At 48.7% G+C, this 172,668-nt stretch carries 136 protein-coding genes, 9 tRNA genes and 1 pseudogene (1 of these 146 cut by a window edge); 29 read left to right on the forward strand and 117 right to left on the reverse strand.

Translation table 11 applies throughout. The features are described from left to right. Nucleotides 1-1,598 carry the 5' portion of a beta-galactosidase gene (locus FJQ58_RS16485; RefSeq protein WP_139995329.1) on the reverse strand. 475 nt of this gene lie to the left of the window's left edge, so the window shows 1,598 of its 2,073 coding nt (coding positions 1-1,598); it begins with the start codon at nt 1,596-1,598; its stop codon lies beyond the left edge, outside the window. 121 nt (nt 1,599-1,719) lie between these two features. Between FJQ58_RS16485 and FJQ58_RS16490 the strand changes: the two genes are divergently transcribed. From FJQ58_RS16490 to FJQ58_RS16510, 5 genes are all read left to right on the forward strand, one after another. Then, nucleotides 1,720-2,568 (forward strand): AraC family transcriptional regulator, encoded by an 849-nt coding sequence (locus tag FJQ58_RS16490; RefSeq protein WP_139995331.1) that lies wholly within the window; start codon nt 1,720-1,722, stop codon nt 2,566-2,568. A gap of 855 nt (nt 2,569-3,423) precedes the next feature. Beyond that, the gene (locus FJQ58_RS16495) at nt 3,424-4,608 is read left to right on the forward strand and encodes a M20 family metallopeptidase (protein WP_139995333.1); all 1,185 of its coding nucleotides are present in this window, start codon (nt 3,424-3,426) and stop codon (nt 4,606-4,608) included. 36 nt (nt 4,609-4,644) lie between these two features. Beyond that, on the forward strand, nt 4,645-5,403 hold the full coding sequence (locus FJQ58_RS16500) for a threonine/serine exporter family protein (RefSeq protein WP_139995335.1): 759 nt from the start codon (nt 4,645-4,647) through the stop codon (nt 5,401-5,403). Nucleotides 5,404-5,427: 24 nt separating this feature from the next. Next, nucleotides 5,428-5,856 (forward strand): threonine/serine exporter family protein, encoded by a 429-nt coding sequence (locus tag FJQ58_RS16505; protein ID WP_139995603.1) that lies wholly within the window; start codon nt 5,428-5,430, stop codon nt 5,854-5,856. A 53-nt stretch (nt 5,857-5,909) separates the two neighbouring features. Then, on the forward strand, nt 5,910-6,866 hold the full coding sequence (locus FJQ58_RS16510) for a phosphotransferase (RefSeq protein WP_139995337.1): 957 nt from the start codon (nt 5,910-5,912) through the stop codon (nt 6,864-6,866). Here FJQ58_RS16510 and FJQ58_RS16515 read toward each other — a convergent pair. Continuing rightward, nucleotides 6,857-7,705, reverse strand: a complete 849-nt coding sequence (locus FJQ58_RS16515) for a lipoate--protein ligase family protein (RefSeq protein WP_139995339.1) — start codon at nt 7,703-7,705, stop codon at nt 6,857-6,859. The two genes, FJQ58_RS16510 and FJQ58_RS16515, sit on opposite strands and share 10 nt — an antisense overlap. Before the next feature lie 231 nt (nt 7,706-7,936). On the opposite strand from FJQ58_RS16515, the gene FJQ58_RS16520 reads away from it, so the two are divergent. Then, nucleotides 7,937-8,803, forward strand: a complete 867-nt coding sequence (locus FJQ58_RS16520) for a helix-turn-helix domain-containing protein (RefSeq protein ID WP_139995341.1) — start codon at nt 7,937-7,939, stop codon at nt 8,801-8,803. Between the two features lie 30 nt (nt 8,804-8,833). Here the strand turns inward: FJQ58_RS16520 and FJQ58_RS16525 are convergent, their stop codons facing one another. The 3 genes from FJQ58_RS16525 to FJQ58_RS16535 all read right to left on the reverse strand — a co-directional run bounded on the left by FJQ58_RS16525 (nt 8,834) and on the right by FJQ58_RS16535 (nt 12,492). Then, nucleotides 8,834-9,556 (reverse strand): response regulator transcription factor, encoded by a 723-nt coding sequence (locus FJQ58_RS16525; protein WP_139995343.1) that lies wholly within the window; start codon nt 9,554-9,556, stop codon nt 8,834-8,836. Nucleotides 9,557-9,666: 110 nt separating this feature from the next. Beyond that, a complete protein-coding gene (gene pnpS / locus FJQ58_RS16530; RefSeq protein WP_139995345.1) occupies nt 9,667-11,442 on the reverse strand; it encodes a two-component system histidine kinase PnpS in 1,776 nt (591 codons plus the stop codon). Nucleotides 11,443-11,517: 75 nt separating this feature from the next. Then, entirely contained in the window at nt 11,518-12,492 is a 975-nt protein-coding gene (locus FJQ58_RS16535) for a bile acid:sodium symporter family protein (RefSeq protein WP_139995347.1), read from the reverse strand. 117 nt (nt 12,493-12,609) lie between these two features. Between FJQ58_RS16535 and FJQ58_RS16540 the strand changes: the two genes are divergently transcribed. After that, nucleotides 12,610-13,752 (forward strand): YfbR-like 5'-deoxynucleotidase, encoded by a 1,143-nt coding sequence (locus tag FJQ58_RS16540; RefSeq protein WP_139995349.1) that lies wholly within the window; start codon nt 12,610-12,612, stop codon nt 13,750-13,752. A gap of 903 nt (nt 13,753-14,655) precedes the next feature. On the opposite strand, the gene FJQ58_RS16545 is transcribed toward FJQ58_RS16540, so the two are convergent. The 11 genes from FJQ58_RS16545 to FJQ58_RS16595 form a co-directional block, all read right to left on the reverse strand. After that, nucleotides 14,656-16,266 carry a glycoside hydrolase family 3 protein gene (locus FJQ58_RS16545; protein WP_139995605.1) on the reverse strand — a complete coding sequence of 537 codons (1,611 nt, stop codon included), beginning with the start codon at nt 16,264-16,266 and terminating at the stop codon, nt 14,656-14,658. A 49-nt stretch (nt 16,267-16,315) separates the two neighbouring features. Next, nucleotides 16,316-17,947, reverse strand: coding sequence for a response regulator (locus FJQ58_RS16550; RefSeq protein ID WP_139995351.1), 1,632 nt, complete (start codon nt 17,945-17,947; stop codon nt 16,316-16,318). Next, the gene (locus FJQ58_RS16555; RefSeq protein WP_139995353.1) at nt 17,944-19,755 is read right to left on the reverse strand and encodes a sensor histidine kinase; all 1,812 of its coding nucleotides are present in this window, start codon (nt 19,753-19,755) and stop codon (nt 17,944-17,946) included. Before FJQ58_RS16555 ends, FJQ58_RS16550 begins: the two co-directional genes overlap by 4 nt. Before the next feature lie 21 nt (nt 19,756-19,776). Then, the gene (locus tag FJQ58_RS16560; RefSeq protein ID WP_139995355.1) at nt 19,777-20,622 is read right to left on the reverse strand and encodes a carbohydrate ABC transporter permease; all 846 of its coding nucleotides are present in this window, start codon (nt 20,620-20,622) and stop codon (nt 19,777-19,779) included. After that, entirely contained in the window at nt 20,622-21,503 is an 882-nt protein-coding gene (locus FJQ58_RS16565) for a carbohydrate ABC transporter permease (protein ID WP_139995357.1), read from the reverse strand. Before FJQ58_RS16565 ends, FJQ58_RS16560 begins: the two co-directional genes overlap by 1 nt. A 94-nt stretch (nt 21,504-21,597) precedes the next feature. Further along, nucleotides 21,598-22,968, reverse strand: coding sequence for an extracellular solute-binding protein (locus FJQ58_RS16570; RefSeq protein ID WP_139995359.1), 1,371 nt, complete (start codon nt 22,966-22,968; stop codon nt 21,598-21,600). Nucleotides 22,969-23,163: 195 nt separating this feature from the next. Further along, entirely contained in the window at nt 23,164-23,355 is a 192-nt protein-coding gene (locus FJQ58_RS16575; RefSeq protein WP_139995361.1) for a hypothetical protein, read from the reverse strand. A 9-nt stretch (nt 23,356-23,364) separates the two neighbouring features. Beyond that, the gene (locus tag FJQ58_RS16580) at nt 23,365-26,268 is read right to left on the reverse strand and encodes a DEAD/DEAH box helicase (protein ID WP_139995362.1); all 2,904 of its coding nucleotides are present in this window, start codon (nt 26,266-26,268) and stop codon (nt 23,365-23,367) included. Then, complete coding sequence (locus FJQ58_RS16585; protein WP_139995364.1) at nt 26,265-27,875, reverse strand: SWIM zinc finger family protein; 1,611 nt, start codon at nt 27,873-27,875, stop codon at nt 26,265-26,267. The genes FJQ58_RS16580 and FJQ58_RS16585 overlap by 4 nt, the downstream gene beginning before the upstream one ends. A gap of 149 nt (nt 27,876-28,024) precedes the next feature. Next, on the reverse strand, nt 28,025-29,779 hold the full coding sequence (locus tag FJQ58_RS16590; RefSeq protein ID WP_238404093.1) for a sensor histidine kinase: 1,755 nt from the start codon (nt 29,777-29,779) through the stop codon (nt 28,025-28,027). Between the two features lie 137 nt (nt 29,780-29,916). Next, the gene (locus tag FJQ58_RS16595; RefSeq protein WP_139995366.1) at nt 29,917-30,591 is read right to left on the reverse strand and encodes a tetratricopeptide repeat protein; all 675 of its coding nucleotides are present in this window, start codon (nt 30,589-30,591) and stop codon (nt 29,917-29,919) included. Nucleotides 30,592-30,808: 217 nt separating this feature from the next. Here FJQ58_RS16595 and FJQ58_RS16600 point away from each other — a divergent pair. Next, a pseudogene (locus tag FJQ58_RS16600) lies at nt 30,809-32,380 on the forward strand (catalase); the annotation flags it as partial. Between the two features lie 97 nt (nt 32,381-32,477). Here the strand turns inward: FJQ58_RS16600 and FJQ58_RS16605 are convergent. From FJQ58_RS16605 to gmd, 11 genes are all read right to left on the reverse strand, one after another. After that, nucleotides 32,478-33,788, reverse strand: coding sequence for a GHKL domain-containing protein (locus FJQ58_RS16605; RefSeq protein WP_139995370.1), 1,311 nt, complete (start codon nt 33,786-33,788; stop codon nt 32,478-32,480). A gap of 61 nt (nt 33,789-33,849) precedes the next feature. Next, a complete protein-coding gene (locus FJQ58_RS16610) occupies nt 33,850-35,439 on the reverse strand; it encodes a sensor domain-containing diguanylate cyclase (protein ID WP_139995372.1) in 1,590 nt (529 codons plus the stop codon). 311 nt (nt 35,440-35,750) lie between these two features. After that, nucleotides 35,751-35,975 carry a helix-turn-helix domain-containing protein gene (locus tag FJQ58_RS16615; RefSeq protein WP_006040330.1) on the reverse strand — a complete coding sequence of 75 codons (225 nt, stop codon included), beginning with the start codon at nt 35,973-35,975 and terminating at the stop codon, nt 35,751-35,753. Between the two features lie 126 nt (nt 35,976-36,101). Beyond that, a complete protein-coding gene (locus tag FJQ58_RS16620) occupies nt 36,102-36,758 on the reverse strand; it encodes a class D sortase (protein WP_139995374.1) in 657 nt (218 codons plus the stop codon). A 15-nt stretch (nt 36,759-36,773) separates the two neighbouring features. Further along, nucleotides 36,774-37,214, reverse strand: a complete 441-nt coding sequence (locus FJQ58_RS16625; protein WP_139995376.1) for a GtrA family protein — start codon at nt 37,212-37,214, stop codon at nt 36,774-36,776. Further along, nucleotides 37,207-38,208, reverse strand: a complete 1,002-nt coding sequence (locus tag FJQ58_RS16630) for a glycosyltransferase family 2 protein (protein ID WP_139995378.1) — start codon at nt 38,206-38,208, stop codon at nt 37,207-37,209. The genes FJQ58_RS16625 and FJQ58_RS16630 overlap by 8 nt, the downstream gene beginning before the upstream one ends. A gap of 15 nt (nt 38,209-38,223) precedes the next feature. Continuing rightward, nucleotides 38,224-42,045 carry a phospholipid carrier-dependent glycosyltransferase gene (locus FJQ58_RS16635; RefSeq protein ID WP_139995380.1) on the reverse strand — a complete coding sequence of 1,274 codons (3,822 nt, stop codon included), beginning with the start codon at nt 42,043-42,045 and terminating at the stop codon, nt 38,224-38,226. 219 nt (nt 42,046-42,264) lie between these two features. Next, nucleotides 42,265-43,215, reverse strand: coding sequence for a hypothetical protein (locus FJQ58_RS16640; protein ID WP_139995382.1), 951 nt, complete (start codon nt 43,213-43,215; stop codon nt 42,265-42,267). Further along, a complete protein-coding gene (locus FJQ58_RS16645; RefSeq protein ID WP_162341520.1) occupies nt 43,212-45,053 on the reverse strand; it encodes a polysaccharide biosynthesis protein in 1,842 nt (613 codons plus the stop codon). The genes FJQ58_RS16640 and FJQ58_RS16645 overlap by 4 nt, the downstream gene beginning before the upstream one ends. Further along, entirely contained in the window at nt 45,043-46,371 is a 1,329-nt protein-coding gene (locus FJQ58_RS16650; RefSeq protein ID WP_139995386.1) for a sugar phosphate nucleotidyltransferase, read from the reverse strand. Before FJQ58_RS16650 ends, FJQ58_RS16645 begins: the two co-directional genes overlap by 11 nt. After that, nucleotides 46,371-47,444, reverse strand: coding sequence for a GDP-mannose 4,6-dehydratase (gene gmd, locus FJQ58_RS16655; RefSeq protein WP_139995388.1), 1,074 nt, complete (start codon nt 47,442-47,444; stop codon nt 46,371-46,373). The genes FJQ58_RS16650 and gmd overlap by 1 nt, the downstream gene beginning before the upstream one ends. Nucleotides 47,445-47,645: 201 nt before the next feature. Here gmd and FJQ58_RS16660 point away from each other — a divergent pair, with 201 nt between their 5' ends. Further along, complete coding sequence (locus tag FJQ58_RS16660) at nt 47,646-48,590, forward strand: GDP-L-fucose synthase family protein (protein ID WP_139995390.1); 945 nt, start codon at nt 47,646-47,648, stop codon at nt 48,588-48,590. 143 nt (nt 48,591-48,733) lie between these two features. Here the strand turns inward: FJQ58_RS16660 and FJQ58_RS16665 are convergent, their stop codons facing one another. From FJQ58_RS16665 to rfbF, 8 genes are all read right to left on the reverse strand, one after another. Next, nucleotides 48,734-49,858 carry a glycosyltransferase family 2 protein gene (locus tag FJQ58_RS16665; RefSeq protein ID WP_139995392.1) on the reverse strand — a complete coding sequence of 375 codons (1,125 nt, stop codon included), beginning with the start codon at nt 49,856-49,858 and terminating at the stop codon, nt 48,734-48,736. Between the two features lie 96 nt (nt 49,859-49,954). Continuing rightward, nucleotides 49,955-50,629 carry an FkbM family methyltransferase gene (locus FJQ58_RS16670; RefSeq protein ID WP_139995394.1) on the reverse strand — a complete coding sequence of 225 codons (675 nt, stop codon included), beginning with the start codon at nt 50,627-50,629 and terminating at the stop codon, nt 49,955-49,957. 17 nt (nt 50,630-50,646) lie between these two features. Next, nucleotides 50,647-52,095 (reverse strand): glycosyltransferase family 2 protein, encoded by a 1,449-nt coding sequence (locus FJQ58_RS16675; RefSeq protein WP_162341521.1) that lies wholly within the window; start codon nt 52,093-52,095, stop codon nt 50,647-50,649. A gap of 14 nt (nt 52,096-52,109) precedes the next feature. Then, on the reverse strand, nt 52,110-52,790 hold the full coding sequence (locus FJQ58_RS16680) for a hypothetical protein (RefSeq protein ID WP_139995398.1): 681 nt from the start codon (nt 52,788-52,790) through the stop codon (nt 52,110-52,112). Between the two features lie 20 nt (nt 52,791-52,810). After that, nucleotides 52,811-54,694 carry a glycosyltransferase gene (locus FJQ58_RS16685; protein WP_162341523.1) on the reverse strand — a complete coding sequence of 628 codons (1,884 nt, stop codon included), beginning with the start codon at nt 54,692-54,694 and terminating at the stop codon, nt 52,811-52,813. Nucleotides 54,695-54,805: 111 nt separating this feature from the next. Further along, nucleotides 54,806-55,720: an NAD-dependent epimerase/dehydratase family protein gene (locus FJQ58_RS16690; protein ID WP_139995402.1), complete on the reverse strand. Its 915-nt coding sequence runs from the start codon at nt 55,718-55,720 to the stop codon at nt 54,806-54,808. 12 nt (nt 55,721-55,732) lie between these two features. After that, nucleotides 55,733-56,818: a CDP-glucose 4,6-dehydratase gene (rfbG, locus tag FJQ58_RS16695; RefSeq protein WP_139995404.1), complete on the reverse strand. Its 1,086-nt coding sequence runs from the start codon at nt 56,816-56,818 to the stop codon at nt 55,733-55,735. 13 nt (nt 56,819-56,831) lie between these two features. After that, nucleotides 56,832-57,623, reverse strand: coding sequence for a glucose-1-phosphate cytidylyltransferase (gene rfbF, locus FJQ58_RS16700; protein ID WP_139995406.1), 792 nt, complete (start codon nt 57,621-57,623; stop codon nt 56,832-56,834). A gap of 203 nt (nt 57,624-57,826) precedes the next feature. On the opposite strand from rfbF, the gene FJQ58_RS16705 reads away from it, so the two are divergent. Next, the gene (locus FJQ58_RS16705) at nt 57,827-59,206 is read left to right on the forward strand and encodes a class I SAM-dependent methyltransferase (RefSeq protein WP_139995407.1); all 1,380 of its coding nucleotides are present in this window, start codon (nt 57,827-57,829) and stop codon (nt 59,204-59,206) included. A gap of 80 nt (nt 59,207-59,286) precedes the next feature. Further along, nucleotides 59,287-60,348 (forward strand): hypothetical protein, encoded by a 1,062-nt coding sequence (locus FJQ58_RS16710; RefSeq protein ID WP_139995409.1) that lies wholly within the window; start codon nt 59,287-59,289, stop codon nt 60,346-60,348. 1,485 nt (nt 60,349-61,833) lie between these two features. Here FJQ58_RS16710 and FJQ58_RS16715 read toward each other — a convergent pair. The 5 genes from FJQ58_RS16715 to FJQ58_RS16735 all read right to left on the reverse strand — a co-directional run bounded on the left by FJQ58_RS16715 (nt 61,834) and on the right by FJQ58_RS16735 (nt 67,589). Beyond that, nucleotides 61,834-62,907, reverse strand: coding sequence for a family 6 glucosyltransferase (locus FJQ58_RS16715; protein ID WP_139995411.1), 1,074 nt, complete (start codon nt 62,905-62,907; stop codon nt 61,834-61,836). 24 nt (nt 62,908-62,931) lie between these two features. After that, nucleotides 62,932-64,269 (reverse strand): glycosyltransferase family 2 protein, encoded by a 1,338-nt coding sequence (locus tag FJQ58_RS16720; RefSeq protein WP_139995413.1) that lies wholly within the window; start codon nt 64,267-64,269, stop codon nt 62,932-62,934. A gap of 34 nt (nt 64,270-64,303) precedes the next feature. Further along, the gene (locus FJQ58_RS16725; protein ID WP_139995415.1) at nt 64,304-65,437 is read right to left on the reverse strand and encodes a CgeB family protein; all 1,134 of its coding nucleotides are present in this window, start codon (nt 65,435-65,437) and stop codon (nt 64,304-64,306) included. Between the two features lie 61 nt (nt 65,438-65,498). Continuing rightward, on the reverse strand, nt 65,499-66,677 hold the full coding sequence (locus tag FJQ58_RS16730) for a glycosyltransferase family 4 protein (RefSeq protein WP_162341525.1): 1,179 nt from the start codon (nt 66,675-66,677) through the stop codon (nt 65,499-65,501). Between the two features lie 189 nt (nt 66,678-66,866). Then, nucleotides 66,867-67,589: a sugar phosphate nucleotidyltransferase gene (locus FJQ58_RS16735; RefSeq protein ID WP_139995419.1), complete on the reverse strand. Its 723-nt coding sequence runs from the start codon at nt 67,587-67,589 to the stop codon at nt 66,867-66,869. Nucleotides 67,590-67,821: 232 nt separating this feature from the next. On the opposite strand from FJQ58_RS16735, the gene FJQ58_RS16740 reads away from it, so the two are divergent. Then, nucleotides 67,822-68,640 (forward strand): UTP--glucose-1-phosphate uridylyltransferase, encoded by an 819-nt coding sequence (locus tag FJQ58_RS16740; protein ID WP_420799844.1) that lies wholly within the window; start codon nt 67,822-67,824, stop codon nt 68,638-68,640. 30 nt (nt 68,641-68,670) lie between these two features. On the opposite strand, the gene FJQ58_RS16745 is transcribed toward FJQ58_RS16740, so the two are convergent. Together FJQ58_RS16745 and FJQ58_RS16750 are read right to left on the reverse strand one after the other, a co-directional pair. Continuing rightward, on the reverse strand, nt 68,671-69,456 hold the full coding sequence (locus FJQ58_RS16745) for a glycosyltransferase family 2 protein (protein ID WP_162341527.1): 786 nt from the start codon (nt 69,454-69,456) through the stop codon (nt 68,671-68,673). Then, nucleotides 69,453-70,775 carry a nucleotide sugar dehydrogenase gene (locus tag FJQ58_RS16750; RefSeq protein WP_139995423.1) on the reverse strand — a complete coding sequence of 441 codons (1,323 nt, stop codon included), beginning with the start codon at nt 70,773-70,775 and terminating at the stop codon, nt 69,453-69,455. Before FJQ58_RS16750 ends, FJQ58_RS16745 begins: the two co-directional genes overlap by 4 nt. Before the next feature lie 215 nt (nt 70,776-70,990). Between FJQ58_RS16750 and FJQ58_RS16755 the strand changes: the two genes are divergently transcribed. Further along, nucleotides 70,991-72,067: a glycosyltransferase gene (locus FJQ58_RS16755; RefSeq protein WP_139995425.1), complete on the forward strand. Its 1,077-nt coding sequence runs from the start codon at nt 70,991-70,993 to the stop codon at nt 72,065-72,067. 62 nt (nt 72,068-72,129) lie between these two features. Here the strand turns inward: FJQ58_RS16755 and FJQ58_RS16760 are convergent, their stop codons facing one another. Further along, a complete protein-coding gene (locus FJQ58_RS16760; RefSeq protein ID WP_139995427.1) occupies nt 72,130-73,263 on the reverse strand; it encodes a hypothetical protein in 1,134 nt (377 codons plus the stop codon). Between the two features lie 220 nt (nt 73,264-73,483). Next, on the reverse strand, nt 73,484-74,209 hold the full coding sequence (locus tag FJQ58_RS16765; protein ID WP_139995429.1) for a YhcN/YlaJ family sporulation lipoprotein: 726 nt from the start codon (nt 74,207-74,209) through the stop codon (nt 73,484-73,486). Nucleotides 74,210-74,371: 162 nt separating this feature from the next. On the opposite strand from FJQ58_RS16765, the gene FJQ58_RS16770 reads away from it, so the two are divergent. Then, the gene (locus FJQ58_RS16770; protein ID WP_238404094.1) at nt 74,372-75,391 is read left to right on the forward strand and encodes a ketoacyl-ACP synthase III; all 1,020 of its coding nucleotides are present in this window, start codon (nt 74,372-74,374) and stop codon (nt 75,389-75,391) included. A gap of 68 nt (nt 75,392-75,459) precedes the next feature. Here the strand turns inward: FJQ58_RS16770 and FJQ58_RS16775 are convergent, their stop codons facing one another. The 15 genes from FJQ58_RS16775 to moaA form a co-directional block, all read right to left on the reverse strand. After that, nucleotides 75,460-75,717 carry a hypothetical protein gene (locus FJQ58_RS16775; RefSeq protein ID WP_139995431.1) on the reverse strand — a complete coding sequence of 86 codons (258 nt, stop codon included), beginning with the start codon at nt 75,715-75,717 and terminating at the stop codon, nt 75,460-75,462. After that, a complete protein-coding gene (locus FJQ58_RS16780) occupies nt 75,698-76,012 on the reverse strand; it encodes a hypothetical protein (RefSeq protein ID WP_139995433.1) in 315 nt (104 codons plus the stop codon). The genes FJQ58_RS16775 and FJQ58_RS16780 overlap by 20 nt, the downstream gene beginning before the upstream one ends. Beyond that, a complete protein-coding gene (locus FJQ58_RS16785; protein ID WP_139995435.1) occupies nt 76,012-76,356 on the reverse strand; it encodes an alpha-helical endospore appendage domain-containing protein in 345 nt (114 codons plus the stop codon). Before FJQ58_RS16785 ends, FJQ58_RS16780 begins: the two co-directional genes overlap by 1 nt. Nucleotides 76,357-76,383: 27 nt before the next feature. Further along, on the reverse strand, nt 76,384-76,665 hold the full coding sequence (locus tag FJQ58_RS16790) for a nucleoside-diphosphate sugar epimerase (RefSeq protein WP_338016148.1): 282 nt from the start codon (nt 76,663-76,665) through the stop codon (nt 76,384-76,386). Nucleotides 76,666-76,738: 73 nt separating this feature from the next. Then, on the reverse strand, nt 76,739-78,106 hold the full coding sequence (locus tag FJQ58_RS16795) for a glycosyltransferase family 2 protein (protein ID WP_139995438.1): 1,368 nt from the start codon (nt 78,104-78,106) through the stop codon (nt 76,739-76,741). A 203-nt stretch (nt 78,107-78,309) separates the two neighbouring features. Then, nucleotides 78,310-84,186, reverse strand: a complete 5,877-nt coding sequence (locus FJQ58_RS16800; RefSeq protein WP_139995440.1) for a WIAG-tail domain — start codon at nt 84,184-84,186, stop codon at nt 78,310-78,312. Between the two features lie 240 nt (nt 84,187-84,426). After that, nucleotides 84,427-85,458 carry a FecCD family ABC transporter permease gene (locus tag FJQ58_RS16805; RefSeq protein WP_139995442.1) on the reverse strand — a complete coding sequence of 344 codons (1,032 nt, stop codon included), beginning with the start codon at nt 85,456-85,458 and terminating at the stop codon, nt 84,427-84,429. 2 nt (nt 85,459-85,460) lie between these two features. Further along, nucleotides 85,461-86,501, reverse strand: a complete 1,041-nt coding sequence (locus FJQ58_RS16810; RefSeq protein ID WP_139995444.1) for a FecCD family ABC transporter permease — start codon at nt 86,499-86,501, stop codon at nt 85,461-85,463. Between the two features lie 405 nt (nt 86,502-86,906). Then, nucleotides 86,907-88,064, reverse strand: coding sequence for a glycosyltransferase family 4 protein (locus FJQ58_RS16815; protein WP_139995446.1), 1,158 nt, complete (start codon nt 88,062-88,064; stop codon nt 86,907-86,909). 81 nt (nt 88,065-88,145) lie between these two features. After that, nucleotides 88,146-89,180: a sporulation integral membrane protein YtvI gene (gene ytvI / locus FJQ58_RS16820; RefSeq protein WP_238404095.1), complete on the reverse strand. Its 1,035-nt coding sequence runs from the start codon at nt 89,178-89,180 to the stop codon at nt 88,146-88,148. 65 nt (nt 89,181-89,245) lie between these two features. Continuing rightward, nucleotides 89,246-90,385 (reverse strand): radical SAM/CxCxxxxC motif protein YfkAB, encoded by a 1,140-nt coding sequence (gene yfkAB / locus FJQ58_RS16825; RefSeq protein ID WP_139995448.1) that lies wholly within the window; start codon nt 90,383-90,385, stop codon nt 89,246-89,248. A 137-nt stretch (nt 90,386-90,522) separates the two neighbouring features. After that, complete coding sequence (locus tag FJQ58_RS16830; protein ID WP_139995450.1) at nt 90,523-91,641, reverse strand: HD-GYP domain-containing protein; 1,119 nt, start codon at nt 91,639-91,641, stop codon at nt 90,523-90,525. Between the two features lie 144 nt (nt 91,642-91,785). Continuing rightward, on the reverse strand, nt 91,786-93,237 hold the full coding sequence (locus FJQ58_RS16835; RefSeq protein WP_139995452.1) for a bifunctional metallophosphatase/5'-nucleotidase: 1,452 nt from the start codon (nt 93,235-93,237) through the stop codon (nt 91,786-91,788). A gap of 42 nt (nt 93,238-93,279) precedes the next feature. Beyond that, entirely contained in the window at nt 93,280-93,747 is a 468-nt protein-coding gene (locus FJQ58_RS16840) for a molybdopterin-binding protein (protein WP_139995454.1), read from the reverse strand. Nucleotides 93,748-93,755: 8 nt separating this feature from the next. Then, nucleotides 93,756-94,757, reverse strand: coding sequence for a GTP 3',8-cyclase MoaA (moaA, locus tag FJQ58_RS16845; RefSeq protein WP_139995456.1), 1,002 nt, complete (start codon nt 94,755-94,757; stop codon nt 93,756-93,758). Nucleotides 94,758-94,859: 102 nt separating this feature from the next. Here moaA and FJQ58_RS16850 point away from each other — a divergent pair, with 102 nt between their 5' ends. Both FJQ58_RS16850 and FJQ58_RS16855 read left to right on the forward strand, forming a co-directional pair. Then, nucleotides 94,860-95,594, forward strand: coding sequence for a molybdenum cofactor biosynthesis protein (locus tag FJQ58_RS16850; RefSeq protein ID WP_139995458.1), 735 nt, complete (start codon nt 94,860-94,862; stop codon nt 95,592-95,594). A 268-nt stretch (nt 95,595-95,862) separates the two neighbouring features. Next, nucleotides 95,863-96,918, forward strand: a complete 1,056-nt coding sequence (locus tag FJQ58_RS16855; RefSeq protein ID WP_139995460.1) for an HD-GYP domain-containing protein — start codon at nt 95,863-95,865, stop codon at nt 96,916-96,918. A gap of 206 nt (nt 96,919-97,124) precedes the next feature. Here the strand turns inward: FJQ58_RS16855 and FJQ58_RS16860 are convergent, their stop codons facing one another. Beyond that, nucleotides 97,125-97,901: a phytanoyl-CoA dioxygenase family protein gene (locus FJQ58_RS16860; RefSeq protein ID WP_139995462.1), complete on the reverse strand. Its 777-nt coding sequence runs from the start codon at nt 97,899-97,901 to the stop codon at nt 97,125-97,127. Between the two features lie 128 nt (nt 97,902-98,029). Between FJQ58_RS16860 and FJQ58_RS16865 the strand changes: the two genes are divergently transcribed. Continuing rightward, nucleotides 98,030-98,908, forward strand: coding sequence for an AraC family transcriptional regulator (locus tag FJQ58_RS16865; RefSeq protein ID WP_139995464.1), 879 nt, complete (start codon nt 98,030-98,032; stop codon nt 98,906-98,908). 862 nt (nt 98,909-99,770) lie between these two features. Here FJQ58_RS16865 and FJQ58_RS16870 read toward each other — a convergent pair. The 10 genes from FJQ58_RS16870 to FJQ58_RS16915 form a co-directional block, all read right to left on the reverse strand. Continuing rightward, nucleotides 99,771-102,488 carry a glycoside hydrolase family 38 N-terminal domain-containing protein gene (locus tag FJQ58_RS16870; RefSeq protein ID WP_139995466.1) on the reverse strand — a complete coding sequence of 906 codons (2,718 nt, stop codon included), beginning with the start codon at nt 102,486-102,488 and terminating at the stop codon, nt 99,771-99,773. 93 nt (nt 102,489-102,581) lie between these two features. After that, entirely contained in the window at nt 102,582-105,344 is a 2,763-nt protein-coding gene (locus FJQ58_RS16875) for an alpha-mannosidase (protein ID WP_139995468.1), read from the reverse strand. Nucleotides 105,345-105,413: 69 nt separating this feature from the next. Next, entirely contained in the window at nt 105,414-106,475 is a 1,062-nt protein-coding gene (locus FJQ58_RS16880) for a Gfo/Idh/MocA family protein (RefSeq protein WP_139995470.1), read from the reverse strand. A 38-nt stretch (nt 106,476-106,513) separates the two neighbouring features. Then, nucleotides 106,514-110,329: a malectin domain-containing carbohydrate-binding protein gene (locus FJQ58_RS16885; RefSeq protein ID WP_139995472.1), complete on the reverse strand. Its 3,816-nt coding sequence runs from the start codon at nt 110,327-110,329 to the stop codon at nt 106,514-106,516. A gap of 31 nt (nt 110,330-110,360) precedes the next feature. Beyond that, a complete protein-coding gene (locus FJQ58_RS16890) occupies nt 110,361-111,350 on the reverse strand; it encodes a Gfo/Idh/MocA family protein (protein WP_238404107.1) in 990 nt (329 codons plus the stop codon). A gap of 17 nt (nt 111,351-111,367) precedes the next feature. Then, nucleotides 111,368-112,993 carry a type 2 periplasmic-binding domain-containing protein gene (locus FJQ58_RS16895; RefSeq protein WP_139995476.1) on the reverse strand — a complete coding sequence of 542 codons (1,626 nt, stop codon included), beginning with the start codon at nt 112,991-112,993 and terminating at the stop codon, nt 111,368-111,370. A 44-nt stretch (nt 112,994-113,037) separates the two neighbouring features. Next, complete coding sequence (locus FJQ58_RS16900; protein ID WP_139995478.1) at nt 113,038-113,928, reverse strand: carbohydrate ABC transporter permease; 891 nt, start codon at nt 113,926-113,928, stop codon at nt 113,038-113,040. A gap of 10 nt (nt 113,929-113,938) precedes the next feature. After that, on the reverse strand, nt 113,939-114,838 hold the full coding sequence (locus tag FJQ58_RS16905) for an ABC transporter permease (RefSeq protein WP_238404097.1): 900 nt from the start codon (nt 114,836-114,838) through the stop codon (nt 113,939-113,941). A 172-nt stretch (nt 114,839-115,010) separates the two neighbouring features. Then, complete coding sequence (locus tag FJQ58_RS16910) at nt 115,011-116,816, reverse strand: sensor histidine kinase (protein ID WP_139995480.1); 1,806 nt, start codon at nt 116,814-116,816, stop codon at nt 115,011-115,013. Continuing rightward, nucleotides 116,794-118,095 (reverse strand): response regulator, encoded by a 1,302-nt coding sequence (locus FJQ58_RS16915; RefSeq protein WP_139995482.1) that lies wholly within the window; start codon nt 118,093-118,095, stop codon nt 116,794-116,796. The genes FJQ58_RS16910 and FJQ58_RS16915 overlap by 23 nt, the downstream gene beginning before the upstream one ends. 243 nt (nt 118,096-118,338) lie before the next feature. Between FJQ58_RS16915 and FJQ58_RS16920 the strand changes: the two genes are divergently transcribed. Beyond that, nucleotides 118,339-119,790 (forward strand): IS1182 family transposase, encoded by a 1,452-nt coding sequence (locus FJQ58_RS16920; RefSeq protein ID WP_139995484.1) that lies wholly within the window; start codon nt 118,339-118,341, stop codon nt 119,788-119,790. A 154-nt stretch (nt 119,791-119,944) separates the two neighbouring features. On the opposite strand, the gene FJQ58_RS16925 is transcribed toward FJQ58_RS16920, so the two are convergent. After that, nucleotides 119,945-120,850 carry a discoidin domain-containing protein gene (locus tag FJQ58_RS16925; protein WP_139995486.1) on the reverse strand — a complete coding sequence of 302 codons (906 nt, stop codon included), beginning with the start codon at nt 120,848-120,850 and terminating at the stop codon, nt 119,945-119,947. A gap of 430 nt (nt 120,851-121,280) precedes the next feature. Between FJQ58_RS16925 and FJQ58_RS16930 the strand changes: the two genes are divergently transcribed. Further along, nucleotides 121,281-121,481 (forward strand): hypothetical protein, encoded by a 201-nt coding sequence (locus tag FJQ58_RS16930; protein ID WP_139995488.1) that lies wholly within the window; start codon nt 121,281-121,283, stop codon nt 121,479-121,481. Between the two features lie 201 nt (nt 121,482-121,682). Here the strand turns inward: FJQ58_RS16930 and FJQ58_RS16935 are convergent, their stop codons facing one another. Then, nucleotides 121,683-122,159 (reverse strand): GNAT family N-acetyltransferase, encoded by a 477-nt coding sequence (locus FJQ58_RS16935; RefSeq protein ID WP_139995490.1) that lies wholly within the window; start codon nt 122,157-122,159, stop codon nt 121,683-121,685. 319 nt (nt 122,160-122,478) lie between these two features. On the opposite strand from FJQ58_RS16935, the gene FJQ58_RS16940 reads away from it, so the two are divergent. Together FJQ58_RS16940 and FJQ58_RS16945 are read left to right on the forward strand one after the other, a co-directional pair. Continuing rightward, nucleotides 122,479-123,246, forward strand: coding sequence for a nucleotidyltransferase domain-containing protein (locus FJQ58_RS16940; protein WP_139995492.1), 768 nt, complete (start codon nt 122,479-122,481; stop codon nt 123,244-123,246). Nucleotides 123,247-123,496: 250 nt separating this feature from the next. Next, nucleotides 123,497-123,808: a hypothetical protein gene (locus FJQ58_RS16945; RefSeq protein WP_139995494.1), complete on the forward strand. Its 312-nt coding sequence runs from the start codon at nt 123,497-123,499 to the stop codon at nt 123,806-123,808. Between the two features lie 203 nt (nt 123,809-124,011). On the opposite strand, the gene FJQ58_RS33200 is transcribed toward FJQ58_RS16945, so the two are convergent. Both FJQ58_RS33200 and FJQ58_RS32965 read right to left on the reverse strand, forming a co-directional pair. Continuing rightward, entirely contained in the window at nt 124,012-124,146 is a 135-nt protein-coding gene (locus tag FJQ58_RS33200) for a DNA methyltransferase (protein ID WP_274382330.1), read from the reverse strand. A 187-nt stretch (nt 124,147-124,333) separates the two neighbouring features. Further along, nucleotides 124,334-124,447: a site-specific DNA-methyltransferase gene (locus FJQ58_RS32965; RefSeq protein WP_238404098.1), complete on the reverse strand. Its 114-nt coding sequence runs from the start codon at nt 124,445-124,447 to the stop codon at nt 124,334-124,336. 547 nt (nt 124,448-124,994) lie between these two features. On the opposite strand from FJQ58_RS32965, the gene FJQ58_RS16955 reads away from it, so the two are divergent. From FJQ58_RS16955 to FJQ58_RS33300, 3 genes are all read left to right on the forward strand, one after another. After that, a complete protein-coding gene (locus FJQ58_RS16955) occupies nt 124,995-125,372 on the forward strand; it encodes a helix-turn-helix domain-containing protein (protein ID WP_139995496.1) in 378 nt (125 codons plus the stop codon). 48 nt (nt 125,373-125,420) lie between these two features. Then, entirely contained in the window at nt 125,421-126,902 is a 1,482-nt protein-coding gene (locus tag FJQ58_RS32355) for a TerD family protein (protein ID WP_162341529.1), read from the forward strand. A gap of 70 nt (nt 126,903-126,972) precedes the next feature. Then, nucleotides 126,973-127,233: a tyrosine-type recombinase/integrase gene (locus FJQ58_RS33300; RefSeq protein WP_139995498.1), complete on the forward strand. Its 261-nt coding sequence runs from the start codon at nt 126,973-126,975 to the stop codon at nt 127,231-127,233. A 382-nt stretch (nt 127,234-127,615) separates the two neighbouring features. Here FJQ58_RS33300 and sufB read toward each other — a convergent pair whose 3' ends face one another. The 6 genes from sufB to FJQ58_RS16995 all read right to left on the reverse strand — a co-directional run bounded on the left by sufB (nt 127,616) and on the right by FJQ58_RS16995 (nt 133,562). Continuing rightward, on the reverse strand, nt 127,616-129,013 hold the full coding sequence (gene sufB, locus FJQ58_RS16970) for a Fe-S cluster assembly protein SufB (RefSeq protein ID WP_139995500.1): 1,398 nt from the start codon (nt 129,011-129,013) through the stop codon (nt 127,616-127,618). A gap of 29 nt (nt 129,014-129,042) precedes the next feature. Next, nucleotides 129,043-129,474, reverse strand: a complete 432-nt coding sequence (gene sufU, locus FJQ58_RS16975) for a Fe-S cluster assembly sulfur transfer protein SufU (protein ID WP_139995502.1) — start codon at nt 129,472-129,474, stop codon at nt 129,043-129,045. Next, a complete protein-coding gene (locus FJQ58_RS16980) occupies nt 129,461-130,687 on the reverse strand; it encodes a cysteine desulfurase (RefSeq protein WP_139995504.1) in 1,227 nt (408 codons plus the stop codon). The genes sufU and FJQ58_RS16980 overlap by 14 nt, the downstream gene beginning before the upstream one ends. Further along, nucleotides 130,684-131,991: a Fe-S cluster assembly protein SufD gene (gene sufD, locus FJQ58_RS16985; RefSeq protein ID WP_139995506.1), complete on the reverse strand. Its 1,308-nt coding sequence runs from the start codon at nt 131,989-131,991 to the stop codon at nt 130,684-130,686. Before sufD ends, FJQ58_RS16980 begins: the two co-directional genes overlap by 4 nt. A 21-nt stretch (nt 131,992-132,012) precedes the next feature. Then, complete coding sequence (gene sufC / locus FJQ58_RS16990; RefSeq protein ID WP_139995508.1) at nt 132,013-132,792, reverse strand: Fe-S cluster assembly ATPase SufC; 780 nt, start codon at nt 132,790-132,792, stop codon at nt 132,013-132,015. 191 nt (nt 132,793-132,983) lie between these two features. Next, the gene (locus FJQ58_RS16995; protein WP_139995510.1) at nt 132,984-133,562 is read right to left on the reverse strand and encodes a DUF1802 family protein; all 579 of its coding nucleotides are present in this window, start codon (nt 133,560-133,562) and stop codon (nt 132,984-132,986) included. Nucleotides 133,563-133,709: 147 nt separating this feature from the next. Here FJQ58_RS16995 and mtnK point away from each other — a divergent pair, with 147 nt between their 5' ends. Together mtnK and mtnA are read left to right on the forward strand one after the other, a co-directional pair. Further along, nucleotides 133,710-134,921 carry an S-methyl-5-thioribose kinase gene (mtnK, locus tag FJQ58_RS17000; RefSeq protein WP_139995511.1) on the forward strand — a complete coding sequence of 404 codons (1,212 nt, stop codon included), beginning with the start codon at nt 133,710-133,712 and terminating at the stop codon, nt 134,919-134,921. A 29-nt stretch (nt 134,922-134,950) separates the two neighbouring features. Then, nucleotides 134,951-136,003, forward strand: coding sequence for an S-methyl-5-thioribose-1-phosphate isomerase (gene mtnA / locus FJQ58_RS17005; RefSeq protein ID WP_139995513.1), 1,053 nt, complete (start codon nt 134,951-134,953; stop codon nt 136,001-136,003). Nucleotides 136,004-136,096: 93 nt separating this feature from the next. Here mtnA and FJQ58_RS17010 read toward each other — a convergent pair whose 3' ends face one another. The 5 genes from FJQ58_RS17010 to FJQ58_RS17030 all read right to left on the reverse strand — a co-directional run bounded on the left by FJQ58_RS17010 (nt 136,097) and on the right by FJQ58_RS17030 (nt 138,689). Continuing rightward, a complete protein-coding gene (locus tag FJQ58_RS17010) occupies nt 136,097-136,402 on the reverse strand; it encodes a YunC family protein (RefSeq protein WP_139995515.1) in 306 nt (101 codons plus the stop codon). A gap of 246 nt (nt 136,403-136,648) precedes the next feature. Then, nucleotides 136,649-136,903, reverse strand: coding sequence for a hypothetical protein (locus FJQ58_RS17015; RefSeq protein WP_139995517.1), 255 nt, complete (start codon nt 136,901-136,903; stop codon nt 136,649-136,651). Between the two features lie 30 nt (nt 136,904-136,933). Further along, nucleotides 136,934-137,458, reverse strand: coding sequence for a hypothetical protein (locus tag FJQ58_RS17020; protein WP_139995519.1), 525 nt, complete (start codon nt 137,456-137,458; stop codon nt 136,934-136,936). A 280-nt stretch (nt 137,459-137,738) separates the two neighbouring features. Continuing rightward, the gene (locus FJQ58_RS17025; protein WP_139995521.1) at nt 137,739-138,086 is read right to left on the reverse strand and encodes a hypothetical protein; all 348 of its coding nucleotides are present in this window, start codon (nt 138,084-138,086) and stop codon (nt 137,739-137,741) included. Between the two features lie 96 nt (nt 138,087-138,182). Continuing rightward, nucleotides 138,183-138,689, reverse strand: a complete 507-nt coding sequence (locus FJQ58_RS17030; protein ID WP_139995523.1) for a TlpA family protein disulfide reductase — start codon at nt 138,687-138,689, stop codon at nt 138,183-138,185. A gap of 341 nt (nt 138,690-139,030) precedes the next feature. On the opposite strand from FJQ58_RS17030, the gene FJQ58_RS17035 reads away from it, so the two are divergent. Next, on the forward strand, nt 139,031-139,573 hold the full coding sequence (locus FJQ58_RS17035) for a hypothetical protein (protein WP_139995525.1): 543 nt from the start codon (nt 139,031-139,033) through the stop codon (nt 139,571-139,573). Nucleotides 139,574-139,641: 68 nt separating this feature from the next. On the opposite strand, the gene FJQ58_RS17040 is transcribed toward FJQ58_RS17035, so the two are convergent. Together FJQ58_RS17040 and FJQ58_RS17045 are read right to left on the reverse strand one after the other, a co-directional pair. Then, the gene (locus FJQ58_RS17040) at nt 139,642-141,534 is read right to left on the reverse strand and encodes a putative bifunctional diguanylate cyclase/phosphodiesterase (RefSeq protein ID WP_139995527.1); all 1,893 of its coding nucleotides are present in this window, start codon (nt 141,532-141,534) and stop codon (nt 139,642-139,644) included. A 157-nt stretch (nt 141,535-141,691) separates the two neighbouring features. Then, a complete protein-coding gene (locus FJQ58_RS17045; protein ID WP_139995529.1) occupies nt 141,692-142,072 on the reverse strand; it encodes a DUF423 domain-containing protein in 381 nt (126 codons plus the stop codon). A gap of 63 nt (nt 142,073-142,135) precedes the next feature. On the opposite strand from FJQ58_RS17045, the gene FJQ58_RS17050 reads away from it, so the two are divergent. Beyond that, nucleotides 142,136-142,633 carry a hypothetical protein gene (locus FJQ58_RS17050; protein ID WP_139995531.1) on the forward strand — a complete coding sequence of 166 codons (498 nt, stop codon included), beginning with the start codon at nt 142,136-142,138 and terminating at the stop codon, nt 142,631-142,633. A 127-nt stretch (nt 142,634-142,760) separates the two neighbouring features. Here FJQ58_RS17050 and FJQ58_RS17055 read toward each other — a convergent pair whose 3' ends face one another. The 10 genes from FJQ58_RS17055 to FJQ58_RS17100 form a co-directional block, all read right to left on the reverse strand. Then, complete coding sequence (locus tag FJQ58_RS17055; RefSeq protein WP_139995533.1) at nt 142,761-145,853, reverse strand: AAA family ATPase; 3,093 nt, start codon at nt 145,851-145,853, stop codon at nt 142,761-142,763. Next, nucleotides 145,850-147,025, reverse strand: a complete 1,176-nt coding sequence (locus FJQ58_RS17060; protein ID WP_139995535.1) for an exonuclease SbcCD subunit D — start codon at nt 147,023-147,025, stop codon at nt 145,850-145,852. The genes FJQ58_RS17055 and FJQ58_RS17060 overlap by 4 nt, the downstream gene beginning before the upstream one ends. 46 nt (nt 147,026-147,071) lie before the next feature. Continuing rightward, complete coding sequence (locus FJQ58_RS17065; protein WP_139995537.1) at nt 147,072-147,290, reverse strand: hypothetical protein; 219 nt, start codon at nt 147,288-147,290, stop codon at nt 147,072-147,074. A gap of 101 nt (nt 147,291-147,391) precedes the next feature. Then, nucleotides 147,392-147,604: a hypothetical protein gene (locus FJQ58_RS17070; RefSeq protein WP_139995539.1), complete on the reverse strand. Its 213-nt coding sequence runs from the start codon at nt 147,602-147,604 to the stop codon at nt 147,392-147,394. Between the two features lie 69 nt (nt 147,605-147,673). Further along, complete coding sequence (gene hydA, locus FJQ58_RS17075; RefSeq protein WP_139995541.1) at nt 147,674-149,119, reverse strand: dihydropyrimidinase; 1,446 nt, start codon at nt 149,117-149,119, stop codon at nt 147,674-147,676. A gap of 1 nt (nt 149,120) precedes the next feature. After that, nucleotides 149,121-150,425, reverse strand: a complete 1,305-nt coding sequence (preA, locus tag FJQ58_RS17080) for an NAD-dependent dihydropyrimidine dehydrogenase subunit PreA (protein WP_139995543.1) — start codon at nt 150,423-150,425, stop codon at nt 149,121-149,123. After that, nucleotides 150,418-151,788: an NAD(P)-dependent oxidoreductase gene (locus FJQ58_RS17085; protein WP_139995545.1), complete on the reverse strand. Its 1,371-nt coding sequence runs from the start codon at nt 151,786-151,788 to the stop codon at nt 150,418-150,420. The genes preA and FJQ58_RS17085 overlap by 8 nt, the downstream gene beginning before the upstream one ends. A 54-nt stretch (nt 151,789-151,842) precedes the next feature. Then, nucleotides 151,843-153,093, reverse strand: coding sequence for a M20 family metallo-hydrolase (locus FJQ58_RS17090; RefSeq protein WP_139995547.1), 1,251 nt, complete (start codon nt 153,091-153,093; stop codon nt 151,843-151,845). A gap of 17 nt (nt 153,094-153,110) precedes the next feature. Continuing rightward, nucleotides 153,111-154,472: an aspartate aminotransferase family protein gene (locus FJQ58_RS17095; protein ID WP_139995549.1), complete on the reverse strand. Its 1,362-nt coding sequence runs from the start codon at nt 154,470-154,472 to the stop codon at nt 153,111-153,113. 92 nt (nt 154,473-154,564) lie between these two features. Then, nucleotides 154,565-154,864, reverse strand: coding sequence for a hypothetical protein (locus FJQ58_RS17100; protein ID WP_139995551.1), 300 nt, complete (start codon nt 154,862-154,864; stop codon nt 154,565-154,567). A 111-nt stretch (nt 154,865-154,975) separates the two neighbouring features. On the opposite strand from FJQ58_RS17100, the gene yhbH reads away from it, so the two are divergent. Next, entirely contained in the window at nt 154,976-156,130 is a 1,155-nt protein-coding gene (gene yhbH / locus FJQ58_RS17105) for a sporulation protein YhbH (protein WP_139995553.1), read from the forward strand. A gap of 355 nt (nt 156,131-156,485) precedes the next feature. On the opposite strand, the gene FJQ58_RS17110 is transcribed toward yhbH, so the two are convergent. The 20 genes from FJQ58_RS17110 to FJQ58_RS17205 all read right to left on the reverse strand — a co-directional run bounded on the left by FJQ58_RS17110 (nt 156,486) and on the right by FJQ58_RS17205 (nt 172,513). After that, nucleotides 156,486-157,721, reverse strand: coding sequence for an MFS transporter (locus FJQ58_RS17110; RefSeq protein ID WP_139995555.1), 1,236 nt, complete (start codon nt 157,719-157,721; stop codon nt 156,486-156,488). A gap of 497 nt (nt 157,722-158,218) precedes the next feature. Continuing rightward, nucleotides 158,219-158,452, reverse strand: a complete 234-nt coding sequence (locus FJQ58_RS17115; RefSeq protein ID WP_139995557.1) for a hypothetical protein — start codon at nt 158,450-158,452, stop codon at nt 158,219-158,221. A 115-nt stretch (nt 158,453-158,567) separates the two neighbouring features. After that, complete coding sequence (locus FJQ58_RS17120) at nt 158,568-161,030, reverse strand: hypothetical protein (RefSeq protein ID WP_139995559.1); 2,463 nt, start codon at nt 161,028-161,030, stop codon at nt 158,568-158,570. 14 nt (nt 161,031-161,044) lie between these two features. Then, a complete protein-coding gene (locus FJQ58_RS17125; protein WP_139995561.1) occupies nt 161,045-161,359 on the reverse strand; it encodes a cupin domain-containing protein in 315 nt (104 codons plus the stop codon). Between the two features lie 13 nt (nt 161,360-161,372). Further along, the gene (locus FJQ58_RS17130; RefSeq protein WP_139995563.1) at nt 161,373-163,538 is read right to left on the reverse strand and encodes a heparinase II/III domain-containing protein; all 2,166 of its coding nucleotides are present in this window, start codon (nt 163,536-163,538) and stop codon (nt 161,373-161,375) included. A gap of 17 nt (nt 163,539-163,555) precedes the next feature. Continuing rightward, complete coding sequence (locus tag FJQ58_RS17135) at nt 163,556-164,443, reverse strand: carbohydrate ABC transporter permease (protein ID WP_139995565.1); 888 nt, start codon at nt 164,441-164,443, stop codon at nt 163,556-163,558. Nucleotides 164,444-164,454: 11 nt separating this feature from the next. After that, nucleotides 164,455-165,354, reverse strand: coding sequence for a carbohydrate ABC transporter permease (locus tag FJQ58_RS17140; protein ID WP_139995567.1), 900 nt, complete (start codon nt 165,352-165,354; stop codon nt 164,455-164,457). An 89-nt stretch (nt 165,355-165,443) separates the two neighbouring features. Then, the gene (locus FJQ58_RS17145) at nt 165,444-166,847 is read right to left on the reverse strand and encodes an ABC transporter substrate-binding protein (RefSeq protein WP_139995569.1); all 1,404 of its coding nucleotides are present in this window, start codon (nt 166,845-166,847) and stop codon (nt 165,444-165,446) included. 128 nt (nt 166,848-166,975) lie between these two features. Further along, a complete protein-coding gene (locus FJQ58_RS17150; RefSeq protein WP_238404100.1) occupies nt 166,976-168,589 on the reverse strand; it encodes a response regulator in 1,614 nt (537 codons plus the stop codon). Nucleotides 168,590-168,602: 13 nt separating this feature from the next. Then, nucleotides 168,603-170,402 carry a cache domain-containing sensor histidine kinase gene (locus tag FJQ58_RS17155; protein ID WP_238404102.1) on the reverse strand — a complete coding sequence of 600 codons (1,800 nt, stop codon included), beginning with the start codon at nt 170,400-170,402 and terminating at the stop codon, nt 168,603-168,605. Nucleotides 170,403-170,616: 214 nt separating this feature from the next. Beyond that, the gene (gene pdaA, locus FJQ58_RS17160; RefSeq protein ID WP_139995575.1) at nt 170,617-171,393 is read right to left on the reverse strand and encodes a delta-lactam-biosynthetic de-N-acetylase; all 777 of its coding nucleotides are present in this window, start codon (nt 171,391-171,393) and stop codon (nt 170,617-170,619) included. Between the two features lie 152 nt (nt 171,394-171,545). After that, nucleotides 171,546-171,622: transfer RNA gene (locus tag FJQ58_RS17165), tRNA-Pro, on the reverse strand. An 8-nt stretch (nt 171,623-171,630) separates the two neighbouring features. Next, nucleotides 171,631-171,706 (reverse strand) — tRNA-Thr (locus FJQ58_RS17170). 75 nt (nt 171,707-171,781) lie between these two features. Further along, nucleotides 171,782-171,857, reverse strand: a tRNA-Thr gene (locus FJQ58_RS17175). Between the two features lie 74 nt (nt 171,858-171,931). After that, nucleotides 171,932-172,007, reverse strand: a tRNA-Thr gene (locus FJQ58_RS17180). 78 nt (nt 172,008-172,085) lie between these two features. After that, nucleotides 172,086-172,162 (reverse strand) — tRNA-Met (locus FJQ58_RS17185). A gap of 15 nt (nt 172,163-172,177) precedes the next feature. Continuing rightward, nucleotides 172,178-172,252 (reverse strand) — tRNA-Glu (locus tag FJQ58_RS17190). Between the two features lie 10 nt (nt 172,253-172,262). Next, nucleotides 172,263-172,350 (reverse strand) — tRNA-Ser (locus FJQ58_RS17195). A gap of 5 nt (nt 172,351-172,355) precedes the next feature. Then, nucleotides 172,356-172,431, reverse strand: a tRNA-Asn gene (locus FJQ58_RS17200). Between the two features lie 5 nt (nt 172,432-172,436). Next, nucleotides 172,437-172,513, reverse strand: a tRNA-Ile gene (locus FJQ58_RS17205). Nucleotides 172,514-172,668: the final 155 nt, after the last annotated feature.

Raw genomic sequence — 172,668 nt, forward strand, 5'->3', positions numbered from 1 at the left:
TCGTGGTCATGCAGCGAATCCATTTCCTCCGACCAGATGCCAAGCGTCTTGCGAAGCGGCCCTGGGAAACCGTTCAGGAAGCACAGATCTTTGTCATCCACGATGCCTGTCCAATAGGTCGCCACAAATGTCCCGCCATTTGCGACAAAACGCTCGATGCGCTCGCCTACGCCCGGACGAACCATATAAAGCATCGGAGCCACGAGCAGCTTGTATTGATCAAACTCGCATTCCGAATCAATAATATCAACCGGAACGCCAAGATCCCAGAACGGACGGTAGTGGCGTTTGACCGTTTCTTCATAATGAAGGCCGCCGTTGCGAGGGCCTTGCGAGTCCTTCACTGCCCAGCGGTTCTCCCAGTCGTGAATGATAGCAACCTCCGGCTTCACGGTTGTGCCAACGACCTCGGTTAGCTTCTCAAGCGCTGAACCCAGCTCCGCTACGTCACGGAAGACGCGTGTATTCTCATGACCGACATGGTCTACGACCGCGCCGTGCAGCTTCTCGCTTGAGCCTCTGCTCTTGCGCCACTGGAAGTATTGCACCGTATCGGAGCCATGCGCTACCGCTTGCATCGAAGAGAGCATGTGCATGCCTGGGCGCTTCAGCTTGCTGATCTGCTGCCAATTCGTCATGCTAGGCGTGCTCTCCATAAGCATGAACGGCTTGCCGCCGCCAAGCGAACGGAACACATCATGGTTGAATCCGATCCAAACCGCAAGCTCGCTATCGTCTAAGCCGTTGTCATGCCAGGTTGGATAGGCATCCCATGAAATGACATCAAGCAGCTCAGTGAATTTCCAATAGTTGATTGGCTCGTAATCAAGCATAAAGTTGGTCGTAATCGGAAGCTCGCTGTTCGCTGCGCGAAGCGGCTCAATTTCTTTGGTGCAGAAATCAACCGTTTGATCCGTGACGAATCTTTTCCAGTCTACATTCTGGCAATGAACCGCATTCTCGCCGCGAGCCGTTGGCGATTCAATCTGGCTCCAATCCGTATACGTATGGCTCCAGAACGTCGTCCACCATGCATCGTTTAGCGCATCGATCGTTTTATATTTATTTTTCAGCCAGTCGCGGAAAGCTTCCTCACAGTAGGAACAGTGGCATTCGCCGTTAAGCTCATTTGAAATATGCCAGCCAATCACAGCAGGATGCTGGGAATAACGTTCCGCCAGCTTCGTATTCATGATCTTCACTTTCTCGCGGTAGACCGGAGAGCTGAAGCAATGATTGTGGCGGGAACCATGCAGATTGCGAATGCCGTTAGGCGCTACGCGAAGCACTTCTGGATATTTCTGCGACATCCATACCGGGCGCGCTCCGCTTGGCGTAGCGAGCAGCGCGTAGATGCCGTTAGCCGCAAATTTATCAAGCAGCGTGTCTAGCCAGTCAAAGGTAAATACGCCTTCTTCTGGCTCAAGCGCCATCCATGCGAAAATCCCAACGGCCATCACGTTGCAATGCGCCAGCTTCATTAGGCGAATATCTTCCTCCAGCACCTCCGGATACTTCTGCCATTGGTCTGGATTATAATCTGCACCGTGCAGCATTTGCGGTATTTTTCCACTAATCGGGGGGAATTTCAAGCTCATTTCAACAACCTCCAGTTTCATCTTGTATGCAGCCTTCATTGGTTATACTATAATGATATTCATATTATAACTCGTTCATGTGATCAACAATATAATAGTATTTTCGCATATCTTTAAAAATATGAAACAGGAGGTTATCGTTATCGACACCATGGTATTTCCCACGCTAAGTGAGACGGACACGGCTTTGCCGGTCTATTTGACCAGCATCGGACATTGGAGCAACCAAGAGTCGATTGACCGGCCAGGCGGTTATCCTCATTTTCAATGGCTTCAGGTGCTGGCTGGTGCTGGCGAGCTTCGTATAGGGGACCAGAAAATGACCGTCCGGGCTGGACAAGGCTTCTGCCTTTTTCCAAACGAGCAGCATGAATATTATTCCACCCAGGAGCCTTGGGAAATCATTTGGATGAGCTTTAGAGGCGATCTGACCGAAACGCTATTTCGGCAGGCTGGCATTACGCAATCGGGTGTTTATTCCACGGCTGATCATGATATGATTGTTACCCATATGAAAAATATCTATGCGATGACGCAATCCGGCCGATCCTTTCTCGGACTCGAATGCTCAAAGCTGGTTTACATGTTTTTGCTCGATTTGATGAAGGTTATTCTTGTCAGCTCACATTCCGTGGAGCAAAATTATTTGAAGCTGCAGCCTGTCCTTCATTATATAGAAGCAAATTATCATGGGCTTATTACAATAAAGGACCTCGCCGCTTGCATTGATGTCACGCCGCAATATTTATGCTTGCTGTTCAAGAAGGCTTTGAAAATGCGGCCAATGGCGTATGTGAACCGTGAGCGCGTCAATCGCAGCAAGGAACTCATGTTCCGCGAGAGCGACATCCGCATGCATGAAATCGCCCATCGCGTCGGCTTCGACTCGCCCAGCTATTTCAGCTCCGTTTTTCGGCAGCTTGAAGGGCTCAGCCCTGAGCAATTCAAGAAGATTCACGGCATGCGCTAACTGCATTGTAATTTGCGCTTGCAGACTATTAACTATATAGAAATGAAAAATTACGTTTGGTCGCTGCGCGAGTAGATCATTATTTAAGTTCAACTTAGATTAAGTTCAACTTAGAACAACTTCTTAATGCTTTACGTTTTAGTCACTGCGCAAGTAGATCATTCTTACGATCGCGGTTGCAGCCAGATTCTTTGATTGACTAAGACATGTAAAGGTAAGAATCTGACTGCAAAGGCGAGCACTTCGTTTCTCCAGAACGATCTTCTCGCTTCGCTTAAACTTCAGTTTCGAACACACATCATACCGGTCACTGTAAGAACGCTGGTGCGCTTACAGACCACTAACTAGTTACTTTCGACGGCTGTAAGAGCATATAGGTGCTTACAGACCAGCAATTAAGCTTGCGCCTCCATCATCAGAGTGCTGTAAGAGCACTGGTGTGCTAACGGACCACTAACTAGTTACTTTCGGCGGCTGTAAGAGCATATAGGTGCTTACAGACCAGCAATTTCGCTAGCTCGTCCGTCATCCGGATGCTGTAAGAGCACTGGTGTGCTAACGGACCACTAACTAGTTACTTTCGGCGGCTATAAGAGCATATAGGTGCTTACAGAGCAGCGATTATGCTTGCTCCCCCATCTTCAGGGTGCTGTAAGAACGCTGGTGCGCTTACAGACCACGAACTAGTTACTTTCGGCGGCTGTAAGAGCATATAGGTTCTTACAGCCCAACAGACAGACTTGCGAAACCGTCGGCTGAGTACATACGAACTCTGATCCAGCCATTGCGGCTCTCAACTCATGTACTCACAGTTGCACCTAAATTATAGCTAAATAACAGGAGGTTGTTCATAGGATGACACCTAAACAGCTCATCTTTAAAGAAATAGATCACTACGCCGAAGCTTTCCGCATGATCTCACGCGAGGTGGGCAGCCGCCCGGAGCTAGGGCATGAAGAGTTTTTCGCTTCTGAGCTGCTATGTACGGAGCTGGTCAAATATGGCTTCGAGGTAAAACGTGGCATTTTGGACATCGAAACTTCCTTCATCGCCGTTTATGACACAGGCAAGCCAGGGCCTACTGTTGGCCTGTTATGTGAATATGACGCGCTCCCTGACATCGGACATGCCTGCGGGCATCATTTGATCTGCTCGATGAGCGTAGCCGCGGCTGTCGGATTGAAGGCTGCGCTGCAAGGCAACGGTCTTGGCGGAAAAATCCGCATCTATGGCACGCCTGCGGAAGAAACACGCGGCGCCAAAGTGCCAATGGCTGCGGCAGGGTTATTTGACGATTGCGATTTTGCGCTCATGGCGCATCCTTATCATACTTATGAGCGTTCTGGAGAATCGCTTGCGCTCGATGCGCTGCAGTTCGAGTATAGGGGACTTGCCACGCATGCTGCCGCTAGCCCCTATGAAGGCATAAATGCGCTCGACGCGGTGCTTCAGCTGTTCAACAGCGTGAACGCACTTCGCCAGCAGACGCGCAGCGACGCCCGCATTCACGGCATCATCGATAATGGGGGCAAAGCGCCAAATATCATTCCCGACTATGCATCGGCAAAATTTTATGTCCGTTCCGCTTCCCGTACCTACACGAACGAGCTAACCGCTAAGGTGCTGCGCTGTGCTGAAGGAGCTGCCTTGCAGACCGGATGTACACTGACGACCAACCATTTTGAATTTTCATATGATGAGCTGTTAACGAATGAGGCCTTATCCGAGCAATTCAATGCGAATCTGATCGAAGCCGGCATCCCACCGGAACAAATCGAAGTAGGCAAAGACCATGGCTCGCTAGATCTTGGCAATGTATCCGTCCGCTGCCCGGCCATCCATCCCTTTGTCAAGGTGGTACCAGATCGATTGCTGCTCCATACCGAAGCGTTCCGTGATGCGGCCATGACCGATTACGCACTGGACGGCATGCTCTTCGGCGCCAAGATGCTCGCCGCAACGGCTTATGATGTCTTTGCCGACTCAAGCCTGCTCGCCCGTATTCGAACGGAGTTTGAGCAGCAGTTCAAGTCTAGCTAGCGACCGTTCGCACGCTCAAACAAGGGGGCAGCCACCATGGAGAAGAGTATCATCAACAGCCACGAAATTACGCAAATCTGTTTGCTCGCGGGGAAAATCATTTTGCAAAACGGCGGTGAAACCTACCGGGTCGAGGATACGATGGTACGCATAGCTGCAGCATACGGCATCGAGAATTCGCACAGCTTCGTTACGCCGACAGGAATTATATTTGCCATTGACGGCTCGTCACAAATGACTAGGCTTATCCGGATTTCCGAACGCTCGACCAATCTGCTCAAAGTCTCCTTAGTGAACGATATCTCCCGGAAAATAAGCACAGGCACACTTGCGGCAGGCGAGGCTCACCGGCTGCTGCAGGAGATTGATACAAACGCGTTCGTTTATCCCGTTTGGCTAAAAGTTATCGCAGCTGCTATCGCCAGTGGCTGCTTTCTCATCATGTTTCAGGGAAGCTGGCGCGACTTCCTGCCTGTTCTGTTTATAGGCGGGACAGGCTATCTATTTCTCATGCAGCTGCACCGAGTTGTACCCATTAAATTTTTCGCTGAATTCATAACCGCCTTGCTTATCGGTACGTTATCTGTTCTATTTGTACATAAAGGCTTAGGGGTCGACCTCGACAAAATCATAATCGGGTCGGTCATGCCGCTCGTCCCCGGTCTCCATATTACGGCTGCGGTGAGAGACTTAATGGCTGGGCATCTCGTATCGGGACTGTCCAAGGGAGCTGAAGCCTTCCTCACCGCCTTTGCCATCGGAGCCGGCATCGCTGCCGTGCTTTCCTTCTATTAATCTAATCGGAGGTGCATCGCCTTGATGATGCTGGAACAGCTATTCACCAGCTTTATAGCGTCGGCAGCCTTCGGCCTCATCTTCAATGTGCCGAAGCGGACGCTAGCCCACTGCGGGGCAGTCGGCATGATCGGTTGGCTCATTTATATTTGCTGTACCCAACTCGAGCTGGATGCCATACCCGCTACTCTGATCGCCGCTTTTGTCGTGACCGTCATTAGCCAGCTCTTCTCAAAGCTCTACAAAACACCCATTATCGTCTTTAGCGTATCAGGCATCATTCCGCTCGTTCCCGGTGGTCTGGCCTATGACGCGATGAGAAATGTTGTGCTTGATCATTATGATATTGCGGTGCAGCTAGCCGTCAAAGCGTTTATGATCTCGGGAGCAATCGCCATCGGCCTTGTTTTCTCTGAGGTCATTAATCAAATCATTCGGAAATCGGAACGTTAGCTGCTGGAATCAACGGCATTGGGTCCTAAGATATAAAGCAGGGAGGATTGTTTATGCAAGCCATTTTCAAGCCAAACGGAGAAATTGACGAAGCCAAAATATGGCGCAGAGAACCCTTGTATAGAGGAATGAACGGCAGCGAGGTTCAACGTATTTTTATGACCCCCTCGGCTACCGCTATATACAAACCATTGACGAATAATGAACAGCTTGGCAAAGAAGTATGGGTCTACGAGAATATCCTGCCTGCTCTCCCGCCCGTATTTCCACAACTGCTTGCACAATCACAGCCAAACCGTTCATCAACCCCATGGCTGCTATTAGAAGACTTGGGACCGCTCAACCATGTTTTTGATGAAACGACCGCATCCGCCTTACTGGTTCATGTCGCGCAATGGCATGCACTGCCTACCAGGCATTTGCAGCACGCCCCGCTACGCGGACCAAAGCCTTATGCCGATCTGCTTCAAGCCGAGCTATTTCCGGCTGGTACGCCAATGGACAAGCTTGCGGAGCAATGGCCCAGCCTACCTGACTGTATTCTCCACGACATGCTTAGGCAGTTGCGTGATGCAAGCTTTTCGCTGGATGAGCCCGTACTCTCGCATGGCGATCTTCATCTAGGCAATTACGCGCTCGTTGGCGGACAAGTGAAGGTGCTGGACTGGGAGCATGCCCATTTGAACAGCCGATACTGGGATTTGTATCATGTTATCGATCTTTCCCACCCGACATTTCCGAAAGAAATGACCATCGCCGTGCGTGAACAGCTGCTTGACCGCTATTTGCTGCTCACTCAGCCCAACCACACCCCTGCGGCTGCCGCTTCTTTCAAGCGCGGCTATTATTTATATTCATCCTTGTTTTCACTTTGGATGCTGAAGCTCATTGCTAATGACATTCAAATGGATAAAGGCATCTGGCCGTTGAACCATTTGCAGCAGCAGCTCCATGAAGCCGAAGCCAACCTCAATCAATGCGTAGTGAGCTTCATGCAAATTCATTCCTGAATGGCATATCTTTCCCGCAGTACTTTGGACATGGCTAAGATCTGTTCGTGGGTCGGCAGCACAAGCTTCTCTTGCGCTGCTGCCAGTCCATCCTCTGTTTGCTGCGATGTGATGACCTGTTTGATCGCCCGGACGAAAGCCTGTCCCGCGGTTTCTCCAAGATTGGTCAGCTCCTGCAAGCTGGCCGTGCTCTCATTGGTCACGGCCGGATAATCCAAGCTGTCTGCCCCATGACCCGCTTGCTCATAAAACTCCCGCACCTGTTTTGTCCGCTCTTGGCCTGTGCCCTCAGCCACAATAAAGGCTTGCACAATAAAAGCATGGGTCTGGCGCCGCTGCGCGATGCCGCAAAACTTATAGCCGTTTATGCTCAAATCATATTCTCCCGGGCAGTACGCTCCCCGAATTTCCCCTTTATCAACCTGGCGGCCCGTTTCCTTCAAAGCCTCGCTGATCAGCCCATACATCCGTTCAAAGTCGTTGTGAAAATGAAATGAGTCTACCGAAGCCTTCGGCATAATTAACGAAATATTGATTACGCCCAAATCCAGCGGCACCGCAGCACCCCCTGAATTTCGCACCGCTGTCGACCAGCCCTGTGATTGAAGGTAGCGTTCCGCCTCGGCCGCTCCCGGCAGGCGGCTATCCTTTAAACCCATAACAAAACCGCGGGGGTGCCGCCAAATATGGCAAATCGACGGCCCTCCTTTTCCCGTGCTTCGGCACAGCAGCTCATCCAGCGCAAATGCATACAGCATGTCCGGCTCCGCGAGCTCATTCGTCCGATCAAGAAGCAGGATATCAGCCAGCTCCAAAGCCTTCCATTCTTGCTTGTCCATCCCTATCCCTCCAGCCCTCTCCTGCTGACCTGCCGCATATTGTTCTTTGTTTTATTTTAGCGGTTCGCAAGCAATTCTGCACCCTCTTCCCTCACTTCTGGCAAAATACAAATTAACCATTACTGCGTAACGATAATTTTCAAACCGTTATCTCGCTCCCCTTATTGCTAATGGCGAACGCTTTCACTACAATAAGGATATTGTCATGCAGCGCCAAGGGGGAGCTTTATTTTGGAAGTCATAAATGAACAAGTCGCATATGAGAACCCGTTGCTGTCGCTGCGAATTTTTCAAACGATGCGTAATTTGGACGGATTCACGAATTGGCATTATCATAAGCAGCTAGAGCTGCTTCTTATACTCGAAGGAAATCTGGACGTCTACATCGATGAGGAGTGCTTTCATCTCACCTCGGGAGATGTCATGCTGATCGGTGCCTCGGAGCTTCATCGCGACCGCAGCCACGACTCCCTGGATTATATTGTGCTTCAATTCGATTTGGAGCCTTTTTTCGATCAAAGTACCATACCTTATATGCGCTATTTCTCTGAAACACAAATGCCGCTAAGCAAAGCGAATTATATTTTCAAGGAAAACGATGTAGGCAAGCAGCAAACCGCTTCTTATATCCAGCAAATTCTTAACGAAGCGACGAACAAAGAGACGGGCTATGAACTGGCTGTGAGCGTCCTGATCAAGCAAATTCTGCTGCTCCTGCTTCGTCATGACACCCGGAAAGTACTGATCGAGCAGGATAATTTCGACCGTATCCGGCTGAAGCCCGTGCTGGATTATATCGAAAACCATCTCACCGACCGGATTCAAGTAGAAGAAGTATGCAAAATCGCCAATATGAGCTACTACTATTTCGTAAAATATTTCAAAAAAACGATCGGCCTTTCGTTTACGGAATACGTGAACTACCGCAAGGTAAAGTGGGCGGAGCGGATTTTGCTGACGAAGGATTTAAGCATATCGGAGGTGGGCGAGCGGATCGGCATGCCGAATATGGCCCATTTTTATAAAATGTTCAAAAAATACAATGACTGCTCACCGAAGCAATTTCAACGAAAAATGCTGACGTGGAACCGGCAATAGCGCTCCTCAATCAGAAAAAGCTCGTCTACCCTATACTTTCGGGGTAACGAGCTTTTTTGGCATAACGAGTTTGTAGCCTACGCCGCGAATGGATTCAATCTGTACCGATTGCTGGCCAAGCTCCAGCTTTTTCCTGAGTGAGCTTACATGCACATCGACCGTACGCTGGCCTCCGATATAATCAAAGCCCCACACCACGTTCATAAGATCATCGCGTGTGATGACCATACCCGGGCGCTGTACCAGATATAGCAATACTTCAAATTCCTTCGGGCGAAGCGGTATCGTATCTCCGTTTAAAATAACCTCGTACTTCTCCGGATAGATCGACAAGTCGCCGGCAGTAATGACCTTCTCTGTCGATTCAATCGGCTTGCTGTCATCCAGCTGCGTACGGCGAAGCACAGCTGATACACGAGCGAGCAGCTCGGCAACGCCAAACGGCTTTGTAATGTAATCGTCGGCGCCATGCTTCAGCCCCTGTACGACCTCTTCCTCTGCATTGCGGGCGGTCAAAATAATGACCGGCGTTCTTACGCCATTTTGCCGCAGGCGATTCAAAATTTCGAACCCATTCATGCCCGGAAGCATGATATCGAGAATGACCAAATCGAAATTGCGCTGCAAAGCGGTTTGCAAGCCTTCCCCGCCATGATCGATAACGGTCGTTTCATAGCCCTCTTGGGTCAAATTGTACGACAGCAGCCTAGCTAGTGTCGGTTCATCTTCAATGACGAGCACTTTATGCGACATGTTACCTCCAACCTAGCGAACGGCGGCGCCTGAAGACACCGCATCCGCTTATTTAGAACTTTTAAAGCTAGTTTATCATGGTTTCGTGAAGAATAGGTAAATCTTTTTTTCTATTGGAGGACAGGCAGCTCAATGATGAACGTTGAACCGACGCCAACCGCACTATTTACTGAAATGGTTCCTTTATGAAGCTCAACGAGATGCTTGACGATGGAGAGGCCAAGCCCTGTGCCGCCTGAGCTCCGCGACCGCGCTTTATCAACTCTGTAGAACCTCTCGAAAATCCGCGGCAAATCCTTTTTCGGAATGCCAATCCCGGAATCGCTAATTTGAATTCGAATATAATCGTCTCCGATGCCCTCTACGTTCAATGAAACTTTGCCGCCCTCCGGCGTATAATTAATCCCGTTGGAGAGCAAATTCATGACGATTTGCCTTAAGCGGTCTTCATCGGCCTCCACATACAAGCCCGGCTCGATGCTCATGCTAAGCTCAATATGTTTGCGGTCTGCCTCGGATTGCACCAGCTTGATCGATTTGTCGATGAACGTATCCACTTCCACAGGAGAGAACACAAGCGGAACGCGGCGCGATTCAATTTTGGACAGCTCGAGTATATCCCCAATCAACCGGTTCAGCCGGTCACTCTCATCAAAAATAATTTGCAAAAACGAACGAGCGGTTTCTTCATCGTTTACCGCGCCGCCAAGCAATGTTTCCGCAAACCCTTTGACCGCCGTGATCGGCGTCTTCAGCTCATGCGAGACGTTGGCGACAAACTCGCTGCGCATCCGCTCCAGTCTGCGAATGGCCGATACGTCCTGCAGTACAAGCAATACGCCAGAGAATTCATTGCCCTCGGGCTGAATCGGTACCAAATTGAGCTCAAGCAGCCTCTCCTCCGGAAAATAAAATGTAATCTCCTCGCGCAAATGCTCCTTGCTTTTAAGCCCCTCTTGGATCATTTGGGACAGCTCATACTGCTGCTTCGCTTCTGCAAAATGCCGGCCGACCAGCTCGCGGGCAGAGAAACCAAGCACTTCCTCGGCACGCCTGTTCATCAGCACGATTTTGCCGCTGCGATCGATCATCACAATGCCGTTAATCATATTATCAAGCACACTCTCAAGCTGGTTCTCATTTTGCTGAATCCGTGTCATTTGAACCTGAAGGCTGTCTGCCATTGCATTTATAGCGTTGCCAAGCTCGCCGATTTCATCCTGCTTGCCTACTTTCACCCTTGCGCGGTAGTCCATGTTTTTGATCCGCTTGGCAACCTTTGTAATTTGCTCTAGCGGACGTGTTAAGCCAAGTGCAAGGCGGTAGCAGATTAACGCCGCAATAAGGAACAAAACGAGCAAGCCAAGCGCTAGCACAGCCGTCAAATTGCGTATGCTCTCGTCAACCTCCTGCAGGCTCATGGCGAGCCGAATGACGTCCGGTGCTTGTCCCGGTACAACGGTAACCGGTATCGCAACATACATCATATTTTGCTTAATCGTATCGCTCGCCCGGATTGCTCTGCCTGTACCCGAATCTAATGCTTCTTTTATTTCTATCCGGTCTAGATGGTTGTCCATGTCCTGCGGATTGCCATCTGAATCGCCGAGCACAGCACCGTCATTGCGAATAAACGTGACGCGCGCACCCGTATAACGCTTAAGCTCCTTAGCCTCATTGCTATAATACCCATAGAGCGAAGATAAATCGCCTGACTTCCATTCCATTTTTGCCGAAATGATCTGCATCTCGCGTACCATATTATCCTCAAGGGCGTTGATATGGTTTTCCTTGAACGTTTTGACCATAAATAACCCTGCTGCACTCACCGATAAGGCGATCATCGCGATCATTATGAGCGTCAGCCTGGTGCGGAAGCTATTCATCCGGCTCACTCTCCCCGTGTTATTACGTATCATCCAGCCCTAACTATCCTATGCTGCAATGCTGACATCCAACGTTTATCGTACATGCGGCACCGCACTTTCGCCAGCCTTGTGTTTGTTAAGTTTTTGTAAAACATAATGATGAACCGTCGCAAGCGGCTGCTGAATGAGAATTGAAAGCACCACGGGAACAGCCGCAAGCGGACTGAAGTAGCCAAGCGCAAGCACAATGCCAAGCGAAATATTTCTCATCCCCGTTGCATAGGATACCGTCACTTGTTCTTCATAGCGAAGTCTCGACGTTCCGATATAGCCGAGGGCATAACAAAGGCCAACCAAAACCACCACTAGCGGCACAAGCTTCATCATATCCTGCTTCAACTGCCCAAGATGCGGGGCAATGGCCGATGCGTTCAAGGCAACGACGGCAACGAAGCAAAACTTGGAGATTGGCGCTGAATAAGGAGCTACCATGCCTTGCACACGCCCTCGGCTCATTTGATTCAGTGCGACGCCGATCACGGTTGGAAGCACAATAATGACTAGCAAATCGATAATAATCGGACCAGCCTTCACTTCGACCGCCGAGTCAAAAAACAAATGAATGCCTGCTGGTACTACAAGCGGGCTAAGCGCGGAATCCAGCACTACCATCGCTAGCATAAGGGGCACGCTGCCGCCTGACATCCCTACCCACAGCACCGTCGATACGCCAATGGGAATAATCGTGAATAACACCAATCCAACCACATAGGGCGAATCAGCGCCAAAGATAAGCGTGCCAATGCCGTATGCGGCTAACGGAGATAGGACGTGGGCAATCACAAAGGTAAGCACCATAACGCCAGGTTTCTTCATCACCTCTCGCAGCTGTCCCAAGCCGCACCCAATCGCCATGGTCAGCGTCACGTAAGCAAATAAATAAGGCACCCACTCAATAAAGCGTTGAAGCGAATTGGCAAATATAAAGCCAAGTATCAGGGAGCCTGGAATAATGATAAACATCCATCGTTCAAAATGCCGGTTAAAAGCCAATCCAAATTCACGCATGCGTTTTCCCTCATTTGCTCCATCTAGTCGTTTTTGTACATAAGCTTTATAATAGCATAGTCACTCCTGCACATGAACGAAAACTCGCCAAGCGAGGATAGCAAAGGAGCCAAATGAATGAAGAATGGTAAATTTACGAACACAATTATCCGGATGCAGTATGTGCCCAGGTGGAGCGAGTATGCTCCTCGTTTCGAGGACAATGCGTCTACGCACAGCTTCAGATGCGCCGCATTGTCGATTTTAGTAGGCATTATTGAAGAAAAAGTGCTCGGTTGTCCGCTGGACAAGCTCAAGCTGCTCGGCAGAAGCTTGTGGGGAGATCTCAAAAACACCGGAACCGGCTCGATTAAGCACGTAACCAAAAAAGAATCCCTCGTCATGAATCATATCCGCGACTTCGAGATGGAGCTCAGCAAAGATATCGTGTCCTATCTCTCCAAGTCGCTGCAAGCCCACGCCTTTGATTACATTGTGAATGCTCAGGATGATACGCATATCGGCCGCTTGGTTGATGCGATCGACACGCTCGATGCTTTTCTTTATTGTCACCGGGAATCCAGACATGATACGAATCCATTCTTTCATGCGAAGCATAAGGAGCTTAAGCAGACGCTAGTCGATACTGGGCTTAAGTCCATCCTCTGGCTGCTGGAGGAATACGACAAAGAAGATGGGTTCTATGAATTCATCCAATACATCGTCAACCTGGATACCGTAAAAAGATGGAATGGCAGCTATAACCTCGTGCCCGACAATGACGCAACGCATTCCTTCCGCGTCGCATCGCTGGCGCTCTTCAACGGACTGCTCGAAATGGAGCGCTTCGGTAATAAGGGCATTGATCTATACAAGCTGCTTGCAAAAGCCACGCTGCATGACCTGCCCGAAGCGTTGTCCGGCGACGTCGTTTCCAATTTCAAGCATAACAATCCGGATATCAAATTCGCATTCGAGCAATACGAGAAAGAAACGGCACTTTATATGATTAACAAGCTGCCTGAGCTCTTTCATGAGGATATGATTGAGTTCATTGCCCATAGCAAATCCGACGACTACGTTGGGGAGATGGTCGACATTGCCGACAAGCTTGACGCCTTGATCAAAGCCAGCCTCGAAATGCGCAATAATCCGCATTATGCGGATACCTACTACAATCAGCTCGTCAAGGTTCAGCACAAATATGAGAATCCTTGCGTCATCTTTTTCTTGGCTTACATTTTGCACGATCTGGCCTACTCTAATCTGATCGGGCAATAGAGGGCGAACCGATTAAGGCACGGACCGATTAAGGATCGAGACCTTTTTTATAAAAAATAGATGGAATTTATCCCGCTAAAATAGCGACTCTCACCAGAAATCAGAAATAGCTGGAAATTGTCCCGTTAATTTCTTCGATTTCCGTGAGTTTCGGCTGATTCTTCGTAATTAGAAGGACAAATTCCATCTAATCCCACAAAAAGCTCAAAATAGCATGAATTAGAAGGAGAAATTCCCTTTAACTTAAAAAACAAGGTTAAGATACTCCGACTTTCATCCGTTATTCATATAAAGGAAATCAAAAAAAAACAGATTGAGGAGTTTGAAGAGAAAGACAAGCTGGGCTTCATTGCTGCTTGCACCATGAGGTCACGCTTGTGGCAACGATGTATCGGAGGAAGAGAGGCTTGGAAGTCAGTAATATCTTAGCATGTCTCGGTTTCTTAGTAGGTAATCGGTTACTTTGAATATAGCAGCTTGTTTGTAAACAACAGTTACGTTAAAGGTAGCAATTTCTTTGAGGATAAAAGTTACGTTAACGAAAGCAGTTTCTCTTAAGACAACAGTTACGTTGAAGATAAATTGCATGTGAAAAATACTATACATGTTGAACTAAAGAAATGAAGTCTAAGCGAAGCGAGAAGATCGTTCTGGAGAAACGCCGTGTTCGGCTTTGTAGCCGGATTCTTACCTTGACACGTCTATGGAAATCAAAGTATCTGGTTACAACCGCGATCCTAAAGAAAGATTTACTCGCGCAGCGACCAGAACGGGAAACTTTAGTTCAACTTATGTAGATAAAAGCAAAGCCATAAAGCCAACCCCAATGTCTGGGTTAGCTTTATGGCTTGAAGCGGCGTCTCCGTAGTGAATATCACAAGAAAGACAGCCTCTCTATTTAAATTAGCTGCCGACGTTGGCACTCCAGCCAAACGGATAAGCAGCGGATATTTCTAGAGGCAGCTTGCCCGTTGGGACCAGATCACCGAGCAGCACTTTCGCTGCCGAGGCGAGGGCCAGTGGTCTGCACTCGTAAACAGCGATATATGCTTTCACCTCTGGAAAAAGCAGTAAATCAAGCGGATTGCGCACCGAAACAACGACAGTGCGTTCAGGTGCAAGCCTTACTGCCTCGCGAGCGACTTCCCGTTCGATCGGATGCTTAGAGGCATCATAGGTGACAACGATGACTTGGGTGAAGCTGTCTAAACCCGCAAGCGGGCGATCTGCGTCCATTTGACGTTCAGTCACATTTGCTCCAAGCCCTTTGAGGAAGTCGCCTAATGTGCCGTCCCCAGCCAGCATCTCATCGGCTACCGACACCGGTACAATTTCCGGCCAGAGCACCAGCGTGTTTTCCTCCTTGCGTAAAGGGAGGAACTGGCCGCCATTTTTGACCAGTGTGACCGAAGCCTCGCTCCACGTCTTCGCTACCGCTTTGCCGGTTTCCGTACCAATACGCGTAACCACCTGCTCCCAAGGCAGCAAGAGCTCATCCAGCTCCAGCTTCACCTTAAGTCCCATAATTCGGTCTAAAGCTTCATCGATACGGGTTTCAGCAAGCTCCCCGCTCTTCACCGCAGCAACGACTGCTTCAAGTGCCGCAAGCTGCTTTTCGAACGTATGGCTAATGAGTACCATATCCGCTCCAGCTTGAAGCGCTTGAATTGCCCCCAGCTCTGGACCATAATGCTTATCGATCGCGTCCATTTCCAAACAATCCGTGACTACGATGCCATCGTACCTAAGCTCTTTGCGCAGCAAGCCCGTAATAACCGGCTCCGACAAGGTGGATGGCACGCCAGACGGATCAAGTGCGGGCAAGCACACATGCGCGGTCATAATGCAGTCTGTTCCTGCTTCGATTGCCGCACGGAATGGCTTTAGCTCGATCGCTTCCAGCCGCTCGCGGCCATGAAGCAGAATAGGCAGCGCATGATGGGAATCCACTGCCGTATCGCCATGACCTGGGAAATGCTTAACGGTAGCGGCAACCCGCGCAGCTTGATAGCCTTCCACAGCTGCGGCGCCAAGCTCAGCCACTACATCCGAGCGGTCGCTATAGGAGCGCACATTAATCACCGGATTTTCCGGATTGTTGTTTACGTCTATGCACGGCGCATAATTCATCGTTACTCCTAGCAGGCGAAGCTCCTCGCCGCATACGCGTGCGGTTTCTCTCGCTCCCTCCGCAAGTCCCGCAGCGCCAAGAGCCATGTTGCCAGGCATTAGCGTTACGCCGTCCACAAGCCTTGCTACCATCCCGCCTTCTTGGTCAATGGCAACGAACAAAGGAGGCTGTCCTGCTTTCCTTGCGATATCTTGCAGCTCGCCGCTAAGTTTATGCACCTGCTCCGCATCCTTCACATTTCGCGTGAAATAAATCGTGCCGCCAATGCCGCCATCTTCAATCAGCCGCTTGATCTGTTTTGTCGGCTCATAACCGTGGAAGCCAAATACGAAGAGCTGGCCCACCTTTTTCCTTAAATCCCATTCCTTCCACTCTTGCTCCATCTTCACTGGTTTCCCTGCCCCTTCCCATGTTTAAACATCCATGCATCTGCTAAGACAAATCGTCGCAAGCCTGTGCGCCTTCCTGCCGCTTGCTGCGGAACTCAGTTGGATTCTCGCCTGTATACTTCATAAATACTTTCGTAAAATAACGACGCTCCGCATAGCCGACTTCCTTTGCAATCTGCGCCACGCTCTTTGGCGTGTCGGCAAGCATAGCCTTCGCCCGTTCCATCCGTTGCCGCGTAACATATTCGATAAACGTCTCCCCAAACGTTTGCTTAAATAACAAACTAAAATAAGAGGTACTCAGGCCAACATGCGTCGCCGTCTCCTCCACGCTCAAATCACGGTAAAGATTGCGGTCCAGAAACGACTTCGCCTCCGTCATCGACCGTTCTGACTGTTTCTTCTTATCCATCGATTTCTCGGAAACGGCATGTGTGACCTGCCTGATGACCGATAGCAGGTCTTTAATGCCAAACCGGCGGTCTAATCTTCGCCATAGCATATCCTCTTGCTCACGTGTGAAAATGCCCATTTCCTTCATCTCGCGCATAAGATGCAAAACAAAAAAATGAAGCAGAGGCTTTACGCGATCGACCGTAGGCTCATTCATGCATTGGAGCTGGTCTGTAATTCCTTGCAGCTCGTTATCTACTCCAGTTGTGTCTCCGCGTTTAACCGCTCCTATAATTTTTTCGGCTGTATCCCAAAACGCTTGGTCTGCTTGGGAAGGCTTTTGCTGATCCGAAGGGTAAATGGAAATCATGTCATGCACCGCGCTCAGCTGCATGCCCTGCTGTACCAGCTTATAGGCATTGGACAAATTAGCTACTGCCGCAAACTCGCGGTATATGCCTGCAAACAAGGAAAGCTTTACATGGCTTTTGATGGCTTCCAGCAGCATTTCCGCCCAATCTTTAACGATGCCTAGATCAAAGACCGAAGCTTTATCCGTTTCAATCAGCACGCACCATTCACCGTCACGAATTTGAATGACAGCATGATGCAGCCCTTTCTGCTGAAGCTTCTCCCGAAGTACGTTACATACGGCAAAATTCCACAGCTTTCTTTCCTTATCGGACCAATCGCGCCAATCCTTCGTTTTCTCCGAGCTGACATCTAGATCCAGCACAATTAGCACAAATTGCTGTTCCTTAAGCTGCTGCTCATCACCTGTAAGCAGCCAGTTATCAGCCGTAACATCCGTATAATCCATAATAATATCGTATAAAATTTTCTCACTGGCGAGGTCAATCATTCGGCCCAGCTTTTGTTTCTCTTCCTCCATCAGCTTCTGCTTGCTGCGCTGGCTGGACATGATTCTTGCAATAACGCCCGTAAGCTCATCATAAGGAATTGGCTTGAGGACATAATCATTTACACCGAATTGGATAGCCGTTCGAGTATAGGCAAAATCCTGATAGCCTGACAGCATAATAATGTCGCAGGCCATCGACTTATCCCGAATATGACGAACAAGCTCCAAGCCATCCATTACTGGCATCCGAATATCGCAAAGCAGTAAATCAAACGGTTGATTCTCCATCAGTTCCAAAGCCTCGACGCCATTTTTGGCTGTGCCGCCGACTGTTAGCCCGAGCATTTCCCAGGGAATAACTTTCTCCAGATTTCTCGTTATATGTGCCTCATCATCAACAAGGAGCACTCTTCCAGTCATAGCTGATCACCTCTGCTCTTCGGAATTACACAGCGAATTACGGTACCGCTGCCTTCTTGACTGCATATCCACATGCCAAATGCCGGCCCATAATGAATACGCAAGCGATCTGCTACGTTTCGCAAGCCTAAGCCTCTGCTTTCGCCAATCTCCGCAGCATTGGATTGCTTGCTGGACGGATTGGCTCCTGCAGCCAGCCTTGTTAATACACCCGAACTCATCCCGCGTCCATTATCGCGCACCATAATAACGATTTGATGAGGCTCTGCGGCCACGTCAAGCGTGATCATGCCCTGACCGTCCTCATAGCCTTCAAAGCCATGCTGAATGCTATTCTCAACAAGCGGTTGAAGCGTCAGCTTCAGAATTGTGAAATCCAGTGTCTCGGGCGCAACGTTTAATTGATAAGTAAACAGCTCCTCGAAGCGGTACTTCTGAATTTCCAAATAACTTCTTACATGCTCAATTTCCTGTTTGATGCTGATTTCCTCGGAATGATGCATGCTTGTGCGGAGCATTACGCTTAAGCGGCGAACCATCAGCATAATTTTGGCTCCTTCATTTTGCGCGGCCAACGCATTGATCGACTCCAGCGTATTGAACAGGAAATGCGGCTTGATCTGAGCTTGCATCAGCATCATCTCCGCATGCTGCTTGCGGGCCTGCTCTCTGCGAACCTCGCTAAGCAGGTTCCCGATTCGCTCAACCATACTGTTGAAGCTCCGCGCCAGCAGCACGGTTTCATCCTTCCCCTGCGCGGTTACGCGAATATCGAGCAGTCCTTGTTCGACCAGCCTCATTTTCCTTACCACTTTAATGATGGACTTAGCAACGCGGTTCACAAAAAAAACGTTGAACAGCACGGCAGACAACAAACCAAGCACCGTGATCATGCCAATCCATTGCACAAAACGAACGTTTTCATTGGTAAGCGAGTTCCACGGCTTTACCGATACGAGCGTCCACTCGTTGCGATCCAGTTGGTAAGAGGACACGAGACTGTCAACGCCCTCGAATTCCACCCTTGAACTGTTATAGCTGTTTGTCAGCTGCGGCAGGGAATCGGTCTGCTCGTTAATGTTATGCCCGTCGAACTTGCTTTTGCTGTCCAGCATAATTAAACCGGATTTATTTACGATTAGATATCTTGTCTCCACGGCATCCGCCTGCGGATTTTGAAACGCTTTGAGCATACTGGAGATTTCTTCTGTTTTATACTGAGTTACCATCACACCGAGATCATTTAGTGTCTCCATATCCCTGACTACTCGCAATTGCGTAAACAAAGGCGGATCTACGTTGGTCAGCTCACGTTGCTCATAAGGGCCAATCCAAAGCGGACGTCCGCCTAGCCTTGTCACTTCTTTGTAGAGGGAATGCTGCTTGAGCATATCAAAGGAAATCGGCTTGAACGTAATCGGATCATTGCGGAAAGAACGGAACATCGTCCCGTCCTTCGCGTACAAGACCACAAAGCTTACTGCCGGATGCTGGAACAGGATTCGCTTCATTTCCTTCTCCGCTTGGTTGATCGCAATCAACGTGCTGGCATCATTGGTTGTGCGAGTGCTGTATTTCAAGGTGTCCTGTACTTCAGAGCTCGTCAGATTCCCATCGGAGAGCTGGTCCAGCTCACGGAAGAAATAACGGATGTTTCCTCCCACCGCCCTGAGCGAAATCTCGGTTTGCTCGCTATATTTTTTCTCCAGCAATCTCTCCGAATTCAGGAAAGAGAAGATGCCGAGACCGATCATCGGAATGATGATCAGACATATAAAAGCAAGCATCAATTTCGGTCTCAGGTTCATCTAGCAGGCTCCTCTATAGGTTTATCCCTTTACGCTTCCCGCTGTCATGCCCTCAATAATCTGCCTTTGCAGGAATACATACACCGCAAGCACCGGAATAATGCTTATGATGACAGCCGCCGATAAAGAAGCAAAGTTAGTACGATAGCCGTCATTAAAAGTAGCCATCCCTGTAGGCAATGTTTTGAGCGATTCTGACGTTATAAAAAGCTGGGATAAAATATATTCGTTCCAATTGGATATGAAGTTTAAAATAAATACGGTTACGAGCGCTGGCAGCGAAATCGGGATGATGACTTTGAAAAATAGGCCCGTTGCCCCAAGCCCGTCCACAATGCCCGCTTCCTCCAGCTCGTTTGGAATCGATAGCATAAAAGCATAAATAATAAATACGGTAATAGGCAATGCATAAGTGCAGTATACCAAAATAAGCGACCAATGCGTATCATATAACGGTTGGCCAAACAGTTTAATTCCTTGAACCAAACGGTATAGCGGAATAAACAACGCGCCTGGCGGCACGATCAAGCCGAGCAAAATAAATTGGTAAATCGCTTTGTTCGTTTTTTTGTATTTCATCCGTGCAATGGCAAAAGAAGTCATCGCAGCAAACAGCAGCGTAAGCACACAGGCAATGACCGTTACGAACGTGCTGTTCCAGGCATATTTTCCAATATTCGCGGTTTCCCAAGCTGCAATATAGTTATCAAAGTTAAAGCTTGTTGGCAAAGCCCAAGTATTGACCGTTATCTCGCGGTTCGTCTTGAACGAGGACATAAACAGCCATAGCAGCGGGAAGAGCAATACGACGACATAACCCATAAGAAACAGATGCATCCACCATTGCGGGCTCCGGGAACGTTCCATTAGTACTGCACCTCCTCGCTCTTAGTGATGCGCTGCAAAATGCCCGTCAGCACTAAAATAATAATGAACATCGCTACGCCGATCGCGCTGCCGTAGCCAAGCTCCAAGGAACGGAAGCCAACCTTCAGCATGTACGTCGACATGACCTCCGTGGATTGAAACGGGCCGCCGTTCGTCATAATTTGTACGATATCAAGCACCTTCATCGTTCCCGAAACCGTGAGCAGCAGCATAACGAACATAATCGGTCTAACCAGCGGCAAGGTGATGGACCAGGTTTCCTGCCAGCCGTTCACGCCGTCAAGCTTCGAAGCCTCAACGATTTCTTTCGGAATATTTAGAATCGCCGCCAAACACAATACAATGAAGAATCCGATATTTTGCCAAGCGTTGGCAATTAGAATGGAGAGCATCGCCAGCTTCGGATCAGACAGCCATTCCCTAGCCCAATCCTCCGGTGCCACGAGCCTGATAAACTGATTGATCATGCCGGAATCATAGTTGTAAAGCACCCCGAACAAGATCGCTACTGTTGCTGTAGAAATAACAACCGGCACGAACACGGCCGATTTGTAAAAGTCACGCATCCGTCTTACTTTGCTGATAATAATCGAAATCAGGAAGACGAGCGGAATGTTCACGATTAAGGAAAACGCCATAAAGTAAAAATTGTTCAAGAGTGCTTTTCTAAAAACCTCATCCTGCCACAATCTTACAAAGTTATCGAAGCCGATAAATACCTTCTCGGTAATTCCGTCCCATTGAAAGAAGCCGTAAAAAAAGGAGACAATGACGGGATAAACGAAAAACAAAGCGTATAAAGCAAGCGTCGGAATGATGAACGCCACGTAAGTAATCGGGTTTTTGAGTGCTCTGTTCATAATGTCCTCCTTTTCTCCTGGCGTAGAAAGAGGGTGTCCTCCTGGAAGGAAGGACACCCTCTCGCCCATCAGGATCGATTGTAATGTCTGGCGATTACTTAGCCGCGTTTGCTTTGTCTTGCGACGCTTGCACTTTTTCCGCTACTTTCTCAGGCTTGCTCACTTTACCGATTAGCTCTTGGATCCCAACGTTAATGTCAGCGCCAACAGCCGGTTGAACGATTGCATCGTAGGCTTTCCACGAGCTTGAAGCATTAGCCATAACCGTCAAAATTTCAGTTGTCAGCGGGTCTACGCCGGACAGATCGCTAAGCTTCATCGAAGGCAGCAATTTATCTTCAACCAGCGTACGTTTTTGCACTTCTTCCGTGTAGAAATTAGCGATAAATTTCTTAGCTGCGGCTACTTGATCTTCATTCAGGTTTGCAGAGAAACCAAATCCGTTCGAGTAAGAAGCATTGATCGATGTTTGGTCGCCTGCTCCGCCTTCGATGGACGGGAATGCGAAGTAACCGATTTGGCCTTTCAGGTCGCCAGCCTCGTCACCGGAGAAACGGTTGGCATCCCACGTGCCCGTAAATACCATTGCCGCTTTGCCCGAAAGCAATTGAGCGCCTTGATCCGCATAAGCAAGGCCAAGAGCGCCTTTAGTGAAATAATCCTTGTTCACGAGCTCTGCGTAGGAAGCAAAACCTTTAACAAAGTTTTCGTCCGTCCATTTGGCTTCGCCGGATACGACTTTGCTAAATGCGTCGATGCCAACGTTGCGCTCCATAACCGTATTCCAGAGCATGCCGTTAACCCAGCCGTCTTTGGCTGCTAGGCCAAATGGCGTGTATCCAGCCGTTTTGATTTTTCCCGAAACATCGAGCAATTGTGCCCAAGTCGTAGGAATTTCTAGGCCAAGCTCAGAGAAAATTTTCTTATTATAGAAGATCGCTTCGCTGTAGCCGCCGAATGGAAGGCCGTAAACCTTGCCATCTACCGTAAACTCATCCAAGCTGGCAAATTTGTCTTTCAAGCCAAGCTCATCAATAATCGGCGTGAGGTCTAGCATGCGGTTTGCTTTGACATACAGGTTAAGGTCAGCACCGCCGAACACTTCGAAAATATCAGGAGGATTGCCGGCTGCCATCTCTGCTTTCAGTTTTTGGTCGCGGTTGACGATCTCGTCAATGCCTTCAAGCTTGAAGGTAAGCCCTTTGTTCTCTTCCTGCGTTTTCGCAACCACATCTTCAAGAATTTTTAGGCGGGTTTTGCTTGTTTCTTTAATTTGGGTGTGGCGGAGAGACAGCGTAACATCCTTGGCTTCTACTGGCGGGTCCGTCGCCTCAGCGGGCTTATTCGTACTATTGTCCGTCGCTGGGGTATTCGTTGCCTCTGTGTTGCCGTTCGAGCCGCAAGCGGATGCGACCATCATAATCGATACCAATAGTGTGGCAATGATCGTGGATCTCTTTTTCATCTAGAAAGACCTCCTCGTTTATGGTTGTTGCTTGTTTGCCTCGCACCTTTATTATAGTCGGCCCTCCATGCAACGTAGGAGGTCCAAATAACGACGAGTTAGGGATACTATTCTCTTATTTTACGGAGGAGGGATAAAAATATATAGCCTGCCGGGTTATTTTCCCCGACAGGCTATGTGAGTTATTCTTTTGAATTAGTATCGCATATTGCTAGTTATCTCTTTAATGACGGAATAAAACTTCTGCCATTCCGCATTTGCCGACGATAACTCGGCATGTTCATCGGCTTCTGCGTGTTCTGCCTGCGGACTTCGGCTCGCAAGCTTCACCTTATCGTTCTCGAGCTGAAGCTTTTCCTGCTTCGCTCGCAACCTCGCATCATCCATTTATATCCCTCATCCCTTTAACCAGCTTTTTCGCAAAGCAAAGAGCTCTCTTAAATCGTCCGTGGACATTTCCGTAATCCATTGCTCCGATTGTCCGACGACTTGATCATTAAGCGACTGCTTGCGCTCGATCATCTCGTCGATTTTCTCCTCCAGCGTCCCGAGCGTAATAAATTTGTGCACATGCACCTCTTTCGTCTGCCCGATCCGGAAGGCACGGTCCGTCGCCTGATTTTCCACGGCGGGATTCCACCAGCGGTCAAAGTGGAAGACATGATTAGCAGCGGTCAAATTCAGTCCTGTACCGCCGGCCTTCAAGGAAAGCACAAACGCACAGCAAGGCTCTTCGGGATTTTGGAACCGTTCAATCATCTGATCCCGTTTCACCTTCGGTACGCTGCCATGCAAGTAAGGCACAGGCAAGCCAAGCTTTTCTTCAAGCAGCTGCTGCAGCTGCTGACCCATCTCAATATATTGGGTAAAAATCAGGCAGCGCTCGCCTTCGGCTGCAATTTCCTCGCACATTTCCAGCAGCCTTACCACTTTATTCGATCGCTCGATATCCCACAGCTGCAGCTTCTCTTCGCTCGCGAGCAGTGACGGGTGATCGCATAATTGCTTAAGCTTCGTTAAAGCGGCAAGAATCAAGCCCCGGCGCTGCATTGGACCCAGCTTATCTAGATTTTCAAGAAGGTCGGCTACTAAATTCTCATACATGGCACCTTGCTCTGCGGTCAGCGTCATGTAGGTTTTCGACTCATTCTTATCCGGAAGCGACAGCTGAATCGATGGGTCCTTCTTGATCCTGCGCAGCATAAACGGTTTTACCCAGCGCTGTAGCCCGGCAATAAGCTTCTCATCCCGCGTCTTCTCTATCGGTGTAACGATTTCCTTGCGGAACTCGTTGATGTTGCCCAAATAACCTGGGTTAATGAAATCATAGATGGACCAAAGCTCTGTCAGCCTGTTCTCCATCGGCGTTCCTGTAAGCGCGATCCGGTGCGAGGCAGGCAGGCGCCTAATGGCTGTCGATTGCTTCGTATATATATTTTTAATATTTTGGGCTTCATCGAGGCATAAAGCATCCCAATCGACCAAGCTCAAGTCTTCTTCATCCAGCTGCGCCAAGGAATAGGAGGTGATCACCAAATCCGCCTCCGCTACGGAATCACGTAGAACCTCTCCCTTATCCCGCTTGTTACCATAATGGAGCATAACGCGAAGCGAAGGAGCAAACCGCTCCAGCTCCTTCTCCCAGTTGCCGATAACCGACGTCGGACTGATCAGCAGCGACGGGCCGCCCGTTTGCAGCTTTCGTTCCTTAATGTAGACCAGGTAAGCCATAAACTGAATCGTCTTGCCAAGGCCCATATCATCCGCAAGCACGCCGCCAAGCCCAAATTTCCTTAGAAACAGCAGCCACGATACGCCTTCCAGCTGATAAGGCCGAAGCTCTCCCAAAAAAGCGGCCGGGATCTCGGCAAGCGGGATTTCGGAGGTGTGCTGCAGCTGTGCCAGCCAAGCCGTCAAATGCTCATTTAGCTCGACCTCTGCCTCCAAATCCGAATCCAGCTCCTCGCTGTCATCTAGCGGAATGCCGCCCTTCAGATGCATCTCGAGCACATCTCGGAAAGACAAGCCTTTGCGCTTGCCCATCCGTTTCAACCATTGCTTGATTTGCGTCACATCCTGCGGGTCCAAATGGACCCATTCGCCTCCGATATTAAACAGCCGCCGGTTCTGCTCCGCAAGATGAAGAAATTCCGCTTCTGTTAAATTAACATCGCCGAGAGCAAGCTTCCAATCAAATTGCACGATTTGGTCCAATCCGAACATGGGCTGTGCCGCCGAGCCTACCGAAGACTTCATTTTCGCCTTCAAACGAAGCTTACGTGAGCGCACCGCTTCCCACCAGCTTGGAAGAAGTACGGGACAACCCGCTTCCAGCAATTTCACGCTGCCCTCTTCGAGGAATTTCCACGCTTCATTATCGGTAAGAGTCATCTGCAGCTGATTGGGTTCTGCTTGATCTGCAAGCTCCGGCAATGCTAAGATCCATTTCAACTGCTCCTTGGCAAGCTTGGCTTCGAGATACGTCAGCCATTCCTCAGGTATGCTCCGTTCATCCTCGGTATCGGCCTCCCAGCCCTCTTCCCAGGCACCTGGCCTAATCGGAAGCCAAGGCCCGCCCTCTCGATCCTGCAATGCAGGACGAAGACGCCACTCCGGCGAAACATGCGGCTCTACCAGCTGCAGAGCAATCCGGAACGGCAGTGCATCCTTCCGCAGCCCGATGGCAATGAGCCAATCCTCTTCATCCGCTGCCTTTCTTCGCAGCACCGCTTCGCCTGACGCAGCCGCAATCGCTTTCCAAGCCTGAGCCGCCTGTTCGTTTTCCTCCAGCATTTGCTCGATCGCACCGCTTAGCCATCGTTCAATTCCTTTATCGCCATGTGCCGAGGCCGCAACGGCATTATCCTGCCACTGCTGCGCGAAGTCCGTCTCCTGCTCAGGAATTGCGATTCGCCAGCTCCGCCGCTCGTCAGCCCAATGCTCCCAGTCTGGCATAAACCAGCCCTTTAGCAGAGCCGTTCGAATCTGCTCTGCCATTCTCATTAAGACAGCCATGCGATCTGTCCACTCCAGCTGAAGCAGCCGGACATGCTGGGGCGAGGATAAATAATCGACTGCAAGCAAAGGCGGAATGCTGAGCAGCTTTCTTTCACCTAAACTGATCTCTTCGATATCCGCTCCGTACCATGAAGCTTTATGCCACGCAAAAAGAAGGTAACGCAGCTTGCCGTCGGCTGCATCCTTCCGATCGACTGCGCTAACCAGAACCGAGGCACCGTTCTCATCCTCGTTCCAAAATCCGTCTATCATTAACTTTCGCGCGCCAATGTATGTTCTCATGTAACCAATTTCCCTTTCCACAGCTCTTCCTGAAACGCTCTAAGCCGCTGATGCTTGCGTACGAGGCCTTCAAGATATTGCTCCCACCGAGAGGCATCCTTGTCTGTCTTGTATAGCTTCTCCAGCTTCTTCAACTGCTTGACGGCGATGCGGTACCCTTGACGGTTGCGTGTTTGGATAGATGCTTCTACCGACTGATGGTACAGCGGCATTAAGGCACGAGGGGCCAGCTTGGCAATCTCGCGCAGCGCATGCGCGCCCACGTCCTCGGGTCGGGCTCCGACAAGCATTTGCAAATCCGCCCACTCCTCATACCGTTTCTGATCGAGCCAATGGTCAGATAATTCAGAATAGGAATGAGGCAGCAATTGCGTCATATAATCGGTCCAGATCCGAAGCTCGGGACGGTCCAAATCTGCCCTGCGGCATAAGGTCACGAACGGGCCGACCGATCGGCCGTTTTTCACATGGTTGACCCGCTCGAACAAGAAGCTCATCCATTTCTCCACAAGCGGCCATTTCTCCTCCTGCATCCGCTGTGCCGCGCATGGATACATGACCTTCTGAGAGCGCTCGAAGCTTGTAAGCTCAAAATGCTCAATCGCCTGCTCATCACGCGTATCAAAAAAGTACATCATGCCGATTGCCGTGTGCAAGAACGCATGGTTAACCTCTTCGGCCGGCTCCTGCTTGACAAGCTCAAGCATCGCAGCAAGCTCTTTGTCATACCAGCTTCTGCTTTCCGAAAGCTTCTCGCAGAAAGCCAGGTACATGTATTCCCAATCAAAGAGCTGCCTTTCCGTACCGGATGCCCAAATCTTCACATGCGCAATCAATCCATCTGCCCATGCCTCTTCTTCCGGCACCATTTCCCCTGGAGTCAGCTCCGAAATCAATGTATATAAATGCTCCACCCATGGCTCAGCCATGCGGATAAATGACATCTCATGATAATATCTGCTAAATGAATCAACGGTATTTATCGCTCTTTCCGCCTGTTCCAACACAAACAAAATAGCCGTTGACCAATGCAATCGCTGCAATGGCTTCTTCCAATCCTTGGATAGCCCTTTCAAGGAAGACAGTAGCGGCTGCAGAGCATGCAGCGAGTGGCGGCATTTGCGCCAAACCTCGCCATGCGTGGCCTGCATCCAGTCGAGCCACTCTTTAGCTGTACCTGATTCGCCCGGATCTTGGGCAATCGTTGGCACTGGCGGCTGCCCTTCCGGCTCAGCCGGTTTGCTTTTGAGCAGCGTACTGGCTGAGGAGAGTCCTAGCAATTTGAAATAAGACCGTTCCGCTAACGAATGTCCACCCTCCTGCTGACTGCAGTATTGAAAATAAACGGCAGCCATATGCTTGCAAAAACCCATATAAGGACAGGTACAGGAGCTGTATCGCAAATTGCTGGCATCTAGAATGACTGCATAAAGGTCCGTGCCTTTGACGACGCCATATAGATGATCATGGCTGCCTTCATTAGCGCTGTCCACCTTTCCTTCCATGTAATATTGCCAGCCTCGCTTCATGATCGTCGTCTCGACATGTGAGTTCAATTGTTGTTCAATCAGCGCTTGCAGCTTTTCATTGAGGTGCATTACAGACATTCACCCGCTTCCTTTCCGTTCAATTGCATTCCTTCTATTATATCAAGCCGACACGGCTGGTGCCATCATTTGGCGTCAAATGCTACGATTGGACCAAAATAAAAAGCCACACCGACATAGTCCTTTAGTCGGCATGGCAAAATGGCTTATTATAAGGGCATTTTTACGATAAACGTTAATTTCCCGGCTGGCTCTGCCGTTACGTAGACATCCCCTTTATACTGCTTGGCGATGGATTTGACAATCGATAACCCCAAACCTTGGTGATCCTGCTGCTTGGTGGAATATCCCGCTTCAAAAATCGGCCGGGCCAGCGCGCCTTCGGCGTCATCACACGTATTGGTAACCGTAAACTCCAGCGCATCGATCGTTTGCTTGCCAACGAGCGTCACATGCCTGCGGTCTTCCGAGTATTTAAGCACTTCATCAAAAGCATTGTCAATCAGATTGCCAAGCATCCGGTTCACATCGAGCGTCTTCACGCCCATTTCCTGCATATTAAGTCCCGTAAAAGAACAGCTAAAGCCAATTTTATTGCTCTCCGCTTGTGAAATTTTGGAGCGGACCAGTGCAGCTATCGCAGGATTCCCGATATTAATAATATCGTTCATCATTCGGATATCGCCAGTCAGCTCTTTGGTGTAGCCGATGAGCTCCTGCGATTTGCCGAGCTCTGCCAAGGAATGAATCGTTTGCACATGATTCAGGAAGTCATGCCTTTGCGCCCGGATGGATTGGAACATCTGGTTAATTTCCTCCACATACGTTTCCTGGGTCACTTTAACGACCTTGTCGCGCGACTGCCTGTAATAGCGCATGGCTACAATGGCAATCAACAGGCTGAAGGCTGTAACGATAATAATGATAATGCCCAAGTTTAAAAATTGCGAATCCAGCTTTTCCTGGATGATATGATAATCAGAGGTCAACATCAGCACGTAGCTGTTCATCGGCTGACCATCCCGATCCGTAATATTGATCCCTTTTTCATTTACAAAAGTGGGGATGTACATTTTAAACATTTCTTTGCCATCAATATTTTCCCGCAGTGTAACCATTTCTTTGGAGAAATAGGCCTGGCGCACCAGCTCCGTATCCCGCTCCGATTTGATTGTGTAAGAACCATAAAATATGGGCTCCTGCACCTTATGCCCTTGTTCAAGCCCCTCGGGGTTGATTGTCGTTTCCCCGTCAGGGAACGTTTCGGGATTGATGAAAGCAATCTCCAGCAGCGATTCGCTGCTCTCAACGGAGTTTTCAATCATTCGATGAACGCCCGTCGCGCTCTCATACTCTTGCTGCTGTTCATAGTCCACATAAGGATCGATAATATAATTGGTTGCGCCATCGTAATAGTAGCCCCACTTATTCAGCTTGTCCACATCCGTCGTAGACACCTCGAACGGGCCGCTCCAGAAATTCGGCAGCGATTGCCCGAGCCAGTCCACCGAAGCATTTTTGTGCTCGAACAACTGGGAGAATACCTCATACCACGGTACCCATGACTTTGTGCTTGTATTCAACTGATTGACATTAGAGGAGCGGTACAGCACAATATCATCCGGCAATTTCTTCAATAGCGTAATGTGGCTCAGATCCAGCTTGTCACGAAGCTCCATGAGCTGCTCTGTCGTTACCTTCTCAATATCCGGGTCCAATGCATACTGAATGGCGATCGAAGCCGTACGAAGCTCGCGCCCGATCTGGTTCTGAAATTGCTCAGACCCTTCACGCGATTGCTCCAGTGAAATTTGCAGCCGTTCAGCATGCGCCAGAAGCTCTTCTTCGAAAGAGTCTTCCAATGTTTTTTTCGTAAGAAAATAATAGGCCGTGTTATTCACAAGCACCATAACGACGATTACGCTAATCGCCACAAGCCAAATATTGCGTTGCATCTCCTGCATCTTGCCCTTCTATCTATTATTGCTTTCATTATGTAACATAACGCCCCAAACGACAATACTGCTTCGATTAACAAATGATAACAATGGATACGCTGCGCAAGATCAACAATAGGTTTTAAAGCAAGGCTTATGGCTCCTTAACCTTTGACCTTCTTGAAATATAAACGAACGGCCCATTTGCGCTCTTGCCGCTTCTTATAACGCGGAAGCATACGGTATATGCGCAATCCTTCGTCAATCGCACTTCGTGCTTCCTGATTATTTCCAAGCTTTTTGTAAATCGCGGCAAGCTGGTCATATGCCTCGCAGGAGGATGAATTGATGGTTTGAAAATCTCGGATGTAAGCAAGCGCCTGCTCCGCTCGTCCATTTGAATAATAAGCTGCAAGGCGCAAATACGGCGCGCCGTATTTGACACGCGGATTAAGCTTCAGCCCATGGAGCGTGCTTGCGGCAAAACGTTCCTCGTCGCCATTATGCAAATAACCGATGCCGAGGTCATCCCAGTATTCCGCGGAATCCTCCAGCGTGTTCTGTAAAGGCTCCAGCCACTGCAAAGCCTCCTTGTATTTCTTGCGTTCAATCAGCAGCCTGGCAAGCTCGTGTTTTGCGGAAACCTCATTCGGCGATTGATTGATTTGCTGCCTCAGCTTCTTGATTCTCGAAATTCTCTTCAGGGGTTTAACGAAGCTAGGCGTGATCCCCACAAAGCGGCGATCCAGCACATACAGCAGGATAAGCAAAACTAGGATAGCGATAAACGGGTTGCCGAACAACCAAAACAGCATGACAAATAGACTAAATTTTAACATCTTATCCCCCTGTAAAATAAAAGATTACACTTTCTGTCGTCCATCAAACGTACGATTTATTGTTGAAATATGGTTCGATTATACCATAATTCTACCGTTTATTGATGAAAACTAGCATTTTTACGTCTTTTCATTATATGAATAACAAATAGATGTATGACTCAAACTATGCCTACGAGTTTACATTTATATGCCATTGGAGGATGAATTCGTCATGACCGCAAAGGACAACACCGAACAAGAGCTAACTACCCGCCAAGGGCATCCGGTTACCGACAACCAGAACATTCGCACCATTGGGAATCGCGGACCTTCAACGCTGGAGAATTACCATTTTATCGAGAAAATATCCCATTTCGACCGGGAACGCGTCCCTGAGCGCGTTGTACATGCACGCGGAGCCGGCGCTCACGGTTATTTCGAGGCTTATGGCAAGCTTGGCGATGAACCGATAGCTAACTATACCCGAGCGAAGCTTTTTCAGGAGGCTGGCAAGCAAACGCCTGTTTTCGTTCGCTTTTCAAGCGTCATTCATGGCGGCCATTCCCCCGAGACGCTGCGTGATCCGCGCGGCTTTGCTACCAAGTTTTATACGGAGGATGGCAATTGGGACTTGGTGGGCAACAACTTGAAAATCTTTTTCATCCGCGATGCGATGAAATTTCCCGATATGGTGCATGCCTTTAAGCCTGATCCGGTCACGAATGTGCAGAGCATGGAGCGATTTTTCGATTTTGTGTCCCAATCGCCTGAGGCGACCCATATGATTACGTTCCTGTTCTCGCCATGGGGAATTCCCGCCAATTATCGGCAAATGCAAGGCTCCGGCGTCAATACATACAAATGGGTAAACTCCGAGGGAACGGGCATCCTTGTGAAATATCATTGGGAGCCGCTTCAAGGCATAAGGAACTTGACCCAGAAGGAAGCCGAGCAGCTCCAGGGCAAAAACTTTAACCACGCGACGCAGGATTTGTACGAGGCGATTGAGCGCGGCGATTATCCCGAGTGGGAGCTTCAGGTGCAGTGGATGAGCGACGGGGAGCATAGCGAGCTGGATTTCGATCCGCTGGATGATACGAAGCTTTGGGACCCCGAACAGTTCCCCATGCTGTCTGTTGGCAAAATGGTGCTGAACAAAAACCCGGAAAATTACTTTGCCGAGGTTGAGCAAGCCGCCTTCGGTACGGGCGTGCTGGTGGATGGACTAGACTTTTCCGATGACAAGATGCTTCAAGGACGTACCTTTTCCTATTCGGATACGCAGCGCTACCGGGTTGGGACAAACTATCTTCAACTGCCGATCAACGCGCCAAAAAAAGCGGTCGCCACCAATCAACGGGATGGGCAAATGGCCTTTTACATCGATATCGCGCCCGGACAAAATCCGCACATCAACTATGAACCATCCACGATGGGCGGATTAAAAGAGGCTCCTCCTTCAGGAGAGCCCCATGAGCCGGCGTATTCGGCCAAACTGACCAAGCAGCCGATCGACCGCCAGAACAACTTCAAGCAGGCGGGTGAAACCTACCGCAAATTCGAAGCTTGGGAGCGTGACGAACTTATCGAGAATCTAGTCGACGCATTAAGCACCTGCAGTCCGGTCATTCGGGAGCAGATGCTCCAGCATTTCGCCGAGGCAGACAGCGACTACGGCACACGCGTTGCCGAAGGGCTTAAGCTGGCCGACCAGCGCGGCATGAATTCAAACCATGTTGGCACTACACCGGCAAACGAAGGAATGGAGATGTCCGCCGAGCTGGGGCATAATACGGACGGCTACTAGCAACAAATATGAGCCAAGCAAAGTCTGTCTTCACCCTTTGCAGTAGTGAGGCTGACGATGCTTGGCTCATTATTTTCACGCCTATCGTAGCTTGCAGTTAAATGGTTATGCGAATGAGCACGTTGCTGTTCTCATATTCAAAATGAATTTGCCCATTATATTTTTCTACCGTTCGTTTGACAATCGAAAGGCCCGTCCCCCGCCAGCTTTGATCTTCCCCTTTAGTGGTAAAGCCTTGCTGGAAGATGCTGCTTTGTTCTTCCTCGGAGAGCACGGCAGGATTCACTACCGTAAAAATATATTTCCCTTTCTCGACCGTACAGTAAACTCGGATCACCTTTGGCAAATCACTTTCATTTTCTTCAACGGCTTCAATCGCATTATCCAGCAAGTTGGACAATAGCTTGGCAAGATCCATCGATGAAATGCGATCAAACGCATGGAAATCCGTTTCGTAGATCATTTGGATATTTTTGGAATGCGCCCGTTCCCACTTGCTTTGAAATAGTACCATCAGAATTGGATTTTTAATGCTTAGAGACAGATTCAAGGTTTTGGATTCCAGCGTTAGCTGCTTCAAATAATCATGGGCTTTATTGTACATCTTGAGATCCATCAGGCCATTTAGCACCTGAAGATGATTCATGAGATCATGCCTGCTGGATTTAATCGTATCTACAATTTTCCCCAGCTCGGATATATATATTTTCTCCGATTCCTGCAAATCCCGCTTCAAGCGAGCCTTATACCATTTGTTCAGCAAATATACGCCAGCAAGAAGAACAAAGGCAAACAGAATATCCATGCCATAAATAAATAGATTGTTTTTGATTACATGCTTGCTGATATAACCCAGATCTTCTGCAGCTATATCAATGCCTACCATGCCTAGCATGTCGCCGTTGTCATCAAAGATAGGAACGCCAATCGACATGTAGGAGCCGGTATGCTCATCGTGGATAACGTCTGTGTAATAATTTTCGGCTTGCTTGGCAAGCCTCACCTGTTCAGGAGGCACTGTACACGGCGAGCCAATAGGCATATCATCGACTTCAGGCGGGAATGCCGAAACCATCACCTTGGATACCTCGCTGTCATCAAGCAGAAGCGTATAGACGTAAAGGGCATTGATTCGTTCGCGGTACTCCTCTAAGTATCCTCTTATATTCTCGTAATGCTCATCGTTCGTTTTGGCTAGTAAAAATTGTTTATATTCTTCCTTATCCATGCCCTTTGCAATGACCAGCGCAATATCGGTGTACTGCTTGGCAAGCGTTATCTCTGCTGATTTCACAGTGGAATGATAAGAAAATACTAATTTTGCTCCGGTGAGCACGCTTAGCGTTGATACTGCGATAACAATAAAATAAAACATTCTTTTTTGATTGTTGAGACGGCTTGATTTCATGGGTTTGATTCCTTTTCATCACATCAGTAATAGATAATTCTCTATGTGCGGCTGCCATCCGCTAATTGGCAATTACGGTCTGGTTTCTTCCTTGATGCTTCGCCTTGTATAACGCTTGATCCGCAAGCAGGAACAGAGCTTTTGCAGTCACCGACTGGGTAGGGAAATGGGCAAGGCCAAGCGATATGGTAACCCTTTGCCCCAAATGATTGTCGCTTTCCTCCATCGTCATTCGAATCCGTTCTGCCATGGCAAAAGCCTCCTTTACCGCTGCATGAGGCAGAAGTACAACAAATTCCTCGCCTCCATACCGGCTGCAGACATCGCCTGGATTAACGGATTGCTTCACAATGTCCGCTAAATGCCGCAGAACGCGGTCCCCCTCTTGGTGTCCGAACGTATCGTTAATTAATTTGAAACGATCAATATCGAGAATAAGGAGGGCATAGGGCTTTTGCTCCTCTGTCCAACGGTTCATGATATCTTCCATGGTCCTACGATTGCTAAGCCCCGTGAGTGGATCTGTCATGGCTGCTTGCGTCAATTGGTCGGTCTGCGCTTTGATGCCGTCCATGGCAAGCCTGAGCGTCTTGGTTAACAAATCCGCTTCCCTATTCCAATGATGTCTCTCCGGTGGGAGCGGTACCGTTTCCTTCCCTATGCTGCTGACGACATCAGCCAACTCGACGAATGGCTTGGCCAATCGGCGGGCAAACCAAATCGTGACAAGCATCAATAAAATAAAAGGGACTAACGTGTACCAGAGAATCGCCATTAGATGACTGTTTAGCTGCTCTTTGATAATGCTGATCGGAGAGAGCACCGCAATGCCCCATTGATTTTCAGGTACATAAGAATAACCCGCCAGCTGAGTGATCCCTTTAATATTAACGGTTAGCTCATAACCGCTCTTCCCCTGTAGAAGCTTATGTACAATCGGCAGTTGATGGATATCGGTAGCGATTCTATTTTTGTCCGGATGGTATATCAGCTTGCCGTCGGACCCGACAACATAAAAGTAGGAACCATTGTCGTGCAAAATTTCATTGCCATAGATCATATTTAATATATTATTTTCCTGCAAATAGATCGTTCCGCCAATAAAGCCCCGATATACCCCATCACTGTCGAATATGGGCTCGCTTATAAATACAATCAAACGTTTCGTAGTTGCGCTCATATAAGGCTCGGATATAAACGGTTTTTGCAGCTCTAATGCTTTTTTGGTAGCAACTGTCGACACCTGTTTGCCTGCCGTGCCTACCGACTTCGGTGAGATCATGCTGATCATTCCGGTTTCATCGACCACAGCGATAGAGTTAAAATAGTTGCTGCTGTTGCGAATCAAATCAAGATATTTCTCCGAATCCTCCGGAAGCATGGGCCGGTTTAAGCTATAGAAGTGGGCTGCATTTTTGAGGCTGCTGCGCATCGACTTAAACAGGGAGTCCATCGTCTTGCTCATATTGGAGGCGGTCGACAGATTCAAGGTCAGCGTTGTTTCATATAAGGATTGTTTCTTGGATTGATAGGATGCGAACAGTAAAATCGTTAACATGAGCAGCACCGAAATCGAGACTAAGCCTGTCAATAAAGTCGCCAAACTGATCTGTCTTTTTCTCCATGCTTGCATCACTCGTGCCGCTGCCATATGAAAAAAACCTTCTTTGCTATTGTGGTAACCTTTATTATTCGACGCAATTCGACAAATTCCTTTTCCTTATTTGGTTTAATTTCCAATATTAGAGCACAAATTGTGGAAGTACCCTAAAAACGATATCCAGTCTAATAAAGAAGCTCGTTCAGAGAACAAAAATATTCAGTTGAAAGGTACGCCAACGTTACAGTTAACTGCTTGAATCGATACCCATTAATGATTGTCACCATCACCCAATTACACGCTACCCTAAGAACAAAAAAATAAGACAGCATATCGCTATGCTGTCCGATTATCTAGCTATGTTAGATTTGTAATTCACCAAGCTTGATAAGCTCGACAACCGCTTGTGAACGACCTTTTACGTTCAGCTTTTGCATGACATTAGAAATATGGTTGCGGACGGTCTTCTCGCTGATGAATAGTTGCTGCGCTATATCTCTTGTTGTCTTATCCTGTACCAACAGCTCGAATACCTCGCGTTCACGATGCGTCAATAAAAACTTGCTCTTATGGTCGCTACCCTTCAATGTTTGTCACCCCTCCTTGCGCGGGTTTTTATGGTTTAACAAGGTTAAGGGATACAGTCAACTTATACTATGAAGGGGCGATACCATTGGTGCTGTTACGCGGAGAAAATGGGCGCTGCCCACCGCTTACATCTTAGCGTGGATAATCAAGCGGTGGGTCGGGTTTACAATGGGGTCGCAGGTGATCAAAGTGAGCAGTTTGTCTTTGTTATTGTAATTAAGCACGGATACATCGGTTGGCTCTACAATCGAGACTTTATAAACCGTGTAGGTATACGTTTGGTCCTTCGTTTCCACCACGATTTTATCGCCAACGGCAACTTCGCCAAGGCGGTTGAACAGCCGGCCCTTAGCGCGCATCCGATGTCCGGCAATTGCGGCATTGCCTACCTCCCCGATCGCTGTCGTTTCCTTCAAATGGGCAGTGGCGGACTTCATGTTTTTTTGGGTCGCTCCCTCTACAACAGGCAGCTTAAGCTTTATTTTGTCGATCTTTAAAGTAGCGATAGACGCAATCTTCTGCGCAACCGGAGCCGTTGTAGGCGCGTCTGTAGGCGTACTGACAACAGGCACATCCGTGGCTCCGGATTCCTCGTTAAATAGCTCTGTCAGTTGCTCATACTGCTGCTGAGCTTGCTGCTGGGCCGTTTCATCGAAGGTCGCATCTTCCCACTCCGCCATCAGCTTATCCTGCTGGCGGTTGTCATACCATTCGCTTGCTTTCGGATAAAGCAGAATAAGAAGGCCAATGACGACTAAGGTATAGGATAATATTCTCTTCATCTTTCCCGCCTTCCGCTAACTGCTCCCTGTCTGCGGCCTATTCCCTGTAAACACCCATTTTTTGCTTCCATAAAAATTCAGCGCAACGGTAATTACCGTTACGATAACTTTGGAGACGAGCTCGCCCAGCCCCCACCACTCGGTGAACGCAGCGAGAAGAACAAGCGTAATGCCAAGCAATAGGCCATTCCAAACGATAAACCTGATACTCGTCTTGAACTGCTGTGGCTTTGAGTCCTGTAAGTCTTTTTTGCCCTTACCAAAAGTATATCGGCTGTTCAATACGAAGCTGTTAATCATACCGGCGCCATATGCAATCACCTGTGCTGCCAAATAGTAAGTCCCAGCCCATATTAGAATCGTAAACATTAAAAAATCGATCGCCGTATTGAGCAGCCCAACCAGATTAAAGGTTATAAATTGGATCAAGAGTTTTCTGTTGGAGCCTTTAGACATATTCCTTCATCCGATCCGAATCTTGGGCAGAGACTGGCTGATTACCCTCAAGCTCCGAGAAACCTTGAACCTCCCGCACAATATAAAGCGGCCTGTTTTTGGATTCGTCATATATGCGGCCAATATATTCGCCGATGATGCCAAGCAGAATAAGAATAATACCATTGAATAACAGATTCATTGCAACAATCGATGCCCATCCCGCAATCGTGCTCCCCGTAAACAGCTTTTGGAAAATAACGACCAGCAAATAAAGGAAGCTCGTCATCGACAGCGTAAAGCCAATGTACGTTGCGATCTTAAGCGGCTTGTAGGAGAAGGAAGTGATTCCGTCAATGGCAAAAGCGATCATTTTCTTAAGCGGATATTTGGTTTCGCCGGCGAAGCGCTCCTCGCGCTCATATTCCACCATCGTCTGCCTGAAGCCGATCCAGCTCACCAAGCCGCGCACGAAGCGGTTCTTCTCTTTCAAGCCGCGCAGCACGTCGCACACTTTCCGGTCAATAAGACGGAAATCTCCCGTATCGACGGGAATATCCACATTCGTCAGGCTGCGCAAGGTACGGTAAAACAGCTTGGCGGTCAGCTTCTTGAATACCGTCTCGCCCTTGCGCTTAAGCCGTTTTCCGTATACGACCTCATAGCCTTCCTTCCACTTCGCAATCATATCCAGAATCACCTCAGGAGGGTCCTGAAGGTCCGCGTCAATGACGACGATCGCATCGCCCTTGGCGTAATCCATCCCGGCGGAAATGGCAATTTGATGACCGAAATTACGTGAGAAATTCACGAGCCGGACGTTCGGATCAAAATCACAGATCATGGATATCAATTCTACTGTCCGGTCCTTGCTGCCATCATTGACAAATATAAGCTCATAGGGCTCATCTGCACTGTCCATCACTAGCTTCAAACGCTCATACGTATGCTCGATAACCTCTTCTTCGTTGTACATGGGAACGATCACGCTGTATTTCACTGCCACTTGTTTCATCCGAATGCCCCTTTCTTAAAATAACCAGCTTGGAAACCAGCGCAGAACATGCTCCACATACCAACTAGGCACGGTCATACCGGAAAGAGCGGGATAATACAGAATAAACAATACAATAGAACCCGCCAAGAAAAGATTTCGCACGCGACTGAAGCTTGGCTTTTTCTCTTCAATGATTTTAAACATATACACCAGACTCAAAATGATAAATGGCACCATTGCAAAATAGTGATAAAGGAACGTCAAGCGGGTAACCAGCATCCAAGGCACATACTGGGCCAGGAAAGCGATCCAAATGGTATACATCGCTTTGTCTTTCCGCTTGATACTTATCCATATGGTTGCCACCATTGCAAAAATGCCTGCCCACCAAATGAGTGGATTGCCCATTGCCACAATCGTCGATTTCATGCCTTCAGCCATGTTGTCGCCAGAATAATACCACACGGGTCTCTTCATAAATGGCCATTCCCACCACGAGGAGGAAAACGGATGCGTGGATACCAGGTTACTATGGTAACTGAACATATGCTTCTGATAATCAATAAAGCTCTTCACCGTATAGCCTTCATCCATGACAGTTAGAACCGGAATATAGGACAGGGCATAAATCGTGAGCGGAATGACAATATAGAAAACAAGACATACGGCGAGCGTAATCACCGTATAACGCGGGAATACGTTTACGATATGCTGGAGCCTGTCTTTGCTAAAGGCGGGGTCAGGCGTCTTGCCCTTGCGCAGCACACGCTTCGCGGCGGCATATTCCTTGTACCGGTCAAATAAAGACAAACCTAGCATGACCGCTAGTCCTGCGCCTCCATACAACACGATCCACTTGGATGCGACGCCTACTCCGAAGAACAGGCCCGCAAGGAACAGCGGCAGCAGCGTTGTACTCAGCTTTACCTTGTAAAAGCTTAACGAATAATATTTGTGCATGAAATAGAACATCAGCATGATGAAGAATACGCCGTAGACATCAATGGTCGCTATTCTCGTTTGCGTAAAATGCATGAAATCCGCCGCGAACAACGCAGCTGCAAGTCCGGCGTACAGGCTGCTCTTGAACAACCTTCTAGCCATCAAATACATCAAAGGCAGCATGGCGATTCCAAATAGCGTACCCGCGATGCGCCAGCCGAACGGATTCAGGCCAAAGAGCTTGATTCCGATCGCGATAATGATTTTGCCAAGAGGCGGATGCGTATTCTCGTACGCTACGATATGCTCGATGTGCTCATAAGCCGTCCGCGCATGATAGATTTCATCGAAATAGGAACCGTTCATATAGGTCGCATCATATTTAACGAGCTGCTGCTCATCGAAGAGCAGCGAAACGCTGCCTCGCTTGGCTTCCCCTGCTTGCTCTTCATTGATACCGACGATTGGAAGCGGCGTTTTGTTGCCTTGCTCATAAATCGCCATTTCGTGCATCGAGAAGCCAGTCTGAACCGTGGTCAGCTTCACGAACCTTGCCTGGAGGGCAGCCGGCTGGGTATTCCAGGTAAAGACAGCCACATGGCTGCTGTCGACCTCCATAACATTATCCCAATCCGTTCCGTTTTGGCTGAATTCGTATTTGTATTTGCCGGTACCGACACCGCCGAAGCTGTTGATCTTCTCTAGCTGCTTCACCCCGCCTAAGTCAACATAAAAGCTTTCGCCAACCGCCGCCGGCTGCCAGGCCGTTGTCGGTCCCTTCATCTCGCCTAGTTGAAATAGCGCTACGAATGCATAGATAAGGGTCACAGCACCCATCCAAATCCAATCTTTGCGCTCCAGACGCTTCCTCTCGGGCTTCACTCTAGAGATAGCTTCCGCTTTATGGTCCGATAGAGCCTCGTCATCCGCCTGCTTAAGTTCTTCTTCCGTTACAGGCTTGATCAGTACTACTCTTCCTCGTACATATTTATCATATCCGATATAAAACATGTAAAGCATCAGACCAATATTTGCCAACGAACACAATAACACGATGCCGTTAAACGGAACGTTCGTCGTCACTTTGCTGTAATCAAGCACATACGCGATATTAATATAAGTCGTTAAGCTGAATCCGAAATAAACCATCAGCATTCGGCGGTCGAGCGTCTGCAGGAATGCGAAAACCCCAAGCAGCAGCACCGGAAACAGATAACGCTCATGCATTTTGGTGACACCCATAAATACGATAATGATAAGCACCATCGCGATAAAAAACACACGCTTAGACGTATCCTTGTCTTGTTTTCGCAAGAAGAAATAGGCTGCACCCACCACTGCTGCGAGAATGAAAATGGCTCCCCACGTCTGGAACGAGAACAGCAGCCATGTATCGGTAATCGGCTTCCAATTCGCGTTGCTCAGCGCATAAAGATTAAAGGCATTCAAGGTCGCATACGGATACGAGGAGAGCGTCCCCTTGTACAAATGAAACAGTCCGGCGAGCCCGCCATTGCCCCAGAAGAACGGGAGCGCCAGCAAGATAAAAGTAGCAAAGCCATAGATCGCGCTGATCGCCACCTGCTTCCATTCCTTGTAATGCCATACACGGTACAAGAGCCAGAGCAGCAGCACTGGCGTAAAGATGAACGCCTGAGGCTTAATTAGCGCTGCAATCGCGAACCATACAGAGGCTCGTGCAATTTTATTTTCCGCAAGCCCGTGGATAGATAGGACAAGAACGAGCGCAAAGATCGAATCTACTTGTCCCCACGCGGCCGAATCAACGAGAACGGCCGGGTTGAACAAATAAAGCAGCGCAAGCGATAAGGCTACCGAATAGCCCGCTTTTTTCTTCCCGATTCGGAATACCATATACGCCGCTGCGAGATCAGCCAGCATCGCCGGCATTTTGAACAAAAGCATCGCCGCATTAGAGCCTGAATCCAATGACAGCATATTTTTGATAAGGCCTAAAAGATAAAGGATATAAATATAGCCTGGCGGGTAATCTACGAACATGCCCGTATGGTAAAAGCCGGAAAGCCCCTGCTTCGCCGCTTGATCGGCCCAAGCCATGAACAAGGCAATATCATTGGCGTAGCCTTTGCTTGAAACGGCGATCCATAGCCGCACTGCTAACGCCACTACAAAAATTAGAGCAAATAGGACCTGATGCAAATGAGGCTTCTCATCGAGCCAAGTTCGCTCGCGGAGCAATTTTCTATAAATCAAAGCAAAAAACAAGCTGAACAGCACTGCAAATAGAACCAATGGGACAACAGAGACCGTTGTATCGGAAGGATCAGCGCCTTGGCCTGTATCCGTAGCAACCAAACTGAATACCTCTGCGCCCGACGGTGCCTTCGAAACCTTCTCTACGCTGACGTCATCGAAGTATGCTTTGCCTGTATTAATGCTGCCATAGCCGCCAAGGCTGGCTCCGAATGTAATGCTCTTCTGATCCTTCCCTGTTTTGGCGTAGAAGGAAATATAAGCCCACTTCCCACCCGTGTCTTTCACTTCGGGATAGCTGACCGCAACGCCGTCCACAAAAAAATGCGCACCCGCTGCATCCGGGCCGATCTGCTCGGTCTTTACGTAGCCGGAAAGCTTGTATGTAGATTTCGGTTTGACCGTAATCACCTGTGTCCAACGCGAATGGTTGGCTTCCTTATTTTCAAGCACCGCGGAATAGGTGCCTGTATGCGCTTCGGTATTGTCGAGCGTGTACGAAGTGATATGCTCGTCCTTCAAATAAGCGTCATGCTGCCAATCTGCCGGAGCTCCCTCCGTCACGTTTTCAAAGCTGTCATTTTTCAATAGATTGCTAGCGGCATGGCCGATGACCGCTGGCCATAGAAGGGCTAGGAGAAGGATGGTTATTGTAGCGCGACTAAACTTGTTTATCATCGTTCCGTTTTCCACCTCATATTCGAATAAAATTGCCGATTTCATTGCATTCTCTAACTTAACTCTATGTGAAAATAAACGGATGGTCAATGAAAAAAACATTTTTACACCGCTTTTGGAAGAATGCCAAAATACGCTCCTGAACACAAGAAGAAACGGCTTCGCCGTCCTATGCCAGAGGAGGGTATCCGTTTCTCGTAGAAATGGAAGACTATTCATTTAAACGAAGGGTCTGAGTCCTCCCTTCCCGTCAGCAATGCCGACGATTTCCGAGAGATTTCTTATATCGGCAACGACGATATCCCCTTGCTTGCCAATGACGCCTCCCGCGACGTAGTTTCGGCCTGCGATGCATGCGGTTCCCGCAACGTGCTTGATAAAGTGCTCCGTATTCAGAATCGCATCGATCACATAAGAGAACGCAAGCCGGACATCGAGCCGGATAACGGTCAGTCCTATTTGCCTTGCCGCGGCAATGCCATCCTCCTTGACCGTCCCGATTCCGCCATCCACGATAACCGCCTGATTAGCCAGCGAACGCACTTCTGCCTCCCCTATGACAGGGAACCCTTGCGTAAATCCTACCAGAACCTGTGCTTCCTTCACGCATAAAGACAGGTCCGGTTCATTGTAGACCCGGCCCTGGGTATGCCTGGGCATGATTGCATTTAGCGCCTGCGCAATAAGTTCTCCTTTATCGTCTCTTCGGCTGATAAACACGTAAGCGCCCCTCTCCGCAAACGTGAGCGCCAGCTTCGAGCCCAGATTCCCCGCCCCAACGATCGACACTTTTCTTCCCGCCAATGTCGGAGCAAGCTCATGAATTAGAAGGTCGCACGCCAGCGCCGTAATATCGTTCCCTTTATAGGTTTTGATGCCACTGAGGAATACGCTGCTTCTGGCGACTGCGACAAAATCGCCGGCTTCCTTCGTTTTTGCTTCTGCGTCAATAAAAATATAGTCTACTTTCCCGTCTGCGTATGCACAGATCTCTTGCACATATTTTTGCTCGCCGACGATATAATAGCAAGCGACAAACCGTTCGGATTCCCTCGCGGGGCCGCGTAGAAACGGAGGATTGTCATGCTTCGCCGTTGATCCGATAATGGCAATCGACAGCCGGTTGCTTTCTTTTGCTTTCTGTACGCATTCATCAATCCCTGCCTTCACAAAGCATCGCCAGACTCATCACGGTCAGAGCCATATTTCCTGAGAAGGCTTCCGAGTATTTCCTTCACATGGTCCGGCTCTTGAATAAGCGCATCCTTGAGCTTCTGGATATCTGCTTGCAGCTGGCCTTCATCAATCTTTCTTGGGGAAGCGATAAAGATCCGGGGGTGCTGGCTTGGCAAAATTTTCTCCTTTTCATAAAATAACGATTCAGACAGCTTTTCGCCTGGACGCATGCCCGTGAACACGATTTTCATCTCCTTCTCAGGCTCATAACCCGCAAAGCGGATCAGCGCTTTCGCAAGATCAACGATTTTGACCGGCTTGCCCATATCGAGCACGAAAATTTCTCCGCCCTTGGATAGGGCTCCCGCTTGCAGAACGAGATGAACCGCCTCGGGGATCGTCATAAAATAGCGGACCATTTCCGGATGCGTCACCGTAACCGGTCCCCCTGCCGCAATTTGCTTCTTAAAGATCGGAATAACGCTGCCCCTGCTCTCCAATACATTGCCAAACCGTACAATAGAGAACGTTGTCGCGCTATGCTTAGACTTCATTTGTACGATCATTTCTGCCAGCCGCTTCGTCATCCCCATCACATTAACGGGTTCGACCGCTTTGTCCGTGGAGATGCAGACAAAGCGCTGAACGCCGCTTTTCACCGCTTGCTCCGCGACATTCATCGTGCCAAATACATTGTTCCTCACCGCTGCGGACGGATTATTTTCCATGAGGGGAACATGCTTATGGGCGGCTGCGTGGAATACGATTGAAGGCTGGTGACGATGGAATACATGCTCCACCTCAATCGGATTCTGAATGTCTGCAATGACGCTAGTGATCCGCAGGGCCGGATATCGCTCTCTCATGATTCCCTCGATCAGATGAATGCTGTTCTCGCCGTGTCCTAGCAAAATAATGCTCTCAGGAGCGCACTTCGCTACTTGGTTGACGAGTTCGCCGCCTATGGAGCCGCCCGCTCCGGTAATCAGTACGATGTTACCTTTTATATAGCTCTGCGCATCAATTAACGAGTCATTAATCATTTCCCTGCCGAGAAGCTCTTTAACGTCGATTTCATTTACCTTGCCTCCGGCATGCCTGCCGAGCAGCATATCCTGCATGCGGGGCAATATCCTCACTTCAGCTGGCGTTTGCTTGCAGATCGACGTGATCCGGCTCAGCTCCCCGCTTTCTGCCGACGGTATGGCGATCAAGATATCCGTAATGCCATGTGTGCTGACGAGCCTAGGTATATCCGAAGTTTTCCCGAGTACCCTAATCCCATAAATCTCGTAGTTCTGCTTCTTATCATTATCATCGATAAAGCCGAAGGGCGATAATCCCGCAACATCATGCAGGAGTAGGTATTTTGCGGCAATCGTGCCCGCAGCTCCTGCTCCTACAATTAACGCCTTTTTCTTCGAGGGCTTTAAAGCCGGGCTGTGCTCCTGCGGCTTCATCGCAGCAAGGCGAATGCCGCCAAGCAGTACCATAGAGGCTAAAGCAAGCACGATTAGCATGGAAGCTGAGAAACGGCTTTCCGCAAAGAAAACGAGTAATACGGCATAAAGCGCAGTCGATAGCGTAATGGACTTTAACACGCCAAGCAGCTCCAAGATTCCAGCATACTTCCACAGGGTTTTATACGATTTACTAACAACCAGAAAGAAATAGCTCATCGCTATAAACGAGCCGGCAAGCACATAATCTACCGCATTCAGCGACCAAAGCGGCAGCCCGTCATAAATTAAGAAGAAAGCATAGAGCCAGCTTCCGACAAGCAGCATGTTATCGATGATGGATAAGACCAGCATCCTTCTTCTATAGGTCATAAGCCACTCCACCCGCATTTCCAATTTGAACTTCCACAATCGTCAGCTCGGTTAATGCCGCTGCGCTGGAAGCGACGCCTGAATCCATTTCCAGACAGTCTCCGGGAGCAATCGTTTGCGGCTTGCCTTCAATGATCGCTACGCCTTTGCCGGCTTGAACGGTCCAGATGACACGGCTGCCTGGTTTCGACTCCCGCGTGTACTGCTCTCCGGTATGAACGACGACCTTTTTGACAAGTGTCTCTCTATCCCCATCTAATTTGAACAAATCCAATATGCGGTACCAGCCCCACCGAAGCTCCTCATACATGAGCCTCTCATCGATCGGCTGCATCAATTCTTTAATCCGTGGACTCGCTGCTTTATCCGCTACAAGAATGCCGTTTGGGCCTGCAGCTACAATGACATTGGACAAGCCGAGTACCGTAATCAAAATGTCTAATTCGTTCAGTACATGCGTATTGACCGAGTCCTCGCTAATCAGTCCCCGTCCGATTAGCTTCGTATCCATTTCCTCCGTTAAGGTGTTCCATGTGCCAAGGTCCTTCCAGCCGCTTTCATAAACGATTGCCCGAAGCTGCTGCGCCTTCTCCAGTACCTCATAGTCAAAGCTGCGTTTCGGCAGGCGAGCATACTGGCGGCTAAGCTCCTGATAGGTCACAGGAAAGGATCTAGCTTTCAGAAGCGTAAGCAAATAATGAAGCTTGAAGGCAAATATCCCGCAATTCCATAATGCTCCCGCTTCAATTAAACGCTCAGCCTCATCCTCAGATGGTTTCTCCACGAACCGATCGATCACGATGCTGTTGGATAAACCATCCTGCGCCGCCGGATCAGAAACGATGTAGCCGTACTTTCCAGACGGATACGTTGGCTTTGAGCCAATGAGAGCAACTTCTGCGCCAGTATCGTTCAGGACCCGCTCCAGCTCCTTCACCTTGTCAAAAAAAACAGTGTCTACATAGGGATCTACTGGCAGGACACATACAATTTCATCTTTATCCGCACAAGCGATAGAGTTCAAATAAGCGGAAACAAGCGCAATGGCAGGAAAGGTGTCCCTACGCTCTGGCTCGACGATAAGCGGAACATGGTCGCCAATTTGGTTTTTGATTAGATCCACCTGGGAGGAGCATGTTGCAATATAAGTGGAAGACGCAAGGCCAGCCTCCTGAAGCTGTCGCCAAACCCGCTGCACCATCGATTCCTTCTCGCCGTCTACGCCTCTCAGCACCTTTAGGAACTGCTTCGTCCGAGAGCCGTTCGAGAGCGGCCATAGTCGTTTTCCAGAGCCTCCCGAAAGCAAAATAATTTTCATTAGGCTCTCTCTCCTTTGATTGCCGCAAGGTCGTCTCTGACCATTTCCTTCACAAGGGCATACACATCGTATTTAGGCACCCAGCCTAATCTTTCCTTCGCTTTCTCCGGGCTTCCGAGCAGCAGCTCGACTTCCGTAGGGCGATAATATTTCGGATCAACTGCAACAACCTCCTTGCCAATCGGCAAGGCATACAGCGGATTGTGGCTTGCCTTCACGTACCCTACTTCGTTTTCCTTCTCCCCTTTAAAAGCGATGTCCACGCCAATCTCGGCAAAGGCTAGCCGGACGAATTCCCTAACCTCCGTCGTTGAGCCGGTAGCAATGATATAGTCCTCCGGTTCCTCCTGCTGAAGGATCAGCCACATCGCTTCCACATAGTCCTTGGCATGCCCCCAGTCCCTTTGCGCATTCAGATTTCCGAGGTAGACCTTGTCTTGAAGACCATGCGCAATGCGGGCGACGGCCTTCGTAATCTTCCTGGATACGAAGGTTTCGCCGCGCAGCGGGCTCTCATGGTTAAAGAGGATGCCATTCGTGGCAAACATAGCGTAAGCTTCACGGTAATTGACGGTTATCCAGTAGGCATAAAGCTTGGCAACGGCATAGGGACTGCGGGGATAAAACGGTGTTTTCTCATGCTGAGGAATTTGCTGAACCAACCCATAAAGCTCGGAGGTCGATGCTTGATAAATTTTGGTACGGCTGGTTAATCCGAGAATCCGGACTGCTTCTAGAATGCGAAGCGTGCCGATGCCATCCGCATTGGCCGTATACTCAGGCGTATCGAAGCTGACATGCACATGGCTCATCGCTGCTAGATTATAAATTTCATCCGGCCTGACTCTCTCAATCATGCGTACGAGATTCAGCGAATCTGTCAAATCCCCGTAATGCAAAAAAAACGTTTTTTCATAGATATCAGCATTGTCAATCAAATGATTGATCCTTCCGGTATTTGGCAGGGAGCTTCTCCTCTGCAGCCCGTGAACGATATAACCCTTATCTAAAAGCAATTCAGCAAGGTATGCGCCGTCTTGTCCTGTAACCCCAGTTATTAATGCTATCTTCAATTCGTCTGCCCCTTCCCTATCATCACAATTACTATCATTGTATGTTCGACAGCGGAATTGGTATGGACATAGAGGAAGCATCTCAAGCGGCAAGCCACAAATAGGCAATGGCATGCTCACTTTGAGCGCTAGCTACATAATCTGTTAAGTAGAAATAGATATTCAGCTTACTAGGAAACTATAGGAGGTCGGAGGCTTATCATGAGCAATATTAGAGGAAAAACAATTATGGTCACGGGAGGATCGGGGTTCTTGGGTTCGCACGTGGTCGAGCTACTTCTAAAGAGCGGCGCAGGGGACATCATTGTGCCTAGAAGCAAGCAATACGATTTAACGAGGCAGGAGGTCTGTTTGTCCCTCATTCGGGATACCGATCCCGATATTGTCATTCACTTGGCGGCTAAGGTCGGCGGCATCGGGGCAAACCGCGTCAATCCCGGCTCTTTCTTCTACGACAATCTCTCCATGGGCATCCACCTTGCGGAAGCATCCCGTCTGCACGGCGTCGAAAAATTCGTAGCCTGCGGCACGATCTGCTCCTATCCCAAATTTGCAAACGTTCCTTTCAGGGAAGAGGAGCTGTGGGACGGCTACCCGGAAGAAACCAATGCCCCCTACGGTTTGGCCAAAAAAATGCTGCTCGTTCAGTCTCAGGCCTACCGCAAGCAATACGGGTTTAATTCCATTTTCCTGCTTCCGGTCAACCTTTACGGCCCTCGGGACAACTTCGACTTGGAAACATCGCATGTCATTCCTGCATTGATACGCAAATGTCTAGAAGCCAAAGCGCAGGGCTCGGATCATATTGAAGTTTGGGGCACGGGGATCGCTACGCGCGAATTTCTATATGTCGAGGATGCGGCCGCAGGCATTGTGCAGGCTACCGATCAATTCAATGGCGAGGAGCCCGTTAATATCGGCACTGGCCGAGAGATTTCAATCAAAGCGCTGACCGAGCTTATTGCCGAGAAAACCGGTTATAACGGAACTATTGTATGGGACGCAAGCCGCCCCGACGGTCAGCTTCGCAGATGCCTCGACACGTCCAAGGCCGAGCAGCTATTCGGCTTTAAGGCCAAAACCGATTTGCCCGAAGGGTTGGAGAAAACGGTGCAATGGTATATCGGACAGCAAGCCAAAGCTTAAGCCGCGGGAACCCTCTTTTGCCGATAATAGCTTACTACGAGAAGATCATTAACTATTTCTTTAAGTTTGAAATACGTTAAATCTTTATGGTTCAACAAAAAGCCTCAGCGGGAGTCATCTCTCACTGAGGCTTTTTCATTCGGTTATTTAATTTTCTTCTTTAAGATAGCTGGCTTGCGGAGTCCAGATCTCATCAAAGGTTTGCGGGCAAACCCATTTTTAGGCTTCCTTGCCACAAGCGGCCTTGCTTTCTTTCTTCCGTGCTTTGTTATCCATTTAACTCCGCTTTTTCTTCTGCTTCGGCCCTTGTCCCGAGCACTCATCACTCTTCTTTGCCTAACCGCAGCAGGCGCGGCTGACCGCTGGGCTACTGCACGATGGGCAAAATAAAAATTGGACACCTCTGCAAAATAAGTGTTCAGCACGTTCTCGAGACCTTGCGGCGTAAACAGCTTCGACTCATTATTTTTTGCGCGCAGCTTGTCAAACCAGCCCCTTACGCTTTGAATAAATTCATCGGTTGCCCGCAGCCGCCGGTTGCATACGTCCATATGGAGATTGAGCTCTTCATCTGTAGGCAGCAGTCCCATGCGAATGAGCTGGCTGTGAACGATCTTCCTGCCGACCAGCCTCTGCTCCTCGCCATGCTTCGCACCCACTTGCTCCCCGTGAATCCGGTAATGGAGCAGGACATCGGGCAGGTTCGTCACGCGTGTTAAATGAGCCATGCGCGACCAAAGCTCGTAATCCTCCGTATGGGGGGAGTTATAGTCATAATAGAGAGCGTAACTCTTTACGACTGATTTGCGCATCATGACTGTCGGGTGATTCAAGGCGCAATAGAATAGTAGCCCTGCCTTGATATCGTCATGGTCTGTCGGATGCTTCACCCACACATCCTGATGCATATACTTCATAGCTGTGCCGCAGAGCCCAATTTCCGGATACTGGTTCATAAATTCGACTTGCCTTCCAAGTCGGTCAGGGAACGCGAAGTCATCGCAATCCATTCTCGCGATATATTCGCCCTCTGCCAGATCAAGCCCTTTGTTCAGGGTAAAGATCAACCCCCGGTTGGAGCCATTGCTATAAAAACGAATGCGGGGATCAGCGTATGACGAAATGATAGCCGCGCTTTGGTCAATGGAGCCATCGTCAATGAGCAGCAGCTCAAAATCATTGAAGTTTTGATTTAATATGCTTTCAATCGCTTCTCGCAAAAATAATTCACCATTATAGACGGGCATTAATACCGTTACTTTTGGCACCACTCGGCCTCCTTCAATACATCCTCTATTATAGGATGATCGATAGCTGCGGATGGATTGGACAAAAGCCGCGGGGCATATTCACTGTTCTTGCGGTCAAAGCCGCACAGCATAAATGTCGCCCCATAATAAATCAGCCTTCAGGCTGCCCATTCGCCCGCACATCTCCTCAGCCGAACACCAGCTGTCATAATGGAAGGCTAGCGATTCCCCTAGAGAGAGGTTGAAGCGGTAGCGGCCAAGACTCTCTAAATAGCGGATGCACGACAGCGTAGAGGACATGACCTCATCCGAGAACTCAAAGGACAGGGCAGGGATCGGCTTGGATAATCCGCGAAAAACCTGCATCTCATAGCCCTCCACATCGATTTTGCAAAAATCCGGCATCCCATACTGGGCAATCAGCGTGTCCAAGCGAATAACCGGCACGGTAATCGGCTGATACCAATTATAATGGCCGAAGCGTCCGCTGTTTCTCATCGTCTGAATCCACTCTTTATTCATGGACGATATCGTATGCGCGTCGCTGACGATCATTTCCGCTTGCCCTTCGCTGCTTCCTAACGCATAAGGAATGAGCGTAAAGCCCGGCCTATCCTTGAATTGCTGCAGCAGCACCTCCTGACAGCCCGGCTGCGGCTCAACAGCAACGACATTCACGCCCAGATCCAAAAAAACGCGCGTGCGGTTACCTACGTTAGCTCCGATATCAAAATACAAATTGCCCGGACCCTTGAAGGAAGAATAAAAATCAGCCATGGAATCGCTCATGCTTTTACCTCCTTAGATTAATAGAATTGGGGATGGTTATTCCGAATTTGTTGGACGATGGCAGCATGCCGTTGGCCCGCGTCATAGGATAACGAATGCCCATGGCGCCTGTAGAGAAGCAGCGCCTCCGGAATCGCTTCGCCAGGCCACCCGCTCTCGCATAAGGAGATCCAGAAATCCCAATCCTCATAGCCATAAATCATGTTCTCGTTGTAGCCGCCAGCCGCAAGCCACGCCTGTTTGCGGAATAGCGACGTTACGCAAACGATATTCTCGGAGAGCAGACGATTGAAATCGAATACGGGCGGTATCCAAACCCATGAGGTATCGCCGAAATACTCCAAGCCTACCGTTGCGAAGCCAAGTTCCGGCTTGGCTTCCAGCACGCGAAACGCTTTTTCGATTAAAGTTGGCCGCAGCTTATCGTCCGCATCAAGGGGCAAAATATATTTGCCTCTTGCCGCTTTGATCCCTGCATTTCGGCCATGCGGCAGCCCAATATTCGTCTGTACATGGATCACACTCGTCTTTGGTTTTTTCAGCCGGTTCAGCACTTCAATCGTATAAGGGTCGGTGGAGCCGTTATTTACGACAATAATCTCAAATTCTTGGAAGGTCGAGCCAAGGCAGGAGTTAACCGCATCCTCTACGTATCGGCCGTAGTTATAGCAAGGAATAATGATGCTGACCAACGGGTCCATTCGAAGCTCTGTGCCCAGTTGATTCCGTATCATTCGTCTCACCTGCAATTCATCCTTCAGCCAATCATGCCAAAGCTCGTAAAGGCGATGCTCGCTGAACAGATCCGGATGATTATTTGCCACCTGCCGCACTAGCCGGTCGTGCTTGAAATCATCGGAAGCTCCGCCTGCCACACGGTAGGATAAAGGCGTATCCGCAACAATGGCAGCGCCCCACCCTCGCTTTGCGAGCGAGATCCAAAAATCCCAATCCTCGTATCCCTCGGTCATGCTCTCGTTGAAGCCTCCCGCCGCAAGCCACGCCTGTTTGCGAAACAAAGCGCTGCTGCATACGATATTTTGCGACAGCAAATGGCCCAAATGAAAAGGGGGTGCCTCCCAGGTATAATGAATAGCCCCAAACGTTTGATAGCCTGAAGTAGCAAAACCAAGCTGTGATTGGCCCATTAGCTGCTCAAGCGCCTTTCCCATGAAGGCGGGATGAAGCTTGTCATCCGCATTTAGGCAAATGATAAACTCGCCCTTCGCTTCCCGGATTCCCGTGTTTCTCGCATATGAAACTCCTTTGTCTTCTTGTTCTACCATTCGTATATTCGTATGATTCAGTCGTCTGATAACCTCCTGTGCATAGCCGTCTTTCAAACCGTAATCGACCACGATAATTTCAAATGCCGAAAAGGCGGAGTTTAGGCAGGATTCGATGGCTTGCTCAAGATTCCCCCCCTCATCCCGATAAGGGATGACAACGCTGATGATCGGTACCATAAGTTTTGCTCCTTTCATTCCGGGGTCGCTTTTCGATCCGGAAGCAAATAATAATTAAATAAATCCTTCGTTACAGACAAGCCGTATTTTACAGTTAGCAGCGACAACACCGACTGGTCGTAGCGATGCTCGATGAATTCCGGAAAATCAGGAAGACCGCAGATGTTTGCCCCATCCAGCAGCACCGATTTGGCGACACAGAACGAGAGCCACTCCTCTAGCAGCTTTCGGCTGCGCGTATTATTATGAAAAATAAAAAAACCCGCCCAAACCTGCTCGGCATTCCAATAAGCTGGCTCATCGCATTGCATCTGGACGAAACAGTCCCTCTTGGTCCAGCACTTGTTCAAATAAGACATGGTCTTGAAAAAAGCAAAACCGTCATGATCCGCGCAAAGGGAGAGAAGCGGTCCAATCGGCCTGATAAATCGGTTGTCGGCATCCGAATAGAGAATGACCGCATTCTCTTCCGCCTTTGACAGCGAATCCAATAAAATGTAAGGCTTCCAAAGCCACAGCCCGTTCCCCTTCTCATGCTGCAAAAGCTCCTGATGGTCACGGGCGAATACCGTTCCCTCAAGGTCGCTGGGACTATACGAGATTACGCGGTCAACGCCGAACTGTAGCGCGGAAGCATTGAGCTGCTCCCGGTAAGGCTGATAAGCGGCGGAAGCAAAGCTAACTAAATAAATCATGAGTGATCACTGCTTTCTCATCAGGATCTCGATCGCCCCGTACGATGAACCCATGCATAATCCTTGGCTGTGCTTGGCGTCCATCTCGCGTAAAAAATATTCGTATTTCTCTCCATGACATGCTGGAACATACGGCTCATGTCCGAATTGTAGTTGGCCATCGTCAAGGAACGATTCTCTACATCCGCAAGCATGGCATACGCTTTATAGCCGTAGTGTCTTGCCCGAAAGCACAAATCCATATCGTCTTGGTACAGCGGGGCATAAACCTCGTCCAAGTAGCCATACTGCTCCAGAAATGTTTTCCGCAAAATCAGCGGTCCGCGCATACAGGCGTCCACCTCGAACACCCGCGCTGCCAATTGTGGATCTGCCCGCTCATCCTGTCTCCAGTAGACTTCATTAGGCGTACAGGATATTTGGCCTGGCCCCTGCAAAACCGTTCCTCTCGGATAAAAATTAACGCCGGACAAACAGCCAAGTATCGCGCATTTCCGGTTTTTCTCCAAAAATTGCACAGCTTCGAAAAAAAGATCGCGATCATGCACGTAATTATCGTCCTGCACGATTACGCAGTAAGCGCCGGTTGCCTTTTTTAAGCCGATATTGTTTGATCGCGTTTCGAATAGATTAGGCGTCGTCTCATACGCAATGCTATAGTCCGGTTTAATGCTTCCGAAGTAACCTCTGACCTCTTGCTCGCTGCGGTCACTGCACCCGTCAAATAGAATCCGAAGCTCAGCATTCCCGTATTCATTGACGGCCAAATGCAGCTCGGAAAGCAAGGAAACGATGGTCGCTTCCTTATTAAAGACGGGGAGAATTATACTGATTTTAGGGTATAAGCTTCCGTTCATTACATCCGTCACAGTGCTTTCAAGCCCCAATTGGTAGAACAAATGATACTCTTCGAAATAATCGAGCGTCTTTCTCTTCAACGCAACGATATCGGAGTCGGATAATTGCTGGGTTTGAAGCAGCAGCTGCTTCTGTTGTGAATGGTCGACGGGGTCAAACAAGCCAAGCGGAGAGAAGTCGAGGCCCGCATGACGGCTCAGCATCGGTATAACGCCATGGCTGATCGCCTCAAGAAGCAGCGGTTCATGTTTGCCTAACGTGGGATATAAGATAAAATCGCTCCGAGCCAGCAGCTCCGCCCGCTGCGCTATATCTAGCTGCCCGCCATGAAAGAACAGCTTGCCTCCCATCGTTGACTGCAATTGCGCAATGCGGCCGGCAAAAAAAGCATTGGCCGGCTTGCCTGCTATATGCAGCTGTATATTTTCATTTGCGATGATTGATTCAGAGAATAATAGAAACACGGCGTCAAACCCGCTGCTAAAGCCGATCTCAGAAGCCATAAATGTAAAAATCCTTGTATGCCCTGTGTCTTTGCGCCAACGGGATTGTACGTCTTGAGGCGCGGGTCGATGGCTCCGTCCATCAAGCAAGGTCCTGAGCTTCCGTTTCGGTACGCCGTGCCGGATATAAGAGCTATATGTTTCCATATTGCCTGCGCCAATAATATAATCTGCAACCTTCATAGACCGGTTCAGCATATCCGTATCACCGATATCGGACGGTTGGAATGCTTCATCGGGCAACCCGTGTCCAGCCTTCAGCGTGAGCATGCTCTGCATCGTCTCGGCGGGATGCCTCCCAACCGTCAGCAGAAGGCTCTTCGCAAAGCGGCAAATCCCGTTTAAGGCGGCAAAGCACCCCGCAGTTCCGACAAACCAATCATAGTCGAGGCCCTTCAGCTTGCTGCGTTCGTGCTCGGAGCCGTCGCTGACTGTTACGCTGCCCAGTTGAAGCAGAATTTCATAAAGCGCTCCGTCAAAGGGGCCGGAAGTATGCTCCGGTTTGTCATCCGCAGCTGCTTCATACCCAAACAAGATTTTCATGTTCGTCACCCCTTTTAATTTCTTAACTAAAAATGACCGCCCCATTTCATTTTGTCCTTAATATATACCTTCGGGTGAAAAGGGAGATCGACACAATCCGTAAATGCGACCTTATTCATCCATTAGCCTCCTTATTCCCTCCTCCAAGGTTATGGTTGGCTTCCAATTTGGCAGTTGCCTGCCCTTATTCCAGGGAACCATAATTTCACGAGGGTGATAGGGCCTTCCTCCCCAATCAATCTGCAGCGGCAGTCCAACTATTCTTTCAATAAGAGCAGCTAGTTTCTTTAGGCTGACCGGCTTTCCAGATGAAACGGCATAAGTCTCATCCTTTACGGAATCATAATTAAGCAAGCGATGGGCAGCCAGCACATAAGCCTCCACTACATCATCGATGTGGACGAGTTCAATCAGCTGCTCGCCTGGAGACATGGCAAGCGGATGCTGTTCCTTCGCTGCTTTTAGCAGCAGGGAGACAATTTTGGATCTCGGATCGCCTGGTCCATAGTTGTCATACAGCTCCAATGTAATCGCCCGAAGCGGAGTTGACTCGGTATAATAGCTTAAAATATCCTTGAAAGCCTGCTTGGAGGCATCGTATAACGATTTTGGACTGTAGCTTTGATTTCCGTAATGCTGCGAGAATGTGCCTGTATTAATCAATTGGTATACCCGGTGGGCCGCCATCGCTTCCAGAAGCTGTGTCCCAAACACGATATTGCTGTGCAGCATGGGTGCAATTTGTTCCGGCACATAGGTAGCCGTCGCAAGGGAGGCCAAATGAAACACAAGCTCCGGCTCCGCCTGCTGCACGATTGCGAATAGGCTTGCCGTGGTACCTTCATGCCTGTGAATCGTCAAGTTTGCTGCTCGAACCGGCAGGAGGGCAAGACTCGACTTCTCCCTAGCAATGACGTGAACGTTCCATCCCTCTGCGAGCAGCCGCTTAACGACCATTGAACCAATATAGCCTGTCGCTCCCGTCACGAGAGCGTTACGGCTTTTGACAGAATGCTTCTCTTTCATCCGCCATTCACCTCAGCCTGTAGTCATGCTATATTCGTTCAGCTGGCTCAAGCAAACCTGCCTCATCTTCTCCTTCTTCTGATAGGCGAGCGTCCATTCGATCACCTTATCCAGTGCTTGATTCAGGTTCCATCGCGGCTTCCAGCCGAGCAGCTGCTGAGCTTTGGAGCAATCCAGCTTAAGATAATGGGCCTCGTGGGCAAAGGAGCTGAAATCGATGCTGTATGCTGCGCCATCCCCCCATTTCTTGCATAGCTGCTCCACGATCCAGCCGACGGGCTTCGCATCTTGATCAAACGGCCCGAAGTTCCAGCTTTCGGCGAAAGCCATTCCTTCTTCCACCAGCTTCTGTGCTAGCAGCAAGTATCCGCTGAGCGGCTCAAGCACATGCTGCCACGGACGAATCGCGTGAGGATTGCGAATCATAACCTCGCTTGCGTTCATAAAGGCCCGCACGGTGTCCGGTACTAAGCGGTCCTGCGCCCAGTCTCCGCCGCCGATGACGTTGCCTGCTCTCGCCGTCGCCAAAGCGACGCCGTGCTTTCGAAACGATTTGGCGTTAAAAAAAGAGCTGCGGTAAGCTGCGGTGACGAGCTCCGAGCAGGCTTTGCTGTTCGAATACGGGTCATAGCCGCCTAACGGGTCATTCTCCCTGTAGCCCCAAGCCCATTCCTTGTTCTCATAACATTTATCTGTCGTTACATTAATGACCGCCTTAATGTGGATGCCGCTTTCTACAGCCAGTCTTACGGCTTCAAGCAGATTAACCGTGCCCATGACGTTAACATCAAAGGTGTGCGCGGGGTCGGCATAGGAAGGCTTAATTAGCGCTTGGGCAGCCATATGAATGACAATATCCGGCTCTGCCGCGGATAAAGCCTCGCTTAACCTCGCTTTATCCCGAATATCGCCAATTACAGAGTTTACCAAGCTGTCGATGCCACAAAGCTCATATAAGCTTGGCTCGGTTTGCGGTTCAAGCGCATAACCGGTTACTGCTGCGCCCATCGTGCTCAGCCATAGGCATAGCCAGCTGCCCTTGAAGCCCGTATGTCCGGTAATAAACACCTTTTTGCTCTGCCAAAAGCTCTCATTCATTACCGACACTCCCTTATTTTTTCCATGGCGCTTTACCTGATTTCCATAATTCATCCAATACGGTCTTGTCTCTGAGCGTATCCATCGGCTGAAAGAAGCCCGCATGCTTATAGGCCATAAGCTCGCCGTCCTTCGCGATTTTTTGCAAACAATCCGTTTCCAGATTGGTCTGATCCCCTTCAATGTAGTCGAGCAGCTTCGGCTCCATAATGAAGAAACCCGAATTGATCCAGTTCCCGTCCCCTTTAGGCTTCTCCATAAAGTCGATCACCTGGCGATTCTCATTCAGGTCAAGAGCACCGAACCGCCCGCTGGGCTGCGTTGCGGTCACGGTAGCCAGCTTGCCGTGCGACTGATGGAACTCGGCCAGCTTGCCGATATCTACATCCGAAACGCCGTCCCCGTACGTAAGCATAAACGTTTTGTTGCCCAAATAGGGCTGAACCCTCTTCAGCCTTCCGCCCGTCATCGATTCTTTGCCCGTATCCACCAGCGTGATTTTCCAAGGCTCGATCTTGGATTCGTGAATCGTCATCTCGCTGCTGTTCGACAAGTCAAAGGTCACGTCGGAATGGTGCAAAAAATAATGATAAAAATATTCCTTAATGAAATAACCCTTATATCCCAAACAAATAATAAAATCCGTATAGCCGTAAAATGCATAAGTTTTCATGATATGCCATAGGATCGGCTTGTCGCCAATGTCAATCATCGGTTTCGGCCTTGTGAGCGACTCCTCGCTGATGCGCGTACCGAATCCCCCTGCTAATATGACTACTTTCGTATCCTTGCCCAGACTGCTCATAGAACCTTCCTCTCTTCTCGTAGATGGAGTTTGTCATCTTACTATATTTATGCATGCCCCGGTTTGTTGTTCTGATGAATACCTAGAGTGCAAAAATTTAATAGAGATTGATCCTGCCGCGGCAATCGGGCGATCCATTGCTAGATTAATAGAATAGGATAAATATGGCGTACAGCTTTCTATAAGGAATGGAGATGTGATTTATGGTCCAAAAAAATTCCACGGTATTTCTCATTTTCGGAAAAGGCCAAGCTGCGCAGCTGGCTGCCTTGCTGAACTCCACTGCGCTGCACGGACTGGATGCCGCTCAAATGGATGTCCATGTGATTTACGACGCAGCCGAGCCGGCTCAGCATATGCCCTATGAACAGCTCCATGAGCAGCATGGACTGGTGCATTATACGCAGGCTTTGGCATTCAACGATCAGCTCCTCGACTTGTTATCCCGCTACAGCTATGTTCTGTTCTCTGCTGAAGAGCTTCGATTTATTAGCCCGTTCTCGATTGCTCATACTAACCGTCAACTTGAGAAGCATATTGACGCTCTATGCTTCTCTTTGCAGCCGGAGAGCCCGGCAGGCCTACCAGGCGGCGGCACAGAGCAGAAGATACGCTGGGCAGGCGCACTTCAGAAGGAGAATCCGGCTTTGCCTTTGCTGCAATCGGTGTATCGCACGGACGATCTCCTTCGCCTTCTAAGAGCATTTCCTAACAGAGATGCCGCTGCACTAGCCGATCAATGGCAAATAGCTGCCTCGCTGTATGCGGCCGGCAAGGGTTATTATTTAACCTCCTCCTTGCCTTACGGCAACAGCGGGCCGCTTTCAGAGATGCATGCATCCAAGGTATCCGCTTCCGGCATAGAGCAAACGGAGAAGGGTTTGTATTTGCCAAAGCTCGCAGAAGAGACGATTCCTTTTCTCTACGCCAACAATCTCGCTCGCAGCGGCGGGGAAATCCGCCTTCATTTAGGCTGCGGCGAGCAATATTTTCAAGGCTACATCAATTTGGATTACCCGCCCGAGCACCACAACGTGATGAACATTAAGGCCGATGTGCTTGCTGATGTTCTGGAGCTTCGCTTTCCTGTCCAAGCCATTGATGAAATTAGGCTTCATCATGTATTTGAGCACTTTAACCGCGTGACTGCGCTAGGTTTGCTGATCCGGTGGCAGCAATGGCTTAGGGTTGGCGGCGTGCTTCATATCGAAACGCCGGATCTTATGGGAAGCGCCTATACCCTCGCTACGACTGCCTCCTTCGATGTCAAAATGAGCATCGCCAGACATCTTGCAGGCGATCAAGCGGCAGATTGGGCTTATCATGTTGACCATTGGTTTCCCGAGCGTTTCAAGAAAACGCTTGAAATGCTGGGCTTTGAAATGCTGAGCATCGTATCCTATTCATGGACGCATGAGCCTTATCTGTCCAATGTAGAAGTGAAAGCAAAAAAAACGCGCGATCTCTCTTTTGAAGAGCTACTGGCGGCTGCTGATTCTTTATTATGGGAGAGTACGGTTTCTCCTGTAGAGGTGGCCAACTATGAGATTTGGAAACAAAATATACGAATTTTTTTGAAATAAACCTATCAATTGCCCTTACCACTGAAGGGAACTCACATAGAATATAAGAAACACATGTGTCATTCTATGGAGGTGTACTCTTGTCTCGATCAGCAGCCAAGCGCATTTCAGGCTCAAATAAACGCGTCAAGCCCAAAAAAGCATCGCATCGGATAAACCGGAGAACATCGCGGCTTCGGAAGCGGGGCCTGCGTACATCCAAGCGGCTATTCCGAGGCAGAAGAACAGGAAAACGCGGCTTCTTCGCCAGAGCTGCAGTACCGCTCGCGCAGCCGGAGCTGACCGCAGCCCTGCCGCAAAACGAACCGGAGGTGAGTGCCTTGACGGCAAAAGTACCGCTCGTTGGCATTCTGTTCAGCAAGGACCGCGCCTTGCAGCTGGATGCGGCGCTCCGCTCACTCTATCTGCATGCGCTAGATATTTCCGCTGCTCAGATCAAAGTGCTGTATACAACCTCGAACGCTTTTTACGAAGCCCAATATGACCGGCTCAAAGCGAGCTTTCCGCAGGTTCAATTTATTAGGGAAGAGCAGTTTAGGCAACAGATTTTGGCTGCGATTGAAAATTCCCATTACGTTATGTTTATCGTAGATGACTGCCTGTTCGTTCGCGACTTCACCTTGCAGTCCGTCATGAATACGCTGGCGGCGCACGGAGACCTGCTGGGCTTCTCCTTAAGGCTTGGACCGAATATTCGGTACTGCTACACGATGGACGCGCCTCAAGCAATTCCAGCCTATCAATCCATTGAATACGGCTACTGCAAATTCGATTGGACGGCGGCACAGCATGAATTTGGTTATCCGCTCGAGGTTTCCAGCTCGGTTTACCGCACGGACGATCTTCTCCCTCATCTGCAGCAACTCGACTTCTCCAATCCCAATACGTTTGAGGGAATCATGGCTGGCAACGCACGCGGGATTGCGGCTGAACGTCATTACCTCGCCTGCAACGAAGCTTCCCTCGCCTTTTGCAATCCGCTTAATTTGGTGCAGAACGTGTACGCTAACCGAGCGGTGAACAAGCAAGAATATTCGTCACATGAGCTGGCTTTGCTGTTCGAGAACGGCAACCGAATTGACGTTACCCGCTACACCAATCTGATCCCAGAGGCATGCCACCAGCATGTTTCTATTTTCTAACGGCCAGTCAGCAGCAGTGTGCTCTGCTTCCGTTAACGGCCCCCCTCAACTAGGCATTCTTGAGGGGAGCCGTTTTTCTGTTTCTATATGAGTTCAACTTATGATTTTCGACTTAATGAGTTTTTGAAATCCGGATTCAATATGGACGCACTGTCGACCAATGATAGCTATTTATACTTAGGGATTTCCTCCATAAATAACCGTTAATTATACTCCCGTCTTCAAACAGCAGTTGGTGGATCACATTGTTCAATAATCTTTTTAGCGGGGGACGCGTTTGCGCACAAACTTCGGTTGCTTGCTCTCAACGGCAGCTTCAAGCGTATTCATCGTTCAGATATACCAGAGATCCAACCGGTGAAGCCATTGGCCGCACTCGTGATGGTGCAGCTTTGTTCAATATCACGCGTGACATAAGCCACAGTCAGAGCCATCGTCCAATGGTGCTTGGCGGAAACTAACTTCATATGAAAGCTTCGATAGCATCGTCTGCTCGAGAGTCAACCGTTCAGGAGCGCCTGTAGAAACACCTATCACCAAGCTAATCTACCCTTGCATTGATCAGATTGGATGTAAGTGTTCACCGTTAGAGGGTTTCTACGAGTCAACACCTCGATTTCGGTCACTGCATCTGCTGTACAGGATGTAAGTAAATCGGTCGGTTGCGTTCATACATCCGGCGTTTCTTCTGTTATCTCAACCCTTTGTCCAGCTTCTGTTAGTCTGCTGTTCAATTTCCATGGCCATCACTTGTCTCGTAAAGTTAGCAATAATAGCAGGAATGGATGAAATAGATTAGATAGATTCGATAGATGAAATAGGTCTAAAAATAGACCTTATCTAGCCTAGCGACTCCAATTAAACTGGATTTGGCTAGGTTTGGAGAAATAGATCTATTTTTTAGATCTATTCCGGCGCAAATGGCCGAAATGGATAATATAGGTCTAAAAAATAGATCTATTCTAGCTCAGCTGCCCCAAATGAGCCGAATTTGGCTAGGTTTTGGGGAAATAGATCTAATTTTTAGATCTATTCCGGCGCAAATGGCCGAAATGGATAAAATAGGTCTAAAAAATAGATCTATTCTAGCCCAGCGGCTTCAATTGGGCAGCTTATGGAGGGGTTTTAGTGATATAGAGATGTTGAACAGTAGTAATAAAGAATAAGCGAAATGAAAAGATCGCTCTAGAGAAACGAAACGTCGCTTTCCTAGCCGAATTCTTACTTATACATGTCTTAGTCAATCAAATAATCTGGCAGCAACCGCGCCACCATAGAATGCTCTGCGCACGCAGCGACCAAAACGAGAATCTTTGGTTCAACTTATGTAGCAAGGTGAAACGGCTGTCGCCGTCCTTTGGCGGCGCAGCGCGTTTCATTCCGAGAAATATAGAGAAGAGATAGCGAAATGATATCCTTTCCTATATTTCAAAAAAAGCCGCAAGCGCTCGGAGCTCTCCGAATCGCTTGCGGCTTCTTTTCATGTCAGCTTCTTAAATAGTCATGGCCGCCAAAATTGTTTTTGTCGCGAATTAATATTTTTGCCGGGAACGGCAGCTCCGCGCCTTCTACGAATCCGTAAGAAGGAGTCATGACCCTTGGATTTTTATCGGTCAAATATTTATTTAGATGGGACTCATCGTACCAGACGGCATTAATTCCATTGCTCATATCGGCACGTATGCTTTCATCCAGCACGCGGATGAGGTTCATATAATGCTCTGTCCGCCCCCCGTTTAAGCCGCCCATGTAATAATGGGTGCCTACTCCTTCGGGAATATAGGCGAGGCTTTGCGGGTTCTTCTCGTAATCGAGCTCATGGCGCGGCCGATTGTAGAAGCCCGGGTGCTGCACTGCGACGATTCCTTCATGGATGGGCAGAATCTCCTCGCGAACGGCTTCTACGAACTCCATATTCGCGTTGAAGAAATAAACGAAATCGCATTCCTGCTCCAACTGCTGCACCACGTTTCTAAAAATCGCGTAACGTAGCAGCGTATTGCCTGGCCAACCTAAATTATCCTGATATATTCGTTTGACGTTGTCTCTCTCTTCGGCCGCGATCGATTCGGCATCCGTAAACACATAATAGGTTTTCGAATAGCCCGGGAGGAAATAGGCTTCGGCGCTCTGAAAGAAATTTTCCCAGAACAGCTTATACTTCCCTGTGCAAATATACAAAATTCCGATCCGCGCACCCGCTACACTGGCGATATCCGCTTCACTCGGAGCTTGAACGGCTATCTGCGTGCTCCCCTGGCTCGGCTGGCCTGCTTGCTGGGCAGCACCGGGATTGTTCATATAGGCATCTTGATGCGCATCTTCAAAGCCTTTGGAATGGCCCTCCCGGTATCCTTGGTCATAGCCGGAATGAAACGGCCCGCCTTTCCTCCGCAGCCGCGTCGCTCCTCTCGAACGCTTCTTCAGCGTTCCCCCGCGCCGCTTCCCTTTTCTTAGCGTGCTCCCGCTGCGACGGCTCCTGCTCGCGCGGCCGGTTCTTTGCGTCTTTTTGCCTCTGCCTATTCTGCCAACCGTGCTTTTTTTCCTTTTGATCGCCAAAATAACGTCCTCCTTATCGCATACTTATATATTGTCAGCCTTAATGATCGGAGGAGCTATGATCGGCAAACCATCCGAAAACTGTTTTTTGTCGCCCTCCGTTAAAGGACGGATATAACGATGCTCAAGCCCCCATGCCTTGAACGCCTGCTTAGTCGTCATGCGGTGCAGCTTGCCTTCGGTAAGCTGATGGATTTCACCATCCTGCGTAATGACGAATCCCCCTTCGATAATCGCTGTTGTGAGAACGGAGAGCGCATTTATTTTCTGCTGAACGGTAGCTTCAGAAATATCGCCTCCAATTGGCCAGTTCCACAGCTCAAGCTGTGGAAGCCTGACGGCATCATTTCGCGGCGCATTCGAGCTGTGCACGATATACCTAAGCCCATTTTCCACCCAATACAATTTAGAATCGGTTCCGGTTACGAGAATATGGCTGGGGTAAAAATCAGAACCCTTGCGCTGTTGCCCGGAAAATACGGAATCCATCACCTTTTCCAGCCTGCCAATTTTTTCCCAATCGCCCCATTTCTCGAGAAAAAATGCGTTATTAAGCAAGGAAGCATCGAGAAAAGAGCGCATCGTTACGCTGCCGTAATGGTGAATGAACGTATCCTCCGCGACAACGAGATCAAGCCCAAGCAGCCGGATACGGAGATAATAATCGACATCCTCACAGGTGCCAATGACATACCCCTCGTCAAAATAGCCCACTCTTTGCAGGACCTCTCTTGTCAGAAGCAGGCAAAAGCCCATAATGCCCTTCGATCTTCTCCAGCGCTGCGAATCGGAATGATTATGGTTTTGGGCGAAGCTTTGCATCTCTACCATATTTTTGTAATTGACCTCAATTTTCTGGTCATTGGATAAATAATTCGTTACAGGGCCAACCAGCCCAATCGATGGATCGCTTCTCAAGCACAGGAGCAAATTAGACAGCCAGTTTGTCGTCACTAGCGTGTCATTATTGAGGATGACGATAGTCGTTCCTTTGGCCATCATCAGCCCTTGGTTGACACCGCCGGCAAACCCAAGGTTTTTGGAGAAAATTTTGTACCGCACCGTTCCCGAAAGCGATTTTAAATAGGCAGGCGTCCCATCGGTTGAACCATTGTCGATAATGATCATCTCGTAGGGCTCATTCGTGTAGCGCTGAATACTTTCTATGCAGCCGCGCAAGTAACCCAACTGGTTATAGGTAGGAATAATGATGCTGGTACCGGCAAAAGGTTCATGATAGCTGGCGGCTCCCTTCACTCTGCCGTCCCTATAACCTGCTGCGTATCTAGCTTGATAGACGGCTCTATTCTTTTTATGAATAATTTTCGGGCGCTTGCGCTTGCGGAGCGATCGTCTGCGCATATGTCCTCACCTCCCTTTGCGTGTACCGCACTGCTCATGGAAAGACGATTTGCAGCAGCTGGCTTATCCTTTTTTGATACGTGTGCTGCGCTAGCGTTTTTTTGAAGCCATTTAATGCGATTTGCTTCCGTTGCTCCTCATTTTGCAAATAATAGACGATTTTATCCACCAGCTCATTGGCGGAGGAGTAGGTTTCGAGCTCTACCCCCGGCATATAAAAATCGGCTAGATCCTGGCGCACATCCGTTAGTTGAAACGCGCCGCTTGCGGAAATTTCATACGTCCGCGGGTTAATGGACAAACCGGGAAGGTTACGGCTATTTTTGTTGTGCACTTTATCATCATGGGAGCGATGTATATTAATCACAATTTTGGCGCCGTTGTAGTAGCTGGCTGCTTCATCTGCGCTGATCCAAGATACCCGGATGCCTTTGCTTAAGCTTCTGTAGCGACTGAGCCGTTTCCAAAACAAGCCGACGATTCTTGTATCACGGGCGGCCAGCGTTGGAGCAATGCGATCAATCAAGCTGACCCGGTTGAAGAAGGCATTGCCAATAAAGCAAATATCGCTCTGGTACTGGGGAGCAACATATTTGGGCTTGTAGACGGCGGGATTCACTGCCAGCGGCATATAATGAACCTGGCAGCCAAGCTGGCGATAGATCGGAATAGATGCCAGCTCATGCGTAAATAACCATTCGTACTGCGGTGCAATAACGGTGGTCACGTCCGTAACGTAAGGCTCATCGACAAGCCAGATCGCCGTTTTGATGCCGAGCGCACGTATCCCTTGCACCTGGCTTCCCGGCACCTGCGTGCCGTGCATCACCAGCACCAAATCCGGCCTGCTGCGGGCAGCAAGCGCTATAAGATTGTCTGACGGGCCAGCGATGATCAGCTCGCTGACCATACCCCGCAGCGCCTCTGTGACGGCTTGATCCAGGTCAGGGAAGGGTCCTTTAAGACCAGCGCGGACATATAACAAACGGATAGGATGCTGCGCGCTGACTGAGGGAGGAATCTTTTGCTGCAGCGCTTCGCAGGCGCCGACATGGTAACCGTGCTTCCATCCGGCCTGGCGCCCGGCCTCCCATCCGCTCTCGTCTGCTCCCGCTTGTTTTCTTGCTGATATTATGCCCTTGGCTTGTTTCCGAAGCCTAGCATTCAAGCTCTTCTTTCTCGGTTTCTGCTGCAGGATGGTCTCACCTCTTTCTCCACTCGTCTAGCGATCAAGCGTTGCCGACAAGCGCCCGTTCCAGTAAATCTATGCTGCGGTTCCAGTCCCATTTCTGCACCGTTTCGCGGCCGCCTGCAATCAGACGCTCGCGCAGTGCCGGATCGGAAATGAGTCTCTGCACGGCATTAGACGCTGCACGGACATCATTCGGTATGACGAGTCCATTATAGTTGTCGAGTAAATATTCGTCGGTGCCTGTAACGTCAGCCACGACAGGAACTCCCCCGCATGCCATCATTTCGAGTGGCGGGTACAGGAAACTTTCCACTCGGCTCATCTTGAGCAAAATATCGCAGCTGGAGTAGATATGCTTCATCGTTTCATACGATACACTCTCAAAAAAACGGTCACATCGCCAGGAAGCGGCTGGACGGCCTGCCGAGCTTACGCACCAGACCTCGCAGTTCAAATCCCGGACTGCGGCAAATGCATCGCTCATTCCTTTGTAAGGCACGGCGATTGGCCCTTCCAGCAGCACTCTGATTTTGTCCCCTTTAGGGGCAAAAGGCTGCGTCTCGTGCATCAGCTCAACATCAAGTCCATTCGGGATATAAATCGTTTGTTTCTTAAATGTCTGCTCAAGCCAGCGCTGAAGCCAGCCTGCCATCGTCAGAAACGTAAAATCGCTCACTTTGTACGTTTGGTACGCGAGCTTGGATTGCTCGGATGAGGGAGCATAAAACCTAGATTCATCCGATTGGATGAAATAGAACCTTTTTTTCGCTTCGATTCTTCTGGCGGCGTTCAGCGTAGCCCAAAAAGTCGCGATAACAATATCCCGGTCAGACGGAGCGCGCGATTCGGTTACGATCGGCACGTGAACCGGATGCCAGCCGACATGCGTGTTGCCATCCAGAGATACGAGGACAACATCATAGCCGCGCTGCTTAAGGCGATTGGCATGTTGGAGAATGACCGCAACACCGCCGGAGATGGAGCAGCCTGGTATGACATAAGCGATTTTCGGCTTGCATACGCCCGACTGGATCGCAACCCAGCGCCCGTCCCGGTAACCGTCTCTCCAGCCTGCATAATAGCCCTCCTCGCGGCTGCCACTCCTGTCCCCTTGCGGTTTCTTTCGCCCTATGCCGCTCCAGCCGCTTCTTCTTCTGATTTTCCTTTTTGATCGCAAGATCAGCTTAGGACGGACCTTAAGATTTTTGGATTTCATAATCTTTTTTCCTTCCCTTGTATCTGTAATGGCAGTATACTTGGTGACTCTATGCATTCAACCCTATCCCATAGTATGTTTGATCCTTATGACCGCCACGGCATCTGTTACCATGGGAGGCTTGCTCTTCTATTTAGTTGCAAAAAAATAGACTGTGGCACAGATCATGCCCCAGTCTAGCTACCCTACTTAATCGAATTTCTCATTTGCTAGACGCAGTCCCGCTTCCTGCAGCGAGGCGAACGTCCCGGCATCGCACCACCAGCCCTTTAGGCTGCTGTGCTGAAGCGTCTTCCTTGCCGCATAATAATTGTTGACATCCGTAATCTCAAGCTCACCTCTTCCCGAGGGAAGAAGCATACGAATGACTTCGAAAACTTCAGCGTTGTACATATAAATTCCAGTAACGCAATAATCAGAACCCGGTTGATCCGGTTTTTCTTCGATTGAAATAATTTGCCCCTCTTCGATGCGCGGAACGCCGAATCTCTCAGGATCCTCTACCTTCTTGAGCAAGACCATAGCCTCTCCGGCTCCGGATTGAAACTGCTCCACATATTCCCTGAGCGAATCCTCAAACAAATTATCCCCAAGCAATACAACAAAGTCCTCGTTCGGATGAATAAAGCCGGAGGCAAGTGCAAGCGCTTCAGCAACACCGCCGGGCTGATCCTGTATTTTATAGACAATTTGGACTCCAAACACATGGCCGCTTCCCAGAAACTCAAGATATAGCCCTGCCGACTGCTTCCCAATAACGAGTAGAATATCTTTAATGCCGGCATCCGCCAGCTTTCTAATCGCATAATAGATCATCGGATATTTGCCAACAGGCAATAGATGCTTGTTCATCAGTCTCGTCAATGGAGCTAGTCTCGTACCGGACCCCCCTGCCAGTATTACGCCTTTCATTTCGCAACCTCCCTCCTTAGTGCCATAGAATCTCCTTATTATGTATATGATTTTTTACAAGATTAGAGTGGATGCATAACTACGTCTACGAACAATTGGACTCTAGCTTTCAAAGGCGCTTTATAAAGAAAGAAACTCGTACAACTGCCTTTTTATGCAGAGACAAGCTACAAAACCCTATGGTTTTAATAAACTAGAGTTAGAGAGGCAAATGAACGAAGAGGTGATTATATTGATTCGTAAAGCGATTATTCCAGCCGCCGGCTACGGAATTCGCAATTTACCGATAACGAAAGCCATTCCGAAGGAATTGTTTCCCATTGGAAACCGGCCCGCCATCGACTATGTCGTTAAAGAGGCTATTGATGCCGGCATTACCGATATTCTCATTATTTTATCCCGCAACAAAACAGAAATCATGAACTATTTTGACCGCTCGGTTGAGCTTGAATCCCATTTGTATGCCACCAATAAGGATAGCTTGCTGCACAAAATACTGCCTTCTGAAGCGAATATCCAATATATTCGCCAATACGATGCGCTTGGCCTCGGGCATGCCGTACTGCATGGCCAATCATTTGCCGCAGGCGAGCCATTTGCCGTCCTCCTGCCCGATCAGCTTAGCCTGAACCGAACCTCCTTGCTCAACCCTTTGATTCAAAATTATGAAAAGTACAAAACCAATATTATCGGCCTGCAAACGGTAGCGCCCGAGCTGCTTTCCCAATATGGCGTCGCTTCAGCTAAGCAGCTGTATAGCCGCGTCTATGAGGTCGATTCGATCGTGGAAAAGCCTGCTCATCACCCTCCATCGCAGCTTGCCGTCATGGGAAGGTACATTTTGGAACCCGGTATCTTCGAACTTCTGAGGAAGACTCGCCCTGGTATCGGCGGAGAAATCCAATTGACGGACGCCTTGAATCAAATGGGACAAACGCGCAAATCCATCGGGTACGTCTACAAGGAGCGCTGGTACGATACCAGCATCGAGCATGATTACCTGAAAATTCAGCAGCGCGTGTATCAAATGAATAAATACAACAAGCTATAGAAGCTCAAATAAGGATGGCAGCGGCCATCCTTATTTGAGCTTCTCTGCTTGCTGCACCAGATGCCGGTACTTCACCGTTTGTGCGACTTTTTTGGCCCGGAGCAGCTTGATTGTCCGCTTCGTCACCTTCCAGGTATGCGTCCTCTGATTAACTCTTCTTAGGGCAGCAAAATGGTAGGGCCCCGTCGACTCTACTCGAAAGCCATGCCGCAGGCTGTCCCTTTGAAATCGCATATCCGTACCTTTCTTCAAGTTTTTAAAGGCGACTGCCGGATACATTGCTTTTTTGAACAGCATGGTTGCGCCGGCAACACGTCCTTTTCCAGGCATCGTTGCCAACATCAGCTTCGAAGAATGATTGAAATACATATAAAACCTCGATTTTCCGACCAGGTCTGCTTGTGATTTCTCAAACTTATTCATCGCTTCTGTTAAATATTTCCTCGCATAATAATCATCGTCATCAAATTTGGCAATGATTTCGTAACGGGACCGCTTGATGCCGAAATTCAGGCATTTGCCCAGCGTCCACTTTGGGGGCAGCTTATAAACCGAAACCTGTCCTAGGCTGCCAGCCTCTTTCTTGTAGCGCTCTACGCTCATGCTTTTATGATTGAGCAGCACGATAATTTCCTTTACCTTCCACTGCTGCCGTTTGTAGTTGGCGAACAGATTTTTGATAAACTGCGGCCGATTGGTCGCGGTAATGACAGTCACGCCAGCAAGTGCCTTAACCGGACCTGCCGTTTCTTCTTTGGTTGCGTCAGCTTCTTCTATGCCGGATGAAAGGTTTCTGATTTTCCCCCCTCGCTTCACTTTCCACCTCCCCCTAGCGTCGTGATTTTGGTTTTGTCCTCGATCGCTCCGGTCGCATAACGCGTATCGTAAATAAAGGAGGCATGCTCCAGCACGAATGCTAGCGGGAGGCTGGAATGATGAGTAGCAATAATGAAGCAATCGGCTGCCTTCAGCGTCGCTTCGCTCAATTCTGTACTTATCAGCTGCTGCTCTCCCACGAGCAGCGACGGGACATAAGGATCATGGTAGGTCACAGCAGCGCCTTCGCGCTGAAGCAAATGAAGGAGCTCAATCGATGCCGATTCTCTGCAATCGGCGATATCCGGCTTATACGCCGCACCGTAAACGAATATTCGGAGATCCGAAAGCGGCTTCGGCGCAAAATGAAGCTTCAACTGCTGTACGATATACAAGGGCATTCGATGATTAATTGCATTAGACAGCCTTATAAAATCGGATTGGATGCCCAATTGGTTTATTTTCCACTCCAAATAGGAAGGGTCTACAGGGATACAATGTCCTCCGATGCCCGGTCCCGGATAAAAAGCTTTATAGCCGAAAGGTTTGGTGCTTGCTGCCTCTATAATTTCCCACACGTTCAGCTCCAAAACATCGCAGATCATCGCCATTTCATAAATAAATGAAATATTGATAAGCCGATAAGCATTCTCCAATATTTTAGTCATTTCCGCCGTTTCAGTAGAAGAGACGGGATGGACCGTAGCAAACAGCTGCTTGTATAACTCTACAACGCGCTGCAAGCATCTCGCAGTGACCCCGCTAACCACCTTTGGAATATCCTGCACCGAATAATGCTGGTTGCCAGGATCTACCCGCTCCGGCGAGTATGCGAGATGGAAGCCCTCTCCAACTGCTAAGCCGGACTGGAGCAGCAGCGGCAGCAACACCTCCTTGGTTGTGCCCGGGTACGTGGAGCTCTCCAGAATGACAAGCTGCTCCTCCTTCAATCTTGTGCTTATTTCGGCGGCTGCTTGCGTCAAGCAGCTCAAATCAGGCTCTCCCGAAGCGGTCAGCGGCGTCGGAACACAAATAACGATGGCCTCCGCCGCTTGTAACATGCCATAATCGGCTAATGGAACAAAGAGCTGCTTTTCTAAGGCCAATTGCACCGCCTCGTCATCAATATCGGTTATATAGCTTTTTCCCTGCTTCAGCCTTTCTATTTTTTGCACATCCAAATCAATGCCCATCACTTGAAAACCTCGTTGCACGAAAAGCAAGGCTAGCGGAAGGCCGACATAGCCCAATCCTACAACAGCTACTGTTCGCTGCTTGCCTCGATTGCTTATTCTATTGCGGCTGCCTGTATCGTTCATATGCTAATCTCTCGCCTTCTCTCTAGTAAAATAGATTCGTTCAGATAGTATATGAGAGAATCTATTAATCGTTTGGACCCTTTACTAGAAATTATGAGGAGAGGATTGCAGCCCAATTTGCCGCTCCCCTTGCATTCGCCTTATTCCCAGAGCGGTCTCCTGCATAGGATAATGGTGATCTGACAGAAAGCAAATGATTCGAAAGTGGTGAATACATGGCCAGAAAACACCGCCGATCCCGCAGCCGTTTCGATGTCATTATGATGTCTGATTTCCGCTTGCCCGGAGGCACAACCTCATCCAATATCGAAGAAATGAAAGCTCAAAAAAAGGCAGGCCTCACGACGGGCTTATACCAAATGTCTGGACATCCAAACAGCAAAGCCAAACGGCTTAATCCTAAAATCAGGCGTATGATTGACGGCACCCGCATCCGCTTGCTGCGTCCGGCAGCCAGAGCCTCCTGCAAGACGCTCATTATCCGGCACCCCCGCATCCTTCATGTACGAAGGCGCCTGAAACCAAGGATCAGCGCACAGAACATTCATATCATTATCAATCAGACGCCCAAAAAAGATTACGGGGGCAATGGCCAAACCGTCTACCGTATCGGACGCTGCCAGCGCAGAGTCAGGCAGTACTTCGGCAAATCCGGCATCTGGCATCCAATCGGGCCACAGGTAAGGAAGACGCTTCAGCAGTATCACGCCCAGGACCTGAGAAACATTCGCTTGGCTGCAGAGGATTGGGTAAACATTATCAATACTAGAGAATGGAAAAGAAAAAGCCGTCCAGCCAAAAATGGCGTCATCCGCATCGGTAGGCATTCCAGAGACGCTTATGTAAAATGGCCCTCCAATCGAAATGACCTGTTAGCGATCTATCCGTCCTCCTCAAAATATGAGATCCATGTTCTCGGAGGTGCCCGCACGCCAAGAAAAATACTCGGGAAGCTTCCTAGCAACTGGCATGTTCAGCCCTTTGGCGCCCGCGCTCCAAAATTCTTTCTGGCCAAACTTGACGTTTTCGTCTACTTTACGCATCCGGATTGCGTCGAAGCATTTGGCAGAGTCATTTTCGAAGCGATGGCCGCTGAAGTTCCCGTCATCCTCCCGCCAAGCTACAAGGAGCTGTTTGGCGAAGCGGCCATCTATGCAAAACCGGCCGAAGTACAGCAAAAGATCGAAGCTCTCATGGCAGACTCTAATTATTACGAGCAGCAAGTGGCGCGGGCTACCCGCTACGTGGAAACTCATTTTGGTTATACGAAACACAGAGCCAGATTAAAATAAATACAAACATGCACCTGCTCAGGCGAGGTGCATGTTTGTATGGTTCCTTATTTGAGTTACAGCTAGGAGCGGCTGCGCTTTTTGCGAGTTGAGCTTATTTTTTTGCGGGCTATTCTTCTTTTTTTCGCGCGTATGCCTCGATTTGACTTTGAAGCGATCCTTTGGCCAGGTTCGGGAGCGTGTTGCTCCCTTTCCTCTACCGGCTCATCGGCATGGAAAAAGATATTCGATAACTCAAACGGAGATTCGATCTCGGGATTGTCAAAATAATGGAGGCGAAACATTTCCTTGGCTTGATCCGTGATGGCTTCTCCGCTAGTGTAGCTGCCATAGCTCCAAGGCGTATGGTGAAGCCCGCTGCTCCCTAGCTTTTCCACTTCTATACGATATTCATAAAATAAATCACCGTACATTTGGCCTTTATCCGAATCAATCCAGGTGGCGGCGAGCTCGAAACCATGTGAGAAATCGAGAGACCGTAACGGACGATCATCAATAAAGTAGGCTTGATCAGCTCCTTGCCGAATATTCCACCGCTCCATCATATTCCCGGAGCCTACGACATATCCAGGATGACGCAGTGCATAAACATCTTCAAAGAGCGAGTGGGCAAGATCAAGCCACGGCTGGTCGGCATAGCTGACTTGGTTTGTTTCCAGATAGCAGCCCCGTTCGCTCAGCTTGCTCCATGCAGCTATATAACGTTCTGCGACTGGATGTCTGCCAAAAGCGATCAGCCCGGGATGATAGATGCCGCTCTTCCGAAAGCCGGCCAAATCATCCATATTTAGTGAATTGGGATCAATGACCTGCCCTGTCAAAACAATAGGATGGTCCTGTGCAGCAGCGGTGAGCTCGTCAAGCGGAGACACAACCATAGTTTCCGCATCCATATAAACAATCAAATTCTCAGCTTTATAACGGGTATACATATATTGCACCAGCAGAGCCCTGCAGGCACGTAAAGCTTCTTGAAGCTTATATTGGAAAAAAACTTTATGCATATCGGAAATTTTGCCAGTGTCGCGCATTAAAACCACTTCATCGAAATAAGGGCACTGGCTCGCAGCACTTGGCATTTCTTGTTCCATAATCCCGCATACAACCTTGCTGCCGGGCATATGCCTCTTGATCGATTCAGCCAATCTCATTGCTCTCGGCAAATGACTGGCGCTTGAAACCGTTCCGACAACCATGCGGCTTCTCACCATCGATCAGTATATAGTAGTCGATTGCCATTCATAGCGGTTAGACCATCTCCTCTCCTGTCATATACTATGATTGCCTGGTTTCATAGGAAACCCTAGTATCTGTCTATTTATATGTATCTATGCAATCAGAGATAAACATTAGTAGATAAACGAGCCTAGGGACACATGTCACCTAGGCTCGTTTTCATAATAGGATCAACTCATTCTAATCATAAATCATTCTTGTATCCTTGATGCTTCTGCCTTCCATATTATCTTCGCCCGATTGGGCCGGAAAGATCCGCTCGGTCATTGCATTGAACTCGGCAATAAAGCCTTGAATCGGATGCCCAAGCTTTACATCATTCATATAGGCATTCATACGTCCGACAAAATCAGGATTCGCGGATACATAAACATGCTCGACTCCTGGCTTTAAATGACGCACCTCATTTGCAATTTCATCCTTCATTTCGCTGGTAAGCATGTGCTGTCCCGTCGATAAGCTGCTCATTCGCCTACTGGTTGCAGTACCTTCCTTGCCCATATAACCGCTGTTGGTCCTGCTCATCATTCGTGCGTCGAGCTTAGGCTCATCCTCATCCAAAGAAACGGCAACATAAGCATTATGGTCCGTCAGCATGACATAGGATGACTTTACTGAATGCAAATCCGTAATTTGCTTGGCTATGCTCTCGCTCATTTCCATCCGGTAATTTTTGTGTGAGCCAATGACATTATTATTGTTCAATCGACGACCATTAATCCGGTTCTGCTCGTTCATTTGATCATCCGCAAATCGTTTATCTTTTAATAAATTGCCATTCGCGTCATATCGTATGCTGTTTGAACGGATGTCTTTATTCCCAAGCTCCCCGTGATTTTCCATGCAGCCTGCCAGCAATGTGCTTAGCAAAATACCAGCAGACAAAGTTGCGATCTGTTTGCGCATTTAGCTACCCTCCAACCTTATCATATCGTAGGCTTCGGACCCTTACTTAGCGTTTGCGTTTTGGCGTTTTGCTATTCACCGGATTGACAAAGACAGTGGTTTGAAGTAAATTGGTATCAGATACTAGTACTTGGTACTAATAACGAGAGGAAGTGTGCTGCGATGAACGAAAGAAGGATGAGCACGATGCAATCCAATGCTGTCATTACTGCAATTGGCACTTATGTTCCTGAGCGTATATTAACCAATTCGGATTTGGAGAAGCTGGTGGATACCAATGACGAATGGATCGTTCAGCGAACAGGAATCAAGGAACGCCATATCGCATCAGATGAGCAATTCACAAGCGACCTCTGCTTCGCAGCTGTTCAGAATATGATCGATCGTTACGAGGTAAGCGTGGCGGATGTGGATTACATTATAGTGGCCACTTCTACGCCTGATTCAGTATTTCCGAGCGTAGCTTCGCAGGTTCAGGCTCATTTCGGTATTCCTAGCACTGGCTCGACGGACATTCAGGCTGCCTGTGCCGGATTTGCCGCAGCCATTCAGCTAGCGAACGGATTGCTTCTATCAGGTGTGCATCGTAAAATATTGGTTATTGGCGCTGAAACCTTGTCCAAAATTACCGATTATACGGACCGCACGACCTGCATTTTATTTGGTGACGGGGCAGGCGCTTTCCTAATGGAAACCTCCGAGGGCATCGGCGACATTACTGCCGCATATTCCAAAACCGATGGCACTCGGGGCCACCTGCTGTATCGCAGCAGCTTAGCATCCGCTATCAGCGGACATCCTATACAAACAAACGGACTTATCGTGCAAAATGGCCGGGAAGTTTACCGCTGGGCAGTAAGCCACGTCGCCGAGGGCGTGCAGCAATTGTTAGAAAACAGCGGCTTGCTTCCGGAGCAAATCGACTGGTTTATCCCGCACAGCGCTAATATGCGGATCATTGAATCGCTCTGCGAGAGAACCGGATTCGCCATGGAGCAAACCTTGTCCAGCATTCAGCTGTATGGCAACACCTCTGCTGCATCCATTCCGCTGGCCATTGATGAAGCAGTTAGAGCAGGCCGAGTCTCACCAGGACAGCTCTTGCTGCTTTACGGCTTCGGAGGCGGCCTTACTCAGGCTGGTGTCATCCTACGTTGGTCTTTGCCAGCCAATCGCCAATAAGCCCTATATCCAATCATTTTGCTCCGCTAGGAGCCGCTGGCTGACAAAGGGCTCTATGTTTTTTTCATTTAAGGTTTATTCTCATACGCAGCTTGATGCCCATCCTCGAAGCCCTTGGCAAAGCCCGTATTATACCCGTCATTAAAGGTTTGACCAAGCTCGGCCTGCTCGTTTTCTTTCTGGGTCAGACGCTTTCTGTGCATCGGTTTCCGGCGCAGAAGCGTCTTTTTTGCCGTTGCGCCTCTTCGGCCGGCTCGCTTACGCGACCCTTTCATTTGTTCCCCTGCACCGGTGCCGTTTTTTTTCCTATTGCTCAGCAGCTGCATCTCCTCCTACCCTCTGGTTACTGTATATCGTTAGCTTCGGCTGAAGCCAAGGATGCGAAGGCTTTCCTTTGTATCTGACACGCCTGCGCCAGTAAAGACACGTCGCCGCTTCAGCGATCGTTTCCTGCATAGCGGTAAGGGAACTTACGTTGTCTCGCAGCAGCCTCGCTCCTTCAGAAGAACAATCAACGACATCGGCAACACTCTCCAGAATGCGTGCCAGTGCCTGCTGGCTTCTTGCGAGCGAAGCTAATATGGCTATTTTAGCCTCTCGTTCCGTAATCCTGCTGTCCATCAGTTTTTGTCACCTAAGGAGAAGCCTTTGCCGAGCGTTGGCAGCGAATCCCCAAAGTTCTCCGATTCATCATCCTCTTGCTGAAGCACAGCCTTCATAATCGACACAATGCCTTGATTCAGTTTGGAAATGCCGTCAATAACCTCGATGACCTGATCATGCATTTGAAGCGATTGCCCAAGCTGCGCCTCCTGCGTATTAAAGCTGTGGCTGTGTACATGATTGCAAATCCAGCCTCTCATTTTCTCGGCCTCCGCTGCTTTCGCTTCTAGCATGACTGCAATATTCCATTGCATATTCGCTGTCGAGCTGAGCATACGCATATACGCTTGTTCGCGATTCATTGCCAGCCAAGCCTCCTTAGTAGAACATCATTCTTCTGCATCGGCTTCCCTTAACTCCCTAACGACATAAGTGAGTTGAGAAGCTATTGTTTCTTGGAAATCGGCAATGCTATTTAGATAAGCAATGATATTTTGTCCCACTGCCTGTGTATTTTCCATAAGGCCGGACACGCCTCCGAAGCTCGGGTGCTCATCCGGCAGCGCCAGCACAATTTCGGACAAGCGGACCGCGACATGGCGCTCTGCCTCCAGCACACGCGCCATCTGCTCATTGGCATGGGACATATGCTGTATAATTTCAGTTATCATATTTTGCACGGCACTCTTCCCCTTTGCTCCTATAGCATATGCGCCTTATCCAGTGATGGTACTCAAATAAAGGCTATAACGCCTGGTATAGCTTAATTGGCGCAATAATCGGCAGGCCATCCGGCAAAGCACTTAACTCTTCTTCCGAGAGAAATACCTGATTTTGCATCTGCAAGCCCCAGCTCTCTACGGCTAACCTGCTCAAAATCGGACGTTTGCTTCCATCTTCCAGGTAGTAGCTTTTCTTGTCAGGCCCTACACCAATGCGTCCGCCTGGGAAGGCTACGTCTTCTATGCTGCTTTGACTGCCAAGGAGAGCTTGCAAGGATAATGCCTCTATGGATTCGCCAATCCTCCAGTGCCACAGATCAAGCTGGGATAAAGAAATAAACGGATCATTCCACACTCCCGTAATGGGTCTTCGAACGTTGTCTTCAATCCAATACAGGGTACTGCCTAATCCCTTCACGACCATTCTTCGAGGATAAAAAGCCGCTTCGCCAAGAGAATGACTATTTCCCTCTTGTAATGGCCCGAATAGAAACTGATGAGACTCCGCAATAACATCCATATCCGCGATCCTCTCATTCAATCCGCTCCATTTGCTCGCGATATAAGAACTGGATTCGGAAATTTCCAAAGCAGCTGTTTGTTCCTCATCGCTATGAACATATGCGTCCCGGGCATAAACCATAGAGTAACCCTGCAATCTTACTCGCACGCTGTAATCCTTCGCCGCAAATGCTGCATTCTGACATCCTTCATCCCAATATCCGACTCTCTCAAGCAGGTCACGGCGCATAATCAGGCAGCTATAGGATAAATGCTCAGCTTCATGCCACTTGGAAGAGTCGCTTTGGTTATTGACTCTCGCAAACTCATGCATATCAGCCAAATCCTCATATTCCAATTCTAAACGCTGACTGCCGCTGAATTGGTTCGACACTGGACCAACCATACCGATACTGAGCTCGCTATGCAAGCATTGAAGCAAATTATCGAGCCAATTTTCAGTAGGATGAATACAACTGTTTAGAAGCAGCAATGTCGTCCCCTTTGCCATCATAAAACCTCGGTTTGCCGCGCCTATGAAGCCTATCGAGTCCGATAAAATACGATAACGCACTTGCCCGTCCATTTGCTTCAAATATTGCTCTAAACCGTCGCTTGACCCGTTGTCAATGACGATGATTTCATAAGGCAAATCCGTATGGTCCATAATATTTTCGATACAGCTCTTAACGGCTTCCAGCTGGTTATAGCTTGGAATAATGATGCTGGTTCCCTCAAAATAACCCTCATAGCTTTCCAATCCTGCCTGCAGCCCTTCCCGGTAGCCCTCATTCAGGCCAATCCTGTATCGCTCTAACCGCTTCTGGGCATTATTTTGCAAGCCAACATTGCTCTTGAGACGTCGGGTCGGCCTTTTTTTGCGTCTCATCGCTAATCTCTCCAATCTGTCAGATGATCATATAGCTCAACATCATATCCTATGTAAGACGGTCATATCCGCAACGGCGAGCGTACCGCTTATAACGGAATCCATTCGATATTTTGCAGGATAATGCCGCATTAACCACTCATAACAAAGAGCCGCTTCGCGGGGTCGTTTAAGACGTTGCGAAGCGGCTTAATGCTGTTCGTTTATGCTTTACCGATTGCGATCCAGTTAATATGGCCTCTTGGCTCCTGGCTAATTCGTGTTCGGATGATAATGATAGCCGCTTTATCAGCAGCCTTCGAATGAACGACGGCATAACAAGCCGGATTATCAGTGGTCACTGTCAAGACATAACGATTGTCAACGAAAGGCTCATCGAAGGCTATGATCAGCTCGATCTGCTCTGCTTGAACCGCAAAACTATATGGCGTCAAACCAAACTGCTGCATAACGACGCCGCTAGCGGAGCTTGCAATGACTGGAGCAAAACGCAGTGCCGAAAGCTCGATCGATTGCTGCTGAATATGCCTTCCAGAAATCGAGTTATCAGCTAATTGTGTCGCTGAGGCCGCTGTAGCACCATACGAAGCATAATCAGGAAGCAAGCCGGCTGCGAGTTTATCTGCTGTTATGCTGCCTGGGGCAATATGCTCCGTTCCTACGCTTCCAACAGCTAGCTTCGCCGTCGTCACGCTTTCGCTCGCCAATTGATCCGTTCCTACGCTTCCAACAGCCAGCTTCGCTGAAGTCACGCTTTCGCTCGCCAATTGATCCGTTCCTACGCTTCCAACAGCTAGCTTCGCCGTCGTCACACTTCCGGCTCCCAGTTGATCCGTTCCTACGCTTCCAACAGCAAGCTTCGCCGTCGTCACGCTTTCGTTCGTCAATTGTTCCGTTCCTATGCTTCCAACAGCAAGCTTCGCCGTCGTCACACTTCCGGCTCCCAGTTGATCCGTTCCTACGCTTCCAACAGCAAGCTTCGAGGATGTCACGCTTCCGGTGACCAACTGTTCCGTTCCTACGCTGCCTTCCGCTAGCCTCGATGCCGTTACGCTTCTTGCCGATAACTGTTCCGTTCCTACGCTTCCAACAGCTAACTTCGCGGACGTCACACTTCCGGTCGCGAGCTGCTCCGTTCCTACGCTGCCTTCTGCTAGTTTGTCAGTCGTAACGCTTCCTGCCGTCAAGTGATCCGTTCCCACGCTATCTTCTGCGAGCTTCCCAGTTGTCACGCTTCCGGTCTCCAATTGATCGGTTCCTACGCTGCCTTCCGCTAGCTTTTCCGTCGTCACGCTTCCATTCGCGATCTGGCCCGTTCCTACACTTCCACCAGCTAATTTCGCAGAGGTCACGCTTCCGGCTCCCAGTTGGTCCGTTCCTACGCTTCCATCAGCTAGCTTCGCGGACGTCACGCTTCCAGCTACCAACTGCTCCGCTCCTACGCTGTTTTCAGCTAGCTTCGCGGAGGTCACGCTTCCGGCTCCCAGCTGTTCCGTTCCTACGCTTCCACCAGCTAGCTTCACGGACGTTACGCTTCCAGCTACCAATTGTTCCGTTCCTACACTGCCTTCCGCTAGCTTCGATGCTGTCACGCTTCCTAACGACAGCTGTTCCGTTCCTACGCTCCCTCCAGCCAGCTTCGCGGAAGTCACACTTCCTTCTGCCAGCTGTTCCGTTCCTACGCTGCCGCTAGCCAGCTTCGCCGATGTCACGCTTCCTGCCGACAACTGTTCCTCGCCTACGCTTCCACCAGCCAACTTCACGGATGTCACGCTTCCTGTCGCGAGCTGATCCTCTCCTACGCTGCCCTCCGCTAGCTTCACGGACGTCACGCTTCCTGCCGACAGCTGCTCCTCTCCTACACTGCCTTCCGCTAGCTTCGATGCCGTCACGCTTCCTGCCGACAGCTGCTCCTCGCCTACGCTGCCTTCCGCTAATTTCGATGCCGTCACGCTTCCTGCCGACAGCTGTTCCGATCCTACGCTCCCGCCAGCTAGTTTATCCCTCGTCACGCTTCCGGTCACAAGCTGTTCTGTTCCTACGCTGCCTTCCGCTAGCTTCGATGCCGTCACGCTTCCTGCCGACAGCTGTTCCGTTCCTACGCTCCCACCAGCAAGTTTCTCCGTCGTCACGCTGCCAGTTGCTAACTGACCCGTTCCTACGCTGTTTTCAACTAACTTCTCTGACGTTACGCTTCCGATTGACAACTGATCCGTTCCTACGCAGCCTTCCGCCAGCTTCTCCGCCGTCACGCTTCCGTTTGCTAACTGATCCGTTCCTACACTTCCACTAGCGAACTTCTCTGACGTTATGCTTCCAATTGACAACTGGTCCGTTCCTACGCTGCCTTCCGCCAGCTTCTCCGTCGTCACGCTTCCGCTTGCTAATTGATCTGTTCCTACACTGCTTTCAGCTAACTTCTCTGACGTTACACTTTCAGTTGACAGCTGTTCCGTTCCTACGCTGCCTTGCGCCAGCTTCTCCGTCGTCACGCTTCCGCTTGCTAATTGATCTGTTCCTACACTGCTTTCAGCTAACTTCTCTGACGTTACACTTTCAGTTGACAGCTGTTCCGTTCCTACGCTGCCTTGCGCCAGCTTCTCCGTCGTCACGCTTCCGCTTGCTAATTGATCTGTTCCTACACTGCTTTCAGCTAACTTCTCTGACGTTACACTTTCAGTTGACAGCTGTTCCGTTCCTACGCTGCCTTGCGCCAGCTTCTCCGTCGTCACGCTTCCGCTTGCTAATTGATCTGTTCCTACACTGCTTTCAGCTAACTTCTCTGACGTTACACTTTCAGTTGACAGCTGTTCCGTTCCTACGCTGCCTTGCGCCAGCTTCTCCGTCGTCACGCTTCTTGCCAACAATTGATCCGTTCCAACACTTCCGCCAGCTAGCTTCGCGGACGTGACGCTACCGTTTATCAGCTGCCCTGTTCCTATGCTGCCTTCCGCTAGCTTCTCCGTCGTCACGCTTCCTGATGACAGCTGTTCCTCTCCTACGCTCCCAACAGCCAACTTCGCCATCGTCACGCTTCCAAATGCAAGTTGTTCCGTTCCTACGCTGCCTTCCACTATTTTCGCCGACGTCACGCTTCCGGTTGAGAGCTGATCCGTTCCTACGCAGCCCTCGGCTAGTTTTGCCGAAGTCACGCTTCCTGCGGACAGATGATCCGTTCGTACAGAACCGGCTTCCAATTGCCCGCTTCCGATCACGTCCGCCACAAGCTTCTCACGGGTTACTGCGCCATCGTTAAGCTGCTCTGTACGAATACTGTTAGCAGATAATTGCTTGCTGCTGACGGAGCCTTGCTTTAGCTTGCTGCCCAGAATCGTTTCATCGGCTACTTTATCGAAAGAAAGCACATCGCTTGCCAAATGAGCAAAGGTGATGGTGCCTTTACGGATATGGTATCCCTGGATCGTATCCGATTTAAGATGCTTGCCCGCAAGTGACTCCAATTGCACATGCTCGCTGGAAACGGAATCCTGCGCAAGCTTATCTCGCGTTACCGACTCGTTCTGCAGCGCATTTTCTCCAATGCTGCCAACTGTCAAATGGGCAGCATTGACGGATTTCGGTTGAAGCTGCTTTGAGCTGACAGCAAAATCAGCAATTTTGTCAGTCGTAACCGCTCCATCAGCAATATGATTCCCTGTAACCGCTCCATGCTGGAGCGCTTCTGCTCCCACAGAACCATTTTTCAGCTGTACAGTTCCAATACTTCCCTCGCTTAGCTTCTCCGAAGTAATCGATTCATCCGCCAGATGGGCGTTGTGCACGCTGCTCTGTCCCAAATGAATGCCAAGTACAGAGGCAGTGGCCAAATGCCGGCTGTGCACGGCCTCATCAGCAATTTGCTTCGACTGTACTGCCCCGAAAGCAATTTTCGCTGGTGTAACCGAGCCGTCCTGCAGTGCTTCGCTGACGATCGATTGCTCTGTGAGATGGCTGGCAGTAATGGTTTGCGGTTCAATATGCTCTGGACCGATAGCTGCAACTTGGATATGCTCGGCAGTTATTGATTTTTTAGCGATATGGGAAGTGGAAACCGCCTGCGGCGCAAGCTTTACGCTTGTGACGCTTCCATCGGCAAGCTTTGCGGTAGAAACGCCTAAATCCGTCAACTTATCGGTTGTAACCGACTCCGGCGACAGCTTAAGCGAGTTCACAACATGATCAGCCAAGTGATGCGAGAATACAGCTCCTGGAGCGATATAGCGCTCGGTCACAGCTCCTTGGGCCAGCTTGTTGCTCGTTACGGAACTATCCTGAAGCTTATCATTATCAACAGCATCCAGCGCAAGATGTCGTCTCTCGATGATGCCAGACTTCAAGTGTTCGCCTCTCACCGCTTCATCTGAAATGGCTTCCTCGGTAATCGCGCCTGCTGAGAAATGATAAGACCTTAATGATTCCGGCGCCAGCTTCTGGAAGGTCACAATCTCATCCTGCAAGTGCCGCGTTTCAATCGAGCCATTTGCTAAAATGCTGCCGTCAACTGCGCTGTCGGTAAGCTTGCTTCTTGAAACAGAACCATCCGCCAATTGAGGCATGCCGACTGCCTGAGCGCCAATATGCTCTTCTTTTACCGCGCCTGGAGCCAGCTTCTGCTCGTCGATGATTCTATTTTGCAAATGTTCGCGAGTAATGGCGTTGTTTGCGATATGCATCGTATTTACTGCATCGGCTGCCAAATGCGAAAACAATATCTGCGATTCCGCAATTTTGTCAGAAGTGATGCTGACTGGCCCCAAATGGCGATTGAGCACCGATTCGTTGGCAAGCTTTTGGGCATTCACGCTTTGGTCGGACAACTTCGATATGGTGATGGAATGGTCAACCAGCTTAATCGTAGATACGGATTGATCGGCAAGCTTTGAAGAATTGACCAAATGATCAGCGAGATGGTCGCTTGTTATTTGCCCTGCGCCGATGTGTGAGCTTAGAATGGCTGCTGACTGGAGGTGCGACGAAGACACCGATTCGTCCGCCAATTGTACGGCCTCGACTGCCTTTGCCTGCAGTTCTCTTGTTCCGATGGCTCCTGCTGCCAGATGATCGGCTTCGATTTCGCCCAGGGCCAAATGCTTTCCCTGTATAACACCTACGGCCACATGCTCTGCTAATATAACGCCTGGCTTTAAATGTTCAGCGGTTATCGTATCCGCTGTGATCTTCTCGCTGGTAACAGCGCCATTGCGGATTTTGGATTCCGTAACGGCTCCTTCTGCCAGCTTCGAATTATTAATAATGTCATTGGCCAAATTATCCGGCCGAATCGTCCCGCTTTTGATTTTGTCAGCGGTAATCGCTTGATCGGCAAGCAGCTCTGTCGTCACGAGAAACGACTTCAAATGCTTCGATTCAATGGAGCCTTCTGCAAATTTATCCGTGCTGATTGTTCGATCAGCCAGTTTCTCGGACGTGATGCTGCCATCATGCAGCTTACTCCCCGTAATGGAATGATCCAGCAGTTTATCGCCAGATATTGCATTGCTTATTAAGTGCTCGCCTGTAATGGATTCGTTAGCGATTTTGCTCGAGTTGACCGAACCGTTAGCCAAATGTATGCTCTGAATGGCATAATCCGCCAACGCCTCTGCCTGCACACTGCCCGCGGCCAGCTTCGTACTGTCGATAGCCCCAGGCGCAATTTTTTCTGCCGTCACGGTCCAATCCACCAAATCATCGGTATAAATGAATCCCGCTGGTCCTTCAGGTTCCTTCTTTTCTTCGATTTTTTCCAGCTTCTCTTCCAAGCTAAGCTCCTCAATCTGTTCCACCAGCTCATCAATGGCTGCCTGTTCTTCCTGCTCAACGGAGGCCAGCTCGTTGTAGACCAGATCAGCTTCTTCCAACTCCACTGGAGGTTCGAGAACAGACATTACGGCGTTAATACTCGCCTTCGTTTCTTCTTCATCCGGCTTTGTTATGGATGTTTTAGCTGCATTCACTAATGCTGCAGCTTTCTTCTTATTCAAATCATCCAGCCACTTTAACTCGGAAGCATTCGGATTATCAACATAAAAAAGCGGCTTTCGCCCCTTCGGGCTCTTCCCTTTTCTGCTTTTCGTCATAGTCCTCTCCTTCTCCCACCTGAAATGTCATAGGTAATATATGCACCTACCCATGGGCTGGCTACTCGTTAGGATGACATTTATCCGCCCGCAGCCTTGGCAGCAAACCAAGATGAAACGGCTTTGCCGTCCTTTGGCGGCAATGTAGAGAAGGGATAATGAAATAATATCCTCACCTATATTTCAAAAAAAACCGCCGGAGCACACTGCTCCGGCGATTAGAATAAAGATCTATTTAGGTTATTTCGATCGTGATAGCAAATATAAGAAGTAAGGCGCACCAATGACCGCAACGACAATACCCGTCGGAATTTCATTTGGCTGGAATGCCCAGCGTGCCAGCGTATCCGCTACGATAACAAGCAACCCGCCTACGAATGCCGATGCAGGAATGAGTGCCTGATGCTGCGGGCCAACAAGCCTTCTGGCCAAATGCGGTGCAATTAGACCAACGAAGCCAATGCCGCCGCCTACAGCGACGCAAGAACCTGCTAACCCGACAGCAGCCGCAAGCAGCCATGCTCTTTCTTTGTTCACTTCCGCGCCTAGGCCAACGGCCATTTGATCCCCCAAGTTCAAGGCATTCAAGGCTTTCGCCTTATACATCACGAATGGAAAAATAACAATGAGCCATGGCAGCAGGGCCAGGACATACTTCCAGTTGGTTCCCCAAATGCTTCCCGCCATCCATACGGCGAAAAATTGATATTTTTCAGGCGTCAGACGCAAAATTAAAATTTGCATGGCCGCGCCGATGCCGGCCGCTACAGCAATACCAACAAGGATCATCCTTGTCGGTAATAAACCGCGATGCCGTTTATACGAAAGAATAAATATAAGCAATGCAGTGAGTGAAGCGCCAATCATCGCAAGAAACGGCATTAGAAAGATGGAACCTTTTTGCGTAGTAGGATAGAAAGAAATAAACATAATAACGGCAAGTCCAGCCCCCGCGTTAATGCCAAGCAAACCAGGATCGGCTAGCGGGTTGCGCGACAAGCCTTGGATAATGCAGCCGGAGACGGCAAAGCCTGCTCCGATCAGGATCGAAATAACGATACGCGGCAGCCGAAAATCAAAGAGAATCAGCTCTTGCTTGGCAGTACCGTAACCAAATAAAGTTTTGAATACATCGAGTGGCGCTAAACGGATATAGCCCGTATTCATACTAATGATAAAAGAAATAACGATCAATGTGCTGAGCACGGACATCACAAGAACGGCACGCTTTCTTCTACGCTGCTCGGTAGCGGTTATATACAAGGTATCCATGCCTATTCCCCCTTCATTTTCGTAACAAGATAGAGGAAGAACGGCACACCAAGGACAGCGATGATCACACCAATAGCTACTTCCTGCGGCGGATTAATGATACGCCCGCCAATATCAGCCAGCACCATCAGCAGGCTCCCGAGAACGGCCGAGCAAGGAATAATCCAGCGGTAGTCCACCCCAACAAGAAAACGCGAAATATGCGGAATAATCAAGCCAACGAAACCAATGGAGCCAACGGCAGATACAGCCGTACCCGCCAGCAGCAAGACGATAATGACGCCAGCTGCTTTGACGAGTCCAGTTCGTTGACCAAGCCCCGCAGCTACGTCATCGCCTAAGCTCAGCAGCGTGATCGATCGGGATAAAACCATGGCAGCTATCAAACCACCAAGCACCCATGGAGAAACGATTTGGATTTGCAGCCATTTCGTACCTGCTACGCCGCCGGCATACCAAAAAGCCAAATCTTGGCCGATTTTAAAATAGATTGCGATACCTTCCGTAATGGCAAGCAACAGAGCGCCTACAGCTGCTCCGGCAAGAGTGAGTCGCACAGGGGTTAACCCCCCCTTGGCCAAAGAGCCGATACCGTACACAAGTCCCATGGAAACCGCGGCACCAAGAAAACAGACAAACATAAGTCCAAGATAGGATATTGACGGGAAAAACGCAAAACAAAGAGCCAGCATGAAGCCTGCGCCTGCGTTAATGCCAAGCAAGCTGGAATCTGCCAGAGGATTTCGGGTCATGCCCTGCATGACAGAGCCTGATACGGCAAATGCAGCTCCGACTAAGGCGGCAGCAATCGCGCGCGGCATCCGAAGCTCTTTAATAATCTGGTGTTGAATATTATCCGTATTAAAGTGGAAGACAGCTTCCCAAACGGTAGAGAGGCTTATGTCCGCCGCGCCGACCGAAATAGAAACGGCCAGGGACAAAATAAGCGCAGCGATCCCTCCAAACAAAATGATGGTGGCCGTAAGGGGCCTAGTGCGCAGCTTCGTACCAGCCAGCGCTTTTGCGTTCATTGGAGAAGACATCGTTTAACTACCTTTCTGTATGTATACTTGGGATGAATTAGCACCGGGACAACTCGTTCAATTCCATGTTCCGGATGGTAGAGCTCTTTCAAGGCATAAAAAAAACCCCGCTACACTGATAACGATTCTCGTTTTCAATATAGCAGATTTTTATTTATTTTTCAATGAAATAAATAAGTCATTCCAATGACAAGTAGGAACAATTAACTATACATCGTGCTGTCTCTCTCCACTCATTCAAAGCGACAGAAAAAAAAACCGCCCGGCAAAGGAGCGGTCGAAAAGCATCGTCAAGCGCGCAGCGCGTGCTGAGCATGCTCAGTACGTATCGTTTGCATAATATTCCCTATTAACTGAGGTTTCTGCTTAATAGCACTATGCTGCATTTTAAATCATATACCCTCGCTATAATCCGCTTTCCTTAAGCAGCTTTATCCAGCGATCGGCGGTATGCCTCCAGGTAAACGTCTGCTCCACTCGCTCCCTGCTGCGTTTGCCCAGTTTCTGGCGCAGCTGTTTATCGTGAAGCAGCTGATTCAGCCTCTCCCGGAGCTCAGGCTCAACGCGACTTGGATTAACCAAATAACCTGTTTCGCCATTCCGAATAATCTCCTTCATGCCGCCCGCCCGCGTAGCGATGACAGGAATTCCGCAAGACATAGCTTCCACATTTACAAGCCCAAACGCCTCGCGCTGTCCGGATGGAACGACCGCAATATCTGCAGAGAGCATCCAGCCCGGCACCTCCGAATGCGGCACATACGGAACAAACCGCACATGGCCAGGACTTTTGCGTCCAAGCCTCTCAAGCTTGCGGGCATATGCGGTTTTGCGATGCGAGCCGTAAAAAGGGCTTCCGACTATAACGACCATGAGCTCCGGGTGGCTCTTGGCAAGCTGCGGCACAATGTTCAGCAGGTGATGCACCCCTTTAAGGGGAATGAGTCTACCCATAAACAGAACGACTTTTTTGCCCTGGAGGCCTCTCTTTTGACGCAGCCTCTCCCGTATTGCGGCACCATCAGCCGAAAATTGAGAAGGAAAACGTGCGGTTTCAACCCCAGGATAAATGACACGGACCTTCGCAGCCGTTTCAGGAGCTTTTGACACAACGATTCTTCGGAGGAACTCGCTGTTGACAATAATTTTATCCGCTGCCTTAAAGCATTGATGCAGCTTGGCAGGCGAAATATAAGAAGGGGAAATAAAGGTGGAGGAATGCAAATAAAGCCATACTCGCTTGCCTGGATTCATTTTCTTCATCGTCAGCACGAATTGCGGCCGATTCTCCACATCAATGACATGAGGCGAAAAACGTTTAACCGCCTGTCCTACCTCATAAATATAGCGCTGCTTGCTGCCGGCTGAAAACCGTTCACAAACAACGCCATTAAATTGTCCTAAGCGGGGCAGCCGCTTGCTTAATCTTCCAAAAATTCGGGGCTCCGCATAAGGCTTCAGCAGCGGAGCAAACTTTTCCACCACCCGCTCAACGGAACTGCTCCCAGAAGATGGGATAGGAAATGAACCCGGGGTGACAATTGCTACTCTCGTGGGTGCCATTGATTCGAATGCCTCCTATATGAACTGCTATTTTGCAGTATCATACGCTTTGGCCATTCTCTTTGACAGGGCACCAAGAAGCTATAGTTTGAATTTCATCTGGAATAAGCCGGCTTTGCGTGCCGCCATATAAATGATGACTACTAATGGGCCGATAAACACGCCGATGACGCCGACCAGCTTAAACCCTACGTATAAACTGACGAGCGCGGAAAGCGAACCGATTCCGACGGAATCGCCAAGAATTTTCGGCTCCACGATACGGCGAAATACGGTAATCACAATAAACAAGACAAACAATCCAACACCTACGTATGTATCTCCGGTCAGCATCAGGTAAGTTCCCCATGGCACCAACACTGAGCCCGTTCCAAGAATCGGCATAATATCGACGATAATGATCAGCAGCGCGATGGCTAGCGGATATTTGACGTTTAGTACCAGCAAGCCAATAAGTGAAATAATATAGGTAAGTGCACTTAAAATAAACTGAGAGCGGAGGAAACCGAATATCGATTTTTTGAGGTTATTCAGCAATGCGTTCACCTGAGGCTGCGATTTCTCCTCAAACAAAGACAACACGGTTGCCTTCATCGTATTTAGGCTGAAGCTCATCATGTAGACGGCTACCAAAAAGACAATAAAGAAGATAAACATGCCCGGAATGCCAGAGGCGAAAGCGATGACCGAATTGGACAAGCTTCCTACCATCTTCGTCAGCGTGCTCGTTAGCTCCATTAACCATTTCTCTAACGTTTCTATCGTATCCGGCGGCAAATTTTGATAGAGCGATTGGGCTTTTACCATTAAATCGTCAACCATGCCGTTGGCATCCTCGAAGTAATTCGGTACTTTCTTGAAAAAAGCAACGAGTTCCGCGACGATTTTGACGCCCAGCAAGGCAATGAGCCCGATGAGAATGATCGTAAACAGACTGCTTGATATCGTAGCCGAAACGAGCCTGTTCATTCGGAATCTCTTCATAAACAGCTGATTGAGCGGCTCTAGAAAAATAGCTACCACAAGCGCAAGCAAGAAAGGGGCTCCGACCGTAAAAAACAAATAGAGCAGCAGCAATCCCAATGCAACAAAAATAACGGTCTTGATCGACAACATCTTCTCCTCCTCTCTATTACTGTATATGCACTTTAGGCGGCTCTTAAACCTTAGCTCCCCGAGCTTTAATCAAGCACGGCACTGCGTTCGTGAAAATTGACATCTTTGTAGTACATATCCTTGACCAGCAGGTTCGGTCCGCAGCATGAGGCTGCTGGGCAATGGCAGTTCACGCTCTGAGCAAGAGAATGCTCCAGCCATTTGTCGAACAGCTCCTCCAGCTTCGCAGAGCCTATGTTGCCAAAAGCAGGCACATCCGAGAAGTCCGTTACGTATACGTCTCCTGTAAATAAGTTGACGTTAAGCCGATTGCGTCCATCCGGATCGTTGCGAACGGTCACGTTTGGCTCTTGCGATAATCTCCTCAGCATCTCCCGCTCTTCCCTGCTGCTGCTGCAATGATAGAAAGGAAGAGTCCCAAAGAGCATCCATATCGATTGGTCCCTAGCCTTAAGAAGCCGATCGATCGCGCTAAGCATCTGCTCGCGAGAGAGCACCGGCAAATCCTTCGCGAAGGAGCTCGGGTACATCGGATGCACTTCATGACGCTGACAGCCCATATCTACGATAAGCTTATGAATTTCATCAATTTTGTCGTACGTTCTGTAATTGATCATAGATTCCGCCGATACAAGTACGCCCGTTTCACTTAAACGCCGAGCATTTTCGATCATGCGGTCGTAGAGCTTAGTTGCCGCTTCAAGCGACACATGATGACCTGCTTTTGCAAATCCAATCTGATGGAAATCCTCCGGCGAGGTGTAGTTAAACGAAATATGCATAACATCGAGATAAGGGGCTAATTGCTCGTAACGTTTGTATGGGAGCGTTACATTCGAATTAATTTGGGAGCGAATGCCGCGGCTGCGTGCGTATTGAAGCAGAGGAACCATATAATCGCGTACCGTACGGTCGGAGAAAGTAGGCTCGCCGCCCGTAATGCTGATCGTCTCCAAATGTTCAACCTCATCCAGCCGATCCAGCATCTGCTTAAGCGGCAGCTTGGCAGGCTCTGAGATGACAAGTGTATCTCCTACGGCGCAATGCTCACAGCGCATATTGCAAAGGTTGGTCACTGTCATTTCAACACTTGTTAGACGATGTCTTCCATATTGCTGGAGCGACCGAATCGGATCCCACGGATCATTCGTCGGCGACAGCACAGAAAGCGGTCTTGTTGTTTGTTGCAAATCGATTGTGTTCATTTTTCTTCAGCACCTGACTTATGATCTGGAATGAATCATTCTGTTTTTATTGTAATCCTAGGCTGCAAAGGAAGCAAATAAAACGGCAAAAAAAACAAGCAAAAAGGAGCCATCGCGGCCCCCAAGCGTCTAAACCTTTAAATACCTGCTGCTCTTTGCACTTCCGTCATGTCCTCGTTCACGCTTACGATCATCATGGTAAGCTGTGTCGAGAGATCGATTTCGTATGGCGATTTCAGTTCCTCGCCCGCTTCGTTGTACAACACGCGAACGATTGGACGATGCGGATAAGAATAGTTCAGGTCGGAAACGATGCCTGATTCGCCCGTTTGGAGCTTTACGCTAATTCCAATCGGGTAGATGGCCACCTTATCCCGGAACAGCTGGAGCATTTGCTGTTCATAGAGCGTTCCCGTCCCAGCGTAAAGCCGCTCGATGGCGTGATGGGGCAGCATAGGCGAGCTATAGACGCGGTTAGTCGTCATCGCGTCATACGAATCTACCAGCCCGATCCATTTGGCGTAGTCATGGATTTCGTCGCCCTTGATGCCGCGCGGATAACCGCTGCCATCAATTCGCTCATGATGCTGAAACGCACAGTGCGCTACCAGCAGTGGCAGATTAGGCTCATCCTTCAGCAACTCATAGCCGATCTTCGCATGCTGCTTAATGGCATCGAACTCCTCCTTCGAGAGAGAGCCCGGCTTCTTCAGCACGTCGATCGAAATCTGAGTCTTGCCGATATCATGCAGCAGCGCCCCCATGCCAAGCGTAGTCAGCTCTTCTCTAGAGTAGCCGTTTGACATGCCTAGCAGTGTCGTATAAACACAAACATTCAAGGAATGCTGATACAAATAATGATCCACGGAGCTCATATCCATCAGCATGATCATGGCATCCTTGTGGCTCGACAAGTCATCGATGATCATGTTCATCATCTGCTTAAATGGCTGGGCAATATACGGATAAGTCACGCCCTTCTTGCGCTTTGGGCGATCCATCATTTCGCGGAAGCTGGTTCGAATTTCCTTGAGCGCGGTTTTCATCGTTTCTTCCCTAATAAGGGAAGGAGATACGATGTCATCTGTTCTCGGATCTGTTATATAAACATATTGAATTCCGCATTGCTCCAAGCGGAATATTAGTCGCTCAGTCAGCTCTATGTTCTCGCCAAGAAGGACCAAACCCTCTTGCGAAAAAATTTTCTTGGCCAGCTTCATGCCGGGCCTGCATCTCGATAATGGCAACAAACGCATTTTCTCGATCCTTCCCCATAAAAAGATATGCTAACTATTACATCGGAAAAAGCCGTTCGTAATGTTAATGTACGGGAAAATCGCGAAAATCGCAACCATTTTATGCAAAATTTCGACATATGATGTCGATTCCAGCCATATTTCCTACGAAGTGGCGATGTTATTCCATCTGTGCCGATGACAATCTTGAAGAGCTTCTGCGCTTTGCAACTGAACAGCGATCACGTCGCGCAAAAATTCGGGCAAATAATACGTGTATTGAACTGCCTTCGCTAAGGACTCATAACCGGCCTTGAAGCTAAACATATCAATCGTACCAACCGAATATAAGCGTTCATCCGCCAAGGGATCTCCGCTTACTTCAACCGATATCAGCCTGCTGAGCGGCGGACGAGAGGAATCATAAGTGACCGTCATGCCGTCAATTGCGAGCGTACCGAGCACTTCTCCACGGAATCCATAACCTTTAATTGGCTTGTGAATAAATTCCGGCAGTAGCGCCTGCTCCAGCGCTTCCCTTATTTCGGATCCCGCTAGGATCATTAAACAAGGATTAATAGGGGATGGACATAACGCATGCAATTCTCCAGCTGTCACCTCTCCAAGCGCAAGGCCACCGAGCAGTTGCCCCGTATTGACAAGGCTGATCTCGGCATCAGTCCAACGGCGCAGACCTGCGGCCAGCAAATTGGCAAGTGGAGATTCTTGGTCGGCTCTAGTTGGCAGCGGCTTGTCGAGCGTCGCAATGACTTTGTTAAGCCGTTGTTTCGCCGTTTCGCGATATCGGCTAATAATAGCAGAAGCACCTGGGTTCTCCTCCAATGCTGCAGTCGGTATGCAGGCTGCTCGAAACAGAGGACGGGACGTTAACGGATCAATTCCGATTTCCACGCGTCCAATATACTCTCCGAACTTGCCGGCTGCGCAAATCGTCGTTTGGCCGATGATTATCGGTTCCTCCAATAAATGGTGGGTATGTGCCCCGAGAATAAGGTCAATGCCAGACAGTTTCTCAGCCATCAGACGATCGAAAGTCAAGCCCAGATGTGACATGACGACCAGCACATCAACGTATGAGCGCAATTCCGACACTTGCTCCTTTACCGTTTCCATAGGATCTTTAGCCTGCCAACCCAGCAGGGAGTAAAAATCCGTAAATGCCGCCGTCACGCCAATCATCCCGATACGCAGTCCATCTTTATCAATCACCGTATTCGGGAGCAGCCAGTCAGGCAGCTCACCAGTCGCAGCATCATGCATGTTGGCACAAACAACCGCAAAGTTAGCCCGGTTGACGTAAGCGTCTGCTATCGTTTGGAAGGAATAAGTTAAGCCTTCATTATTGCCCAGCGTAGCTACTTCATAGCCGGCATCATTCAACAATTCCACATTGACAATTCCATCGCTGCCTTCCGTTTCTACCCGCATCCGGTCCATATGATCCCCGCAGTCTACGGCGAGGACTCGGTCGCTGCCATAGGTACGCCGCTCTTCTTTAATGAAAGAAGCGATTTGGGCGGCATGTTCGAGTCGACTATGGATGTCGTTGCTGTGAAGGAGCACTACTCGTGTACGAAAGCTATCTGTCAAATCCATGCACGCCTCCTTCTGGCTCTATTGCGAGCGCTGCGAAATATTCTATTTATTCATACGTAAATCTTGGGCAGTAAAGGTATGCTTAAAGCCATAGGTGGCTTCTGACTGCCGCTCAGATAGCTGATGATCAAATTTCAGCTTAACGATGCTTTTAACATTCAAGCATTTGCTGCTCCCGTTAGGCACATACAACCGAATGGGCCCTGCGTTGGTTAAAGGCTCTCCATTCATAGAGAACAATACGGCAGCTTGCCCAAGCTGTTCCCATGGAATAGCGGCCTCGAACGTATCCGCAGCTTCAACAATCAAATGAGAAGGCGTTACGGCTGCCACTCCTTGGCCCGCCATCCGCAGCCACCCGGAATACCAGCTATGCCAATCAAAAGCCTCACCTTTCGCCTCAGGCACTCTGTCAGCGATCGGGAAGCTGGCACCTGCGAGCTTTGCCATCTCGAATGGACGGGTAACAGACAAGCCAAGCTCAAAATGGTCGATATGAATGTCTGGCATGGTTCTCGTCAGCCCCCTATTTGCGACATGCGCCGTTCCGTCGGCACATGGGTTTGCGCGCCATCCGCTAGTTTAGCCGCCATTTCATGGTTCTCCGGTTTAATGTCCATTGCTCTTAGAAGCAGGCGCTGCATTTCTTCTGGCTTACCGAAGGCTTGCTTCACATCGAGTTCATCCACCCAATAAAGACAAGGCTTTATCGAACCGTCCGCGGTTAGGCGCAGCCGATTGCAGTTGCTGCAAAAATGGTCGCTGATGGGATGAATTAAGCCAAATGAGCCGCGTGCCCCCTTCATCTGCCAATCGTCAGACGGTCCGTTGCCATGTACATTCGTTCTGCGGCTAATCTCATAACCCTCTTGCTCGGCTACTTCTAATACCCGATTGAGTGACAAATAATGCTTTTTCCAGTTTTCGTCGGCGTGGCCGATCGGCATGTATTCAATAAATCTAACATGCATCGGCTGTTCATAGGCAAGCCTAAGAAAAGCAGCGATTTCATCCTCATTGACTTCCTTTAGAAGCACGCAGTTGAGCTTGATGGGATTAAAGCCTACCGCAGCGGCAGCTTCAATGCCCTCCATCACTCTTTTCAGTTCGCCTCGCCTTGCAATAAAACGGAATCTTGAAGAATCCAGTGTGTCCAGGCTAATGTTCACTCGGTTCAAGCCTGCTGCACGAAGCGCTTCGGCTTGCTTCGCCAAAAAAATCCCATTAGTAGTAAGTGCTATATCTCGAATGCCGGAAATAGCCGACAATCTGCTAATTAAACCGTCCAAACCTGGTCGAATCAAGGGTTCTCCGCCTGTAATGCGCAGTTTGGTAATGCCAAGAGCCGCGCCCGCTTCCACAACCTCTACGATTTGGTCATAGGATAATAAATTTTCGGATTCTGTGAATTCCATTCCTTCCTCCGGCATGCAATATAAACATCGCAAATTACAGCGATCAGTTACGGAAATGCGTAAATAATCGTGTACCCGTCCAAAACGATCCGTCAATGTCGGCATGAATCCCACTCCCTTTCTGTCTATGTATCAGCATAACATTTTTTCATCAATTATGATATTCTAGAAGCAGCTTTTAACCTATACGATGAGAGGTATCCTACCGTGATATATCAATGGACTATACAATTATTTGCAGGGCTGCCTGAACGGCTAGGCACCGATATCATAAACTTGGAAAGCGTTGAAGGACAGATGAAAGCTGCCGATTTGAAGACAGCCCTATCAACCATATATCCAGAACATCAAGCGATCATCCATGTTTCATTTATCGCTTGCAATCACGCCTATGCCGCCGAAGATACCCTTTTGCATGCCTCGGACGAGCTTGCCCTCCTGCCTCCCGTTTCAGGGGGAGAGGAACTTCCGTTGCCTGCTATAGAGCAAGCGGACCGATATGTTATCACACCGGATGCGATTAGCTCTGATACTGTTCTTGCCAAAGTGATCGTTCCTGAGCATGGCGCTGCCATCGCCTTTGTCGGAACGACCCGCGAGTGGACGCAAGGCCAGCGCACTGTTAGGCTCGAATATGAAGCCTATGCGCCAATGGCGATCGTGACTATGAAGCAAATCGGCGATGAAATTGCGGAGCGGTGGCAAGGGGCCTTATGTGCGATCAGCCACCGCATAGGCGTCGTTGGCTTAGCGGAAACGAGCGTTGTCATCGCCGTCTCTTCCCCTCATCGGAACAGCTGCTATGAGGCGAGCAGATATGCAATCGAACGTTTAAAACAAGTGGTTCCTATATGGAAGAAAGAGATTTGGGAGGACGGTTCCGAATGGAAGGGGCATCAGCTTGGACCTTGGAATCCAACCGATGAACTAATCGATTTTTAAAAGCTTTTCATTCCCTAGCCATCAAAGTTTGCGGGTAATTTTGCGTGACAACAAATCACCCGCAAACTTTTTTGCATCCATCGTCTTTGGTCCTACTGAAAATCGCTTCGTTTTTCATGGAATAATAAGTTCAATCGAAAAACAAGGTCGATTTTTGCTGAAATATTAGGTATTTAGTCGCTATTCCAATATCCTCATATTGCCAATCTGAGCATTCATTGTTACTATTGTAGGTACATTAGTTATTACAATACATTGAGGTGTCTTGATGAGGGTCCATGTTACAGAATTACAAAATGGAGACCAGTTAAGCAACGATACGTTTAACAATTACGGGCTTCATGTACTCTCCAAAGGAACGATCCTTTTTAGTCATGAGATATCAAGATTATTTCAACACCAAATTGAATATGTCGACATCGATGAAAGAAATGCTGCAGAACCTGAGAAGCGCACGTTAGAATCCACGATCAACCCAAAATGGCTTCCGACTGTACAGCCTATTTACGAAAACGCTGTCAAGAGCTTCGAGAGTTTATTTTCCAAAGCGTCCGATCAAGGGGTCATCGATGATTCCGAAGTTTCCTCCATGCTTCAGCCCTTATTAAACAATCTCCAGTTGGAACGAGATGTCGTTTCCATGCTGCTGCTGCTAAATACGAAGGATGATTATACCTACCAGCACTCCGTACAGGTAGGCATGCTATCCTATTATCTAGCCACTTGGGTCGGATATACCGATGAGGATTCTGCTCAAATCGGCAAAGCTGGCTTTCTTCATGATATCGGCAAATGCCGGATTAAGGACGATATCTTGAATAAGCCGGGCAGGCTAAGCGATGAAGAGTTCGAAGAAGTTAAGAAGCATACAATTTATGGCCATGAGATTATTAACAAATCATTTGATGAGCCGTTTGTCGCCATTGGCGCCCTTCAGCATCATGAACGAAACGACGGGACAGGCTATCCCCATGGCATTACGGGCGATAAAATCCATCCCGTAGCCAAAATCATTGCCGTCGTCGATATTTACAGTGCCATGATCTCACAGCGTGTCTATCAGGAGAAAAGAGATTTGTTATTCGTGCTTAAGGAGCTTTACCGTCTAAGCTTTAAAGAGCTGGATCCTTATACCGCGCATACCTTTATCAAGCATATGATGCCTAATTTCATTGGCAAGAAGATCGACCTCGTCAGCGGCGAGAGCGGCATGATCATCATGACGCACCCTACTGAATTTTTCCGTCCACTTATCCAAATCGATGATCAATTTATTGATATGTCGATCGAACGTGATTATGAAATTCAGCATGTGTACATTTAAAAGCAAACCTAATCCTTCACGCCGATCCTGGATCGCTGTGGAGGTTTTTTTCTTGCTGCGCTATGCCGGCATTTAGTTTGAATAGGCCGAGAACACAGCCTCACTAACCTAACTACATAGGAGTGATCCTCCTAAATACAATGGAAGAGAGCAGGGACACTCCCTGCTCTCTTCCATTGTATGCTTCTCTACTTCTACATTTTTGCTTATTCCTCAATCTTGTATTTCGGGCTGGCATTGTCGAAGTTCGGGTTCTCTCCGCAAACCATCAGGCCCTGGCCCCAGTTAATATGTGTGTTTTCCGATGGAAAATCCGTAGCGCTGCGGTATTGGAACAGTACATTGCGCCGTGTCCGGTCACTGAGATTCGCTGGTGAACCGTGAATCGTCAAATAGTTGAAGAACAGAACATCACCGGCTTCTGCCGGGCAAGGAGTGCCCATCGATATCGGATATTCCTTGGCATTCAAGTAATGCTTGCCGATATGAGGAATCTCACCTTGCTTATGGGAGCCCGGAATTACATGCAGACAACCATTCTCTACATTCGCATCGTCCAGATGAACGCTGGCGGCCAGCATGGTATGCTGCTGGTGCGGAAAGTAAGGATGATCCTGATGCATCGGAAAAGCCGCTCCATTCTCCGGCGGTTTGACCAGCATCTTGGAATGGTGCAATTGAACGTTGGGTCCAATAATTTGCGATAGAACGGCTGTCATATTGGCATGGACGATTGCCCGCATGAACGAAGCATCGTGATACTGCACATCGTGAAAGCCTTTAAGCACAAGCTTCTTTAGCTCCTCCTTCGGCAAAAAATCTCCTTGCCACGCATGATTCGTATCCTTCTGTACTTGGGCCGCACGGTCGATGATCTTTCCGACTGCCAACCTCATTTCCTCAACCTCTGTTTGATTAAATACGCCTTTCACCAGCAGATACCCTTGTTCGTTGTAAAAATCGACATCCTGTGCTTTAATCATGATAGTTCCTCCATTTGTTTTAGTTTTGTTAACCATATGTATATTATGACTTGTTGACGTATTCATATCTTTAGCTGATAGAGCCAACCTTTTGTCTTTTTACGCCATCATGAAGAGGAGGATGTATTTTGTACCACTGGATTGAGAGCGAAGCCCGGCTGAATAGGCAAGCCGCACGGATTACAGCTGCCGATGCCGCATTCACGGTTCATTATTGGGGGCTGAACCCCCGGCATTTCAGCAATTCGCTGCATAAGCATTCTTTTTTTGAAATTTGTTACGTCCTGTCCGGTGAAGGAACTTATCTAGATGACGGTGTACTTTATCCGTTAAGTCAAGGGAGCCTGTTCTGTTCGCGGCCGGATATTACGCACCAGATTCAGTCCTTTGACGGCATGCAGCTAATTTACGTAGCCTTCGAGCTTGATGAAAGCAAATGTTCAGATGAAGTTCGCTCAGCCTTCCAGCTGCTGGCCGAGACGACTGATGTCTGCAAGCAGGATGGCGACGAGCTGCCTTCCGCGCTGCTTTGGCGTTCCCTGCTTATACGGTCGGATGGCCAGCCGGCCATACCGGAATCCTCTCTGCCTGATTTAGCCCGTGCACTTCTTTTTTCATTTGTGTCCCTTTTCGGACGAAGAGAGGCTGTGGATCGACCCTCGGTTTATCGCAGCTCCGCGCTGATTCTCAAGCAAGCTAAGCTCTATATCCGCGACAATTTGTCAGATGACGATCTTTCACTCGGCAAAGTTGCCGCTCATATGAACGTGTCCTCTCGGCACTTATCCCGGATATTTTCTGCGCATATTTATGAATCCTACTCGCAATATGTCCGTTTGCAGCGGGTACGACAGGCCGCTCATCTGCTTCGCCATTCTGAGCTGTCGATTAAAGCCGTTGCAGAGGAGACCGGATTTGGATCGGTCCATTATTTTACTAGGACCTTCCGGGCGCTGATGAACACTACGCCAGCAAGATTCCGTGAAGAAGCGACTGCTGGAAATTAGTTACGCCACTCTGCTAGGACTACCAGTATCGAACTGAGCTGCCAAAGAGAATCTATCGTTTCTTCAGAACAATGTTCTGGCTGCGCTTCCGTTTCTTCAAAACAATAGTCTGGCTGCGCTTCCGTTTCTTTAAAGTAATAATCTGGATGCGCTTGTACAGCATTTTTCAAGTTCAAACCGAGTACATGGAATTTCTCCCGCTAAATTAGCGATAACCGCTTCTCAAGTGAAATAGCTGGAAATTTTCCTGTTAATTCACCCCTTTTACTTCATTTCGGACTAGAAATAAGGAATTAAAGGGAAATTTTCCAGCTAAATTGTTCGAAATCAAATAAACCGTCTAAATAGCGGGATAAATTCCAGCTAAATTAATTGCGGAGAAGTTTTAAACCAATAGCTTTAGCTTATATCTCATGAATGATTGAATGATTAATTTGTTAACTAATCATACCAACGGGCAGGCGGACTTTTCATAAATGGTACTCTATTAGCTAACGGAGCTCACTCTATACAAACCTAACAGCAAAACAGTCACCAGCCTCCTAATGGGGGAAATCTCCCGCACCAAACCACCTCAGATAGCCCCGTCCATAGTAGATAGACGAGGCTTCTTGCGTCTTTCGAAACACTTGTGACTTCTACTTACAAACCAAGCATGAATGCTGGGTCACTGACAAAGAACGAGAAAAACGATATGCTATCGTAATTTGAATCTTTGATTAGTTTAAAGTAGTTGGACTTAATGTTAACGTTTGAGTCACTGCGCGAGAGGAGCATTCTTTAGGATCGCTCTTGCCGCCGCCAGCTGCTTGGAATTTAAATTTTAGGCTAGGTTAGGAATTTTGATTAAAATAGGGCAACATTACGAGTTTTGCGGCTGGGGGAGCTGGTAGGTAACAATCTTTCTCGCTGCCACTACAGTGTTAAGCTGTCCGGTTTCCACCTTCAACGTTTCCTGCCATTCCTCAAGCAGATTCGTCCTTCTCACCTCGCCATCCAGCCCTTCTCCCGACACGGTTACAGGCGAATCCGTTTCCTCAACATTATAAACGCGCAGCAGCGGTCCCTTCCCGTCTGTCGACCACTTCAGCGCCGAAACCATGACTTCGCCAGCGACCTTTAGGAAGCTCCCGCTTGCAGGAAGCTTCGGCCGGTCTGCATTCGGGTTGATTTCCATAAAAACCCCTTTATGCATCGTATCCTGTACCCATGCCCTCCCTTTGTTCCATCGCTCCTCATCTAGCGCCAGAAGCTTACACTCCACCCCTTGATGAAATAACTCTGCTTCCTGATACAGACGGGTCGGCGTAACTGAATCCAGCGAGAACGGTCGGAGGGCGAGCTCTACTTCTGTACGGCCCAGACACTGCCCCTTAGGCTGCAAATCCTCTTCCATCCGGGCTTCTTCCCTCAGGTTAATCGTTTCTACACCTCTTAGCATCGTGATCCCTGCCGTGCAGCCCGAATTCGTCATTTCATATTCATGGAGCCCCTTGGCAAATATAGCGCAGCCTGCAGCTCCATGAACAGGAGCCAGCCATTTCCAGAAGGGCTGGGAATTGGCATCGCGCTGATAGCTGCTGCCTGCATCCCACTGGCGCCGAACAACATCAAACTGACCGCCCGCCAGCACCTCATCGGCAGCGCCAATACCATGAAACAGCAATCGTATTCGATGATCCTTAACCCGGTTTTCCAGCTCGACGTTCATCCGAACCTGCCGAGATCCCCGATCCAGCCGGAGCGTCACACGGAAATCGCAAGGAGTGCTCTGTGAAGATCGCCTAATTTGTGAGGCATCTAAACTTTCCGGCAGTTCCCAGGTGAATTCGTATACGCATTGCTCATACAGTTCATTTCTCGTCCAGTCCACAAAAGATACCGCTTCGCTCCAGAACGCTGGCACATCGCCATCCACGTTCTTGAAGACATACAGGTCTCCGCCGTCCCCCGCATCCTGAATACGTCCCTGATCGTGATAAGTAAGACTTGAGAGCTTATCCTGTAGATGGAAAGCGCCAGTCGGCAAGAGCTCCACCCTTAAATACTCATTCTCCAGCACAGGCAGCAACGGCTGCGTCGATAATGAATCGGCCAGCTCCTGAATAACGGCTCCCGCTCGGCCTGGGCGCACCCGGTAAGCAGCATAACCAAGCGCAGGCGCAGCCGGCTGCCATTCAATATCCACGCGTTTTACTCGAAGCACGCCTGGCAGATTAATCGGGCTGATGACCTGCTTGCGCACGATTTCCTCCGACAGGACCCGGTAAGGTATCGCATGGCCCTCTTCGTCTTCGATCGCAAAAGCCGATACCTGATCCTCTTCCAAGAAATACACCGCCGTCTGCTGAACGGCTCCCGAAGGCAGCTGTGAAGTATTGAAGACCACCAGCTTCTGATCCTGAAGATCATAGGCATCGGCCTGTATCTGCCTAGCTAGAATGGTCTTCTTGCGCTCGATGATCTCACCTGCCAATTCCTCCAAGCGCTTAAATCGGTCCATCATATGGTCATGCACGCTGTCCTGGCTGCAGCCGCAGATGCTGTCATGGGGATGATTTTCCATATACAGCTGCCAATAATAATCAATCGTGTCCGCCTCATATGGATCCAACTGCAATTGCTGGGAGAATACCGACAACGGCTCGATCCATTTTTCCACGAGGTCATGGCAACGAACATTCGCCTGCTTCAAATAAATTCGGCTGGACAAGGTGCCCGCCAGAATGCTGTATTCAAAGGCTTCACGCAGTTCGCCCTTTATGGTCTCCAGAACGCCCTCCTGCTGCTCCTGCATGTAGGATTGCACGCCCTTCACATAACTAGGCAGTGTACTGTGGACCACCTCGATTTCTTCGCCTGCAATATCCCGAAGACTCGCTAGCACAGTTGGCAAATCATACTGGGCTTCCAGGTGATCGACGCCGTTCATCATCGCATAATGCCCGGAAGGGTTTACCGCTTCTTCCCGCTCTCTCATGCCCGCGAATACGCTGGCAAGCGCTTCCTTCTCCGAAGGCAGCCGCTGAGCGCTGTTATACCAGAAATACAGCAGCATGCCGTCCACATCCGAGCCATCCGGAGCTTGCCAGCGGAAGAAAGGCAACGGATGCTCCGCAAGGTCGTAGCCGCGTCCAAACACGCAGTTATCCAGTCCCACTTCCCGGAATATCTGCGGCATTTGGCTGATTAAGCCAAAGTGGTCAGGTAGATAGCCAACCTTCATCTCGCTGCCGAGCTGCCGGGACTGGGCTATACCTTTCATCAGATTTCTAACCGTTGATTCCCCGCTTGTAAGAAACAGGTCGTTTTGCTGATACCAAGGACCCACCAATATCCGTCCCTGCCGTATATAACTCTCGAGGCGTTCCCGATGCCCCGGACGCAAAGCGTAATAATCCTCCAGCACAATCGTCTGGCCATCCAGATGAAAATAATAAAATTCAGGCTCGCGGTCGAGCAAGTCCAGCAACCTGTCGATCAATTGGACCAATCTGTAGCGGAAACGTTCAAAGGGCAAATACCATTCCCGGTCCCAATGAGTGTGTGAGATAAAATGATAGATTTTTTTCGGTGCCATGATAGGCCTCCCCCTACAAAAGCCTTTCTACTATAAAAGGCAAAAATCTTGATAATGTTTCTAACCTATGCTTTCCTTGCCGCACATGATTGCCTATCCGTTATCGAAGACAAGGCGCAAGGTAATGATCTGCTTAGGTCCTGCCGTAAGCTTAACGGCATTCCCATTAAACGGCAGTGTCTCCTGATGAGCCTCGTCCAGATTCACTAGCGCTGCCGAGGCCAGCGGACTTGCAAAGGTTAGGGCGGCCTCCTGCTGATCGGACCCGCAATTGAATAAACGAACGATATACCCGTTCCTATCAGCCGCCAGCTTAAAAGCACTGACGATCATCCCGTCGCCCGATAAGGAAAGATAGGATTTGCGCAAGGGAAGATCTTCAGCCCTGCTGTGCGGAGTTTCCTTATAAAGCTTGCCGGATTTACGGTGTGCGGTCTGCAGTCCGGTCACAAACTGCTGATGTTCTCTCCACAACCGAGCCTCGATAGGTTGATCCGCTCCGAAGAAGCCGAGTGCGTATTCAAACGCAAGCGTTCCCAGCAGTTGCCCGCCGTCACTGCCGTCGGTCATCACTTCCTTATGGGTGCTGCGGTACAAGGTTAAAGCGATCGTCCGCTCGGCCTGGTCTCGCACTGCCGCTTCATGCAAGCCTTTGGTGTACACCGCTATGCCTTTGTCCTGATCATGGAGCGCCACGATGCCATTGTGCGGTACTACCTCAAAGGGCTTGCGCAAGTAGTGGGACTGGTCGGCAACGCTGATTGGCCTTCTTACCAGATCAAACGGCGTACTAGTGTAATAATGGTCTGCGGCAAGGCCAGTGGGGAACAACAGCTTAAGTCGGTGATCCCGTGCTGTGTTCATGATTTCGGTGCGGCAATAGAGCACGGGATCATCTTTTTTCAATGTGATATAGGTAACCACCGGTACATCCACAAGCTCCTCGCTGCGCGAGGTTTCCTGCTTATTGATGCTTCGGGGCAACTGAAGCGTCAGCTGAATCCGAATGGTAGCCTGATAAGGCCCATCGTGCTCGGCAGCAACTACCGCCGCAAGGCCAGTTGAACGAAACTTCGCGTTGCCTACCGGCGCTATATGGCTCCAGCCATCGCCAATATCTGCTTCATCCTCAATCAGCAGAAGACCTCTGTAAGTATGATCGCATTGCAAATCCGTCACATCAATCATGCCGCTGGCACCGACAGTCACCTCGACGCGGCCATTGTTCCAGCAGTTCTCCCCCGCTTGGAGCGATCCGGGAAAACGAACCGGTCCGATAAGCTTAGGAGCGCTGTAGGCCAGCGGAGCATGATTCTCAATCGTATATTTCTCCAGAGTAAAGGTCGAGTAGCCCATAGCCGGCAAATCAACAGGCAGCGCAATCCTTAACCTGTCTACGATATCCGCGCGCGGCAGCTCGCGGTAAGGCCTGAACCTGCTTACACTGTTCGTACGCGCGCCAAGCAATTGATAAGGGACTTCCCGATGCTCGTGATCGAAGATGCGGAAGGAGGTTCCCTCCAGCGCTCGCATGGCCACAGCGGCATCCTCTCCCGCTGGAAGCGGAAGCTCTACAGTCGCTATGCCGTTCACCGCAAACTGCGAACCGTTGAACACGGTAAAGGCTTGATTGCCGTTTAAGTCAGCAGCTCGCAAATGATCGACGATGAAGAGGGCCTGTTCCTTAATCATCTGTTCGCTGATGAGGCGGGATTGGTCAAAACGGTACATCATATCCCGGTGAACCTGATCTATTGAGCAGCCGCAAATGGAATCATGCGGATGGTTCTGAAGCAGATGCTCCCATGCTTTGTCGATGAATGCCTTCAGATAGGCGCGCCCTTCCAGCGAAGCCATGACACCCAGTGGCTCTGCCCATTTCTCTAACAGATTCTCACAGTGCTGATTATGCTGCTTGAGATGAACACGCGAAGATAAGGTATTCTCGGGTACCCAATTATTAACCCCGTTTAAGGCAAGAGCTTTTTGCTCGCCTTTGTACACCCGCAGGTCCCCGAGCTTCCCGCGCAGCTCCTCCAGATACAGCTCCAAGCTGGAGTGGACCAGCTCCACATCAATTTCCTCTGCTGCATTAATCGTCTTGAGCAGCCATGTCAGCTGTGGTTCAATCTCCACATGATCCACGCCGTCCATGCCGATGCCAATCGTTGTCGTGCTGCGCTTGTTCTTGTACGCAATCCACTCCTGGACGCGTCTGATCAGCTCTTCCCGGTTCCCGGCATAATCATCGTCTCGATCAAAAAAAGGCCAGCGCACGCTAAAATAAAAGTCGCTGTACGAGCGGTCCTCATCCAGCTTGAGACCCAGAACGCGGCTGCCATCGGCGCCTTCCCACCAGATTTCAGAAGGATCAGCGTCGCCTTCGAAGCCTCTGAACAAGACGGCATTATCGATGCCGAAGCCCTGCAAAATCTGCGGCATTTGGCTGTTGTGCCCGAAGATGTCTACAATAAAGCCTGACTTCATCGGCTCCGTGCCCCACTCCCGCGATTGTGCCATCCCCTTCTGAAGATTCCGAATCAACGATTCCCCGCTGACCAGAAATTCATCCGGCATCACGTACCAAGGACCAATGGCGATCCGACCGCTGCGGATCAACGCTTCCAGCCGGCCGCGATTTTCCGGACGAATCTCCAAATAATCATCCAGTACAATGGTTTGACCATCCATCGTGTAGTATTTGTACTCCGAATCGTTCTCCATATGGTCCAGCAGCTCGTCAATCATATAAACTAGCCGCGCTCTAAAGCCTTGAAAATCCTGGTACCATTCCCGGTCCCAGTGGGTTTGGGAGACCACGTGAATTTTTTCGATTCCTCTGCCTTTCTTGCTCATATAGCCATTCTCTCCTGTCACTTAATGAAAAGCAGCACTTCAGGTAAGACCCTGAAGGCTGCTGCTTCGTTATGAAAAATAGATTTCTTTCCCTTGCTCGGCTGATTCATAGATACCGCATAAAATCTTCATCATTTCCACGCCGTCCTGCACCGGGCTTAGAGGACTGCTGCCCAACAAGCAGCAGTTTATAAAATGATCAATTTCATTTTGAAAAGCGCGGTCAGCATCAAAGCTCGGATGATCGGTCTGGGGCTGAACGACTACCATCGTATTCGATTTCTCCGAAATCAGCGCAATCTCCGGTTCAATTTCCATGCCGCCCTTATCGCCATACAAACGGATTGAAGTTTCATCCTTCCGTGCATGAAGAGTAAAGCTGACATCTACCATTAGCGAAGCTCCGTTATCGAAGCGGATCAGCGCATTGGCCATATCCTCCACCGTATTGTGTTCCGGATTATAATCGGCAGATTTGTAGAAGGAAAGATTTTGCACATGAGAGCGTTGACCTAGTTTCCGGTAAGTATTGCCGCTGATCGATTTCACTTTGGGACGTCCCATCAGAAACCAGCACAAATCAATGATATGCACGCCTAAATCGATTAAAGGTCCTCCGCCTGAACGTTCCTTATCGGCAAACCATCCACCAGGATTGCCCAGTCGGCGCAGGCAGGAAGCCTTGGCGTAATAAATCGTTCCAAGCTCCCCTCCCTCTGTCCACTGCCTAACCATTTGCGCGTTGGGATCATACCTTCGCACATAACCAATTTGCAGTTGTTTTCCACTTCTTCTTACAGCTTCTTCTACCTGAAGCGCTTCTTCTACGGTCATGCACAGCGGTTTTTCCACCAGTACATGCTTGCCGGCATCCAGAGCCCGGATTGCAAATTCCGCATGAGTGTTATTCCACGTACAGATGCTGATGGCATCAATATCCGGATTAGCGATCATCTGGGCAAAATCCGTATAGATCTGCCCAATTTGGTAGAGGTCCGCTTGCGACTTTGCCCTTTCCTCATTGAGGTCGCAGATCGCGTAAAGCTCCGTCTGTTTATTGTTGTGGTAAGCCCTTAAATGAAAATTGGAAATGGAGCCGCTGCCCACGATACCCACTTTGATTTTGTTCATCTTGTTTAAATCCACCTTTGTCGCCTATATTTACGGTTCTAGTTGGTCCGCACGACGCGGATCGCGTTCACTGCCGCCGCATCGCTCAAAGCGGAAAAATCAATATCTAAGACGCCATCGCTCACGGCAACTTTAGTGAATTCATAACGGCGCGCTTTGTCGTGGCCGAGCGTTGTTTTAAACATATCGTAGCCAGACAACGCATTTTTCCCTTCAATGTCGACATTAAACACCCGTATGCCGCTGGAGGTAAATACAATTTCCGCAAAATCCAGACTTACCTGATAAGTACCGTTTGGCACATTGAATTTATAACTGAACGGATTGCCTCCGCTGCCATAACGCTGCGACTGATAAAGCGCAGGATCGCTCGACCCGGTTATGGTGTCTGCCGTGCTTGATGCAGCTGACGTTGAGGTTGTATAACCCCATGTGTTCGCACCGGAATAAGGCTGATCCGCCGCCCATACTTGACCAAGAGAATCCGTATAGCTTGCTGCTGCACCTACGTTTACTCTTTGCTCATAAGGGCTTACGACTGTTATCGTCCACGATTTAGTAGGTCCGAATACCGTTACGCCATCCTGAATCATGCTCGCACTGAAGGTATAGGTTCCGGGAGTAGACGGAGCTTGGATACTGAATACAAAGCTCCTGCGCTGATTAGCTGCAATCGTTTCGTAACCTGGGATGAAAGTCCGTTGGTTAACAGCGCTCAAGCTATAGCCCCCATGGCTAAAATCGCTCCACACAAACTGATTGGTCAAACCGGCTGATAAGCGGTAGAGGCTGCCCTCCGTCCAGTTATTCGCGCCCGCATTCTGCACATCAACGCTGACCTCAGCTTTGGTCCCCGCTGCCATCACCGTTGGAACATCCCAGTCCGTAAATTTGGCATCCCTTGGGCCTGCTACATGAATGGTGAATGACTTTAATACGCCGAAGCTTCCGGTTCCATCATCCATTTGCATAGAGAGCGTGTACGCACCCGGAGTTGTCGGCGCTTGAATAAAGAAGGAGAACGTCTTCGACTGCTCTGTCTTAATTAGTTCATTCTGGTTCATATAAACCTTCTGGTTCGCTACGCCGCTACTAACCCCTCCGTAAGGGAAAGCTGCCCAAGTCAACTGATTGGTGCTGGCGCTTTTCAGCGTGTAGTTGGCTGCCCGTGACCAATCGGCGTTTCCTGTATTTTTGAACGTAATCGCAACCGGTATTTGCTCGCCCGGTGCGGCATATTCAGGAATATCATCATTGAAGCTGACCGCGTTCTTGGCCAAGGCTCCGCTCGGAGAAACCCGTATATCATAAAGCCCCTTATCGCCAAACAAAGCAATTCCATCCTGAATCATTGAAACGCCTAATGTATAAACGCCACGTGTTCGCGGCGCAGCGATGGTGAAGGTAAAGGTTTTGCTCGCGCCCGGTGCGATGGAATCGGTTCCACTGAGGAATACGCGCTGGTTGCCTGCATTTGTGCTGATCCCGCCGCTTGCAAATCCGCTCCAGATGACATCATTCTTGCCGGAGACTGCCGCCAGCCTAAAGTTGTCGGCCGCCGTCCAGATTGCTGTGCCTATATTTTTGACAGTGACCGATACGGTGGAGGTCTGTTCCTCCGTCATCGCAGAAGGCACGCTTACCGCTGTAATTTGCGCAGCTTTGGCTGGTGCGGCTATGACCTGAATCTTCTTCTTCTGCATATCCCCCAGCAAGCCGGCGCCATCGCGGATCATCGACGAACCGAATAGATAGCTGCCCGCAGATGCTGGCGCTTGTACTTGGAATGTAAAGGTCTTAGTTCCCTGCGGCTGAATGCTGTCTCCTGAGGCAAGGAATGCACGCTGATTGCCAGCGGAGAGCGAGTAACCGCTATCCGTGAAATCCGTCCATGTCAGCGTATTGTCAGTCGTTGCCGCAAGCCGGAACGAGCTGGCCGCCGTCCATGTCGCACTTCCTACATTCCGAACAGTGACCGATACCGGGTATTTTTGCCCTACGATCATCGTATCCGGCACTTGGGTGTCCAAAATGATAGCATCGTCCGCCAAGCTGCCCTTGACCTTCTGACGGATCAGGGAGGCATACGTATAAGGATCAACCGCTTCGTAACGGTATTCGGGATGCTCGGCAGCAATTTTCTTCATGACCTGATTGATAAATTCGATGGAAGTGAATGCCGGCTTAATATATAGAAAATTAGGTGCGGAGCCCGGGCTTACCAGAGCTGCCGTTGCATTGTAAATATGATTTGCCTGCCCTTGCACATCACCATTGGCAATGGGAACGTTATCGCCCATCACAACCATATTCGTGCTGCGGACATCAGGCTTAGGTGCATTCAGATTCGGATTGTAGAACAGAGCCAGATCATTGGAGAACCAGCGATAGGTTTGCTCGGCAGCAGCCGTGACTAGACCGGCATTGCCGTTCAGGATGAAACCCGACATGGTGTAACCTGTATTGCGGAACAGCTCTTGGTTCCATTTTAACCAGACCGGCATATCCTTGATGTAGTCAGGATTCGCATATCCCGCTCCAGAAGCGCCTGCAACCAGATAATCGTTCGACGTTGCCGTATCATACAAATACTGCATAATATCCGGTGCATTGCGCGTGATTGGAGCAATGTTCCATGCGATCGGCAGCTTGCCCCGGGCAGGGTCCGAATTCCAGACATAAGGAAATTGATAATGGACCGTGGACGCATCATGGTCGCCCATTCCCCATAATATATACGTTTTGTTCTCTAACACGGGACGGCTGCCCGCCTGAACCGCTGGTTTAAGATTCGTCGCTGCGGGTCCCCACCAATGGACAGACATATTGGAATCGCCCATCGTGTCGATAATGCTGGCAAGCGCGGCATTGTATTTGGAGAAATACTCTACCACTTTCCACTCGCCTTCAAATTCCGTATGACTGCCCTTGCCCCCATACGTTGAATATTTGTCCCACCATGGAAAGAAGCCATAGACCTCGATCATGTTATCTTTGCCATGTCTGTCATAAGCCGATTGTAGAATCGCCAGCATCGTATCCCGATCTTTCCCTAGGGTCTGGTCGGGCGCATCGAAGGCTTTCTCGTCTCCCCACGGGCTGAGGTCGAACACAAAGGCTTTCCGCATAACGAGAATATCCCTGACAGAAGTGTATTCCTGCGAGTGGGTCTGAGGCAGCCGGGCATAAGCATCCTCTATATATCCGAGTACCCCGGCATTGGCAAGCCCGGTGTCCAAATACTGCTGCTTCGCCCATACATAAGCATCCGTCTTGGCGTTGGGACCAGTAAATTGTCCAGCAAGCGAGCGCTTCACAGAAAGGCTGTTCGGTGAGGTGGTTAGCCTTGTATACAGCTTACCTCCCCCCATAACGGCAGGCGCTTGCTCGACGCCGGCAATCGTCGTGGCGACGTTGGCCGTTGCATCGACTTTGGGGTCCCATACGGCAAGCCCCGTCAAGTCTGCCCGGAACGTATTGACCAAATCCTCAAGAGTAGCTAGGGGGGTCACCGTATATTCGCTAAGCCATTGGCCTGGCTTGCGAAAGGTTTCAAGCCATTTCTCGTCAATTTGCCAAGCTTGTCTGGCCGTTATGCTTGGCGTCTGTACGTAGAAAGAATTGTACACATAAAGCCTTGGCCCCTTTTGATTGACGATTCCTTGGAGAGTCGCAACAAACAGCCGGATGTCATAGCTGTCAGCCGTGTTGAAGACGTTTGCAGCTTGACGCAAATCAAAGGTGTAAATGACAGGGAAAGCAGCCGCCTTGAGCGGCGGTGGAGTAGCAGCGAGCCACCCTGATACAACAAAAGCGCAGAGCAGCACCATCTTCAACAATCGGCTATTCAACATACGCAAAGCCTCCTATTTGTTCGCTATTGGATTATATGCGGGCGGCTTCAGACCGCCCTGACTCACTAGATTTACGTGCTAGGAGCACAGCTCTCGCCGATGCGAGGCAATCCTCCGAGGTTAGAATGCAAGGTTCAATTCCCCGTATGCGGCGGACAAAATCCAGGCAAACGCTGTCATGCTGAACTTCGGCTTCCATAACATTGCGATGATTGCCCTCATGGGTGCATAGGATCACTTCACCCGACTTTGTTAGCACCTCGACCGTGCCATCGGTGCCGATCACCAGCATCCTGCAATCCCATGAAGTATTGCGAGGCGTCAGCCAATCGGCTTCCACATGGACGATAACCCCGCTGCGAAGCGTGAACAGAGCCTGTGCAAAGTCGATATAACCTGGCTTATCCGCAAAAAAACGGGTGTGCAGCGACTTGGCTGTCACTTCCTCCAATTCACTGCGGCACATCCATAACGCCAGATCGATATCATGGATCATAAGATCTACGATTAATCCACCGTTGCGGGAAGTGTCATACATCCAAGGCTCTTCACGTTGGGCCGTGGATTCATGCGGCCTCATCATGATGCAGCCGGCAATGTCGCCAATGTCGCCGCTGTCGATAATGGCTTTCGCCTTGACATAAAGCGGATTAAAGCGTTCGGTCAGCAGCACAGAAAATTCCGCAGGGGAAGCCGCAACCTCCTTCTCCAGCAGGTCAAGCTCCTCTTCCGTGATCGAAACGGGCTTGTCGGAAATCGCGTGTATTCCACGCCGCAAGCATTCGATCACCGCAGTTGTCTTCTCGTCATTGGGCAGGCACACGATTGCCGTATTACATTCGACTTCATCAAGCATGGCGCGGTAATCGCTAAAGAAAGGAACATTGTACCGCTCGGCAACCGTGCTCCAGCGTTCTTCCGTCTCCATAATCGCTACCAGCCTGGTATTTTCCGCTTTCAATATTTCTTGGATTGCGTATTCGCCATGAATACGCAATCCGATTGCCACCACATTAATCATCAATGCCAATCCCTGCTTTACTTCGGATTTTTTTGTAGATATTCATCTATCAGCTTGAGCTTCTCTGCCGTAACCTCGGGTTCTCCGATTTTTTTAAAGTTCTCCAGCATATCCTGCGTAATTTTGCGGGCTTCCTGCTCGGATGAAGCAAACATCGCTTTTGCTTCCCATTTGCTGATCTCCGGCCACAAATTCGGCCAATTTTTGTCCCATGCCTGGCCGGTGCCAGAGAAATTAAACGGAATATCCTGCAAGCTGACACCCGGCTGCCAAGTGTCTTGCGCCATAATTAACTCATCGGTACCCGCCATAACTGTTGCTTTAGGAATAACCGGGGCACTCAGCAAATTGTAATAACTAATGCCGGAACGAGTCTCGAAGCTGCGGTCCGCTTTATCCTGCTCCGCCTTCACCTCTGGCTTAGGCTCAAGAAGCCCGTCTGCATTCTTTACATAAAACTCCCCATCTGGGCCTGTGCTTAGAATCGTTGCCCCTTCCGTGCTCATACTCCAGTTGAGAAATTCCATCAAGCGTTCCACATTGCCCGGTTTTTCGGCGAATTTCTTAGATACAACCAAGCCCGTGGCCATCGAGAAGTTGGATTCCTGGTACGTTGGCATCTTCAAGCCGGGAACCTGAAGCGGAGGGCTTGGAATAAACCGTTTGGCTGGATCCTCAGCTTTCAGCACTCCGTTCGCCGTATCCATAGGACCGTTCGTATTGATCGTGAAGCCTACGCGTCCTGAGCTGAGCTTGGCTTGGTATTGCGCAGGCTGCTGCGTAATCGTCTCCATGTCCAGCAAACCTTCTTTGTAGAGCTTGTTCATGAATACCATATATTCCTCGATCTTCGGATCATTGAACCACCAGTGCATGCTCTTGTAGTCCTCTGAAATATTGAACCAGTTGCCCGTCCAGGAATACATCAGAAATTGGCGAAAATTATCGAACGATGCAGGGATAATCGGCTTGCCGTTCACATCCGCAATCTGTTCCTTGAATGCTTTTAGAACCAGATAAAGCTCATCTATCGTTTTGGGCGCATTCATCCCCACCTGTTTCAGCCAGTCCTCACGGATCATGGGGCCTACATTTAATGTCATGATTTCGCTGTTTCCTGCAGGGTTGCCCGGAATCATATACATGTTGCCATCCTTCTTGCTGGCATAAGTCACCTGATTGAAAGCCGGATCGCTGTATTTGAGGAGATCCGGATATTTATCCAGCCACGGCCCCATATCGATAATATAGCCTGCTTCAGCCCATTTGTTGGCAATGCCGTTATTAATGTCATCGGTCAGGATGCTGACAACATCGGGAATATCGCCGCTAGCGAGCATCGTATTCATTTTATCTGTCGGCGTTTTCGTATTCGCAGCCGTAATCTGGATATCGAGGTTTTTGTTCTCCAGCAGCCACTCATGCATCCGATTGTCCTGCTTAGGCGCATTGTCATAAGTATGCATATACATGAGATTGATCTTCAACGGCTCTTCCTTCGTTTCCTCGCCCACCGTGTTTTCTGGCTTGTCGCTCGTTTTTGTAGCGCTTTCATTATTTTCATTTTTAGAGCACGCGGCCAGACTTGCGGCCAACATGCTACTAAGCAGAAGCATAGTAACGAGCTTAATGCTTTTTTTCATTGGACTACCACCCTTTTGTTGTTATAGGTTTGAACGGACCAACCTTACCCTTTTAACGAGCCAATAATCATTCCTTTGACAAAATAACGCTGAAGAAAAGGATACAGCACGAGGATGGGCAGTACGACTACCATCAGCATGGCCATCTTGACCGATTCGGCAGTTACCGTTCTTCTTGACGCATCGCTTAGATTTACCGCCCCGAATGCCAGTGATCCCGACTCATTTTGGTTAATATTCATGACCTTCATCAGAAGCGTTTGGAGCGGAAGCAAGTGCTCGTTCGTCGTGTAAATAACGGCGGTTAAATAATCGTTCCAGTGCCCGACTGCCGAGAACAACGCCATCGTGGCAAAGATCGGCATGCTTAGCGGTATGGCAATTCTAGCAAAAATGATCAGATCGTTCGCTCCATCAATTTGGGCTGACTCCTCCAATTCCTGCGGCAGGGTTCGGAAGAAGGATCGGAAAATAAATACCGCTGCGGCACCATATAAGGATGGAACCACGTACACCCAGAAGCTATTGAGCAGATAAAGCGATTTGTACAGCATGTAGGTTGGAATTAGGCCCCCGCTGAAGAACATCGTCAGAATCAGCATGAGATTGATCAGCTTTCGGCCCTTTAGCCTATTCTTGGACAGGCCATAAGCCATCAGAGAAATCAAAATAATGGAAAGCAGCGTCCCGATTACCGTCCTTCCGATTGAAATGGTATACGCATTCAAAATATCGCCTCTGGAGAAGACTGCGATGTAGTTATCCAGCGTAAACTTCCGAACCCAGAAATTAATGCCGCCGCGCGAGGCATCAAGCCCCTCATTCAGCGAAATGGCGGCGATCCGCCAGAACGGAAACAGAAACGTGAAGCAGAGAACCGTCAGAAACAGATAATTAATCCATTGAAAAATATTTTCCCCGCGTGTGGGTTTCATGATGACCTCCCTAAAAGACCCCGTCTTCTCCGAATTTTTTGACAATAAAGTTCGTGGTCAAGAGCAGCAGCATCCCAACAATGGACTTAAATAATCCGACTGCTGTGGCAAGCTCGTAATTGGCTCGGAAGATTCCGACCTTCATGACATATGTGTCAATAATCTCCGCCTTGTCGAGCACCATTTCATTTTGCATGGCATAAATCTGTTCAAATCCTGCATCCAAAAAATGTCCAATATTAAGAATGAACAAAAGGATGATGGTGGAGCGAATGGCTGGCAGCGTAATATGCCATACCTGCCTCCATCGGCTCGCGCCGTCTACAACGGCGGATTCAAATAATTCAGGGTTTACCGCAGTAATGGCAGCTAAGAAAATGATCGTACCGAAGCCAATTCCCTTCCAAATATCGGAGGCGAGAATCATGCCCCAGAAATAATCCGGATTTCCAAACCAGAACACAGGTTCATCAATAAGGCCCAGAGCCGTTAGCAGCGTATTAATGAATCCGCCATCAACGCTGAACAGATCGTACCAGATCCCGGTAATGACGATCCAGGATACGAAAAAAGGAAGATACGAGATCGTCTGTGCCAATCGCTTGAATACCGAGCTCCGCACTTCATTCAGCAGCAGCGCCAGTATGATCGGAGCCGGGAACCCGAACACCATTTTCAACAAACTGATAGCGATCGTATTTTTGAGAAGGCCTGAAAATCCAGGACTACCGAACAGCTCCTTGAAATGCAGAAGCCCAACCCAATCGCTGCGAAATACCCCTTTAATGATGTCATACTCTTTAAATGCGATAAGCACGCCGTACATCGGCTGATAACAGAAAACGAGAAACCAGATAATGCCCGGCAAAATGAATAAATACAAATACCGGTTGTTCCATACCGACTGCAAATCGAACCTCCCCCTCTTTACTCTCTTCTGCTCCTTAAGTATAGCTTCGGGGGAGGAGACAAAAAATTCAGAATCCTATCATCTTATTTTAAAATTCTACACACTTATCGGGATACGGCGCTAAAAAAAACGTTCTTCACTTAAAGCTGTGAAGAACGCCGGAAATTTCTTCCTATTCAACTAATGGAATCACTACAGTAACCTTTGTCCCTTGTCCCGGCTTGCTTTGAAGAAATACGCCATACTCTGGTCCATATTGAAGCCGTACCCTCTCGTGGACGTTGCGTATGCCGTAACCCCCTTCGACGGAAAAATGCTCCGCACGCGCCGGAGCGCTCATACCGACGCCATCATCCTCCACCTCGAATTGCATCGTTTCGCCTCTCCGATAAGCTCGAATAACGATCGTTGTCGTTCCTTTCCTTTTCTCCGCGCCATGGAGAATTGCATTCTCGACAAAAGGCTGGAGAATCAGCTTCAACGTCATAAAATGCCCGATTCCCGGCTCGATCTCATAGACGACATCAATTCGTTCCTCCAAACGGATTTTTTGTATCTCGGTATAGGCTTGCAAATGCAAGATTTCATCCCTTACGGCAAGCAGCGGCAGTCCCTTATTAAGGGACAATCGGTAGAAGGTTGCTAGATGATCGACCATCCCCATCGTTTTTTGGTTCTGCCCATCCATTGCCATCCACTTAATAGTGGCCAGCGTGTTATACAGAAAGTGAGGATTGATCTGGGTCTGGAGAGCCTTAAGCTCTGATTCCTTCTGTGTCTGCTGGCTGATTGTGAGCTGGTCAACGAGCTCCCTTATTTTGCGCAGCATGCGGTTGTAGCTTCGGGCCACTGCGCCGATCTCATCTCTCCCGTCAATATCAACATGGATGTCCAGCTCAAGGTTCTCCACACGCCCCATCTGCTCAGTAAAAACAGACAGGCGCCTTGCAATCATTCTCGCCAGCATAAGCGCAAGCAGGAGACTGACCAGCAGACAGACCGCTGCCACCGTAATCGTTAACTGACGGATCGCTTTAGCGCCGGCAAACAGCTGATCAACGGGGATAACCCGCAGAAAAAGCCAATTCGAATCGCTCCCCCGTTGATACAGCACCATCGATTGAATCCCATCCTGCACCATGGCAAACTTGCCTGATGGATCGCTCCCGATTTGCGACGACAAGGCCACTGGAAGCTTCGACTGAAGCGAGACCTCTTTTTCATAGCTGCTATACAGAATGCCCATTTGATCATCCGCAACGATAATGTGGTCGCCAGGCAGGCTGCCAGGCGCAATCAAATCCCCAAATATACTGGAGTAGTTAAGAACCAACTCGAAGATGCCCGTTATTTTCTCGTGATTATAAATGACAGGCTTGATGATTCCTACATACAACCCTTCGGTGGTAGCCAGCTTTTCTCCGGCAAGGCCATAATCGGGTTGATTGATTTCATCCGTGACAATCCACATTTTCTTCTTGGACAGCGCAATATAGTCATTAATGGTGTACGATTCCGTGTTTTGAAAAAAACGCGGATACCAGGAAGCCTCCTTCGCATAGCTAATATCGATAAAGGAATTCCCTGATTCCGGAATGGTCGGATTTTCCTTGTATAAGATCAGCTGGGAGATGCTATCATCCTTCTTCGGAACCTCAAAAATTTTGGAGATCGTATTCAGAAAAGCATAGGAATAATCTCCTGGAGACTTGTACGGATAGGAAACGGCGCCTACAAACGGCATGTCCGTGACAAACTGATTTATTGTCCGGTCATAATTGTTCAGCTTGTACTCCGCATTCAGCACCACTTGTGCCAAGGTCTGCTGGTAGGACTCACTGGCCTGCTCATAAATATATTTTTGCATCGTGGAATAAAACACAGCACCCAATACCAGAATGGAGACCAGTACGAGCAGCCCGTAGCAGAACATCATTTTGTGCTTAATCGAAATATCATGAATTCTCAGCCTCTTCATTGCCGCAGCGCCAGCCTTTCAGGGATTCACGGTACTCTTTGGGGCTTTGCCCATATATATTTTTGAACACAACACTGAAGTAGGAGGTACTGTTAAAGCCTGTGCGTTCCGCAATTTCATAAATTTTGCAGGAGGGGTCCTCCAGCAGCTTGGCTGCATGGCGCATTCTGATTTTGGTCAGGTAGTCGATGATCGTCTCACCTGTTTGTTCCTTGAACAGATTGCTAATATAGTTCGGCGTCAGGAAAACGAGTTTGGCAAGCTCATCCACCGTAATGGTTCCTGCATACTGCTGCTCAATAATTTCTTTAATCCGAATCACGGGCTCTGCATTTTTTCTTCCGTTTATGGCATCACCGTTATAGAAGGTCAGATTCTTTCCTACATGAAATCGTTGGGAAACCGCGATCGTTGCTTCCCTGTGCGCTTCCGGCAACTCCGAAAGGGCGGATTTCACCCGGCTCACTCCCGCAGTCACATTCAGATGGAGCGTATCATTCACGTCTTTTCTAAAATGATCGAGCATCTCGCGCGTTCCCGTCTCTGAAGCGCAAACGACCCACAGCAGCTCCTGCTCGTCCGCAAATCCCCCTGCCCAAAGAAAGCGCTTTCCAAATTCCTTTAACTTCATCTGGGCGGTCTGGTAGATTTGCCTCTTATTACGGTCCGAAGAACCGCTACCTGCATTTGTTTCCTCGAAGACCATAATGATCAACGAGAAATCGCCCTCCTCGGGGATGCCCAAATACAGGGCTTTATCCGCAATCGCATGAGGATCTAACAATTGGCCGTAAAGCAAATCCCTGAGAAACTGTCCGGTGACAGCCGGTTTATTGTCCTCCAGCATCCGGCTGAGGTTCTGCCGTTCGCTGTCGTTACGTTGCTCGTCCAGGCAGGCAGCCGCAACAGATCTCAGCACTTCCAAGAGCTCATCAAAGTTAACTGGTTTGAGTAAGTACGCATTTGCGCTCAGCTCAATCGCCGTCCGTGCATATTCAAACTCATTATAGCCACTGATAATAATAACGCGGGTACGGGGATAGCGCTGCCTGACCGCAGCAGCCAGCTCTAGACCGTTCATATTCGGCATTTTAATATCCGTAATCAGAATATCCGGCTGCAGCAAGCCGATCTTCTGCAGCGCTTCTTCTCCATCCTCCGCTGTTCCCGCGATCGTCATGCCTAGCTGCTGCCAAGGGACATGCTTGACAATGCCTTCTCTTTGTATTCGTTCGTCATCTGCAATAAAAACCGACAAGGTCAAGTCAACCACCTCCATCCTATACTGCTCCTTCACACACACTGACGGTTTATCCTTTCGACAAAATTTTCAAAACTCCTCTTCCTTTGGCCAACCTAAATAAACCTATCATTGCGGCTGGACAAAAAAAAGCCCCGCCATATCGGGAGGCCACTGAAAAAGTTCATTTGACGAAGAAAGGCATAGTTACTCAAAAAAATTGAGGTAGCTATGCCTTTCTTCTTGTATAATTTAAGCATCAAAAGAGAGCAGGTGAGTGAATTGATCCAACTGCAGCAAGCACTGGTCATAAGCCCATATATCGAACTCTACAACTTGGTCATCCCCAAAGATAACATGCTGCGGCAAATCAATGAGCTCATCGACTTTTCCTTCGTGTATGAGGAACTCAAACATAACTACTGTCTAGATAACGGGAGAAATGCAATCGACCCGATCCGGTTGTTTAAATACTTATTACTTAAAGCTATTTTTGAGCTGTCCGACGCCGACATCGTCGAACGATCTAAATACGACATGTCGTTTAAATACTTCCTGGGCATGGCGCCAGAAGAGTCCGTCATCGATTCCAGTTCGTTGACCAAGTTCCGAAAACTGCGGCTTAAAGACTTAAATTTACTTGATATGCTAATTGGCAAAACGGTTGAAATCTCAATTGAAAAGGGCATTATCCAAAGCAAAGCCATTATTGTTGATGCCACGCATACGAAAGCTCGTTACAACCAGAAGTCCCCACGGGAAATCCTTCAAGATCGTTCTCGAAAATTGAGGAAGGCCGTCTACAAGGTTGACGAATCCCTCAAAGCCAGGTTCCCTCCTAAAAACACAAATGATGAGCTGGAAGCTGAAATCGCCTACTGCAAGAAGCTAATTGATGTCATCGAATCAGAAGGCGGTGTTTGTGCGTTGCCTAAGATCAGAGAGCCGTTGAATCTGTTGAAAGAAACGGTCATGGATGACCTTGAACAACTACGTATCTCCGAAGACCCGGATGCAAAAGTTGGCCATAAAAGTGCAGATTCCTCGTTCTTTGGCTACAAAACCCATATTGCTATGACCGAAGAACGAATCATTACAGCAGCTATCGTCACTACAGGCGAGAAAAATGACGGCAAGCAGTTGCAGACCCTGATTGAAAAAAGTCAGTCAGTCGGGTTGGAAGTTAAAACCGTAATTGGAGACACGGCGTATTCGGAAAAAGACAATATTGCCTATGCCAAAACGAATGAAATAGAACTTGTAGCTAAACTGAACCCACAAATTACACAAGGCGGGCGTAAGAAAGAAGACGAATTTTTGTTTAACAAAGACGCGGGTATGTACGTGTGTAAAGCCGGACATATGGCGATTCGAAAAGCGAGACAAGGCAAGAAAGACCGCGGTAAAAACCAAGTCGATACGTACTATTTTGATGTTGAAAAATGTAAGAAATGCCCATCTAAAGAGGGGTGTTACACCGAGGGTGCAAAAAGCAAAACGTATTCGGTTAGTATTAAGTCTAGTGAACATACCGACCAGATGACGTTCCAGGAAAGCGAGTCTTTCAAGGATAAGGCCAAGGGGCGCTACAAAATTGAAGCGAAAAACAGCGAGTTGAAACATCGACACGGGTATGATGTAGCGTCATCCTCGGGTCTAGTTGGTATGGAGTTACAGGGCGCTATGGCGATATTCGCTGTGAATTTGAAGAGGATGTTGAAATTAATGATGTAGGTACGATATGGAAAGGGTTCCTGCTTAGAGAAAAAAGACGACCTAAACCCCCACATACTGGGGTTTATAGTCGTCCTTTTTGCATTCACGTTTGCTCTTCGCCCAAAACCACAAGTTTTTCAGTGGCCTCCATATCGGCCGAGGCATTTTTCTATTATTCTGCTACTTCTTCATATTCGTCAACATCAAAGTTAATAATTTTATCATATACCACATATTCGGTCCTGGTTTTGAAAGGTCCTTTGTTCCAAGTTTTTATAAACGCATATCGTTGTGGCCCGCTGTCGTTTGAGAGGTTATCAAACCATGTCAGAAAATTTTCTAACTCAACAACAGAAAGATCATATTCTTTAATTTGACCATTAGCTAAATAAATTGTCAGTAATGTTCCGTTTGCATCCGCTGGCGGTGTTGATGTTGATGTTGGTGTCGGTGTCGGTGTCGGTGTCGGTGTCGGTGTTGGTGTTGGTGTTGGTGTTGGTGTTGGTGTTGGTGTTGGTGTTGGTGTTGTGACTTTACTCATCATTTCCAATTCAGCTATAGCTGTGAATGAATGATAATCATTATTGGCAGTAATATTCATTCGGTATATTTTGTATGCAATGCTGTTGTCAAAAACAAACTCCTTTTTAGCCCCAGAAAGCCAACTGCCTATATTAGTTCTCGTATCAAGAACAATCCACGTCGAGCCATCCCAACCTTCGAAAGTCCAATCTTTTGGAGCTTCATTGATTGTTTCAGGGAAACTTGCACGAGGGAGAACGGTATATTTATTTATCACTTTTGAACTTTCAAATTCATATGAAATCCATCCAGAAGTTGTCCCATTAGTTGCCCATCCATATAGTTCGTCTGCATGGTTAAAGGCACGAAATGCTTTGTGTTGGTTATCCCATTCTGTACTTGCACTAGCTATGCCAGTAGGTGCAGTATTACTTGTCATTTTTGGTATCAGGTTTTCAGAATACTGATCTTCAGCAAAAACAGAAGTTAAGCTGAAAGGTATTAAATACATGCACAATATTACCATACACAAAAATAGTTTAAAATTTCTCTTCACTTTGACATCTCCTCTGATTTAATATACAAATTCTATAACAATAAACAATCAATAAACAGACTGTTTTAAAAAAATATGTATATTATACTGAAAGGTTACTTTAAATAAATCCAAACACTACCATAAATAAAATATTTAACAGCGCTTACTTTAATTAGTTAAGCCGAGACTTTAATCAATTCACCCTAGAAACTTTGTCGGATTAACTTCTTCTCTGCTATAAATAACTCGAAATGTATTTATCCTTCTTTCCCAAAGAACAAATTCCTCTTTGACTAAAGTGTTCCAATTTTTCTGGCACTGCAGTTGTGACTGACGATGTAGTTGACGGCATTCGTAAAGCTAAAGAAATGTTAATAAGCCGAATACTTGAAGTCGAAGAAAAAGGCTGCAACCTCCTATTCCGTCCGAATTCGACGCTATAGAGGATTTGGAACCAACTGATCGAATTGTGTTTGTTGATATATTTGATCCGCCATATCGTGAGGAAGCGGCCAACAAAGCAGTCACAAATAACTGCACGATGCCAAAATGGTTAAAAGAAGCAGGCGAGGATGCGGGGCTGAATTTTTCCCGGATTCTACAAAGAGGGATAAAAGAAGCATTAGGTATAGAAACCAATCGCAAGTAACATTGTGAAAAACAAAATCCTAAACAATTGGGAAAATAGAAAGAGAGCCCACCAGCCAAATTGGTCGAGCCCCAATATTGTAGACAATGAAAAAAGCGTATTATCTGAACTGTTTAATAACAAAGCGGCGGACCAAATTCTGGTCCGCCGTTTCAATCATTGAACTATTATTCACCTATAGCTTAATCCAATGATTGCATATCAGAGGCGCAATACGGATATTAATTCGTTGTTGAAAACTTCGCCATTATCACGGAAACCGAGGCTTTCATACAGCTTTTTGGCAACGGCGTTATCGGCTTTATAAGGTATCCAACAGTATTGTGCTGGCCCGGCTGGAAAAGTGCGGATAAGTTCCAATATTTTTATCATTGTTTCTCGACCGTAACCCCGGTTCTGGTACTGCTTGTCTATCATCAGTCGCAAGATGCAATAGTTGTCAACTGCAATTGAGGGTTCTTCGTATCCGGTAATTCCATATGTCAACATAACAAAACCGACAGGCTGCTCATCCGCATAAATGGCAAACGGAAGTGGATGTCCCCCATTTGTTGCAAGGACATAACACGAAGCGACGCTTGATAGGTTCGACGCTACGAAGCAGCGTTGTTCTTCTGTAACTTCCAGGTTGAATATGTTACGTCGGTTTTCCAACGTAATTTTCCTGAGCGTAATCATTTAGGATTTCTCTCCTCATCATAATTATTAGCTTGCGCCGCGGTCGAATAATTACAATATATGCAAAAAAAGCAATAGACTTATGTTGAATTTTTTTATAGACTATTATTTATCCATGGCATTCTTAGTGAACATCTTTAACCGGCACATAATTGTGCCGGTTTATTGCGTAAATCTGCCAGTTCTTTTGGGTTAATCTCATATTACGAACTGGCAGGATAGTTGAATGATTTCGCGAATAACTTAAGTCATCACGAATTTACGAAGTTCGCAAAAAAGACGTTGTCCGAAAGAAGTTCTTGGTTTTGGAGGAGTCTATATGATATTAGAAAAAGTTATAAATAAAATTGTAATACAAAGTGAATATAAGGATTTTGTTGATAAGTATATAGATAATATACTTACCGAATTTAAAGGTAAGATTCATAGCATTTATATGTGTGGCTCGATTCCAAAAGGAACTGCTAAACCTTTTAAGTCAGATGCAGACTTTACTATTATATGTGTAAATCCCAAAGATATTGATTACGAAAGATTGTCAAATATTAAAGACAGGCTTTTGGAAGAATATCCAGTAGTAACTAAGATTGATACAATAATTTGCTCGATTGATGATGTATTAAGTAAACCAAATGAGTGGGGTTTTTGGGTAAAGATAATTTGTGTTTGCATATATGGTCATGACGTTGGTGAAAAAGTACCACCTATAATTATTTCTCCAGAGTTCATTTTAGACTTAAATACAGAGACCAAGGAGGAAGTAGATCGTATACATAGTTTACTTTCTAATGCTAGTGATAACACAATGAAAACTAGATATATTAAAGGTTACTCTAAGAGATTAATTCGTGCATTATACTCTTTGGTTTTAGAAGATACAGGTGTATGGCAAGATGACATTATTAAGATGAAGAATGCCATATTAAACTATTGTGAGATTGACTCCGCTTTAGTTGATTATCTGTATGCTTGTTATTTGAATAGTAATATACTTGTTGAAGAGTTTCTGGGAATTGCAGATGAAGTATATAGCTATTTTGAGAACGCCTTAAATGCAATGGCTGCTTCCAGAACTTCCTTCGGCTAACACCATATTGACGATCCGGGTCACTCTGAGAAGCGAGTGAGCACGTCAAGCCCCTAAGCCCGTCGGGACGTCACTGCATTAGGTGTTCGGCAAGCCTCACAACTATAAGCAGCGACTCTAATTAAAACTTAAGACTATCGAACTATCGGAGAACGATAGTTGAAAAACACACATGAATGAGCAGGTGTTGCGATGTGCTTATATTTTGAGTAAAAGCTTTCTGAAATACTCTGAAAGAGTTGATAAAATCATGAAGACAGTGGGAAAGGTATCAATATATTTTCTGACTATCGATGAAGGCGGTCAGAGTAATATTCCAGTTAGTAATTTCTCAATACCCATTATCTTTGAAGAAGATAGGGATTTAATAAATGGCTTATGGAGTGCAGTCATTGAATTTCACAATTCTCCAAATATTCAAAGAGAGTCAACTGCAGACTTGTATTTGCTTTTCCATGAAAAAGAAGAAGCACCAAATCATTTAATCAAACCTGGAATGAGATTTGAATTAATGACAAACAGAGTGATAGCCAAAGGGATAATTGAATCATTAAAAAAATAAAGGCCGTAGAGCGATGGGGCGACGTGAGAGCTAATACGTAATCTGAAAATAGAGACTGTTATTCAACGGGACACAATAGTTCAATCAATGAAGAGCAGACCAGATTTTGGTCTGCCGCTTTATCATTTAACAGTTCATTTTATAGGGGTTTTTCGTTGCCTACAATATTGGGCTTGACCAAAATGGTTTTTAGGCTCCTTGTTTTAATCCATTTTATTTATTCTCTCTTCTGTAATTTCAAAATACGTCTGATCCAGTTCAAATCCAATAATTTCACGATTCAATTCTTTTGCTGCTACAGGAACTGGCCCTGAACCTACAAAGAAATCCGCTATCAATTCCCCTTAATACTGCTATTTAAGATAATATCTTTCATCATTGCACTAGGCTTCTCAGTAGGGCGAACCGTTTTATTTCCCGATATTCTAGGAATACTCCAAATGTCAGTAGATGAGCGCGTAGATATTCTCCTCGCCTTGCCCTCGCCTTTTACTGCAATATGATAAACTCATGGCGAAAACGATACTAATGCCCCATCCCCATATGTTGTTTATCCCAAACAATACAGTTTTTAATGATGAAGTCGCAGCGCCTCATCCATAAAACCATTTGCGGATATTTCCTCCAATCAATAAACACATAAATATGGTGGCCGGGCTTTAAAATTCGGTTGGCTTCACGGAGCCATTGAAAAGTAAATCACTGATTATTACGATCGATAATTTATCATTTGCAATAATCGAACACCTCGGCTTCTTAGACTTGGTTTGCGAAGTACCACCAAACCCCAAATTATATGGTGGGTCCGTGACTATTAAATCTACACTTTCATCCTTGATATACTGTTTCGTGCCTATTATACAATCCATGTTATATATCATTGTTATCCTCCTCCAGAACATTTGTTCTTTTTGTTGGTTCATACCTCCAAATAAAAATATCTTTCCATCGTAAACCCCTAAACCAACCCAACCTTTTTATACAGTTGTTGCTACTGATTGCCAACGTTCCCCTCATCCTGTCCGGCACCTATGTGTCTCCTATTTTTTAAAACAAATCGTAGCTGCAAAGCTTTAAAAGCAATGGTAATTTAAACATTTTTATTACCGTTTTGGTATCGATGTTTTATTACCATATTGGTAATGTTATTATTATGGTAATTAAGATAAGGATTGAGGTAGTGCTTATGCTGGAACTTGGGGATCGTATAAAATATCTACGAGAAAAATTGAATTGGACACAACCACAGCTTTGTGAGAGAACAGGTTTAACCAAAGTTCAACTATCTAGATATGAAACGAATGATCGCAAGCCAGATCCAGATGCATTAAAGAAACTAGTAGATGCCGTAGATACAAATGCTGATTACCTACTAGGTCGAACACACGATCCTTCACCTAATAATTCAGCAGTCATTGAATCCAGTTACTCCAATGTCGGACGTGCATTCTTAGGCGGAGCTGACAAATATAGTGAGGAAGAACTGGATCTTGCAAGAGCTGCAGCGAAAGCAGCTGTAGAAGACTATAGAAAAGCACAGAAAAAAAGAGACGCAAAATCGTAGTTATTAGCAACTCCCTCAACCGATGGGGAACCTATAAGGGGAACGGACATGAATTTTATCGCTATTGACTTTGAAACAGCAAACTCATCAAGATCAAGTGCCTGTTCAGTGGGTATTGTTGAGGTAGAGAATGGACAAATAGTTTTTGAGCAATCATGGTTAATTAATCCAAACCAACGGTTTGATGGTCGGAATATTGGTATTCATGGCATTACGCCTTCAATGGTTGAGGGCAAGCCTACATTTCAGCAATTATGGCCACAGCTTCTTCCGTATCTTCAAAACAAAAAAGTTGTAGCGCACAATGCATCGTTTGATATGAGTGTATTGCGTTACTGTATGGATGAGTATTCACTTCAATATCCTACTTTCAATTATTTCTGCACTTATTTGATCGGCAAAAGGCAAATTCCCGATATGCCTTCTTACAAACTTAATCTCATAGCCGAACACTTTGGTATACATTTAAAGCACCACGATGCTCAAAGTGACGCTCGAGCTGCAGCACTTATTTTATTGAAGTTTATGGAACAGGGTCAATTTACAGATATAATCCACATGTCAGAAACACAAGGATATGAAATAGGGGAAATTTATCCGGGCGGATACTCTCCATTTTCAGCACCGGCAAGCAAAGTTCACCGCTCATCTGCTATAGAAATACCGGAGAATCCGATTATTCCTATAGTGGAAATGAAAACTATTAAAAATTCAGGTTTAAAACTTATAAGCGGACAGAAGACAGATATAACAAAAAACCTTGATACGACTAAGTTATTAGTTGAAGTCAACTGGGACTTACTTAATCCCGAGATCGAAATTGACACTTCTGCTTTCCTGCTCTATGAGGATGGAAAATGCCAACGTGATGACGACTGCATTTTCTATGGGAATCCTGATACTCGAAACGGATCAATTTCGTATTCAAAGATTAACTCCAATAAATCACAATTCAAAATTGCCTATGATAAACTGCCTAACCAGATTCAAAAAATCTCCTTCACTCTGACCATCTATGAAGGAGAAGAACAAGAACATTATTTTAGTCATGTTGCTGAAATTACAATAAGTATTATTGACCCTTTAACTGGTAATGAACTTATGAAATTCAGCTTCGGAGAAGACTTAAGTAATGAAACTGCTATCGTCATTGCAGAAATCTATTTGTACAAAGGTGAGTGGAAGTTTAATCCAATTGGAAAAGGTTTTTTCGGTGGTCTTCGAGCCCTATGTGGAGAATTCGGTATTGATGTAAGTGACGAAACAAACGAAGCTGCATCAACTAGCGAATCGATCCCACCCAAAGCAGTTTATGACTACGATGAAGCTTTTTATATTGGTCATAACGTAGAGCGTATCCGCCGAAGTCTAAGTTTCACTCAAAAACAATTAGCACTGCAGATAGGATACAAAAGCGCGAATCCAATATCAAGACTAGAGCGCGGCGAAGTCGAGCGTTTAACTCATGATCAGTTAATAAAGTTTGCTGAATCCTTGAAATGTAATATTAGACAATTATTAACCAAATAAAATGTAGCCTTTATAAGGCTATATTTTTTACTCTATAATAAGAACATGCGTTCTAGATAAGAAGGAATTCATGCCTGGAATTAACTATAATCTCTATAAACCAACTGGATCAAGCATTAAAGATGTATATTTCAAAAATGTAACCTTTGATGAAATTTTCGAAAACCATATCAAACATACAAATCTTAAAGAGAAAACAACACGCAGGCGCCAGAATGAATATAACCTTCATATCAAGCCACGATTTGGACATATGAAAGTGAAAGATTCCAACATCCAACATGCAATAAATTTTAAAACCTCGTTGGAAAAAAAACTTTGTTTCACTTAATAGCGCCATGACCGTGTACAGTAATTTCAAAAAATTGATCAACCATGCAATAAATTTTTCGTATTAAAGATCGACCCTACTTCTGCAGCAGGTTCAATTCAAAGAGTACGACCAAAGATAAATTTTATCAAGAAAGAAGATTTTAAACAGCGAATGATCGAAATAACATCGAATCTCCTAAAACTGCTGGCAGTGTAGGATATGTTCCCTCCCACCATTTATAGCCGATATGCTTAAAGAGATAAAAAAGAATCCACAGAAAAAATCTACGGATTCAACGATTCGTTATATGTGTTCGGTGGATTAAGTTTACGACTGAATGAAAAAAGCCCCGCCTACCGTGATATACATCACAGCAGGCAAGACCTTCCTCATGTTATTATTATCCGATGGAGCCTTCCATTTCGAACTTGATGAGACGGTTCATCTCTACCGCATATTCCATCGGCAATTCTTTCGTGAACGGCTCGATGAAGCCCATAACGATCATTTGCGTCGCTTCTGCTTCGCTCAGGCCACGGCTCATGAGGTAGAACAATTGATCCTCAGAAACCTTCGATACCGTTGCTTCGTGCTCAAGCGTAATGTTGTCGTTCAAAATCTCGTTGTAAGGAATCGTATCCGAAGTCGATTCATTATCGAGAATGAGAGTATCGCATTTGATGTTCGCTTTCGCGCCATCTGAGTTGCGACCGAAGGAAGCAAGACCGCGGTACGTTACTTTACCGCCATGCTTACTGATCGACTTCGAAATGATTGTAGAGCTTGTGTCCGGCGCAAGGTGAGTCATTTTCGCCCCTGCATCCTGATGCTGGCCTTTACCGGCTACGGCAATGGACAATACCATACCTTTGGCTCCACGGCCGCGCAATACAACGGCTGGGTACTTCATCGTCAGCTTAGAGCCGATATTTCCGTCAACCCACTCCATCGTTGCATTTTCATCCGCTACCGCACGTTTCGTAACCAGGTTGTAAATATTCGGTGCCCAGTTTTGAATTGTTGTGTACCGTACGCGCGCATTTTTCTTAGCCAAAATCTCAACTACTGCGCTGTGCAAGGAGTTCGTGCTGTATACTGGTGCCGTACAGCCTTCAACGTAGTGAACGGAGCTGTCTTCGTCAGCGATAATTAGCGTACGCTCGAATTGGCCCATGTTCTCGGAGTTGATCCGGAAGTAAGCTTGCAGCGGAACCTCGCATTTTACGCCTTTTGGCACGTAGATAAAGCTGCCGCCTGACCATACCGCACTGTTCAGCGCTGCGAATTTGTTATCATTCGGAGGAATGATCGTTCCGAAATATTCTTTCATCAGCTCAGGGTACTCGCGAAGCGCCGTGTCCGTATCCGTAAAGATAACGCCTTGCTTCTCAAGATCCTCTTGCATGCTGTGATAAACAACTTCAGACTCGTATTGAGCCGATACGCCGGCTAGAAACTTTTGCTCTGCCTCAGGAATACCCAGCTTGTCGAAGGTTTCTTTAATTTCGGAAGGAACCTCTTCCCAAGTTTTTCCTTGTTTGTCTGATGCGCGGACATAATATTGAATGTCGTCAAAATCGAGCTCATCCATGTTGCCGCCCCATTTAGGCATTGGCATTTTGAAAAACTGCTCCAGCGATTTCAAGCGGAAATCCAGCATCCACGCAGGCTCGCCTTTAATTTCGGAAATCGTGCGAACGATTTCTTCCGTTAAACCTTTGCCTGATTCAAATACGGCTTTGTGCTCGTCACGGAAACCATACTTATAATCTTCCATTTCCGGCATTGATTTAGCCATGGTCATTCACGCTCCTCTTTAATCTCGTTTTAATGTGATTCTTGCTGCTGCTCGATTCCTTTACGCAAGGCGTTCCACGCAAGGGTGGCGCACTTGATTCTGGCAGGGAATTTATTCACGCCCGAAAGTGCGTCAAGCTCCTCATATTCATCAAACTCGACCGGTTCGCCCTTCATCAATGCCGAAAATTTCTCAGCCATGTCCAGCGCCTCATCGAATGTTTTCCCTTTTACCGCCTCTGTCATCATTGATGCAGAGCTCATGCTGATCGAACAGCCTTCGCCGCTGAATTTCGCATCGGTAACTTTGCCTTCAACCACTTGAAGCTGCAGCGAAATGCGATCGCCACAGGTTGGGTTATTCAGGTTAATCGTAACCGAATCTTCATTCATCGTGCCACGGTTTCTGGGGTTTTTATAATGATCCATAATTACTCTGCGATATAAATCATCCAATTGCATGACCGAAGAACTCCTTTGTTTGTAGTAAGGCATCGGCTAAGCGGTCAATTTCATCTTCTGTATTATATAAATAAAAGCTTGCTCTTGCTGTTGCCGATACATTCAGCCAGCGCATGAGCGGTTGGCAGCAATGATGGCCTGCGCGAATCGCAATGCCTTTCGAGTCAAGCACGGTAGCAACGTCATGCGGATGCACGTCTTCCAAGTTGAAGGTAACGAGTCCAACACGGTTTTGCTTCGGACCATATAGCGTAACCCCATCAAGCGAAGAAAGCTTCTCATAAGCATAAGTGGCTAAGCGTCGCTCATGCTGATCGATCTCGTCTAGTCCGATCTCCTGCAGAAAGTCAATGGCCGCGCCTAGCCCAACAGCGCCAGCAATAATCGGCGTGCCGCCTTCGAAGCGGTACGGGATTTCTTTCCACGTTGATTCGTACAAATCAACAAAATCAATCATTTCGCCGCCATACTCAATCGGTTCCATCTTATTAAGCAATGCTTTCTTGCCATACAATGCGCCGATGCCCGTAGGACCACACATTTTATGACCGGAAAAAGCATAAAAATCAACATCCAAGTCTTGGAGATCGATTTTCATATGCGGCGTGCTTTGTGCGCCGTCTACAACCATAACGGCTCCATTGCGATGGGCGATTTGAGTGATCTCTTTGATCGGATTAATAAGACCGAGCACATTAGAAACGTAGGTCACGGAAACTACCTTCGTCTGCGGAGTGATCGTTTTCTCGATATCCTCCAAAGAAATCGTACCGTCAGGCTGCATCGGGATGTACTTCAAGGTCGCGCCAGTGGCTTTCGCCGCTTGCTGCCAAGGAATTAAGTTGCTGTGATGCTCCATAGGGGTAATGACAATCTCGTCACCTTCCCCGCACATTGAGCGTGCATAGCTGGAGGCAACTAGGTTCAACGCTGTCGTCGTACCGCGTGTAAAAATAATTTGCTCCGGTGCTCCGGCATTTAAAAACTTAGCTACCTTCTCACGCGCTCCCTCATAGGCATCAGTCGCCCTGGAGCCAAGCGTATGAACACCGCGATGAACGTTGGCGTTATCCAGCTCATAGTACCGATTAACCGCATCAATGACGGAGCGCGGCTTCTGCGAAGATGCCGCGCTGTCTAGATAAACAAGCGGATGCCCGTTTATTTCTTGATGCAATATCGGGAACTGCTCCCGAATCGCATTTATGTTCATCCTTCTAGCTTCCTTTGGAGCAAGCTCTGAAGCTGACCGCGTACCGCTTCAACCGGAATTTCCGATACAACCGGTGCCAAGAAGCCGTAAATAATCAAACGTTCAGCGTCTTGCTTAGATATACCGCGTGACATCAGGTAATAGACCTGCTCAGGGTTTACTTGCCCAACGCTTGCCGCGTGGCCAGCAGTAACATCGTCTTCATCTATTAGCAAAATCGGATTGGCGTCGCCGCGCGCTTTCGGGCTCAGCATGAGCACCTTCTCGGTTTGTACACCGTTCGCTTTCGTCGCACCTTTCTCAATTTTTGTAATGCCGTTGATAATCGCCGAAGCGGAATCCTTCATAACTGCGCGGGTTACCATGTTGCTGTCCGAGCTTTTGCCAAAGTGAACGGCCTGTGTCGTCAAGCTGTTTTGCTGCGCGTTCTTGCCTACGCTGATAACCTTAGCGTCCGAAGTGGAGCCAGTGCCTTTAAGAATCGATTTCGTGTCTGACAACGTGTTGCCGTCATTCAAATCGCCGATGATCCATTCCATTTGGCCGTCATTTTCTATAACTGAGCGACGGATCGACATATCGACGCCAGTCTCGCCCATATGATGAATCGAGCTGAACCGAACATGAGCGCCCGGCTTCACGAATACTTCAACCACAGATGGATGTACGAATGGAGCGCTGCTAGCGCCTGGCTCAGATACAACGCAATCCACGTAAGTTACACGGCTATTATTATCTGCAACGATGAGAATATGCGGAGCAAATGTCGCTTCTGCATTATCATTGTAGAAAATAGCTTGCAGCGGCAGTTCTACTTCTACGTTCTTAGGAACATAGATGAATACTCCGCCATTCCAAATCGCCGATTGAAGCGCCGTCAGCTTGTCTTCGTCCTTCGCTACAGCTTGGAACAAATATTTCTGAACGAGTTCGCCATGCTCCTTGCATGCGGTCTCCAAATCGGTAAAAATAACGCCTTTGCTTGCATACTCGCTCGCAAATTGATTCCATACAATGCCGGAATTGCGTTGTACTAGCAGGTTTTCAGTACCTTCCGTAACCAACTCGCGAACGACTTCAGGAAGCTCGCTAATGGCTCCAACTGGTGCTGGCTGCTCATATTGGCCAACAGCTGTTAAATTCCAACGTTCAATCCGAACCTTCTCCGGCTTTGGCCAGCCGAGTGTTCCGGCAAGCTCTGCCGATTCTCCGCGCAGTTCGACAAGCCAGTTCGGCTCGCCTTTGCTGCGTGCCAGCGCTTCAGCAGCTTGGCGGTTTGTCGGAGTAGTTAATTGTGTACTCATCCGTTATGCCTCCTTCTCCGCTTAAGCCTGGCCGACCGTTTCGTCTACGATACCAAGTTCTTCTTTAACCCAATCATAACCTTCGTTTTCCAAACGCTGTGCAAGCTCAGGACCGCCGGATTTCACGATGCGCCCTTGCATCATAACGTGTACGTAATCCGGAGTAATATAGTTAAGCAACCGTTGATAGTGAGTAATGATCAAGAAGCCGCGATCTTTCGAACGCATAGCGTTAACGCCTTGCGATACGATACGTAGAGCATCGATGTCAAGACCGGAGTCAATCTCGTCAAGCACGACGATTTTAGGATCAAGCAGCATCATTTGCAAAATTTCATTCCGTTTTTTCTCGCCGCCGGAGAAGCCTTCGTTCAGGTAACGGTGAGCGAACTCAGGGTTCATCTCAAGCTCCTTCATTTTGCTTTCCATTTTGCGGATGAATTTAATCAATGAGATTTCGTTGCCTTCGCCAAGACGTGCATTCAGTGCACTGCGAAGAAAGTCTGAGTTCGTTACGCCTGGAATTTCGCTTGGGTATTGCATAGCTAGGAATAAACCTGCAAGTGCACGCTCATCCACACCCATCTCAAGGATGTCTTCGCCGTCTAGTACAGCTGTACCTTCCGTTACTTCATATTTAGGATGTCCCATCAAAGCGGATGCCAGTGTAGATTTACCTGTTCCGTTCGGGCCCATGATCGCGTGAATTTCTCCACCTTTAATTTCAAGGTTGATTCCTTTTAAAATCTCTTTTCCGTCGATAGCCGCTTTCAGGCCCTCGATGACAAAATGCGTTGCCATAATATGCTGATCCCTCCAAGGTTGGTTTAATTCGCTCAGTCACATCTATATAGAATAGACTTTCTATTATAGAGTGATTCTCAATGATTCTCAATAATCATTTTAATATAGTTTTTGTTATAAATCAATGCGAGAGGCCACGATTAGCTGAATATGTCCTTTTTTCGAAAGGAATTGCCCCTCCTGTCGCCTTACGCGAGCGCCTGCTTGATCTTCAAAATTTCAGCTTGCAGTTTAGTCTCATCTACAACTTGAACCCGTTCTGGCGCGTCAAATCCATCTTCCAGTCTTACCCAAGATTTGCATCCGTTATAAGCGGCTCTCATCGGAATTTCTATCGGCTCACTGAGGCGATACACTCTCAGCACCAACACATGGAGCGGCTTGGTCTTCTTCCAGCGCAATCTTTCCTCTGCAAAAGTATCCGTCCAAATGTGCATGTCACGCAAACGATCCAGCGTTTCCTGATCCGTAACCTCAATATCCTCCACAACCTCCGCGTAAGCTTCAAGCTTAACGGATTCCAGGTTTGCCGCCCCGCCCACAAGCGTATCATCCAATTGATCAGCATACTGTTCTTTCAACAGATGCTTTTTTTGGTGCTCGTAAGCCGGCATCAAGTAAAAATTCGGGCTCATCAGCTGAAAATCTCGTGTTTCTTCAATAATACCGCCTTTGCGCATGACGATTATTTGCTGCCCTTCTGCAAGTGCGCCTACGCTTACCGCCCATTCTTTCAGAGCTATGGGCTGTATGTTATTTTGTGCCATCAGTATGCTTCCTCCATCAAACTCGTTTATAATAGTTCATATTATATCAAATGAGGGTATTCCAAGGCGAAATAATATACATTATACTATGTTGAGATGAATACTGGGCATTGCTGCCCTACTACTATAAACCGGAGGTGGACAGCCATGTCTGCATATCATCCTTTAACAGAACAAGAAGCCATTGAAATAGCGCTAACGCTTGACGGGTTCTTCCCAGAGGGCGCTGCCCTGACAAGCCGTGAGATTGGCGACGGCAATTTAAACCTGGTTTTTCACATCATTGACGCTGCCAGCGGCAAAAGCCTGATTATGAAACAAGCGCTGCCGTATGCTAAAGTAGTAGGCGAGTCTTGGCCGCTTACGCTCGATCGTGCTCGCATCGAAAGCGAGAAGCTGATTTTGGAGGGAGAGCTTGCCCCTGGCCTTGTACCTGCCGTTTATAAATACGACCCGGAGCTCTACCTTACGATTATGGAGGACCTCAGCGACCATGTCATCATGCGGCAAGGACTAATCGGCGGTACGCGCTATCCGAAATTCGCTGATGACATTTCTACGTTTATGGCTCGTACGCTATTCTTTACTTCCGACCTCGGAATGAACCAACAAGACAAGAAGCTGCGCGTAAAAGCCTTTATCAATCCCGAGCTGTGCAAAATTACAGAGGATCTTATTTTTGACGATCCGTATACGGACTCGCCCAATAACAGCTTCGATCCGGCCATTCGTGATGCTGCCGAGGCACTTTGGCAAGATCATCAGCTTCATTTGGAAGTGGCCATTTTGCGCGATAAATTCCTGACGAAAGCAGAAGCCCTGCTTCATGGCGACCTTCATACGGGTAGTGTATTTGCAACGCCTGAATCCACTAAGGTTATCGATCCTGAGTTTGCCTATTACGGTCCGATCGGCTTTGATATTGGCGCGGTAATTGCCAACTTGTTGCTGAACTTTGCTGGGCAAGAGCACTGGATCGCTGATGCTGAGGAACGCATTGACTTCCGTCGTTACTTAACCAATACCGTTCGTGACGTATGGCATCTATTTGACCAGAAATTCCGCGCATTGTGGGATGAGCATGGCATTGACCGCCTCGCTTCTTCGACGCCAGGCTATCAAGATTATTACATGAATCGTTTGCTTCAGGATGCTATCGGCTTTGCCGGCTGCAAAATCGTGCGCCGCATCGTTGGCCTATCGCATGTCGTTGATATTGACCGCATTCCGGACGCAGCCGCTCGCGAGCGTGCCCAACGTCTAGCCCTTGCCATCGGAACGGAGCTCATTCGTACGAACCGTGAGGCACAATCGATTGAGCAAGTCATCGATGCTGCTTATACGGCAGTAAGCAAATGATGAAATGAACACAGAGAGGATTTGACATCATGACAACTAATTATGCTGGCTTGCAATCGGTCATCTGGAACGAAAACAAGCTTGATTTGCTAGACCAACGGCTTTTGCCTGAAGAGATTATTTATTTACCGTTAGTAACCGCGGAGGACGTATGGGAGGCCATCCGCCATTTGAAAGTACGCGGCGCTCCGGCAATTGGCATTTCAGCTGCCTACGGAGTTGTTCTTGGCAGCCGCGATGAGCAATCGTCAGAAGCTTGGCTCGCGCAAGTGAACAAGCAAGCCGAATATTTGGCGACATCCAGGCCGACAGCCGTTAACTTGTTCTGGGCGCTTGACCGCATGAAAGCAGCGGCAGCTTCTTTCGTCGCTCAAGGCTTGTCCCTTGAGGAGAGCAAAGCCGCTCTGCTTACGGAAGCCATTGCGATCCAGAGCGAAGACGAAGAGACAAACCGCATGATAGGCGAGAACGCGTTGTCGCTGTTCAAGGATGATATGGGCGTTCTTACCCACTGTAACGCAGGCGGCCTTGCAACTGCCAAATACGGTACAGCGCTTGCTCCCTTCTACTTGGCATTGGAGCGTGGAATTACGCTTCGCGTCTATGCCGATGAAACCCGTCCCGTGCTGCAAGGCGCGCGGCTGACTGCCTTCGAATTGCAGCAAGCCGGCGTAGACGTCACGCTGATCTGCGATAACATGGCCGGCATGATCATGGCTAAGGGATGGGTCGATGCTGTCATTGTTGGTACGGACCGCGTAGCAGCAAACGGTGATGTTGCGAACAAAATCGGCACGTACAGCGTTGCCGTCCTTGCGAAAGCGCATGGCATTCCTTTCTACGTAGCGAGCCCGCTCTCCACCATCGATCTGAGCACCCCAACCGGTGCTGAAATTCCGATTGAGGAGCGCAGTGCGGAAGAAATTACCGAAGGCTTCGGCAAGCGTACTGCGCCGCAAGGCATCAAAGTATACAATCCTGCATTCGACGTAACTCCGAGCGAATATGTAACAGCGATCATTACCGAAAAAGGCATCGTGCAAGCACCCTACGATGTTAACCTTCGCAAGCTGTTTGAATAATAGGTAAGAAGCATGGATAACGAAAAAGCCCTAACCTCATTTTGCGTGCAATTTTCGAATTGCTGCAACGGGTTAAGGCTTTTTTTGGCGTACTTAAAGCATCAATTGGAGCGCTTCCGAGCCTTTCATGCCTACAATGATACCGTTTGCTTCTGCCGTATGGGTAACCGACTCCAAAGGGGCCGCCATTAGCTCCTCCAGCGTGCGCACACCGACAGCACGGCCAGCTAATATTTCCCGGTCCTTCAATCTCTCGTTAAGCAGCGTAACGTCGAGCGCGCCGCACATAATATATCCTTTGTCCGTCATAATCGCGAGCAGCGTCGTTTTGGGCAGCTTCACTTCAACGCCAAGAACGGTCTCTCCATTTTCAAGTGTGAAAGGAACCATCCGCATCATATAAGGATCCACCCCCTTCGGTTCATGAGTAAGAGGCACTGCAACACCATTATATGCAAATGGTTTTTTCTCAGTGTTGGACGTTTGCTCATTTATGAGGAGGACGGGGCGCTTGAAAAGGAAAATCATAAAGCTCGTGACGAATTTATTTGCTAAGCTAACAAATTGAGCAGGTTAGTGATAGTTTGAAATAATTCTTGATTTTGAATAACCAAGCCATCCAGAAAAAAGGTTCACTTTATTAATTTATTTACATTCAATTAAATCATGCTGGCATCCAGCTTTTGGGTCATCAATCACAAGCCAATTTTTCTCTTTTACGTTTATATGCGCTTCACAATAATCTTCTGCATCCTCAACCGATTCAAACCAGTAGTCTGCAAAACAAGGTTTATCCTCGTGTGTATCATACAAGAATACATACGCTTCTTCATCCGTTTCATAGATCATTACTTTTTTAATTTTGTTCACTCGTTCTTCGAGAACTAGATATTTTCTCATTTATTTCCCCTTAATCAAGTTGCTCTTTTGTCATCGCTCCTCCTGATATTCTCCCCATCCTTTATAATGATAAAATGCTTGTAATGCTGCTCTGTAATTTGGGGCACTTACTTCCCATTTCTTCCAATACTGACCAATCATTAATTGATTATCTATTAATTCTTTTATCTCCTTATTTTCTGCAAATACATAATCATCAATGAAATCGGTAGAATAGTTAATATGCGGCTCCCATAATTCGTATTTAGTCTCTTTATCAGATCTTAGTGGCTTTAGTTCAGTTTGACTATATTTTATTCTTTCCTCTCCTTTTTTCCACCAAAACGAATTATTACCCCAATACATTTCACATGACCAAAATTCAGGAATTCCATGGTACACCATATCACCTTCAATTACTTCTCCCACATTTCTCCAAAAATAATTCATAAGGTTGATTGCTTCACTTTGATTAACAGGAAAGCGACTTATTAAATCAATTAATATGAAACGGCAATATAAAAATGAACTATAATCAGTATTAAACGCCCATACTTTGTTTTTATACATTCCCATGCTCTCTTCACCCTATCTTGATAAATTCTTACTTGCATGATTAGGGAATTCATGCTAACAAATTTCAATTAGAGGGAATTTGTCCCGCTAAAATATCTTTATTTTATCTATTCATAAAATAGATGGATTTTGTCCCGTTAATCTGGCCATTTCCTTATAATTCGAGGTGATTTGTTGAAATTAGAAGGACTAATTCCCTTTAATCTCCATAAAATCATGAATTCATTTAAATTAAAGGTAGAAATTCCAGCTAATGCTGACGAGGATAATTCAATATGTATTAACTTAAATCGAAGGTCGCCCAACCAGCGTCATGTATGTCTTGTTTTAGCTTGGAAAAATTACGATACGGCTTATAGCCGAATATTGTACGCGGGAATTCAATTTTTACTGGAGGATCGCTTAAAAATTCAATATACATTGGTTTTGCTGTTATATCTCGCCAAGCAATCGTTTTGCTTTGAAGTTTTAATTCATTTACTGCTTCAAGTGATAATTGATTTTGTTCAGCCATCTGATCCACAAATCTATTTTTGCAGCTTTCAAAATCAATAAACCGCTCAACTCGCTCTTCGCTTTTGTAAAATATGCCCTTTTCATTGATCCGTACAATGTCTTTATACTTCATAACAATCATCCTTACAATAAGAATAAAATCATTATAATCCTATTTGTTCATCTATCAGAATTATGTTTTTTATTCAAATGAATACACGATCAAGCACTAATTCAACAAACTAAGAAACTGCTCCGCGATCACCACCGGATCGGCTGAGCCAATGATTTCATTTACAACCGTTCCGTCACGGTTAACAAAAAACATCGAAGGAAACCCTTGAGCACCGAGCTTATTGTACAGTTCAGACCCCTCATCCAGTAGAACGGGATACTCAATGTTGTGCTTGGTTATGTATTTTTCGACTTCCTCTTTGTCATCACGAGCTATGACATTGATGCCATAGAGATTAATTTTGTCTTTGAACTCTTGATGCAATTTCACAACTTCAGGAGCGTCTTGATTACAATAGGGGCACCATGATGTAAAAAATAAAAGCACAGAAGGCTTATCGTCGAAACGAACTGCATTTGTTTTCTCGACCATATCCTTTAATTCAAAGGCGTCCAATGTAGTGACCGCAACATTTTTTGTATAATATTTAACCACACCCAGCAGTGCAACTATCGTAATCATTATAATGATTATCGGGAAAACTTTTTTTAATTTGCTCATGTCTTCTCTCCTATGTGTCTCTATTTGGTATTTGCCAGTTAGATCTAAGGAGCAAGGTTATGTAATATTATCACATATCTTTATTCGCTCCCGCGTTATTCTTCCAAATTATTCTAACACGAACTACCCTCGCCAGTCTTCAAAATTAGTTATCTTTACCCTAAAATTTGCACGCTGCGACATAACCTAATATTTAACTTCCTGAGCTTTTACTTTATGCTTCCCTGTACAATTTCTGTGCAAAATTTAATGTTGCTATAGAAGATAAATTCACAGGAACAACTATATGTAATTTCATTTTAGTGGTATATTAGTACTACACTAGACAGTCCGGAGGTCCTATGGAAAAACATTCCTTATCTCCTGATCAATCATCCTTTGTTTTTAACATTGAGGTGCTTGTTGAAGGAAAAAACAATGCTGCTGCATTGGAGCAATTGCTCCATGCGTTGAATAGTGCTAATTTGGTAGATTTTCGAATTTTATCGGGTATCCAGCTTGGCGAGCAAATCGAGCTTCGGACCAAGAATGCTCAATCCGTTCAACCCGTAGCAATACCTTCCAGCTCAAATGTTAGCGCTACCATATCAAGTGCAGCTGCTGAGCAGCAGACTAACAACGAAGAAAAGAACAAAACGAAAAAAACAGACAAACCTGCTGTAGATGCTTATGATACCTTGAGTTATTTCGAGAAGATCAAAGCCATCATGAAAAACAATACTCTCATTAGGCTGATCGTTAACAAGGGGCTTGGCATTAAACTCAGCATCCCTTGCAGAATTATTAACATGGATGAATCCGAAAATATCATTACCGTCTACCATGTGGACGAAAAACAAGTATATACGTTCCGCCTCAACGAGATCGAGGATTTTTCTTACTAGGAACAACAACAGCTACAACAACAAAAAAACCGTTCATTGACTGCCTAACAGCCAAAGAACGGTTTTTTTTATACGTAACCTGGCGATAACATCTGTTCAATATTGTCGCTTGATACGGGCGGGCTCCAGAAGTAACCCTGCATCTCATCGCACTTATGCTTTTTCAAGAACTCCATTTGGGCTTCCGTCTCAACGCCCTCGGCAATGACTTGAATGTTCAAGTTATGCGCCATTGCGATAATCGCAGCCACAATTTCCGCATCGCTTGGATCCTGCTGAATATCGCGAACGAACGAACGGTCGATTTTCAGACGGTCTATTGGAAAGTTTTTCAAATAGTGAAACGAGCTATACCCCGTCCCAAAATCATCCACGCTAATATTGACGCCCAAATCCGTTAAATCAAGCAAGCAACGAGATACATGGCTAACATCCATCGTCATCGATTCCGTAATTTCAAGATCCAAATATTTGGCATCCAATCCCGTTTGCTTAAGCACGTCTGCAACCTTGCTTGCCAGGTCATTTTGGACAAATTGCCTGATCGATAGATTGACGGAGACGGGAATAGCAGGCAGACCCGCATCTTGCCAAGCCTTGTTCTGACGGCACGCTTCTTCCAGCACCCATGCGCCAATCTGCACAATCATCCCGCTTTCCTCAGCTAGAGGAATAAAGCTGCCTGGCGGGATCATACCTTTCAGAGGATGATTCCAACGTACGAGCGCTTCGACGCCGACCATGCTGCCAGAGACCAGATCATACTGCGGTTGATAATGAAGAATAAATTCATTGCGCTGAATCGCGCGGTACATTTCATGCTGGAGGGTCAGCCGCTCTAAGGATGAATTGCTCCAGGTTTCGGAATAAAGCAGGCAATCGTTCTTGCCGCTTTCCTTCACTTTAACGAGCGCCATATCGGCCTTCTTAATCAACGCATAGCTGTCGTCATCTTCAATATTGTTTGTGACCGATCCGATGCTTGCCGTGATATGCAAGGGAAAACCGCTAAGCTCATAAGGCTCTTCTATTGATTTGAGCAGCTGTCTCGACAGCTCAAGCAAGTGCTTCTCCGACTCCAGATTGCAAAACAATAAAGCAAACTCGTCGCCTTCCATACGGGCTGCAAAATCATTTTCAGAGAGATCACGGTTCAGTCTCTCCGCTACCTGCATCAATAAAATATCACCAAATTCGCGGCCGAAGGACGCATTGACCAGCTTGAAGCGATCCAAATCCAAATAACAGATGCCGACTACACGGTTCTCTTCCTTCGCCCTGCCCAGCGTTTCGGTTAGCCTCATTTGGAACAAGGTGCGATTGGGCAACCCCGTCATGTCGTCATAATAAGCCATATAGCGAATGCGTTCGACATTTCTCTTGCGATCGCTCAAATCCTGGCTCAGCAATACAGTACCAATGACGTCACCGTCCTGCAACATAGGCGAGCACGTTACTTGAAGCTCCAGCGGAAAACCGGATCCATGAGTTATATTCAAGTTTGTTTGCTTCGTCTCGCCGTGCAGCGTTCGCTCCAGCGCTTCAAGCAGTTGAGGCTTGCTTGCCGGTTCTACGATTCGTGAAATCGGCTCTCCCAGCATCTCCGTGCGCTGATAGCCAAGCGTACGGCTGGAGGCTTCATTCAGCTCCATCACGATCCCGCTTCTGTCCAATACCGCGAGCGGGAAAGCATCCGACTGAAGCAATGTCTCAACGATAGCCGTATGGTAATGCTGAAAGCTGTACGTTTCATTCCGTTTTATATACACGATTACTGCAGTTACGAACAATGATGCTGCTATTGCCAAAGCAGTCCATTTATACATCGGGTTAGCGATGAATAAGAAGGATACGCTGATCCATACCAACGCAAGTGCTGCCAGCAAACAGCTAATAATCAAAGGTCCTTTTGACAGCTGCTGCTGCTTTCTTTCAGGAAAACCATCCATCCGTTTCGTCACGCACAAACGTCCTTCCTCTATTCCGAGTCAAGTGAGTGTTCGCTTTATTATAAACGATGTAGGCGTTCCGGTATAGAAATATTTACTAAAGCATCTCGTATTTTTGTTGTAAAACAGCAATTTATGTCGCTAACCCTTTTTTTGCCAAATGTTTACCCTAAACTTTTGATTTTTTCAATGCTGCCGTAATCACGCAAACCCAGCCTGCTAGCATAGCAGCACCGCCAATCGGAGTAATCATGCCCAGCTTGCTAAAGCTCGTAAGTGACAATACATACAAACTGCCGCTAAAAATTACTGTTCCCGCTAGAATAAGGCGGCCTCCGTTCATAACGAGCCTGCTCTCGCCAGCCTGCTTTGCAAACAGAGAAATCAGCATAAGCGCAATCGCGCTATACATATGATAGCGGACGCCGGTTTCAAATATTTCAAGGTAATGTTCTGTCAAATGCTCCTCCAATCCGTGTGCACCGAAAGCGCCCAGAGCAATAGCAAGCGCTGCATTAATTCCGCCAATCGCAAAATATTTTGGAAACATGTGGTTTTCATTCCTTTCATTTTTGTGTATAATTTTCCGTAATTAGCAAAGGAGTCGATAGAAATGGATAATGAGCCAAAAAATGATTTTAACAATTCTTCTGTGAACGAACCTTATGCGCCAAGGCCGATTTTCTCAAATGAGAATTCCGACATTTTGGTCGTAAAAAAACACTCAGGTCTCGGCATCGCGGCATTCATCATCGGTTTAATTTGTGTAGTCATCGTAATTATCGGTGGCGTAACAGGCAGTTCCTTAGTTGACCAACTCGCAAACTCAGATCTAATCATAACAGATCCAAATGATACACAAGCCATCCAAGAATCGATAGAAGCGCTTGGTGAAGATGCACTAATAGCCATGTCATTAACGCTGCTATGCCTCGTTGGCGCTGGCATGTTGGCATTCGTTGGCCTCATCTTGGCCATCATCGCCGCCTGCTCCAGCAAACGCCGCAAGATGTTCGGCGTGATTGGCATTTTAGTTAACGTCCTTGTTATCGTAGCTGGCATCAGCTTGTTCTTCTCAGGCATCGCCTCTATTGCAAGCAGCGTGGCCTAAACGGATATCTTTATGCGCTGTGAAAAGTCTGCTTTCTCCGCAATCAAGCGGCGGAAGCAGACTTTTTGTTTGCATGAAACGCGCCGCATCGCGAGCGGGAGACGACAGCTGTTTCATCATGTTCCGTTTACTTTACCGTTATGGATGTGCGACTAAAGCCCTCTCTTGTTTTGACTACCTCAAGGCAAGCCGGGAAAGCCTCCTTCAACTCCTGCACATGGGAAATCACGCCGATCATTCTTCCTGACTTCTGCAAGTCGACGAGCGCCGTAATGGCCTTTTGGAGCGACTCCTCATCCAGCGAGCCAAAACCTTCATCGATCAGCATCATCTCAATGGTTACGCCGCCTAAATGGGACTGAATGACGTCTGTCATGCCCAGCGCGAGGCAAAGCGAAGCATTGAATTTCTCGCCGCCGGACAAGGTTTTCACATCCCTGTTCTGCCCGGTATAACCATCGTACACATCAAGCCCCAAGCCGCTCTGCTTCCCTCTAACCTCGAGCCGGTCGCTTCGCTGCAAGGAAAACTGTCCACCGGAAAGATCGCGCAGTCGCGCATTAGCCGCAAACAAAATCTGTTCCAGAAACTCAATTAGAATGTAACGTTCGAACGAGATTTTAAGCGCATTATCCCCCTTCAGCATTTGGAAAATGTCCATGACTTCCTCCAGCTTTGCTTCCAGCTCTTTTACGTGCTCGCTTGCCCTTCCGATCGACCCCGACAAGCGGCGAGCGACTTCGCCCGTGCGAAGAGCGGTATGGCTTGCTGCTTGCACTTGCTCTAGCTGGAGCTTGCATGCAGCAAGCTTTGCCTTTCGATCGTCCAAATCAACCTTTGGCTTATCGTTCAGCTCGGCGGCAAGCTCTAGGATCTGCTGGGTTACGAGCGACACAGCCGAGTGGTATGCCGCGATATCCTGCCCAAGCTGATCGCGCACCGTCTCAGGGAGCGCTGCCTCCGCGTATTGCTCTGCTGTTGCAAAGCCAGCCTTTTGCAATCCTTCAAGAAAACGCTGCTCCGCAAGCTGCCTATTGCTATTAGACTCCTCTAGCTGCCGTTCCGACTGATCGACATAAGCTCTTTGCTCCGCAAGCTTTGCAGACGTTAATTGCAGCTGCTCCTGGGCTGATTTCCAAGCTTCCGCAAGTGACTTGGCGGCTGCCTGCTGCGCATGGATCCTCGTTTGCAACCGTTCGGGTGTACGCAGTTGTTCCGGTACACGGTCAAGCTCCTTCTGCAGAGCCGATTGCAGCGAGGCCCGCTCCAGGCTGAACCGCTGCTGGGCCTGCTGTAGCTGCTCTTTTGCTGCCTGCGTCTGCTCCAGCTTTATCTCGAGCTGCTCCAATTGCTGCTTAAGCTCCGGAAGCAGCTTGGCTCTCGCCAGCAGCCGATCCGTGACTTCCTTTAGCCTGCGCCACTGCTGCTGCAGCTCCGATCGCTGCTCCTCCAGCCGGGCAGCTTCCAGCCCATACTCCGCAAGCTCGCGCGCGCCTTCCTCTCTTGTCGCTTTCGCGGCTGCTGCCTGCGCACGCGCTTCCAGCCATTCACGCTCTACCGCGCTTAGCTGTGCCTTGGCCTCCTGTAACCGTTCGCGCGAAGGCACTTCCTGGCTTGCGACCGCCTTCTCCGGATGCTCTTCACTTCCGCATACAGGGCAGGGCTTACCGTCATGCAAATGAGCGGCAAGCAGCGTCGCCTGTCCCTCGATCCAGGAAGACTCTAGCCGGTCATGCTCCTCTTTGGCTTTGGCTAAGGCCTCCGCATATTCCTTCTCGAGCTGGGCGTAACGGGACATTTCCTTCTCCACGTCGACCAAACGCTTTAGCTGCTTTCCCTGCTGTTCCACTAAGCGAAGCTTGTCCAGCTTCTCCGTTAATTCGGCTGTGCCCAGTTCTATTTCCTTCACCTGCTGGCCGGCTGCCTGCTTCTGCTCACGCAGCTGCGCAAGCAAGTGATCTGACGCATTCAGCTTCGAAGCAGAATCCTGCTCGGCTTGCATCAGCTTGTCGATGGCCTTCTGTTGACTGGCAAGCGTATTTACGATCGGCGCCATCTCCAGCAGCTTGCTCAGCTCCCGCTCAGCATCCAGTCGCTCATCCTCGCGTTTCGCCTCGGCGGCATGGCGCGCAGCCGCCAGCGCGTGCTCCTGCTCCGCCTTTTCCTTGCTTGCTTGCCTGTCAGCAAGCTGTTTTCGCTTGGCTTCCGCGTCAGCAGCTGCCCGATCGGCCTGCTCTTTGTAAGGCGTCAGATGCGCTGCCTTCTCAGCAAGCGCCAGCTGCTGTGTTTTGAGCTCATAATTCCTGTTCTGGGCATCCAACTGCTGCTTCTGCGCAAGCTTCTTATCCTGATCCTCATGCTTGCTATTCACGGCTATCGCAAGCCGAAGCTTAGCTTCCTCTGCCTCAAGCTGCAAAGCCAAAGCAGCTTTCTCCGCTTCCGCTTGCGCGGCTTGTTTTTGATAAAATTCAAACTCCAGCTCCAGCGCTTCCGTGACTTGGGCGGCGCTATACACCTCCTGCTTGAAGGTACGCGCAAGCTCGCTGTCTTCCCGCTCCGGCAGTGCTTCCTGTACCTGCGTCATATAGGCATTTGCAGTCGCCTTCGCTTCCTTCAGCTGATCCTGAAGCAATCGGTTTTTTTGCTGAAATCGGCCCTCCAGCCGCTCATAAAGCTGCGTCCGGAAGATTTTGCGTAAAATTTCTTCCTTATTATCCGTATCCGATGTCAGCAGCTTGCGGAATTCCCCTTGCGGCAGCATCACAATCTGGCTGAATTGTTCCTTGGTCAATCCGATTATTTGCTCAAGCTTCGCATTCACATCAGAGACGATAAAGCGGTCAACTGCCGGAACGGCTTCGCCGCTCGTCGTTTCATACAGCTCCGCTTTGCCGCCAGTCTCGCTTTTGTTCCCGCCCTTGCGATGCGGCATTTGCCTAATCACCAGATAGCTTCTACGGCCTATCGCAAAATCGAACTGAACAGCCGTATGCGTGTCCTCAGCTGCAAAGTGGCTCCGAAGCATGCGCGGATCGGAGCGGTCCTCCCCGCTTGCGGTCCCATAAAAAGCAAAGCATATGGCATCGAAAATGGACGTTTTCCCCGCTCCCGTGTTACCGGATATGACAAATAAGCGGCGATGCTCCAATTGGGTGAAATCGATCGTTTCCGTATCCCGGTACGAACCGAAGGCAGTCATCGTAAGCTTGATCGGCTTCATATGGCGTCTCCTTCCTCACGCAGCAGCTCGGCATACGTGTCTGCAAACATTCGTTTTTTGGCATCGGAGAGCGCTTGGCCTTTAACCTCGTGATAAAAAGCAGCAAAAAGATCAACAGGATCGGCTTCCCGCCTTCCCGTTCCTCCGGCAGCATCAGCGGCCACACCATCCGCATGGATACCGCCCGTCGGCAGCGGCCTGCGCTCCACGTGAAGCGCATTCGGATAAACCGCCCGCACCTTCTCCATCGGGAATAACACCGGATTTTCATTAAGCAGTGTGACAAACACATAGTCTTCATTAATCGGATGCTTTTCGATTTCTTCAATGAAAGCCGTAACTCGGCGCATATTGCGAAGCGGCTTCAGCTCACGCTTGTCGATCCTAGCGCCACCCGCCTCATCCAGCTCAATAACCAAATACCCTTTCGCGTGGCTTTCTTCCGATATTGAATATTTAAGCGGCGAGCCCGCATACCGAATCGTATCGTTCCGCACAAAATGCGCCTGATGCAAATGGCCGAGCGCCGTATAATGAAAGCCTTCGAAATACGCTGCGCTCACATGCTCCGCACCGCCGACCGACAGCGGCCGCTCCGAATCGCTCGTATTCAGCTCAGGCTCACCTGTTGCCGTAATGAAGGCATGTCCAACAAAAACATGACGGGCTGCCGGATCCATACCGGACTTTAGCTTTGCCGTTATGACTCTCATCGCATCATCATGCGTTCTGATCGACTCCTCACTAAGCTGATAGCGAACTAGCGCCGGATCTGCATACGGGATCAGATGAAAATGCACTTCGCCAAAAGAATCCCGCAACACCACCGGTTTCATCTCATCCTTTAGCTGCCCGACCAAATGAAGGCCTCTGCTTTCCATTAGCTTCGTGCCAAAATTAATCCGATCCGGGCTGTCATGATTGCCTGATATCGCAAGCACCGGCGTGTTCAAGCCGATAACGATGTGTGCAAGAAGCTCGTCGAGCAGCTCAACCGCCTCGGTTGGCGGTACCGCGCGGTCATATAGATCACCTGCAATAATAACGGCATCCGGCCGTTCCAATTCAATGGCTTCCAGCAGCTGCTGCAGCACATAACGCTGGTCTTCCGTCATATATACTCCCTGGACGAGCTTGCCCAAATGCCAGTCCGCCGTATGAAATAGCTTCATTCGCCTCATTCATCCTTTCCAATATTTCAAACAAATCTTCTACCTTTTATATTACCATTTGCCGCTGTGCCGCGCATAGTGCACCATAATCGGCGCCCGTATATATGAACAAATGCCCTTCGTTCATCGTTTCACCCATACCCCCCGCCATCTCAAAAAGCCACAGCCGCATACTGGGCCAGCATGCGGCTGTGGCTATTCGATATCCATTCACTTCATTATTCATCATTTGCTTTTCAACTTCGATATCCGTTATCCATTCCATAGCGACTCCTTAAGAACGCTTTTAAACTCGTAGCTCCATATCGTACGGGAACGGCCATTGCCCAGGAAATGAAAATGCCGATGTGAACGATCCAATAGAAACTAATCCTTGCGAGATTGCTTAATTAGCAAGTTCGCAAAATATTTGCGTGCATCCGCCGTCTCCACCAGCAAAGAGGTCTCATCGCCGCCGGGATGCTTTAGCTCCAGCCAATCGCCGCTTAAGCCTTCCCGTACGCCAGTGATGATATATTCCTTTTCGATATAAGCATCGATTTTGTTTTTCTCCCGAACATAGTGCTCATATGCGGACATGCCTCACCCTCCTCCGCTGCTTTTACGTCTACAACTGATCCAAGCACTGGTCCTTGCTCTGCTCCAGCTTTACTGCTTCACCTTTTGCTTCCCGCCCGCCTCCGACGCTCCGGTGAAATTAATTTCAACCCCATGCTGATAAGGCGTCCTCTTCAAATACCGGCCTGCTCCAAGCGAACCGACGAATTGCTGGTCTTGAATGACAAACTCGCCGCGAGAGAGCACGCTTATCGGCACGCCGGTTACCTGCATTCCTTCGTACGGATTGTAGTCCACATTCATGTGATGGGTTGCAACGGAGAGCGTACGCTCTGCGTGAGGATCGAAAATAACGATATCCGCATCGCTTCCGACTGCAATCGTTCCTTTGCGGGGAAACAAGCCAAAGAGCTTTGCGCTTCGCGTCGATACGATATCAACGAACTCATTTAATGAGATTCGTCCTTTGGTCACGCCCTCTGAGAAAAACAATGAGAACCGATCCTCGATGGTAGGGCCTCCGTTCGGTATTTTGCTGAAATCGCCTATGCCAAGATCCTTTTGCCCCTCAAAATTAAAAGAGCACTGGTCCGAGCCCAGCGTCTGCAATTGCCCGCTCTTCAGCGCACGCCACAATGCCTCCTGATGGGACGCTTCGCGAAGCGGCGGTGACCACACATACTTGGCTCCCTCAAAATCCGGCTTCTCCAAATAAGACTGATCCAGCACCAAATATTGCGGGCAAGTCTCACCCCACACATCCGCGCCCTGATTGCGCGCCTCCGCAATTTGCTGCACCGCCTCCGCGCAGGTGACGTGGACAACATATAGCCTTGCACCGGCAAGCGCTGCCAGCTTGGCCGCCCGTCCGGTAGCTTCGCCTTCAATGATCGATGGCCGTGTCAGCGCGTGGTAAATCGGTGCCGTGTTCCCTTCCTCCAGCGCTTTATGGATGAGAAACTCAATGACGTCGCCATTTTCCGCGTGCACCATAACCATGGCTCCCAGCTCCTTGGCAGCGAGCATCGTGCGGAACAACGTTCCGTCATCTGCCTGAAATACGTTTTTGTAGGCCATAAATACTTTCAACGATGTAATGCCCTCTTCCTTGACGACAGACGGAAGCTCCGCGAGCACCTCATCATTGATCTCTCCAATCATCAGATGGAAGCCATAATCGATTACCGCTTTGTCGCGGGCTTTGTTATGCCAATCCTCAATCGCGCTCTTCAGCGGCTTCCCCTTTGTCGTTAGGCAAAAATCCACAATCGTAGTCGTACCGCCAAAAGCTGCCGCCTGCGTCCCCGTTGCAAAATCGTCCGCCGTCACGGTCCCGCCAAAAGGCATCTCAAGATGCGTATGCGGATCAACCCCACCTGGGAAGACATACATGCCCGATGCGTCTATGGTTTCATCAGCCTCCGAATCCAGCTCTTTGCCGATTTTGGCAATGATGCCTCCTTTAATCAGCACATCTGCCGCGTACATATCGGCTGCCGTAATGATTATCCCATTTTTAATGAGCCGCGCCGTCATCTCACACCGCCTCCTTCTTATCGGTCCCGTCTGCTTCCTTGCCTTTGCCTATGGCTGCAATCGCCGCTTGCCGCTGATTCCAGCTGAGCGGCAGCTCTGTGGACGGCACCTCGATCATTGAGATCGCCCCTTCTACCGGACAAACGATGGAACAAAGGTTGCATCCGACGCAATCCTCCTCGCGAACCTTAAGGTACGCGGCGCCGTGCTCGTCCGTATGGCGCTCGATGCACTGATGCGACGTATCCTCGCAAGCAATATGGCATTTGTTGCAAACGATGCAGGTTTCCTGTTCAATCCTTGCAACTACAGCATAATTGAGATCAAGATCGCCCCAATCCGAGTAACGCTCGACCGATTTGCCGATGAGCTCCGTCACTGAATTCAATCCCTTATCCTCCAAATAATGGTTTAATCCGTCAATCATGTCCTCGACAATGCTGAAGCCGTGATGCATAGCCGCCGTACAAATCTGAACGCCCGTCGAGCCCATTAAGATAAACTCCACCGCATCCCGCCAGTTCGATATGCCGCCAATGCCCGATATCGGAACGCCGACCAGCGGATTGCGCGCGCATTCGGCTACCATATTAAGCGCAATCGGCTTGACCGCAGGCCCGCAATAGCCGCCGTGTGCGCCTTTGCCGCCGACATGCGGAACCGTATTCCAGGTATCGATATCTACGCCTGCCAGCGAGTTGATCGTGTTAATAAGCGAGATCGCATCCGCCCCGCCGCGGACAGCCGCTTTCGCCGTAGCCGTAATATCCGTAATATTAGGCGTCAGCTTTACGATGACCGGCGTCTGCGCAGCCTCCTTCACCCACATGGTCTGCATTTCAACCAAATCCGGCTGCTGCCCGGAAGCAGCGCCCATGCCCCGCTCAGCCATCCCGTGCGGACAGCCAAAATTCAGCTCCAGTCCGTCTACTCCGATCGCTTCAACCTTTTTTACGATCTCATGCCACTTCTCCCGCTTCGGCTCCACCATTAAGGAAACGATAATGGCATGGCCAGGGAATCTTTTTTTCGTTTCATAGATTTCCTTCAGGTTTACCTCGAGCGGACGGTCTGAAATCAGCTCGATGTTGTTGAAACCAGCCACGCGCTGGCCGTTGAAATGAACCGCCGCAAAGCGCGAGGATGTGTTAATAATCGGATCGCCTAACGTTTTCCATACGGCCCCGCCCCAGCCCGCTTCGAATGCCCGCTGCACCTGATATCCGGTATTCGTTGGCGGGGCCGAAGCAAGCCAAAAGGGATTCGGGGAGGCAATGCCAGCCAAATTAATTCGCAAATCAGCCATATCGTTCACTCCTCGCACTAAACCTAGCGTTGATCGCATGCGCAGCAAGCTTGCCCTGCTGGGCGGCGGCTACAACCATTGCTTCGCCTTGGCCTTCCCCGAAGATGACATCGCCTGCCGCGTAAACGCGGGGATTCGAGGTTTGATGCGTACTTGCGTTCACAGTGACGATGCCCCGCTTATGATCAAGGCCTAGCTGCTCGACGAGCGGCAAATGCCTTGATTGCCCGATCGCCTTAATCACAGCATCCACCTCCAGCAGGTAGGGTAGGCCCTCCGGCACCGGCTTCTTGCGTATGCCCTCCTCGGCAGCTTCGAGCCGCATAGGCTGGCATTCAAGTGCTGCGACTTTACCATCCTCATCGCCAATAATTCGAATCGGAGCGCTTAGCCATTCGAACGTCACGCCATCCTGCTTGGCGAACTCAAATTCAAAGTCGTAAGCGGTCATCTCCGCCCTCGTCCGGCGATAGACCATCTTCACGCTCGCAGCTCCGAGCCGTACCGAGCAAGTGGCAGCGTCTACCGCCGTATTGCCCGCACCGATTACTGCCACCCTTTTACCAACGAGGTCCGTCACCAGCTCAGCTTTTGTCGCTTCGACAAAATCAATCGCATCATATACGCCAGTTAACTGCTCGCCCTCAATGCCCAGATCGGGCACCTTGGACATGCCTGCCGCTAGAACGAGCGCCTCATGCTGCGAGAATAGCTCCTCTATGCTTATATCTTGGCCTACCTTAGTGTTTGTCCTGATCTCGACGCCTAGCTGTCTCACCTGCTCGACCTCCCAAAGCGAGATGCTCTTCGGCAAACGAAACGATACGATGCCATACGTATCCAGGCCCCCTGCCTGCTCCTTCGCCTCATAAACCGTTACGGCAAAGCCAAATCGCGCAAGCTCGCGCGCGGCGGATAACCCCGCGGGGCCTCCGCCTATAATTCCGACCGACTTCCCGTTGCTCGCTCCCGCCGCAAACAACGGCTGCCCGCGCTTGATCGCCCAGTCCGTCGCATAGCGCTGAAGCTGCCCGATCATAATCGGCTTGGAGGAATGATTCAGCACACAAGCCCCTTCGCAAAGTTCCTCCGTCGGACATACCCTAGCGCAGGTAGCCCCTACCGGATTAGCATCCATAATGGCTCGCGCTGACCCTTTCATGTTGCCGGAGGCAATTTTTTTGATAAAGGAAGGAATATTGATGCCGGTCGGGCACGCCTGAATACACGGGGCGTCATAGCAGTACAAACAGCGATTCGATTCCTCAATCGCTTCCTTTGGCCGCATCCCCGCCTTCACCTCGGCAAAATTACGCCTCAGCGCTTCAGCGGGAATAAAAGCGGCGTTCACCGATACTCCCATCACAGTTCCCTCCTATAGGCTCACGATTTGGTGATACGTTTCCGGTCTTCACCGTTATTCGCTTAATCTTCTTGCTGTTCGGTACAGCAGCTGGGCGCCTAATTCAATATCCTTCGGAGATGAATACTCCTTCGGATTATGGCTGATCCCCTCTTTGCAGCGAACGAAAATCATGCCGTAGTCACATACATGGGACATAATGAGCGAATCATGGAAAGGTCCGCTCATTAGCTCGGGGGCCGTAAGCCCCAGCTCCGCAGCCTCCTCACGGATAAGCGCCCGCAGCTCGGGTGAGCAATAACGCGGATCGCTCTTTGTATCCTCTCGAATCGTGTAAGTTAAGCCATGCTCCAAGCAAACGGCATTCATGAGCGCAAGCAGCTGCTCCTCCAGCGCATTTCTTCTGGCCAGGTCCATATCACGGAAGTCGACGGTAAAGCTTGCCTTCTCCGGAATAATGTTGCGCGAATCCGGAAAAACCGATAACGAACCAACCGTGCCGACGGTAGGAGCATCCGGCTCCCTCGATGCCAGCTCATGCAGCCCAACGATCACCTTGGCACAGCCGACCAGCGCATCTTGCCTCATCGCCATCGGCACGGAGCCCGCATGTCCGGCAAAGCCAGTCATCTCTACCGTCCACCAAACCGGACCCGATATGCCACTTACGATGCCGACGGGTTCGCCCAGAGCCTCCAGTACCGGGCCTTGCTCGATATGAAGCTCCAGAAATGCGCCGATTCGTCCCTCCTCAAATACATAATGGTCATAGGCTTCCGGATGGCAACCAAAGGACACGAGCGCTTCCCTGCGGCTCACGCCGTTTTTGTCCGTCCGCTCCAATTCGCCCGCTTCCAGCCTTCCTGTCATTCCCCTGACACCGAATAACCCCTTATTGAACCTGCAGCCCTCTTCGTCGCAAAAGGCCACCACCTCGATATTCCTCGAAGGCCGAAATCCGCTTTCCACCATCGTCTGAACGGCTTCGATCGCGCCAAGCACACCGATGACGCCGTCATACCGTCCTCCATACGGCTGTGAATCGATGTGCGAGCCAAGCATTAATACCGGCGCCGCTCCATCACGTCCCTTCAGTACGCCGATGAGGTTGCCGAACGGGTCGATTCGCGCTTCCATTCCCGCTTCCGTCATCCAGCCCCGCACCAGTTCCACGCCGGCCCGGTCCTCCTTCGACAAGGCCAGGCGGCAGACGCCCGTATCGCCGATTTTTCCGATTAGCGCCAGCTCTGCGATCCGGCTGTGCAGCCTTTTGGAGTGGATGCCCGAGTCCCATTTTAAAGTCATCTGAATTCTCTCCTTTCTCAGCCTTCAAAAACCTGAAGCAGCGTGTCGGCGATAAATACGATTTCCTCATCCGTCGTCGACAAAGGAGGACTGAGCGTCAAAATATTCATAAAGCCCGGCACCGTATCGCCGTTTTTGCTAATGAGGAGCCCCTTTTGCTTGCAGCCCGCAATAATGGACGTAACCCTTGCCGCCGCCGCAGGCTCCTTCGTCTGCTTATCCTCTACCAGCTCAATGCCAATTGCCGAGCCAAAAATGCGCAGTTCGCCGACATGGGGATGCGCCTTCAGCGTCTTGATCCGGCGAAGCAGCTCCTTGCCGATATAAGCCGAACGGGCGACCAGCTCTTCCCGCTCCAATATTTCAATGTTTTTGAGCGCAACTGCGCAGGACACGGGATTGCCTCCGAACGTATTCACATGCCGAAAATGGCTGTCCGCCCCCGGCTCCTTGAAGCTGTCATACATTTCAGCCGACACGGCCGTAGCAGACAATGGAGAGTAGGCACTCGTCATCCCTTTAGCCATGGTTACCATGTCCGGCCGGACACCAAAGTTCTGATGCCCAAACTTCGCGCCTGAACGGCCGAAGCCGCATATCACCTCATCTACAATTAATAAAACGTCATGCTTGTCGCAAATCTCCCTCAGCTTGGGCAAATAATGGTCCGGCGGCACGATCATCCCCCCGCCCGTAATTGCCGGCTCAACGATAATGCCAGCGACAGAATCCGCCCCCTCCCAAATGATCGCGTCCTCATAGGCCTGCGCGCATTGCAGTTCGCAGGCTCCCCTTGTCTGGCCAAACGGACAGCGATAGCAATAAGGAGGAGGCACATGGGTGAAACCGGCGCCAAGCGGTTCATACTTCACCTTGCGCTGTGCTTGCCCCGTGGCGCTCAGAGCTCCCATCGAATTACCATGATAGGCGCGGTGGCGGGAGATGAACTTGTGCTTGGTAGCTTTGCCGCGCTGATAATGGTATTGGCGAGCGATTTTGAAGGCCACCTCATTGGCATCCGAGCCTGAATTCGAGAAAAAAATCCGGTACTCGCCCTCCAGCCAATCATTTAGCTTGGCAGCCAGCTCAATGGCAGGAACATGGGATTGTATAAGCGTCGAATAAGCGATCGTTTTCATCTGCTTTGCAGCCGCTTCGGCAATCTCTGCCCTTCCGTGGCCAACGTTGACGCACCATAGCCCGGACATGCCGTCCAAATAGCGGTTGCCGTCCATATCCGTAATCCAGCTGCCTTCCCCCGACACAATGACCATTGGATTCTCATTATGGGGAGAAATATGATGCCACAAAAACTTGCGATCCTTCTCCAGCAGAGCTTCCTTTGCTTCCGAATCCATTGCTGCCTCGTTTGCGCTCATAGCCTGCTTCTCCTCCTTCGCTCCCGCCGCTTCCATAATAGAGAGGAGCGCGGATGAGGTCATTCGCGACCCTTATAGACTAGCGTATGCGGCTACTTGGCCGCATCTTCCAAAATTGTTTTGCCGATGCCCGCAGCGAGATCTGGCTCCTTCTTGATTAGCCCATATTTTTGCGCGATATCCACGGACCGCGTCCCCATATCATCCCCAAACGAGCTTACCTGCGCTTCCGAGAAACCTTCCAGCTTCACTAGCTTGGCCCTTTCCATCAGCATCGTCCTCTGGTACTCCTTCGTCGTGCTGCCTTCCGTTACTGCACTTATCACGCCGAACCATATGCCAGGGAATGGCCCATTCGGTAGTTTGCTAGAAATGGACTTATTTTCCTTCACATAACCGCTCCGCTCTTGAATATATTGAGTAACAGACAAGAAAATAGCGAAGGTTGTCTTTATCGTTTCTTGCATGCCGATTGGTTAATTTAGTGGAATGAGGTGAGGGAAATGGAGTCAGAGCCGCTGTTTATTGTGTCCCGCGAGGACTGGTCGCTCCACCGCAAAGGCTATGAGGATCAAGCGCGACATCAGGAGAAGGTACACGAAGCAATTAAGCAAAACCTTCCCGATCTGGTTTCCGACGAGAGTATCGTGTTGTCCGATGGCAGACGTACGATTAAAGTTCCTATCAAAAGTCTGGACGAATCCCACTTTATATACAACTACAACAAGAAGCAGCACGTCGGACAAGGCGACGGCGATTCTCAGGTTGGCGATGTGCTTGGTGTCGACCCTCAAGCAGCTAAGGGACCGGGCAAAGGACAGGATGCTGGAGATCAGCCGGGCGAGGATGTCGTAGATACCGAAATCAGCATTGATCAGCTCGAGGATATGCTGTTTGAGGAGCTGGAGCTGCCTAATCTGGAGCAGAAGCAAAAGGATCAAATGCAATCGACGGAAATCGTGTTTCACGATATCCGCAAGAAGGGCATTATGTCCAATATTGACAAGAAACGGACGCTGATCGAAAATTTACGGCGCAACGCCAACGCCGGCAAAGCGGGGATTGGCGGCATATCCCCCGACGATCTCCGTTACAAAACCTGGAATGAGATCGTAAAGCCGCAATCAAACGCGGTCATTCTTGCGCTTATGGATACCTCAGGCAGTATGGGCTCCTTCGAAAAGTATTGCGCCCGCAGCTTCTTCTTCTGGATGACCCGGTTTCTGCGCCGAAAATACGAGCATGTCGAAATCGTATTTATCGCGCACCATACCGAAGCCAAGGAAGTCACGGAAGAGGAGTTTTTTAATCGCGGCGAAAGCGGCGGCACCATCTGCTCATCCGCCTACCAAAAAGCTATCGATATCATTGACAGCCGTTACCCGACCTCGAACTGGAATATCTATCCTTTCCACTTCTCTGATGGCGACAACCTAACTTCAGACAACGAGCGCTGCGTAAAGCTGATTGGCCAGCTTATGGAGCGAAGCAATATGTTCGGCTACGGCGAAGTGAACCAATACAACCGCAGCAGCACGCTAATGTCAGCTTACAAACACATTAACCACAAAAAGTTCATGTATTCGGTCATCAAGGAAAAAGGCGAGGTCTACAAAGCGCTCAAAACCTTCTTCTCCAAAAAAGCCAGCGGCACCTGATCAAAGCACAAAAATAAGCCGTCCGATTGGGTTTAACCCCATTTGGACGGCTTATTTTCTACTATTTTGTTCCACGAATCGTGTTCGTACCTCGGCCTTGCTATCCTGCACCTATGCAGGCTAGCGTCTGTTTTATCGCATTGTCAGTTGTCTATCCTGTACCCCGGCAATATAGACACCTCTTTTCGCCTAAGCACCGCTCATATCAGCCTATTCTGATGCATTCATACACTATAGCCGCACGGTTAAAGCAAAACAGGTGCTTGCAAATGCAAATGTGCAGGATAGCTGCACGACTCGGATAGTTAGTCAAGTTAGCAAAGATAGTCTAGTTAGCCCAGTTTGGCATTTGGCATCAGCTTGCAGTATCCGCAGCCTCTTCATCAAGATCAATCCCTTTGGTCTCTTTGCCAAAGAAGAGCACCGTTAGCGCGCCTATTACGATCGTTACAAAAAAGATCATAAATATAGACGAAATCGCAATATGCCTTGCAACCAGCATGCCGACAAGATAAGGTCCGATAATGCCCCCGACACGACCGAAGGAAGCGGCAAAACCCACGCCAGTCCCGCGAACCGCAGCCGGATACAGCTCCGGCGTATAGGCATACATGCCTCCCCATGCACCAAGGTTAAAGAAGGAGAGACAGATCCCCGCCGCGAGCAATACACCTTCCGTTTCTGCGCTGCCAAACCAGAGGGCGCTTCCCGCAGTAAGCAGTAAATAGACGACGAGAACAAATTTCCGCCCAAACTTCTCAATGAAGTAAGCTGCCGTAAAATAACCAGGCAACTGGGCGAGCGTCATAATCAGCACATATTGGAAGCTTTTGACCAAATCAAAGCCTTTCAGCACCATAACCGAAGGCAGCCACAGGAACATGCCGTAGTAGGAAAAAACGACCGTGAACCAAAGTATCCACAGCATGACCGTAGCTTTTCGGTAGCGTAATGACCATAGGGATCTCATTCTGTCACGCAAGCTCAACTTACGGCTCTCCTGTGCGTTGAAGCGCGGCGAGTCCTTAATGGCTCTTCTCAAATAGAGCGCAAACAGAGCGGGAACCGCTCCGAGAGCAAACGCCATGCGCCATCCATAATCCGGAATAATAAAGTAAGCAATCAAAGCCGCAAGTATCCAGCCGATTGCCCAGAAGCTCTCCAGCAAAACGACTGCCCTGCCGCGTTCCTTTACGGGAACCGACTCCGACACTAGCGTTGATGCTACGGGCAGCTCGCCTCCTAGCCCAAATCCTGCAACAAAACGAAGCGCGCATAATACGATGAATCCCCCCGCCAGTGCGGACAATCCACTAGCAATGGAAAAAATAAGCAATGTCCAAAGTAGAATGGCTCTGCGTCCATAGCGATCAGCCAACAAGCCCGATACGGCGGCACCGACAGCCATCCCGATCGAGTTGATTGCCATCAGTAAGCCAACCTGTTGCGCGCCAAGCTGCCATTCTACGGCCAAAGCAGCCACGATAAAAGAGATCATTCCGACCTCCATCGCATCAAACAGCCAACTAAGACCAGCGCTGAACAATAATTTTCTCTGCTTCGGTTCACGCAGCAATGTCATTTTACTCATATGAAAGCCCCTTATCCTATGCTCATGCTCTATTCACTAGGCAGCATTTCCTAATTATGCTCATATCCTACCCTATATTAACACGTTTTCAAAGTTTCTAATCGTTAAAGCTCTGATTCTAGTGTTGCCAAACCGGCAAAGCTTTAGCTCCTCATTAAGCATATCCGTGATCTTATACCTCATAAAAACTAGCTACTCTCACGCTGTAAGCACCTATAGGCTCTTACAGACACTTTTCCACCTCACACATACGCCGCTTTCCTGCCGTAAGCACACCTGTGTGCTTACAGCTCATAAAAACCCGCCACTCTCACGCTGTAAGCACCTATAGGCTCTTACAGACATTTTTACACCTCACACATCCGCCTCTTTCCTGCTGTAAGCACAACTGTGTGCTTACAGCTCAGTCACTCCAGCCCTCGTAAAGTGCAACAAAAAGAAGAGCGAATTCCATGGTTCATCAACCGTAGAGTTCGCTCTTCCTTCAATCAGCACTATTATGCCAAACTTTTATACCTTACCCAAAACAACACGCTGCAGCTCCGCTGCCATCCATTTATGGGCCGTTCGATTAGGTGATTGAAACGGTTAGCTAGATAGGAATGGATATCCTTCTCGCTAGCCTCCAGTTCATACCACACGGAATAGAAATCCACGACAGCCACCTTATGCTTCTCTGCAAGGTCAAGCAGAGCTTCGCGGTATCGCAGCAGCATTCCGTTCTCATGCAATTGAACAAATACTCCATTAATCCCTGGGTCACGCTATCTCCGAAAGAGACATACGTCACAGGAGCAGCATGGACATTGCCTGCTTTCTCAGCCAGCCGCATCCGAGCGTTCGAAGCTACGCGCCGTCATGCTTGGCCTCCACAAGTAAGATATCCCCTTCAATGCCCCATCTAACAAAATGCCATTGCTCACCAAGCGTCAAAGCCGGAGCACTCGGATGATCCGCAAAGTTTCTCACACCTTTAAATTGATCCGGACTGATTAAATGCCGATCACCGTCTCTATGGCGATGTGGACCATAGCCATTATACGTGCTTGGGTACAGAATCAGCTCCAGCTCGTAGCTGCCAATACTCAAGGCTGCCGGCAAAAGCAAGCGCCATGCCGTTCCCCAGCACCAGCCTAGCTCCTTTCCGTCAAGAAAGATTCTAGCTGCATCGGCCTGTACGTTGGCCAGCTGCAAGTAGCTCCCTTCGGCTGCCGTCTTCACCAAACGGATCTTCTTGCTAGCCCGGACAGGCAAGGCAGCAAATGGATAACCAGCGGCAACGAAGTCTGTTCCTTGTACCAAAGAAAACCTCTCTGGTGCAATAACAAAAGGACTCTCAGTTACCACTTGCCGCTCATCCTTATCTGTAAACGGGGTCCACGACAGCACAGCAAATTGCCCTTGAATAAATACGATCGGATTTTGCTCACCGCTGCCAAGCGGAACAATCTTAAAGACAACCGTTTGCTGAATGGATACAAACGAAACAGGAATAGCAACTCGAAATGGCTGGTCACCTGGAGAAGCTGATCCCCACTCCGAAATGCAATGACCATTAACCCAAATCTCCTGTACAGGGTCATGAAGCAGAAGCGACAGCCCTTCCTGCTCGTCAACATTTGCCGGCTTCTCCGGCATTTCCAAACGAATTTCTGCCGATAAGCTGCCATCCTCATTGCGCTGTAGCTCCAACAGCAGCTGATTCAGCTCCGGCGGAACGATCTTCCACGAAGACTGCTCCGGCCGAATCACGCTGCGTCCATCGGCCTTGCCTTCAGCTCTAGAAACCGAAAACGCCTCCTGCCAAGTATCCGTGTAAAGAAGCTTCACGCCAGCCGCACGCAGCTTGTTCTCCTGCTCCTGATCACGCCACAGGCATCCATCCGCGAGGAGCATACAGTCATATTCACGCTGCCCGATCCGCAGCTTCCCGCCTTCAAGCACGCCGTCCTCTTCAACAACCCGCTCCTCCGACAGCTCGTAATGAAGGCCTAAGGCATGACATGCATCCACCAGCTCAAGCAAAGCCCTACTCAAATGAGCAGAAGCATCATCCGGCATCGACGTTCCATTATGCTCATTCATCTGCATCGCTCCCTGCGGGAGAAAAGAAGCCATAATACCGCGTGTTGGCGTAATAATTAATACTTCGGGCGTTTTTCTCAAGTCCGGCAGCAGCGCAGCCTTCTTTTGCAAAGAAGCAAGCAATGCCGGAAAGGCATCTCTCCAGCTCATATGGCTTGGCATAGACGGGGGCCAATCACGGATGGCTTCAGATTTCAGCTTCAGCTGATTCAAATGAAAAACAAATTGATGGATGCCATGCCCTGCCAGCCACAAAACATAATTCTCGAAGGTTTCCGGCGATACGCCCCAGCCTCCGCCGCCCATCGCTTCGACAAGACAGCCTTGCCTGCCCTGCTGGACAGCTACAGAGTGTGCTATTCTCGGATAAAAATGATTCCCCGGAAACCGCTCAAGCGCATCGATGGCAGGCGTCTCGATTCCCTTCAATACTTGAAAGCAGGAGCCGCTGTAGGACAGCTGAAAATACGGGTTTTCTTCGCCCTTGAGATGCGCCGTAAAGCGCTTGCCATAAGCTTCGCACCAAGCGGATATTGGCTCGTAGAAATTTTCCGTAATCGCATCCGTCAGCATCTCCCAGTAGCGCACGCGAACACGCGGATGGCCTTCCCCATCGTTGAAGAGAAGCGGCAGCACTGGAAGCAGCGCTTCGCCATGCTTTTGCTCGTAGATTAACGGAAACTGCTCATCCCAGGGCAAAGCCCCGGTTTTCACTGTAATCCCGTGCCCGTCAAGAAAAGCGACCTCATCGGAGAAGAAGCCGGTGACATAATCAAACGCTGCCGATGCAAGCCCCTTCCGGTAGCCCTCATGCGTAAATGAAATAAACTGCTCTGTCGCCCGGCGGTCGAAAGAGGATACCGCCGTTTTGGAGCCAAACGCGATCTCGCCCTCATCCTCTGAGTTAAGCTTCCACTCCACCCAATGACACCTTGAGTCTGGTAGACGAGCGAGCACTTCGCCTCCGGCCGTACCGGATGGCCAGCCGTTCTCGTCATAAATCCAGAACGTCATTTCAATCTTTTTTGCATACAAAATAAGCTCGGAAACGGTAGCCAAATACTCCGTGCCCATATAATCTGGCTGATTCGGATAGAAACGCGGATGAAAGACGACTCCCGTCATGCCAGCAGCCTTTAAATCATCCAGCTGCCTCGTTAGCTCTTCCAGCCGCAAAGCATCATTAATGGCCCATAGGCTAAGAAATTCCAGCCGATTCAACATGCTTGCCCACACCTTTACTTAATCAAATCATCGCGCAGCGGCGTGAAGGAATCGAGCAGTGCCGAGGCTTCCAGTGCCGTTACCCCGTGCCTTGCCCCGCTTGGTATGACGACAGACTCCCCTTGCCGAATCACTTGCTTCTCGCCGTCAATCGTAAATTCAATAGCGCCCTTTAAGCAATAGCTTAACTGTTCGTGCGGGTGAGCATGCTCATAACCAACCGCACCAGGCTCAAAATGCACCTCCATCAGCATTAACGTTTTGCCCGGCTGCAAAATTTTGCGTGTAACGCCAGGCTCTGCATTTTCCCATACTCCGATATTGCTCATCCGATTTCCTCCTTTAGCTTCTACCATCCCATTTATTCAGCTGGGCGCCACTTTCCGCCCACACCAGTGAGTACTCATCTTGGACTCCATTTGTAGTGATCGCAATTCGGAAGCTCTGATCCGGCATTTCCGTAATTTCCAATGTTTCTGTTTTCACTGCTGTTTCAGCGGTTTCATCCAGCGCTGCCCCTGCGGACACCGCCTCTTGATCCAGCTCATAAACCAGCACTTGCGCAAAAATGATCGTTTCGCCGGTTTTGATCTGCATAATCATGGAGGTCCGGTCCCGATCTGGCGGATTGTCCGGCGTCAAGGCCGAATAAATCTGAGCAGGCTGGGAGCTCCACAAATGCTGTTTCAAGCTTCCCTTCTCCATTTTATAGCGAAAAGATAGCGCTTCTTCGGGAATTTCCCCAGCAGCAAGCCTTTTTTTCTGCTTCAACCATTGCTGGTCAAGCCTGCTTAAGTTGACGTCTGTCGACTGCCATACCTTCTCCTCATCCACTTCCAGCATCCCGCTAAAATGATTCATCCAGCTCACTTCCCGCCGTCCGTTCATGTCCACCTTAACCATATCAAGCAAATAATGCTCAGTCAGCACATTGATTCTTCTAATCGAGGCTCCTCCGTAAGCTTGGAGATCCCACGGACTAAGCTCCGGGGGCAATATAATTCTGCCCTTCATCTCGTACTCTTCCGTTTTCCAATCTACTGCTGTTTCCGTCCATATCCCCCAAGGGAGCTGCTCCAGGCATAGAACCCGCCCATCAGCCGGAGGCTGGTCGGCACCATTCAGGGACACCGTATTATGCGAAAAAGTGTGCTTAAACCACCCATAATGCGCAGGCACACCGTATGCGGTCGTGCCTGGATCAACAAGCAGCGGGATCTCCCCGCATACGACGGACAAGCCCAAACGGTCCATATGGTCATGCTCGCCGCCGAACTTGCTGTGCTTAACGATCACCTGCCAGCGCTTGGCGTTGACCAGCTTCGTAATTCCGCTTACTGGCAGCGAAACCGAACGATGCGAAGCCTTCCACAGCTGTCCGCTTTCCGAAGAGTCTGCCGGCGCAAGCTCACAACCGAACAATAAAGCCAGAACTGAGTCTCGTTCCACTGTCTTCACACCTGCAAACGCGGTTTCCGCCCACGGCGTACCATAGGCTGTATTCAGCAGCGAGCGATAGAGCTCATCACCGAAAATATCCAGAGCTATTTCATAAAATGGCGCATAAGAATGAATGCCCTCCGCGCTCCCCGCATCATTAAACGAAGGCATAAAGCCATTGGGCAATATCCAGTTAACCGGATAATCAAACATCGATTGGAGGCCGGGCGCCTGCCAAATATCCCAAGGCGTGCCTTCGGCCATAAGCGCGTAATTCAGCAGCGATTTGAACGCGTAAAAATGATACTGCACATTGCCCTCGTACCATAGCCCGTCAGCAAAGCGGCCTCGCTGAAGTTGGTCATGCAGTCCATACTCTCCGGAAAGTCCGGCATCGATAATCTTCTCATCGCCGAGCAATATACCAAGCGACGCAATCGCGGAAGTAATCAGCACCGCATGATTATGAATCTGTTCCTCTTTATGTGCGATGAGAAAACGGACGCAAGGCTCCAGCAAGCCTTGACGGATATGCGACTCTTCTTCAGCGGTCAACGATGCCCGGATGAATTGAAACCCTACGGACAAATCAATGATCCAATGCGCTTCGTCAAGTGTCTGGGCAAACAGCTTGCCCGGTCCGTTATATGGAATGTTCCCGTGAATCTCATACCCTCCGTATTCGTCTGCGTAAGACATCAGAAACTGCTTCGTTCGGCGGAGCAGCGCTTCATCCGGCTCGATCGCGTTAAGCAGCGCCATATGATAAACCGCGCGTCCTATATTCGCATGTACAATTGACGTCCATGCGGAGTCAAAGGGCTCTCCCTTCCAAACGGTGCCACACACGGGGCAGCTATGCGCGGATGGCTTCTGCCAATCAAAGGCAAGCCTTGCTCCGTCATGATGACAATAGTAATAATGCGTCCATTCCCCATACTCCGCTGAGCCTATTGCGTACGATATCCGGGATGCTTCTTCGGCGTCCTGCCGCAGCAGCCGCATGGCTGCCTCGAACTGTGGAAGCAACGCATTCGCTCTCATTTTTGCTAGCCGTTTATCATTCATGATGAATGCCTCTTTTCCTACCCTTTCAGTGATCCTGCTGTCATCTGCATAAACGATTTATTAGCGAGCATGTAGACGATAAGCAGCGGTAAAATCGACAAGCAAGCCCCTGCCAGCATATAATGCGTCTGTACAGCCGCCGATGCTCCATAGCGCAGGTAGGAGAGTCCCACCGTCAAGGTCTGGAGCTCAGGCGTATTCATCGTAAACACGAGTGGCCTTAAATATTCGTTCCACGCCCCGCAGAAAGTGAACAGCGCGCCAACTCCAAGACCCGGTCTAAGCAGCGGCAAAATAATTTTCCAGAAGATGCCCGCATTCGAGCAGCCGTCAATCCGTGCCGCTTCATCCAGCTCTCTCGAGATCCCCTTCAAGAAGCTAAGCAGGATGAAAAAAATATAAGCGTGGCCGCTGATCAAAATCAAAATGACGCCCCATAACGAGGTATGCAAATGCAGCTTGATCATCAGCTCGTATTGCGGCCGGATAACGACCGCTCCAATGGAGATAAACATCGTCGACGCCTGAATGGCAACAAACAAAGCCTTGCCCGGAAAATTCATCCGTTCCACGACATACGCAGCCATCGATGCAACGATAAGCGTACCGATCGTTGTCATGCCGCTAAGCATAAGGCTGTTCCAGGTAAAGCGGGAGAAATTCGCTTGCACCCAAGCTTCCGCATAGTTTTCAATATGCCAGACCGAGGGCAAAATATTGCCGCCCGTAGAGATCTCCGCATTGGACATAAATGAGCCGAACAACGTAACGACTATAGGAAACAAGATCAGGAGCGCCGTTGCAATCAGGAAAATCCAGAGCAGCAGCTGCCCGCCTAATTTTCCCGTGCGAAGCGGTTTTGGTTTCTTGTTCGTTTGGACATGGGGTATAACTTCCGTCTTCATAGCATCCTCCCTTATTGCATTTTATTCATACGATTGGACAGCACATGGTAGACTAGCGTGATAATGCCTACAATAACGGCTGTTGTGAAGCCGACCGCACTGCCATAACCGAATTGCTGGTCAACGACCGCACCGGAGGAAGGCGTCGGGAAAAATAGCTTATACACGTATAAGTACATGACTTCGGTCTTTCCAATCGGGCCGCCCTCGGTCAGCACCATAATCGTTTCATAGCCTTTAAGCGAATTAATAATCGCTAGCATAATGACAATTTGCAGTACAGGCCCAAGCATTGGAATCGTCAAATACCAAAACTGCTGCCTTTTGTTCGCTCCATCAAGCGACGCACTCTCATAAACGTCATTCGGGATATTCTGAAGCCCAGCCAAGAACAACAGCATATAGTTGCCCACTGCCCCCCAAATGGCAATAATAATCGTAGTCATCATTGCGTTCTTCGGTCCAAGCCAGTCAATTCGTTCAGAGATAATATGAAACTTGAGCAAATACTGATTCAATACTCCGTTATACGAATTAAAAATAATAAAGAATACAACCGCCATAACCGCGGAGCTGATAATCGTAGGCATAAAATAGATCGCACGCAGCAAATTACGGCCTTTAAGCTTCTGGTTCAAAATAACGGCTAACAAAAGGCACAGCGGTATCGTTACGATCAGCTTCCCGCCTGCGTAAATGAACGTATTCACCACCGAGTCCCAGTACTGGGTATCGGCAAGCAGCCTGCGGAAATTGTACAAGCCGGTAAACCTTGCCTCGCCGTAGCCTTTATAATCATAGAACATATACCGGATGGCCCAGCCTAGCGGATAGATGCCGAGCACAACCGTTAGCAGCAGGCTTGGAAATAAAAAGAGATAAGAAAAACCCATTTGACGCGCTTTGTTCATCGTTTCCACTCCCGTACACTCTGTCTTTGGGGAAAGCAAAGGGTGGAGTCTGCACTCCACCCCGCATTGCCGTTCCTATCGCGAAGCCTTTAGTTCGCGCCCAGCTTCGTTGGATCAAAATCCGGTTTCGCTACCGTTGTCACATCGCCGCTCGCAATCGCTTTATCAAGCGCGGCATTGTATCTCTTATTCAGGTCCTGAATGATCGCATCCAAATCCCCGTCACCTAGCATATATTTGAAGAATGCATCATTGTACTTAATGCCCTCGATCGTAACAGCCGGGCTTAACGGCCATGTAGCGTCATTGTCGTTCGGCAGGAAGCCCTCAATGCCATTGATGTCCGGCTTCGCGGCAACTGCCGAAATCGAAGGCACCATGGAAATGCCGAAGCCTTTTTCATGATAGGTTTTCAAAATTTCGTCGCCGTACATATATTCCATGAACTTCCATGCTGCTTCTTGGTTTTTGGAAGAGCTGCTGAGCGCCAGCCACTGGCCGCCAAGGAACGAGCTCGCTCCTTTGACCGTACCGTCAATCGTAGGAACAGGTGCCGCAGCCCAATCGATTTTCGCTGGGAATTGGTTTTTGTAGACGCCCGGCTCGGATGAGAAGGAAATATACATGCCAAGCTTGCCTTCTGCAAACTGCGCGCGCAGCGGATCAATATCAAGAGATTCCATGCCCGGCAGCGTGCTGCCGTCGTCATACATTTGTTTGAAGGATTGAATGATTTCCTTGAAGCCTGCGAAATCGAATCTTCCGGTTTTAAAATCATAGCCGAAGCCGCCGTAGCCGCTAACTTCAGCAATGACGCGTGCAGATCGTCCAAACGCGCTGTCTGCGTTTTTGAAGTTTTGCGCGAAGCCATATGCGCCGTCTGCCTTGCCTACTTCCGTAATTTTCTTAGCGGCGTCAACCATTTCTGCTAGGCTTGTCGGAGGAGCTGCGATGCCCGCTTTGGCGAACAGATCCTTGTTATACACCAGCCTTAAGGTAGAGCCATAGTTAGGCAGACTGTACATTTTGCCATCGATTTGGTTAAAGTCCTGAATGACCGGAAACTGCTGCTTCATCTGCTCTGTCATCAAGCCATCGATCGGGGCAAGGTAGCCCTTCGTCACGTAAGTCTTGATTGTGTTCTCCTTAACCCTGAACAAATCCGGCGCTTGTCCGGAAGCGAAGGCCAGGTCAATCGCCTGGTCGTAATCATCCGTCTTCACGACCATTTCTACCTCGATGTTGCCCGGGTTTGTTTCATTAAAGCTTTGTACGACCTCCTTGATATAATCCATATCATGGCGATCGCCGGTCCAATAAACGATTTTTGTCTTTTTGTCGTTTTTGGCCGGGGTTGTTGCGCCATCCGTTTCAACCGGCTTGTTGGAAGCCCCGCTCTCCGTTCCTGGCGAATTGTTGTTTGTGCTTCCGCAGGCTGCCAGTGACACGGCAAGGAATGAGCTGAGCACGACCGTTCCGATTTTTTTGTACATTGGTAATCCTCCCTTTGTAGGTGTATCCGTTTGCTTGCTTCTTAACTATAAGAGATCAAGCCCCGATAGGTAATGCGGCTACCTTGCGAATAGGGGCAGATATTTCATGATTTTCAAAAATCGAGCTTCTACGACTTGGACGACCTTCCTAAGGAGATTTCCTTAAACTCCGTCGGCGTCAGGCCGGTCTGCTTCTTGAACACCTCGCTAAAATAGCGCCGATGCTCATAACCAAGCTCCTGAGCGATTTCCTGCACCTGAAAATCCTCGATAAGCATCGACTTCGCCCGCTCGATTTTAGCTTGCGTAACGAATTGCTGGAAGGTTGTACCCGACACTTTCTTGAATAGATTTGAATAATAGCCCCAGCTCAAATTGGCCTGTCTGGCGCAATGCTCCAAAGTCAGGTCCAGCTGCAAATGCGATTTAATATAATCGATGGACCGATAAATAATTTTTTGCGATTCGCTCGCCCTCTCTTTATCAATCAGCCTGCAGCCAATATCGCAAAGCTCCGTCAGCCATTGCCGATAGTCCTGCAGCGACGAGCGGCTTCCGCTTCTCGCCTCCTGTACCTTCGACTCAAATTCGTTCAGGCTGCTGCGCGGGAACTTCTCAAGCAGCACCCTCAGCATTCTAAGGGACAAGCCATGGAAGAGATGCTCGACGTCACTTGGCTCGGGAAGCACGGCAGAGCTCTGCATTTCATCAAATATGGAAGCAAGCCACTCCAGCGTCTTCTCCTTATTGCCTGAGCGGAAGCCAAATAAAAATTCATTTTCGCTCTCGGCCGTATAGATCCATCCAGCGGCGCTGTCCTGCGTCTCCTGCTGGGTACTAAACGCGCCATTGCCTCCGGTATAGAAATGATAAGACAAGGCGCTGAGCGCCTGCTGGTAGCTCTTCGGCAGCTCGCGTACGCTTGAAGCCTCTGGTCCAATACCGATGGAGATCGTAAACTTCGTATAGCTGGCGATATTTTCGCAGCAAGCGTCGGCAATGCGCATCAAGCGCTCCCCGGGCTGCGCCTGCATAATGCAGACGTAGCGGTTAAGCGCCTCCCGGAAAATAACCGCCGAGGCATGCTCCTTCATCGTCTCCTCGACGATATTTTGCAAAGAGAATCGCGCCAGCTCCAGCTCCTTCACGACCAACCCCCCGTATTTGTCTGTGAACTGGTCAATCTGAATGACCATGACAGCAAGGGGAGCCTGCAAGGGCGGCAGGTCCAGAAATGCCCACCACTCGACAAGGTCCGCCTCTTCGGTCTGATGATGGACGAGGAGCGACATATACTCCTGCCGGAGTGCAGGCAGGCTTTCCTTAATCTTTTTCTCCAGCCCTATGACATGCGTACGGTCCCGTTTTTCTTGCTCCCATGCTTCCTTCGCCTTTAAGACAACCTTGATGATATCGTCAATCGCAAACGGTTTTTTCACATAATCCAGCGCGCCGTATTGAATCGCTTTCTTCGCATATTCAAAATCGGTGTAAGCGCTCAAAATAATAATCTTGCTATGTGGCAGCACTTCCACGATGCTGCGCGTCATTTCAAGCCCGTCCATCTTCGGCATCCGAATGTCGGTCAAAATAATGTCCGGTGACGTCTGCTTAATGACCGCTAGTCCCTCCTCGCCATTTGTAGCGCTTCCCACGACCTCAATCCCGTGCTCCGACCAAGGGATTTTATTTTTCAGCATATCCACTACGCTTCTAATATCGTCTACTATGCACAATTTCACCGGTTGCCCCATGTTATCCCAACCCTTCTGTCTGCTTCGGAATCCAAATCTCAATCCGGGCCCCGCCACGATCGTTGTTGCTGATGATCATGCGCTGCTGGTCGCCGTAATACAGCTGGAGACGATGATAAATATTGCGAAGGGCATAGCCCTCATCTATCGTTGTCGGATGAATAATCGAAGCCATTAGCTGCTCGGGAACGAGCCCAGTTCCATTATCCTCGACCGTCAAATGCAGCCATTCCTCTTCCGATTGCGCGTTAATATAAATTTCGCCGCCTGTTTCGCGATCTTGAAAACCGTGTAAAATGCTGTTTTCCACAAGCGGTTGAATGACGACTTTCGGAATCCCGCAGGCAAGCAGCTCCGGCTGCACCTCAATATGGCAAACGAACAGCTCCTCATAGGAAATCTGTTGAATCGCTAAATATTGTCGGACATGATCAAGCTCATCCTCCAGCGTAATTAAGTCTCGGCCACCGCTGAGGCTAAGCTGAAACATTTGGGATAAAGCCAAAATCATCTCATTGACGTCCTTATTCTCACCCAGCACCGATTTGCAATAAATCGTATTCAGCGTGTTGTAAAAAAAATGAGGATCCATCTGTGCAGAAAGGGCTTTGATCTCAGCCTTTCGCTTCTCACTCTCCCGTACCTTGACGTCTTCAATCAGCTGCTTGATTTCGTCGAGCATCCGGTTAAAGCGGAATCCCACCTGCGACACTTCATCCTTAAATTCGCTTTCAAATCGCACATTCAGGTCATTTTCTTCTACTCGTTTCATCAATCGTTGCAGACTGAACAGCGGCTTTAGCAGCAGATAAATCATATTATTGGCGATAAACAAAGACAGGACCATAAAGCCGAGTATGACGTAAATCGTTGCTTTCTTGATCCCGTTCAGCTTGGCCAGCAGATCGCTCTTGGATTGAATCCCGACGATCATCCAGTCATCCTTGACCTCCAGCTTGGCGTAATTGACCAAGTATTCCTTTTGTTTGTCTTTATAAAAAAACGAGCCCATCATTTCATCGGTTAACTGCTGTGTGAACGCTGGATGCTTCGTTAACTGATCCTCCTGGCTCGATCGACTATCCAAATTCACATCCTCGCCCACCGAATCCACAAAATAATATTGTTTCTCCGCGGTCGACAGATTCTCCATAAATAGCTCGTACAAATCGTCCTGCTTCACATTAATGACGACATACACGTCCGAACGCTTCTCGCCCAGCTCATTAACTCCTTCTACAACAAGGGAAATGACATCCTGCTTGTCCATAAAGAATGGATCCTTATGCCCTTTCGTCCAAAAGCCTCGTTTCAATTCCTTAAAATGTGTATACAGCTCCGACTCATAAAAAGAGTACGATGTGTCCCGCACATTGGACGTATGATAATAATCACCGATTGGCGAAGCAATCAGAATGCTGTCAATCATGGAATCATTAAATCTGACCTGCGAGAAAACAGCCTGCAGCGAAGTCCACGTATTGTAATAGTGGTCTCTGTCATTGTTTTGCGCATCGGTCATCACCTGCTTGAACGGGTCGCTGAACATGAGTGACCGAACGGCAATGCCAATGTTCTTGAGCCGTTCATTTACAATTTGGGCAGATTGGTTAACCGTGTCCTGACTCGTTTTGAGCGCATTTCTCTGTATTTCCATCGAGGCAATCCAATAAGCAATCCCGCCCGTTGCCGTAAGGCCGAACATGATTAAAACGATAAAGGTAAACCATATTCGATGCTTGAGTGAAAGAGAATAAAATAGCTTTTTACTAAATGCACCCCAATTTTGTTTGCTGAACATCCTCATTCACCTCTCATCGCCAAAATGGGCTTAGACACACTCTTCTTTATTATAATGATAGTCAAAAATGCTAAACATGCGGTAAAGCACGGAATGAGGGCAGATATTTAAAGGTCTTTACACCGCTCTTGAAAAGCATAATCGTTCGATATAACAAAAAAACCTCAACCCCTGTAATGAGGTTAAGGCTTTTGCTCCTACTTTGCTAGATATTTCATTCACTGCCGAGTTGGTCAAGATTTTTAAATAAGTATCCTTGCCTGCGGGCCTCGTCAATAATTGTGCCAAGCGCCTCGGTATTGTCTTTGGAAACGGAATGCAGCAAAATAATCGCACCGGGATGAAGCTGCTTCACAACCTCGTTGTAGGCATATTGTGATCCCCTTTGCGCATTCACATCCCAGTCCTTGTAAGCCACTGACCAAAATACATTGGTATAACCGAATTGCTTGCTCGCCGCAAGTACTCGTTCGCTGAATATGCCTCTAGGGGGGCGAAGATACTTCATTTCCTTTTGGCCCGTCAGTAGCTCTACCTGCTCCTTAACCTTATCTAGCTCAGTCTTGATATTCGCCTCCGAGAGCGTGGACATATCCGGATGACTCCAGGAATGGTTGCCCACGATATGGCCTTCCAGCACCATCCGCTTCAACAGCTCAGGCTGGTCCTTTACATAATGACCCGTCACAAAAAAGGCCGCTGGCACCTGCTTCTCTTTTAGTACATCAAGAATGCGTGGCGTGTAACCATTTTCGTAGCCGTTATCGAATGTAAGGTAAAGCTCCTTTTGCGACGTATCCCCAAGAAATAAGGCGCCGTGCTTGGTCACAATAGGTTTGAAGCCTTCTTCATCGATGGAAGGCAGCCTTCCTTCCACGCTTTTCTTAAATCCGAAGTGATATACTCCCGGCTGTCCGAATGCCGTAGCAGGGTGAATTAAACCCCATACGATCACGACAAGCAAAACAGCGATACGACCCCTTTGCTTCAACAGTAAAGCCTCCTTATTCAATGAAGTGAATTGCACGCCATCGGCATATTGCGCTTATATTTCCCCATAAACGCATAAAAAAACCGCCATTTCCATAAGTCCAGCGGACTTCGAAAATAGCGGTTTATGTTATCGATCATTTCATTAAAAGATGGTCGGGACGACACGATTTGAACATGCGACCCCCTGGTCCCAAACCAGGTGCTCTACCAAGCTGAGCTACGTCCCGAGAAAAGATGGTGCCGTCGAGAGGACTTGAACCCCCAACCTACTGATTACAAGTCAGTTGCTCTACCAGTTGAGCTACAACGGCACATTGATGATGTCCACCAATGCTGGTGGTTTTTGATGCTTGCTTGATAAGAAACAAGTGCATCTTAAGAAAAAATGGTGCCGTCGAGAGGACTTGAACCCCCAACCTACTGATTACAAGTCAGTTGCTCTACCAGTTGAGCTACAACGGCGTAACGGTTATGTCTACCAAGGCGGTAGTTTTGATGCTTGCCTGATACGAATCAAGGAGCATCTTAAGAAAAAATGGTGCCGTCGAGAGGACTTGAACCCCCAACCTACTGATTACAAGTCAGTTGCTCTACCAGTTGAGCTACAACGGCATATGAATTTTTTGCACCATGTACAGGTGATTTGGTTGCGGGGGCANTATGAATTTTTTGCACCATGTACAGGTGATTTGGTTGCGGGGGCAGGATTTGAACCTGCGGCCTTCGGGTTATGAGCCCGACGAGCTACCGGGCTGCTCCACCCCGCGTCGTTAAAGAAAATATGGTGACCCGTAGGGGACTCGAACCCCTGTTACCTCCGTGAAAGGGAGGTGTCTTAACCACTTGACCAACGGGCCTTATTTGGAACGGAGAGAGAGGGATTCGAACCCTCGCACCACTTACGCAGTCTAACCCCTTAGCAGAGGGTCCCCTTGAGCCACTTGGGTATCTCTCCAAACTTGGCTCCCCGAACAGGACTCGAACCTGTGACAACTCGATTAACAGTCGAGTGCTCTACCAACTGAGCTATCAGGGAAAATATGGTGGGCCTTAGTGGACTCGAACCACCGACCTCACCCTTATCAGGGGTGCGCTCTAACCAGCTGAGCTAAAGGCCCTAAGCATAAACATAAATCTTATGTAAGATCATTTGTTTATAATCAGGTAATCAAGTTGCGCCCTGAAAACTGGATACGAAAGATTAGGCTTGCTGAAGCCTTGTTGCTGCTGTCTACCGGATGTATGGGTCACAGTAAACGTGTTTAGGATAAGC

The sequence above is a fragment of the Paenibacillus paridis genome (genome assembly GCF_006345825.1).
GTDB classification, from domain to species: Bacteria; Bacillota; Bacilli; order Paenibacillales; family Paenibacillaceae; genus Pristimantibacillus; species Pristimantibacillus paridis.

What these genes read in the sequence shown, in the direction of transcription:
- FJQ58_RS16490 (WP_139995331.1), top strand. Translation starts at nt 1,720, where the DNA reads ATGAAACAGGAGGTTATCGTTATCGACACCATGGTATTTCCCACGCTA.
- FJQ58_RS16495 (WP_139995333.1), top strand. Translation starts at nt 3,424, where the DNA reads ATGACACCTAAACAGCTCATCTTTAAAGAAATAGATCACTACGCCGAA.
- FJQ58_RS16500 (WP_139995335.1), top strand. Translation starts at nt 4,645, where the DNA reads ATGGAGAAGAGTATCATCAACAGCCACGAAATTACGCAAATCTGTTTG.
- FJQ58_RS16505 (WP_139995603.1), top strand. Translation starts at nt 5,428, where the DNA reads ATGATGCTGGAACAGCTATTCACCAGCTTTATAGCGTCGGCAGCCTTC.
- FJQ58_RS16510 (WP_139995337.1), top strand. Translation starts at nt 5,910, where the DNA reads ATGCAAGCCATTTTCAAGCCAAACGGAGAAATTGACGAAGCCAAAATA.
- FJQ58_RS16515 (WP_139995339.1), bottom strand. Translation starts at nt 7,705, where the DNA reads ATGGACAAGCAAGAATGGAAGGCTTTGGAGCTGGCTGATATCCTGCTT.
- FJQ58_RS16525 (WP_139995343.1), bottom strand. Translation starts at nt 9,556, where the DNA reads ATGTCGCATAAAGTGCTCGTCATTGAAGATGAACCGACACTAGCTAGG.
- pnpS (WP_139995345.1), bottom strand. Translation starts at nt 11,442, where the DNA reads ATGAATAGCTTCCGCACCAGGCTGACGCTCATAATGATCGCGATGATC.
- FJQ58_RS16535 (WP_139995347.1), bottom strand. Translation starts at nt 12,492, where the DNA reads ATGCGTGAATTTGGATTGGCTTTTAACCGGCATTTTGAACGATGGATG.
- FJQ58_RS16540 (WP_139995349.1), top strand. Translation starts at nt 12,610, where the DNA reads ATGAAGAATGGTAAATTTACGAACACAATTATCCGGATGCAGTATGTG.
- FJQ58_RS16545 (WP_139995605.1), bottom strand. Translation starts at nt 16,266, where the DNA reads ATGGAGCAAGAGTGGAAGGAATGGGATTTAAGGAAAAAGGTGGGCCAG.
- FJQ58_RS16550 (WP_139995351.1), bottom strand. Translation starts at nt 17,947, where the DNA reads ATGACTGGAAGAGTGCTCCTTGTTGATGATGAGGCACATATAACGAGA.
- FJQ58_RS16555 (WP_139995353.1), bottom strand. Translation starts at nt 19,755, where the DNA reads ATGAACCTGAGACCGAAATTGATGCTTGCTTTTATATGTCTGATCATC.
- FJQ58_RS16560 (WP_139995355.1), bottom strand. Translation starts at nt 20,622, where the DNA reads ATGGAACGTTCCCGGAGCCCGCAATGGTGGATGCATCTGTTTCTTATG.
- FJQ58_RS16565 (WP_139995357.1), bottom strand. Translation starts at nt 21,503, where the DNA reads ATGAACAGAGCACTCAAAAACCCGATTACTTACGTGGCGTTCATCATT.
- FJQ58_RS16570 (WP_139995359.1), bottom strand. Translation starts at nt 22,968, where the DNA reads ATGAAAAAGAGATCCACGATCATTGCCACACTATTGGTATCGATTATG.
- FJQ58_RS16575 (WP_139995361.1), bottom strand. Translation starts at nt 23,355, where the DNA reads ATGGATGATGCGAGGTTGCGAGCGAAGCAGGAAAAGCTTCAGCTCGAG.
- FJQ58_RS16580 (WP_139995362.1), bottom strand. Translation starts at nt 26,268, where the DNA reads ATGAGAACATACATTGGCGCGCGAAAGTTAATGATAGACGGATTTTGG.
- FJQ58_RS16585 (WP_139995364.1), bottom strand. Translation starts at nt 27,875, where the DNA reads ATGTCTGTAATGCACCTCAATGAAAAGCTGCAAGCGCTGATTGAACAA.
- FJQ58_RS16590 (WP_238404093.1), bottom strand. Translation starts at nt 29,779, where the DNA reads ATGCAGGAGATGCAACGCAATATTTGGCTTGTGGCGATTAGCGTAATC.
- FJQ58_RS16595 (WP_139995366.1), bottom strand. Translation starts at nt 30,591, where the DNA reads ATGTTAAAATTTAGTCTATTTGTCATGCTGTTTTGGTTGTTCGGCAAC.
- FJQ58_RS16605 (WP_139995370.1), bottom strand. Translation starts at nt 33,788, where the DNA reads ATGAAATCAAGCCGTCTCAACAATCAAAAAAGAATGTTTTATTTTATT.
- FJQ58_RS16610 (WP_139995372.1), bottom strand. Translation starts at nt 35,439, where the DNA reads ATGGCAGCGGCACGAGTGATGCAAGCATGGAGAAAAAGACAGATCAGT.
- FJQ58_RS16620 (WP_139995374.1), bottom strand. Translation starts at nt 36,758, where the DNA reads ATGAAGAGAATATTATCCTATACCTTAGTCGTCATTGGCCTTCTTATT.
- FJQ58_RS16625 (WP_139995376.1), bottom strand. Translation starts at nt 37,214, where the DNA reads ATGTCTAAAGGCTCCAACAGAAAACTCTTGATCCAATTTATAACCTTT.
- FJQ58_RS16630 (WP_139995378.1), bottom strand. Translation starts at nt 38,208, where the DNA reads ATGAAACAAGTGGCAGTGAAATACAGCGTGATCGTTCCCATGTACAAC.
- FJQ58_RS16635 (WP_139995380.1), bottom strand. Translation starts at nt 42,045, where the DNA reads ATGATAAACAAGTTTAGTCGCGCTACAATAACCATCCTTCTCCTAGCC.
- FJQ58_RS16645 (WP_162341520.1), bottom strand. Translation starts at nt 45,053, where the DNA reads ATGACCTATAGAAGAAGGATGCTGGTCTTATCCATCATCGATAACATG.
- FJQ58_RS16650 (WP_139995386.1), bottom strand. Translation starts at nt 46,371, where the DNA reads ATGAAAATTATTTTGCTTTCGGGAGGCTCTGGAAAACGACTATGGCCG.
- FJQ58_RS16660 (WP_139995390.1), top strand. Translation starts at nt 47,646, where the DNA reads ATGAGCAATATTAGAGGAAAAACAATTATGGTCACGGGAGGATCGGGG.
- FJQ58_RS16670 (WP_139995394.1), bottom strand. Translation starts at nt 50,629, where the DNA reads ATGAGCGATTCCATGGCTGATTTTTATTCTTCCTTCAAGGGTCCGGGC.
- FJQ58_RS16675 (WP_162341521.1), bottom strand. Translation starts at nt 52,095, where the DNA reads ATGGTACCGATCATCAGCGTTGTCATCCCTTATCGGGATGAGGGGGGG.
- FJQ58_RS16680 (WP_139995398.1), bottom strand. Translation starts at nt 52,790, where the DNA reads ATGATTTATTTAGTTAGCTTTGCTTCCGCCGCTTATCAGCCTTACCGG.
- FJQ58_RS16685 (WP_162341523.1), bottom strand. Translation starts at nt 54,694, where the DNA reads ATGAAAATCTTGTTTGGGTATGAAGCAGCTGCGGATGACAAACCGGAG.
- FJQ58_RS16690 (WP_139995402.1), bottom strand. Translation starts at nt 55,720, where the DNA reads ATGAAAGAGAAGCATTCTGTCAAAAGCCGTAACGCTCTCGTGACGGGA.
- rfbG (WP_139995404.1), bottom strand. Translation starts at nt 56,818, where the DNA reads ATGAATGAGAGCTTTTGGCAGAGCAAAAAGGTGTTTATTACCGGACAT.
- rfbF (WP_139995406.1), bottom strand. Translation starts at nt 57,623, where the DNA reads ATGAGCAGTCTGGGCAAGGATACGAAAGTAGTCATATTAGCAGGGGGA.
- FJQ58_RS16705 (WP_139995407.1), top strand. Translation starts at nt 57,827, where the DNA reads ATGGTCCAAAAAAATTCCACGGTATTTCTCATTTTCGGAAAAGGCCAA.
- FJQ58_RS16720 (WP_139995413.1), bottom strand. Translation starts at nt 64,269, where the DNA reads ATGCGCAGACGATCGCTCCGCAAGCGCAAGCGCCCGAAAATTATTCAT.
- FJQ58_RS16730 (WP_162341525.1), bottom strand. Translation starts at nt 66,677, where the DNA reads ATGAAATCCAAAAATCTTAAGGTCCGTCCTAAGCTGATCTTGCGATCA.
- FJQ58_RS16735 (WP_139995419.1), bottom strand. Translation starts at nt 67,589, where the DNA reads ATGAAAGGCGTAATACTGGCAGGGGGGTCCGGTACGAGACTAGCTCCA.
- FJQ58_RS16750 (WP_139995423.1), bottom strand. Translation starts at nt 70,775, where the DNA reads ATGAACGATACAGGCAGCCGCAATAGAATAAGCAATCGAGGCAAGCAG.
- FJQ58_RS16755 (WP_139995425.1), top strand. Translation starts at nt 70,991, where the DNA reads ATGGCCAGAAAACACCGCCGATCCCGCAGCCGTTTCGATGTCATTATG.
- FJQ58_RS16760 (WP_139995427.1), bottom strand. Translation starts at nt 73,263, where the DNA reads ATGGTTGTCGGAACGGTTTCAAGCGCCAGTCATTTGCCGAGAGCAATG.
- FJQ58_RS16765 (WP_139995429.1), bottom strand. Translation starts at nt 74,209, where the DNA reads ATGCGCAAACAGATCGCAACTTTGTCTGCTGGTATTTTGCTAAGCACA.
- FJQ58_RS16770 (WP_238404094.1), top strand. Translation starts at nt 74,372, where the DNA reads ATGAACGAAAGAAGGATGAGCACGATGCAATCCAATGCTGTCATTACT.
- FJQ58_RS16775 (WP_139995431.1), bottom strand. Translation starts at nt 75,717, where the DNA reads ATGCAGCTGCTGAGCAATAGGAAAAAAAACGGCACCGGTGCAGGGGAA.
- FJQ58_RS16780 (WP_139995433.1), bottom strand. Translation starts at nt 76,012, where the DNA reads ATGGACAGCAGGATTACGGAACGAGAGGCTAAAATAGCCATATTAGCT.
- FJQ58_RS16785 (WP_139995435.1), bottom strand. Translation starts at nt 76,356, where the DNA reads ATGAATCGCGAACAAGCGTATATGCGTATGCTCAGCTCGACAGCGAAT.
- FJQ58_RS16790 (WP_338016148.1), bottom strand. Translation starts at nt 76,665, where the DNA reads ATGATAACTGAAATTATACAGCATATGTCCCATGCCAATGAGCAGATG.
- FJQ58_RS16795 (WP_139995438.1), bottom strand. Translation starts at nt 78,106, where the DNA reads ATGAGACGCAAAAAAAGGCCGACCCGACGTCTCAAGAGCAATGTTGGC.
- FJQ58_RS16800 (WP_139995440.1), bottom strand. Translation starts at nt 84,186, where the DNA reads ATGACGAAAAGCAGAAAAGGGAAGAGCCCGAAGGGGCGAAAGCCGCTT.
- FJQ58_RS16805 (WP_139995442.1), bottom strand. Translation starts at nt 85,458, where the DNA reads ATGGATACCTTGTATATAACCGCTACCGAGCAGCGTAGAAGAAAGCGT.
- FJQ58_RS16810 (WP_139995444.1), bottom strand. Translation starts at nt 86,501, where the DNA reads ATGTCTTCTCCAATGAACGCAAAAGCGCTGGCTGGTACGAAGCTGCGC.
- FJQ58_RS16815 (WP_139995446.1), bottom strand. Translation starts at nt 88,064, where the DNA reads ATGGCACCCACGAGAGTAGCAATTGTCACCCCGGGTTCATTTCCTATC.
- ytvI (WP_238404095.1), bottom strand. Translation starts at nt 89,180, where the DNA reads ATGTTGTCGATCAAGACCGTTATTTTTGTTGCATTGGGATTGCTGCTG.
- yfkAB (WP_139995448.1), bottom strand. Translation starts at nt 90,385, where the DNA reads ATGAACACAATCGATTTGCAACAAACAACAAGACCGCTTTCTGTGCTG.
- FJQ58_RS16830 (WP_139995450.1), bottom strand. Translation starts at nt 91,641, where the DNA reads ATGCGTTTGTTGCCATTATCGAGATGCAGGCCCGGCATGAAGCTGGCC.
- FJQ58_RS16835 (WP_139995452.1), bottom strand. Translation starts at nt 93,237, where the DNA reads ATGGATTTGACAGATAGCTTTCGTACACGAGTAGTGCTCCTTCACAGC.
- FJQ58_RS16840 (WP_139995454.1), bottom strand. Translation starts at nt 93,747, where the DNA reads ATGCCAGACATTCATATCGACCATTTTGAGCTTGGCTTGTCTGTTACC.
- moaA (WP_139995456.1), bottom strand. Translation starts at nt 94,757, where the DNA reads ATGCCGACATTGACGGATCGTTTTGGACGGGTACACGATTATTTACGC.
- FJQ58_RS16855 (WP_139995460.1), top strand. Translation starts at nt 95,863, where the DNA reads ATGAGGGTCCATGTTACAGAATTACAAAATGGAGACCAGTTAAGCAAC.
- FJQ58_RS16860 (WP_139995462.1), bottom strand. Translation starts at nt 97,901, where the DNA reads ATGATTAAAGCACAGGATGTCGATTTTTACAACGAACAAGGGTATCTG.
- FJQ58_RS16870 (WP_139995466.1), bottom strand. Translation starts at nt 102,488, where the DNA reads ATGGCACCGAAAAAAATCTATCATTTTATCTCACACACTCATTGGGAC.
- FJQ58_RS16875 (WP_139995468.1), bottom strand. Translation starts at nt 105,344, where the DNA reads ATGAGCAAGAAAGGCAGAGGAATCGAAAAAATTCACGTGGTCTCCCAA.
- FJQ58_RS16880 (WP_139995470.1), bottom strand. Translation starts at nt 106,475, where the DNA reads ATGAACAAAATCAAAGTGGGTATCGTGGGCAGCGGCTCCATTTCCAAT.
- FJQ58_RS16885 (WP_139995472.1), bottom strand. Translation starts at nt 110,329, where the DNA reads ATGTTGAATAGCCGATTGTTGAAGATGGTGCTGCTCTGCGCTTTTGTT.
- FJQ58_RS16890 (WP_238404107.1), bottom strand. Translation starts at nt 111,350, where the DNA reads ATGATTAATGTGGTGGCAATCGGATTGCGTATTCATGGCGAATACGCA.
- FJQ58_RS16895 (WP_139995476.1), bottom strand. Translation starts at nt 112,993, where the DNA reads ATGAAAAAAAGCATTAAGCTCGTTACTATGCTTCTGCTTAGTAGCATG.
- FJQ58_RS16900 (WP_139995478.1), bottom strand. Translation starts at nt 113,928, where the DNA reads ATGAAACCCACACGCGGGGAAAATATTTTTCAATGGATTAATTATCTG.
- FJQ58_RS16910 (WP_139995480.1), bottom strand. Translation starts at nt 116,816, where the DNA reads ATGAAGAGGCTGAGAATTCATGATATTTCGATTAAGCACAAAATGATG.
- FJQ58_RS16915 (WP_139995482.1), bottom strand. Translation starts at nt 118,095, where the DNA reads ATGGAGGTGGTTGACTTGACCTTGTCGGTTTTTATTGCAGATGACGAA.
- FJQ58_RS16935 (WP_139995490.1), bottom strand. Translation starts at nt 122,159, where the DNA reads ATGATTACGCTCAGGAAAATTACGTTGGAAAACCGACGTAACATATTC.
- FJQ58_RS16940 (WP_139995492.1), top strand. Translation starts at nt 122,479, where the DNA reads ATGATATTAGAAAAAGTTATAAATAAAATTGTAATACAAAGTGAATAT.
- FJQ58_RS16945 (WP_139995494.1), top strand. Translation starts at nt 123,497, where the DNA reads ATGAAGACAGTGGGAAAGGTATCAATATATTTTCTGACTATCGATGAA.
- FJQ58_RS16955 (WP_139995496.1), top strand. Translation starts at nt 124,995, where the DNA reads ATGCTGGAACTTGGGGATCGTATAAAATATCTACGAGAAAAATTGAAT.
- FJQ58_RS32355 (WP_162341529.1), top strand. Translation starts at nt 125,421, where the DNA reads ATGAATTTTATCGCTATTGACTTTGAAACAGCAAACTCATCAAGATCA.
- FJQ58_RS33300 (WP_139995498.1), top strand. Translation starts at nt 126,973, where the DNA reads ATGCCTGGAATTAACTATAATCTCTATAAACCAACTGGATCAAGCATT.
- sufB (WP_139995500.1), bottom strand. Translation starts at nt 129,013, where the DNA reads ATGGCTAAATCAATGCCGGAAATGGAAGATTATAAGTATGGTTTCCGT.
- sufU (WP_139995502.1), bottom strand. Translation starts at nt 129,474, where the DNA reads ATGCAATTGGATGATTTATATCGCAGAGTAATTATGGATCATTATAAA.
- FJQ58_RS16980 (WP_139995504.1), bottom strand. Translation starts at nt 130,687, where the DNA reads ATGAACATAAATGCGATTCGGGAGCAGTTCCCGATATTGCATCAAGAA.
- sufD (WP_139995506.1), bottom strand. Translation starts at nt 131,991, where the DNA reads ATGAGTACACAATTAACTACTCCGACAAACCGCCAAGCTGCTGAAGCG.
- sufC (WP_139995508.1), bottom strand. Translation starts at nt 132,792, where the DNA reads ATGGCAACGCATTTTGTCATCGAGGGCCTGAAAGCGGCTATCGACGGA.
- FJQ58_RS16995 (WP_139995510.1), bottom strand. Translation starts at nt 133,562, where the DNA reads ATGGCACAAAATAACATACAGCCCATAGCTCTGAAAGAATGGGCGGTA.
- mtnK (WP_139995511.1), top strand. Translation starts at nt 133,710, where the DNA reads ATGTCTGCATATCATCCTTTAACAGAACAAGAAGCCATTGAAATAGCG.
- mtnA (WP_139995513.1), top strand. Translation starts at nt 134,951, where the DNA reads ATGACAACTAATTATGCTGGCTTGCAATCGGTCATCTGGAACGAAAAC.
- FJQ58_RS17010 (WP_139995515.1), bottom strand. Translation starts at nt 136,402, where the DNA reads ATGATGCGGATGGTTCCTTTCACACTTGAAAATGGAGAGACCGTTCTT.
- FJQ58_RS17015 (WP_139995517.1), bottom strand. Translation starts at nt 136,903, where the DNA reads ATGAGAAAATATCTAGTTCTCGAAGAACGAGTGAACAAAATTAAAAAA.
- FJQ58_RS17020 (WP_139995519.1), bottom strand. Translation starts at nt 137,458, where the DNA reads ATGGGAATGTATAAAAACAAAGTATGGGCGTTTAATACTGATTATAGT.
- FJQ58_RS17025 (WP_139995521.1), bottom strand. Translation starts at nt 138,086, where the DNA reads ATGAAGTATAAAGACATTGTACGGATCAATGAAAAGGGCATATTTTAC.
- FJQ58_RS17030 (WP_139995523.1), bottom strand. Translation starts at nt 138,689, where the DNA reads ATGAGCAAATTAAAAAAAGTTTTCCCGATAATCATTATAATGATTACG.
- FJQ58_RS17035 (WP_139995525.1), top strand. Translation starts at nt 139,031, where the DNA reads ATGGAAAAACATTCCTTATCTCCTGATCAATCATCCTTTGTTTTTAAC.
- FJQ58_RS17045 (WP_139995529.1), bottom strand. Translation starts at nt 142,072, where the DNA reads ATGTTTCCAAAATATTTTGCGATTGGCGGAATTAATGCAGCGCTTGCT.
- FJQ58_RS17050 (WP_139995531.1), top strand. Translation starts at nt 142,136, where the DNA reads ATGGATAATGAGCCAAAAAATGATTTTAACAATTCTTCTGTGAACGAA.
- FJQ58_RS17055 (WP_139995533.1), bottom strand. Translation starts at nt 145,853, where the DNA reads ATGAAGCCGATCAAGCTTACGATGACTGCCTTCGGTTCGTACCGGGAT.
- FJQ58_RS17060 (WP_139995535.1), bottom strand. Translation starts at nt 147,025, where the DNA reads ATGAAGCTATTTCATACGGCGGACTGGCATTTGGGCAAGCTCGTCCAG.
- FJQ58_RS17065 (WP_139995537.1), bottom strand. Translation starts at nt 147,290, where the DNA reads ATGGAATGGATAACGGATATCGAAGTTGAAAAGCAAATGATGAATAAT.
- FJQ58_RS17070 (WP_139995539.1), bottom strand. Translation starts at nt 147,604, where the DNA reads ATGTCCGCATATGAGCACTATGTTCGGGAGAAAAACAAAATCGATGCT.
- hydA (WP_139995541.1), bottom strand. Translation starts at nt 149,119, where the DNA reads ATGACGGCGCGGCTCATTAAAAATGGGATAATCATTACGGCAGCCGAT.
- preA (WP_139995543.1), bottom strand. Translation starts at nt 150,425, where the DNA reads ATGGCTGATTTGCGAATTAATTTGGCTGGCATTGCCTCCCCGAATCCC.
- FJQ58_RS17085 (WP_139995545.1), bottom strand. Translation starts at nt 151,788, where the DNA reads ATGGGAGTATCGGTGAACGCCGCTTTTATTCCCGCTGAAGCGCTGAGG.
- FJQ58_RS17090 (WP_139995547.1), bottom strand. Translation starts at nt 153,093, where the DNA reads ATGACTTTAAAATGGGACTCGGGCATCCACTCCAAAAGGCTGCACAGC.
- FJQ58_RS17095 (WP_139995549.1), bottom strand. Translation starts at nt 154,472, where the DNA reads ATGAGCGCAAACGAGGCAGCAATGGATTCGGAAGCAAAGGAAGCTCTG.
- yhbH (WP_139995553.1), top strand. Translation starts at nt 154,976, where the DNA reads ATGGAGTCAGAGCCGCTGTTTATTGTGTCCCGCGAGGACTGGTCGCTC.
- FJQ58_RS17110 (WP_139995555.1), bottom strand. Translation starts at nt 157,721, where the DNA reads ATGAGTAAAATGACATTGCTGCGTGAACCGAAGCAGAGAAAATTATTG.
- FJQ58_RS17120 (WP_139995559.1), bottom strand. Translation starts at nt 161,030, where the DNA reads ATGTTGAATCGGCTGGAATTTCTTAGCCTATGGGCCATTAATGATGCT.
- FJQ58_RS17125 (WP_139995561.1), bottom strand. Translation starts at nt 161,359, where the DNA reads ATGAGCAATATCGGAGTATGGGAAAATGCAGAGCCTGGCGTTACACGC.
- FJQ58_RS17130 (WP_139995563.1), bottom strand. Translation starts at nt 163,538, where the DNA reads ATGAATGATAAACGGCTAGCAAAAATGAGAGCGAATGCGTTGCTTCCA.
- FJQ58_RS17135 (WP_139995565.1), bottom strand. Translation starts at nt 164,443, where the DNA reads ATGAAGACGGAAGTTATACCCCATGTCCAAACGAACAAGAAACCAAAA.
- FJQ58_RS17140 (WP_139995567.1), bottom strand. Translation starts at nt 165,354, where the DNA reads ATGAACAAAGCGCGTCAAATGGGTTTTTCTTATCTCTTTTTATTTCCA.
- FJQ58_RS17145 (WP_139995569.1), bottom strand. Translation starts at nt 166,847, where the DNA reads ATGTACAAAAAAATCGGAACGGTCGTGCTCAGCTCATTCCTTGCCGTG.
- FJQ58_RS17155 (WP_238404102.1), bottom strand. Translation starts at nt 170,402, where the DNA reads ATGTTCAGCAAACAAAATTGGGGTGCATTTAGTAAAAAGCTATTTTAT.